This is a genomic window from Bifidobacterium primatium (genome assembly GCF_002802875.1).
Lineage (GTDB): Bacteria > Actinomycetota > Actinomycetes > Actinomycetales > Bifidobacteriaceae > Galliscardovia > Galliscardovia primatium.
In genome coordinates this window covers 1-216,968 of sequence record NZ_PEBI01000005.1, presented here as the reverse complement: position 1 = coordinate 216,968, position 216,968 = coordinate 1, and the positions used below count along the sequence as shown (strand labels likewise).

Genomic DNA, 216,968 nt, shown 5'->3' with positions numbered 1-216,968 from the left:
CGAACCTGGAAGCTAAGGCCCGGCACGGCGATGGTACTGCACCCGACAGGGTGTGGGAGAGTAGCACGCCGCCGCAATTATTCTTTTCGAGAACCCCGGACCAATGGTCCGGGGTTCTCCCATATCCACACACAAACACAAAAAACATCCGCGAAAAACCGAACGCCGACAAATACACGGCAAGCGACTACCATACCAATCATGCACTTCTTTACGCCCAAGCGTTGTACGTCATCATCGAAGATCATGTATCACGACAAGGCACAGGCCGAACGCGCGGCGGAACAAAGCTTCATCGAACGCGGTGCACGACTCTGGGTATATCGCTGCCAATACTGCGGCACATGGCATCTGACCAGCCATTCGCCGGAAAACTCATGGGTGCATGTGCCGTTGAACCAGCAGATCAAGCCACACTCGCGCAAGAAAGGCTACAAGCCGCGGCGCCGCTAACAATTCATAGAGGTTTACTCAGGCGACAGATGAGGCGTACATTTCGCGATACACTCAAGGCACCAGCTGACGCTGGCCTCGCAGCCTTGGCGGCTGCTCGCATCGCCTACGGGCAGTCCACTGGACTGCCCGCTTAACGGCTCAGCGGCCTCGCTTCGGCATTTGATTGCGAAGCATATCAAATGCCTTCGCTGCCTACGATCGCGAAACGTACACCTCATCTGTCGCTAGGCGGATACTCTATGGGGTGGCGGCTACTGGTGTGATAGCGGGAGCGCGGGGTCAGCGATCCAGGCGGAAACCCTGACGGGCTGCCGGCTCGCCAACAGTACGGCCATCCATGTTGGCCACGGCGTTGTTGGCGATCTGATCGCTGAACGCGTCGACCGGGCGCTCCGTGTTGCGCAGATCATAGTACTTATGCACATCCGCATCGAAATCAGCAAGAGTTGTCAACAATTCATCGGAACTCTGGGGATATTCATTCTCGAAGAACTGCACGCTCTTCGGCATACGAGGCTTCAACGCCGGCTCCTGAGCGGGCTTGCCGATCGCCAGACCCAGCACAGGATACGTGTACTTCGGCAGCTTCAGCAATTCGATAAGTCCATCCACGTCGTTGAGCAGCGAACCCAGAATCACACAGCCGAGGCCCAGCGAATACGCGGCGGTCTCCATCGCATGCAGCGCCAGAACGGCGTCGTTCTGGGCCTGTGAGAAGCGATAGCTTCCATTGAGCGTAAACGCGTCCGAATCCACGTCCACGCCCTTTGCGGCGGCGATCTGTGCGTTGCGGTGCTCGTCCAGCACGAACACGTACAGCAGCGGCGCCTGCGCGATATACGGCTGCCCGCCGATTTCGGCAAGTTTTGCGGCAACGTCAGGGTCGGTCACACGAATTGCGGACCAATCATTGAGATACTGGCTGGACGCGGCGTGCTGCGCCACGGATTCCAACGTATCGACGACATCGGCAGGAATGGGTTCATCGGCGAACGCGCGAATCGAACGACGATTCAGCAGCGTCTCGATGGTCGGATTATGAAGATCATATGTGGTGTTTGCCATGACTAAATTGTGTCACCGATGGCGGCCAAAACAGTAGATTATTTCATCATCGGTGAAGCGATTGAAGCGGTGAAGCGGTGAAGGACGGATGGACGCTTGAGTATGGATGCCTAAGTATGGCTGAACGGGTGTGACGGTTATCACCAGTTGTATGGTGATTATTGGAATAACTTTGGGGATATCCAGGGATATGGGAGTCCCCTGAGAGGGCTCCTTTCAGATATACAACCTGTGACGGTTGCTCTCTTTGCGAAGAGGAGTAGCGGAGGAAGGGGAGAGAGGCCGCTGAAGCTAACGGTTCCTGCGATGACGACGGTTGACCAACGCCTGGGACCCGTGTTCGCTGGCCTGGGAGACCATCGCTCCCACCGCAGCCGAAAGACCGGCGAACACGGCCGAATTCACCATGCCGCGCACGACGCCGATCTTCGGCGCGTGCTTCGGCGTGCCATGGTTCCACATCAGTTCCAACGCCTTGCTGGCCACGAAACCGGCGGCTGCGGGGAATACGACCTTCATCATCTTGTCAATCGCGTCATCGGGATCGGCTTCAAATTTGGTACGCATGTCGGTCACTTTCTCATTGAAGGCATCGATGCCCTCCACGATATCGCGCGCGGTCGGGCTCAATGCATCTTCACGGGAATCAGTCATGAACACCATTATTCCATGATTCCAATTTGTGGGTCTGTCGGGTCGCGAAAACATGAATGTGGGTCTATGCGTTCACAAAGATGGGGTTTTCGACTTCTTCGTGAACGCATAGACCCACAAACCCACTAATAAACGTCGATTACAGTTCGGCGAGACGTTCCTTGATGGCATCGACGATGACCGGGTCGTCCTCCATCGTCGGCAGGAACACGGTATCGTCGTTCAACGCCTCCACGCGGGCCTTGATCTTATTCGCCAGACGACCATCCGTAAGGAACAGACGCTCCACGATCAGCGGGCCCTGCGCCTCCGGATGCGTCAACGTGTCCTCGATGCGCGGCGAACCGATATGATTCGTGCAGATGATCGGCACACCGATACGATGCTCGACATCCTCTGCAAGCTCGGTCAGCTGCTCGAACGGCTCCGGGAAATGCGGCGTGCCATGCGCCACCAGCAGCACCTTGCGACCCGGATATTCCTTCACCGCCTTGCCCAGCAAATCCACCAGATAATCATGGACGGCCTTCGTCGTGGCCAGCGGCTCCGTCACCTCAAGCGTGACGTTCGGATCGATGACCTCACGGGTACGCTGCGGAATATCCCAACGCATATGCGTCGCCGAATACAACAGCACCGGCACGATGACCAGATGATCGTTATCGGCCTGCAGCGCGCGGATGCCATCCTCCAACGTCTGCTCATCTCCCTCAAGGAACGCGATGCGACCGGTCTGACCGGCATCCCTGATGAAATCGCCCAGCAGTTCGAGATTCGACTCGGGAATCTTGCCGCGACGGCCATGCAGGACGTAGAGATAGCCGGTGGTCATGGGATGCTCCTTTGCTTGGATGCTGAGTTGTTCGTGTAACTGTATTGTACGGTGGCACCAATGAATGGCGCCGCGAGGATATGCAATGCTCGACACACTCAAGGCCGTTCGGCCCCGGAGCCGGACAAGCCGGCTCCTAGCTTACGGTCGAGCATCGCATATCCCCGCGGCACCTAGGTGATTGCGACGATGGACGGAATCATGGTGACGCTATGACCACCGTATCCCTGACTGAGGGTGGGACTATTCGGCGAGGGTCTTGGCGAGTTCCTTGATCTTTTCGATGGCGTCGTCGTCGGGGGCGAGCTCGATCTTCAGCGGCTCGGCCACCAGTTCGGCGCCGTCCTCCTTGAGGAGCTTCTCGAAGATGTCGACCGCGGCGCAGAAGTGCGGGTAGCTGGTGTCACCCGTACCCAGCACGGCGACCTTCTTGCCGGACAGGTCGTAGCCGTCGAGATCGTCGTAGAAGTCCACGATGCCGCCGGGCACCTCGCCGTTGTCGCCGTCGCTCCAGCTGGCCACGACATAGTTGTCGGCGTCGTCGAAGAACTCGTCGACCTCCACACCGTCCTCGGCGTCGAACACCTCGACGTCCTGATCGAGGTCCTGCAGCGCCTCCTCAAGAAGCTCGACGGCCTCCTTGGTGTTGCCAGTCGCGCTGGTGAAGATGATCTTGGTGCTCATTATTTCAGTACCTCCGTTGCGGGTAGGGTTGCGGTGTAATTGTTCAAAACTTCCTGGAAGTGATCGGTGCCGGTACGCGAGTAGTACTCGTAGAACGTCTCGGACCCCTCATGGTTGTCGCGGTAGTCGGCCAGCAGCGCCGAGATGGAATCGGCCAGCTGAGCCTGGGAGAACGTGCCCTTCAGCTGTTCGTTGAAATGGCCGCCGTTCACCAGGCTGCCGCCCACCGACAGCTTGAAGCCCGGCACATGCTGACGGTCGGGAGTACGGGCGTGCACGCCCTCCACGCCGATGTCGGCGATGGAGCGGTGCGCGCAGTTGTTGCCGCAGCCGGTCATCGTCACGTTCAGCGGGCTGTCGAACGAGAAGCGGTTGTCGAGCTCCTCGACCAGCGGCTTGAAGATGGACTTCGTGAGCGTGTTGGCCAGGTTGCAGTATTCGGCGCCCGTGCAGGTGTTGCCGTAGTCGGCGATCAGGTGCGGATGCAGCGAGAACTTCTCGAAGATCGGCAGTGCCTCGACCTCCTTGATCTTGTCCGCGGGGATCCACGGGATGATCATGTTCTGGCAGTGGTCGAAACGAATCTCGTCCTTGCCGTACTCGCGGGCCACATCCACCAGCGCCTTGAAGTCGTCGGCCGAAATGCGGCCCGACGGCACGGAGACGCCGATGTAGTAGAAGTCCTTCTGCTTCTGGCGGTGAACGCCGAGCGCATTGCCGTTGTTCCAGCCCTTGGTGCGGTCACGTCCCTTGGTCTGCAGATCGGGCATGTACTCGCGCACCTTGTCCTCGAACTTCTCCGCGCCCCAGTCCTTGACCAGGAACTTCAGGCGGGCCTTCGAGCGGCTGCGACGATAGCCGTAGTCACGATAGATGCGGCAGACCACCTCGGCGACGTCGGCCACGCGGTCCGGCGTCACGAAGATGTTCAGCTGCTGGGCGAGATACGGCTTCATGCCGAGACCGCCGCCGACCTTCACGTTGAAGCCCTTGACCGTATGACGGCCGATGCGCTTCGTGGCCGGCACGAACGCGAGGTCGTTGATCTCGGCGTCGGCCGCGTTGTACAGGTTGCTGCTGATGGAGATCTTGAACTTACGCGGCAGGTTCGAGTAATCGTAGTTGCCCTGGAAGCGGCGGTACACGTCGAGCACCGTCTGACGGGTGTCGAACAGTTCGTCGGGATCGATGCCCGACAGCGTGTTGTCGATGACGTTACGCGTGATATCGCCCTCGGCGCCGACCGTCGTCAGACCGACGTTCTCGATGCCGGCGAAGATGTCGACCAGCTCGGCGAAGGGAATCCAATGGTATTGCACCGCCTGACGGGTCGTCAGATCGATGACGCCATGCGCATAGTGCTCGCCGATCCACGCGATGTGATCGGCCTGCTTGATGTTGATGCGGCCGCCGGGAATCTTGATGCGCATCATGAAGTAGCCCTCGTCCTGCGGCTTCTGCACCGTCAGGCCGGCGTACTTGAAGTACATGAAGTAGCTCTTGTCGACCTCGGAGAACGGCTTCTTCACCAGCTCGGGAAGGTCCTTGAACACGTCAAGGCCGTCCTCCTTGAGCTTGCTGATCTCATTGGCGTTCAGTTTCTGATCCGCCCAGGTTGCGATGTAACTCATGACCCCGGCTCGTCCCCTTCCGTCGCGTTGCCGTCGGTGTCGGTGTCGGTTCCGGCATCGGCGACGACTGGCCCTGTAATGTCTGTAACAAGACGGAAGCGTACAAATCGGCGAGGGTGGCTGTCAAAACGGACGACGGACGCTAAAAACGCTGAAAAACGTTGGAATTGCAACGATTATGAGATGTCGGTCATGTTACGACGGTGCCGAATGCGGTGACGGTTCTATTTGTGAGTCGTTATCAATCGTTGGAATTGCAACGATTTGCGGGAATGAGGCATCGTTTCGCCAACGGGGTTGAATCCGTATACTGACGCGTATCATCAACCGTTTTTCATGATTATGGGGGATATCCAGACTATGAGCACTACCGACAATACGGCCGCGGTCGCGGCCGACGGCGTGACCGGCAGCGACGAACTCGTCGACGTCGTGGTGATCGGCGGAGGCCCGATCGGCATGTTCACGGCGTTCTACTCGGCCATGCGCAATCTCAGCGTGCAGCTCATCGACAGCCTGCCGCAGCTGGGCGGCCAGGTGGCGGCGCTCTATCCGGAAAAGCCGATTCACGACATCGCCGGCTTCGTCTCCGGCACCGGCGCCGAACTCATCGCCAATCTGCAGAAGCAGATCGACTCGTTCGGCGACCGCATCGACGTGCATGTGAACGAGGAGGTGCAGGGGCTGAATCGTCTTGACGACGGCACGTTCGTTCTGACGACGAAGACCCGCTCCGTGCACACGCGCAGCGTGATCGTGGCCATCGGCAGCGGCGCGTTCGCTCCCCGACCGCTTGCCATCGACTACGACCGTGATGGGCTCGACGGCAGCAAGGTGTTCTACTTCGTCAAACGACTGGCCGACTTCGAAGGCAAGAACGTGGTTGTGGCCGGCGGCGGCGACGCGGCCATCGACTGGGCGCTGGAACTCGAGAAGATCGCGGCCCATGTGACGCTCGTCCACCGTCGTGACAACTTCCGTGCGCTGGAATCCAGCGTGGCGCAGCTCAGGGAATCGTCGGTGGAGATTCTGACCCCGTACAAGTTCGTGGACGTGGTGGATGAGGGCGAGGGCGCGGGATTGCGCATCGACCTGGCACAGGTGAAGGGCGACGACCAGCCCTCGCTGCACGTCGACGCACTGCTCGTGAACTACGGATTCACGTCGGACAACCATCTGCTGCGCGACTGGGGCCTGCCGGTCAAGCGCGGCGATCTGCAGGTGAACGAGTTCCTCGAGACCGAAATCCCCGGTATCTATGGCGTGGGCGACGCGGTGAACTATCCGGGCAAGGTGAAGCTCATCTCCGCGGGCTTCGGCGAGGTGCCGCGTGCGGTGAACCACCTTTCGGAGGAGCTGTACCCCGATCGCAAGCAGCCGCTGCACAGCTGATTGCGCGCTGATTGCGTGGCAGGGAACGCGGGCAACGTGATGTATTGCGTTTCGTGACGTGGTTGTGCGGCACGGAACGATGAAAAGGTCTTTTCTTACGTTCCGTGACAGAATAGACGCCCATACGAAACGAGGACCGTTGGAATTCCAACGGTCCTCTTGTTGTATATGGGCGTCGACTTGGCAGGGAATGATGATTATGGAGGATTTCGCGTTCCGTGACATAAAAACATGGCACGGAACGCAGGTCCAAAGGTTCCCCGCGTTCCGCACCAGAGAGGCGTTGTGTATTCCTCCCCTCAGTCCCTCAGTCGGCTGCGCCGACGGCTCCCCGGAACCATATGGCTGCGACGGTTCCGCTTATTCATCCTGAGCGGGGTGCGAGACGCGGAGTCGAAGGATTGCTGTGTGGATGGTTCAAGATCCTTCGACTCGCTGACGCTCGCTCGGGATGGCAGAGAGACGGAATTACTCGCAGAACTCGTGGTCGGCCCAGGTGAGGACCTCGTCGAGGATGTCGAGCTGTTCGTTGAGCTCGTCCTCGGTGATGATGAGCGGCGGGCAGACGTTGAGGTTCGATTCGCGGCCGAACGTGTAGAAGCCGCGCTTCTTCAGCTCGGCGAAGATGGCCGGCATGCGGCCGTTCGCCGTATGGTACGGGGCAAGCAGCTCGCGGGTCTGCTTGTCCTTCACCAGCGTGAGCGCGGCGAACAGGCCGATGCAGCGGGCCTCGCCCACGCAGGCGTGACGCTCGGCGAACTCCTCAAGCCGCGGCTTGAGCACGTCTTCGAGCTGCTTCACATGGGCGCAGATGTCGTTGTCGAGATAGTACTGCGTGGCGGCAACGCCGGCGGCGCATGCCAGCGGATGGCCGGAATACGTCAGACCGCAGGGAAGCGGATGGCTTTCGAAGAACTTCGAGATTTCCTTGCTGGCGATAACGCCGCCGAGCGGCACCATCGCGCCGGTCACACCCTTGGCGAACGTGACGAGATCGGGAACGAGGTCGAAGTTCTGCCAGGTGAACATCTTGCCGGAGCGGGCGAAACCGGCCATCACCTCGTCGCAGATGAGCAGGATGCCGTTCTTATGGCACAGCTCGGCCACACCCTCCATGTAGCCCTTCGGCGGGATGAGCACGCCGTTCGCGCCGACGATCGACTCCATGAGCACCGCGGCGATGGTTTCCGGACCCTCATAGGCGATCTGCTGTTCGAGTTGATGCAGGTACTGACGGGTGCAGCGCTCCTCGTCCTCCGGCGTGCGGTCGAAACCGTCCTCATACACGCTCGGATTGAGGAAGTGCACGAACGACGGCGCGGCACCGCCGGTCTCGTAGGCGAAACGGCGCCAGTCGCCGCTGGCGAACGCCGAACCCAGAGTGGAGCCGTGGTACGAACGGTAGCAGGAAAGAATCTTCGGACGACCCGTGTAGAAGCGGGCGATCTCGATGGCGTTCTCGTTGGAATCCGAGCCGCCAAGCGTGAAGAAGACCCGCTGGAAATGCTCGGCTCCGGCGATCTCGACCAGCAGCCTCGCCAGCTTGCCGCGCGGCTCGACCGCGAAGCTCGGTGCGATGTAGCACAGTTCGTCGGCCTGCTTCTTGATGGCGTCGACGACGACCTGATTCTGATGGCCGAGGTTCGAACAGACCATCTGCGAGCTCATGTCGGCGTAGCGCTTGCCGTCATAGTCCCAGAAGTAGATGCCCTCCGCGCGCTTGACGGGCGTGGCCGGGGCACCCTGCTTGGCCCACGGCTGCAGCACATATTCCTCGTGGAGTCGAGCGACTTCCTCACCGCTCAAATCACTCATATCAACATCCCCTTCGTATGAAATCAACGATTGAAAACACTACGGTCGCCGTAGGCTGATTGGCAGTATACGCGGGAAACAGGTGATGGGAAAAAGATGATGGGCGCCTGTGTTTGCTAGGGAAATCAGGCATTGGTAATACGTCATAGCGAAAGCCTATAAGCGTTTTTGCCGTATCCGGCGATAGGGCCATGCGGCGGGATTAAGGTGGAGAGCAAGCTTTCCGGTTGGTTGGGAAAGCCGGGGATTTCAAGACGTTACGAGGATTCCGGCCGGTCGCCGCCTCGTAACGTGCAACGAAACGCCATGGCATGGCGGAAAACGGAACGCCGACGGATGGCGGCGACGCGCGATCGGAAACGCAGAAGGGGACGAACACATGACCGCAGTAAGCTTGCCCGCCGGCAAGGTGAAGGAGCGCATCCGCTCCATCGCGCCGACGCCGGGGAACGGTGCCGTCGCACGACGGAAGCTGCCGATCGGCAAGGTGCAGGGACTGATCTCGCTGCTGGTATTCGTGGCCGCATGGTGGGCCGTGACGGCGGCGAAGCTCGTCAACCCGTTGTATCTTCCCAGTCCGGGTGCCGTATGGAACGCGTTCGTGCGCGCCAACACCTGCAATCCCATCGCGGCCGGCTCCACACGCATCGTCTGCGGTGTGCAGCAGTACTTCCTCTGGCAGCATCTGCTGATGAGCCTTGAACGCATCGGCGTGGGACTCGCGCTGTCCATCGTCGTCGGCGTGGTGCTGGGCTTCGTGCTTTCCGGCGTGCGCTGGCTGAACCGGCTCATCATGCCGTACATCAACTTCGTTCGCGCTCTGCCGCCGCTGGGCTACATCGGTCTGCTCATCGTGTGGTTCGGCATCGGCGACACCACGAAGATCTGGCTGCTGTTCCTTGCCGCGTTCCCGCCGATCGTGCTCGCCACCATCGACGGGCTGAAAAGCGTGAACCGCGACCGCATCAACTCCGCGCTGTCGCTTGGCGCCAACCGCGCACAGCTGGTGGCCCTGGTCATGTTCCCGAGCGCGCTGCCATCGGTGCTGAACGGCATTCGTCTGGCCGTCGGCTTCGCGTGGACGACCGTCGTGGCGGCCGAGCTCAACAACGGCATCCCGGGCATCGGCGCATTGGCATATCTTTCCGGCACGGAGATGAACACGCCGCTGACCATCGCATGCATCCTCGTGATTGGTATTGCGGCGCTGGCGCTTGACGGCATCATCCAGCTCATCATCCGCGTGCTTACGCCGTGGGTCGGCAAGGAGTAGGGCCTCCTGTTGCGACTCCCCTTGCCGAGGGAGCCGATGCTGTGGAACATAGGAACAACTTGGGGGATAACCATGTCTATCGGATCGCATAACGCGATAACGCGCAAGGCACTGTCGCTGCTGGCCGTGGGGGCGGCCGTGCTGTCGATGGCGGCCTGCGGGCAGATGAAGACGGCCGACGAATTGGCGGGGAACACCGGCGGTGCGGCATCCGGCGCATCATCATCGAAATGCCCGACCGACGTGAACAACGACTTCACCGGCACCGTCCGCGTGGGATGGCAGTCGATTCCGAACGCCGACCTGGTGGTCAAGGACCAGAAGCTGCTCGAAAACTGCCTGCCCAAAGCCAAGATCGAATGGAGTCAGTTCAATTCGGGAGCCGACGTATTGCAGGCGTTCGGCGCGAAGTCGCTGGACATCGCGTTGCTGGGATCCAGCCCGTCGGTCAAGGCCGTGAGCAAGCCGCTCGATCTGCCGGTGCAGGTCATCTGGATCAATGACGTGATCGGTGAGGCCGAATCGTTGGTCACCCGCGATTCCGGGGTGTCGTCCATCAAGGACCTCAAGGGCAAGACGATCGCCGTGCCGTTCGGCTCGACTTCGCATTTCTCGCTGCTGTCGGCATTGTCCGACGCCGGACTGAACGACTCCGACGTGAAGCTCGTCAATCTCGACCCGGACAAGATGCCCGCCGCTTGGCAGCGCGGCGAAATCGACGCCGCCTGGGTATGGGATCCGGTGCTCAGCGAACTCAAGTCCAACGGCGGCAAGACCGTGACGTCAAGCGCCGAAACCGCGAAGACCGGCGCCCCGACCTACGATCTCGAACTCGCGACCAGTGCGTTTGTCAAGGCGAATCCGGGCGTAGTCAAGACCTGGACGGCAGTGGAGAACCATGCCGTCGGCCAGGTGCGCGACGGTGACGCGGCCGCTATCGACTCCATCGCCGTGCAGCTGAACGAAAAACCCGATCAGGTCAAGCAGCAGGTCAAGGGCTATGAGTACCAGACCGCCGCCGACCAAGAGAAGAGCTTCGAGCAATTGCCCGACGTGTTCGCCAAGACCGCCAAGTTCCTCAAGGCGCAGGGCGGCGTGGACTCGGTGAACAGCAGCTATGATTCGGCATTCTATTCCGACGCCATCAAGGAGGTTTCCGCCAAGTGAGCGACAGCGAGAGCAACGTATCGGCTGCGGCCGGTGTATCGGGCGGCGTGGCCACGAATGGCGCGCCGAACGACGACGTAGCCGTCGACATCCGGCACGTCGTCAAACGGTTCCATACCGACCGCGGCGAGGACGTGACGGCGTTGAACGACATCAACTTCGCCATTCGCCAGCACGACTTCATCACCGTCGTCGGACGTTCCGGCTGTGGCAAGACTACGCTGCTCAACATGCTCGCCGGATTCGAGAAGCCGACGGAGGGCGAGATCGTCATCGGTGGAGAGCCGGTCAAAGGCCCCAGTCCCAAGCGCGGCGTCGTGTTCCAGAAGCCGCAGTTGTATCCGTGGCTCAACGTTCGACGCAACGTGGAATTCGGCATGAAGGTGCAGGGCGTCGACGCGGCTTCGCGTGCTCGGACGGCCAAGGAATATCTGCATATCGTCGGTCTCGCCGACGCGGCGGACCGCAAGCCGTACGAGCTTTCCGGCGGCATGCAGCAGCGCGCGCAGATAGCGCGCGTGCTGGCCGCCGACCCCGACATCGTGCTGATGGATGAGCCGTTCGGCGCATTGGACGCGTTGACCCGCGAAAATCTTCAGGTCGAACTGCGGCGCATCTGGCAGGAGAAACGCAAGACCGTGTTCTTCATCACCCACAGCGTGGACGAGGCGATATTCCTCGGCACACGCGTGATCGTGCTCAGCTCGCATCCCGGCACCGTGCTCATGGACATCCCCGTCGATATTCCGCGTGATCCGGAACATCCCGAGGATATCGAGGCGGTGCGTGCGACGCGGGAATACCGCGATCTGGTCACACGCGTGGATGCCGCGATCCACCAGTAGGACGGTGTTGGGGAGGTTGGCGAGGCGATAATGAGCGGGGTATTGCGGGAGTAGGTGGCGGACCCCCTCAGTCAGCTTCGCTGACAGCTCCCCCTGACAGGGGGAGCCAAGAAAAAAATGGTGAGCTTTATTGACAGCTGCCTCTGACGGGAAGCCGAGGCGAAAAACGGTGGGCTTTGCTGACGGATTTCCGGCCGAGGTGAGCTTCGCGGCAATAAAAAAGGCCGTGATGGTTGTCGTCACAATCATCACGGCCTTTTCAATGTGATTGGCTTGTTTCCTCGCCGGTCCGTCAATCTAGTCCGCGTAGAGAACGTAGGGCGGAGACGGCGTCGGAACAATGCCGGTCATGTCAGCGATTCAATCAGCCCTCGATGGCGATCTGGTGCTTGGTCTCGACCTCGGGCTTGGCCTCGATCTTCGGGACCTCCAGGCACAGCGTGCCGTTCTTGTACGAGGCGTGGATGTCGGATTCCTTCACGTCGTCGCCGACATAGAAGCTGCGAGAGCAGGTGCCGACGTAGCGCTCGCGACGCAGCCACTTGCCGGCGTCGTCCTTGTCGCCGTGGTCTTCGTCCTTATGGGCGGAGACGGTCAGATAGCCGTTGTTGAGCTCGACGTTGATGTCGTCCTTGTTGAAGCCCGGCATATCGATATCGACGTCGTACGCCTTGTCGGTCTCGCGAACATCAGTGCTCATCATCGTGGTGGGCGTAGCGGCCGCAGCGTTGTTACCAGCAGAACGCCAACCCTCGAAGAACGGGTCGTCAAACAGATCCGAGAACATCGTGTCATTCATCAAAGCCGGAAACATAGCCATAATCAATACTCCTTGAACTCAAATCTTGGAGTAGGGCGGGTTGGCTTCCCAAGCTCCCTTGCGGGTGCTCGGTTTATCGTGGCCGTCCTCGGAACCCCTTCCGGAGCTCCTGCCTTGTCCTTTCACTTCACCCAACCGGTATTCCCGAATGGTGTTCCCGAGTTTTACTGTGAGTGAAAAAGTTGAGTGGTGATGGCTCAAGTTTTGAGGGTTGGGTATTGGGGACTCCCCTCAGTCGGCTGCGCCGACAGCTCCCCTCTTACAAGAGGGGAGCCAGGAAGACGAGAAGCTCAAGTTTGGAGGGTGGTGGTGGCTCGCCTGTCGGCTCGCATTTTGCCTGCAAACGCCTCTGCCGTTTGCTTGACGGCAAAATCCCCTCAGTCATGCTGCGCATGACAGCTCCCCTCTTACAAGAGGGGAGCCAAGAAAAACCGAGGCTCAAGTTTTGAATTCAGTCCTCGTCGTCTTCGATGTCGTCGTCGTGATAGAGGGCGTCTGCGGCAAGGCCCGACGCGAGCACGTCGTCGCGGATGGCGTTGAACAGGTTGTCGTCGAGCTTGACGGAGCCCATGGGGTAGTCGCGGCCCAGGGCGTGATACTTGCCTTCGCCGAAACGGTGGTATTTCAACGGCTGATACGTGATGTTCGCCTCGCGGCCGCCAAGACCGTGCAGAAAATCGATGATGGCGGCGACGTCCTTGCGCGAATCGTTGAAGCCGGGGATGATCGGCGTGCGGACGAGCTTCGGAATCTCGGGATGGTCGGCGCATAGACGGGAGAAATTATCGAGGATGCGCTTGTTGCCGAAGCCGGTCCATTCACGATGATTGGCGTCGTCCATCGACTTGATGTCGAACAGGACATTGTCGAGATGCTCGGCGGCGCTCGCCAATGAGGCGTAGGGTGCGTAGCCGCAGGTCTCGATGGCCGTGGTGATGCTGCGGTCGTGCGCGCCGGCGAGCAGGTTCGTCAGGAACGCGCGGTGGGCGAGCGGTTCGCCGCCGGAGACCGTAAGGCCGCCGCCGGAACGGTCGAAGAAGACCTCGTCGCGTTCGACGACGTCGAGCACCTCGTCGACGGTCATCGGCTTGCCTTCAAGCGTGAGCGCCTTCGACGGGCACGACTTGGCGAACGCGGTGAGCTCGGTGAGGTCGAGCCGGTCGAGCTCGGGATGATTCAGTGTGATGGGGGATGCGGTGCTGTTCGTCGGGTCAACCCCCTCAGTCGGCTTCGCCGACAGCTCCCCCTGGGAGGGGGAGCCGGAAAAAGAGGAAGAGGCTTCGCCGGGTTTGGGGAAGCCGGAAGAAATGGGAGAGGCCGCGCCGGAATTGGACGCGACGGAGGAAAGAGGGGAGACGGCTGAGGGACAGGCGAGGGCGCAGCGGTTGCAGCCCATCGATGCGATGCATTTGTCGGCCACGTAGCTGACTTCGGGGCCGAACCGCTGCGACTCGGGATTGCTGCACCATGGGCAGCGCAGCGGGCAGCCCTTGAGAAACACGATGGTGCGGATGCCCGGCCCGTCGTGCAGCGAATAATGCTGGATGTTGAACACCAACGCCGAATCCTGCGGCATGAGCCGCCGCCATTCGCCGGTCGGGCGTGACGACTGCTCGCGGTCCGCGAGGATTCGGTCGGTGAGGGATTGCTGCATGACGGGATTTCTGTGAGGTGGTGGATGGTGGGTTGGGTGGGGTCAACTCCCCTCAGTCGGCTGCGCCGACAGCTCCCCTCAATCTTGAGGGGAGCCGGAGGAGACAAATGGTTGTGCGGCTCGCCTGTCGGCTCGCATTTTGCCTGCAAACGCCTCTGCCGTTTGCTTGGCGGCAAAATCCCCTCAGTCGGCTGCGCCGACAGCTCCCCTCAATCTTGAGGGGAGCCGGAGGGAATTGGGCTGAGGGAGCTAGAAAGCTTCCTGTTCGTTGCGGGAGATGAGCTCGTCCTGCAGGTCCTTCGACAGTTCGGTGAAGAACGCGGAGTAGCCTGCGATACGCACGATGAGGTTGCGGTACAGCTCAGGATGCTTCTGGGCCTCGCGCAGCGTCTCGTTGTTCATCACGTTGAACTGGACGTGCCACAGCTTGAGGTCACGCCAGGTCTCGATGAACTCCACGAGCTTCTCGGTGCCTTCCTTGCCGGCCACGCAGCCCGGCGACAGCTTGATGTTCAGCAGACGGCCGGCGTGCTCGTTGTGGTCGAAGTTCTTGGTCAGGTAGTTCGACAGCAGGATCGCGGTCGGGCCCTCGTGGTCGGCGCCCTGCGCGGCGGAGGAGCCGTCGGAGAGCGGCGTGAACGCCTGGCGTCCGTCCGGCGTGGCCGAAACGACCTTGCCGAAGGGCACATGGCTGGTGAACGGCACGAGGCGGATGTCCATGTGCACGCCGATCTGCTCGGAGTACTTGGCGGTGAACTCCTGCGCCGTGCGGTCGAGGATCTTGCCGATCTCGTCCGCGTACGGGTCGTCGTTGCCGTAGGCCGGGGCGTTCTTCAGCAGCTGGCGGATCACCTCGTAACCCTCGAAGTTGTGCTCGCAAGCCTCCTTGAGCTCATGCAGGCTGATCACATGCTCCTCGAACACCAGCTTCTTGATGGCGGCCAGCGAATCGATCACGGTCGCGTAGCCCATGTACTCGAGGTAGCCGAGGTCGATGCCTCCCGGGATCTTCGGCTGGTGCAGGTCGATGCACGAATCGCGGCACAGCTTCTGCAGCATCGAGCCCAGCGGCGTGGCGAAGTGCTCGGCGCGCAGGCGGATGATCTCGTGCTGCTGGATGAACGCGTGCTTGAGCAGGTTGTTCTGCTGCTTGAGGAACGCGGCGAACAGGTCGTCGAAGCTCTTGAAGTCCTCGAACTCGCCGGTCTGCAGGCCCAGCACCTCGTCGCCGTACTTGAGCATGCGGCCGTTGTACATCACCATCTCCAGCGCCGCGGCGAAGTTGATGTACGCGTTCGGGCTGGTGTAGGTGTCGCGGTTCGGCATGCGGCATTCGGCGCAGCCGGAGACCGAGTAGTCGAGGGCCTCGTCGAACTTCGCGCCCTTCGAGAGCAGCAGAGGCACCACGTCCTCGTCGTTGAGCAGCTTCGGGAAGCCCTCGCCGCTCTTGATGGTGCGGGCCACCTCGCGCAGGTAGCGCTTCGGGGAACGCGTGTGGATGCGGGCCGCCAGGTCGGGGTAGTTCAGCGGGAACTCGCGCTTGGACTTGAGCAGGATGTACGTCAGCTCGTTCGTGGCGTCGTAGCCCTCCGGGGTCTGGCCTCCGATGGTCACGGCCTCCCAGTGCGCGTAGCCCTCGTTGAAGGCGCCGCCGGCGTCGGAAAGGTAGAGGTCGATGTACTGGGCCATGTCGACCCACATGCATTCGAACAGCTCCTGCGCCTCGTCGGCCGTGATGCGTCCGGCCTCCTTGTCGGCCTTGTAGAACGGGTAGAGGTACTGGTCCATGCGGCCGTTGGAGATGATGGTGCCGGTCTTCTGCTCGATGCGGCTGAACAGCTGCGTGAACCACTGGCTCTGCATGGCCTCGTAGAACGTGCGGGCCGGATGCTCCGGCACCCAGCGGCAGGTCTCGGCGATGCGGCGCAGTTCGGCGGCGCGCTTCGGATCGCTTTCCTCGCCGGCCTGCTGCTCGGCCAGGTCGGCATGACGGTTGGCCCACAGAATGATGGCGTCGGCGGTCAGAATCTCCGCCTCGAGGAACGGCCTCTTCTCGCAGTTGTCGATGGGCGAGAACTCGTCGAGTTCGGCAAGACGGGCCTCGGCCTCGGCCTTCAGGCCGCCGAAGCCCTTCTTCAGCACGATGTCGTAGTCGTGCACCCACTGCAGGCTGGAGCGGAACGACGCGGTCTCGTTCACCACGTAGCGGGAGGTCAGCGCCTCGTCGGGATTGTAGGTGAGCTTCATCGTCTCGGGGCCGAGTGCCTTGGCCAGGTCCTCGTGGAAGGTCTTGCCCTTCCAGTACGGGGCGATGTCCTCGATGATGGTCTTCGCATCCTCGGGGTCGATGTCGAACGGCGAGCTTTCGCGCGTCGGCAGCTTCTTGATGGCCAGGTCGAGCGTATCGCCGTCGAGTTCCGGGTACAGCAGGCCGTAACGGCCCTCGCCGCCGCCGCGGCCGACGATCAGCTGGTCTTTGTCCACGTAGACCGTGGCCTTCTCGGCGTAGTGGTACAGCGCCTTGGCCCAGCGCAGCACGAGCGGCTCGCCTTCGGTCTGCTTGAAGCTTTCGGTGAACAGCAGGCCTCGTTCCACATCGACGTGCGGCTTCTCGGCGCGCACGCGGGCGAGGATATCGTTGGCGCGGGTGTGGTGCTCGAGCTTGACCGGCTTGTTCTCGATCTGCTCCTTGATTCGCGCCTCTTGCGGCGAAAGTACGGTGGTGGTCATCGATTTGTCTCCCATCAGTTCAGTGCTGCCGTATCCGAACATCCCAGCGAATACGGCAATAATTTCAGCCTAACGGCGGCATCGATGACGACGAGCCGTTTTACGCCGAATGCTGTATAGGAGTTGCTTATGATGCCTCATAAATCGTTGGAAATGCTGTGATTTACGGGATTGTGATGTCGGGGTCAACTCCCCTCGGTCGGCTGCGCCGACAGCTCCCCTCAATCTTGAGGGGAGCCAAGGGGTCTGCCGGCCGCGCGCGGCGGCCGCGGTCATAACCATTGCCTATGCCGGCTGCAAGAACGGCGGCGGCGGAACGAACGGTGAACGGCTATAACCAGCCGCTATAGTCAATCCGCCGATTTCGGCCGGTCGGCGGTGTTTTCGCCGCTACGATGGCAACCAACGACGACGCGGATGGGGGTTCGCAACGTCGTTTCGGAATCATCGGGGGAAGCCATAGGAAATCGGCAAAACCGATATATGGGGCCTGACGGCTTCAGGGGAAGCCGTCATCGCCAATGCCGCCGAGGATCCGGACAATGCAATCGCAACGACATCGATTGGGGGAACATGATGTCAGACAATCACACCACCACGCACGCCGACGTTACCGATGACGCCATCCGACTGCGGCTCTTCGTCAACGGCGAGATCCTCACCGCCAAGCCGGGATTCGAGGACGAGCCGCAGCCGCAGGCGCTGCTTACCGACGCCGACGGGCGCATCGCCTTCGTCGGCGACGAGGACGAGGCGCGCGCCCGCGCCGCCGACCTCGACGGCGTCGAGGAGCGCGACCTCGATGGCGCGGCCCTGCTGCCGGGGTTTATCGACGCGCACGGTCATCTTTCGGCCATCGCGCATTACTTCACCACCGCGGATCTGCATGATTCCGTGGACATCGACGACGTCGTGAACCGGCTGCGCGACTTCGCCGAACGCCGGCATATCGATGCCGGCGGCATCATCATCGGCAACGGATACGACCAGAACACGCTCGCCGGCGGACAGCATCCGACGCGGCACGATCTCGACCGCGTGTCGACGACCATACCGGTCGTCGCGGTGCACGTCTCCGGCCATGTACTCGCCGCCAACACCAAGGCGTTGGAGGTCAGCGGCATCCATCTCGACGACCCCGACCCGTTCGGCGGCACGTTCGGCCGCGACGAGAACGGACTCATCAACGGATTCGCCGCGGAAAAGGCGGCCTGGCGCATCCGCGCCGTCGCCGCCGAACGCAGCGTCGTGGACTTCGACGAACTCGGCGACGCCACCCAGGACGTCTATCTTTCCAACGGCATCACCACCGCCCAGGACGGAGCCTCCGGACGGCAGCCCATCGCCGATTTCGCACGGTTCGGCAACCGGCACGGACTGCGGCTCGACGTGGTCGCCTATCCGGTCAGCGGCAGGGACTCCGACGGCGTGCTCGACGATTACGCCACCTACGTGGGCAAGAACTATCACCACGGTCTGCGCATCGGCGGACTGAAGGTCGTGCTCGACGGCTCGCCGCAGGCCCGCACCGCATGGGTGACCGAGCCCTACACGCCCGGCCCGGAAGGAGAAGGCTACCGGGGAGGGCCCTCGGTGAGCGAGGAGGACGTCTACCAGGCCGCCCGCAGGACCATCGACAACAACCTGCAGCTCATCGTGCACACCAACGGCGACGCCGCCTCCGACCGCTTCCTCGACGCCTATGAGCGGGCGCTCACGGATTCGCCGAATCCCGGCAAACGCGACCTGCATCCGGTGATGATCCACAGCCAGCTTGCCCGCCGCGACCAGCTGGAACGGCTTGGCCGGCTCGGAGGCATCCCGTCGTTCTTCGTGGCGCACACCTGGTATTGGGGCGACGTGCATGTGAAGAACTTCGGCGCCCGACGCGGCGGACGCATCTCCGCCGCCGGCGACGCCAAACGACTGGGACTGCGCTACACGTTCCACAACGATTCACCGATCATCAAGCCGAACCTGCTCGACACCATCTGGGCCGGAGCCACGCGACGCACCAAAAGCGGACGCCAGCTCGACCTCGACCAGCGGGTGAGCGTGGCCGACGGCATCCGGGCCATCACGGCGAACGCCGCATACCAGTACGGCGAGGAACACAATAAAGGCACGTTGGAGGCCGGCAAGCTCGCCGACCTCGCCATCGTGGAGAAGAACCCGCTGTCGGTGCCGCTCGACGAGACCGGAGCGCCGGACGAAAGCCTGCGCGCGCTCAAGGTGCTGGAAACCATCAAGAACGGCCGCACGGCATGGGTTCGTGAAGCCTGATGGGGCGCGAAATCTGAGGGGACGGGAACCGTCTTCGGTTTTCATGGATTTGCCGGCCATGCGATGGGGGTCGCGGGGCCGGAAACAACAATCAATCAATCATGAAGGGGAATCATCATGTTCAAAGACAATCATTCGCCCATCCGGCGATTCGGCAGGACGGCGGCGGCGCTCGCCGCAGTGGCGGCCATAGCGGCGCTGTCGGCATGCGGCAACGCCGGGGCCAGCAATGCCGCAGTGGCCGGCACTCCTCAGCAGGGCGGAACCCTGCGACTCATCCAGTTCCCGGACACCGGCCAGTGCATCGACCCGTCGCAGGCCATCTCCGACTCCGGTCCGCGCACGGTCGTGCGCAACTACGTTGAGTCGCTGACCGATCAGAATCCCGACACCGGCAAACTGGTGCCGAGGCTCGCCTCCGACTGGCAGGTGAGCAAGGACGCGAAGACGTACACGTTCCACATCAAGCAGGGCATCACGTTCTCGGACGGCGAGAAGCTTGACGCCGCCGCCGTGGTGAAGAACATCAACTCGCTTTCGAAGCAGGCGGCAATCTCCAAGGTGCTGTCGCTGAACACACTGAAGAAGACCGAGGCAGTGGACTCCAGGACGGTGAAGGTGACGTTCTCCGTGCCGAACCTCGCGTTCCTCAACTCCACGGCATCCACCAAGTTCGGCATCATCGCGCCGAAGTCGCTGGACATCCCGGCCGCCCAGCGCTGCTCCGGACAGGGCGTGTACGGCACCGGCCCGTTCACCCTTGAAAAGTACGATCCGAACACCAAGACGATTCTCAAGCGCCGTGCCGACTACAAGCCGACCAGCGAGCTCGCCAAGCACCAGGGCCCGGCATACCTCGACACCATCGAGGTCTCGTACGTGCCGGAGGAGTCCGTGCGACTCGGCAGCTTCTCCAGCGGCCAGGCCGACGCCATCCATGCGGCCACCACCGAACAGTTCACGCGCAACGCCGTGGCGCAGATCAAGGCCGCGGGCGGCTCCATACAGTCGCATTCCATTCCCGGCCAGGCGTTCGACATCTATCCGAACGTGGCATCCGGCAAGCCGCTGAGCGACATCAAGGTACGGCAGGCGCTCTCCTACGCCATCGACCGTTCCACGTACGCATCCGCCGTATATCGCGAGGATTACCCGGTGGTCGGCAGCATCTACGACGCCACCAGCGTGGGACTGGTGAAGTCGCCGTCGACGACCACCTACGACACGAGCAAGGCCAACGCGCTGCTTGACGAGGCCGGATGGAAGCAAGGCGCCGACGGCTACCGCCACAAGAACGGCAAGAAGCTGACCCTCGTATGGTTCGACGCGACCAAGCGCACCGGACAGGAGCTGCTCATCGACCAGCTGCGCAAGGTGGGCATCGATCTGCAGGTGGACATCAACCCCTCCGCCGGCGAGAACCTCAACCGCGTGAAGAGCGGCGACTACGACTTCGTGACCACGCCGTACAACGCCAAGAACGACCCGAACGTGTTCGACCTCATCTACAGCGACCAGCCGTCCTTCTACAGCGGCGTGCACTCGCTGACCCCCGACAAGCTCAAGCAGGCGCAGGGAATCCTCAAGCAGGCCGACGAGGGCACCACCAAGGAGGCGCGACTCCAGCAGTACGAGAAGTTCCAGAAGTTCATCGAGGAGAACTACGCCGCGATTCCGCTGGCCGAACGCACGCAGGACCTCGCCGTATCCAGCAAGGTGCACGGCACCCGGTTCGCGGTGGAGACCACCGTCGACTTCACCGACACGTGGCTGTCGAAGTAGACGGACGGGAAGCGACCCCATCATGAATCCCAAAGGATATGCGGTGTACCTCGCCAAACGCATCGGGCAGGCGGTCCTTGTACTCTGGGCCGCCTACACGGTGACGTATGTCATCCTCAATCTGCTGCCCAAGAACGTCGAGCAGTCGATTCTCGTGGCCCGCGGCATGCAGGAGGCCGTGGGCGACCCGAACGCGATCGCCCAGGTCCGTGCCGAATTCGGTCTCAACGAATCACCGGTGCGACACTACTTCAGCGTGCTGTTCGCCGCCCTGCACGGCGACCTCGGCACCTCGTACCAATACGGCTCCAACGTGGCGTCCCTGATCGCCACGCGACTGGGCATGACCATCTCCGTGAGCCTGCTCGCCGTGCTGCTCGCCGTCGTCGTGGCCTTCGCGCTCGCGTTCGCCGCCTCGTACTTCCGTCAGAAGACCATCCGAGCGATCCTCCAGTCGCTGCCGACGCTGTCGGTGTCGGTGCCGACCTTCTGGATCGGCCTGCTGCTCATGCAGGTGTTCTCCTTCTGGCTCGGCCTGCTGCCGTCCATCGGGCAGACCGGCTGGAAGACGATGGTGCTGCCCGTCGTCACCATGGCCATTCCCGTGAGCGCCATGCTTTCGAAGCTTCTGATGGACGGATTCGACACCGTGATGCGCGAGCCGTTCATCGTGGCCGCCAAGGCCCACGGATTCAGCCGTCGGTCCATCATCGTCAGCCATGTCATCAAGAACGGTTCGCTGCCGGCGCTGACCATGCTCGGCCTCATCGTCGGCGGCACCGTGAACGGTGCGATCGTGGCGGAGACCGTGTTCTCCCGTCAGGGAGTCGGCCTGCTCATCCAACAGGCCGTGCAGAACCAGGACTTCCCCGTCGTGCAAGGCGTGGTCCTGCTCGCGGCCGCGGCGTTCGTGGTGGTCAACCTCGTCGTGGATCTGATCTACCCGTTGCTCGATCCGCGAATCTCCCACACAGCCAAGGAGGTGTGAGATGAGCAGTGCATTGCAAATCGAATCAACCGTCGACGCTGCGGTGAAGGCGTCGCCGGAAACGCGGAGCCTGCCCGTTCGCGTTCGTGCGTCCATCGGAACGGCATTGCGGGGCATCGGCGACGGGCTGCGCGCCCACAGCGGCGTCTCGACCACGCTGGCCGGCCTGTTCACCGTGGTGATACTGATCGCCTCGTTCCTGCCGTCGCTGGTGGCCCGCAAGGACCCGTACGCCACCGACCCGGCACATATGTTCCAGGCGCCGAGCGCGGCGCACTGGTTCGGCACCGACCAGCTCGGACGCGATCTCTTCGCCCGCACCGTATACGGCGCGCACGCCACGGTGACGGCCTCGCTGCTGTCGCTCGCCATCGCGGTGGTCGGCGGCCTCATCATCGGCATCGCGTCGGCATACGTCGGCGGCATCGTCGACACCGTGCTCATGCGCGCAGTCGACGTGCTGCTCTCCATCCCCGGTCTGCTGCTGTCCATCACCATCGTCACGGCCATCGGCTTCGGCACCACGCCCGTCGCCGTCGCCATCGGCGTGGCCAGCCTGCCCGGCTTCGCACGCACCACACGCGCCCAGACGCTGAAGATCAGGAACCGCGCGTACGTGGAGGCTGCCGTCGTCTCCGGCGTCTCGCCCCTGCGCATCGTGTTCTCGCATATTCTGCGCAACGTCCTCGGCCCGGTCTCCGTGCTTGCGATGCTCGACTTCGGTGCGGTCATCATGTCGGTGGCCACATTGAGCTTCCTCGGCTTCGGCGCCAAGCCGCCGGCCGCGGAATGGGGCTCGCTCATCAACGACGGCCGCAACTACCTCATCACCAGCCTGTGGATCTCGCTGATCCCCGGATTCGTGGTGGTCCTGACCGTGCTTTCCGCCACCGTGCTGGCGAACAATCTGAAACGAGGGGAACGATGAGCGGCATCGACAACGACATCATTGGCGGCAACAACGCCATCGGCAACGGCAACAATAGCGGCGCCACCATCGGCGGCGAGCCGGTCATCGAGGTCTCGCATCTGAGCGTGACCTACCATTCGGCGCGGCGCGACGTCACCGCCGTCGACGACGTGACATTCACCGTCCGACGCGGCGACACCGTCGGCATCGTGGGCGAATCCGGCTCCGGAAAATCCACGCTCGTCGACACGTTCCTCGGCATCCTGCCCCAGAACGCCGACATAACCGGCTCGTTCTCCCTGTTCGGCGAGGACTTCACCCACGCCGCGGAACATGAATGGCGGCGGGTCCGCGGACGAATCCTCGGATTCGTCCCGCAGGACCCACGCACCAACCTCGACCCGACCATGACCGTCGGCCGGCAGACCGAACAGATCGTACGGCTGCGGCATCCCGAACGGTCACGGCAGGAGGCGCGCGAACGCGTCGTCGAACTGTTCACCGAAGTCGGCATCGACCGACCCGAACTGCGCTACCGGCAGTATCCGCACGAACTCTCCGGCGGCCTGCAGCAGCGCGTGCTCATCGCGCAGGCGCTCGCCAGCGAACCGGAGATCATCGTGGCCGACGAGCCGACCAGCGCGCTGGACGTCACCGTGCAGAAGCGCATCCTCGACGTGCTTGAATCACTGGTACGCAAACGCGGCATCACCCTGGTGATGATCACCCACGACCTGGCGGTCGCCTCCGACCGCACCCGACGGCTGCTCGTCATCCACAACGGGCGGCTCGTCGAACAGGGCGACACGCGTCAGGTGCTTGATCATCCCAAGGAATCGTACACACGGCATCTGCTCGCCTGCGCGCCGGCATTCCAGGTGCGCGACAACGTGCTTGACGACGAACGCGGCGAACATGACGGCCACGAGAACCGTGCCGAATCCGTCGAACCTTCCGACGACGGCATCGCCGTGAACTGGAACGACGTCTCCAAGGTGTATCACGAGCGCGGCGGCCGCGGCGAGGCGTTCAACGCGCTCGACCACGTATCGCTCACCGCGCGCACCGGCCGGACGCTGGCCATCGTCGGCGAATCCGGATCCGGCAAGTCCACGCTGCTGCGGCTGGCGCTCGCTCTCTCCGCGCCGACCTCCGGCACCGTGCTCGTCGACGGCCGCAATATCCACGAACTGCATGGGCGGGCCCTGCGTGCGGAACGCCGCAACTTCCAGCTCGTCCAGCAGAACCCGTTCGACTCGCTCGACCCGAACTACACCGTGCGCAAGGTCATCGACGAGCCGCTGCGGTCGTTCGGCTACGGCAACCGCCGTCGCCGCAGCCAACGCATCGCCGAACTGCTCGACCGTGTCTCGTTGCCAGCACGGCTGCTCGACGCCAAAGGCTCCGAACTCTCCGGCGGCCAATGCCAGCGCGTGGCCATCGCCAGGGCGCTCGCCATCAGCCCGAAGATCCTGTTCCTCGACGAACCGGTCTCCGCGCTCGACGTCTCCGTGCAATCGCAGATCCTCGATCTGCTCAAGGACCTGCAGGAGTCGCTGGGCGTCACCTACGTGTTCGTCTCCCATGATCTCGCCGTCGTCGCCGGCCTCGCCGACGACATCGCCGTACTCGAGCACGGCAGCATCGTGGAACACGGCAGCGTGGAGGACGTCTTCGGTCATCCGCGCAACGCCTACACCAAAAAGCTCCTCGACGCCATCCCCGGGCGTTGACGGTCTCCCGGGAAGGCCGCCGTCGCCGACGTCGTCGGAGTCGTCCCGCACGGCCCGACGGGCAGTCCCCGCCCGCCGGGCTCTTTCGCGTGCCGACGCGAAACGATTGGAAATGCTGCAATTCCAACGGTTAATAAACCGCTCAAGATTTTTGGACTACCCCAATATGTCGATTTTCGTGGTCGGCGACATATTGCGTGGGAATAATTGAAATCAAGCCGAAAGGCACGGCTTTCCATCGAGGCGTATCGCCCATCGGAAGCCGACGACAGCGGGGAAGCTCCACACGAAAAATCGGGAATCCAAGGGGAATATGAAACGCACAGGGTTTGCATCGGCGATCACACGCATCACGGCGGTCATACTGGCCGGCTGCGCATGGCCCAGCGAATACATCGCCGACGCCGGCAGCAAGGCGATTCGTAACGCCGGCTCCGACGGCAGCACCACGACCCTGCGCATCGCCGCCCAACCCTATCCGCTCTACTCCGACGTCTGGGTGGCCCACGAATTCGGCTACCTCAAGGAGGAGCTCGCCAAGGAACACGCCTCCTACACCTGGGATTCGTTCAAAAGCGGCCCGCTGGTGAACGAGGCCATGGCCGCCGGCAACGACGACGTCGGATACGCCGCCGACCTGCCCGCCGTCATCGCGAAATCCACCGGCCAGGACGTCACCATCGTCTCCAACGTGGCCTACGGCGAGAAGGCGCTCGCCATCATGGTCCCCAAGGACTCTCCGATTCATTCCGTCGCCGACCTGCGCGGCAGGAAGGTCGGCTACGCCACGGGTTCGTACGCGCAGCACCTGCTCGCGCTGCTGCTCGCCAAGGAGGGCATGACCCTGGGCGACGTGGACACCGCCAACCTCTCCGCCGAGGACCAGGTGGCCGCCATCCAGGCGCATAACGTCGACGCCATCGTCATCTGGGAGCAGTACGTCACCAAGCTCGAAACCGAGGGCACGGCCCGCGTGCTGGCCGACGGCACGGGCGTCAAGCGCGGCAATATGGTCTCCTACTTCACGACCAGCTACGCCAAGGCGCATCCCGACATCGTGCGCGCATACAACCGCGCCGTGCAGCGAGGCGCCGACGAGATCAACAGCAATCCGGACAAGGCCGCGAACGCCGTGGCCAAGGACTTCGGCGTCAGCGCCGACCTGCTCAAGAAGATATGGAAGCACTTCACGTTCACCACCGAGCTCAAGCCCGACGACATCACCGCCATCCGTGAGGTCGCCGACTTCGCATGGAAGAACGGCATCCTCAAATCCCAGGTGGATGTCGACGAACTCATCGACACCAGTTACCTGACCGCAAACGTCAACTCGAAAACCACGAATACGAACGATACGACTACGAAGGGGCAATGATCGCACATGGTGGAAAAGGTGCTGACAGGAATCTCATCGTTTACCGTCGCGGCGTCGAAGGCGGCGAAGAAACCCACCGCCGTTCGCAAGACGGCGGCCAGGAACGTCGCCGCCGGCGGAATCGCCGGCAAGGTCGGCAAATGGGCGCTGTACCTCGCGCTGCCCGTCATCCTCGTGGCCGTATGGGCGTTCGTCGGCGCACGCAGCGCCTCCTACGCCATGGCCACGCCGCAGCAGATCGTCTCGGCCACCATCGAATACGCGGGCAGCGGCGAACTGTGGCTCAACATCGCCGTCAGCATCGCACGCGTGCTCGAAGGATTCCTCGTCGCGTTCGTCGCGGCCGCCGTGCTCGGCGTCGCCGCCGGCGTCTCGCGACGATTCGAACGCTTCATCGACCTGGTCATGCAGGTGCTGCGGCCCATCCCCGGCATCGCATGGATTCCGCTGGCCATCCTGTGGTTCGGCGTCGGCGAGAACTCCAAGGTCTACATCATCTTCATCGGCGCGTTCTTCCCCATGTTCGTCAACTTCGTCGACGGCATCAAGGGCATCGACAAGCGCTACTTCGAACTCGGCCGCGTCTATGAGATTCCCAAGTGGCGGTTCATCCGCCAGGTCGTCGTGCCGGCCGCGCTGCCGCAGATGCTCACCGGCATCCGCCTCGGCCTCTCCGGCGCATGGATCTGCGTGGTTGCCGCCGAAATGATCGGCGCGACCAGCGGCGTCGGCTTCATGCTTTCCGACGGCCGTTCGATGTCCCGCCCCGACGTGGTGATCCTCGCCATGCTCATCATCGGCATCGTCGGCAAGCTCATGGACGACGTCGTCGAATGGCAGCGCCGCCGCATCGTCAACTGGCTGTGAGCCGCGCGGTGTAACGCTGGATGGCAGGCAAGGCGCCGACTTACGGCACTGAATCGAAAACGACTGGAAGCGTGGCATGAGCGACAACAACATCGACGGCGGCAGCGCCGACAACATCATCGACATCCGGCACCTGACCAAGGTGTTCACCTCGGAACACGGGCCAGTCGAGGCATTGCACGATGTTTCGATTTCGCTGCCGCGCGGCGGATTCACCTCCATCATCGGACCATCCGGCTGCGGAAAATCCACGCTCCTGCGCATCATCGGCGGCCTCGACACCGAATACGACGGCGAGGCCCTGATGGACGGCCGGCCGATTCCCGGCCCTGGCCGCGACAAGGGCTTCGTCTTCCAGGACCACCGCCTGCTGCCATGGTTCTCCGTGCGCGAGAACATCCGGTTCGCGCTGCCCGATTCGGAAAAACACAACGACGACCTGATTCAGGAGAACATCGATCTCGTGGGTCTGACCGGATTCGAGGACGCGCTGCCCAAGCAGCTCTCCGGCGGCATGTCGCAGCGCGTGGCCATCGCCCGCGCGCTCGCCAACCGTCCGAAGATCCTGCTGCTCGACGAGCCGTTCGGCGCGCTCGACGCCATCACCAAAATCAAGTTGCAGGACCAGCTGCTGCGCATCTGGCAGTCCGAAGGCATCACGATGGTGATTGTGACGCACGACATCGATGAGGCCGTGTATCTGGGAGAGACCGTCGTGGTGATGAAGCCGCATCCCGGCGAGATCAGGCGTGTGGAACACGTCGACCTGGGAACGCCGCGCACGCGTGTCGGCGAAAGGTTCAACCGCGCCAAGGATTCGATCTACCAGGAGTTCTTCGCGCAGGAGTAGGCGTAAAAACTACGTAATAATGCGAATTTATCGCCGCATATAACAAAGTGCCGCTATCGGATTTTTCGATAGCGGCACGCTGTTTTTTCCACTAATTCCAAGCTTGCGTGCGGCCGATTCGCGCCGTTAGCATCGAAGACGAACACCGGATGACGGCCCGATATCGGGGGATGTCGATCGTCGTTCGGCGGGATTCGAATCAAGGGAAAACATCGAACCGACGCCGGGATCGGCGTCAGACCAACAAGGGGAGAGAGCATCGTGACTACATCCATTACGCCTTCCGCCGCCGCGGCGGCGAAGGCCAAGACCAAGGCCAAGGAGACCGTTCCGGCGGCCGCCGAAGGCAACAAGATCCTCGGCAGCGAGGACTGGTGGGCCGTGTTCATCGGCCTCGGCATCGTCGTGCTGGCGTTCGTGCTGTGGGCGGCCGGCAGCTCGCTGAACATCTTCGCCGCGAAGATTCCCAGCTGGGGGTCGTGGTCGTTCCTGTTCGAGGGCGGCGACGTCGTGAAGAACGGCGCGACCACGCACGCGGCCGGCCTCGCCCAGCGCTGGCCGAACATCCTGGCGTTGTTCGCGCTGTTCGCCGTCGTGTTCGGCGTGGCCGCGCGCTTCCTCAGGCTCAAGGTGCCGGCGTTCCTCGGCGGATTCGTGGCGCTGTTCGTGCTGAGCTTCGCCGTCAACGTGTTCAGCACCTCGAAGTTCGCCAACTCCTACAATCTTGAGGCGCCGCTGGTCGCACTCGTCGTGGGCCTGCTGCTCGGCAACATCTTCAACCTCGAAGGATTCTTCGGCGGCAGCCTGCGCACGGAACTCTACGTGAAGGTCGGCATCGTGCTGCTCGGCGCCACGCTGCCGTTCACCACCATCATCTCGGCCGGTCCGGTCGCGTTCCTGCAGGCCACGTTCATCGCCGTCTCCACGTTCCTCGTGATCTACTTCGCCGCCACCCGTCTGTTCGGTCTCGACAAGCGTTTCGCCGCGACGCTCGGCGCCGGCGGCTCCATCTGCGGCGTCTCCGCAGGCATCGCCGTGGGCAGCGCCGTCAAGACCCGCAAGGAGCACGTCTCCGCGGTGATCTCCATCGTGGTGGTGTGGGCCATCATCTCCATCTTCCTGCTCACGGGCCTCGGCAAGGCTCTCGGTCTGGCGGACGGCGTGGCCGGCGCCTGGGTCGGCACCTCCGAATTCGCCGACGCGGCCGGCATCACCGCCGCCGCCAGCTTCGGCGATCAGGGCATCGCGGCGTTCACCCTCATGAAGGTCGTCGGCCGCGACATCTTCATCGGCGTGTGGTGCCTCATCCTCGCGTTCGTGGCCATCACCTACTGGGATCGTCAGGACCGCGTGGCCGAGGCCAAGGCCGCCGGCAAGGACATTTCCAAGCTGCCGAAGCAGAAGCTCGATGTGGCGCAGATCTGGCACCGCTTCCCGAAGTTCGTCATCGGATTCTTCGTGGCGTCGATCTTCCTGACCATCGTGATTGCCACCGCCGGCGCCTCGGCCTCGGCGGGCATCACCAGCGACCTGATCACGCCGGTCAAGGAGCTGCGTACGTGGGCCTTCACGTTCACGTTCCTCTCCATCGGCCTGACGACTCGATTCAAGCAGCTGTCGTCGCTCGGATGGAAGCCCATCGCCGCATTCAGCATCGGCGCCGTCGTCAACATCATCCTCGGATTCGTGCTCTCGGCCGTGCTGCTGCCCGGCTTCTGGGCCAATATTCCGGTCGCCTGATTTTGCCGGCCTCACAACTCGGGTTTGTATCGCGGTGTGAACGCTCATATCGCATCAAAAACCCGAGTTGTGAGGCTTGATATTTTTTATTAAGGAGAATCCCATGAATCTACCGGTCGTCTGGCACGTCATCGTCGATATTCCGTTTACCGGCAGGCCGTTTCGCAGCACGGGACTGAGCATTGACGACGCGACGAACGACTTGCAGGAGCGTATCGACCGTGCGAAGATCGCGCAGCGCGTATTGGCGAAATTGCGCGAACTGAGCCCCGCCGACGAGGATGGCGACTGGCAGCTGGCGCTCTCGTGGAAGGGCCTGCGTGCGGAACGCGACGGCGCCGCGTTCGAGCAGCTCGAACAGCAGCTGTACGACGCGGGATTCACCGATAATGATTTCGCCGTGCGCGTGGAATACGCGCGTTCGTGGGGAATGCTGTAAATTCCGTTTCTCCCTGTGCACGAATCGTCAGATGCCACGCGAAAAAAGGTTTTCGCGGCCGGTATCTGACGATTCGTGCACAAGGGGCTACCGCATAATAAGCTCTATCGCCCGCCTCAGCACATCATTCGATTCGGGCACGATAACGCTGCCGCCGTCTTCGCGGATGATATCCGCCGTACTCGGGCCCAACGCGTAATACGTAGGGGTCGGTGCAAAGGAATCGGGTTTTTTTTCGATGATCGCCCGCAGCCGTCGATACGACGACGGGCTCGTCACCAGAATGCGGTCGATGGGACGGTCCGCGCCGGCGCCGGCAGCAATCGTCGCGACCGCCGACTGCTCCAACTCATCGTTCCACATATTCTCGTAGATGCGAATCCGCGGGATTTCCTCGGGGATATGGTCGTGCGGCACGCGCAGGTCGCCGCCGAGCATCGCCATGCGGGCGCGCGGCAGCGTAACCAGCAGACGCGCCAGCCCCCGCTGGTTCTCCTCGTCGGGCGTCAATACATGCGGCAGGCCGTATCGTTCGGCCTGCGTCGCCATCTTGCGGCTCAGCACCACCACCGTGGCCAGCCAGTTGAGATGCCGGTAATGCTCCAGATACAGCGCAAGCGCGAAATTGCTCGTGATGATCAGATAATCGCTGCTCGCGATCGTGCGCAGGTCGGATTCGTTCGGCACGGTGGCGTGCAGCTTGCGCAGCGGGCAGTACACGACGCCTCCGGCAGGGCGAGCGGCATCGTCGAGCCGCCGACGCAGCGCCTCGTCGATGTGGTCCTGCGGATACGTGATCAGCACGGTCATGTCATCCTCCTTGCCGGTGGCAATTCTCTCATTGCCGTATGTCGTGCGTTGCCGTATGTGTCGTCGGCGTCACCATTCGCCGCGGTCGATGCGTGCGGCCACGTCCTTGGCGAAGTACGTGATAATGAGGTCGGCGCCGGCGCGTTTGATGCCGGTCAGCGTCTCCTTCACGATGCGCGCCTCGTCGATCCAGCCGTTCGCCGCGGCCGCCTTGACCATGGCGTATTCGCCCGAGACGTTGTAGGCGACCAACGGCAGATTGCTGGCGTTGCGGATGTCGCGCACGATGTCGAGGAATGCCATCGCCGGCTTGACCATCAGGAAATCGGCGCCCTCGCGCTCGTCGCTGGCCGCCTCGCGCAGGGCCTCAAACCGGTTCGCGGGATCCATCTGGTAGCCGCTGCGGTCGCCGAACTGCGGCGCCCCATCGGCGGCGTCGCGGAATGGTCCGTAGAAACTCGATGCATATTTAACCGAATACGACATGATTGGAACGTTGATGTATCCGGCTTTGTCAAGGCCTTGGCGAATCGACGCGACATAACCGTCCATGGCATTTGACGGGGCGATGATATCGGCCCCCGCCTTCGCCTGACTGACGGCGATACGAACGATGTATTCCAACGATTCGTCGTTGACGACCTCGCCGTCACGCACGATGCCGCAATGGCCGGTGGACGTGTATTCGCACATGCAGTCGTCGGCGATCACCACCAGGTCGGGGCAGGTGGCCTTGATGACGCGGATGCCGCATTGTACGATGCCGTCGTCGTTCCATGCGTCGGACCCGACGTCGTCCTTATGGTCTGGAATGCCGAACACGATGACCGATGTGATGCCCAGGTCGGCGATGGCCCTGATCTCGTCAGGCAGCGCATCAAGGCCGTAGCGGTTGATGCCGGGCATCGACGGAATCGGCGCGACGCCGTCGATCGTCGCATCGACGAACACCGGCATGATGAGGTCGTTCTTCGTGACGGTCGTCTCGCGTACCAGACCGCGTATCGCCGCGCTGGTGCGCAGCCGACGATGACGGTCGAAAACCAATGACATGATGAGTCCCCCTGACGTTTCCGACTTTCAAGAATATGCGGTCGGCGGTGGCTTCGCTGGGCGGGGAAGGGTATAGCCTATATCGGTTAGTTATGACGGGCGATACATCGCCGGATTTGCGGTGTTGCGGTGCGTCGCGCGTGTGCGGCCGCCGCGTCTGCATGGCTGACAATAGATGGTTGAGATACGTTGAGTCGCAGTGCGGAAGGGAGATGTCATGAGTGAACGGCAGGGTCTCGTGTCGTTGGTGGGAGCCGGGCCGGGCGATCCGGAACTGCTGACGCTGCGCGGCAAGCGCCGACTGGAGGAGGCCGACGCCGTCGTATACGACCGGCTGGTGAATCCGGAACTGCTGGAATTCGCGCGCGCCGACGCCGAACGCATCGACGTGGGCAAATCCGCGCATCATCATCCCGTCAAGCAGCAGGAGATCAACGATCTGCTGGCGCGGCTCGCGCTCGACGGCAAGCGTGTGGTGCGGCTGAAGTCCGGCGATCCGTTCGTGTTCGGTCGCGGTGGCGAGGAGCAGCGGTATCTGCGCGGTCTCGGCGTGCAGGTGGAGGTGGTGCCGGGCATCACCAGCGCCATCGCCGGACCGGCGTCGGTGGGCATTCCGGTGACTCATCGCGACTATGCGTCGAGCTTCCATGTGATCGCCGGTCATCGCAAGCGCGCGGGGCATGAGCTCGATTGGGACAACATCGCGCACATGGAAGGCACGCTCGTGTTCCTCATGGGCATGGAGTCGTTGGGGCGCATCGTCGGCGAGCTGCTGGCCAACGGCAAGCCGGCCGATACGCCGATCGCCGTGATCCAGTGGGCCACCCGCGAGAACCAGCGCGCCGTGAAGTCCGATTTGCGGGGAATCGAGACGGCGGTTGAGGCCGCCGGACTGGGTGCGCCGGCGCTGATCGTGGTCGGCGGCGTGGCCTCGCTGCTGGAGGATGGAGATGACGGTGGCGACGCGGCCTCGTCATCGGACTCGGCCGGGTCGGGACGGTCGTGAGCGGCGTGGCATCGGGGCTTCCCGAGCATCCCTACCCCGTGAACATCGACATGCGCGGCCGTCTCGCCGTCGTGGTCGGCGGCGGGGCAGTGGCCGCGCGCAAGGTCGGTACGCTGCTGCATTGCGGCGCAAAGGTTGTCGTCATCAGTCCGGCATTGGGCTCGCGCATTGACGCGTCCCGTGTGGATTGGCGGGAAAAGTCCTATAAGTCTGGGGATATCTTCGCGGTCGGTGCGGCGGCCACCGGGTCGATGGACGCCGATGGCGCGGTGGCTGGCGGTCCGTCGCCCGCCGTGCCGTTCGTCGTGCTGGCATGCACCGATAACACCGACGTGAACGCACAGGTCGTGAGCGATGCACATGCTGCCGGCGTTCCGTTGGTCAACAACGTCGGCGACCCCGGGCAGTCGGATTTCTATAACGTCGCGACGGTGGAAACCGACGATTGCCTGCTCACCGTCTCCACCAAGGGGCGTGACCCCGCCCGCGCGCGACGCCTTAAGCGGCGTTTGCGTGAGTGGGTGGGGGAGATGTGAGGTTGCGGTTCGTGTCAACTCCCCTCAGCCGGCTTCGCCGACAGCTCCCCTCAGTCTTGAGGGGAGCCAAGGGACAAATGGGTGTACTGGCTCGCCTGTCGGCTCGCATTTTGCCTGCAAACGCCTCCGCCGTTTGCTTGACGGCAAAATCCCCTCAGTCGGCTTTGCCGACAGCTCCCCTCAATCTTGAGGGGAGCCGGGGTGAAATGGCTTACCGCAAATAGGTGAGGGCGCCGGCGGCGATCAACGATTCGGCGGCTTGCGAACCAAGTCGGTCGGCCGCCGTTCCCGTGAGATGGCGGGTGAAGCAGTGGCGGCCATCGGCGGACGCCACCAGGCCATCAAATGTAAGTAGATTACTTTCGTAACGTGCGTATGCACCGATTGGGAACGTGCAGCTGCCGCCGAGCGCGGTCATGAACTCGCGTTCGACATGCACGGCGGCGCGGGTGGCGTCATCGTCGATGGTGGCGAGCATCGCCAGCGTATCGGCGTCGTCGGCACGGCATTCCACGGTCATCGCGCCCTGGCCGGCCGCCGGTAGAATCGCATCGCGCAGCGACAGGCGGTGATAGCCGCCCAAATCGGGGCGGAGCCGGTTCAATCCGGCTTCGGCGAGAATCACGCCGTCAAGACGCTCGGTCTCGATTTTGTGCAGCCGGGTCTCCACATTGCCACGAATCGGCACGATGACGATATCGGGCCGCAGCCGCAGAATCTGCGCCTGACGTCGCAGACTGTTCGTGCCGATGCGGGCACCCTGCGGCAGATCGTCGATGCCGGCGAACGGCTGCGCGGAAATCAGACAGTCGAACGGGGAGTCACGCTTGGGGAAACAGCCAAGCGTCAACGATTCCGGCAGTACGGGCTGCACGTCCTTGAGGCTGTGCGCGGCGAAGTCGATGGTGCCGTCGAGCAGTTCGCGTTCGATCTCCTTGACGAACACGCCCTTGCCGCCGATTTTCTGCAGACTGGAATTCAGGTCGCGGTCGCCCTGAGTGACGATCGGTGTGACGACGAACTCGCAATCGGGATGACGCTCGCGCAGGGCGTCGATGATGAGCTCGGTCTGGCGCAGCGCCAACCGGCTTTTGCGGGTACCGACCCGAAATACGTGTGTCATGCAAGCTCCTCGTCCAAGCGAGCCCCACTATAACATTTGAGCGTTGGACGAGGAGCCGTGCGGCTATAGGGAAAAGTTATGGATGCTCCCCGTAGGCGGGAGATGCTGGAGTGGGGAGGCTGAGGGTAGAGGTGTGATGTCAACTCCCCTCAGTCGGCTTTGCCGACAGCTCCCCTCAATCTTGAGGGGAGCCAAGATCGGCGGGCTACTCCAGCAGGAGCCAGGCGGTGGCGTCCTGCGGCAGGCGTCCATCCACCAGCGGCGCGGACGCGAGCTTCACCTCGCCGGCCGGCAGGGCCAGCGGTTCGGCGGCGAAGTTGGTGACGCTGGCGAAGCGGCGGCCGTCCGTGGTCGGACGCGAATAGGCGACCGCCGTGCGTGTGTCCACAGACGCAGTGCCAACCTCGTCATCCAGCCACGTGAGGCCGATGTCGCCAGTCGGCGTGAGCAGCTCCTGGCGCAACGCCAGCGCCGCACGATACAGGTTCAGCATGGAATCGTCGTCGGCGTCCTCGGCGTCGGCCGCGAAATCCTTGAACCACAGCGGCTGCGGCAGATGCGGTTCCGCGCCCGACCCGGCCGGCGAGAATCCGAACGAACCGGTCCTGCCGTCACCGAACTTCCACAGGCTGGCGTTGCGGCCGTCCGCGTTGCTGTCGTCGCTGCTGCCGATCTTCTCGTCGCTCCACGCGGCCAGCGTCGGCTCGTCCGAAGCCGTCCACGGCAGCGGCACACGGCAGCCGTCACGGCCCTTCACCGCGAACTGATGACGGCTCGTGCGCGAATACGGGTCCTCCAGACGGTCCCACGGAATATTCGCCACCTCGAACAGGCCCAGCTCCTCGCCCTGATAGATGTAGGCCGCACCCGGCAGTCCCAGCTCCATCAGCGCCGCCGCACGCGCACGACGCGTGCCCAGCTCGCGGTTCTCGTCGAACAGATCGCCGTTGCGCAGCAGCCATGCCTGCGCCATCTGGTGATACACATGCGTCTTCACCTGCGGCAGCGCGTAGCGGCTCGCCGAACGCGGCACATCATGATTGTTCATCACCCACGTGGTCGTCGAACCGGAACGGTCGGCCGAAGCCAGGCCCTCCTCGATGGCCGTGCGCATCGCCGTGCAATCCCAATCCGCCTTCGCGAACTCGAAATTGAACACCTGGCCCAATTCGTCCGGCGAAGCGTACAGCGCCTGATGCTCCGGCGCGATCCACGCCTCGGCGACCGCAAAGCGCGGCGGATCGTACTCGTTGAACACCTTGCGCCACTCGCGATAGATGTCGTGCACCTCGGCGCGGTCGAACAGCGGATTGTCGCCGTTCGGATTGAACTGGTCCAGCGTCGACCAATGCCCAAGCTCTTCCAGCGGCTTCGACTCCAGGTCCTTCGCCATGCCATGCGCCACGTCCACACGGAAGCCGTCCGTGCCATGGTCCGACCAGAAGCGCAGCGTCTTGAGGAACTCCTCATGCACTTCGGGATTCTTCCAATTGAGGTCCGGCTGCTGCTTGGCGAACAGATGCAGGTACCACTGCCCATCATCCACGCGCTCCCACGCCGGGCCGCCGAAAATCGACTCCCAGTCGTTCGGCGGAATCTCGCCGTGCTCGCCGCGGCCCTCGCGGAAGATGTAGCGCTCGCGGGCGGCCGAGCCGCGTCCGGCGGCCAGCGCCTCCTGGAACCAGACGTGCTTGTCGGCCGTGTGATTCGGCACGATGTCGACGACGACCTTGATGCCGGCTGTATGCGCGGCGTCGACCATTGCGTCGAAATCATCCATCGTGCCAAGCCGCGGGTCGACGTTGCGATAGTCGATGACGTCGTAGCCGCCGTCGTGCAGTTCGGAGGGATAGAACGGCGAAAGCCAGATGGCATCGACGCCGAGATTCTTGAGATAGTCCATACGGTCGGTCACGCCGGCGATGTCGCCGAGGCCGTCGCCGTTCATGTCTTTGAAACTGCGGGGGTAGACCTGATAGACCACCGCCTGCTTCCACCAGTCGGCATGTTCGTTGTTCGCCGTCATTGACGTCCCCTTTCATCATCGATTCGTGTGTTCGTCGCGCAATCCAATACTGACGTCGGTGTCGCAAGTGTTGGTCGCGATAATGGAACGCATATTCGTCATGTCGATTTGAACGTTCTAACAGTACCTCGCAAGATGGACGGTTTATAGCCGGCGGCGATATCGGGAGACGATATGGTATTTTGTCCGAATCGCTGAATTGTAATTTTTCGCAGAATATATTGAGGGGAATATCGAGGCAATGTCAGACATCGCACTCAACTGGGTGGCGCTCGGCGTCACCGTCGTCCTGTTCGCGGGACTCGGACTGCTGAGCGTGAAGAAGAAGGCCGGATTCACCGCACGCGTGCTGCTCGCCACCGTGCTGGGCATCGGCATGGGCGTGGCGTTCAAGGGGCACACCGACTACGTGGCGGCGTTCGGCACCGTGTGGTCCAACGTGATCTCCGCCATCGTGGTGCCGCTGCTGCTGTTCAGCATCATTGCCAGCATCACCAACCTCGGGGAATCCATCCGCCTGAAGAACATCGGCATCAAGACCGTGTTCCTGCTGCTGCTCAACACGTTCACGGCGGCGGCGATCACGCTCGCCCTGTCGCTCGCGTTCGGCATCGGCAAGGGATTCCAGTACACGCTGCCCACCGATTACCAGCAGCGCGAGGTGCCGGCCGTGCTCGACACCATCGTGAACCTGTTCCCCACGAACCTGGCCGCGAACTGGTCCGAGAACCAGGTGGTGCCCGTGGTGATCTTCGCCATCCTGGTGGCCGTGGCCTATAACGCCGCCGGCGCCACCGACAAGGCGCGTGCCGCCATCGTGCCGTTCAAGGCGTTCATCGACGCCGGCAACGTGGTGCTCTCGCGTGCCACGCAGATCGTGGTCGGCTTCACGCCCTATGCCGTGCTCTCGCTCATCGCAGCGGCCGTGAGCGGCAGCGACGTGGCGGCCCTGCTGCCGTTGCTCGTGGTGCTGCTGGTGGCGTACATCGCCATGGTGCTGCAGCTGTTCGTGGTGCAGCCGCTGGTGCTGGCCGGTGTGACCCGGCTCAACCCGGTGTACTTCTTCAGGACGTTCTGGACCGCCGGCGTGGTGGCGTTCACCTCCGAAAGCAGCATCGGCACGATTCCGGTGACCGTGCGCCAGCTGCGCAGTGCGGGCGTGCCCGGCGACATCGCGTCGTTCGTGGCCGGCATCGGCGCCAACCTCGGCATGCCCGGCTGCGCCGGCGTGTGGCCCGTGCTGCTCGCCGTGTTCGCCGTGAACGCGCAGGGCCTGGATTACTCGCCCGCGCAGTACGGCTTCCTCGTGGTGCTGGCGCTGCTCGTGTCCATCGGCACGGTGGGCGTTCCCGGCACCGCCACCATCACCGCCACCTCGCTGTTCGCCGCAGCCGGCCTTCCGGTGCCGTTCATCGCCATCACGCAGCCCATCTCGCAGATCGTGGACATGGGCCGTACCGCGCTCAACGTGGCCGGCGCCGCCAACACGGCCGTGGTCGTGGCGGCAAGCGAGAAGCAGCTGGACGAGGACCTCTATTACCAGCGCAAGGAGTTCGTGGAGACCGAGGAGGATGCGATCGAGGCCTCCCGAGGTGCCACCGCGCTTGGCGCCGGTGCCGAATCCGCGAACGTATTCACCGCATCCACGTCCGCCGCGAACGTGTTCGCGTCCACGTCGTCGAATCCGCTCGAACTCACGCCGGGCGCGGTGCTCGCCGGCCAGGGCGAGGACCTGTGCGGCGTGCGTCTGCCGTCCAGGGCCGGCTCGTCCAAAAACGCCGAATAATCATCCGCGATAATCATCGACGCAAAACGTCCCGTTCGGACCCGACGGTCCGGCGGGACGTTTTGCGTATATATGGATTGCGTATATATGGACGTCACATATCCATATATATGGAGCTATGTGGGGCGTTGTGCGATTCGTCACGTTCGGGCCCGCGAAAGTCCCGTGCCCTCCGCCGAAGAAGCCGCGTCATCCGGCGGATGCGCCGCTCCTCTGTAACCTGCCCGTCATCTTCGAGACGGAATCGAAATAATCGGGCAACACGTTCGATGCCGAACGTTGCCATGCTGTTCCCTGTTGCATTCATAGGGTAAAGGGGAGAGGAACGCATGGGCAGAACATCACTAGCGTTGCGTGCCGGAGCGGCGGCCCTCGCGGTCGCCGCGATCATGGGCCTCAGCGGCTGCGGATGGGGACGCACCGTCGCCGAGAAAGAGGCCCTCGACAAGAACTCGGCGTCGAACGCCTCGGCCACGTCATGCGTGGATACGTCGGGCAACACCATCAAGGTCGGCTTCGTGAACTCGCTTTCCGGAACGATGGCCATCTCCGAAAAGACTGTCAGCGATTCGCTGCACATGGCCGTCGACGAGATCAACGCGGACGGCGGCGTGCTCGGCAAGCAGATCCAGATCGAACAGCAGGACGGCAAGTCCGAACCCGCCACGTTCGCCGAAAAGGCCCGCACGCTCATCGAGAAGCAGTGCGTCGCCGCCGTGTTCGGCGGCTGGACGTCCAGCTCGCGCAAGGCCATGCTGCCGGTCTTCGAGGAGGACAACGCGCTGCTGTTCTATCCGCTGCAATACGAGGGCATGGAATCCTCGCCGAACATCTTCTACTCCGGCGCCGCCCCGAACCAGCAGATCGTTCCCGCGCTCGACTACCTCAAGGAGCAGGGCCATAAGAAGCTGTTCCTCGTCGGATCCGACTACGTGTTCCCGCAGACTGCCAACCGCGTGGTCAAGGCCTACGCCGAAGGCAACGGCATGGAGGTCGTCGGCGAGGAATACACCCCGATGGGATCGACAGACTTCACCACCATCGTCAACAAGCTCAAGTTCTCCGGTGCCGACGCCGTCGTGAACACGCTGAACGGCGACTCCAACGTCGCGTTCTTCAAGGAATACAAGGCCTCCGGCCTTTCCGCCGACAAGGTGCCGGTCATCTCTATGTCCATCGCCGAAGAGGAGGTCGCCTCGATCGGCGTCGACAACGTCAAGGACCAGCTGACCGCTTGGAACTACTATCAGACGCTCGACAACCCCGAGAACAAGGAGTTCGTGAAGAACTTCAAGGCCAAGTACGGCGAAAGCCGGCCGACCTCCGACCCGATGGAATCCGCGTACACGTCCGTGTACCTGTGGAAGAAGATGGTCGAGAAGGCCAGGTCGTTCGACGTGGACAAGGTCAAGGCCGCGGCCGACGGCGTCACGTTCGACGCCCCCGAAGGCCAGGTGAAGGTCGACGGCAAGAACCACCACATCTACAAGACGTCGTATATCGGCAAGATCGGCTCCGACAAGCTGATCCACACCGTATGGAAGTCCGACGGGCCCATCGCGCCCGACCCGTATCTGAAGACCTATGACTGGGCGAAGAGCCTCAGCGCCAGCACGTCCGGTTCGGACGGGTCCGGCGAGTGATCGGGAGCCAAGGAGAGGAACCGCTATGAATATGTTGTTTCCGCAGATAGTCGCGGGATTGTCGAACGGATCGATTCTGCTGCTGGCCGCGCTCGGCTTGTCGCTGACCTTCGGCCAGATGGGCGTCATCAACAACGCCCACGGCGAGTTCATGATGGCCGGCGCCTACACGGCCTATGTGATGAGCTCGCTCATCGGCGGCAACGCGGCGTCGCTGGCGCTCGCACTGGTCGTCGGATTCGTGGTGGCCGGCCTGCTGGGCCTGCTGCTCGACGTGCTGCTGCTCGAACGCATGCGCACCAGGCCGTTGGATACGCTGCTCGTGACGTTCGGCGTCTCGCTGGTATTGCAGCAGATCGCGCGTGACATCTTCGGCTCGACCGGCGTGTACGCGCAGGCCCCCGAGGCGCTGACCAAGCCGGTGACCATCTTCGGCTACAGCTTCCCGGCCGCACGACTGTTCATCTTCATTCTGGCGATCGTATGCGTGGCCGCGCTGTACGCGGTGCTGAAGCTCACGCCGCTGGGCCGCCAGATTCGCGCGACCTCCGAGAACCGCGACCTCGCCGAGGTCTCGGGCATCTCCACCAAGGCCGTCGACCATGTGACGTTCTTCATCGGCTCGGGCATCGCCGGCGTGGCCGGCGTGGCCCTGAGCCTGCTGAACTCCATCAGCTACAACTTCGGAACCTCGTTCATCGTGCAGGCGTTCCTCGTGGTCGTCGCCGGCGGCGTCGGCCAGCTCAAGGGCGCCGTGATCGCGTCGTTCGTGCTCGGCCTGTGCCAGTCGGCCGTCGAACTGCCCACGTCGTCGTCCATCGCGCAGATGTCGGTGTTCCTCATCGTGGTCATCTTCCTGCAGTTCCGCCCGCAGGGCCTTGTGGCCATCCGTTCCAGGAATCTGGCGTAAGGGAAGGGGATTGCAATGAGCAACGGCATCGTTCAGGGCATCGGCAGCGACAAGTCGGCCGGCGCCGTATTCGAAAAATATCGTGTATGGGTGGGCATCGTCGTCACCGTGGCGTTGATTTTCCTCATGCCGGCCGTATTGAGCGGCTACAGCCTCGGTCTGCTGTCGAAGTATCTGTGCTATGCGATGGTGGCCGTCGGCATCGGACTGGCCTGGGGCCAGGGCGGCATGCTGACGCTGGGACAGGGCCTGTTCTTTGGCCTCGGCGCATATGTCATGGCCATTCATCTGAAACTCGAGGAGCTCGGTCCCGGCCAGGTGCCCGACTTCATGGCGCAGTACGGCATCACCGACCTGCCGGGATTCTGGGACCTGTTCCGCAATCCCGTCGTCGCCGTGATCGGCGTGGCCGTCGTTCCCGGCGCGATCGCCGCCGTGCTCGGCATCCTCGTGTTCGGACGCGGCGTGCGCGGCGCCTACTTCGCGATCCTTTCGCAGGCGTTGGTCGCGGCGTTCTCCGTGCTGCTCGTCGGACAGTCCAAGACCACCGGCGGCGCCAACGGCCTCAGTGATTTCTCCGGATTCTTCGGCTACGACCTCACCGACCCGGCCAACAAGCAGATGATCTACTACATCTGCGCGTTCCTCGTGCTGGCCATGGTGCTTATCGTGCGCTGGATCCGCAAGTCGTTCATGGGCGAGCTCATCATCGGCGTGCGCGACCAGGAGAACCGCATGAAGTTCCTCGGCTACAACCCCGCGTCCATCAAGGTGTTCGCGTTCTCGCTGGCGGCCATGTTCGCCGGCATCGGCGGCGCGATGTTCGTGCCCGTCGTCGGCATCATCTCGCCGTCCGACATCGGCGTGACGCCGTCGATCCTGATGCTCGCCGGCGTGGTGATCGGCGGACGAACCACGCTGCTCGGCCCGGTCGTCGGCACGCTGCTCATCCGCTTCGCCGAAACGCAGCTGTCGGACGCCTATCCGTCCGCCTGGACGTACATCGAAGGCCTCATCTTCATCCTCGTCATCGCGTTCGCGCCATACGGACTCGGCCAGGCCAAGGATCTGTGGCCGTGGCTGAAGGAGAAATTCGGTGGCGGGGCCGGCTCGACGGCCGGTGACGTGGCCGCAGCCGGTGCCGTCGTGGGAGCCAAGGCGGTGGAAGCATGAGCGGGACCAGCAGGAAAGAGGTGAGCGACGTGACCGAAAAGAACACGGCCGAAAAGAACACGGCCGAAAAGAACGATATTTCCGATGCCGCGCAGCTTCGCGCCGAGGCGCAGCAGCTGCGCGACGAGGCCCGGCAGATGCGAGACGAAGTCAGCCGCATGAAGGACGAGATCGTCTCCGAACGCAAGCGCATGCAGGACCTGAAGGACGAGCTCTCCGTGCTCGACGACCGCGGCGGCCAGTGGAGCGACTATCTCGAAATCCAGGGCCTGCACGTGGAATTCGACGGATTCGTCGCCGTCAAGGACTTGAACCTTACGGTGCAGCATGGCGATCTGCGATTCCTCATCGGCCCGAACGGCGCCGGCAAGACCACCATCATCGACGCGATCACCGGCCTGACGCCGGCGACCGGCTCCGCCAAATTCCGCGGCGAGCAGCTGCTCGGCAGGAAGCCCAACGACATCGTCAAACTCGGCGTCGGACGCACCTTCCAGACCGCGTCGGTCGTGGAGGAGCTGTCGGTGCTGGAGAACCTGCAGCTGGCCGAAGGCTTCCGCAAGAAGACGCGCGACCTGTTCCGACCGGTCAGGGGCGTCTCGCAGAACATCCAGTACATGATGGACGTCACCGGCCTGACCGCCGACGCCTACAAGCCGGCCGGCATCCTGCCGCACGGCAAGAAGCAATGGCTCGAGATCGGCATGCTGCTCGTGCAGGACGCCCATCTGCTGCTGCTCGACGAACCCGTCGCCGGCATGACGCCGGAGGAGAGGCAGCAGACCGGCGAGCTGCTCAAGCGATGCAGCCGCAACCGCACGGTCATCATCGTCGAACACGACATGGAATTCATGCGCAAGTTCGCCGACTCCGTCACCGTGCTCAACCAGGGCGAGATCCTCGCCGAGGGTTCGGTTGAAGAAATTCAGAATAACGACGAAGTCGTAAGTATTTACCTGGGCGGAGGCGAAAACTAATGGCAATGTTGGAAGTGAATGGGCTGAGCACCGGCTACGGCAAGGTGACCGTGGTCAACGACATCAGCTTCGACGTGCCCGAAGGCAAATGGGTCAGCATCATCGGCAACAACGGCGCCGGCAAGACCTCGCTGCTCAAGGCGATTCTCGGCCTGCTGCCCACCACCGGCGGCACGGTGAAATTCGACGGCAAGGACGTGACCAAGGCGGCGCCGAACCAGCGCATCCGCGCGGGCATGGCGTTCGTGCCGCAGGGACAGCAGTCGTTCGGCACCATGACCGTCGACGAGAACCTGCACGTGGTCGCCGACCGCTATGGTTCCGAGGCGCAGGCCCGCTATGACGAGGCCGTGGAGGCGTTCCCCGTGCTGAAGGAGTTCGCCGGTCGACGTGCCGGTCTGCTGTCCGGAGGCCAGCGGCAGCAGCTTTCGATCGCGAGGGCGTTGATCACGCGGCCGAAGCTCATGATTCTCGACGAGCCGACCGAAGGCATCCAGCCGAACATCGTGGCCGACATCCAGCGTTCGATCCGTTCGATGGTCGAGGACCGCGGCATCGGCGTCGTGCTGGTCGAACAGAAGGTGCAGTTCGCCGTCGAACGCTGCGACACGTACCATGTGCTCGCATCCGGTCGGTTCATCGCCTCCGGCAAGGGCGGCGCCGACCAGGTCGAGACCGCAAAGGAAGCCATGCGCGTGTAGGCGTTGCATGGCTTGCGGGATGCGTGTGTCATACGGTCTGTTCATACGGTCTGTTCGTCCCGCATGATGCCCTCGGACCCGTGTGATGCGCTGCATCTTGTGCGGCGCCTCTCAATACTCCTTCCTCGACGCCGGCATCGAAGCCCGTCGGGGAAGGTTTGTTCCGGCGGGACGGCCGTTGCTGTAACTGTCCGTGGCAGCGACCGCCCCGCCTTTTTCTGCGTTGTTCATATGTGTTGTTCGGTTTTGTGGAATTTGTTAGTTTTGTTCTGCAAATTCATCAGTAGGGTTTATGTAATTTCATCAGTAGGATTCATGCAAATTCATCAATAGGAATGCCGATGATTCATCAGTAGGGTCTATGACGATTCGTCAATAAGGGTGTTTTCGCGGTCCTGCCATTTTCAGCATCGCCGGTTCCGGGGCATCCTCGCCGACATGTGCATCGTGTATCAGCGCACGGACTCCGGCATCCGAGTGCGAGGCTTCGGAAACTGTCACCTGCCGTCGGATATCTACCGACGCTTGGCTGAGGCAACTCGGTGATCTGAGGAAAAGGGTAGTTAAAGGGTCCATTTAGGGGTCGCAACGGGGATTGGTGCCGTTGCGACAAAAATGTTGGAATATCAACGTTTCTCCGGTTTTGTGTCTTCCAACTTATAAAAGATATAAAACTTATAAAAAGATATAAAAGGGTGGGTTCGCGGTCGGCGTTTGCGGCGGCCGCATACCGTTGCTGAGTCGTTTTCCTTTCCGGTGACTTTTCGGTGTCGGCAAGTTATCTTCAAAAAAAAGTAGTAGAATACATTTTTATCAACCAAAAAATGTCATTTGCGACATTTTTCCGAAGATAACTCAGATATAAGCGTATTGGCGACGATGGGTGCGATAGGGGCTGATGACCTATGCATAGGAATATGATGAAGCGTCTTGCCGAATGGAAGAATGCTCCCAGCCACAAGCCGCTGCTTGTATATGGCGCTCGTCAGACAGGAAAGACCTACTTGTTGAATGAGTTCGCAAAGACGGAATTTGCGAATGATTATGTGCGCTTTGACTTGGAGAGGGATGGTCGTGCTCGTCAGGCTTTTGAACAGGATCTTGAGCCCAGGACGTTGATTCGTCGACTGTCGCAGATTTCCGGCATGCGTATCGCCCCGGAGCATACGCTGCTGTTCTTGGATGAGATTCAGGCTTCCAACCGTGCGTTGGCGTCTTTGAAGTATTTTCAGGAGGATATGCCGCAGCTTGCTGTGGTCGCTGCTGGAAGCCTGCTGGGGGTCGCTGTTAATCAGCAAGGATTTACTGCCCCGGTTGGGAAAGTGCAGACACTGACCTTAAGGCCGATGAATTTTGCCGAGTTTTTGGATGCTCTCGGAGAAGGGGCGTTGGTCGCGGAGATTCGGGAAAGCTATCATAGCGGTGAGTCGTTTTATCTGCACGACGAGATGATGTCTCGATTTTGGCAATATCTTCTGGTGGGCGGCATGCCTGAGGCCGTTTCCGAATATGCCCGTAGCGGCAGTTTTGATGCGGTCCGAGCTTTACAGATGGATATTTTGGATTTGTACTCAGCCGACATGGCCAAATATGCATCACCGGTGGAAACCGCTCGCATACGGGATACCTGGAACAGTATTCCGGCGCAATTGGCAAAGGAAAATCATAAATTCCAGTACAAACTTGTGCGTTCCGGTGGAAGGGCGTCGGTATATGCTCCGGCGATTTCGTGGTTGTTGTCTGCCGGTTTGGTCGAGCGATGCGTGCGTGTTTCCAGTGGGCAGCTTCCGCTTGCCATGCACGAGGATGCGGCGGCATTCAAAATCTACATGGGAGACACCGGCTTGCTGTCGGCCCGTTCGGAATTGCGTCAGGACATGGTGATGGATGTGGAGCGCCGCCGACGGGTCGACTTGGGCGGTGTCGTGGAAAACTATGTTGCGCAGAGCATGTGCGCCAATGGTGTTCCGTTGCGGTATTGGACCAGCGGCGCCACCGCCGAGGTGGATTTCGTCATGCAGATGAACGACAGCGCCGCCGGTGTGCCGGTGGAGGTGAAGTCGTCCGATAACACCAGATCGCGCAGCCTGTCGGTGTACCGAGGCAAGTATGAACCTGATGAGGCGCTGCGTCTTTCGACCAAGAATTTCGGGGTCGACAACGGCGTCCGCAGCGTGCCGCTGTATGCGGCGTTCTGCGTTGGGGAGTAGAGAGGCACCGAAGCTGTGTTGGAAAAGTGTGATGGTTAAGGATGCTGACGTAGAGAGGCTTGTCGTGCGAAAGGCCAGAAAAAAGCATCCGTATTTCTGGGTATCAGCTTGGTGCGGTCTGTCTTTTTTTGTTCTGCTTCCATGACATCGCCTTTAGCATTAGTATGTTTTATGATTTCGCATATCGACTTCTCGTACTTCTCCGTAGATGGCGGCGATGTCGTTGAGGTTGATGCGGAACTGGCTGCGGGCTTTCGGCTTCCATTTGCCGTTCACGAGGGTTGCCTTGTCGCCAGGGTCGTAGACTGCCTTGCCGTCCTTGAACGCCTGGAGGAACAGGCCGAAGCTGGTGGAGATGCCGAGGGTGATGAGCGGACCGAACTCGACCGTGGCGACGCCGTCGTTCTTCTCGCTCAGGTAAGGCACGTATGCGGCGCGGTTGTGCTTGCGCTGCCAGTGTCCGAGCAGCTTCAGGTACGACCATCCGGCGGCGAGGTTTCTCGTGCCCTTCTCGTAGAGGGCAATCATGCCGTTGGGGTCGAAGTGCCTAGCGTCGGTGAAGCCTTCCAGAACGAGTTCGAGCTTCGCGCCCGGCTTGTCCTCGCCTTCGCGCTGGATGTCGCCGGAGGTGAAATAGTAACTGGTCGGGTTGCCGTCCTCGTCAGTGGTGTGTACATGCCCGTACTTGAGTACGAAGTCGACCGTGGACAGGCGTCCTGTTTCGGGGCGGTCGGGCTGCGGGGTGAAGAGCGTGACCTTGTGGTTGTATCGGCGTTCCAAAGACTTCTGCTTGATGGCCTTAAGCTCCCAGATGTCGAAGTCCGGTCCGGGAATGGCGTTCTCCCCCACGCCCAGCTCCGCCTCCAGCGTGAGACCGGGGGCATTGGGGGCAGCGTACGGTTGGACGATGGTGCCGTCATTGTTAAGCCGCCACGGAATGATTTTGCGGCCGACGATGTTCTCCAAGGCCCGTTCGAGAGTGGAGAACTCGTCCTGCTGACGCTGTGACTGGTAGACGATCGGGCATAAGTGCCCCGCCTCGAAGGTCTCCATGCCGAGCACGTACCGCGCCGCCGGGGATTCGGCCCCGACCACAAGTGCCACTATCCGAACGACTTCGCCGGAAGCATTCTTCACCGGGCCTAGGAACAGGCAGCGGTTTACTTCATGGCCGCGTTTCGTTTCACTCAGCAGCTCGGACGGGGCCTCCTTGCAGCCGCGTAGAAACCCGGAAAAACGAACCTCGGGATATTGCGGGTAGTAGCAGAGCTTCGCGTCGGGGGCATCAAACCGACCATTCGGCGTGACCCATTGCCACGTCACAGGAATCTGGATGACCGGGTTGCCGGCCTTTTTCTTCTGCGATTTTGCCGGAGTATATGACGGCTTCCCCAGCGGGAAGAAGGATAGATCCGATGGATCATTGGCCAGCCATATCTGCTGCTTGGAGTTGTTGTTCGCGACGAGTCTTTTGACCCAGATGCTGCTTGCACCGGCGTTGGCGAGCAGTTCGTTGACCTGGCTGATGTCGGCCGTGTCGTACCATTGGCGGGCTTCATTGACGTGGGTATCGCACATGCAACCACGATACCCACGAACAACAGACAATGGCCGGCTCGACACCGGCCATTTAGGGTTAGTTCTCGCTGGCTCCGGCGACGGCAAGCTCCCGGGCCTTCTGGATTTCGTCCACGGATCTTTCCGCATCGTCCAGAATCAGTCCTTGGTCGCCCTCTGCCATGACCTTGAGGATGTGGGGGCGCATGATGCGCGCGACCTCGGCGATGGCGGGCACGACCACGCTGTTGCCGAACTGGCGGTAGGCCTGCGTGTCCGAAACGGGGATGCGGAAGTCGTCCGGGTAGCCCATGAGACGGGCGCACTCGCGCGGCGTCAGACGGCGGGGGCGCTCGTCGCCTTGGGAGATAAGAATCTCGCTGCCATCCTTGTGGTAGCGGGCGGACAGGGTGCGCGACACCATGTCCGGGGTGACGAGCCCGTAGCCGAACCCGTGGCCCAGAGCCTCGTGCTTCTTCCTGTAGTCCTGAAGGTACTGCCACAGACGCGGGGTGAGCGTGTACTTGTCCTGCACCTTCTTGTGCTCGAAGTCGAAGTACTTGTCGCCGTCCCACGGCAGATAGGGCTCGGTGCCGTCGGTTTTGTGGAGGATGTCGGCGAGCACCGGCTGATGGTCCGGGAACTTGAGATCGTCCCATGTGAAGTCGGTCCTAGAGCGGAAGCCGACGATGTAGATGCGCTCCCTGTGCTGGGGCACGAAGTGCTGGCCGTCGACGACCTTCCAGTGCACCTCGTAGCCGAGCTCGTTCTGCAGTGCGTCGAGGATGACCTTGAACGTGCGACCACGGTCATGGCTGGTGAGGTTCTTCACGTTCTCCAGGAGGAACGCGGCGGGACGCTTGGCCGCGATGATGCGCGCCACGTCGAAGAACAGGGTGCCCTGCGTCTTGTCGCGGAAGCCGGTCTCCCGTCCGAGGCTGCGCTTCTTCGAGACGCCGGCCAGACTGAACGGCTGGCACGGGAAGCCAGCGAGCACCACGTCACAGTCCGGGATGTCGTTCGCGTCCACCTGTGTGATGTCGCCGGCCATGGTCTCGGCGAACCCGTAGTTGGTGCGGTAGGTGCGCGTGGAGAACTCGTTCCACTCGGACGAGAACACGGCGTGGCCGCCGGCGGTCGCGAAGCCGCGGCGGATGCCGCCGATGCCGGCAAACAGATCGATGGTCCGGAAGTCCGTGCCGGTCTCGTGCGTGGTGCCGTAGTACAGCTCCTGCAACGCGGGGACGTAGGCGGGCTTGCACTGGACCTTGCCCGACTCCCAGCGCTCCACGGTGGATGTGGACAGGCCGAGCGACTCGGCCAGCTGGCGTCGGGTCATACTCTCGCGCAACTTGGAGATAAGCTCGTCGGCATCATCAATGGCGTTTTCGGGAATCAGGCTACTCATAGGGAAGAATATATGTCATTATGATGACAAAAACTCCCTCTATGAATCTAAAGTGGAAATCTTATTGTGAAAATAAGAACGCTGTTCGTCTATTGGTCGAAGTGACGAGAAATTGTAACGTAATATAAATGGATATGGCTGGTCGGGAAGGTAAAATTTGTATTTTAGACCTCTTTTGCGGGGCTGGTGGACTATCCGAAGGTTTTCATCAGGCCTCGGAACGCTATTGCGTCGTGGCTGCAGTGGAGATGGATCAATCTGCTGCTGCTTCATATGAAGCCTCCTTTGGGAAAGGCATTGTGCATGCTGTGCCTATTCAGGAATGGCTGGTCGAAAGTGATGTGCCACAAAATATTGATGTCGTTATTGGCGGCCCCCCCTGCCAAGGATTTTCAACATTGGGCAAGCGCGATCAAGAAGATAAGCGCAACATGTTGTGGCAACAATATGCAGAAACTATTAATAGAACGAAGCCTCGATATTTTGTTATGGAAAATGTGCCGGCATTTTTGAAATCTAAGCAGTATGAGGCTTTGTTGGCGAGCACGGGGAAGAACGGGATTCTCTCTGATTATTTGTTAACGGTTAAGATTCTTAATGCTGCAGATTACGGAGTTCCTCAACTGCGCAAGAGAGCTGTTGTCATTGGCTATCGTCGAGACTGCGACAATCCCGGTTTCCCTGTTCCGACGAATGATGGAAAACCGTTGACAGTGAGAGATGCTTTGTCGCATGTACAAAGCCATGTAACGCAAATTGAGTTGCCCTCTGGAAGGTTTTTTGAGTTTAATGGGAAGTCCTACCCCGGTGCCTTTGCTCCGCATGAATTACATTTAACACGGAGATATTCTGATTTATCTCTTGCGCGATTTAGTTTCATACCTGTTGGGGGTAATCGTTTTGATATTCCGGAGAGACTGTTAGCACCTTGCTGGAAGGGCTATACCAAAGGTGCTACAGATGTCATGGGACGCCTACGTTGGGATGCCCCATCGGTGACGATTAGGACTGAGTTTTTCAAACCAGAAAAAGGACGTTATCTTCATCCTGATGAAGATCGTGCGCTTACTTTGTATGAGGCGTCGCTGTTGCAAGGGTTTCCGGAAAGTCACCGTTTTGTCGGGTCCAAGGTTTCTATAGCGAGACAAATCGGTAATGCTGTTCCTATTCCCCTGGGGAAGGCGATTGCTCAGCGTATCCTTCGCAATATAGAAAGAGCGGAAAGACATGGATGATTTCGACATTCTGAAGAGGAAGAATCAAGAAGATTTCTTTCCTTTTATATCGTACGTATGTTTTCCTCACTTCAAAAACTTATCGATTGGTGCTCGTATTAATTTCACATATCCAATTACGGCCATTGTAGGGCCTAATGGTGTGAATAAGAGCTCCATCCTTAGAGCACTTCAAGGGGCGCCTAATGGGTATAACATTGGCCGATACTGGTTTGAAACAGCTTTGGATCCGATTGAGGAAGCAGACAACGGTAAGCAACGATACTACTATGGCTATATTCCTCGACGGGATGTGCATGCAGAGGTGATGCTTACGCGCGTGAATAATGCGCGGCGAGATGATCCTGATTACTTCGAAACAGACGAGCCACGTAAGAGGGATGGCATGGCGGCCATGCCTCCTTATCGTAAAGAAGACGCACAGTACCGTAGCCAAACTCGTTGGCGTCCGGTCGAGAAGCATGTATTATATCTTGACTTTCGTCAGGAACTGCCTGCATATGATATCTATACCAGCTTTAATTGGCGAAATCAGAGAAATAAGCTTAAGGATAAGAAGCGTAATGTTCGTAGAGCATCGCCCCATGTCAAGAAAGCTCTAGAAACTTTAGAGACTGAGCAGCGCTTATATGGAGCTAATCGCATCCTTGAACCTCCTGTTGAACTTGACGCTGTGGAACGTACATCGGTATCTAAGATTCTCGGAAGAGAATATAGAAAAATAAGCTTAGTGAAACATGATTTCTTCGGAGTGGAGGGTTATACAGCTAAACTCGTCACAGAAAATCGCGACTATTCAGAAGCATACGCAGGAAGTGGTGAATTCGCGGCAATTATGCTGGTCCATCAGCTTTGCACTACGCAAAGCAGGAGTCTCATCTTATTAGATGAGCCGGAGACGTCGCTGCATCCGAGTGCACAGAGAGAATTGCTGCGTTTTTTGGCAAAAAAGTGTAAAACTGATGGTCATCAAGTAGTGATGTCGACTCATGCTCCCACCCTTATTGAAGAGCTTCCGCCAGAGGCCATTAAAATGCTGGACATTGATCCGATTAGTCATAAGGTTGCAGTTCTCTCGCAGGAAGCGTCTCCGCTAGAAGCTTTCAATCGATTGGGGATGAATTATCCAGAGAGGACTTTTCTCGTAGAGGATGAGTTAGCCGCTATGTTGGTTAATACGGCAGCAAAATTAATTAGTAAAGATTACCAACAATCCATCAAGGTAGTCCCAGTACCTGGTGGAGCGGGAACCATCAAAACACGTGTCATTCCAGTCTCTGCTCAGACGCACTCTTCGTCCTTTGTGCTTTTGGATGGGGATATGAAACCTGAGACGACATTGCGGAAGCCTGAAGATGTCCCTGATAATGAACTTGAATCGGAACTGGGGAAAATTGGAATATCAAAAAAATATATATTGCGCAACGGTGGGAATGATAACAGCTCTGAGCTTGACCTTCAGGCGATGAGAGAAACTCTGGCATGGATTTGTAATCATGTTGCCTTTCTGCCAAGTAGCGATAATCCGGATTACCTGTTACTTCGCATTTGCAATCAGCATTTGCCTTCTGATCCTCATGATGCAAAAGAATGTTGGCAGCGAATAGCGCGGGAAGAGTTTAATCTTGATGAAACGGAATCTGTGCCAGCGAACCAGCAAGCTGCGGTTCAGCAGATGTATTTAGCGAGAGTTATCAAGGGAGGGGGTAATAATTCATTGTTGACTGAATTGGGTAAAACATTGCGATTATTATTGCCTTCCCTTTGAGTGAGAGGTTTCTGCAGAAAGCAACGCTGTGTAGATTCTGCGATGTGAGTGCACGGTAAGTGCATATGCGTGGCGCATGAGCTATAGAAACGTGATGTTTTTATTGAAGGCTTAAAGTTGCTGGTAATTTCAACCAACGGCGATGGGGGTCCGATGAGACTTACTCCTAGGGAGATCGACAAGCTGCTGCTGCATCAGGCGGGCGAGCTTGCCAAGGAACGGAAAAACCGCGGCGTGAAGCTCAACTATCCGGAGGCTGTGGCGCTCATCAGCTCCGAATGCGTGGAACGCGCGCGCGAGGGCGCGACCGTCGCCGAACTCATGCAGTACGGCCGCACGCTCCTCAAGCCCGAAGACGTGATGGACGGCGTGGCCGAGATGATCGACGTCGTGGAGGTCGAGGCCACGTTCCCCGACGGCACCAAGCTCGTCTCCGTGCACAACCCCATCGAAACCACCGAAAAGCTCAAGCCGGGCGAATACTTCTTCGCCGACGGCGACCTCACCATCAACGCCGGCCGTGAAAGCATCGAACTCGACGTGGTCAACACCGCCGACCGTCCGATCCAGATCGGCTCGCACTTCCACTTCTTCGAAGTCAACAAATACCTCAAGTTCGACCGCAAAGCCGCCTACGGCAAGCGGCTCGACATCCCCGCCGGCACCGCCGTGCGCTTCGAACCGGGCGAATCGCATCGCGTGCAGCTCATCGACATCGCCGGCACACGCGAAGTGCACGGCTTCAGCGCCCTCGTCGACGGCAAGCTCGACGACCCGACCGTACGCGAAGCCGCATTCGCCAAGGCCAAGGAACAAGGATTTTTGGGGATGTGAGTTGGGTGGAGACGGCTTCGCCGTTCTCTCGCCCGCATCCGTGGGCTCCCCTCAGTCAGCCTGACGGCCGACAGCTCCCCTCGGGGAGGGGAGCCGACAACAACGGTAAGGACTTGAAATCATGAGCAAGACGATTACACGCAGCGACTACGCCGGCATGTTCGGCCCGACGACGGGCGACCGCGTACGCCTCGGCGACACCGACCTCATTATCGAAGTCGAAAAGGACTACACGAACTACGGCGACGAACTCAAGTTCGGCGGCGGCAAATCATTCCGCGACGGCATGGGCCAAAGCTCCGTGCAGCTCGACGCCGAATCGCCCGACACCGTCATCACCAACGCCCTCATCGTCGACTACACCGGCATCTACAAGGCCGACATCGGCATCAAGAACGGCAAGATTTCGGCCATCGGCAAGGCCGGCAATCCGCAGACCATGGACGGCGTCACGCCCGGCCTGGCCGTCGGCTCCGGCACCGAGGCGCTCGCCGGCGAAGGCATGATTGTAACGGCCGGCGGACTCGACACCCACATCCACTTCATCTCGCCGCAGCAGGTGCGCACCGCGCTCGCCGGCGGCGTGACCACCATGGTCGGCGGCGGCACCGGCCCGGCCGACGGCACCAATGCAACCACCTGCAACCCCGGCGCCTTCCACCTGGCCCGCATGATCGAGGCGGCGGAAGCGTTGCCCGTCAACATCGCGTACCTCGGCAAGGGCAACGACTCCTCGCCCGAACCGCTGCGCGAGCAGATTCGCGCCGGCGCCGCGGGCCTGAAGATTCATGAGGACTGGGGTTCCACGCCCGCTGTCATCGACACCTGCCTCGGCGTCGCCGACGAAATGGACGTGCAGGTGGCCATCCACACCGACACCCTGAACGAGGGCGGCTGCGTGGAAGACACCATCGCCGCGTTCAAGGGACGCGCCATCCACACGTACCACACCGAGGGCGCGGGCGGCGGCCACGCGCCCGACATCATCCGTGCGGCCGGCTTCCCCAACGTGCTGCCGAGCTCCACGAACCCGACCATGCCGTTCACGCGCAACACCGTCGACGAGCATCTCGACATGATGATGGTCTGCCATCATCTCGACCGCAACGTTCCCGAGGACATCTCGTTCGCCGACTCGCGAATCCGCCCCGAGACCATCGGCGCGGAGGACGTGCTGCACGACATGGGCATCATCTCCATGATGAGCTCCGACTCGCAGGCCATGGGTCGCGTGGGCGAGGTCATCACCCGCACCATCCAGACCGCCGACAAGATGAAGAAGCAGCGCGGCCCGCTCCCCGAAGACGAGCACGACAACAACCGCAACGACAACTTCCGCGTGAAGCGCTACGTCTCGAAGTTCACCATCAACCCGGCCATCACGCACGGCATCGCCGACTACGTCGGCTCCGTGGAGGTCGGCAAGATGGCGGACCTCGTGCTGTGGCAGCCGGCCATGTTCGGCGCCAAGCCCGAAATGGTCATCAAGGGCGGATCCATCGCCTACTCGCGCATGGGCGACGCCAACGCCTCCATCCCGACGCCGGAACCCGTGTACTACCGCGACATGTTCGGCGCTCTGGGCCGTGCGTTGGGCAGCTCCTGCGCGACGTTCGTGTCGCAGGCCGCCATCGACGACGACATCAAGGGCAAGCTCGGTCTGCAGCGTCAGGTGCTGCCGGTGCACGGCTGCCGCACGGTGGGCAAGAAGGACCTCAAGTTCAACGACACGTTGGCCGACATCCAGGTGAACCCCGAAACGTTCCAGGTGACGGTCGACGGCGAGCTCATTCACTCCGATCCGGCGAACGAGCTGCCGCTTACGCAGCGCTACTTCCTGTTCTGAGACCGGCTGGTGCCGGTTGGGGCTGGCTGAGATTGACTGAGCCAGCCCCAGACCGGGAAACCGGGAAAGAGGAATATCGTCTTATGCGGAGATGATGTCGGCGGCCGACTTGATGAAGTCGAAGGCGTCGTCGCCGCGTTTGGTGAGAATGCGTACGCAGATGCCGTTCGTGACGCGGCTTGCGCCGAATTCGCCTTCGAAGCCCGTTTCCTCCGCGAACGCACGGATGCGGTCGATCTGCGCATCCTCGGCGGCCGTACGTGCTGCGGCGATGCGCTGCCGTACATCGGGAATCAGCCTCGGGTCCTTGGAACCGGTCGCCGCACCCGACGACGCGGCATACGGCGAATGCTCGGCGTCGGCCAGCGCATCGGGGTCATAGCCGGGGTCGGTTTCGGGAATGTGGGCATACAGCACGCCGCAGTGCGTGTACTCGCGCCACATGCCCATCTCCTCGTAGTCGAAATGCTCGGGTTCGAGCAGCAGCCGGTCCGCGAACACGAGCCGCGAACGATGCTCCGGCTTACGCGGTCGGCCACGCTTCGGCCGCTCTTCCGGAGTCTCGCCCAAGGCCCTCCGATAGTCGTCCGACGCCAACGACTCATCGACCGTCACCCTCAGCCGGTTCGTGAAGCGGCGCATCCGCCAGCGCTCGCCCATGCCCACGCGCCCGCACGTCACCACGTCCGCATACACGAACGTCGACTCGGGACTGATATGTGCTTGGGTTACATTCGTAAACGTGCTGTTATGGAACGGAATCACTGGGAACGGCAGGAACACGGCCTTCGCGTCGCCGCGCGCGGTCAGGTCGATCGTGCGGTTCGCCTCGCCGTCGGCCGTGTCCAGTACCTTCTCGTAGCTTTGCGTCTTCAACGTGGAATCGGTGCCGGGGCCGAAATCACATACGATATGCGCGTCATCGCCCTTGAGAAAACCAGGCGAGGCGAGCATCACGATGAAGTCGGCATGACGTCCGTTCACGAACGGCGTCATGAGCTTGAACGGCGCCTCGAAATACACGTCGTCGATTTTGGTCCGGCCGTTGCGGAACGCGGTGGCAAGACGGAAGGTGCTGCTGGGCATGGTGATCCTCGAAATCTAAGGCATGGGCTATGGCGTGGAATGAACGGATTATTTGCCTTCGAAGAGGACGTCCTTCTTAATCCAGTTGATGACGTCGTCCACGCCGGCGCCGCCCATCAGATCGGTGAAGATGTACGGGCGATTGCCACGCATCTTCTTGCTGTCGCGGGCCATCACGTCGAGGTCGGCGTGCACGAGCGGCGCCAGATCGGCCTTGTTGATGACCAGCAGGTCGGAGCGGGTGACGCCCGGGCCGCCCTTGCGCGGGATCTTGTCGCCCTCGTCCGTGGCGATCACGTAGATCGTGGCGTCGGCGAGGTCGGGGCTGAACGTGGCGGAAAGATTGTCGCCGCCCGATTCCACGAAGATGATGTCGACGTCCGGATGCGCCTCGGCCATGGCCTCGCACGCCTCAAGATTCATCGAGCAGTCCTCACGGATGGCGGTGTGCGGGCATCCGCCCGTCTCCACGCCGACGATGCGGTCCTCGGGCAGGCGGGAATTCGCGATGAGGAACTCGGCGTCCTCCTTGGTGTAGATGTCGTTCGTGACCACGCAGATGCTGTATTCGTCGGCCATCTTGCGGGTCAGGCGCTCGATGAGGGCGGTCTTGCCGGAACCGACCGGGCCGGCGACGCCGATGCGTACGTATGACATGGGATTCTCCTTTGGTTGTTTGGTGTGGTGCAGCGTGTGCGGTCAGCTCATGTAGAGCCTTGAATACAGGGTTTCGTGCTGCATGGCGGCGATGTCGAGATAGGCACCGGAAATACCGAGGTCGTCGGGTTTGAGCGTGAACGCCACATCGACCGCATGCACGAGATTCGGGAACGAGTCGTGCAGCGCCACCTGGCCGGCGAACTGGCTAAGCGGAATCGCCTTCGCCGCGCACATGGTGAGCGCGCTGATGAGCGAATAGCCATAGGTGACCGCTGCACTGCGCAGACTCGCCGCATGATCGGCCGCGTACAGGCCCATCGCGATGGAATGCAGACCGCGGCAACGACCGGCGGCGATGAGCGAGCGATACGTCGACAGATGCGGACTGCGAGATTCGATGCCGGCATCGTCGGGGTGCGTGTTCCGGCCGGCCGCGTCCGATCTGACGTTGCCGGCGTTACCCGCGCTCTGCCCCGCATCCATCTTGTCGACGAGCTTGATGAGGCGGGCGCACATGCGCTCGCTGCCCTCGCGAATCTCGCGCGCGGATTGCAGCGCCGACGCCAGCTCGTCCAGTTCGGTGAGCCTGCGTTCCAGGCCTTTCGCGGAAAGCCGCGCATCCTGCGCGTACTTGCCGGCGATGACCATCTGGCCGATCTCCTTGTACGGCGCCACCTCGAGATAGTTCTTGAGATACTGCTCGAAATCAGGACCCTTGCGAAGGAAGTCGCGCTGCACGAACGTCTCCATGCCGTTCGACAAGGCGAACGCGCCGATGGGGAACACGCTGTCGCACACCTGCAGCATGGCGAGATGGCGCGATTCAATCTCGTCGTCGCTCATGGGCGGCGTTGCGGTGACGGATGCGTGTGATGCGACTCGTGGCATGAGGGCTTCCTTCGTGGATGGAATCAGTGCTTGTGCCAGGTGTGGCCGCCGTCGTGGCTGTGCGTGCCGTCGGGGCGATGCAGCACGCCGTTGACCTCGTATTCGCCGACCGCATGCTCGTGTTCGGCGTGACCATGATGATGTCCGCCGTGCTCGTGGCCGTCGGCGTGCTCGCTCTTCCACGCCTCGTCGGCTGCGGCCTCCTGCTCCTCCTCGGCCACATCGCCCGTGGTCTTGTTCGTGCCGGGGATGATGGTGCCCGAACCGGCATGCGCCTTGACGATGAGGAATCCGTCGAATCCACCTTCGATGATGTGCGGCTCGAAGCCGATCTTCTTCGTGTATTCCATCGTCGGATGGTCGTACGGCACGAGCACGCGGTCGTCCTCCACCTTCAGGCTCAGGTGGCGGTTGCCGAGCTCGAAGCACAGACGGCCCATCTCCTTCATCGACGAGACGGGGATTTCGATGAGCTGCGCGGTGTTGATCTTCGCGTAGTAGCGCTTGTCGTCGGTTTCGGCGAGCACGTCGCCGTCCTTGATGGTCCGGCCGACCATCACGCCGAACTCGGTGCCGTCCTCGGCCACCTTGGCCATGCGCTTCTTGTCGGTCTCGAACCAGTCGAACGTGATGGGCACGCTCAGCTTGCCGTCCTTGGGCGGGTTCTCGATGATGTTGCCGCTGATGTGGTCAGCTATCATATGAATTCCTTTCGCAAGCGTCGCCATGAAAATCTGCCGCCAAGAATAATGCCGAAAAAAACCGCTTATGTAACGGGAAAATCACCGATGGCGACCGTTGCCCCGTCGGCGTGTCCCATATGCCGATATGCCTGATTTTCGTTGGGATTTCAACGAAACGATGCATTGGATATGTGGTGTTTACACACGTGAAATCGGCTTGTCTACCATATTTCTCGGGTCTTTGGGCCCGAAATCCTGAAGGAAAGGGCCGCAAATGACCACGTTCGACAACACCGCCACGCTGGCGATGCACATTCCCGATAATTATCTGTCGCCGTCGACGGGGCTGGTGTTCTTCCTCATCATGATTCCGGTTTGGGCATTGTGCCTGAAATACGTGATGACGCACGCGAACCACGAGAAGATGGCGTATCTCGGCGCGGGCGCGGCGTTCTCGTTCCTTGTCATGATGTTCAACGTGCCGTGCCCCGGCGGCACCACGGCGCATGCGGTCGGCGGATCGCTCATCGCCATCCTGCTCGGACCGCAGTACGCGACGGTCGCCGTTTCGGTGGCGTTGCTGCTGCAGGCGCTGCTGTTCGGTGACGGCGGACTGATCACCTATGGCGCGAACTGCTTCAACATGGCGTTCGTACTGCCGTTCGTGGCTTACGGTGTATATGTGTTATTGCAAAAGATACTTGATAACGGATGGAAGAACCGCGTGGCGGTGTTCGCCGGCGCATACGTCGGCCTTACGGCGGCTGCGCTGATGGTGGCGCTGGAGCTCGGCATGCAGCCGGTGCTGTTCCATGATGCCGCCGGTCAGGCGCTGTACTTCCCGTATCCGATGGCGATTGCGGTGCCGGCCATGCTGATTCCGCACCTGCTCATGGCGAGCATCGTCGAGGGAATCGTGACCGTGGCGGTCGTGGAATTCGTGCGTCATGCGGCTCCGGAGATCGTGGCCGATGCCGGTGCGGGGCTTGGGAAAGTCGACGGCGAAGCCGATGCGGCTCGTGGCGCAAGCGGTCTGAAGACGCCGGTGTGGATTGGCCTGGGAGCACTGGCCGTCATCTCTCCCATCGGACTGCTGGCCACCGGCACCGCGTACGGCGAATGGGGAGCCGAGGAATTCAAGGCCGCAACGGGGTTGACGTATGTGCCCGACCAGATTGCCAACGGGTTCTCGTGGAACGCCCTGCTGCCGGACTACTCCATGCAGGGGCTGCCCGCCTGGGCCGGCTATATACTCTGCGCCGTCATCGGCATCGCCGTGATGACCATTGTGTTCCGTCTGCTGGGTGCTGCGGTCGGCGGCGCGAACGGTAAGAAGACGGCGTGACCGGAGTGGATGGGGAATCGACGTCGTTCCCCGATTGGCTGGGCGTCTCCGAATCCTATGAACCGGCCGATGATCGATCGACGTTCGTGGAGAAGAACCTTGGCGCATTCGGCAGGGCGCTGGCCGCCGTTGCCGATGGCGGCCAGCCCGGACTCGTGGACGGTCCGATTGACAGGGCGCTCGGAAACGTCTCCGCGTCGTTGCGGTTGTTGGGATTGATGGCCGCCATCGTCTGCGTCAATATGACCCGCAATATGACATTCGACTACATGGTATTGGCCGTGGTGTTGGCGGTGCTGGCCGTGAGACCGGTCCGGCTGATGCGGACCGTGGTATTCGCCGGTCTGGGGGTCGCCGTGCTGAGCGCGCTGGTCGCCCTGCCGGCGATATTCCTCGGGCAGTACGGTTCTCCGATGCGGCTGTTCATCAGGGCGTTCATCACCGTGTCGCTGACCGTCGGATTGGCGAGAACAGTGCCGTGGAACCGTCTGATCGCAGGACTTCGCGGCCTGCATGTGCCGAACTCGGTGGTGTATGTCTGTGATGTGACCATCCAGTTCATCGACATCCTCGGCCGGTCGATGCTGATGCTACTCGACTCGCTGAGTCTGCGCAGCGTCGGACGCGACCGGCGCAAAATGGCCTCGGCCGGTCATGTGCTCGGCGCCGTGTTCCTGCTGGCGAATCGGCGCGCCAGGGAGATGGGCGAATCCATGCTCTGCCGAGGATTCGAAGGCGAATACCGCATACCGAAGCAACGTTGGCTGACTGCGGCGAACGCAGTCTATGCGGTCATGATTGCTGTGATGATTGCGATGGCGGTATATTTCGGGTAGCCGACCTGCCGGTGACAATGCCGGAGACGAGACCGGCGATTGGCATGGTCGAAGCCGGATTCGAGCTTTTCGAGATGTAAGGAGCAATGGTGAGCACGGTGCGCGAGGCGGAACGGCCCCTGGTGGAGCTGCGTGGGGCATGTTTCGCCTATCCGGGCGTGGAAGGCGACCCTCCGCGTGAAGTGCTGCGCGACTTCGATATGACCATAGGCCGCAGTGAGTCCGTGGCATTGCTCGGTCCCAACGGCAGCGGCAAGACCACCATCATGCGTATTCTCAACGGTCTGGAATTCCTCGACTCCGGCGAATACCGATTCGACGGCGAGACCATCACCAAAGCCGCGCTTGCCGACAAGGCGTTCGCCAAGCGGCTGCACCAGCGCATCGGCTTCGTGTTCCAGAACTCCGAAACCCAGTTGTTCTGCCCCTCGGTGGAGGAGGAGATAGCGTTCGGTCCCGCGCAGATGGGATTGCCGGACGATGAGATCCGGCGACGGACCCGCGACGTGCTGCGCCTGTTCGAGCTCGAACGCTTCGCCGACCGCGCGCCGTACCGGCTGAGCGGCGGCGAGAAGAAACGCGTCGCCATCGCCTGCTGCATGTCGCTCAATCCCGACCTGCTCGTGCTCGACGAACCCACCGACGGACTCGACGAACGCAACACCGCCCTCGTCGTGCGTGTGCTCAACCAATTCGTCGCCGCCGGCAAGACCATCCTCGTCTCCACCCATCATCACGACATCGTCGAAGCGCTGCATTCCCGCCGCATTGCCGTCCGTCCCATCGACGACTCCGAAGACCCCGTCAACGGTTCCGTGGAAGGCCGGCGCTGAATTCCGCGGCTTGATAAGCGCTGATAAGCAACGTCTATACGGCGGTTGGCGATTTTGGCGGTTTCGACCCGTGCGCGGGCGTCATAATGGCGATAGCCATGACGCGCGCCGGGGGAGGTGCGCGCCGAAATCGTCAAACGCATCCCCGGTGAACGATGCCGTGGGGATGCCGCCATGAAAGGACGCCGCAGTGGGGAACAACGCCGCCAGCACCGAATCGAACGCAGCCAAACGACAGATTCACTTCAACGGATTCGTCAAGGACTGCGTGGGCCATCAGTCGTCCGGCATGTGGCGCTACCCCGGCGACCGTTCCGCCGACTACACCGACATCAACCACTGGGTCGAACTGGCGAAACTGTTCGAACGCGGCAAGTTCGATTCGATGTTCATCGCCGACCTCGTCGGATACTTCGACGTGTACGGCGGCAACGTGGACTCCGCACTGCGCACCGCCTCGCAGCTGCCCATCAACGACCCGACCACGCTGGTCTCGGCCATGTCGGTGGCCACCGAGAACCTCGGCTTCGGCGTGACGGCCGGCGTGTTCTACGAGCATCCGTACACGTTCGCCCGCCGCATGAGCTCGCTCGACCATCTGACGAACGGCCGTGTGGGATGGAACGTCGTGACCGGCTACCTGCCGTCCGCGCTGCGCAACATGGGCCAGCAGGACATCCCGCATGACAAGCGCTACGACTACGCCGACGAATACCTCGAGGTGCTCTACAAGCTCTGGGAGGGCTCGTGGGAAGACGACGCCGTCGTGAAGGACAAGGCGAACGACGTGTACGCTGACCCCACGAAGGTGCATGAGATCAACCACCACGGCGAATACTTCGACGTGCCGGGCATCCACCTGTGCGAGCCGTCGCCGCAGCGCACGCCCGTGATCTTCCAGGCCGGCACCTCGCCGCGCGGCATCAAGTTCGCGGCCGAGAACGCCGAGGCCATCTTCGTCACCGGCCCGACGCCCGAACTCATCGCCCCGCAGGTGAAGAAGGTGCGCGACGCATTGGAGGCCGCCGGCCGTGGCCGCTACGACGCCCGCATCTTCATGATGCTTACCGCCATCACCGCGAACACCGAGCAGGAGGCGTGGGACAAGTACCACGACTACGAGCGCTACGCCTCCACCGAAGGCGCGCTCACGCTCTACTCCGGCTGGATTGGCACCGACCTTTCGAAGTACGACCTCGACCAGCCGCTTGACGACATCGACTCCAACGCCATCCAGTCCACGGCCGCCAACATGCAGAAGGTGACCGGCGACGACGGCAGGCGCTGGACGGTGCGCGACATCGCCGTGCGCCGCGCCATCGGCGGCAACAGCCCGGTCATCGTCGGCTCCGGCGAGCAGGTGGCCGACGAACTGCAGCGCATCGCCGAACTCACCGACGTGGACGGCTTCAACCTTGCCTACGTGACCAACCCCGGCACGTTCGAGGACATCATCGACTACGTGGTGCCGATCCTGCAGGAGCGTGGCGTCTACCAGACCGAATACACGCCCGGCACGCTGCGCAACAAGCTCTTCGGCAAGGGCGACTACCTCAACCCGAACCACCGCGGCTACCGGTACAAGGTGTCGAAGTAGTTCTTTACGCCGAAAACTCGAGTTGTGGGTGCTTGTTTGCGCGCATTACGGTCTTCTGGCGGGTGCCTTCTCTGAGAAACGTTGCGAATTCGCGGTTGTGGTTTTCGGGTTTGCCGGTATCTCGAAAAGCAAACACCCACAACTCGCGGTTTCGGATTCTCGGCTGGTAGATTGCTGTGTGGAAGCGATGTGCCAACGGGGGTGCGAGATGAGTGTTTCAGGTGTTCCGGCGATTGACGATCTGCAGCCGTACGAGGGCGACGATCTGGGGGCGATTCCCGACAGCGAACGGGCGGCGGACGAAGGCGGCCGGGACCGGGAAGCGGAAGGTGCCGATCGCGACGGCACCACGTTCCGCGTGTGGGCGCCGACCGCCAGCCGTGTGGAATTGCGCCTGTTCCACGACGGCGGGGATTGTTATGGCGGCGCCAGCATGGCGGCCTCGCATCGCGAACCGACCCTGCCGCCGAGCACCAGTACCGGCGAGGAAGGCGACGAGGACGTCTCCCGCCAGCCGTACGCCACCTATGCGATGACACCCGGCATGGGCGCCGACGGCCGGCCCGACGGCACCTGGGTCGCGCATATCGACGGCGCCGGCCACGGCACGTTCTACGACTACGTGGCGTATTTCCCCGACGGTCACGTGTCCCGCACGGCCGATCCATGGGCGCGGGCCGCCGGTGCGAACGGCCGGCGCAGCATGGTCGTCGACCTGCGGCGGACCGACCCCGAAGGCTGGGCCGACGACAAGGCCCCGAACATCCCGCTGAGCGAACTCGTCGTATGGGAGACGCACGTCGGCGACTTCAGCAACGACCCGCACAGCGGCATCCCCGCCGAGCATCGCGGCACCTACCTGGCGTTCACCCACGACGAGACGAGGGTGGACGACACCAGCGAATTCCCCACATGCATGGCGTATCTGCGGCGTCTCGGCGTCACCGCCGTGCAGCTGATGCCGATATTCGACTTCGGCTCGGTGGACGAGGCCGCCGCGCGCGAAGCCTCCAAGCCGGACGCCGACCCCGCGCGCAAACCCTTCAACTGGGGTTACGATCCGGTCAACTACAACGTTCCCGAAGGCTCCTACAGCACCGACCCGTTCGACGGCGCCGTGCGCATCCGCGAATGCAAGCGGATGATCCAGGCATTGCATCGCAACGGCTTCAAGGCCATCATGGACGTGGTCTACAACCACATGTATTCCGTCGACAACTGGCTGGAGCGCATGGTGCCGGGCTATTTCTGCCGCCGATACGCCGGCGGCGCGCTCTCCAACGGTTCCGGCTGCGGCAACGACATGGCCTCCGAACGGCCGATGATGCGCAAATACATCGTCGATTCCGTGGAATATTGGGCGCGCGAATACCATATCGACGGCTTCCGATTCGACCTGATGGGATTGATGGACGTCGACACCATGAACGCGATACGCACCCGATTGGACGCGCTGCCCGGCGGCGCCGGCATCGTCATGTACGGCGAGCCGTGGGCCGCCGACATGACCGCCGTCCCGCCCGACATCGTGCTCGCCGGCAAACGCGGCCTCGCGCGGCTCGACCCGCGCATCGGATTCTTCAGCGACGATTCGCGCGACTCCATCCGCGGCAACATTTTCCACCATCACAAGCCCGGCTACGTCTCTGGCGCGGCGCGCGAATTCGCGCCGGCCGTCCGCCACGCCGTCGACGCATGGCGTGGCACCGAGGTCGAAACGGCCAGCGTCGGCCAGTTCGTGCAATACGTCTCCTCCCACGACGACCTGACGTTATGGGACAAACTCTGCATGGCCATGCGTTCGGTCGCGTTCGGCCATGTGGGGGAGTTCGGCGGCGGTGCGGGCGCCGATTTCGGCAGCGGCGTCTGGTCGGCCGAATCCGGCCCGACCGACGCCGAATACGACGCCGACCCCAGTCTGAGCGGCGACATCATGGAGGCCAACCGCATGGCCGCCGGCATCGTTCTGATGTCGGCCGGCGTGCCGTTCATGCTCTCCGGCGAGGAATTCGCACGCACCAAGCACGGCTGCGACAACTCATACAACCAGTCGGCCGCGCTGAACTGGCTGGACTGGCGTCGCGCCCGCCGACTCGCCGGCTTGGTCGACTACTACGCCGCGCTGATTCGATGGCGGCGGCGGAATCCGTCGGTGTTCGGTGGGCCGCGCATCGTGCCGCAGCGCGACGACTCCGTGGTCGTGTTCCGCGTGGGCGGCGACTGCGTGACGGTCAACCCCACGAAGCAGATGGCATGGCAGAACGTCTCGGCGCTGCGGGCCGTGAACGACTGGGGGCAGTTCGCGCCGCTCGACGACTCGGCATGGCAGTGCGTGTTCAGCTCGCGCGGGTCCGAGGTGTGCGGCGAGGCGAACTGGGAGAGCTATTCGCGCGGCCATGAGCGGCAGATCGCCATTCCGGCGCGTTCGTTCTGCATCTGGCGGTGCGAGTAGTCGGATTTCGGGTCTATGCGCCCGGTATTCCCCGAATGTTCATGCACTGTTCGCGGGGTTCATCTTTCCGTCGCTCCCAAGCCGTGTTGCGGACGCTTTGACCGGTTAGCGTGCAGGATTAGGGAGCGACGCTCCCTCGACGCGGTGCGCGAGTCGGAATCCAGCAGCGTCCGGTGGTTTCGGCCGTCGTGCTCCGAACGTTCACTTCGCCGTATGAGACGGAAATGAGGTATGAAGTGAACACTCGCAAAGCTTTGAAGGGGACGGTCGCCGCGCTGGTCGCGTCGGCCACGCTGTTCGGCTTCGCCGGTCTGGCCAATGCGACCGAAGGCCAGAGTGCTGCGGAGCTCAAGGAACACGGCGCCGCACAGCGCATCGCCGGCATCTACGGCAACACCACGGCCAAGAACGTCATCCTGTTCATCGGCGACGGCATGGGCGACTCCGAGATCACCGTGGCCCGCAACTACCTGCACGGCGTGAACGGCAGCTTCGACGGTCTCGACAAGATCGGCCAGCCGAACCTGAACAAGGGCGTGGAGACCGGCACCGGCCAGTACACCACGTTCTCGCTGGGCAACAACTCCAACGATTCGCTGATGGCCAAGGACAAGAACGGCCAGCTCACCGGCAGCAAGACCGCCGGCGTGATCACCCCCGTGACCGACTCCTCCGCCTCCGGCTCCGGCTGGGCCACCGGCACCAAGACCTACAACAACGCCGTTGACGTGGATGTCGAGGGCAATCCGCAGCTCAACCTCATCGAGCTCGCCAAGGCGGCCGGCAAGGCCACCGGCAACGTGACCACCGCCGAGATTCAGGACGCCACCCCGGCCGTTCTGGAATCCCACTCCTCCGAGCGCGCCTGCTACGGCCCGCAGGGCAAGTGGGACGGCACCGACAAGAACGGCGACGGCAAGGTCGACCTCGAGGACGCCAAGGCCGCCGGCATCGGCAGCTGCCTCGCCAACCAGCTCAAGGCCAACGGCGGCATCGGCTCCATCTCCGAGCAGCTGCTCGACACCCGTGCCGACGTGACCATCGGCGGCGGCGCCAAGTACTTCAACCAGCTCGACCAGTCCGGCAAGACCCTGTGGCAGGATGCGTCCGACCGTGGCTTCCAGACCGTGAAGTCCGGTGACGTCGACGGCTTCAAGAAGCTCGCCGCAGCCGACCAGAACAAGCCGGTCCTCGCCCTGCTCGGCGACGGCAACCTCCCCACGCAGTTCAACCCGTCCGTGGCCACCAAGCAGGATCCCGCCAAGGACGCCAACCCCACCGAGTGCAGCGTGAACGACAAGTGGCTCGGCAAGCAGGGCGCCTCCCTGGCCGACTTCACCGGCAAGGCCATCGACCTGCTGCGGAACAACAAGAACGGCAAGGACAACGGCTACTTCCTGCAGGTCGAGGGCGCCTCCATCGACAAGCAGGACCACAACGCCAACGCCTGCGGACAGATTGGCGAGACCGACGACCTCGACAAGGCCATCTCCGCCGCGCTGAGCAAGGTCGACCTGAGCAACACCCTCGTGATCGTGACCGCCGACCACGCCCACACCTCCCAGATCGTGGAATCCCAGCCGATCTACGCGCTGAGCACCGTGCTGAAGAACCGTGACGGCTCCAAGACCACCATCTCCTACGGCACCTCCGAGGAGGACCTGTACGGCAATGGTTCCGATACCAGCGGCGACGTCGAGGGCAAGGCCGATCCGAGCAAGGCCCAGGGCAACATGAGCCACACCGGCACCCAGCTGCGCATCGCGGCCTCCGGCCCCGGCGCCTCCCGTGTGGACGGCCTCACCGACCAGACCGACAACTTCTACACCATCGGCCACGCGCTCGGCCTCGCCACCGACAAGGCCGGCCAGAACGAGCTCTCCAAGGGCGCCGAGGTGAAGGCGCAGGACAACAAGAACCAGGTGTTCGACATCACCGGATTCAACGGCGACGCCGTGCTGCGTTACGAGCTCAAGGACAAGGACGGCAAGGTCGTCTCCGCATCCGACGCCTCCACGCCGCTTTCCGGCCTGCGCGTGCAGACCGCCGGCACCACCGTGCTCGATCTGAGCAAGTTCATCACCTCCGATGCCCAGTACAGCCTGACCGTCACCGGCCAGCAGTCCGGTAAGAGCGTGGAGATCAAGTCCTTCAACGGTCCGAACGGCACCGAGGGCAGCGGCAGCGCCCAGGTGACCCCGAACGCCGGCAACAACAGCAAGCCGGCCTCCGGCAAGGTGAACGAGGCCAGCCAGAACGGCCCGCTCGGCAAGACCGGCGCCACCGTGCTCGGCGTGCTGCTGTTCGCCCTGGCCCTGGTGGCCGGCGGCATGGCCGTCAAGTTCGCCCGCTCCCGCAACTGATCGACCGGTGAACGGCCGGCCAATTGATTGATTGGCTGGTTGCTGATTCACTGGCCGTCATCACCTGCTGAAAATCCCGAAATCCGCAATTGGTGGTGCAAAACGGTTGTTTTTCATCGAAAAAACAACCGAAAGGCGCCATGATTCGCGGATTTCGGCGTTTTGGGCCCGTCTTCTCCGACGATTCCCAGCGAGCCTGCAAAAAAATTTCCGAAGATTGGGAATAACAATTGGACTTCCAAAGTTGAGTGGTGTAGGCTCAAGTTTTGGAAAGCGAAAAAGCCTACCGGGCTTCGACGATCGACGCAGTCGGTCGCGGAGGTCGCCGAGGCCGGAAGCTTGAGCGATAAACGTAGAACGAACCTAGACCATAGGAGGACATTATGGGACGCGCAGTTGGTATTGATTTGGGAACCACGAATTCCTGCATCGCCACTCTTGAAGGTGGCCAGCCCACCGTTATCGTGAACGCCGAGGGCGCTCGCACCACGCCGTCGGTCGTGGCTTTCAGCAAGTCCGGCGAGATTCTGGTCGGCGAGGTCGCCAAGCGCCAGGCCGTGACGAACGTCGACCGTACGATCAGCTCGGTCAAGCGCCACATGGGCACCGACTGGACGGTCGAGATCGACGGCAAGAAGTGGACGCCGCAGGAGATCTCCGCCCAGGTGCTGATGAAGCTCAAGAGGGACGCCGAGGCCTACCTTGGCGAGCCCGTGACCGACGCCGTCATCACCTGCCCTGCATACTTCAACGACGCCCAGCGTCAGGCCACCAAGGACGCCGGCAAGATCGCAGGCCTGAACGTGCTGCGTATCATCAACGAGCCGACCGCGGCCGCCCTGGCCTACGGCCTTGAGAAGGGCAAGGAGGACGAGCGCATCCTGGTCTTCGACCTCGGTGGCGGCACCTTCGATGTGTCCCTGCTGGAGATCGGCAAGGACGACGACGGCTTCTCCACCATTCAGGTGCAGGCCACGAACGGCGACAACCGCCTCGGCGGCGACGACTGGGATCAGAAGATCATCGACTGGCTCGTCGGCGAAGTGAAGAACAAGTACGGCGTCGACCTGAGCAAGGACAAGATCGCCCTGCAGCGTCTGAAGGAAGCCGCCGAGCAGGCCAAGAAGGAGCTGAGCTCCTCGACCTCCACCAGCATCTCGATGCAGTACCTGGCCATGACGCCCGACGGCACCCCGGTGCACCTGGATGAGACCCTGACCCGTGCCCACTTCGAGGAAATGACCTCCGACCTGCTGGGCCGCTGCCGCACCCCGTTCAACAACGTGCTTTCCGACGCCGGCATCTCCGTGAGCCAGATTGACCACGTCGTGCTCGTCGGTGGCTCCACCCGTATGCCCGCCGTCAAGGAGCTCGTCAAGGAGCTCACCGGCGGCAAGGAAGCCAACCAGTCCGTGAACCCGGATGAGGTCGTGGCCGTCGGCGCAGCCGTGCAGTCCGGTGTCATCAAGGGCGACCGCAAGGACGTGCTGCTCATCGACGTGACCCCGCTTTCGCTGGGCATCGAGACCAAGGGCGGCATCATGACCAAGCTCATCGACCGCAACACCGCCATCCCGACCAAGCGTTCCGAGGTGTTCTCCACCGCCGAGGACAACCAGCCGTCCGTGCTGATCCAGGTCTACCAGGGTGAGCGTGAGTTCGCCCGCGACAACAAGCCGCTGGGCACCTTCGAGCTGACCGGCATCGCTCCGGCCCCGCGTGGCGTCCCGCAGATCGAGGTCACCTTCGACATCGACGCCAACGGCATCGTGCACGTCTCCGCCAAGGACAAGGGCACCGGCAAGGAGCAGTCCATGACCATCACCGGTGGTTCCGGCCTGCCGAAGGACGAGATCGACCGCATGGTCAAGGAAGCCGAAGCCCACGAGGCCGAGGACAAGAAGCGCAAGGAGGACGCCGAGACCCGCAACCAGGCCGAGTCCTTCGCCTACCAGACCGAGAAGCTCGTGAACGACAACAAGGACAAGGTCTCCGACGAGGTCGCCAAGGAGGTCACCGACAAGGTGAACGCCCTGAAGGAAGCCCTCAAGGGCGACGACATCGAGAAGATCAAGTCCGCCCAGACCGAGCTCATGACCTCCGCCCAGAAGATCGGCGAGGCGCTGTACTCGCAGCAGGGTGCCGCAGGTGCGGCCGGCGCTGCGGGTGCCGCTGGCGCCGGTGCCGCCGGCTCCGCCTCCAACGGTGGTGACGACGACGTGGTGGACGCCGAGGTCGTGGACGACGATGACGACAAGGACAACAAGTAATCATGTCTGAGTTCAACAAGGACGATTACCTGAACGACATGGAGGATGCCGAGTCGCTGAAGAACGACCCGGCATCCGCCGGCTCTGCCGCCGCTTCCTCTTCGGAAGCCCCCGCCGACAAGGGTGACAAGACCGCCGCCGACGCCTCGAAGGGCGCCGATGCCGCTGACGCCAAGGCCGGTTCCGCCGATGCCAAGGCCGACGACGCCGACGAGCTCACCCCGCTTGGCAAGGCCAAGAAGGAGGCCGCCGACTACCTCGAGGCCCTGCAGCGCGAGCGTGCGGAGTTCATCAACTTCCGCAACCGCAGCGCCAAGGAGAAGGACGTCTTCCGCCAGCACGGCATCATCGACGTGCTGACCGCGCTGCTGCCCGCACTCGACGACATCGACCGCATCCGCGAGCACAGCGAGATGGACGACTCCTTCAAGGCCGTGGCCGCGAAGATCGACAAGGCCTTCGAGAAGTTCGGCGTGGAGAAGTTCGGCGAGAAGGGCGAGGACTTCGACCCGACGAAGCACGACGCCATCCTGCACAAGCCGGATCCGGACGCTGAAAAGGAGACCGTGGACACCGTGGTCGAGGCCGGCTACCGCATCGGCGACCGCGTGATCCGCGCCGCCCGCGTCGTCGTCGCCTCCCCGCAGAACTGACCTTCCCTCCCAAGAGGCGTTATAGAAGTCCTTTGCCGGCAACCCCAATCAATACGGGCTGCCAGCAAAGGAACATCGCAGCGAATACGGCTGTACCCAAGAGGGAGGACGGCATGCATTGCGCGATGATAAACGCCACGAGTGTGGGGCAGGGGCTGGCATGTCGAGACCGTAAAGACTCGGCCTGAGCGGCCCGGAGCGTGTCGCGATATGCCTGCCCCTGCCCCACACGGTCTTATATCCGTAACTTTTTCAAGGCGTATTTCCAATAATCACTATCAGTTTTAGAAAGGAGACATGGAGATGGCTGAGAATGAATGGCTGAACAAGGATTTCTATAAGGTCCTCGGTGTCTCCAAGGACGCTTCCGAAGAGGAGATCACCAAGGCCTACCGCAAGCTGGCCCGCAAGTACCATCCCGATCTCAACAAGACCAAGGAGGCCGAGGAGAAGTTCAAGGACATCTCCGAGGCCTACGATGTGCTGAACAACAAGGAGCAGCGTCAGAAGTACGACGCCATCCGCCAGTTCGGCATGGGCGGCGCGCGCTTCGCCGGCGGCTCCGGCCAGGGCGGCTTCGACGCCAGCGGCTTCTCCGACATCTTCGGTTCGATGTTCGGCGGCGGTGCGGGCGGCCCGCAGGGCTCCTCGCGCATCCGCTTCTCCACGGGCGGCCAGGGCGGCCCCGATCTCAACGACATCTTCCAGGCGTTCGGCGGCGCGGCCGGCGCGGGCGGTCCGGGCGCCGGATTCGGCGGCGGCCGCAGCAGCTATCGCGAACCGCAGGAGCCGGTGCGTGGCAAGGACCGCAACTCCAAGATTAACCTGACGCTGCGTCAGGCGGTCAAGGGCGCCACGGTCTCGCTGAGCGTGGATGGCGGCAAGTTCAAGACGCATATCCCCGCCGGCGTGAAGGACGGCCAGAAGATTCGTCTGGCCGGCAAGGGCCACGCGGGCCAGTATGGCGGCGCGCATGGCGACCTGTACCTGGCCGTGCATGTGAAGTCCGACCCGAAGTTCAGCATGTCGGGCCGCGACATCGTCATGGACCTGCCCGTCACCGTCGCCGAGGCGGCGCTGGGCGGCAAGGTCTCCGCCAAGGACATCGACGGCAACGTCGTCACGTTCAAGGTGCCCGCCGGTTCGTCCAGCGGCGCCGAGGTCCGTCTCAAGGGCAAGGGCGTGGCCAGCCCGCGCGGCAACGGCGACCTGGTCGGCCGCGTGATGATTCAGGTGCCCGAGGGCCTGGGCTTCAAGCAGAAGAAGACGCTGAAGGAATTCGACGCCGCCAGCAGCGATTTCGCCGATCGCGTCGCGTCCGAACGTCTTGGCGAATAAGACGCGGTGATCGATTATGGCAAGGATCGCACCGAAGCTTCGCAAGGCGTACACGATGTGCGCCCAGGCCCTCGTGGCCGAGCGCGTCAGTCTTGACGCCGCCGAGGAGCTCGGTCTGAACGTCGATTTTCCGATCTTCAGCGTCGGACAGGCCGGCGAACTGGCCGACATCCATCCGCAGACGCTGCGGCAGTACGACCGTCTTGGGCTGATCGTGCCGCAGCGTACGCCGGGCGGGGCCCGACGTTATTCGCTGCGTGACATCGACAGGCTTTCCCAGGCTCAGCGCATGAGCCAGGAGGAGTCCATCAATCTCGCCGGCATCACGAGGATTCTCCAGCTGATGGAGGAGAACCGCCAGCTCAAACGGCAGAACCGCCAGCTGCGTCGCCGTATGGAGGGCAACGTCGTGTTCGAGGCGGGTGCCGACGGCGAGGTCATCGAGGTGCAGCGCGTGCGCCGCGTGCGCGAGCCGTCGCCGTACCGACGCACCATCCTGCAGATCACCGCACGATGATCCGCCGCCGATTATCGGCATACGCTCCTATCTGCTTGTCCGCGCGCGTTTTCGCGTGGTTCTCAACGCCGGTCGTTCCGCGACGACCGGCGTTTTTTCATTGTGCGGCAGGGCGCGACGTGATCAGACGTCCACCGGGTGCGGCTGGGCGCCGGTGTGGACGAGGTTGAGCGACCGCACCGTGCTGGGTGGCATGCCGTAGTGCTTGCGGAACAGCGTGGAGAAGTAGCTGGCGTTCGGATAGCCGATCATTTCGGCCACGCGTTGCACGGGGATGTCGGTGTTCGACAGCGCCTTGTACGCGTGCTCCATGCGGTAGGCGATGAGGTATTCGTTCGGCGTCATGCCCATCGCGGCCTTGAACGACCGGATGATGTAGCTCGAGTGCAGATGGAACGCCTCGGAAAGCGTGGCCGAGGTCACGTTCTCGCTGAAATGGTCATCGAGATGGCGACGTACCTTTTCGGCCAGCTGGAACGTGGTCGACTCCTCCTCGCCCATGATCTGCACGGTCTGCAATACGTCGAGAAACAGCTGCTGCGTCGGCCAGAAATTGTTCCGCATCGCGCTCGTGCTGGCGGAGAACAGGCGGTTGAACAGCGAATACAACGGCTGCGGCTCCTCGATTCGCCGCTGTCTGAGCAGATACATCGTCGGCTGCGGCGTGTGATAATGCAGGATCGGCACGTCGATCGACGAGCGCATGGGCGTCGGTTGCGGCCCGACGTCCCATGCGCTGGTGGCGGCGAAGTGCAGCCAGTAGTATTCCGTGGTCTCCGCGGTCGACTTCCATGAATAATGATGATGATTCGGCAGCAGAACGACGCTTTCGCCGGCGTCGACGGTCATGTTGTTGCCGTCCTCGGCGATGAACAGCCGGCCGTGCGTGACGACGATGAAGATGAAATACGGCAGCGTGCTGCGGTCGGGGTGCCGGTCGCCCGGCTGGAACACCGCGTAGTCGCCTTCGATGAAGGTCGGCGACGGAATGCACGATATCGATATGAATTCGCTGTTCATAGGTGCTCCTTCGAACGGTCGGGTCGCTGCCGGAGATGACGCTGCCGCCGGTCGGTGCCGCATCGTCGGATGATTCCGTCGAATCCACCGTTGCGCACGCGGTTGCGCACCTGAGCGGCAAGGTTCCGGCGGTTTCCGCGTTGTCCGCCGGTGCATGCGCGGTCTATCATAAGGCGTGATGCGCGGCGTCGGGCAGTGTCATATCTCAAAAGACTTTGTCATGATAGCAAAAGGAAAAGGCTTTTCGCAAACGCGAAAATAATTAATATGATTTTCGACAAACGTTCGCAACGAAAGCGAGAAAACTATGAGCAGCAACGTTAGCTCCTCAGTGAAACTTTCTGTGAGGGAGAAAATCGCATACTCCTTCACTGATATGGCAGGCAACCTGCTGTACGTGACGATCTCGTCGTACATCATGTACTTCTACACCAACGTGTTCCACATCCCGGCCGCAGGCGCCCTGGGTGCGGGCACCATCCTGCTGGTGGCGCGCTTCGCCGACGCCATCTCCGCGGTCGTCTGGGGATCGATCGTGGACCACACCAACACCAAGTGGGGCCAGAGCCGTCCGTGGTTCCTGTGGCTGTGCATTCCGTTCGCCGTCACCGTGTTCATCGCCTTCACCGCCCCGAGCCTGCCGGAAGGCGCCCCGAAGTTCTGGTACGCGCTGATCACGTACATCCTCGCCGCCGGCGCCGTGTACACCGGCATCCAGACGCCCATCACCGCCATCCTGCCGAACCTCACCGACGACCCGGTTGAGCGCAACAACGCCAACTCCTTCCGTATGGCCGGTGGTCAGATCGGCTCCTTCATCACCTCGTCCTTCACCATCCCGCTTGTCGGCTTCTTCGGCGTGAAGTTCGGCGGCGGCGACAAGACCGGCTTCATGATCGTCACCGCGATCTGGGGCATCGTCGCCATCATCCTGCTGCTCTTCTCCTTCAAGAACCTCACCGAGCACAACTACCGTCCGGAACTCAACAAGCCGATTCCGCTCAAGGACTCCCTCAAGGCCGCCAAGGGCAACTGGCCGTGGATCATCCTCGTCGTCGCCTTCGTCATCTACTGGGTCGCCCAGTCCACCCGTAACGGCGTCTCCACCTACTACGCCCAGTACGTGCTCAACAACCGCGACCTGACCTCCATCTTCAACGGCGTGCAGGTGCTCGGCCTCGTCGGCACCATCGCCATGCCGATCCTCGCCAACAAGCTGAAGAACAAGACCCTCACCATGCAGATCGGCCTCATCATCGGCGGACTCGGCCAGGCCCTCATGCCGCTCGCCGGCCACAACGTGCCGCTGCTGGTCATCTTCTGGACCGTCGGCGTGCTCGGCGCCGCCATCGCCATCGGCATGCCGTTCGGCATGCTCGCCGACACCGTCGACTACGGCGAATGGAAGACCGGCGTCCACGCCGCAGGCTTCCTGACCGCCGTCGGCTCCGCCTTCTGCATCCAGGTCGGCTCCGGCTTCGGCGCCTTCCTCCCGCTCGAGATCATGGGCGCCGCCGGCTACGACGCCAATCTCGAAGTGCAGTCCGCCAGTGCGCAGTCCGCCATCAGCTTCTGCTTCATCTGGCTGCCGGTGATCGTGTACATCATCGTCGGCGTGATCATGTGCTTCTACCGCAAGTTCGAGAAGATGGAGCCGCAGATCAAGGCCGAGCTCGCCGAGCGTCACGCCAAGGCCGAAGCCGCCGCCAAGTAAGGCAGATATTTAAGGAACATCCATGACGTATTCAGCACCCAAGGTCGAGGTCACCTCCGCATTCTGGAAGAACTACCGCGACCTCGTCGCCAAGAAGGTCCTGCCCTACCAGTGGCAGGTCATCACCAACCAGATCGAGGTCGACCTCCCGCTCGACCCCGGCGGCAACCCCACCACCGGCGACACCCTCAGCTACGCCGTCGAAAACCTCAGGATCGCCGCCGACCAGGCCGAAGGCAAGTTCCACGGCATGCCGTTCCAGGATTCCGACGTCTACAAGTGGCTCGAATCCGCCGCCTACGCGCTGCAGGACCACGACGACGCCGACCTCAAGGAGATCGCCGACGGCGTGGTGGATCTCATCGCCGCCGCCCAGCAGCCCGACGGCTACATCGACACCTTCTTCCAGATCAAGTGGCCCGACCGCAAGTTCGCCCGCATCCAGCAGTCCCACGAGCTCTACACCATGGGCCACTACATCGAGGCCGGCGTCGCCTACTACGAGGCCACCGGCAACGAAAAGGCCCTCGACATCGCCAGGAAGATCGCCGCCTGCATCGGCGAGCACTTCGGCGACGAGGCCGGCAAGGTGCACGGAGCCGACGGCCACCCCGAGATCGAGCTCGCGCTCGCCCGCCTCGCCGAGGTCACCGGCGAAAGCAAGTACGCCGAACTCGGCCGCTGGTTCCTCCATGTGCGCGGCAAGGACCCGGAGTTCTACGACAAGCAGAACAAGGCCGACGGCTGGGACCGCGACTTCTTCGAACAGATCAAGTACCTGCCCCGCACCTACTACCAGGCCGCCGAGCCCGTGACCAAGCAGCAGGACGCCGAGGGCCACGCCGTGCGCGTGATGTACCTGTGCACCGGCATGGCGCACATCGCCCGCCTCACCGGCGACGACAGCCTGCTCAAGGCCTGCCACACGTTCTGGGAGAGCGTCGTGCACAAGCGCATGTTCGTCACCGGCCAGATCGGCACCACCAAGGAAGGCGAGTCGTTCACCTACGACTACGACCTGCCGAACGACGCCGAATATGGCGAGACCTGCGCCTCCGTGGGCATGAGCTTCTTCGCCCGCCGCATGCTCGAGCTCGAGCCCAAGGGCGAATATGGCGACGTGCTCGAAAAGGAGCTGTTTAACGGCTCCATCGCCGGCATGGCGCTCGACGGCCGCCACTTCTACTACGTCAACCCGCTCGAGGTGGACCCGCGCAAGCTCAAGGGCAACCCCGACTTCCGCCACGTGCTCGCCGAACGCGCCGGCTGGTTCGCCTGCGCCTGCTGCCCGGCCAACCTCTCGCGACTCATCGCCTCCGTGGATCGCTACATCTACGCGGTGCAGGACGACGGCACCATCCTCGCCGACCAGTTCATCGCCAACAAGGCCACGTTCCAGGGCGGCGTGGTGATCGAGCAGCGCAGCAACTTCCCGTGGGAGGGCCACGTCGAATTCACCATCGACAACCCCGAAGGCGCCGAATTCCGCTTCGGCATCCGCATCCCCGCATGGTCCAAGGGCGCATTCACGCTCGCGGTCAACGGCGAGGAGACCAGCGTGGAGCCCGAAGACGGCTTCGTGTACTTGCCCATCGCCAGCGAGAAGACCGACATCGCCCTCGATCTCGACATGACCGTCAAGGAGCTGCGTGCCAACACCCGCGTGGCAGAGGATGCCGGCCGCGTGGCCGTCACCCGCGGCCCGCTCGTCTACACCGCCGAATCCGCCGACAACGACGGCGACCTGTGGCTCTACGCCATCAAGCCCGGCTCCGGCACCTACGAATTCAAGCCCGAACTCCTCGGTGGCGTCGGCACCATCACCGAACAGGGCGTGCGCGAGATCCAGGACGAATCCGACGACCTCTACCTGCCCGCCGGCTCCCAGAAGACCGAGGCCGCGACGGTGAAGTTCATCCCGTACTACGCATGGGCCAACCGCGGCGAGGGCCAGATGCGCGTATGGCAGAGGACCGTCTGACCTGCGTCAGGGGTCGGAGGGGATATGCATTACTCGACACACTCAAGGCCGTTCGGCCAAGCCTACGGTCGAGCAACGCATATCCCCTCCTCCGTTTCTTGGGTCAGTGCCGGATTGAAGGGTAGTTCGGCCGGGGAAGCTTCGCTTCCCCAAGCTTACGGTCGAGCATCATATATCTCGGCCTTTTGCGTCTGTAATCCGAGTGCGGTTGGAGCGTGATTTTTACATCGGCAGGGTGGATTCGCGCTGGACCAGACGGCACGAAATGCTTTCCACGCCGTGATGGGGCCGCCCGTTGATGGCGTCGATCAGCGCACGCGCCGCCACATGCCCCAGTTCCTCCGGGCAGTTGTCGATGCTCGTGAGCGGCGGGTCGGCGTCCGGCGCCAGCATATCGCGGTTGTCGTGGCCGATGACCGCCACCTGCGAGGGGATGCTGATGCCGCGTTCCTTGAGCACGTCCATGCAGCCGCGGGCGATGCCGTCGCACTGGCAGACCACGGCGTCGAAATCCACGTTCTGGTCCAGCAGCAGTCGTGTGGCCGCGCGACCCCACGATTCCGTCCACTGCGAGAAACGAACCGGGCCCGCCGGCTCCAATCCGGCCTCATGCAACGCCTTCAGCGAGCCGTTGAGACGGGCCTGCGCCGAACTCGGCGATCCCAGCAGCAGATTATGCGCGTTCGGCGTCGTATCGCTGCCGCCGATGATGGCGATCTTGCGCTTGCCGCACGACAGCAGATGATTCACCGCCATCTCGCCGGCCTCGACGTTGTCGCATACGACGGAGCAATCGTCCGCGTTGTCCGACGGCGCGTACACGTAGACCACCGGCACGTTGTCCGGCACGTCGAGATGCGGACGCGGGTCGGTTTCGTCGCCCACGATCAGCAGGCCATCGACGTTGCGGGACAGCAGGAACGACAGATGATTGCGTTCGAGCAGCGCATCGCCGCGCGCATTGCACAGCAGCACCGTGTTCGAGGTGACGCCGAACTCGTCCTCGGCGCCCAGCAGGATCGGCGTGCAGAAGCGGCCGGTCAGATCGGATGTGATGACGCCAATCGAATTCGTACGTCCGGAAATCAACGACTGCGCCTGCGCATTGGGAATGTATGACAGCTTTTCCGCAGCTTCCTGAACCCGTCGTCGTGTGGCATCGCTTACGCGCGGCTGATTGTTCAGAGCCTTCGAGGCCGTGGCCAGCGAAACCCCGGCCGCAGCCGCAACTTCGGCCAAAGTGGTCTTGCGCGTGCCAGAATGAGGTGGTTCTACTGCAGTCATTCCCATGCTTTCTCAAGTTTCGTTCATCGTCATTGTAAACGAAAGGGGTTGTCTTCTCTTCGGCGGTGTCCGTTCCTTACAGCTTTTCCTTGATTTTCCCGTGTTTCCGCTGGCGTGGGCGAAAATGACGAGGGAGGGGGTATTCGTGCGGCGACGATGCATGCGGTGTGTCGGAGCCGTGATGCTCCCATGGTGGAAAATGGTTTTCGCGCCCGACCGTATGAGAATCAGCATTCGGTGACGTTGACGGCAAGGCCGCCGCGCGATGTCTCCTTGTACTTGCTCTTCATATCGAGGCCGGTCTCCTTCATCGTACGAATCGCGGAATCCAGCGACACGATATGCGAACCGTTGCCCAGCAACGCCATGCGAGCCGCATTGATGGCCGTGTTGCTCGCCATCGCATTGCGTTCGATGCACGGAATCTGCACCAGGCCGCCGATGGGGTCACACGTCAGGCCAAGATTATGTTCGATGCCGATCTCGGCCGCGTTCTCCACCTGCTTCGGCGTGCCGCCCAATACGGCGCACAATCCCGCCGCCGCCATCGAACAGGCCGACCCCACCTCTCCCTGGCACCCCACCTCGGCGCCGGAAATCGACGCATTGCGCTTGAACAGATACCCGACCGCGGCCGCCGTAAGCAGGAAATCAACGACCCCCGTGGGATTCGCGCCGTCGACCAGCCACCAGTAATAATGCAGCACCGCCGGAATGATGCCCGCCGACCCATTCGTCGGCGCCGTGACGATACGACCGCCGCCGGCGTTCTCCTCGCTCACGGCCAGCGCGAACAAATCGACCCATTCGGCGTCCGACGCGCGCGACAGCAGCATATTGCGGTCGGTGTGACCGTCGAAGATATCGGCGCTGCGCGGCTTCAGCCGCTGATACACCGTCGCCGCGCGCCGCGGCACATGCAGCCCGCCCGGCAGTGTGCGCTCCGTGCTCGTGCAGCCGTTGCGCACGCAGTCGCGCATCGTCTTCCACACGGAATACAGCTTCACGCGCGTCTCCTCCTCCGGGCGGAACGCGGCCTCGTTGCGCCACACCACGTCGGCGATCGACAGCCGTTCGCGCTCGCAGATGGCGATGAGCTCGGCGGCGGAGGAGAAGGGGAACGGCACGGTCACGCCGTTGTCATCGGCGTTGTCGTCGTTGTGCCCGGCTCCGGCATTGCCGCTGCCGCCGCGTCCCTTGCCCCGGACCTTGCTCTGCAGCTCGTCCTCATAGGCGATGAATCCGCCGCCGATCGAATAGATGACGTCCTCGACGATCAGATGGCCGTCGGCGTCGAGCGCGCGGAACAGCATGCGGTTCGGATGCAGGCGCGGCGCATGCCAGGTGTCGAATTCGATGTCGGAACGGTCGAACGGAATCTCCTTCGTGCCGGCGAGCAGCAAACGGCCGGAATCCGAGCAGCGGTCCAGATCGTGGAGCACGTCGTCGGGGTCGACGGTCTCGGGCTGCTTGCCCTCGAGACCGGCGAGGGCGGCGCGGTCGGTGCCGTGCCCAAGGCCGGTCTGCGCGAGCGAGCCGTACAGCGTCACATGCACGCGGGCGGTTTTCGCCAGCAGGTCGCGCTCGACGAGCGACGAGACGAAGGCGCAGGCGGCCCGCATCGGGCCGACGGTATGCGACGACGACGGTCCGATACCGACGGAGAACATATCCAATGTGCTGAGCATCAACGCCTCCCTTGCCCAACGGCATTCCTGCAATATTCCTGCAATCGTCATATGCGCCTGTTTTGTCTGATTCGGTGCCGACGAAACCACCGGAATCCGAACTAGACTGAGTTCTAGCCGCACACTGTATCGGGAAAACCGTTCGGTTGGGTTACGACGCATGCCGTGGAGTGATGTCGTCGATACCGACATCGGAGTACGGCGGGCATGGCATCGCGGCATTGCGACGCATGGTGCGAGACAGGACGCGAAACACGAGGTGCAAAGGAGAGCGCAGTGGCTGGAAAACGACTGGTCAGAAGGCGTGGAATCGGAACCGCGATCACCGGCGTGGCGATCACCGGCGGCGTGGCGGCCGGCATCGGTGCGTGGGCACTGGCGCCGCGTTCGCTCATCGACTTCCGGCAGAACAAGGTGCCGGCCATCCCGCATGTGAAGTACGCGCATCGCGGCCTGCACGACGCCGGTTCGGGCCTCGACGTCGGCACCGTGAACGAGCGTTGCGCCTACGTCGACCTGGCGCGTCGCTGCGCCATCAAGGCGGGATACGCCGATGAATCGTTCGAGGGACCGGTGGCGCCGGAGAATTCGCTCGCGTCGTTCGCCGCGGCATGCGTGGCCGGCTATGGCATCGAACTCGATTTGCAGCTCACCCGCGACGGGCAGGTCGTGGTCGTGCACGACGCCGACCTGAAGCGCGTCGCCGGCGATCCGAGGAAGATCAAGGATCTGACGTATGAGGAGCTGAAGAACATCCCGCTGTTCCCCGCGCCGGCGAAGTCGGGCGACGCCGCGGCCGTGGCGCGCGGCGACGGCAGGTGGGACGAGCGGCCGGAAGGCTACTACCAGCATGTGCCGCTGTTCTCCGACGTGTTGGACGTCGTCGGCGGGCGCGTGCCGCTGATCGTGGAATACAAGTTCGACGATTACGGCTGGGATGACGCCGCCGAGGAACTGATGGAGAAGGGCGACGAACTGCTGCAGGCGTATCCCGGCGCGTACGTGGTCGAATCGTTCCATCCGGGCGCGGTGAACTGGTATCGCAAGCATCGGCCGTCGGTGAACCGCGGCCAGCTTGCCGAAAACGTCGCGTTCGGCAAGGGCGACTGGCGTGAATGGCTGTGCGGGCTGCTGGCGTTCAACTGGCTGGGGCGTCCCGACTTCGTGGCGTACGACTGGCATGGCGGCGACCTGCCGCAGGTGCGCTTCGCCCGCAAGCTCGGCGCGAAGACCGTGTCGTGGACGGTGCGCAGCTCGTTGGAATTCCAACGTTCCGACGCGTACTTCGACTACATGATCTTCGAGGCCTTCGTCCCGGGGGTCTAGCGGGCTTCGCGTTCTCGAGTACCCCATTTGTGCACGAATCGGCAGATAAGCGGATATAAGTGCATTCAGCATGTGCACGAATCGTCAGATATCTTGGTATTTGAAGGTTTGTCTTGTGAAGGGCATTGCATGAATCGACAGATATCGCGATATCTGCCGATTCGTTTCTGCGCGAATCCCACGATAGGTCGGTATTGGGCGATTCGTGTAGACGAAAACATCCGATGAATCGTCAAATATGAATGCATCCCACCATTCGTGAAAATTCGAATCATGAAATGGACGCGTATCTGGTGATTCGTGAGCAGCGGGAATGCGGGACCGTTGTGAGCCGAAGGAATGTGGAACCGCGGGGCAGATCGTTTCCTGCGTTGGCGATATCGCCCGATGTTACTTGTGGTAGGGCTCGCCGGCGTTGATTTTGTAGGCGCGGTAGATCTGCTCCGCCAGGACCATGCGCATAAGCTGATGCGGGAACGTCATCTTCGAGAAGCTGAGCAGATAGTTCGCGCGTTTGAGAATCGCGTCGTCGAGGCCGATGGAGCCGCCGATGACGAACTGGATATGACTGGTGCCATGCAGGCCGAGGTCGTTGATGTGTGCGGCGAACTGTTCGGATGAGAGCTGTTTGCCGTTGATGGCGAGGGCGATGACGTAGGCGTCGTCGCGCAGGTGCTTGGCGATGCGTTCGCCTTCCTTGGATTTGATGAGCCGTTCGACGCCGTCGCTGGCGTGTTCGGGTGTTTTCTCGTCGGCCACCTCGATGATGTTGAATTTGCAGTAGCGGCCGAGACGCTTGGCATATTCCGCGATGCCGTCGCGCAGATAACGTTCCTTGATCTTACCCACGCCGATGATGTCGATTCGCATAGGGCCCAAGTGTAGTGGATTAATAGAGCGTCCTCGTCGCCGCAGAAGGTTCGGCGTACTCTTGTACGCCTTCACCGTCCGCGCCTAGAGGCCGCACGCATTAATCCGCTGCGACGGCGCAGCCGCCACCCACCCGGCTGAAGGCGTGCCACCTACTGGGGGCGGCGTCGATTAATGTGTGCGTCTTCAAGGTGCAGAGGGTGAAGGCGTACATAAGGTACGTCGAACCCTCTGCAACGCGAAAGACGCTCCATTAATCGACGACGCCATAAAGGCGGTCGCCGGCGTCGCCGAGACCCGGCACGATATACGCCTTGTCGTTGAGGTGATCGTCGACTGCTGCGACGACGACCTTGAAGTTGATGGCGGGGTCGACTTCCTGCTCGAGGCGCTTGAGGCCTTCGGGGGCGGCGAGCACGTCGATGCAGGTGATTTCGCGGGCGCCGCGCTCGGCGAGGTAGTGGATGGCGTCGATCATGGTGCCGCCGGTGGCGAGCATGGGGTCGACGAGGAAGACGTGGCGGCCGGTGAGGTCGTCGGGCAGACGGTTGGCGTAGGTGATGATCTGGAGGGTTTCCTCATCGCGCTTCATGCCGAGGAAGCCGACTTCGGCGGTGGGGATCATCTTTGCCATGCCGTCGAGCATGCCGAGTCCGGCGCGCAGAATCGGAACGATGATGGGGCGCGGGTTGGCGAGCTGCTTGCCGACCATGGGGGCGACGGGCGTTTCGATGGGCTTGTCTTCAACGAGAATGTCGCGCGTGGCCTCGTAGGCTTCGAGCATGACGATCTCGGTGACGAGTTCGCGGAAGGTGCTGGACGGCGTGTTCTTGTCGCGCAGCACGGTGAGCTTATGATCCACCAGCGGGTGGGAGACAACATGCAGTTCCATAGTCATACTGCCCAGCTTAGTGGGTGGGATGGTGCGTACACGCTGCCTTGTGCGGTCGGGATGCGAGTTTTGTGGTTTTGCCCGCTGATATTCGTCGTGATGGAGCCGGTTTGGGGCTGGAATCGACGGTGGGGATGTTTGCAGACCGCAAAACTGGCGTATCGGGAAACTGCCGTATCGGGACCGATATATCGGGACCGCCGTATCGGGAAACCGATTGGGGGAGACTGGCCGAGTGAGCCGTGTTGGGTAGAGTTGGGCGCATGTGTGGCGAATATCGGCGAATCAGTGATCGGCGGATGATGGACGAGGCGTTGGCGTTGGCGGCCGAGGCGGCCGAACACGGCGACGTGCCGGTGGGTGCCGTGGTGGTGGATGCGTCCGGCGCGGTCATCGGCCGTGGACGGAATCGTCGCGAGGAGGGCGGCGACCCGCTGGCGCATGCCGAGGTGGAGGCGATGCGCGAGGCCGCGTTGGCGCGGGGGAGTTGGAATCTGAGCGATTGCACGCTGGTGGTGACGTTGGAGCCGTGCCCGATGTGTGCCGGCGCGGTGCTGACGGCGCATGTGGGTCGTGTGGTGTTCGGCGCGTGGGACGCGAAGCTGGGGGCGTGCGGTTCGGTGTGGGATGTGCTGCGCGACCCGCATGTGGGCTCGATGCCCGAGGTGGTGGGCGATGTGCGCGAATCCGAATGCCGTGCGCTGCTCACCGATTTCTTCGCCGGGAAGCGATGAATGTGCCGCCGAACGGGCCGATATTGGTAACACCGGCGAAACCGAGGGGCAATGGGAACTGTGGTTTTCCCTCGTAGGTTGTGAATCACAACGGCGGACATGAATCCGACGATGGGCTGTAATTCGCGATTCGTGATTTTGCGATTCGCAGTCGGAGATTCTCTGGCCGACGTTGCGCGACTCAGATATGAGGGGAGATGAGCGCGATGGACGAGATGATGGTCAGCCGGATCGATATCTTCCGGTTCGTGGCGGACAGGTTCTTCGCCGCCGTGCCTGCGAAGTCGGCGAAAACCGTGACGTCTGCAAAATTCGCATCTGTGAAATCCATGCCTGCGAAATCCATGATGCACGCCGTGGCTTCGCCGGCTGCGAAACATGTGTCGGCCGCGGCTCCTTCGCCACGTACGATTCACGTCACCGTCACCATGCCGGCCGACGACGTCGCCGAGGAATCCTCGGTGGCCGCCGGTTCCATGGTGAAGTGATTGCCATGGTGAAGCGGTCCTTACGGTGAAGTGATCTGCGATGACCATATTGATTCTTGCCGTTCTTTGGCGTTCGCTGCACGAGTTCGCCAAGGGGCGGCATCCTTCGTTGCGGTGAGGGGCGGCCGTTGCGGCCGGTCGAGAGGCCATGCGGACCGGATACCGTCACAGGAGGATTGCCGCCCATGACGCGACGGCCTGCCGAGGCCATGCATCCGAAACGTCTGCCGGCACGTCTGCGCCCGTGCCCGATGATGCCCGAATTGCGGGCAAAACCGCATGAAACCGCGCCTGTTGTTGGTGCAGCGCCTTAAGATGAACCCCATGGATCAGAAAGACGTACTCAAGAATCTGCAGCGCGACCACGCCGAGGAGCTCAAGCTCGCAGCGAAGCGACTCAAGGGCACCGCGCGGCATACCCGCATCATCGAATCCCCCGCGCTGTCGGCCATGACCGGCCATAAGATTCTGCTCAAGCCGGAGAACCTGCAGGTCACCGGCTCGTTCAAGATCCGTGGCGCCTACAACAAGATCGCATCGCTTTCCGAAGAGGAGCTGGCCTGCGGCATCGTGACCGCGTCCGCCGGCAACCACGCGCAGGGCGTCGCCTACGCCGCCCGTGAGCGCGGCGCCAAGGCCACCATCTGCATGCCGCAGATCACCCCGCCGCTCAAGGTCGACGCCACCAAGGCGTACGGCGCCGACGTGGTGCTCTACGGCGACGTGTTCGATGAGGCCGCCGCCAAGGCCCGCGAACTGAGCGAGCAGGAAGGCATGATCTACGTGCCGCCGTTCGACGACTACGAGGTGCTGTGCGGCCAGGGAACCATCGGCCTCGAGATCCTCGACGATGTGCCGGACGTGACCGACGTGGTCGTGCCGCTCGGCGGCGGCGGCCTCGGTGCCGGCGTGGCGCTCGCCATCAAGACGTTCCGTCCGGAGGTGCGCGTGATCGGCGCCATCCCCGAAGGCAGCCCCGCGTTCCTCAATTCGTTCCGCGCCGGCCGTGTGGTCGAGGCCGACCAGGTGATGACCTCCGCCGAAGGCGTGGCCGTGAAGCATCCGGGCGACCTGACGTTCGCGCTGCTCAACGAGTTCCTCGACGATCTCGTCACCGTGACCGAGCGTGACATCAACGAGATGATCCTGCTCATGCTGGAGAAGCACAAGCTCGTGGTGGAGGGCGCCGGCGCCGTCTCGCTCGCCGCGCTCGAGCACCTGAACCTGCGTTCGCGCAAGTTCGCCGCGGCCCCCGGCCCGCATGTGGTCGTGCCGATCGTCTCCGGCGGCAACATCGACACCGTCACCATGGGCGCCGTGATCCAGAAGGGCATGATCGCCCGCGGCCGCATCATGAACTTCGAGGTCGACCTGCCCGATACGCCGGGTCAGCTGGTGAAGGTGGCCACGCTTCTCGCCGAGCATCGTGCGAACGTCATCGCGCTGGACCACGACCAGTTCAAGGCGTCGAACCACTACACGAACGCCGTGGCACTCGGCGTGACCGTGGAGACCAACGGCCCCGATCATATCGACGAGATCCTCGCCGCCCTGCGTGAGGCCGGCTTCCAGCCGCGTCGTGTGTACTGATCGTCATATGTATCGATGTATCGGTTGATATATCGGTGATTCAGGCGGTGATTTGATCGCCGTTTCGTGCCCGAACCGTTCTGCGGTTCGGGCATTATTTGTATCTGATGTCCGCATTGTGGTCCGATGCTGACGTGTGGCGCGTCGCGGGCCGATGCGGGTGTGTCGTGCGTAAGGCCCTGACATATTCGGCATAAGGCGCATAAGGGTGGATACGGGGTGGTGTGCACTGCGGCTGTTGCTTGATGAAAGTCCATCAATGGCGATGGATTTCCTTGTAAATACAGGGATAAGCGGCATCTATCCGATGTCGGGGCGGGCTCGGCGTCGCAATGGGTCAAGGGGAGTCAGGTGTGGGAGTTTGCCTGATAGGGGGTAGGTGATGATATTTCATATAATTAAAAGCTCTTCTGTCGTATGGAATAATGCGATGTCCGCAACACGGGATTTCCCCCCGACAATCGGGTGGGGTGGGTATACTCGGTCTTTGTGCGAGGGGTGACCCGGCGCGATGATACCCGGCGTCGATGGGGTCGCCCTTGCAAATAGGTGTGCAGAGGTTTCTGCAGAGAGAAGACGGAAGAGGTCGGTATGAAGTTTCCGAAGAGTACATCCTCTCGGGGGGGGGGTATGCGTTTCTGGCGTTCGCTGAAGCCCAAGGGCTCGTGGCGTTCGCTGGTCGCCTCGACGGTGGCTGTCTGCACGCTCGGCTCCCTTGCGGTCACCGGCGTGGCCGCGGCGAGTACGTCCGCATCCGAATCGCAGCAGACGGTGTCCGAGCAGACGACGAGCCGGCAGACGGCGGACGCCCGGCAGAGCACGACGCCGTCGACCACCGATGACGCCACGAATTCCATGAAGTCCGATGCCTCCGCGACTCCTACGGAAGCCGCGACGCCGTCCGATACGAAGACCGGCGATTCCACCAAGACGGACGACAAGGCCGCCGCGAAGTCGGACGATACGAAATCAACCGGCACGACGACGAACGATGCCGAGAATTCCGACGCGGCCGGCACCGCGGCATCGGCCAAAGCGTCCAAGGCCGCCGAGGCCACGGCCGCCGACGATGCCGAGCATTCCGACTCCGAACTGGTCGACTGCAAGGCGTACACGGGCGACGACTTCAATCCCAACACGGAATTCAACTCGAAGCCGAACTGCAAGCGCCCGACGACCGGCGTGGACAACAGCATCTTCGACGATTACATCGAGACCGACGACGTGCGCAACCCGGCCGGCACCACCACGAACCTGTTCGACTACTGGTGGTATTCGGAGAACGCCGCCGATGCGCAGTACTACCCGCGCATGTACTGGAAGACCGGCATCAACAAGGGCCATCAGCTCCAGTTCAACCGCGACGCCGCCAGCTGGTCGGACGCCGAATGGAACAAGACCAATCCGGACTACAGCGGCGACATGGACATGTACAAGAAGTACAACTCCACCAGGAACAAGGCCCCTCTGGCGAACGGCCACTACCTTTCCGGCATGGTCTACAACACGCTGGATGACGGCTTCCCGAAGCTTCAGGCCGGACCGACCACCACGGGCCTTCTGCGGGATGAATCGCTGGCGTACCTGTTCAACACATCGGCGCAGAACGGCAAGCGATCGTACACGAACGTGAAGGGCCTGTTCCAGCTCAAGGACGGCTACTACACGTACGACAGCCAGCAGAACTTCGCCTCCTACGACAAGTCCTCGAACTCGTTCCGCCTGTACAAGGGCAAGGCCGTGAACACGAGCTCCAACACCTCCCCCGGCCAGTTCTTCCCGTTCAATACGGCCGCCGACGTGTTCAAGACGTCCAACGGCAAGCCGGTGACGGACTCCTCCGGCAACCTGGTGATGAACGACAGCGTCAAGTCGGCCGGTCCCGCGCTCAACCACTACATGGGTCTGAGCATGAGCAGCCGATTCGTGCAGAAGAACGACGGACGCACCGTCGACGGCACCAACAAGGACGTCACCTACGAATTCTCCGGTGACGACGACGTGTGGGTGTATATCGACGACGTGCTCGTGGGCGACCTCGGCGGTGTCCACGACCGTTCCTCGCTGAACATCAACTTCCACGACGGCACGGTCAGCCGTGCCACCGTGAACAAGAACAACCAGGTGGTGGGTTCCGTCGAGACCACGACGCTCAAGGACCTGTACGCGGCCGCCGGCAAGACGGGCAACGCCGCCAACTGGCGCGGCGACACCTTCGCCGACGATACGTACCACACGCTGAAGTTCTTCTACATGGAGCGTGGTCATCTCGATTCCGACATGGCCCTGAAGTTCAACCTCGTCACCGCTCCGGAGAGCAATATCGTCAAGGTGGACCAGGCCGGCAAGGCCGTGCCCGGCGCCGAATTCACCCTGTACACCACCGATGCCTCGTATCGCGACACGAGGGCGGCCGTCGCCTCGGGAAAGACCGACGAGAACGGCGATCTGGACCTCGTCGACCAGGCCACCGGCGCCCCGATCTTCATGGACGATGTCGTCAAGGACTACGGCACCGACCACTTCATCCTCCGGGAGACGAAGGTACCGGACGGCTACCGGCAGTCGGGCGATATGCATCTCAAATACGAGAAGAACAAATCCACCGGCGCGGGAACGAGCATCGACACCGGCGTGCTCGTCAGCGATCCGAGCACATCCAGCGCGGACGGCAACGCATGGGACACCGGCTCCCTGGCCATGGCCCAGGTGCAGGTGTCCGCTCCCGACGCGGAGAACATGTACTACACCGAGAACGGCACCAGGCATTCGCTTGACGAAGACGATCTCAAGAACGGCACGCTGTTCGCCGTGGTGTTCCAGAAGGACAACGACGGTAAGTGGCGTGGCATCTACGGCAACCAGATCGATGGCTGGAACGTCACCGATTCGGAGAACCAGGGCGGCGAGGCGGACATGCCCGCCGTGATGCAGGCGTTCAGGAAGAGCCCGCACAAGTTCAGCATGTCGTCCAGCGGATCCTACGACGTGCTGCTCAGCGACATGCCGGGCGACATCCGCGACTACTACTACTGGAGCGGCGACGGCGGCGCCGCCAAGTATTCCGTGGGCTACTACTGGTCCTCGGCCGGCGATTCCAAGAGCGTCACCGCCGAGAACACGCATCTGCTGGCCGACGAGGGCAAGGCGTCGTTCACCCGCACCTTCGCCGTGAAGCTCTACGTGACGAACATCCGCAACGCCGTCTCCGTGCAGAAGACCGACGAGAAGGGCAACCCGCTCAACGGCGCCGAATTCGCGCTGTACAAGGCCACCGGCAACGCCGACTGCGACGCCACGACCGCCGAAAAGGTGCAGCAGACCTGCGGCAGGCCGGTCGACACGCTGACCACGGCCGACCACAGGTCGACAAGCACCAACGGCGCCGGCCTCGTGGTGCCGAGATTCAACGGCAACGGCACGTTCCCGAACCACGACGGCGTGATGCTGAGCAACGACTCCACCTACTACATCGTGGAAACGAAGCAGCCGAAGGGCTACCAGCTCAACACCAGGCCAGTGAAGGTCGTCATCAACGACTACGGCGTGTTCGCCGACGCCGGCCAGAAGGACGACGGCGTGACCGTGGTCCGCGGCGTGGGCAACCTCGTGAAGACCATGGCGACCTACGGCGCCTCCGGTTCCGTGGACGGCACACTCACCTGGCTGAAGATGAAGGCGGGCCTGTATTCCAGCGCGGAGGACGAGAACTCCTCGATTCCGTTCGGCGGCACCACCGGCAAGAGCGTGAAGACCGCGAAGGTGGTGAACGGCAAGGTCGTGGACAACGATGAAGCCGATGCCGACACCACGATCCGTGTGAAGTACGGCAGCTCGTCCGCCACCGTGCTCCAGTACGAGCCGCGCACCAGCGGCGGCAACCTCGTGTACGTGACCGACACCGACTATCTGATGCCGACCACCACGCAGGATGCCGCGGAAGGCGCGCCCGGCGTCGGCCGCGTCGATCTGGGCGAGAAGCGGCTCAGCGCGCTCGTCACCGGATCCGTCATGGCCCGCATCGCCGACCAGCCGAACAAGACGGTCGCGAAGTTCGAGTTCCGCAAGGCCATCAAGGGCCGCGATTGGAAGAGCGCCGCCGATGGCGACAGCTTCACCGTCAAGGCCTCGCAGGATGCGAACGTGCCCGCGCCGAAGAACGCCACCGTGACCGTCGACAAGACGACGGGCAACGGGCTCGAAGGCTCCGACTCGTACCAGCACGTGACCTCCGACTTCGGCGACATCACGTACACGACCACCGACCTCGAGGGTGCCGAGTCCAGGACGTTCACCTATACGCTGTGCGAGCTGACCGGCGACGCCGCCAGCGACTGCGTGAACGGCCGGCACTACAACGCCACGAACAAGCTCTTCTACGACTCCAGCCAGTACAAGGCCAAGGTGACCGTGACGCTGCAGGACGACGGCTCGCTGAAGGCCGCCGTGGCATACACGGCCGCCGACGACACCGCACTGGCCGGCGACGATGTGCCGCCGATGTTCGTGAACACGAACGCCGAGACCGCGGCGCTGCCATTCACCGGTGGCACCACCGCCATGAACTGGCTGCTGCTCGGCGCGGCGCTCGCAATGATGGGCCTGCTGTCCGGCGGTATCTACCGCGAGTGGAGGCGACGCCACCAGACCATCAGCCTCTAAGGGGGTTGAACACTCTTCGGGGGGTTAAGGCTCCTAGAATAAAAGGGTGGGTGCGTGAGCGGTCACAGCCGCTCGTCATAACCAAACAGGATTTGCGGATCGGGGAAGGCTCCTGAACGGGCCGGAGCCCTCCGCGATTGCAGAACAGCAACAACCAAACAGGAAGACAGAAAGGGAGAACTCATGAAGATGAGGAAGCTCTTCGCAGGAATCGCCGCTGCAGCCACGCTGCTCGGCGGTCTTGCCCTCGGCGGCGCCACCGCGAACGCGGTCGACGCCGACGCCAACACCGGCGTGGTGACCAGCAACGCCACGTTCAAGTTCACGGTGGAGAACGCCGCCCAGTGGAGCAACCGCTCGCTGAGCTACTACAAGCTCGCCGACTACGTGCAGTACGACTCCAACACCGCCGATGCCACCGCCTCCGCCTACGGCGTGCAGACGGTGAACGGCCACGACGCCGCCATCGAGGCCGCGCTGAAGACCGCCGGCATCACCGTTCCGACCGGCGTCGATCCGATGGCCTACGCCATGGGCCTCGAAACCGGCGGCCTCGACCAGTCCGCCGCCAAGCCGTGGAACGAAGGCACGACCCGCAAGTTCGCCGACGCGCTGAAGAATGCCCTGGTCGCCACTGACCTGACCGTCGCCACGCTGACCGATGCCGCCGACAACGCCAAGACCGTCAGCCTGCCCGCCGGCGTGTACCTGTTCCTCGACACCGCCGCCTCCTCGACGGACAACGATGCCAAGGTTCTGACCGCGCAGTCCGCCGCCATGGTCGTCTCCTCCGGCACGCTCGACAAGACCGACAAGGTCATCACCGACCCGACGACCGCCGCCGAGGTGAACCTCAAGAACCACATCACCACCGTGGCCAAGACCACCGATGACAAGGACAACACCGTCTCAACCGGCCAGGACGTGAAGTACACCGTCACCACCCAGCTGCCTATCACCACCGGCTTCGCCAACTACACCTTCAAGATCGTCGATACGCCCGGCGTCGGCCAGGACGTGAACAAGGACGTCAAGGTCACCGTCGACGGCACCGAGGTCACCGAAGGCACCGACTACGAACTGACCTACGACGACACGACCGATGCCGCCAAGTTCACCGCCGATGGCGCCAAGTCCTTCACCATCGACTTCGCCAAGCTGCTCGCCAACGCCGAATACAACACCAAGCCCTACTACGGCAAGACCGTCGTCGTGACCTACACCGCCAAGGTGACCGCCGACACCGACCCCGTCACCAACGACGTCTCGGTGAACAACAACGGCACCGAGGTCAAGGACCACACCAACCTCACCCTCGGCAAGTTCGACTTCGTCAAGACCGACGCCCAGGGCAACGCTCTCGACGGTGCCAAGTTCACGATCGAGGCCGCCGACGATGACGATACCGACGACGTCGTGCCCGTCACCCCGACCAACGCCGCCGCCGAAGCCGACGCGAACGGCAAGGTGGAGTTCAAGGGCCTCGCCGACGGCCGTTACCTCGTCACCGAGACCCAGGCCCCGAGCGGCTTTGCCAACTTCATGGCCAAGTTCTACGTGACCATCTCCGGCGGAGAGGCCACGGACTTCGAGGGCGCCGACGCCTGGGGTCTTGCCCCGAGCCTGAGCGGCAAGACCGACGATGACACCTACGCCGTGAAGAACGTGCGCAACATCACCGAGCTGCCGAAGACCGGTGCCGCCGGCATCGCCCTGTTCGCAGCCCTCGGCGTGCTGCTCGCCGGCGCCGCGGCCACCGTGTTCGCCAAGTCCCGCAAGGCCAGCCGCATGCTGAACGCCTGATCGCATGATTCCGCAGCCGGCCTGATCGGCCGCGAATCATGAATCATCAGTGGCCGGGAGTCCAATGGATTCCTGGCCACTGGCATCTGTACATCGCCTTCGTGCAATCTCACCAATTTCATGCAAAGGAGCGCCGCCATGGCCAACAAGGAAATCGATTCGGAGATGAAATCCTATCTGGAATCGCTGCCTGCGGTCGAATCGGTGATGAGCGACAGAATCTACTACAGCGAGACGTTCAAGCGTTACGTAGTGCAGCGGTACGCCGCCGGCGACTCTCCCACGCGCATCTTCCGCGAAGCGGGCCTCGGCCCCTCGATCATCGGACGCAAGCGCATCGAACGCTGCATCGCCCGCTGGCACGACCGCGCGGCGGAGCTCGGCGTCGACATCAGCGCGAACGCGGAACCCGTCGCCAAACCGTCCGACTTCGCCGCCATCCCGCAGACGGAGGCCGACATCTCGGCCGAAACCACCGATGATGGTCGTCACCTCGCCGAAATCGAAATGCTGATGCGGCAGCAGGTGCTCCTGCTCGAAAAGATCCGAAGGAGCCTGCATTCGGTGGAGCAGCGACTCAACGCCCTCGAAGCCCGTGGCCATGGTCACGCCGATGCCCGTCGCGACACCGGTGCCGCCGTCGGCACCGATGTTTCCAATCCTGTCGTCTGACTACGTAACCGACTTTCGCTGTTCATCCAAAGGCGTTGCGTGATTCATCTTCCCTCCGCGTTCCGTTGCCGTTGCAACGATAGCGTGGATTCGTATGGCGGATATCCGCCTACGGAATCAATAGGGGAAGAACATGGATCGATTCATCAAACGTATTCAGGGAGGACTGCTGGCGGCGTCGATGCTGCTCGCCGTGGCGGTCATCCCCGTGCAGACGGCGGCCGCCGATGAGGGCGGCTCGCAGCCGTCCGCCGGCGCGGCGTCGCCGTACGCCGGCGTCGTCATCAACGAGGCGTATCTTTCGGGCGGCAGCAAGGGAGCCGCATACAAGAACAAGTTCGTCGAACTGTACAACACGACCGACAAGGACATCAACCTGGCCGGTTCGTCGCTGCAGTACCGTTCGTCTGCGGGCACCGGCGCGGCGAACTCCAGCGCCGACCTCACCGGCACCATCAAATCCAAGGGATACTACCTCGTCAAGGCCGGATCGAACGGCGACAACGGCGCCGATCTGCCGGCGGCCGACGTCGACGCTACCGGCCTGAACGCCAGCGGCACCAAGGGCACGCTGTTCCTCGCCGCCACGACCGACAAGCTCAGCCCCGCGACCGGCGACACCACGGCGAACACGCAGATCGTCGACGCGCTCGGATATGGCGCGACGAACACGTTCGAGAAGGTCGCAGCCACGGCGCCGACGTCCAACACCGACGTCAAGTCGCTTGACCGCACGAACGGCGCCGACACGAACGACAACAGCAAGGACTTCACGCTCAGCGCCACGATCACGCCCGGCAAGGCCAACGTCACCGATGGCGGTTCGCAGCCGAATCCCGACCCGGGCACCCAGCCGGCCGATGAGAAGACCATCGCCGAAATCCAGGGCGACGGCGACACCAGCCCGTACGTCGACAAGACCGTGACCACCAAGGGCGTGGTCACCGCCACCTACCCGGACGGCGGCTTCAACGGCTACACCATCCAGACGCCGGCGACCGGCGGCGACGTGAACCTCGCCACGCACAAGGCGTCCGACGGCCTGTTCGTCTACGACACGAAGAACGTCGGAAACCTCAAGACCGGCGACTACGTGGAGGTCTCCGGCAAGGTCAGCGAATACTACGGCCTGACCGAACTCAACGCCACCACCGCCACCAAGCTGAACGACAAGGTCGCCGACCCCACGCCGGCGAAGGTCGCGTACCCGAAGGCCGATGCCCAGCGCGAAAGCCTCGAAAGCATGCTCGTGGCCCCGCAGGGCGACTACACGGTCTCCGACGTGTACAACACGAACAAGTACGGCGAGGTCGGACTGGCCGCCGCCAAGACGCCGTTCCTCAACCCGACCGTCAAGGGACTCAAGGGCGACGCCAAGACCGGCGCCGCATACCAGGCCGAGGTCGACCGTCTGGAATCCGAGAGCGTCACTCTCGACGACGGCTCCAGCCGCAACTTCCTCGACACGAAGTACCCGGACAACGCCAATACGCCGCTGCCGTACCTGAGCAACGACCAGCCGGTGCGTGTGGGTGAGAAGGTGACGTTCACCAAGCCGGTCGTGTTCGACTACCGCAACAACTCGTGGAGGTTCCAGCCGACGACCCGCCTGACCGGCGACAACGCGAAGGACGTGCAGCCGGTGACGTTCTCCAACACCCGCACCGACACCCCGGACCTCAAGACCGTCGGCGGCGACGTGAAGCTCGGCACGTTCAACGTGCTCAACTACTTCTCCACCACGGCCGACGAGACCGGCTGCGCCACGAAGAACGCCTACGTGGACCGCGCCGGCAACCCCGTGACCGCGAAGAACTGCGACGTGCGCGGCGCCTGGGACAAGGCGAACATGGAACGTCAGCGCGCGAAGATCGTCAAGGCCATCAACAAGCTCGGCGCGGACGTCGTCTCGCTTGAGGAGATCGAGAACTCCGCCAAGGCCGCCAGCGTGGTGCCGAACGACTTCAAGGGCAACCGCCGCGACTACGCGCTCTCCACGCTGGTCGACGCGCTGAACGCCGAGGCCGGCGCCGGCACGTGGGCCTACGTGCCCAGCCCGAAGACGCTGCCCGCCCTCGACGCCGAGGACGTGATCCGCACTGCGTTCATCTACAAGCCCGCCAAGGTCGCGACCGTGGGCGAGACGCACATCCTCACCGACTCCGACGCCTTCAACGGCAAGAACGGCTACGAACACGGCCGCCAGCCCGACGCGCAGGCGTTCAAGGCCGCGGGCGCTGCGGACTCGAACGCGTTCCTCGTCGTGGCCAACCACTTCAAGTCGAAGGGCTCGGCCAGCAACGAGCAGAACCAGGACCCCGGCGACGGTTCCGGCAACGCCGACTACACGCGTCAGGCCCAGGCCGACGCGCTGCTCAAGTTCACCGATTCGGTCAAGTCCGAGCTCGGTCTTGAGAAGGTGTTCCTCGTGGGTGACTTCAACGCCTACTACGCCGAGAAGCCCATCCAGAAGATCGTGGATGCCGGATACACCGACCTGAGCGAACAGGTGAGCGAGAAGACCGGCAAGTACACGTACGCCTACACCGTCACCGACGACAAGGGCAACACGAACGGCGGCGTCGGCTCGCTCGACCACATCTTCGCCAACGCGGCCGCGCTCAAGGACGTCACCGGCGCCGACATCTGGAACATCAACTCCGTGGAATCCGTGGCCCTGGAATACTCGCGCTACAACTACAACGCGAAGAACCTGTATGTCGCCGACCAGTTCCGCGCCTCCGACCACGATCCGGTCGTCGTCGGCCTCAAGACCACTGGCGAGACCCCCGTTCCGCCGGAGTTCAAGGACACCATCAAGGATGAAGGCACCGCCGTCTACCTCAAGAAGATCGACGTCGGCACCGACACCGTCACGCTCGGCTCCAAGAACACCAAGGACGTCGACCTCTCCGGCTGGACAATCCGTGACGACAAGGACTCCGCCGACCACATCTACACCGTGCCGGACGGCACCGTGCTCAAGGCGGGCGGCGAAGTCGAGTTCAACCTCGACAAGCTCGCCGGCATCGGCCTCGGCAAGTCCGACCAGGTACGTGTGTTCGACAAGTCCGGCAAGCAGATCCTCCAATTCACCTGGAAGGGCGATGACGGCAAGGCCATCTACGTGGCCAACACCGACGCCGACGCCATGGTCAAGCAGGGCCAGGGCGGAGGCACCGACCAGCCGTCCGGCGACAAGATGGTCGTGGACGCCTGGCCCGGCCTCGACACGGTGAAGGCCATCGACGGCGTCGACGAATTCGGTGCCGGCAAGGCCACCGGCGAGCACACCGACGGCAACCTCTCCGGACTGGCCTACCAGCCCGGCGCCAACGGCAAGCCCGGCACGCTGTGGGCCGCCGACAACGACCTCAACCCCACGCTCGGCATCACCGGACCGAAGGGCGCCGGCTCCATCAACAAGTTCGTCTACGACGCCAAGTCCGGATCCTGGAAGCAGGATACGAACGACGGCTGGGGCTTCACGAAGGACGGCATCGCCAAGGGCGGCAAGCAGCTGCACTTCAAGGACGGCAAGGGCGGAGTCGATTCCGAAGGCATCACGCTTATCGGCGGCGACCCGAACAAGGGCGTGTTCATCGGTGCGGAACGCGACAACACCGACAAGAACAAGCCGCGCCCGTCCATCCTCAGCTACGACGTGACCGCCAAGACCACCGACGCCAACGGCGACGGCGCGCAGGACCTCACCGCCACGCACGAGTGGAATCTCGTCGGCGGCCTGAGCCAGTTCGGCGTGCAGCTCGCCGACGGCGACGACGCCAACCTCGGCGTCGAAGGCGTGGCGTTCATCCCGGACTCCGTGCTCACCGCCAGGAAGTTCAAGGTGAACGTGGATCCGAAGAACGTGCACGACTACGATCCGAACGGCTTCGGCAACAGCTACGGCGGGCTGTTCCTCGTGGCACTGGAGAAGACCAACGCCATCTACGCGTTCGCCCTCCAGGCCACCAAGGACGGCCACGACAACGCCTTCCCGGTCGCACAGATCCCGCTGCCCGAGGCCGCCGCCAACGCCGGCTACTCCGGACCGCGCGACCTGACCTGGGACGCCGAGCACGAGCAGCTGCTCGCTCAGGGCGACAACACCATCGGCGCCGACGAGAAGCCCACCAAGGCCATGCTCGCCACCTACGAGTTCGGCAAGGACGGCACGCTCCAGCTCACCAAGCTGAACGAGGAGCCGGCCGCTGTGGCCGCAGGCAACACCGAAGGCTTCGCCATCACGCCCGATGCCGAAGCCGCCAAGGTCGCCGGCGGCAAGGACGGCAAGACCTACAAGCCGGTGTTCTGGGCCGACGACTCCGTGACCGACGGTCACTCTCTGCGCATGGGCTACATCGAGGCCACGGCCTCGCAGCAGCCCGGAGGCAACGGCGGCGAACAGCCCGGCGGACAGCAGCCGAACAAGCCGAACAAGCCAGGCCAGGGCGGTGTTTCCGGCAATGGCAATGGCAACGCCGGTTCCAACGCCGGCACGAATGTGAATGCCGGTGCCAACGGACGGTCCGGTGTCAACGGCCCGGTCGCATCGAGCGGCGCGCTGTCGAAGACCGGTGCGGCGATCGGCGGCATCGTGCTCGCCGTGGTTGTCATCCTCGGCATCGGATTCGCGTCCATGCGTATGGCCCATCGTCGCCGTCACTGATGTGCGACGTGTTGCACTGAACGCAACAACGTATGCCGTCGCCGACAAGCGGCGGCATACGTGATGGAAGCCGACTGCGACTACGTAGTCGGCTTCTGTTGTTCATATGGTGTTGCCCCGTCCGTTGCCTTCCCGCCGTATCGCGTTGTCGTAGCGGTCCTAGCGTGAATCATGTCTATGTGTACGTTCGCGTGGGTTATTCGATTCATGGCGGGACTACAGACAGGGGAAGAACAATGAGAATCATGAAACGTTTGCAGGGAGGACTGCTGGCGACCGCGATGCTGTTCGCCGCGGTGGTCGTCCCCGCGCAGGCCGCGTCGGCCGCCGAGGCCCAGCCGGCCGCCGACGGCGACACCGCCACCATCAATCTGCTGAACGTCAACGATTTCCACGGCCGCATCGACACAGGCCTGACCGTGCCGTTCGCATCGACCGTGCAGCAGCTCAAGGCCGAATACCCGAACTCGTCGCTGTTCCTTGGCGCCGGCGACCTCATCGGCGCCTCGCTGTTCAACTCGTCGGTCCAGAAGGACCAGCCGACCATCGACGTGCTCAACGCCCTGGACCTCAAGGCCTCGTCGGTCGGCAACCACGAGTTCGACCAGGGCTTTGACGACCTCACCAACCGCGTGATCGGCGCCGACGGCGCACGCAACGCCAAGTGGGACTACCTCGGCGCCAACGTATACAAGAAGGGCACCACGACCCCGGCGCTCAAGGAATACAGCATCCAGGACGTCGACGGCGTGAAGGTCGGTGTGATCGGCGCCGTGACGCAGGAGACCCCGACGCTCGTCTCCCCCGGCGGCGTGAAGGACCTTGACTTCGGCGACCCGGTCGAGGCCGTGAACCGCGTGGCCAAGCAGCTCACCGACGGCGACGAATCCAACGGCGAGGCCGACGTGCTCGTGGCCGAATACCACGAGGGCGCGCCCGAGTCCGAGAACGTCGAGACCGGCAAGCCCACGATCGACGAGCAGGAGGCCGCAAGCCCCGTGTTCAAGCACATCGTCGACGACACCGACCCGGCCGTCAACGCCATCTTCAACGGCCACACGCACATGGCCTACTCCTACACCGACGCCAAGCACAACAACCGTCCGGTCATCCAGACCGGCAACTACGCCGCGAACGTCGGCCAGGTCGTGCTCGACTACAACAAGAAGAGCGGCGCCGTGAGCTATGAGAAGTTCGGCAACGTGGCCGCCCCGAGCGTGCCGAGCGGCACGAGCAAGGCCGACTTCGACCAGCAGCTCGCGGACGCCGACAAGACCGGCGTGACCGCCGAGGTCAAGAGCATCGTGGATGCCGCCGTGAAGACCGGCACCGAGGAAGGCAACAAGAAGGTCGGCTCCGTGGCTTCCGACATCACCACCGCCTTCGCCGACGGCAAGCGCGACGACCGCGGTTCCGAGTCCACGCTTGGCAACCTCGTGGCCGACTCCCTGCTCGACTCGCTCTCCTCCGCCGACCGCGGCGGCGCCCAGATCGGCGTCGTCAACCCCGGCGGCCTGCGCGCCGAACTGTGCAAGACCGGCGACAACGCCTCCTGCACGCTCGCCACCGACGGCTCCGTGACCTACGCCCAGGCCAACGCCGTGCTGCCGTTCCTCAACAACCTGTGGACCACCACGCTCACCGGCGCCCAGTTCAAGGAGGCCCTCGAGCAGCAGTGGCAGACCACGACCGACGGCACCACGCCCTCGCGTCCGTACCTGCAGCTCGGCCTGTCGCACAACGTCTCCTACACCTACGACCCGAACGCCAAGCAGGGCGAGCACATCACGTCCGTGACCATCAACGGCAAGCCGCTCGACCCGACGGCCGAATACCGCATCGGCTCGTTCAGCTTCCTGCTGCAGGGCGGCGACAACTTCCGCGCCTTCGCCCAGGGCACGAACACCAAGGACACGGGCCTCGTCGACCGTGACGCCTGGATCGACTACATCTCCAAGAACTCGCCGCTCAAGCCCCGCTACGACCGCCGCGCCGTGGCCGTCACCGGACTGCCGACCGACGGCAAGGTGAAGGCCGGTGAATCCTTCACGCTGAACTTCTCCAAGCTCACGCTCACCTCGCTGGGCGTGCCCGCCGAGACCAAGCTCACCGCGAAGATCGGCGACGCCGAGGTCGGTTCCGCCGACGTCAAGGACGGCGACACCGCAGCCCTGACCGTGACCGTGCCCGCCGACGCCCAGGCCGGCGCCGCCACGCTCACCATCACCGGCGCCACCGACGGCACCACCGTGACCCTGCCGCTCACCGTGGCCGCAGCCGACCAGCCGCAGCCGACCGAGCCGGCCATCGCGCTCGCCGACAAGGACGGCAACGCCCTGAAGTCCCTCACCCTGAAGCCGAACGACGAAAAGGTCGTGCGCGCCTACGTCAAGGGCGAGAACGTCGAAGGCACGCCGGTCTACTGGAAGTCCTCCGACCCCAGCGTCGTGAGCTTCAAGCCGAAGGCCGGCGACCAGTCCGCGCAGAACGGCAAGAGCCGCGCCGCCTCCGTCGGCTACGACGAGCAGACCCTGCTCGCCCACAAGGACGGCATCGTGGTCATCACCGTTACCGCCACCGTCAATGGCAAGGAGCTGAAGGCCGAACTGCCGGTCGCCGTCCGTGACGGCAAGGTGGTCAAGCCCGCGCTCTACTTCACCGACACCAACGGCAAGAAGATCACGTCGCTCAAGCTCAAGAAGGGCGCGTCCCAGAAGCTGTGGGCCGTGGCCGAAGGCAAGAGCGTCGAAGGCAAGCCGGTGTACTGGAAGTCCTCCGACCCGCAGACCGTGAGCTTCGCCCCGAAGTCCGCGCAGAACAAGCCGAAGAGCGCCGCCGCCAACGCCGTGGCGTTCAACGAGCAGACCCTGCTCGCCCACAAGGACGGCAAGGCCACGATCACCATCACCGCCACCATCGACGGCAAGGCTCTCAAGGCCGAACTGCCGGTGACGGTCGGCGAGGCCGCGGCCGCGTCGGCGCAGAAGCCGGCTTCGGCCTCCGCCGCGCAGTCCGGCAACAACGGACTGGCCAGGACCGGCTCCGACCCGACGATGCTGATCGTCGTCGCGCTGATCGTTCTCGGCGTGGCCGGCGGTGCCATCCACATCTCCCGCCTGCGGAGGTACTGACGCCCGATGCCCCGGCGTCCATCGCCGGGGCCGGACAGGAAACCAACAAGCTGGGCCGGTGCCGCCATCCTGTGCGGCACCGGCCCAGCTATGTCATATGGTCTTTACGGCATTCCATGCGGGACGGTGATCGGGCATCATCTCCTATGGTGCGCCGTTCCTATTCCACGGTCATTTCACGTCTGCTCCGTCGTCACTCCACGCGCAGCGTCTGCGACAGCGTATGGGATTCGCCCGGCGCGAGTGTGACCGGCGTGCCATGGTTGTTGGCCGCCTCCACGCAGACGAATCCGGGCCATTCGTCGTTCGCGATGTCGCCGATGCCGGCGGCGCCCTGCTCGCCCGGATTCCACACCACGGTGTTGCTCGAACCGCTCTTCTCCACCACAATCGTGCGGCCGAGCGTCTCGTCATGCACACGCACGACGGCGTTCTCTCCGTCGCTGGCGGCCTGATAGATGCTGTCGGTCATCGTGCCGTCGAACGTGATGGGCTCATCCGGCTGCACACGCGTCGGATGCCCCTCGATCGTCGTGTCGAAATACGTCGCGCCTTCCAGGCCGGTGACACTGATGCGGCGCACATCGCCCACATGCAGGTACGTGTGCAGCGCCTCGTCATAGGAGAACGGATGCTCGCCGTCGTTGGTCACGGTGAACGATGCCTGGAACTCCTTGCCGCAACGGACCTCGTACGTCGCGTGGAACGAGGCCTTTTCGCCGCCACCCATCGTGCGCAGCAGGTCGTCGGGAACGTCGTCCGACGTCAACGTGTATCGTGCGACGGCGTTCGATGACGCCTCCTCGTCGAAATGCCAGAACGAGATGCGGGCGAACCCGTGCTTGGGCTGCTTGTCGGCCACATGGCCGTTCTCGAAGCCGGAATTGAACCACGGGAACACGAGCGGAATGCCGCCGCGGATGGCGACCCCGTTCGACAGCGTGATGGCGCGGGGATGCCAGAGGACCTTCGGCTGTCCGGCGGGCGTCCAGTCGAGCACGTGTGCGCCGTAATCGGTGATGGTTGCGGATGCGTCGTCATTGACGAAATCGCGAGTGATAAAGCAATCGTTCATGAAGCCAGTATAGCCTCGGCGGGGAGGGGAATGGGGGTGCCGGCATCGATGTCGTGCTGGTTGCCGGAACACTCCAAAATGAGTCGGTGCCGACGGCAATGGTCCTTTTCGTATAGTCTGGGCGCTGTCCCACTTCGGGAAGCAGGGGCCGTAATCGGGTGGAAAAGTCTCGGTAACAATGAAGTGTACATTTATTAGCAGGGAAGTTTACAAAAAGATTTCCTTGGTGAAAGATGAAAGAGGTGTTATCGGTAATCCTTTATTTTCTGGTGAAATCAAAGGATTGTTCGACCGGTTGGTTACTGGTTGGATAGGGGCGAAGGCATTTATTTTAGGTAAATGTCGTGTTGTGGATATTTTTATGTTAGGATAATTGACAATTAAAGCCTTGATCCAATCAATGATGATTTGACTGGTGAAGATGCCATCGATATCGAGAAAGGATGATCATGGATATCGAGAAAACACTGAAATCCAAGAGGTTGATGGTCGGCGTCCTATCGATGTCGTTCCTGCTTTCGGCCAGTAATGCCATCAGCGGCACCATTCCCGCCATGGAGGAGGCCTTCTCCAACGTCTCCAAGGCCAACGTCGAGCTGCTGACCACCATCCCGACGGCCGGCGTGATGGTGGGCACCGTGCTCACCGGTGTCTTCTCGAACTATCTCGGCAAGAAGAAGTCCGTGCTGTCCGGCCTGCTTATCGCCTGCATCGCCGGTATCTTCCCCACCTTCTTCCCCGAATATTGGCCCATCCTCATCTCCCGCTTCATGTTCGGCGTCGGCATGGGTATCTTCAACCCGCTGAGCGTCTCCTACATCACCGATCTGTATGAAGGCGACCGTCAGCGTAGTCTGCTCGGCTATCGTCAGGCGGCCAGCAACCTTGGCGATACCATCATGCTCTTCATCGCCGGCCTGCTCATCACCTTCAGCTGGAACACCACATATCTCGTCTTCCTGGTGCTGCTTGTCCCGGTTGTGCTCATCACGCTGTTCGTGCCTAAGGAATTCGATAACTTCAACATCAAGAGCAGCTCCGTCGACGAGGAAGGCCACATCCACGCCGCCGAGACCTCGGCCCGTCCGTCCACCAACTGGAAGGTCATCTTCCTGGCCGTCATCTTCATGCTCATCTCGATGTTCTACAACGTCATCGCTCTGAAGTTCGCCAGCTACGTCGTCACCACGGGCATCGGCACCGCGGCCACCGCCACCTGGATCTTCAGCTTCCTCGTGCTCGCCGCCATCTTCTCCGGCATCCTGTTCGAGAAGATCTCGAAGATCACCAAGCGTCTCACTGTCTTCATCTTCGAAATCGTTATCGGCGTGTGCTACGTCGCCGTCGCCTTCGTGCACAACGTGCCCGTGCTCATGGCCCTTGTTCTGCTCGCCGGCTTCGCATGGGGCATCATCAACCCGGCCCTGACCTCCCGCCTGGTCGACGTCTCCCCGGCAAACTCCATGAACCTCAGCACGTCCATCATCGTCATCACCATCAACATCGGCTTCCTCATCTCGCCGTACTTCTTCGCGATGTTCGCGCACCTGTTCGGCAATGACTCGCCGGCGCTCGCCATCATCATCGGTGGCGTGCTGTATCTGGTCGTTGCGGCCATCGACCTTGTCACCGTCAAGGCCGACAAGCAGCTGACCATCTGATGCACCCTCGGGCCGGTCGGGCGTCATGCCGGCCGGCCTTTCTTATAGATAGATACCCGTGATTTCTCAATGCATTCGTCAATAAACAAAGGAGTTACCAATGACGACAATCCAAAAGCCTCATGACCGTCAGATTCATCTGGACTTCCACACCAGCCCGTACATCGACAATGTGGCCGCCGATTTCGACGCCGAGGCCTTCGCCGACCGGCTCGAGAAGGCGCATATCAACTCGATCACCTGCTTCGCCCGCGACCACCACGGCTATCTGTTCTACCCGTCCAAGCGCCATCCTGAACTGATTCATCCCCATCTCAAGGACCACAACCTGCTTATCGAGCAGATTGACGCCTGCCATAAGCGCGGCATCCGCGTGCCGGTATACACCACCGTGGAATGGGACGAATACAGCGCGCTGAACCATCCCGAATGGCTCGCGCTCGATCCCGACGGCAACCCGATCAGCGGCCAGCCGATGGTTCCCAAGCCGAACTTCTACGATTCGCTCTGCCTGAACAGCAATTACCGCGAATATCTGCTCGATCACATCAACGACATCATCGATACGCTCGGCCCCGATCGCATCGACGGCCTGTTCCTCGACATCTTCTTCCTCGTGCCATGTGATTGCCCGCGTTGCCAGGTACAGATGAAGCGCCACGGATTCGACCACACCGACATTCGTCAGCGTGAGGCCTACTGCGCCGTGCTTCTTGATGAGTTCAAGCGTGAGACCCGCGATCTTCTCGCCCGCCGTGTGCCCGGCGCCACCATCTTCTTCAACGGCTCGCATATCGGACCGTCGAACAAGGCCTCGTTGGATACCTACTCGCATCTCGAAATCGAGAGCCTGCCCGGCGGCACTTGGGGATACGACAACTTCCCGATCGTGATGAAGTATGTGCGCAACCTCGGCAAGCACGTCATCGGCATGACCGGCAAGTTCCACACCTACTGGGGAGACTTCCACTCGCTGAAGAACATCAACGCCCTTGAATACGAATGCTTCCAGATGCTCACCATGGGCGCCGGATGCTCCATCGGCGACCAGCTGCACCCCAGCGGCAAGCTGTCCGATGCCGCCTATGACCTGATCGGCAAGGTGTACGGTCAGGTCGAGGCACTCGAGCCGGTGACGCAGGGCACCGAAGACATGGTCGACATCGCCGTGATGACCCCGGAACGCGAATGGAACATGGAATCCCATCTTTCCGAATCGCTGATCGGTGCCAACCGCATGCTCACCGAACTCGGCTGCCAGTTCGACATCATCGATCCCGACATGGATTTCGGACGCTATCGTCTCATCGTCCTGCCTGACGAAATCGTCGCGACGGAGGAGCTCAAGACCAAGCTGGACGCCTATGTCAAGGCCGGCGGCAAGGTCATCGGCACCTATATGTCGATGGACAACGGTGGTGACGCCGTCAACGAGCTCTACGGCACGTCCATGCTGGGCGAATCCTACTGGGATCGTGACTTCATCATGCCGAATGATGTCATCGGCAAGGCCTTCCCCAAGGAAGAGCTGGTGATGTACGAGCGTGGCGCCCGTGTGCAGCCGGTGGACGCCGAAGTGCTGCTCGATTCCGTGCAACCGTATTTCAACCGTGAGGGCAAGACCTTCTGCTCGCACCAGCACGCCCCGTCCACCGGCGTGACCGGATTCCCGGCAGCCGTACGACATGGCGATGTCGTGTACTTCTCCCACCCGCTGTTCCGCATCTACCGTGACTATGCGCCGCTGTGGGTCAAGGACATCTTCGCCGATGCACTCGATCTGCTGCTGCCGGACCGCTTGGTGGAGAAGGTCGGTGACCGTCAGGTCAGTTCTCTCGAGCTGCAGCTGCGCAAGTCCGAGGAGCGGAATTCCCTGCTGCTGCACTGCCTGTACTATCCGTGCAAGAAGCAGGCCGTGAATCTCTACACCATTGATGAGAAGGTGCCGCTGTACGATCAGCAGGTGCGGGTGAAGGTGGGCGACGCTCAGGTTGCGTCGGTCACCGCCGTTCGCTCCGGCGAAATCATCGATCCGTCCCGGTATGAGGTCGCCGACGGTTACCTCACGCTTTCCATTCCGAAGATCGATGGCTATGAGGTCGTGGAGATCTCGCTCAAGTAAGGGGTGATGACATGCGATACGCCGATGCTCTTCATCATTCTGATTCCGTCCGTCCTGTGTTGGAAATCGCCGTGCAGGATGTGAAGGGTGCACGTATCGCACAGCAGGCGGGGGCCGACCGCATCGAATTGTGCTCGGCCCTCGGCCCTACCGGAGGACTTACGCCGAGTTTCGGTGCAATTCGCCTGTGTGCCGAAGCGGCTCCCCAGCTTGGCGTGCAGGTTCTGATTCGCTCTCGTGGTGGGGATTTCGTTTATGACGACGATGACAAGGCCATGCAATTGGCCGATGTGCGCCCCGCATTGGAGGCGGGTGCTTCAGGCTTGGTCGTCGGGGGGCTTGATGCCAACGGATCCGTCGACATCAGGTTCGCCCGGCTGCTTATTGAAACCGCACATGAGGAAGCGGAGCGTTTGGGGCGCTCCGATATTGATATGACGTTCCATCGTGCGTTCGATGTGGTGAATGACCGGCGGAAAGCTTTGGAAACATTGATTTCGCTCGGGTATACAAGAATCCTGACTTCGGGCGGGGCTCCTAGTGCTCCCGAAGGCGTGAATGCACTCGCCGAATTGACGGATTGGGCGGCGGGCCGCATTGAGATCATGGCCGGAGGCGGTCTTCGGCCTCAGGATTTTTCTGCGGTGTCGGCCACGGGCGTTGATGCCCTGCATCTTTCCGCCAAGCATGTCGTCAAGTCGGCCGGCGGACCCGGAGGGGGCGGCGTCGACGCCATGATCGAACGCACCGACGAGCGCATCGTTCGTGAAGCGGTTCGCGTGTTGCATGGGATTCCCATGCCGTGACGGCATGGAAGTCATCGAAGATGGGCCATAATAAACATGGTGGCGGAAGCTGTCTCACCCGTCAGGCATTCGCCGATCCGGCGTCATGATGTTCGAGCGGTGCCGTCACGCTATCTCGCACGATGAGATGGGTCGGTAACGTAATGTGCCGCTCGACTGTTTTGTGCGCACGGATATTCATAATCATCTGCACTGCGGCATTCGCGATGGCACCGAACGGCTGCTCGACCGTGGTCAGCGGAGGGCTGAGATATGCGGCCGGATATACGTCGTCGAAGCCGACTACGGAAAGCTGCCGCGGCAGTTCCAATCCCCGCTCGTTCGCCGCCTTGTAGACATTGACTGCGGTGAGGTCGTTGCAGGCGAATATCGCCGTCGGGGGATTGGGCATATCCAACAATGAGCATGCGGCCTGGTAGCCGCTTTCCGAGCGGTAATCACTTTCCCGAGTAATTGAGGAATCGTATTCGATTCCCGCCTGACGCAATGCCGCCAGATAGCCGCTGAAACGGGCGATGGCCGATTGCGTCTGCTTGAGTCCGCTGATGACTCCGATACGGGTATGGCCTTGTTGAACGAGGTATTGCGTGGCCTGGTAGCCACCGGTCCAATTATCGACCGATACACTGTTGACATTATCGTCCGGTACGTCAACGGGATCGATGATCACCCATGGAATGTCGCGGGAGTCCAGTAGCGCCTGATCGTCTTCGGAGAGCTTGGAGAACTGTTGGATGATTACGCCGGAGGGGTTGCGATTGATGATCTGCCGTAGGCAGTCGCCCAGTGATTCATCGGGGTCCTTTTGATTCACCGTGATGCCGAGCTGATGTCGCTTGCCCCAGATCGCGGCATGACGAATGAGTTCGATGGTGCCGTTGTTTTCGATGTACTCGGTGATGATCTCGATGGTTTGGGAGACCTTGGTGCTGACCAGCGGCTTGGAATAGCCGAGTTTGGCGAGCGCTTCCTCCACCTGGGACCTGGTCTGTTCCGATATGCCGGCCCGCCCATTGATGACCTTGGAGACGGTCGAGGGCGACACGTTGGCAAGCTCCGCGATTTCGCTGATCTTCGGCTTTCGGTTGGTGCTCATCGGTCGCTCCTTCTCCATCGTCGTTTTCATACTACCGGTTCGAGTCATGGGAAATGGAAAATATCGACGAAAAGGATTGGAAAAATTTCCAACACGGGTTTACATATTTCTGATTCCAGTGTTACGATACTGTCAATCTTCATTACATAAAGAACCGAAGCGATGAGGCCCGCCACCGTCGACGAGCATCGTTTGCTTCCGCCACCGGCAAAACCATGTGGCATGGTCCTTGTCCCGCATCAATGTCCCAGTCAAGCCTGTAAGGAGCGAATTTCCTCTTCCGCATAATCGACGATGATCATGCGGCCGCATTTCGAAAGACGACGTTGTCTTTCGGCATATCGAAAGAAAAAAGGGGGCCAGAAACAATGGCGTTAGACGTTGCCAAAGCGTTGAAATCCAAGACCCTGGTTGTCGGTGTCCTGTCGATGTCGCTGCTGATGTCGGCAAGCAATGCAATCAGCGGCACCATTCCGGCAATGAAGGAGGCGTTCTCCGACTATTCCACGGCGAACGTCGAGCTGCTGACCACAGTGCCGACGATCGGCACCATGGTGGGTACGGCCTTGACGGGTATATTCGCCAATGCCATCGGACGTAAGAAAATCGCAATGGCTGGGTTCTTCATATCGGCCGTCACCGGTGTGATTCCGGCGTTCTTCCCGTACTATTGGCCGATTCTCATATCGCGTATGTTCTTCGGCTTCGGTTCGGCGCTGTTCGTCACGCTCAGCGTCTCCTACATCACCGACCTCTACGACGGCGATATGCAACGCAAACTGCTTGGCTGGCGTCAGGCCGTCGGCAATCTTGGCGATGCCGTTCTGCTGTTCATCGCCAGTCTGCTCATCACCATCAGCTGGCAGTCCACGTATCTTATCTTCTTCCTGCTGTTCATACCGATGGTGCTCGTCGGCATGTTCATTCCGAAAGAGTTCGATAACTTCAGTATTCGCAGCGCCGTCGTCGATGATGAAGGCCATGTCGTGGACAAGAGCGCATCCCAGAAGCAGACGACGAATTGGCAGGTGCTGTGGTTGGCGTTCATCTTCCTGGTGGTTTCCATGATCTACAACGTCATGTCCATCAAACTCGCCAGCTATGTGGTCGACGAGGGCATCGGATCGGCCTCGCTCGCCACGTTGATCTTCAGCTTCCTCATCGTCGCCACCATCCTTTCCGGCGTGGTCTTCGACAAGGTCGCCAAGGTCACCAAGCGCCTGACGGTGACCATCTCCGAAGTGGTCATCGGCATCTGCTTCATCGCCACCGCGATGACGAAGAACGTGCCGTTGATGTTCGCGCTGGTGCTCATCGCCGGTTTCGCATGGGGCATCATCAATCCCGCGCTGACGGCACGATTCGTGGACTATTCGCCGGCCCATTCGATGAATCTGACCACGTCCATCGTGATCATCGGCATCAACATCGGCTACCTGATCTCCCCGTACTTCTTCGCCATGACGGCGAGTATCTTCGGCAATTCCTCGGCCGGATTCGCCATCATCGTCGGTGGTGCGCTGTACTTCGTGATGGTGGTCATCGAACTGATTACCCTCAAGCTGGACAAGAAGCTCACGGTGTGATCACGGCCGATTCGGCCGCAACAATCAGAAAACAATCGGACAACAAGCAAAACAAAGGAGTTTCGACATGGTGTTGTTCATGGTAAATCCGCAGCGTCCCAAGATGTACGAGAAGTTTGTGCATGATACGCCCGAGTGGTTCAAGGGCGCCGGCCTCGGCATCTTCGCCCATTGGGGCTCGTATTCGGTGCCGGCATGGGCGCAGCCCATCGGCGCGCTCGGTACCTTCGACGATCCGCTGTACTGGAACACCCATAACCCGTATGCGGAGTGGTACTGGAACACGATGAGCATCGAGGGCTCCCCGGCCGCCGAACATCAGAAGGAAGTCTATGGCGACATGCCATATGAGGACTTCATCGACATGTGGAAGGCCGAGGCGTTCGACCCCGACGACATGGCCGATCTGTTCGCTCGTGCCGGCGCCCGCTACTTCGTGCCGACTACGAAGCATCACGAGGGCATCACCCTGTGGAAGGCCCCCGACAACGACGGATGGAACACCGTCGACCGCGGCCCGCATCGTGACCTGGTCAAGGAATTCGCGGATGCCATGCGTGACAAGGGACTGAAGTTCGGCGTCTACTATTCTTCCGGACTGGACTGGCACAAAGAGCCCAACATGCCGATTCTCGGTGACGCCGCGGAATACGTGCCGCAGAGCGAGAGCTACGCCCGCTATATGTACTCGCATGTGATGGACCTCATCGACAAGTACCAGCCGTCCATCCTGTGGGGAGATATCGACGTGCCGAAGATCTCGGAAGAGGACAACGATTTCAGCGTGGCGCGATTGTTCGAGCACTACTACGATGTGGTGCCGGATGGCGTGGTCAACGACCGTTGGGGCCTGACCCATTGGGACTTCCGTACCGTCGAATACGAGCAGGGCAAGGAGCTCATGGGCAAGGGCATGTGGGAGATGACCCGCGGCATCGGATACTCCTTCGGCTACAACCAGATGGAGGATGCCGACTCCTACATGACCGGTCCGGAGGCGGTGAAGCTACTCGCCGACGTCGTGTCGATGGGCGGCAACCTGCTGCTCGACATCGGCCCCGATGCGGCCGGTCGCATCCCCGAACTGCAGCGGAAGTGCCTCGAGGGCATGGCGGACTGGATGGCCGTGAACGCGCCGAGCATTCATGATGTCGAACCGGTGCCGGAAGCCTCGCCTTCCGGAGAGGGGGACGGCGAGCCGTGGGTTCGTTGGACCGGAGACGGCAAGAGCATCTATGCCGTCGTCGATGCTGCGGGCAGGGTTCCGCTGCGCATCGATGCGGGTGCGGTCGATGTGGATTCCGCAACCATTCTTGGCGGTGGCAACGTTGTCGTGGAGGCGGACGGCGATATGCTGACCGCGGAGATTCCCGCGACGGATGTCGCCGGCCCTCAGGTCGTGCGTTTTGCTCGACACTAATCGGCCCTTATCCATAAAGGCGGTCGCAGTCCGGTCGGCGCATTTCCGGCCGGCGCGGCCGCCTCGCTCATGAATGGAAAAATTCTAAAACAATATTGAAAATTTCCTTACCGTACATTATCCTTTACTGTAAGAACCTATTGCAAGGCGAAGGAGCCTATCATGAGTCGTTTTACCGCAGTGAAAACGTTCGATTTTCGTTTTCCGACGTCGAACACGTTGTCGGGTTCGGATGCGATGAACCCAGATCCGGATTATTCGTCGGCGTATGTGGAGTTGCATACGGATGCGGACGATGGCGTCAGGGGCGTGGGCTTCGTGTTCACGATCGGGCGCGGCAACGACGTGGTGTGCAAGGCGATCGAGTCGATGGGCGAGCGTCTGGTCGGCATGGAGGTCGAGCCGCTGCTGGACGACATGAAGAGGGCGTGGGACCTGTTCGTCCATGACTCCCAGCTGCGTTGGCTGGGTCCGGAGAAGGGCGTGGAGCACATGGCCATCGGCGCGGTGCTCTCCGCCCTGTGGGACATCAAGGCGAAGCGCGCCGGCAAGCCGCTGTGGAGGCTGCTGGCGGAGATGGAGCCCGAGGAGCTGGTCTCCACGCTGGACTTCCGGTACATGACCGACGCGCTGACCCCCGAGGAGGCCGTCGAGATCCTCAGGGCCGGGCAGAGGGGCAAGGCCGAGCGCATCGAGCATCTGCTCGAGACCGGCTACCCGGGCTATTCGACCGCGGCAGGCTGGCTGGGTTACTCCGACGAGAAGATGGTCGCCTTGGCCAGGGAGGAGAGCCGGGTCAAGGGCTTCAGGCAGATCAAGCTCAAGGTCGGCCAGAACGTGGACGACGACCTGCGCCGCCTGGCCCTGGCGCGCGAGGCGATCGGCCCGGACGTGCGTCTGGCGGTGGACGCGAACCAGGTGTGGGACGTGCCCACGGCGATCGAGTGGATCAACCGGTTCCACGAGTTCGACCTGGCGTGGGTGGAGGAGCCCACCAGCCCGGACGACGTGATCGGGCACGCGACCATCGCCCGGGCGATCAACCCGATCCCGGTGGCCACGGGCGAGCAGATGCAGAGCCGCATCATGTTCAAGCAGTACCTGCAGGCCAACGCGTTCGGCATCATGCAGATCGACGCGACCCGTGTGGCGGGCCCCCAGGAGATCGTGCTGGAGTACCTGCTGGCCAGGAAGTTCAACAAGCCGGTGTGCCCGCACGCGGGCGGCGTGGGCCTGTGCGAGGCGGTGTGCCACTTCGCGATGTTCGACTACGTGGCCGTGTCCGGCACGACCGAGGGCCGCATGATCGAGTACGTGGACAACCAGCACGAGCACTTCGTGCACCCCACCGTGATCCGCAACGGCAGCTACATGGCCCCGACCGCGCCCGGCAACGGCACCGAGATGACCCTCGAAACCGCCGAGAAATACCTCTACAAAGGCTAGACCGCGGCTATGTTTCACGTGTATAGGCAATAACGACAAGAGTAAAGGAGCTCTCATGGATTTGCATCTTCAGGGAAAGGTCATCATCGTCACCGGCGGATTCAAAGGCATCGGCAAGGGCATCGTCATGGAACTCGTCCATGAAGGGGCCATCCCCGTCATCCTGAATCGCGACGACGACAAAACCGAAGAGTTCAAGGCGGAGATCGAACAGTATACGAAGGACTACTCCGTATATCTGCTGGACCTCAACGACACCGACAAGATCGCCCCGATAGTCGAGGACGTCTATGCCAAATACGGGCATATCGATGGCATCGTGAACAATGCCGGCCGGAATGACAACAAGGACCTCGAATCCACATCATGGCGTGAGTTCGAGGAGTCCATCCACGGCAATCTGACCCACTACTATGAACTGGTCCATGCCGCAGTCGGCTATCTCAAAGAGAGTAAGGGCTCGGTGGTGAACATCTCGTCCAAGACCGCATTGACCGGTCAAGGCAAGACCAGCGCCTACGCTGCGGCCAAGGGCGCCATACTGGGCCTGACCCGTGAATGGGCGGCGGCGCTGGCTCCCGACGAGGTGCGTGTGAACGCCATCGTCGTGGCGGAATGCTGGACACCGCTGTATGCTAATTGGATCAAGACATTCGGAGACGAGGACGCTCAGAAGGCCCGTCTCAGCGTCATCACCGACAAGATTCCACTTGGGCATCGCATGACGACTACGGAGGAGATCGGAGCCGCCGCGGCGTTCCTCCTTTCCGACCGTTCGTCGCATACCACCGGCCAGTGGATATTCCCCGACGGCGGCTACGTGCACCTCGACCGCGCCCTGAGCTGAGGAGATGCCATGCTGAAGGGAATTCCGCCGCTGCTGTCTCCGGAACTGTTGAAGGCACTTGATGAAATGGGGCATGGCGATGAACTCGTCATCGCCGATGGCAATTTTCCGGCGGAATCAATCGGTTCCTCCGAAGGCCATACGGTCATACGATGCGACGGCCACGGTGCTTTGGAGGTGCTCGAAGCCGTGCTCGCGGTATTGCCCATCGACACCTACGACGACGAGCCCATCACGCTGATGGAGGTAGTGCCGGGCGATCCTGTGGAAACGCCGATTTGGCAGCAGTACCATGACGCCGTCCGCCGTTATGACGCGCGAGGGGAGAAGGCGTTCAAGACCCTGGAGCGATTCGCCTTCTACGAAGCCGCCAAACGGGCCCATTGCGTCATCGCCACCAGTGAATCGGCACAGTACGCCAACCTGCTTATCCGTAAGGGATGCGTACTCGGCGATGACGTCTGGACTCCGGAACGGTAGGTGACGGCATATGACGTTGCGGGTCATTGACTCCCACTTCCATATCTGGAACCCTCAGGTGCAGGACCTGCCCTGGCTGGCCGGACTGCCGAAGCTGCAGAACACGTACACCATCGGGGACCTCGAGGCCGAATACGCCAGGTTCGGCGTGAACTTCCTCGGCGGCGTATATGTGGAGGTCGACGCGGCCGACCACGAACAGGAGGACCGCCTACTGTACGAGAACAAGTCCCCGAAGATCCTCAAGCGCATGCTGCGCGTGAAGCTCAGCCCCACCATGCGCGTGCCCATCAACGCCGACGGCATCCGCGAGCCCCTGCACGTCGACTCCGAGCCCCGCGGCCGATGCCTCGAACCCTCGTTCATCGAAGGACTCAGGGCCATGGCCGCCAAGGGCATGCCGTTCGAACTGTGCAACCGCGGCGAGGAACTGCCCGACATGGCCAAGGCGTTCGCCCAGGTGCCCGAGGTCACCGTCATCATGGACCACCTCGGCAACGCGCCGGGACTCGACGAGACCACGAAGAAGGCGCTCGCCGACATGGCGGCCCTGCCGAACTCGTACATCAAGGTCTCCGGCGACAACCCCGTCGACCCCGACATCGTGAAGTACGTCCGCGACACGTTCGGGCCGAAGAAGGTGCTCTACAGCTCTAACTGGCCGGTGGTGGAACTCAACTCCACGTTCGCCACGCACTTCCAGCTCATGCTCGACACGTTCGGCGAGGACGAGGACTTCTTCATGAACAACGCCGTACGCGCCTACGGCATCACTTTAGGAAAGGACATGCAATGACCAAGAGCGCAACCGTGTTCTCCGGTGTGATCTGCCCGTCAATCACCATCACCGACGACGACGGCAACATCGACTACGAACTGTGGGGCAGGCATCTCGACCACCTCATCGAGGCGGGCATCGACGGCGTGCTCGTGTTCGGCAGCATCGGCGAGTTCTACGCCTTCCCGCTTGAAACCAAGAAGCAGGCGGTCGACTTCGTCGTCAAGCACGTGGCCGGGCGCATCAAGGTGTTCGCCGGCGTGGGCGACACGAACCTCGCCAAGGTCGTCGACTTCGCCAAGTCGGCCGAAAAGAGCGGCGTGGATGCGCTGGTGGTCGTCTCCCCGTACTACTTCGGCCCCACGCCGGGGGCGGCGAAGGCATACTTCGGCGCGGTCGCATCCGCGACCGACCTGCCGGTGATCCTCTACAACTTCCCGCCTCGCACCGGCAGCGACCTGACGCCCGGGCTCGTTGCCGGGCTCGCCGCCGAATACCCGACGATTGTGGGCATCAAGGACACGGTCGACACCATCAGCCACACGAGGAAGGTCGTCCGGGCGGTGCATGAGGTCAAGCCGAATTTCGCCGTGTTCTCGGGCTTCGACGAGTACTATCTCGTCAACCGCGTCTCCGGCGGCTCGGGCGTGATCTGTGGACTGACCAACGTGGAGCCCGAGACCTTCGCCAGGCTCAACAAGGCGTACGACGACGGCGACTACGCCACCGCCATCGCGGCCGCCGAACGCATCAGCCACCTCATGGCCATCTATGACCAGGCCGACCTGTTCATCTCCGCCATCAAGGGCGCCGTCAAGGCCAAGGGACTGCCCATCTCGACGCTCGTGCGTGAACCCGCCGTGCAGCTTACCGACGACCAGTACGGCAATATTCAGGCGATTCTTCAATAACAATCGTCATTTTTCCCATAGCGGCCCTGTGGCCGGCGCTGTATGCCGGTTGCAGGGCCGCTTGCCTATGTCTCTTCACGGGGATCCGGCTGACGGAACCGCGATATCGCGATATTAATGTCAATAAAAATTACATAAATTATTTTTCTCCAACTTCGTTGAAATTATAGGCAATGTAACACCTTGAGGGGATTGTAATTTGTGGATTATTGTGGCGTGTCGATTCATAAATGATATAAAGTAAAGATTGTTGACATAAAAACATTGATTGTCATCAATTGATGATGAATATTCGATGGAAAGGCTGACAATGGGCGGCGAGGACATATCTCAGCAGCGTTCATCGTCATTGCATGCGATTTTGGCATCTAAAAACGCAATGATGGTGACGAATTTGGGGGTGCCTCAGCGGAAAATGGGTGAATCCATGCAAAGGAGAACGTCTATGCCGTCCAAGACCCTGAAATCAAATCCTTCCGATGTCCGTGCCAGTAATATTCGGGCTGTATTTCGTTTGCTGTTTCCTTCCGGCCAGATGTCTCGCGCCGAATTGGGGCGCCAGGTGGGGCTTTCCCGCATGGCCATCAGCGAAGTGGTGGCGGAGATGGTGGGGAGCCATCTGCTGCGTGAAATGGGCATGGACCGCCGATCCGGTCGCGGCAAGCGCTCGGTGATGTTGGCCGTCGATTCGGAGGGATGGCGCATTGTGTCCATCGACCTGACGAGGCGATTTGTGATTCGAGGTGCGTTGACCGATTTGTGCGGCCGCATCGTCGATAGAACGGAAATTCCCTGTGACAGCGTCGGTGATGTCCTTCCGGAAACCGTATGCGACCTGTGCGAACGACTGCTGGCCAAAACCGACAAGCCGATACTTGGCGTGGGTGTTGCTGTGCCTGGAATCGTGGACGATGACGGCATGGTGATCAGGGCCGTCAATCTTGGTTGGACCAATGTGCCGCTCAAGGAGCGTTTGGAGGAACGATTCCATATTCCCGCCGTCGTCTGCAACGACACCAACATGGCCCTGTTGGGGGAATGCACATTCGGTCAGTGCTCGGCGAATTCCATGTTCATGAGTGTGGATGAAGGCGTTGGCGCTGCTGTATGCGTCAATGGCGAAATCGTCATGGGAAGAAGCTGCGCCGCAGGTGAAATCGGTCATGTGGTGGTAGATCCCAAGGGGCCGAAATGCGTATGCGGCAAGCGCGGCTGCTTGGAAGCCCTGCTGTCCGCGCCGCGGTTGCGCAAGCGCATCGAGGCAGAGCCGGAAACCAGGACCGCAATCTTGGCCGAGGCCGGTCAGCGGCTGGGCAGCGCGTTGTCGATGTCGGTAAGCCTGCTTGACCTCAGCGATATCTCGGTGTTCGGTCCTCCGGAAATCGTGGGCGAGGCGTTCATCGGTGCCATGCGTGAGGAACTCGAATCGGAGATTTCCGCCGATTATCGCCAGACCCCGTTGCTGCATCGGTGCCAGCAGGGGGATGACCTGATTTTGCGCGGTCAGGCAGTGGCTGTAGTGCGACTGCTAATCGACCGTATCCATAACGATGCCGTTGCCGATTCATCGGGCGGTTCCGACCAGCAGTCTGCATCGCAGCAGACCGCGCATAGTCAGAAAGGAGGTCGGCCACATCATGAGCCAACTGACGAGTGATCGGCTGATTGAACTTGATAGAGCCTTTGACGGTGGTGTGAGCCCCGTTTCCGATGATAATGATGCCGACGGTCATACCACGTTGCATATCGGCGTGGATGTGGGAGGCACGAAGATCGAGGGCGTGCTTATCGGCTTGGACGGTCATGGGATTCCGCAGGTCATCGATGACGTGCGTATTCCCGCCCGCCGTGGAGAGCGGCGGGTGATGGAGGATGTGCTTTCCGTGATCCGGATGCTGTGCGACAGGGTGTCGGAACGTAATGACGGTTCCTCCGTCTCGAGCGTCGGTATCGGAACTCCCGGACGAGTGGACAGCGCTGCGGGAGTGGTGGAGCATATCGCCAATCTTGATGTTTCCCGTCTTGAGTTTGCGAAGGAGATAGGTGCGGCGACCGGACTGGCGGTATATGTGGAGAATGACGTCAATACCGCCGCTCTCGGCGCCCACGCGGTAATGGGCGGCGACCATGAACGCAACGAAGATGTGGTCGCCTTCCTGAATCTTGGAACCGGCGTGGCCGCCGGTATTCTCCGTAATGGAGTACTGGACCATGGCAGTAGTGGTGTGGTCGGTGAAATCGGTCATATTCCGGTAGAACCGCATTGCTGGAAATGCGCATGCGGGCAGTACGGATGCCTGGAGACGGCGTGTGGTGGTGCCGCGATCATGCGTCAATGGCCTGAGGCCAACCCTCCGTTGCCGGATATCATCGCCAAGGCATACGACGAAACCAGCCCTCGTCATACGGCGGCCGTGCGCACACTCAATACCATTGTTCGTGCAATTGCGAGCGCCATAGACATTCTCGCCGTCACCGTGGATCCTCGCATCATCATTCTTGGCGGGGGAACGGTGAAAACCGGTAAACCGTTGCTGGACGAGATTCGTGCGGAGTTGCGTCGTCGCGAGTCGGGCAGCGCTTTCATCGATTCGCTGCACCTGCCGGAGCGAGTCGTTCTGGTGCCTGACGGCAAGCCCATAGGCGCAATCGGAGCCGCTTGCGCGGCAATACCGATGCACAGCTAATTGTACTTCTCAACACCACTCCAACAGAAAGAAGGAATCATGGCGGAAGTCATCATCGTGAAGAACGAGGACGAGGCCGGCGAGATCTATGCGCGGTGCGTGGCCGATCTCATCAAGGCCAAGCCGGACTGCGTGCTCGGACTGGCCACGGGTTCCAGCCCGCTGGCCGGATACCGTCATCTGGCGCAGCTCATCAAGGACGAGGGCATCGACGTGTCGGGAGTGCGTGGCTTTGCGCTCGACGAATACGCAGGTCTTGACCCGAACCATCCCGAATCGTATCGCAGCGTCATCACCCGCACCGTGGTGGAGCCGCTCGGTCTCAATCCCGATCAGGTCCATGTGCCGAACGGCAATCTCGACACCATCCGGGAGGCGGGCCATGAATACGATGAGGCCATCGCCGCCGCCGGCGGAGTCGACCTGCAGATTCTCGGCATCGGCACCGACGGCCATATCGGCTTCAACGAGCCGGGGTCCTCGCTCGCCTCGGGCACCCGCATCAAGACGCTCACCGAGCAGACCCGCATCGACAACGCCCGGTTCTTCGACGGCGACATCGACCAGGTGCCCACGCATTGCATCACGCAGGGCATCGGCACCATCATGAAGGCGCGTCATCTGGTGCTCATGGCGTTCGGCGACGGCAAGGCCGAAGCCGTGGCCGAGACCGTCGAAGGCGGCGTCTCCGCGCTCTGCCCCGCGTCGGCCCTGCAGCTGCACCCGCATGCCACGGTCATCGTGGACGAGGCCGCCGCCTCGCGCCTGCGCAACAAGGACTACTACCGCTGGGCCTACGCGCACAAGCCGGCCTGGCAGGGCATCTGAGTCGAATCCTCCGATTCGATGACGTCGATATACCGAATGCAAGGAGCGCGAAGTCGTATGGGAATGGACTGCGAAGCACAGCCGGAGCAAACACAATCGGAACGGATGCAGGCGGAACATGGGGAGTCCGAACGCGAGGAGTCGTCGCGTCGCCGTCGGGCAAACGCCATCGGCGAGGCGTTGAGTCGACCGCCGGAATCGTTCGTGATTCGCGACGCGCGTAAGATCGACGCGCGCGGCGTGCAGGACCATTGCTGGATCGCGGTGCGAAACGGCATCATCGTCGCCATCGGCACTGATGACACCGCCGCAGCTGCGACCGCCACCGCCCTCGAATCCGACGGCATCCCCGCCGACTTCTCGAATCTGCCGGTCATCGATGCCGCCGGTCGCATCATGACCCCCGGCTACATCGACATCCACGCCCATGGCGCATGGGGCACGGCCTTCGACGACGGCCCCGACGCCATCGCGCTCGCCCGCGCCGGACACATGACCCACGGCACCACGCGGCAGGTGCTCAGCCTCATCACCAACCCCATCGACACGATGTGCGCCAACCTCGAGACCGTCCGTCGGCTCATGCCGAGCCGGCCGGATATTCTCGGCGCGCATCTCGAAGGACCGTTCCTCGCGCTCGCCCGCAAGGGCGCGCACGATCCCGACTGCCTGCGTGACCCCGTTCCCGAACTGGTCGACCGTCTGCTCGACGCCGCCGACGGATGCCTGCGGCAGATCACCATCGCGCCTGAACTCGACCACGGCATCGATGCCATACGTCGGTTCGCCGCCGCCGGCGTCGTTCCCGCCGTCGGCCATTGCAGCGCCGACTACGAGACCGCCGTCCGCGCGTTCAACGCCGGCGCGACCATCATGACCCACATGTTCAACGCCATGAACGGTCTGCACCACCGCGAACCCGGCCCGATTCCCGCCGCCGTGGAAGACCCGCGCGTCACCGTCGAACTCATCAACGACGGATTCCACGTGCAGAATCCCATGGTTTCGCTGGCCTTCGGATTCGCGCCGCATCGCACGGCGTTCGTCACCGACGCCATGGCCGCCACCGACTGCCCGGACGGTCATTATCGACTCGGCGCCCTTGACGTCAACGTGGTCGACGGTCATGCACGGCTCGTCTCTAACAACGCCATCGCCGGATCGACACTCGTTTTGGAACGCGCGGTCAGCCGAGCCGTGCTCGAGCTGGGCATCTCTCCGGTCGACGCGGTCGAGGCCGCCACGCTGACCCCCGCCAAGGCGTTCGGATTCGACCGGCCCAACGACGTCACCGGCTCTCCCGTCGGCCTGCTCGCCCCCGGCTTCGCGGCCGACATACTATTGCTCGATTCCGCCACATGGCAGGTGCAGTCTGTCTGGTGCGATGGACGACGCTGCATTTGAGCGAAAATGCAGCGTGGTCCATCGGATTCGTGGTGGTTTCGATGGATTGCGCTGCAATTTCGCGAATATGCAACGCAATCCATCGGCGATTGCGTGATCGCAATTACGAATCGTTGAAATTGCAACGTTCTTGATTTTCCGATTCATGATTCGCGATGGACTGCGTCGCATTTTGCCCAAAATATGCCACAGTCCATCAAAATGCCCTGACTTTGATGGATTCCGTTACATTTCACCGATAAATCGCCGCAGTCCATCAAAAATCCGCACGATTCCGATGACCGGCAGCGCGTTCGGTCCGCGCCGACCGGAGTATTGCCTATACTGTGCGGAGGAATACGTGGCGGAGGCGGATGACATGCGGATGATTTTGCGGATTTTTCGGCGTGACCTTCTTCGTCTGCTGAGAAATCCGGTCGCCGTGGTCATCACGCTCGGCGTCGCGCTCATCCCCTCGCTATACGCGTGGTTCAACATCATCGCAAACTGGGACCCGTATTCGAACACCGGCAACATCCAGGTGGCCGTGGCGAACGATGACGCAGGCGCCAGCAGCGCGCTCGCCGGCAAGCTCAACGCCGGCGCGCAGGTCGTCGAACAGCTGAAGAACAATCATCAGCTCGGATGGCGGTTCGTCGGCGAAAGCGAGGCGCGCGACGGCGTCGCATCCGGAAAATACTATGCGGCGATCGTGATTCCGCGGGATTTCAGCAAGGACCTGCTGGGTACGGTCGACGTGAAGTCCGCCTCCTCGAAGTCTACGTCGGCAAAATCCACGTCGGCATCGAAATCCACCCGTCCGACCATCACCTACTACGTCAACGAAAAGAAGAACGCCACCGCGCCGAAGATCACCGACACGGGGGCGAACACCATCGACCGGCAGATCAACCAGACGTTCATATCCACCGTCACGTCGACGGTCGTCTCGATGATCCGTCAGGCCGGCGGCGACCTGCAATCCAAGGTCGACAAGGGCACGGCCGACATCGACAAGCAGCTCGGCCAGGGCATCGACGACGTCGCCGCCGCGCAGAACGCCATGGACTCCCTGACCGGCACGCTCGGCAAGGCCGATGCCACGCTCGACTCGGCCAACACGTCGCTGGCCTCCCTGAAACGCCAGATCTCCGCAGCGAACACCGCGTTGAAGAACGCGAACGATACGCTCGGCGAAGCCCGCAAGCAGTCGCTGCAATTCTCCAACACACTCGACGCCGCCATGCTCAAGGGCACCGGCGACCTGGGTGGCATCCAAATCTCCACGAACACGGCGGCCGGCGGGCTCGTCAGCGGATTCACCGCCACGCAGAACGACATCGACAAGGCCGTGGCCGGGCCGAATGCCGCCATAGCCAACGGCAAGACCACGGTCGCCTCCATGCGCAGGCAGATACAGGATTCCGACGTGCTCACCGAAGCGCAGAAGACCAGGCTGCTCTCCCAACTCGATGCCGTCAGCACCAAGCTCGACGACCAGCAGACGCTGCTCGACTCCATCTCATCCGGCAGCGCCACGATCACCGGCTCCGGCATCGACGCCACGAAGGGGCTGGCCTCCGCGGTCGGCACCGCCGCCACCAACGGCATCAACGGGCTCAACACCGCCCGCAATGGATTGAACACCACCATCACGCCATCGCTGCTCGCCGGCATGGACTCGTTCTCCGCCATGACCGGCACGTTCTCCGGCACGCTCGCCGGCCTGAACTCCACCGTCGGCCAGACGCAGTCGCTGGTCAAACAGTTGCAGTCCACGCTCGACGAAACGAAAAGCACGCTTGCCGACACATCGAAGTCACTCGACTCCGTGACCGAGGGGCTCATCACCACGCGCACCGACGTCAACGCGCTCACCAGCTCCGCCACGTGGCAGTCCATCGCCAGGCACTTCGATCTCGACGGCGACGAGATCGGCGATTTCATGGGCTCGCCGGTCAAGCTCGTCACGCAGACGCTCTATCCGGTGGCCAACTACGGTTCGGCCGTCACGCCGTTCTATACGAACCTTGCGCTGTGGGTGGGCGGCTTCGTGCTCATCGCCATCTACAAGCTGGAGGTCGACCGCGAGGGTCTCGGCAAGTTCCACGCCACCCAGGCCTATTTCGGCCGTTGGCTGCTGCTCGTCACCGTCGGCGTACTGCAGGCGCTCATCGTCACCGTCGGCGACCTCGTCATCGGCGTGCAATGCACGAATCCGGCCGCCTTCGTGTTCGCCGGCGTCGTCATCTCGTTCGTCTACATCAACATCATCTATGCGCTGGCCGTCTCGCTCAAACACATCGGCAAGGCCGTGGCGGTGATTCTCGTCATCGTGCAGATCCCGGGCTCGTCGGGTATGTATCCGATAGAGATGATGCCCGGCTTCTTCCAGCGGCTCAATCCGTTCCTGCCGTTCACCTACGGCATCAACGCCATGCGCGAGACCATCGGCGGCGCCTACGGCAGCGACTATTGGCATGATCTCGGCTCGCTCGTATGGTTCCTCGCCGCCGCGTTGTTCCTCGGCATCGTCGGACGCCCGTACATGCTCAACCTCAACGCCCTGTTCGACCGTCGCCTGTGGGCCACCGACCTCATGGTCGCCGAGAAGAACACCATGACCAACGACCGGTTCCGTCTCGTCGCCATCATCAAGCTCCTGATGGGCGTCAAGGAGTACCGCGAGCAGATTCGCAGCCGTGCGCACCGGTTCTTCAAGCTGTATCCGTATCTCATCCGCGCCGGCCTGATCATGATCTGCGTGCTGCCGCTCGTGTTCCTCGTGCTCATGTTCAGCGTGGAGTCGAAGATCGTGATGCTCGTGGCGTGGATCACGTCCATCATCCTCATCGACATCTATCTCATCGTGGTCGAATACATGTACGAGAGCTTCGCCCGCCAGATCGACATGAGCGTGATGGAGGGCGACGAGTTCCGCAGAACGGTCATCCGCCGACTCAACCCGCATTCGCACGCATACGCGCGGCACGGCGCGGAAGGAAAAACCGCACGAAAGGACGGTGACGACTGATGCGCAACATCTGGCACATCTTCCTGCGCGACGTGCGCAACGCCACCGGCAACGTCATCGGCATCATCGTGACGATGGGACTGGTCATCGTGCCGTCGCTGTACGCGTGGTTCAACATCGCGGCCAGCTGGGACCCGTACGGCAATACGAAGGACCTCAAGGTGGCCGTCGCCAGCGACGACGCCGGATACCGCTCCGACCTCATCCCCGTGAAGATCAACGTGGGGGAGACGGTCATTTCGACGCTGCGCGCCAACAAGCAGCTCGACTGGGTGTTCACCGACTCGTCGGCGGCCGTCGACGGCGTGCGGTCCGGCGACTACTATGCGGCGATCGTGATTCCGAAAAGCTTCAGCGCCGACATGATGACGCTGTTCTCGCCCGAGGTCAGGCACACGCAGCTCAAGTACTATCTCAACGAGAAGGCGAACGCCATCGCGCCGCATATCACCGACCAGGGCGCGACCACCATCGTCAGCCAGATCGACAGCACGTTCTCGAAGACCATCGGCGAGGTCGGCATCGACCTCATGTCGACGCTGCTCAGATATTCGAACAGCGACGAGATGAAGAACTACGTGAACACGGCCACCGGGCATATCGAATCCATGGGCCGCCAGCTCGGCGGCGCGTCGGCCCAGGTGGCGTCGTATTCGAAGCTGCTCAAGGCGTCGGAGGACATCATCGCCTCCACGAACAGCCTGATCGCATCGTCCGGCTCGTCGGTCGACGGTGCGAAAAAGGGACTGAACCAGGCCGTGCAGGGCGTCAGGTCGTTGGACGATGCGCTCGGCGGCACGGCCGACGTGCTCAACACGTCGCTGAAGCAGAGCGCCGCCGGCTACGACGCCGTCGACAAGCAGCTCGACGCGTCATTCGACGCCATCGGCAAACAATCCGACGCCGCGCAGACGCAGCTGGAGGCGCTCGCCAAACGCGTCGACACGTCCGCCGCCGGCTACGACGATCTGATCGCCGCGCTCGAGGACCTGCAGAAGAACGGCGCCGGCGATGATGCCGCCGGCAAGGCGCTGGCCGCCGTACTCGACGCCGCGAAGAACGCGCAACAGTCGCAGAAGGACCTCGCCGCAGGCCTGCGCAAGGCCAAGGCCTCGCTGGCGGCCGGCGTCGACGACGCGGCCGCGCAGCGCAGGACGCTCAAACAGCAGGTGGCGTCGGCGAAGAAGTCCATCACGACGGTGAAGGACTCGTATACCACCGATCTGAAGCCGAAACTCGACGCGTTGGCGTCGTCGATCGGCGACCTCAACACGCAGACGCGCGCCGTGGCCGACGATCTTGCCGACACGGTCGACGGATTGAAGGGCGTCTCCGGCGACGCCTCGACGTCCATCGCCTCCATCCGCACGCTGCTCGACCGTTCGTCGAAACGGCTTTCCGCCGCGTCCGACCGCTTGCAGACCCTGAGCAACCAGCTCGTGGCGTTCTACAACAACGGCGATCCCGCGAAACTCGGCAGCCTGGCCGACGTCGACGCCGACACACTCGCCACGCTGCTGTCGTCGCCGGTGAAGCTCGACCGCGTGGCTGTCTACCACATCGCGAACTACGGTTCGGCGATGGCACCGTTCTACACGATCCTGTCCATCTGGGTCGGGTCCATCATCCTCGTCGCCATGATGAAGGTGGCGATGTCGGACCGCGGCCGCAGGGAGGTGACGGCCATGCTGCCGCGCAACCTGCGCGAGCAGCGTGTGCATAAAGGCATTCCGATACTCCGTCTGCACGAGGAGTATTTCGGCCGCTACATCACGTTCGTGGTGATGGCGGCATTGCAAAGCGCGCTGGTGGCGTGCGGCGACCTCTATTATCTGGGCGTGCAGTCCATCGACCCGATGAAGTACCTGCTGGTGTGCATCGTCTCGGGACTGGTGTTCTCGAACATCACCTACACGTTGGCGCTGTCGTTCGGCGACATCGGCAAGGCCGTCGCCGTGGTGCTGCTCGTCATGCAGGTGGCCGGCTCCGGCGGCACATTCCCGATAGAGACGCTGCCGCCGTTCTTCCAGGCGCTGTATCCGTTCCTGCCGTTCCCCCACGGCATCGCCGCCATGCATGCGGCGATGGCCGGGTCGTATGGCATGGAATACTGGCGTGAGCTCGGCATGCTGGCATTGTTCATCATTCCGTCGCTGCTGCTCGGCCTCGTGCTGCGCAAGCCGGTGATCAGACTGAACGACTGGATCATCCGCAATCTCGAAAGCACCAGGCTGATGTAGACGACGGTCGACGCCACAACTGTGACCAACGGCACATATTGTGGAATGTCGCCGTGATTGCTGGCACATATAGTGGTTGTATGACTAACGACGAGAAGACGAATCTGATTGGACGCGAGTCCGACGTAGTGCCCGGCCATTTCGGAGAACCGCTTGCGGTGACGCATGCGCTATGGTCTCGCGGCGACGGCAAGGCGAATCCGGCCAAGCCGATGTTCCTCATCATGCACGGCTGGGGGTCGAACGAGCAGGAGATCGCCGACCTCATGGGATACATCGCCCCCTACAACGACTATGCGTCGCTGCGCGCGCCCATGTCGATGCCGCCGCAGTTCGCCAAATACGCGCCCGAAGGCTACACCTGGCTGCATGATTCCGTGCCCACCGGCGAAGACCTCGACTACGACGCCTACGCCGCCGCGAAGGCCGTGAACGACTGGGTGGCCGCCAACGTTCCCGACGACCGCGAGATCGTACCGCTCGGATTCTCGCAGGGCGGACTCGTGGCCGTGCATCTGCTGCGCACGAACCCGAAGCGGTATCGCGCGGTCGTATGCCTTTCCGGCTTCATGGCGCCGGGCATCGTCGCCGGCACCGCGCCCTACGACGACGCATTGGCGTCGCTTGACATCCCGGTGTTCTTCGCGTTCGGCGACAAGGACCAGGTCGTGCCGCGCAACCAGCACAACGCCCTGAGTGCATGGCTGGAGGAGAACACGTACCTCAAGCTCAAGGAGTATCCGAAGCTCGATCATGCCGTGAGCCTGACCGAGTTCGATGACACCCGCCAGTGGCTGCTCGACAACAACATCACCAGCGGCATCATGTAGGCTGAGAGAGGAGATTTGGCCCCCGCCGGCGGGGGCTGGCCGCCGAAGGCAGGCTGGGGGTGGTTGGTGTGCTGTGCAGTCAACTCCCCTCAGTCGGCTTGCAGCCGACAGCTCCCCTCAATCTTGAGGGGAACCAGAGGCGGGAGCCATGCGATGTCAGAAGAGTATCTTTTCGTCATCCTGAGCGAGGCGCTACATTACCTCATGTCATCCTGAGCGAGCGTAGCGAGTCGAAGGATCTTGTGGCGTGCGAAGATCCTTCGACTTCGCCCTTCGGGCTTCGCTCAGGATGACAGAGGAGTGTCCGCTCAGGCTGACAGAGGGGCGTTCCTACTCCTCGGCCAGCGGGGTGTGCAGGAACTCGAGGATGCGGCCGACGTACTGCCGCATGATCTCGTTGCGTTCGGTCGTCATCTCGTGACGCGAGCCCCTGAGATGCACCAGCTGTGCCGGGCATCCGCCGGCACGCACCAACGATACGAAGCGGTTCTGCGGCTGCGGCAGCACATACGAGTCGTTGTCGGCCTGGAACACCAGCAGCGGCGCCTCCACCTCGGCGCACGCGGCCGGCCGCAGCACCGACCGGTACATGCGCAGTCCCTCGCGCACCCAGCCGAACGTCGCCGCGTTCGTATGGTATTCGGGATGCTTCACTCGCAGGTCATGCACCCAGCGGGCGCGCGGCAGACTCAGTCCACGATAGAACTGCTCGTCGAAATCCTCGCTGAAATACTGCTGCGTGGGCGCGATATGCTTGCTCAGCCCCACGGCGCAGGCCAGTTCCACGATCCACGGCGAAAGCCACAGCGGCATGCCGGTCTTCGGTGCGATCATCGGCGCGGACAGCACCGCCTTGTCGATGATCGTGGGATAGCGTTCCAGCATCGCCGCCGCGATGCCGCCGCCCATCGAATGGCCATACAGGTACAGCGGCGAGCCGAGGGCATAATCCTGGCCGATGGTGGAGCAGAACTTCGCGAGGTCGTCGACGTACCGATGCCAGTCGTCGATCCAGACGAGGCTTTCGTCGGCCACATCGCGCGGCGAATAGCCGTGGCCGCGATGTTCGAGAATGCAGACGCTGAAGCCGTCGAGCAGCAGATACCACGCGAGTTCGGCGAACCGTTCCGCGAATTCGGTGAAGCCATGCGAGATCACGACGGCGCCGCGGAACGTGGCCGTCGCGCCATGCTCGCGGACGGCGTCGAATTTCGCGGCGTCGTAGCAGACGTAATGCAGCTGGCCGGTATGGTCGGCGTTCGTGACCGCAGGGCGGTCGGTGTTGCCGGCGCCGACGTTGGCGTCCTCGGCGAACCGGGCGTTGGTCGGACTGTCGTTGACGTTGGGCTTACGGAGACGAATGGTATTGGCCTTGACGTCGGCCTTGATATCCTCCTTGGCGTTGTTGATGACCTCGGCCAGCTCCCCATGCTCGCCGAAGATTGGATTGCCGGGCGTGCCGCGCTTCGGCTGCCTCGGGGTCGGGGCCGTTTGCAGTGAATCCAACGGCGCGAGGTCGGCGTCGTGCGAAGGCTCCATCCATCCTTCGCTGCGGCAGGCCGCCAATGCCGGCAGCACGGTCTCGGTCATCGTCCTGGCGTAATCGTGCTCGTCAATCAACTGCAACTCCATACGACCGAGCCTAGCGCAGGAGGCTGTCACACGTGGGAATCCGTTCGCTGGGGAGGATCAGTCGGCATCGGATGCGGTGGGCGTGACGTTGGAGTCGGCGCTGGTGGAGGAGGGGTCCGTCGCGTCGTCGGTCTCGGAATCACGGGCATCGGTCTTGGAATCATGGGCATCGGCCTTGGCGGCCTTCCTGTCGCCTTTGTCGCCGACGTAACGCAGCTCCGGCTTGGGTTCGAGTTGCGAAAGGCCGTTCCACGCCAGGTTCACGATGTATGCGGCGAGCTGCTCCTTGCTCAGCTTGCGATGCGTGGCCCAGTACTGGCCGGTGAACACCATCATGCCGACGAGCATCTGCGCATAGTACGGCACGCCCTTCGCCGGGATCTTATGGCGTTTGAACGCGGTGACGAGCAGATCCTCCACACGGATGCTCACGTCGCCGAGCAATGAATTGAACGATCCGGAGGGGTCGGTGGTCGGGCGGTCGCGCACCAGCACCTGGAAACCGTCGGTGTGCTCCTCTATATAGGTGAGGAACGCCATAGCCGCGTTCTCCACGATCTGCCGCGACCCCTGCGCTGGGCGGGAGAGCGTCTCCATCACCGATTCGGTGAGCGTCTGCATCTCACGGTCGACGACCACGGCGTACAGTCCCTCCTTGCCGCCGAAATGCTCGTACACGATGGGCTTGCTCACCTTGGCGGTGGCGGCGATCTCCTCCACGCTCACCGCTTCGAAGCCCTTGGCGGCGAACAGCGAGCGCCCCACCGCGATGAGTTGCTCGCGCCGCTGCCATGCCGTCATTCTGGAAGTACCGCTCATATGTTCCATTGTCCACGAGCGGTTGTCATTGCGGACGCGGTTTTGTGTGCCCTCTTGTAAACAAGCGGCGATGATTGGCGCGTTCCGCTGGAGGAATCGTGAAAAACTGCCACAATATACCGTATGCCGATGCTTATTGTGATTGTCCTATGGATTGCCATAGTCGTATTGATGATCGTGTTCGTCCTGCGTCAGGCACGTCGCGATTCGCATGGCAGTGATTTTCTCTACACGATGCAGCATCCCGAGGAGTCGGGGCCGCGCAAGCCACGCGTGGTGAGCACACGCATCGCCTTCACCCCATCCGGTTCGCGTTCCGACGCGGCCGGTCGCGAACCGGACGCCACCGATGAGACGCCGGTCTACGTGAACCACTCCTCCGTGTTGGAGGTCCATGGTCTGCGCGACGGTTCCGCCGTCGAAGGCGAGGAAAACGGGGCCGCGGCCGCAGCCGGTGACGGGGTCGAATCCGAGGACAGGTCCGCCAAGTAGCAACGAATGACGGGTTGCCGGCGCCTGCCTGAACGGAACCGAACGCCCGCAACCTGGGTTTTCGCCGTGATTATCCTCTCCGACACATAGGGTTGGGGGTATGGATAGCATGACGTTATTGATTATCGGCATTGTTGCCGTGGTGGCGATTATCGCGATCGTCGCCGTTGTGGCCAATCGCAAAAAGCAGAGCGGCGCCGCCGTGCCGCCGCCGGAGACCGAGTCTCAGCAGGTGGATAAAGGTCCGGACCTGTTCGCCACGGTCGTTGAACCGGCCCTGAAGAAAGCAGAGGCTGAGGAGGCTGGGAAGAAGGCCGAAGAAGCCGAGAAGGCCGAGACCGAGGAACAGCTGGCCGAAACCGGGAAACCGGCCGGGGCCAAAGCGGAGGAACCGGAATCCGAGCCCGCCGCCGAACCGGAGTCGGAGGAAGAGCCCGCCGCCGAGCCCGAACCTGCGGAAGCCGAGGAGAAGCCCGCTCCCGCACCCAAGGCCGAGGTCGTCAAGCCCGAGCCCGCCGCCAGCCGCCTGACCCGACTCAAGTCCCGTCTCGCCAACAGCGCCAACCCGTTCGGCAAGGCCCTGTTCGCCATCCTCACCAAGGACAACCTCTCCGAGGCCGACTGGGAGGACGTCGAGGACACGCTGCTGCTCGCCGACGTCGGCGCCGACGCGAGCGAACAGCTCGTCGAGGAGCTTCGCAAGGACGCCCGCGTCAACGACGAGAAGACCCCCGCGGCCGTGCGTGGCATGCTGCGCGACCGCCTGCTCGACCTCGTCGGCCGCGACATGGACCGCTCGCTCAACGCCAGCCGCCCGCGTCCGGCCGACGCCGGCCCGTCGGTCATCATGATGGTCGGCGTCAACGGCACCGGCAAGACCACCACCGCCGGCAAGCTCGCCCGACTGTTCGTCGCCGAGGACAAGAAGGTCGTCATGGGTGCGGCCGACACCTTCCGTGCCGCCGCCGCCGACCAGCTCGAAACCTGGGGCCGCCGCGTGAACGTGCCCGTCGTGCGCAGCGAGAAGGACGGCGCCGACCCCGCGTCCGTGGCCTTCGAGGCCGCCAAGGCCGCCAAGGAGCAGAACGCCGACGTGCTCATCATCGACACCGCCGGCCGACTGCAGAACAAGGCGAACCTCATGGACGAGCTCGGCAAGATCCGCCGCGTCACCGAAAAGACGCTGCCGGTCGAGGAGGTGCTGCTCGTGCTCGACGCCACCACCGGCCAGAACGGCATGGCGCAGGCCAAGGTGTTCGCCGAGGCCATCGGCATCACCGGCATCGTGCTCACCAAGCTCGACGGCTCCGCCAAGGGCGGCATCGTCATCAGCGTGCAGAAGGAACTCGGCGTGCCCGTCAAGCTCATCGGCCTCGGCGAAGGTCCCGACGACCTCGCCCCGTTCGATCCCGAAGGCTTCGTCGACGGCATCCTCGGCTGAGCAAACGCCTGATTTCGCATTATGGACATCATTCCGATGCCATAATGCGAACCCATATCCATCATCGGCCCCGCATGCGGCGTCATCGCCGCGGCGGGGCCGAATATTATCTCCCTGCATACGAATTCCAACGTTTTCGGCCGTCCGACGGCCATGAAAACGCGACTTGGGCAATGTAACGAATCCCGTTTCGGTTAACACCTCCGTAACACGGCGTAATTGCTGGGGAAATCCGAGCGTCGTTTCATACAGACGATGGTTCTCGCCATGGGCGGGACCGAAACAACGAAACGGACAGTAAGACCCGACCGAAGAGATCGGGAGTTGTACAAGAGAGAGGGAGGTATTCATGGACACCGGTAATGCAGCATGGATGTTGACGTCAGCGTCCCTGGTTTTCCTCATGACGCCGGGTGTGGCGTTCTTCTACGGTGGCATGGTTCGAGCCAAGGCCATCCTGAACATGCTTATGCTTTCCACCGCGGCACTCGCCGTCACGGGTGTCATCTGGACTTTGTGGGGCTGGTCGATCGCCTACGCCGGCACTGACGTCGCCGGAATCTTCGGCGATCCCGCCTCGGGATTCCTGCTCAAGGACACGATGGTCGCCACGGACGGCGTCTTCGGCTCGGTCGATGTGAAGGATGCGGCCTACCCGCACAGCATCGACGTGAGCTTCCAGGTCACGTTCGCCATGATCACCGTCGCCCTGATCACCGGTGCGCTCGCCGAACGTGTGAAGTTCAGCACCTGGATGATCTTCGTGGCCCTGTGGATCACGTTCGACTACGCCCCGATGGCCCACATGGTGTGGAACCACGGCCTGCTGTCTCCCGACGGCCCGATCTCCACGGCCCTCGGCGCCGCCGCCCATGATTTCGCAGGTGGTACCGTCGTCCACATCAACGCCGCAGTCGCCGCGCTGGTCACCGTTCTTATCATCGGCCGTCGCAAGGGCTTCCCGAAGGAGCCGTTCCGTCCTCACAACGTGCCGTTCGTGATGCTCGGTGCCTTCCTGCTGTGGTTCGGCTGGTTCGGCTTCAACGCCGGTTCCGCCTTCGGCGCCAACGGCACCGCCGGCTACGCCTGGATGTCCACCACCGCCGCCACCTCCGCCGCGACGCTCGGCTGGCTGTTCACCGAGAAGATCCGCTCCGGCCACTACACCGCCATGGGCGCCGCCTCCGGTATGGTCGCCGGCCTGGTCGCCATCACCCCGGCCGCCGATGTGGTCTCCCCGCTGTGGGCCATGGTCCTCGGCTTCATCGCCGGTATCCTGTGCTGCTTCGCCGTCGGCGTGAAGTTCAAGCTCGGCTACGACGATTCCCTTGATGTGGTCGGCGTGCACGGCGTCGGTGGTCTCACCGGTACCGTCCTCATCGGCTTCTTCGGCGAAGGCACCGGTCTGTTCGCCGGCGGCGACTACAAGCAGCTGCTGGTCCAGGTCGTCATCGCCCTCGTCGCCATCCTCTACTCCGGCGTCATCACCGCCATCATCTCCTTCGCCCTCGAGAAGACCGTCGGCTGGCGCGTCACCGAGGCCCAGGAAGTCGGCGGCATCGACTTGGCGGATCAGGGCGAGCGTGCTTACGATTTCGCTGGTACTGCCAGCTCCATCCTGAAGGGAGTGAAGTGAGATGAAACTCATCACCGCAATCATTCAGCCGCATAAGCTCGACGAAGTCAAGGAAGCTCTCGCAGCCGCCGGCGTTCACGGTCTGACGGTCTCCGAGGCCAACGGCTACGGCCGTCAGCGCGGCCACACCGAAATCTACCGCGGTGCCGAATACACGGTCGACCTCATCCCGAAGATTCGCGTCGAGGTGCTGTCGGACGACGCCGACGCCGAAACCCTTGTCGACGTCATCTCCAAGGCGGCCGGCACCGGCACCATCGGTGACGGCAAGATCTGGGTCGCCCCGCTGGACTCCGTCACGCGAGTCCGCACCGGTGAGACCGGTTCCGCCGCAATCTGATTGTCAGACCGGTCGAGTACCGCTCTGACCGTTCTGATTGATGAAAGAGGTCCCCGCGACGGTTCGCCGTCACGGGGACTTCGTCGTATGTGAACGTACAGCGATAGGTGAACGGAGGCACCCCCTCAGTCCGCCTGTGGCGGACAGCTCCCCCTGGCGCCAGGGGAAGCCAATGGGTTGATGGACTTTCATAGGCTCCCCTCCCGACGGAGGGGAGCTGTCATGGCCGAAGGCCGTGACTGAGGGGAGCCGATTGATGCAGCAACGATGCAACTCTAGGAGAAACGGACAGGATAATGGCCTCTGCAGTGGATGGTCTCAAAGCAAGGCTGGTCGCCGTCAGCCAGCCGGACGATGACGGCGTGTATCGCGACGGCGCCGCGAAGCGCGCCAAACGCGTCGACATCGTACTCGAATCATTGCGACAGCTGTGGGCGGACGCCATCGCATCGATGGGCGCCGACGCTCCGGACCACGGCGTCGGACTCGCCGCCGTCGGCTCGCTGGCCCGCCGTCAGATCGGCCCATGCTCCGACCTCGATCTCGTGCTCATCTACGATGCGCATGCGATCTCCGACGCGAACGTGACCAAGCTGGCCGACAAGCTCTGGTATCCGCTCTGGGATTCCGGTCTCGACCTCGACCATTCCGTCCGCACCAAGCAGCAGTGCGAGGCCGTGACCGATTCCGATTTGCCGGCCGCCATGGGCTGGCTCGACGTGCTGCCCGTCGCCGGCGACACCGATCTCATCCAGTCGACGTCCGATTCGATTCTCTCCCGCTGGCGCAAGGCCGCCCGCAAGCGCCTGCCCGAGCTCACCGACTCCGCGAAGGAACGTTTCGACCGCTTCGGCCAGCTGCCGTACCTCAACCAGCCGGACATCAAGGAGGCACGAGGCGGACTGCGCGACACCGTGCTCGTCTCCGCACTGGCGACCTCGTGGCTGGCCGACCGCCCGCACGGCAGCTACGACGACGCCGTCGAGCACCTGCTCGACGCGCGCGACTGCATCCACCTGGCCGCGAACAAGGACACCAACATGCTGCTGCCCGCCTACCAGGTGAAGGTGGCGAAGATGATGGGCCTGAGCGATCCGACCATTCCCGACCCGGACCAGCGCGACGGCGAATCCATCGAGAACATGCAGACCGTGCTCGCCCGCTACGGCCGGCGCATCGCGTTCGCCCTCGACTCCACGGCCTCGCGCGCCGCGCATTCGCTCACGCACGAGCAGCCGCGATTCTCGTTCTTCCAGATCTTCCAGCCGCGTGGAGGCGGCCGACGCGAGGCGCCGCGATTCGACATCATCGCCGAGGGCGTGGCCAGGCACGAGGGCGAGGCCGTGCTCGCGCCCGGCGCCGACCCGACCAGAGACCGCACGCTCGCCCTGCGCGTGGCCGTGGCCGCAGCCGAAAACAACCTGCCCATCGCGCCGGGTACGCTGACGAACATCAAGCGCTGCGCCCTGCGCGACACCGCGTGGACGCCCGAATCACGCGACCGCTTCGTGCGGCTTCTCGCCACCGGTCCGGCGCTGCTGCGCACCTGGGAGGAGCTCGACTTCGTCGACATCCCCGGCCGTCTGATCCCCGAATGGCTGGGCATTCGCAACCGTCCGTCTGCATCGGCCGCACACCGCTACACCATCGACCGGCATATGGTCGAAGTGGTGTCCCGCCTCGGCCGCACCGCACCGACCGGCGAACGCTATGACGACGAGCACTACACCGTGCTGCTCATGGCCGGCATCCTGCACGACATCGGCAAGCGTCCGCGCATCGCCGACCATGCCGCCGAGGGCGCACGTCATGTGCCGGCGATCATGAAGCGCATGAAGTTCGACGAGAAGGCCATCGATATGGTGACGACGCTGGTGCGCGAGCATCTGACGCTTTCGGAGTTCGCCTCCACGAAGAGCCCCGACGACGAGCAGGCGACCACGGAACTCGCCGCGCGCCTCGGCAACGACCCGCTCATGCTCGACATGCTGTTCGACCTCACGCGGGCCGACGGCTCGTCATTGGGCGCGACCGCCGGCGAGCAGATCACCAAGAAATACGGGTGGTCGAAATGGCGTGCGTCGCTCGTCGGCGCGATGTACGGCGCCGCAAGGGCCGACGCCGTGCGCGCCCGGCGTACCCGAACAGACGCGCAGTAGGTGGCGTCACCCCCTCAGTCAGGCTCTGCCTGACAGCTCCCCCTGAAAGGGGGAGCCAGAAAAGACGGGGCAGTCTGCCTAAGGCTCCCCTCCCGACGGAGGGGAGCTGTCGCGGTCGAAGGCCGTGACTGAGGGGAGTGCCTCGTCGGCCGTCTTTTCGTTATCTCATCCACGCGTCACCCCGGGCGCGCAGGCCGTTGGCCAGGCCGCGCCCGCCCATCAGCACGACATTGAACGCCAGCCACAATACCGCCGTGCGCGCCGGGTCGTTCGGCAGCATCGGCACGACGAGACGCACGATCGCGAACAACGCGGCGATGTAGACGACCGCCGTGGCCGTGCATGTGGCCGCAAGATAGCGGAAATCACGTGCGCCGATGAGGATGCCGTCAAGTGCCATCATCCAGCCCTGCAGCGGGAAGAACAGTCCCATCGTCACCATGCCGACGGCCGTAAGCAGCTGGATCGCCGGACTGGGGGAGAAGAAGTGCCCGGCGAACAGGCCGACGAGCGCGAACGCCAGGCCAAGCGCCGTGCCGACGGCCAGTCCGGCGAGGCCCGTCGCCCGCGTGAGCGAGCGGGCCCGTCGCCAGTCGCGTGCGCCGAGCGCCGCGCCCACCAGCGTCTGACCGGCGATGCCCACCGAATCAAGCACGTTCATCGCGAAATTCCACGAGGAGTTCACGGCCTGGAAGCCGGCGAGCACATGCGTGCCCATGCGGGCGGCGCTCGCCACCGTCATGACCATGGCCGCGCGGATCGCCAGCGTGCGGATGAACAGCGGCAATCCGTCGCCGCCTGCCGCCACGATGCCGGCCAACTGCGGGCGCAGGCTCACCCCGTCGGCGCGCGACCACAGCACCGCCGGCACCACCAGGAACAGTCCCATGAACCATTGCGCGATGAGCGTGGCCGCGCCCGAACCGGTGATGCCCCAGTCGAACACGAGCACGAACAGCAGTTCGAGCACCGTGTTCACCACGGCGCCGGCGACCGCCGCCACCAGCGTGATGCGTACCTTCTGCAGTCCTCGGAAGATGCCGTTCGCCGCATACACGAGCAGCATGCCGGGGGCGCCGAGCACCACGGCCCTCGTGTAGCGCACGGCCTGGTAGAGCACCGCGCCCTGCCCGCCGAGCGCACGGCACAGCGGCTCCGCTCCGGCGAACAGGCCGATGCCCAGCACCACGCCGATGAGCAGCGCCAGCCACAGTCCGTCGATGCCGGCCTGCAGTCCCTCGCGGCGCTTGCCCGCGCCGAGCAGATGCGCCACCTGCGCGGTGGTCGAATACGCAAGAAAGATGCATAGTCCCACGGCCGTGAGGATGATGGTCGACCCGATGGAGAGGCCCGCCAGTGCAGCATCGCCGATATGGCCCACGATGGCGGTGTCGATGAGGATGAACGTCGGTTCGGCGATGAGCTGGCCGAACGTGGGAATCGCCAGCGCCGCGAGTCTGCGCGCCGTGGAGCCTCGCGTACCGTCCGCCGTGATGTCGTTGTGTTGCGTCGTCATGCCTTTCCCTCCGTTTCGCCTCTAACGGTTTATCAGCACCCATGGCTAGTGACCGCGAAACGGAAAATCGAACATGAACGATGTGAGGTTTTTCGATTGATGTGCAATACAATGCAGCGGCGGCGTTGTCAATTCGGTTGTTCACATGCACGTGGTTATCCCCAAGTTTTCCACACGGTTATCCCCATTGTGTGGAAAACCTTGGCTGTTATCCACGGTGACACGCCTGAAATGTGGATAACTCACTATTTTTATCCACATCATGTGGATAACAGCGTGAATCATTGGGGATTTCCCCATCGTCGGGTTACGACAGGGTAAACACAACATCATCCGCCGTTCACCCCACGAAACACCGTCTACAGTGTGAACTCTTCTATATACGCATATCGGACCTTCTGAAGAATTTTTAGAACTTTTGGCCTTTTCTTCTTAAGAATTCTGGGAACCCCTGCCGGGTCGACCTGGGGGCCATGCGCCGGACGCGCGCGTAATGCAATGATTCCGCACGCGATGCGCGTACATCCCGCAATCGCCGCCATGGCCTTCCTAGAATCGGGACCATGGCAGAACAGACGTTTGAGAGGAATGACCGCGCCGGAAACGGTTCGAGGGCGGACGGCGACCGCGACCCGATCTTCGACCGCGTGCCGCCGCACGACGACAACGCGGAGATGGCCGTGCTCGGCGGCATGCTCATGAGCAAGGACGCCATCGGCGAGGTCAGTCAGATGATCGACGTCACCGACTTCTACCAGCCGAAGCACCAGACGGTGTACGACGCCATCATCACGTTGTTCTCCGCCTCGCAGCCGGTCGACGCGGTGATCGTGGCCAACGAGCTGCTCAAGGAGGGCAACCTCGACAAGGTCGGCGGCGCGGACTACCTGCATAGCCTCGTCGCATCGGTGCCGACCGCCGCGAACGCCACCTACTACGCCGACATCGTGCACCAGCGCGCCATCCTGCGCAACGTGATCGCCGCCGGCACGAAGATCGCGCAGATGGGCTATTCGGCCGAGGGCTCGCAGGCCGAGGACATCGTGAACCTCGCGCAGGCCGAGGTCTACGAGATGAGCGTGGGCAAGGTGCGACAGGACTACGAGGCCATCGGACCGGTCGTTGAGGACACGCTCAACCAGCTCGACGCCCTGCAGAACGGCCTGATCCAAAAGGGCGTCCCCACCGGATTCCGCGACATCGACGACGTGACGCAGGGCCTGCAGCCCGGCCAGATGATCGTGGTCGCCGGCCGACCCGCCATGGGCAAGTCCACGCTGGGCATCGACTTCGCGCGCCATGCGGCATTGCACGAGCATATGACCACCGTCGTGTTCTCCCTGGAGATGAGCAAGAACGAACTCGCGCAGCGCATCATCGCCGCCGAGACGAACATTCCGCTGGGCGCGCTGCGCCGCGCCGACGAGATCACGCCGGAACGCTGGAACACGCTGAACAACTTCTGGGGCAAGCTCAACGACGCCCCGCTGTTCATCGACGATTCGCCGAACATGAGCCTCATGGAGATCCGTGCGAAATGCCGCCGGCTCAAGCAGACCAACGACCTGAAGCTCGTCGTCATCGACTACCTGCAGCTCATGAGCTCCGGCAAGGCCGTCGAAAGCCGCCAGCAGGAGGTCTCCGAATTCTCGCGAGCATTGAAGCTGCTCGCCAAGGAGCTCGAGGTGCCGGTCGTGGCGCTTTCGCAGCTGAACCGTGGCCCCGAGATGCGCAACGACAAGAAGCCGCAGCTTTCCGACCTGCGAGAATCCGGTTCCATCGAGCAGGACGCCGACGTGGTGTTCCTCGTGCACAGGCCGGACTTCTACGACAAGGAGGACCGTCCCGGCGAGGCCGACATCATCATGGCGAAGCATCGTAACGGCCCCACCGAAACGTTCAACCTGGCGTTCCTCGGCGCGAACTCCAAGTTCAAGGACATGCCGCAGGACTTCCAGCAGGGCGTGTGACCTCGGCTTGCTATGGTGGTGGGCGAATCGGAAAGGCATGAGATGGTGAAAAGCAATGGCCAGGCCGGGCTTTCGGCCAACGACGTCGACGTGCGGCATACCGCCGCGCCGCGCAAGGCGTGGAACGCGTTCGCCACGCCCGCGATAGGCAAGGGCGTGCGCGCGTTGTCGAGGCTGCTCAAGCATGGCGGCAGCGCATTCCCCGGCAGGATCGTGGAACAGGTGGACCCCGGCTTCCTCGCGCGCACGCTCGCGCAGCTGCCGCTCGGCGTGGTACTGGTCTCCGGCACCAACGGCAAGACCACCACCACCCGCATGGTCGCCTCCATGCTGCGCAGTCTCGGACTCAAGGTGTTCACCAACCCCACCGGCTCGAACTTCACACGCGGCGTCGTCTCCGCACTGCTCACCGAGGTCACGATGGGAGGCCGTCTCGACGCCGACATCGCCGTGCTCGAACTCGACGAGGCCTACGCCGTGCACTTCGTCCGTCAGGTCAGGCCGCGCTATGCGCTGCTGCTCAACGTGATGCGCGACCAGCTCGACCGCTTCGGCGAGATCGACAACACCGCACGATTGCTTAGCCACGTGGCCGAGACCACGACCGGCACCGTCGTGCTCAACCGCGAGGACCCGCGCATCGCGCGCCTCGCCGGCGTCGTGCCCGACGGCACCGGCGTCTACTATTTCGGACTCTCCGACGACCTGCGTTCGTTCTTCCCCACCGACGACGACATGCACAGGACGGACGTCGTCGACGGCGGCCAGCCGACAGGGGAGAGGAAGGCCGGCAATGCCCTCCCCGCCGACGTGGCGCTCACCAGGGTCGGCGACCATCACGCCGACTTCCTCATGGACGGTGCGACGTTCTCCACCGACGTGCACCTCGAAGGCGTCTACAACCTGTTCAACGCGGCCGCCGCGCTCGCCGTCGTCCGCGCGGTCGTCGCCGACGCCGCCGACGCGATGCCGAACATCCATCCGACCGACGACGACCTCATCGCCGCCGTCGCCGAGGTCACGCCCGCGTTCGGCCGCGGCGAATCCATCGACGTCAACGGCACGAACGTCGAACTCCTGCTCGTCAAGAACCCGATGGGCTTCCGGCTGGCGCTCACGTCGTTCGACCCGGCCGGCCACGACACGATGATCGTCATCAACGACGAATACGCCGACGGCCGCGACATGAGCTGGCTGTGGGACGTCGACTTCACCGGTCTGCGCGGCACCGGCGTCGGCATGGTCTCCGGTGTGCGCGCGTGGGACATGGCCCTGCGCCTCGGCTACGACGATGTCGCGGTCGACGACGTGAACCCCGACATCGACGCCGCCGTCGACGCGTTCCTCGCCAAGGACGCCGGTCGTCCCAAGCGCATCTACTGCACGTACACGTCCATGCTGAAGGTCCGCGCGCATCTCGGCCGCATCGCCGACGTCGCCGACGCCGGCGTGGGGCGGGAGTAAAGGAGCTGATGATGACGAACGAAACGACGGAACGTCGCGTGATCGACGTCGTGTCCCTGTACCCGAACGACATGAACATCTACGGCGATTCGGGCAACGTGCTCACCATCCGTAGGCGGCTTGCGCTATACGGCTACGAGCCGGTGATCCACCACTACAACCAGGGTGACGACTGGCCCGAGCACGTCGACATGATCCTCGGCGGCGGCGGCCAGGACAGCGGCCAAAGCAAGATCATCGACGACTTCTTCACGCGCGCAGACCTGCTGCGCGAACTCGCCGCCGACGGCGTGCCGATGCTCATGATCTGCGGCATGTACCAGCTGTTCGGCGAATACTTCGAAACGTCCGAAGGCAAGCGGCTCGACGGCATCGGCGTGATCGGCGCGTACACGGTCGGTCAGGACGTGCGCATGATAGGCAACCTCGTGGAGCATTCCAACGATTTCGGCGACGTGATCGGCTACGAGAACCATTCCGGCCAGACGTTCCTGCGCGAAGGCGTGGCGCCGCTCGGCCACGTGAACGCCGAAGGACGCGGCAACAACGGCGAGGACCACACCGAGGGCGCGCGCGTGAACAACGTCATCGGCACGTACATGCACGGCTCGCTGCTGCCGAAGAACCCGAAGATCTCGGACTTCCTGATCGCCAAGGCGGCCGAACGCCGCTACGGCGCGTTCGAGCCGCAGGTGACCGACACGGCAAAAGCCGAGCTCGACCGTCTGGAGCATTTCGCCGTAGAGGCGCGTCGCGTGGCCGCATCCCGGCCGCGGTAGGGGACGGAGCCGGCGTCGTTTCGGTGACGCGCCGGCCGTCGCCGCCGCGTGGCCGCCAGCCGTCCGCGATAACCGGCGGCCGGCGTCGTCGGGTTGGACGGTCGTCGCCCGTCACACGGGCCGCCCGCCGTTGCCGTATGGCCGGCGGGGGAGCGGTGCGCCGACATATCGGGGCGAGCTGTTCATCCGCCGCGCCTTGCCGCTGCGGTAAAGTTGGAGGCGATGGCGGCGGCGCATGCCCGCCGCGCGCAACGCCGCGCGGGGCATCGCCGAACGCCGACGAACACGACGTGAAGGAGCGATATCATGGCTGATTTCAACTTCAACGACTTGGGCGAGGGACTGCGTACGATCTTCCTGGCCGGCGTGGGCGCCGTCGCGACCGGAGCCGAAAAAGGCCAGCAGATCGTCGACGACCTCGTGAAGAAGGGCGAACTGACCGTCGACCAGGGCAAGGTGCTGAACTCCGAACTGACGCGCAAGGCCCAGGGTGCCGCCAAGGACGCCTTCACCGGCGCGCAGGACGCCGCCGCCAAGGCCCGCGAGACCGTCGACGACGTGAAGGAGGCCGCGCTCAAGGCCCGGCTGTCGGTGATGAGCGACGAGGAGCGCGCTGCCTACGTGGCCAAGGTCGCACAGCTCGCCGAAACCATCAACGCCGAAAAGGCCGCGAAGGCGGCGAAGGCCGAGGCCGCGCCGGACGCCCCGGCTGCCCCGGACGACGAGGGTCCTGCGAAATCCACGGACGCCGAGACGCCGGCCGACGCCCCCGCCGGCGAGCAGGCCGAATAAATCCGCAGATACGTATTGGCGTAAGACCCGTTCCGGGTCAACTCCCCTCAGTCGGCTTCGCCGACAGCTCCCCTCAATCATGAGGGGAGCCCGAGCACGATGTCGTTCGCTTGGCTCCCCCTACAGCGTAAGGGGAGCTGGCCGCCGAAGGCGGTCTGAGGGGGTTCACAGAAGATGTGCATCGCCTGACTACCATGGGTGAACTATGACATTGGAGACGCACAAGACGGCGTCGCATACGACGGCGGGCAAAACGGCCGGTGACGCCGCGGCCGATGACGAGACGGCAGGCAGGATGACGGACAATGGCTGCGGGACCGCCACGGACCCGCCCGTCACCGATGCGTCGAACGACCCCTTGCTCACCGACGAGCAGGTGCTCGACGCCATCTCCGGCACGCCCGTCAGCGAGGAGGAGGGACATCTCGCCGACTCCGAACGCACCATCGGCCTGTTCGGCAGCCGGGAGCCCACGTTCGCCGAACAGTACCATCTCACCCGCAAGGGCCGGCTGCACCGTCTGCGCGAGATCTTCGCCATCGCCCGCCAGTTCGACATCTTCCACGGCCTGACGCCGGTGAAGATGAGGCTCATGTTCGAGGCGCTCGGCCCCACGTTCGTCAAGGTCGGGCAGACCCTCTCCATGCGAAGCGAGATCCTGCCGCAGGAATTCTGCGACGAACTCGCCAAGCTCCGCGCCGACGCCGACCCCATGCCCTACGAGACCGTGCTCGACACAATCGCCCGCGAATACGGCCGGCCGGTCGACCAGATCTTCGCCTCCATCGACCGCACGCCGCTCGGCTCGGCATCGCTTGCGCAGGTGCATCGCGCCAGGCTCGTCACCGGCGAGGACGTCGCCGTCAAGGTGCAGCGGCCCGGCGTGCGCGAGACCATGGCGCAGGACATCGACATCATGCGCTCCATCTCCCGCCGTGCCACGAAATACATCAAATCCGCGCAGATCATCGACCTCAACGGCGTGATCGAGGAGCTCTGGGACAGCTTCCAGTCCGAAACGAACTTCCTCATCGAAGCCCGCAACCTCGTGGACTTCCGCGAATTCGCCAAGGACTACAAGTACATGGACTGCCCCAAGCCGTACATCACGCTGTGCACCGAGCACATCGTCGTGATGGACTACGTCGAGGGCATCTCCGTCTCGCATCCCGACCAGCTCGTCGAAGCCGGCTACTCGCTCAACGAGATCGGCACCAAGCTCGTCGACAACTACGCCGCTCAGGTGCTCGACGAAGGCTTCTTCCACGCCGATCCCCACCCCGGCAACATCATCATCCACGACGGCAAGATCGTGATGATCGACCTCGGCATGACCGGCCGGCTCTCCGCACGCACGCGATCCATCCTCCAGGACATCATCTTCGCCGTCGGCAAGCAGGACTCGCCCGCGCTCGCCGAGGCGTTCCTCCGGTTCGCCGGTCCCTCCGACACCGCGGAGGTCAACTATCCCGGCCTGCTGTCCGATCTCGACGCCATCGTGCAGGACTTCGGCACCGTAAGCCTGCAGGACCTCGACATCGGCGCGTTCGTCACCGCGCTCATCCAGCTTTCGCGCAAGCACCATGTGGAACTGCCCGGCATCGTCACCACCGTGGCGCGTGGCCTCGTCACGCTCGAAGGAGTGCTCGACGAATTCCTTCCCGACACCGACATGATCGCCATCATCACCGCGCATATCGCCTCCACGCGCGGCCTCAGATCCGCCGCCAAGGAGGAGATGAAGACGCTGGGCATCGAGGGGCAGAAGGCGCTGCACGGCACCCTAGGCGCGCTCGCCGAGGCCCGCACCGCCGCACGCATGCTCACCCGCGGCCAGCTCAAGGCCAACGTGGAGATGGTCGGCTCCGAGGAGCCCATCCGCCAGCTGAGCTACATGGTCGACAGGCTCACGATGGCGCTGATCGTCGTCGGCCTGTTCGTCGGCTCGTCGATCGTGTACTACGCGGGCATGAAGCCGGTGATCTTCGGCATCCCCGTCATCGGATTCATGGGATATGTGGTCGCGTTCCTGCTGTCGGTATGGATCGTCATCGACATCTTCCGCAAGAACCGGCCGAAAAAGCGGAGCTAGCGCAAGGGGCCGATTCACTCTTTTTGGATTCCCCAAAAAGAGTGAACGCGGCAAGGCGCTTACCCCAGCGGAAACTCCTTCTTCACGGTCCTGCCGTCAAGTCCGGCATACCCCTTGACGGACGTCGTCACCGGTGTCGAATCGCTGCGCAGCTCATATGCCATCGTCGTGGTCATCGGCACGTCCTCCATCACCGGCACGTCGCGCGTCGCCACCGAATATCCGGCGAACGGCTGGGAAAGCACCGTCTGCTTGAGCTCGACGCCGTCCTGGTACGCGGTCGTGGCCACGGCATTGGTGAACGTCAACGGAATCGGCGTGCGATTGACCCACTGATACGTCACGATCACCGTGTTCTTGCCGTTGTAGGTCTTCGGGCCACGGGTCACGCCCGTGGCCTTGACGTCGACGGCCCGCTTGTCGTCGAATACGTCGTCATGTCGGTAGGAGGCGCCGTTCAACCGCGTCATACCCAGCGTGAAGCCTTGCGGCATATCGGGTTTGACGACCTTGCCGGGCTCGGTCACGTCGGTGACCGAGGAATCCTTGGGCAGCGTGAACGAGGCGCCGACGGACTTCGGCAGGTTGCGCGCATAATTGCCGATGCGCACATCGAACAACGTGTCGTTGTTGTTGCGCAGCTCATACGCCTTCATGAACTCCAGCGATGCGCCGGGCGCGATCTTGCGTATCGTGTCGGAGAAATCATAGCCGTCCGGATTGCCGCCGGCGAAGCATCCGATCTGACGCAGGCCGATGCCGGAATCATAGACGTCGAACGACAGATATGACTGCATGTCGATGTCGGTCTTCGACGTGTTCTTCGCCCGGTATTTCACCAGAACCGTGTTCTGCGCGCTGCAGCTTTTCGGGCCGCGTTGTGCGGAGACGACGGTGAATTCGGCGCTGAGCGTCTTGTCGGACTGCGTAAGATACATGAGCTTGCCGGTGCGGTCGAGCACCTCGTATTTCACCGGCTTCGACGTGGGCGTCGTCGTGGAGTAGCCGCCGGTCGTTCGCGATGAGCCGCGATGCCATCCGAACAGTCCGCCGATGATGTTGGAGAAGCTGGGCAGCAGGCAGAGGATGATGACGATGGTGACGAGGCGGCTCCACCACGTGGATTGCGATTTTCGGCCCGATGAACCGGTGTCGGCGGAGGCTGCGGTGTCGACGACGGTGTCGGCATTGCCATGGCGGGTGTTGTTGTATTGGGCGTCGCGGTATCGGGTGTTGTTGCGCAGCGCCGCGTCGGCGCTTGACGGCCCGGCCTTCCGCCGGCGGTCGGATGACGGCACGGATGCGGGCGCGGTATATGCGGACTGTGGGCCGGACGGCGCGACCGTGGGCGTTTGCGGTGAGCCCGTGGCCGGTCCGGTGTATGAGGAGTCGTCGATATTGACGTAGTTCGATTGGTTGTCGAACGGTGAAATGTAGTCGTCGGTACTGCCGTTGGCGTCGTGGTCGCCGTCGTTGCCTTTGCCGCCGAACAATCCCATGATGACCCCTTCGTTCACTGTGGTTCCAGTGTACGTCACGGGCGGCATGGTGGCCGGTGCGCGGGCGCGCGTTTGTTGGGGTCGTTTTTTAGAGTGAAATCATGGCGAATACAACGACGAACAAGACGACGTATGACGGCACGCTGCCACGCGCGGCGTTCTGGGACATGGACGGCACGCTCATCAACTCCGAACCGATCTGGCACGAGGCCGAGCTGTGGTTCGCCGAGCATCACGGCGGCGACTGGAGCGAGGAGATGGGCTGGAAGGTCACCGGCACCCCCGTGCCCCAGGTGGCGCAGATGATGATCGACCGCGGCATCAGGCTCGGCGTGGAGGAGCTGACCGAAGGCATCATCGCCTTCGTGGCCAAGCGAGAGATGGAGCATATGCCGTGGATTCCCGGCGTGCTCGACGTGGTGTCGGCCCTGCATGAGGCCGGCGTGCCGAATGTGCTCGTCACGGCGTCGCCGCGCGCCATGGCCGAGTCGGCGATTGCACAGGCCCCGGCGGGCGTGTTCGACGCATACGTATGCGCCGACGACGTGAAGGAGAAGAAGCCGAATCCCGCGCCGTTCCTCGCGGCCGCGGCCAAGCTCGGCATCGAGGGCGATCAGATCCGCGAATGCGTGGCGCTTGAGGATTCCGCCGTGGGCTTGGAATCCGCGGTCCGCGCCGGCGCCACCACCATTGCGCTGACCGGCTACATCCGCTCCGACAACCCGCCGTCGAAGAACGGACCGCAGTTCGCCTGCGTCGAAACCTGGGACGGCGTGACCCCGCAGCTGCTCGGCGACTTCGTGAAGCAGCGCCTGGCTGCGTAGTCGGGCGGGGGAGTGACCGGGCCGGGCTTTCGGCTGCATGGAATGGACCGTTTGCGTTATGTGGGTTAGGCGGCTCATGCCCGCGAATCGGCCCCGCGTCCGACCAGCGTGACACGCTGCCTCTCATCCGAACCGATACAGCACGTCGAGCCGGTACCCGGTGCCGGCGGGCAGAACCGGCCTGGCGCAATCCGTGCGATGCACCGCATCCGGCACGAATCCCGGCTCCAGACATAGTCCCGCGGAAGGGCCATACCGATGGCCGTGTCTGCCGGAGACGCCATCGAGGAATCCGGCCGTGTACAGCAGCACGGTCGGGGCGTTCGCATACATCGCCATATGGATGCCGCTGCGCTCGCCGGCGGCTTCGGCCATAAGACGCAGACCAGTTCCCTCGATCGGGAACGCGTGATTGTATCCGCGGGCGAGCGCGATCTGCCGGTCGCCACGTCGTTCTCCTTCGTGCAGTCGTTCGCCGATGACGGCCGTATCGCGAAAATCCATGGGCGTGCCGGCGACGGAGGCCGCCGGCTCCGGTAGGGGAATGAACCGTTCGTCGGTCGGATGGAACCGTTCCGACGGTATATGCAGTCGATGCCCGAGCACGTCGCCGCTTCCCTCGCCATTGAGATTCCAATACGTATGCGTGGTCAGATTGGCGACGGTCGTCTCGTCGCAGCCGCCGCGCACGGTCAGCGTCAATCCGCCGCCGACCAGCGCATACCGCACCTGCAAGCGGAACCGTCCGGGGAATCCCTGGTCCATGTCGGGACTGTCCAACGCAAACTCGACGAACGAGTCGCCGACGTCGAGAATCGTCCAATTGCGATGCTCGTATCCGTTCGGCTGGCTGTGATTGTTGTTCCGTCCCTCGTTCGCCGTCAGCCGGTATTGACGTCCGCCGAGCATGAGCCGCGCGTTTTGGATGCGGTTGGCGTTGCGCCCGACGATCGCGCCCATCAATGTATCATCCGTGAGGTAGTCGTGCGGATCGTCCTTGCCGAGCGTCACGTCGGTCATACGTCCGTCGCGGTCGGGCACGGTCAATGACATGAGTCGTGCGCCATGGTTCGTCAGACGGGCGGCCATGCCGTCCGGGCCTGCAATATCAACCGCGCGGATATCGTCGTCGAATGTCGGCGCGGGCGTTTCCTGAAGGTGTGCCATGAGGTCAGGCTACGTCGATGGCCGTGCGGCATACTATATGAAAAGTGCTGTAACGTTATCGAAAAGTGCGCAGCGATGCCGACGCGACGATGCGGACGGCCGACAAACGACTCGAAGGAGAGTGCGTCATGAAACCGGCGGAACGGAACGTGGTCAACGAGCAATCCGAGCATTATCGGTACCAGCCGACCAACTCGGGCGCGAAGGTGTTCCTCTACCCCGAGTGGCTGGGATCGTACCGGTATGTGGCCGGCTACAGGCTCAACCGTGGCCCGCTCGACAATTTCCTGCTGTTCTTCATCCGATCGGGCAGATTCGGCATCGACATCCCCGGACGCGACCGCATCGTCGCGCATGCCGGCGACTTCGTGCTCATCGACTGCTACGAACCGCAGTCATATGAGGCGTTGGCGGACAGCGAGGTGCTGTGGATCCACTTCAACGGCATCTCCGCGCGCATGTACTACGACTTCATCAGCGAGCGCGCTGGCAACGTGTTCTCCACCGCCAACTCGCAGTTCGCGGTGAATCGTCTGCGACGCATCGGCGAGGGCTTCCGTGAGGGCACGCGGATGTCGGAACCGTTGATGTCGCGGTATCTGACCGACATTCTCACCGAATGCGCCGGTTCCGGCGACGATGCGCCCGAGGGGGAGTCCGCCCATCAGTACGCCATGGAGGATGTGCAGGATTTCATCGTGGCGAATCTCGCCCAACCGTTGACGAACGACGAGCTGGCGAATATGGCGTGCATGAGCCGCGGCTATTTCATCAAGGAGTTCCGCAGGGCGACGGGACTGACGCCGCACGCGTTCCTCGTCAAGGCGCGCATGGACGCGGCGAAGCGGCTGCTTGCCAGGACCGACGATTCGTTGAAACGGATCTGCGCAAAATGCGGGTTTTCGTCGCCGAGCGCGTTCTGTCTGGCGTTCCGCAACGCGGAGGGCATGACGCCGTTGGAGTACCGACGGTCGGTGCGGGGATAGCGTCGGCGTCGTTTTTTGGCCGGCCGGTGCCTTCGACATCGTCGGCCGGTCGGAAAACGACGCCCTTATCCGAACATTATCGATGTTCGGTTCCTTGGATGTTTTTTAAATATCGGAAAGCATTTTTTATAAATCGACCCCTTGGTTTCGGGCGTAACTTTGATGGTGACAGCGCAGTCAAGAACATTGCAAAACCCAACGAACGCATACGAAATGAAGGAGTTTCCCATGCCTCACAATCCCGTGGTCACCGGCGTCGAGAAGATGATCATCCCGACCTACGAACCGCCCGCCCCCGACGAAATGCCCATGTACTCGGAGTTCCGCCAGCACCAGGGCTCCACCGGCTACGCCTACCCGAACCGTGTGACGCTCGGCGTGGAACGCGACAAGCTCACCGACCATGAGTACACCGTCGTCCGCCTCGAAAACGACTACATCCGCCTGCTGATCCTGCCCGAGCTCGGCGGCCGCATCCTCGAAGGCTACGACAAGGTCAACGACTACAACTTCCTCTACCGTCACCACCGCATCAAGCCCGTCATCGTCGGCTCCTACGGCAACTGGATCTCCGGCGGCATGGAGTTCAACTTCCCGTTCCACCACCGTCCCGGCACCTACATGGCCGTCGACTACAGCATCGAGAAGCTCGACGACGGCACCGTGATCGTCTGGTGCTCCGAGGCCGCTCCCTCGCCGGGCCAGTACCGTCTCAAGGGCACGTGGGGCGTCAAGCTGCGCCCGGACGTCTCCTACTACGAGACCGTGGTGAAGATCGACAACCGCACGCCCGTCAAGCATCCGTTCCTCTGGTACGAGAACGCCGGCATCCACGTCAACGCCAACTACCAGCTGTTCTTCCCGCAGGACGTCGGCTACGTGCACCACCACTACGACCGCCACCACGCCACCTTCCCGATCACCAAGGGCTGGTACGCGGTGGAGAACCACGAAGAGGAAACTGACATCAGCATCCACAAGAACACGCTGAAGGGCAACTCCTACTTCGCCGCCCCCTCGAAGTACGACTTCTTCGGCGGCTACGACCACGACCGCGACTGCGGCACCGTGCACGTGGCCGACCACCACATGGTCCCCGGCAAGAAGCAGTTCATGTGGGCGCTCGAGGACCTCGGCGACGCATGGAACGGCAACCTCACCGACAACGACGGCGAGCACGCCGAGCTCATGGCCGGCGCCTACTCCGACGACCAGCCCGACTTCACGTACATCGCCCCCTACGAGGTGAAGACCTGGTCGCAGTTCTGGTTCCCGATCCACGGCACCAAGGCCCCGACCTTCGCCAACATCCACGGCGTGGTCAACCTCGACAAGGCCAACAGCGAGGTGCGCATCGCCGTCACCAAGAGCGTGGCCGACGCCGTGCTCGAAGTGTCCGATGGCGAGAACACGGTGCTGCGCGAAAGCATCACGCTCGACCCGGGCGACTACCGCGAGTTCGACGTGGCGCTGCCGGCCGACGTCTACACGTTGCGCCTGACCGCCGCCGACGGCACCGTGCTCATGAACTACACCGAGGACAAGCCCGACGTGCTGCGCATCCCCGAGGACAACCCCGGCATCCCCACCCCGCACGAGCTCACCACCGCGCAGGAGATCTACGTGGCCGGCCAGCACATCGACCAGTACCGCGACCCGTCGTTCAAGGGGCGCGACTACTACCTCGTGGCGCTCGAACGCGACCCCGAGCACCTGCCGTCGCTGCTCGCCATGGCCGAGGACCGCTACAACAACGCCCTGTACGACGAGGCGCTCGAATACCTGCGCCGCGCCGACAAGGTGCTCAACCGGTTCAACCACAACCCGTACGACGGCACCTACAGCTACCTCAAGGCGCTGTGCGAGTACGGCAAGGGCGAGGTCGACGCCGCCTACGAGACCTTCTTCAAGGCCGCGTGGAGCAACAACGTCATCTCCCCGGCCATGACCTACATCGCCGGCATCGACGGACAGCGCGGCGACTGGGCCAAGATGAAGGAGCACGCCGAGCAGGCGCTCAAGAAGGAAGCCGACCACGCCATCTGCGGCACCTACAAGGCCATCGCCGAAATCAAGCTCGGCGACAAGGAGACCGGCCTGGCCGAGCTCGAAGGCATCATCGCCCGCGACCGCCTCGACCACCTGGCACGCTTCGCGCACCTCTACTACTCCGGCAAGGACCTCGGCGAGTTCTACTCGATCCTGCTGAGCAACCCCGCGCAGACCATCCTCGACGTCACGTTCGACCTGCTGCTCGCCGGACTGAAGGACGAGGCCGTCGCCCTGCTCGAAGGCGCCAAGCTCGCCGGACAGTCCACGCCGATGACCCACTACACGCTCGCCTTCGTCTACGACGCGCTCGGCAAGACCGAATCCGCCGCCTCCAACCGCAAGGCCGTGTCCGACAGCCCGATCGTGGACGTGTTCCCGTACCGCCTCGAGGAGCTGCCCGTGCTCAAGGCCGCCGTCGAAGCCGACCCGACCGACTACACCGCCGCCTACCTGTACGGCTGCATCCTGTACAACAAGCTGCAGTACAAGGCCGCCGCGGACCAGTGGAAGAAGGTCACCGAACTGAAGCCCGGCTTCTACATCGCATGGCGCAACCTCGCCATCGCCTACTTCAGCAAGTTCGACCGCCGCGAGGAGGCACTGGAACTCATGAAGAAGGCCGTGGAGGTCAAGCCGAAGGACGACACGCTCGTGCGCGAGACCAACTACGTGGCCGCCAAGCTCGGCGTCGACGGACGCGAACGCCTCGACTGGCTGCTCGCCAACCTGCCCGACAAGCCCTCCGACACCCTCTCCTGGGACCTGGCCGACGCCTACAGCAACGTGTTCGAATTCGACAAGGCGCTCGACGTGCTCAAGCACCACGAGTTCGTGGCCGCCGAATGCCAGGAGACCTACCTCACCGAGTCGTACACCTTCGCGCTGTGCTGCAAGGGCCGACTGCTCGAACGCGACGGCAAGGTCGAAGAGGCGCTCGAATGCTACCGCAACGCGCAGATCATCCCCGCGAACTTCCGCGCCGGATGGTGGGACACCCAGCAGCTGTACTACGCCCGCTGGTTCGAGGCCGCCGCGCTGCAGAAGCTCGGCCGCGAGGACGAGGCCCGCAAGGCCGCATCCCGCCTGCTGCCCTTCATCCACAGCAACTACAGCCCCTACATGGGACCGGAGACCGACTACTACGTGGCGCTCGCCGAACGCCTGCTCGGCGACAACATCATCTCCCGCAAGGACATGAGCGCCTCCGTGGTCAAGTGGGAGGAGGACGTGAAGAACGACCTCGACCGCAAGCCCATCGTCACCTCGCTGCACCTGTCGTTCGTGCCCGACGGCGTGACCGAGCACAAGGCCGAAACGGTCCGCGCGCTCGCCTACAGCCGCCTGTTCTTCAACGACAAGGCCGGCGCCCGCGAGCTGTTCGAGGAGAGCCTGAAGCTCAACCCCGACAACCTCAAGGCCAGGTTCGAGCTGCACCTGCTCGGCGCGCTCGACGCCTGATCCCCCTCATACCGGCCGCCGACACGTTCGACTCCTCCGACCATATCGGCGGCCGGTTCCCCTCCTTCTTCCATAGACGGGGCGTCCTGATCTCTCCTCCTCCAGGACGTCCCGTTTTTCATATCGGCAACGAAGCCGTAACCATCTCAATATCGCAGTCATCACAGTAAGGAATCATCATGTCCTCCACGCACAAGGTCGTCAACGAAGACGACGCCGTCCGACCGTCGACCACGCCGGTCTCGCAAGGATCCATGAAATACGTCATCATCCTGGCACTCAGCGCCGGCATGGCAGGCCTGCTCTACGGCTACGACGCCGTGAGCATCTCCGGAGCCATCGGCTTCCTGCAGGAGCTCTACGACCTCACCCCGGCCCATGAGGGCCTCATCGTCTCCAGCATCTTCATCGGCGGCGTGGTCGGCGTCGGCGCATCCGGCTTCCTCAGCGACCGCATCGGCCGACGCAAGGTCATGATGTTCGGCGCCCTGTTCTTCTTCATCGCCGGCCTGTTCGCCGCGTTCACCCAGTCACCCGAACAGCTGATCGCCGCGCGAATCATCGGTGGCCTCGGCATCGGCCTGTCGTCGTCGATATCCATCACGTACGTCACCGAATGCGCGCCGGCGAAATGGCGAGGCACGTTGTCTTCCATGTACCAGTTCCTGTGCATCATCGGCATCTTCCTCACCAACATCATCAACTTCTGCATCGCCCAGTCCGGCTCGCATGCATGGGGCGTGAGCACCGGCTGGCGCTGGGTGCTCGGCATCGGCGCCGCGCCCGCGCTGGTGCTGTTCGTGTTCATGCTGCTCGCGCCGGAAAGCCCGCGATTCCTCATGCAGTCCGGCAAGCAGGAGCAGGGCTTCAGGATCCTCGAACGCATCAACGGCACGGAAGGCGCGCGCGAGGAGGCCAAGGCCATCGAGGCGTCCATCAAGCTCGACCAGAGCGGCAGCTTCGCCGAACTGTTCGGTCCCGGTCTGCGCAAGGCGATGATGGTGGGCATCTTCCTGGCCGTGTTCAATCAGGCGGTCGGCCAGAACACCATCTCCTTCTACGGACCGACCATCTTCCGCAACGCCGGCTTCGGCGGCAACTCGGAATTCCTGGCGTCCACCATGGTGGGCGGCGTCGAGCTGGTGTTCACCGTCGTGGGCATGGTGCTCATCGACCGCGCGGGACGCAAGCCGCTGATGCTGTGGGGCACGGCGCTGATGGCCGCGTTCGCCATCGCCATGGCGCTGACCTTCATGTTCAATGCGTCGGGGGTGCTGGTCGTGGTGTTCGCCTGCGGATTCATCGCCGCGTTCGCGTTCTCCATGGGCCCGGTCACCTGGGTGATGATTCCCGAACTGTTCCCCACGCATCTGCGAGGCCGCGCCTCCGGCCTGTGCGGCGTGTTCATCTGGGGCACCGCGTGGCTGGTCGGCCAGTTCACCCCGATGATGTTCTCCGGCTGGGGCGGCCAGGGCATGTTCCTGTTCTTCGCGGCGCTCGACATCATCGGCTTCCTCGGCGTCAGGTTCCTGGTCCCCGAGACCAAGGGCAAGCGTCTCGAGGAGATCGAGGAGTTCTTCCGTCCGAAGAAGTGACGATGACGTTTCGGCGGTGATATCGCAATGGCGCAATGGATATCGCAAATATGACGATGGGGCTGCACGACGCTTCGCCGTGCAGCCCCATCGGTGTCTGTTCGCGCGTATGTCCCATGTGCTATGTGGACGTGTCTACGCGGCTATGTGCCTATGCGATGCCCATGCGGCTACGCGCGCGTGAGCACCTCGGCGAGCGCCTGGACCACCGACTGCGGCATGTGGGAGTCGTTGTAGCGGCTCTCGTCCACGCCGTGCAGGTCCTCGAGGGTGGCGAGTCCCGGCAGGGCGGCGACGCCGAGGTCGTCGATGAGGGACTTGGCCTTCTCCTTGGTGAGGTAGTACATCTGCGCGTCCTTGAGCACGCGGAACACGTCGTCGGACGTCGGGTTCTCGGCGACCGTCGCGCCGTCGGTCAGCGTGAGCGTGATGGTTTCGCTGACTGCGGTGGCGGGAATCTCGACGATGAGGCTGAGCGTCTCCTCGTCGTAGGACGTCCGGGCCTCGACCGCCGCGCTGCCGGCCGCCGACACCGTGACCGCCGAGTCCTTCACGCCGCGGAACACCACCGTCCACGAGCGCTCCTCGGGGATGACGTCGGTCGCGCCCTCGGCCGCATTGATGACGAACGACGCATTGCCGGAGCCGACCTCGCCGCCAATGTTCCACGTGAAACATGTGGTCGTTTTACGCACTTCGGATTCCACCGCGCCATCGTCCTCGATCATGGTGAACTCGCCGTTCGCACCGGGGAAGACCAGCACGCGCAGGGCCTTGGGGTTGGCGACGGAGTTCAGCGTGCCGCCATCGCCTGCGGCCGCCGCGCCGTTCTCCGGCAGCTCCTGCAGCGGTACGATGGCGCCGGCCCTGGCGAACACCGGCGTCCGGTCGAGTCCGCGCCACGCCTCGAGACGACGTCCGTCGGCAGGTCGCGACACATAGTGACGGCCGTCGAAGAAGTCGAACCACGTGCCCTGCGGCAGCCACACGTCGGCCTTCGCCATCTGCACGTCGCGGTCGATCGGAGTGACGATCGGCGATACCAGCAGTTCCGTACCGAAGAGGAACTCATCGGTGAGCTTGTAGGCGTCGCGGATCTCCGGGTAGTCCCAGTACAACGGCTGCACCAGCGGCTCGGCCTCGCGGGCGGCGCGCCAGTTCATCGTGTACAGGTACGGGATCAGCGCGTGGCGCAAGCGCAGCGTGGCATCCATCGCGTCGCGCACCTCGGTGTGGAAGTTCCATGGCTCCTTGCCGTTGAACGGCGAATCGGTGGAATGCAGGCGGTTGATGGGGCTGAACGTGCCCAGCTGGTACCAGCGCGCCTCCAGCTCCTCGTCGCGGTATCCGAACATGTGGCCGCCGATGTCGTGGCTCCACCAGCCGTAGCCGATGTTCGAGGCCGTGGCCGTGAACTCGGGCTGGAACTTCAGCGACTCCCACGTCACCACGGTGTCGCCGGAGAAGCCGATGGGGTAGCGGTGCGAGCCCGGACCGGCGTAGCGCGAGAACGTGAGCGGGCGGGCGTCCATCCTCTGCGCCGGATCGGTATCCTCGCCTTCGCGACGGGCGTCGCCGCGCGCGGAATCCAGGTAATGCAGATGGTTGAGCATCCACAGCGGGTCGAGGCCGCGCTGGCGGGTCACGCCGCCCTGCTGCCAGTCGAGCCACCAGAAGTCGACGCCCTCGTCCTCCATCGGATGATGCAGCTTGTCGAAGTATGCGGCCATGAACGTCGGGTCGGTCAGGTCGAACTGCACGGCCTCGCCGGTCTTCGGGTCCACGCCCGTCGCCTTGGCCATGTCGGCGTAGGCGTCCTCGAACGCGCGCACGCCGTCACGAGGATGCACGTTCAGCGTGGTCTTCATGCCATGGTCGTGCAGCCAATGCAGGAATCGCTGCGGGTCGGGGAAGAAGTCCCTGTTCCACGTGTAACCCGTCCAGCCCGAGCCGTACTTCGGGTCGACGTCGTCCACCAGATGCCAGTCCATGTCGATGACGGCCGTCGTGAACGGCAGTCCCTCGGCCTCGAAGCGCGTGACCAGCTCCTGGTATTCGGCTTCGGTGTAGCGATGGTAGCGGCTCCACCAGTTGCCCAGCACGAATCGCGGCAGCAGCGGCGTCGGGCCGGTGAGCTTGTAGAAATCATGCACGGCCTCGCGGTAGCGATGGCCGTAGCCGAACAGATACAGGTCGGTCGTCGGCTCCGGCTTCGGCACGACCCATGTGCCGAACGGATTGGCGTGGCCGCCGACCTCATCGGCCTTGATGATGATGTTGGATTCGGAATCGTCGATCACTGCCCAGCCGTCGGTGCTGTTCACGCCGTCGTCCACGGGGATGCGGCCGTTCGCCCAGTCGAGCGTGCGATACGTGCCGCCGAGATTATGCAGCTGGTCGTCGCCGTAATGCCAGGTGTTGTCGGTGCTGGCGACCCCTTTGACCGTGGCGTACAAGCCCTCCTTGGTGAACGGACGCTTGTTGTACGAGATATGCAGGCTCGGCGTATCGATCTCCAGCCAGCCGTCGCGTTCGACTGCCGTGAACTGCGGGACGTCGTCGCCATAGGCCGCTGTGAAGTCACGGTTGAACGCCATCTGCGTCGGCGTATCGACGAACCGGCCTGAATCGGACCACTCGAAGCGCACGAGCGCATCGGTGAGCAGGCTGATGCGCCAATGGTCGCCGCTGAGCACGGTCGCGGGATTCGTGGCCGGATGCGCGTTCAGCGTTTTCATTGAAAACAGGGATGTATCTACCATGTGCGGACTCCTTCGTCGCCGGGTTCAGATTGGTGAACACTCTCATCTTATCGTTGGGGATACGATATTTATGCTAGCGCTTGCGCAATTGCTGCGCAAGTTGTCATGAATATCAGATGATATATTGATGCAAACGTTAATATCAACGATGACAACGACCGTTCGGCAATGGTTCGTTGTGTCCGACGATGCGACGATCGCCTGATGGTGCGGCCATCGTCTGATGGTGCCGCGGCGACGGCGCACGGCCTGCGCGAACATCGCGCGGCGCGTGCGCGGCGCCCGCGAAAATGGGCAAACGCTTGGCATATTCCCGTTATTTGCGTATTGCCCCATGCTTGCGGTAAAAAGAACAGTGGTTGCGCAAGTCTTGCGCAGAGAAGGGCCGATGCGGCGTCGATATGACGTCGATTGGCGGGCGAGGCATGTGGACGGTTCGATTCCCGACGCATATGCATGGTGTGCAGGCCTTGAACGAGCGATGAAGGAGAACGGCGTGGCAAGTCTGAAGGATGTGGCGGCGGCTGCAGGCGTATCCGAATCCACGGTGTCGAGGGCATTGCGAGGCACCGGCCGGGTAAGCGAAAAGACCCGCGCACGCGTGCAGGAGGTCGCCGACCGTCTGCATTTCACCCTGTCTCGCAGCGCATCGTCATTGGCCAGCGGCAAGACCATGCGCGTGACCATGGTGTTCACCGACTCGCTCAACACCTGGTTCAACTCGGCCGCCATGCAGGGTGCATACGAGGTCCTCGCCGACGCCGGCTACGATCTCGTGCCGCTCATCGTGCGCACGCAGGCCGATCTTCGCCGATTCTTCGAACAGCTGCCCGGCAACCGCAACGCCGACGGCATGATTGTCGTCTCCATCATGCTCGACCAGCAGCAGGTCGGCATCCTCGAGGACTTGACGATTCCCTCGGTCGGGCTGGACGCGCGTGCCATCGGCGGCTACAGCGCCACCGTGCGCGTCGACGACATGAACGCCATGCGACAGGCCGTGCAACTGCTCAACTCGCTCGGTCACAAGCGCATCGGATTCGTCGAGATGCCCGACAACCCCGATTTCCAGTTCAGCGCCAAGCTGCGTTCGGGCGCATTCCTCGATGTGGCGCGATCCATGGGATACGGGGAGGACGAGCTGAGCCTGTTCGAGGGGCGCGATTTCGGCAAGTTCCACAGCTTCCAGGACGCCGTCTCCGAAGCGGCGAACCGCATCATCTCCAAGCGCGACCGTCCCACCGCCGTATGCGTGGAGACCGACGACTTCGCCATCGCGCTCATGTACGCGGTGCGCAAGGTCGGGCTGCGCGTGCCCGAGGACCTCGCCGTCATCGGCTTCGACGACAACGCACTTTCCTCCATGGCCGAGCTGACCACGCTGCATCAGGACCCGCAGCTGATGGGCCGTATGGCCGCCGAAAAACTCGTGACGCTCATGCGCGGCGAAACTCTTGCCGACCCGCATTCCATGCTGCAGGCCTCGCTGATTCTGCGCTCCACCGCCACGCGCATGTGACGCAGGCGGACGGCCAGTAGTGCGAGCGGCACGAGGCGCGAATTTGGCCAAATCGATTATGACGAGGCCGGAATGCGGTCGCTGACGAACGTATCGGCCAGGTTTCGGCAGAAAGCTCGATGGATAGGAAATGGATAAGAAAAACCCCGGTGGGTTGGGCACCGGGGCAAGAGGAAGAGAGGAGAAGAAGAAAGGTTCAATTATCAGGTTCCCGAGGAGTAGGAGCCTCATCGCCGGTCGCGTCCTGCGTTGCCGCTTGGCGTTTCCGTTGACATTTCCTATATAACCCCACGAGTCTTGGCATAACGATGCGAAACCCTTAAATTTCCCTGAAGAAACCATGGCGGTTTCGTGGGGCTGTCGGTTCGCGGCCGTCGCGGGACGGTTTCGTGGGTCTATCGGTTTGTGTACCTATATGGACGGTAGTGCAGGCCCAAGTGGTCGAATTTATGGGTCTACTCAATCGGTTTTGTGGGTCTGGTGGATTAGGTTTGTGGGTCTGTCGGTTCGCGGCGAGGATTAGTGGGTCTGGCATATTCATTAACCGTGGGTCAATCTGTTCATTATGGGGTTTGTTCGACGACGCAATCCGGCAAGAAGATGAGAAAGGCTGGGATTAATCGGTCGCGGACCGGAGGATTCACTCGGGTGAAAGTCATGCAGATATGAAAAAGGCCTTCCGCGGTGGAATGAATGCAGAAGGCCTTCGTGGAGCTAAGGGTAGTCGAAACCCCGACCTCTTCGATGCGAACGAAGCGCTCTACCAACTGAGCTATAGCCCCAAGGGTGCTGTGCTTAACGCGACAACTTGCATTACTTTAATACGCGAACGCGATTCGTGCAATTCGTGTCGGCGTCAGGTCCACGATTCTTCCACATTGCGGGCATTTGGACGCTGTTGTTCGGGCCTCATAGACGCAAACGGCTTCCGTTGCCGCAAAAACTCGAGTTGTGAGGCTTGCCGGGGCAAGACCGCAGAAAACAATGTTGGAAAATGGCGGAATTTATGGGGCAGGGAGGCGTGGTTTCGTCAAAGAAGCCTCACAACTCGGGTTTCGACGGGTTTCGAGGGTCCGTATGCTCCGTTTTCACCGCGAAATGTCGAGTTGTGGGTATTCGTATTGCAGGGAATGCCGTGTGCGGTGCCGGAGAATGGCGGAATCGCGTAGCGAAGGCGACCCGTCCCGGAAATGAAGCACCCACAACTCGGGTTTTGGATATGAAAACCCGTCCGGCGAAGGGTTCCGGACGGGTTATGCTTTCAGGCCGGCGGAGAACCGACCGGACGAAATGCGAAACGACTTCTCTCAGGCGGCGTGACGCGGGGTGGAATCGCTGAAACCGGTGGCGTCGACGGTCGCGGTAACTGCGCCGCCGGCAATCTCGCCTCCTTCGAGGCCTTCGTCGGCCGCAGCCTTCTTCTTGCCGAACTTCGCCTTGAGCAGGCCGATGATGGTCGGCAGCAGCGAGACGGCGAGAATCAGCACGATCACCAGCTCGAAGTGCTTCTGCACGGCGGGGATGTTGCCGAAGAAGAAGCCGAGGAACGTGAACAGCGACGACCAGGTGAGGCCGCCAAGCACCGAGAACGGCGTGAAACGGCTCCAGCGCATGCCGGAGATGCCGGAGATGAACGGCATGAACGTGCGGATGAAGGGGAAGAAGCGGCCGAGGAACACGGCGAGCGGCCCCCACTTGTCGATCATCTTCTCGGTCTTCTCGATGCGCTCGGGCGTCATGGCCTTGACCTTGCCCGATTTGATGATGCGGCGGCCGAAGAAGTGGCCGATGAAGTAGTTGCACTGGTCGCCGATGATCGGGGCGGTCCACACCACGGGCAGCAGGATGTGCAGCGGCAGCGCGGACTGGCCGGTCACGGCATCGGGGGCCGCGAACACGCCGGCGGCGAACAGCAGCGAGTCGCCGGGCAGGAACGGGAAGAACACCACGCCCGTCTCGATGAACACGATGAGGAAGATGAAGCCGCATGCCACGCCCGGTCCCATGGCAATCCACCCGGCGATCGCGGCGCGCGGGTCCTTGAGCAGTTCAAGAATGAAATTGACGAAACGCATGAAAATCCTTGATAGATCCTTCAGACAAGTACTTGATGGTATATCGAACGGAGTCTGTAACCGTCAACCACCCTAGCATTCCGTCATGTACGAGCCATGGCCCGCTTGAACTGCCGTCGAAATCCTTACAAATCAGCGCGCGAGGGGATGGGTCTTCCGATGGGTTCGAGTCCTACCGGGGTACGGGATACCTACTCGCGCGAGGGGATGAGCGCGGCGATGGCGTCGTCCGAAGGGTCGCGGACTTCGGCTGGGTCCGTGCTATCGGCCGGCGCGCCGACGGCGCCGGCCGCGCGCCCCGGCCATCGGGGCCCGTCGCCGACGGCCATGTTGCCGTCCGTGCCGTCGGGCGTCGCGGCGTCGGCGTAGCGATACACGGCCGCCGGACGGTGCCGTCCCTCGCGGCGTTTCTCGCCCGTCGCCTCCAACTGTTTGGAGGCGAGCATCTTGCGGCGGAAATTCGCCAGGTCTATCGGTTCGCCGGCGATCGCCTCGTATACGTCGTGCAGCTGCGCGAGGGTGAACGTGTCGCCGACCAGTCGCGTGGCCACCTCCGGGTATTCGATGCGGTTGCGTAGCCGCCACAGTGCATGGTCGATGATCTGCCGGTGGTCGAACGCCAGCTCGGGCAGGTCGTGTTCGGGGAACCACCGCACGTTGTCGGCGTCGGCGAAGTCCTTCGTCTCCGCCCGGCCGACCAGCGCCCAGTACACGATGGAGACCATGGGCAGGCCGCCGTGCGATCGCGCGGGATCGCCGAACGTATGCAGCTGCTCGAGATACCGCGGATGCAGATCGGTCGTGGATTCCAGCGCCGCGTAGGCCGCCTGTTCGAGCGAGCGGTCGGCGCGCAGGCCGCCGCCGGGCAGCGCCCACATGCCTTTGAACGGCTGGCGCACGCGACGGACGAGCGGCAGCCACAGTCGGCTCCGCCCGCCGGAGGCCGGTTTTGGCGTGGTCGTCGGGACTGCGGCCGTGGCGGTCGCGGCGTCGGAGGAATCGACGGTCGTCCCGGTCGAATCCTCATCGCCGCCCAAGGCGAGGATCACCACGGAGACGCCGATCTGCGGCGGCTGCGATCTGCGTTCCGAAACGTTTCCCAATCCCATGGCATTCCTTCCCGAAAGAATTTCCTATATCCAGCTTTCAAGCCACATGAGCCGAGCCGTGAAGCGGGGAACCCGGTGGGTTCCCCGTAGGCGAGGGGAGCGCGATGCATCGAGCGTGACGGTCGCACACGTGGCTTGAAAGTCCCTGATCGTTCAATTTATATCCAGCTTTCAAGCCACATGTGCGACAGCCAGAACTCGTACGGTACGGGGATGGCCGTCCAGATGGGGTAGAAGAACACGGACACCAGGGCGATGATGACGAGCACGCCGCCCATGATCCACCAGAACGTGAAGGCGTCGAGACGGCTGCGCAGCCAGTCGGCCACGTAGACGAATCCGAGGATGATCCACGGCAGGATGACGATGGCGTAGAACGTGAACGTGGTGCGGTTGAGATACTGCGCCCACGGCAGCCAGCCGCCGAGGAACCCGGCGAGCACGGCCCAGATTCGCCAGTCGCCGCGTCTGACGGCGACGGCGATGATGATGGCGGCGATGACGCATGCCGAACCCAGCCACCAGATCAGCGGATTGCCGAGCGAGGTGATCGCGGCCACGCATTTGGAGTCGGGGCTGAGCGAGCACAGTCCGGGATGCCCGTCGAGCTCCTGCCAGTAGAAACTGGTCGGCCGCCATTGGATGGGCCAGGTGAGCGGGTTGGCCTTGTAGTCGTGCGGGGCGTCGAGGGTGGTGTGGAACTGCCACATCTGCACGTGATATTCGACGAACGAACGCCATGACTGCGGCAGCCATGTGATGCCGGCGCCGGGGTTCTTCTCGGCCCAGTCGTGCATGTACGAGTCGGGGTGGGTGAACCAGCCGATCCATGTGGCCAGATACGTCGCGATGTAGACGGGCACCATGTATGCGGCGGCGAGCAGGCCGTCCTTCCAGAGACCGGTGATCAGCCAGCTGCGGAAGCCGGCGACATGGCGCTCCCATGCGTCCCACAGCACGCTGATGACGCAGAACACGGCGAAGAGGTAGGCTCCCGACCATTTCACGCCGGTGGTCAGACCGAGCAGTATGGCGGCCGAAAGGCGCCACCATGAGAACGCGATGAACGGGCCGGCGGAGTCGAGCCGCAGCGGCGCGGCCGGATCATTGCCGGATGGCGGCAGCCATCGGACGCCACGCTGGACGGATTCGCGGGCGTAGGCCCGGTGCAGTCGATCGCGCGCCCAGTCGCGGTGGCCGAGCATGCATGCGAACGCACCGAGCGCGAATACCATGATGAAGTTGTCGAGTAGTCCGGTGCGGCTGAGCGTGATACCCATGCCGTCGATGGACATGAGGAATCCGCCGATCATCGCCATCGGCAGCGAATGGAACAGCCGCAGGATGATGCGGCACAGGATGAGTATGGCCACGGTGCCGGCGACGGCCGTGGCAGCGCGCCAGGCGAACGTGTTCGCGGCGCCGCCGAACAGCTGCATGCCGAGTGCGATGCACCATTTGCCGAACGGCGGATGGACCACGTATTCCGCGCTGGAATCCCAGGCGTTGAGATACATGCCTTGGGCGAAGAGGTTGTCGATGTCGACGCCGTTGATGGTCTCGGGCCAGTTGCGTGGCTCTCCGGTCATGATCATCGTCCACGCGTCCTTGACGTAATACGTTTCGTCGAAGACCACGGCGCGGGGCGAACCGAGTCGGATGAACCGCAGCAGGCCGCCGAACACGGCCATGAGGATGGGCAGCACCCAGTTCATGATGCGCGACGCATGGAGAAATGCCGGCATGGCCGATGCTTTCGGCGAGGCCGGCTCTTTGGTCGGTGCTGTCGGCTGGTCCGGGGCGATCGCCGCCGTATGCCGGCTGCCGGGGATGTGGCGTTCGGTGCGCTTGACGGTTTCCGGTTTCACCCTTTCAAGGGTAATGGGTCGTTGTGGACGCATGGTGGAGGGCCGTGAGATGCGCGGATGCGTTGGGTGTTGGGTGCGGATGCGTTGGATGCTGGTGCGCGGAGCGGCGGGTGCGGTGGGTGACGGATGAGCTGGGTGACAGGTGCGGTGGGCGGTGGGGATGTTGGGTGGCGAATGTGCCGGGCATCGGAGGACCTGCACGATTTCGGGTAAACAAAAACCGGCCCCCATTCGGGGGCCGGTTCTATGTACAAGCGCTACACAATGCGGAATCTCTACACAACATCGTCGTCGTGGCGGTAAAAGTCTGGTATCCGCCCAACATCATTGACCTTGGTGATCATCTACTCTTGTGGGCTCCGCTCTTGAGTTTTGCTTGTACTTCCAATTATTTCCGGACGAGGCGAAAATGCAAGCCGGCAGGGGGATTTTTCCCGAATACTGATACGGGATTTTTCCGATGGACGGGGGTGTTTTCGGGCTGGTCGTCGGCGTTGTCTCGGACGAGCCGCAAGCGTTCGGTTTTGGTCTGTTTATGTTTGCCGGACGTGGAGTATCTGTGCGGTGTTTGGGAGATTCTGGCCATATCTGTGCGAAATGTGGATAACTCGGGGTGAGGGTGGACCGTTCGTCAACATTGTTCCGCTGCCTTGGGATTCAACGCCCGTTCTTGGAAGAATTCGAAATATGGACGATATGCGAATGAAGACGAAGAACACGGTGCTGGTTGTCGGCGGCGTGGGCGGCGGCGTGGGCGCGAATGCCGGCGGGGTAGGCGTGGGCGGCGGTGCCGGTGCGGGCTTAGACCCGTCGGTGTCGCCGATGCCGCTGCCGGACGGCGTGCGTTCGCTGCCGTTGCCCAGGCCGAGACGGTTCTACACACGTGCCGGCGGCGATGGTGGGGGTGGCGGTGGTCGTAGGGCTGATGGCGGTAGCCGCAAGACCAATGGCGACCATGACGGTAAAAGCCGTGCGATGGACCGACTGCGGAGAAGCGGACCGGTTGACATGGCTCAGCAGATCGGCGCGGGACTGGCCTCGGCGAACGCCCGAGGCGGCGCGGTGCTGTTCTTCTCACCGACGGGCGGTGCCGGCGTGAGCGTGCTGGCGGCCATGTGCTCGTGGTCGCTGACGCAGCGTGATCGCAGTTGTGCGCTCGTCGATCTTGACCTGGCAGCCGGCGGATTGGATGTGCTGCTCGGGCAGGAGGCCGAGGAGGGGCTTCGATGGAGTGGCATCAGTGCGCCGCTGGGGCGCATAGAACCGGAGGCGTTGATCAACGAGCTGCCGAAATGGGACGATGTCGTCGTGCTGGCCGCCGACCCCTGGAACGGCGGCGAACCGGATTGGTGGGAGGTCGAGGCCGCGCTGTCGGCGCTCGCGGAAAACCGTGATGTGCTGGTGTTCGACGCCGGGCATGCCGCGGCGTGGAAGGACATGCCGGTCGCTGTGCATGTGATGCTGGTGGAGCTCAGCGTGCTGGGGCTTGCACGCGCCCGGGGCATGCTGCGATGGCTGCGTGGCGGGGGAGTCGATGCCGTCACGAGCGGTCTCGATGACGACATGATGCGCGAGTCCGTGGACGCCGAAGGAACGGCAACCATCTTGGTGGGCATCAGGCCGCCCGTCTCTTCTCGCGCCGGAGCCGTGAGCAGGCGTGAGGCCGAGGACTATCTGAAGACGTCGATGATCGGCGTGATGAAACGGGACGCCTCGCTGGGCAAATCCATATTGTCCGGTCTCGGCATCGCCAGGATACCGAGAAAATACCGCAAGCTCATGAACGAGCTATGCGACCGCATCGAAGAGGCATGCCGCCATGACCGGCGTCGCAATCGATAGGCGGTCAGACCGTCGAGGACGACGCGTGATGTTCGGCCCGCTCGACGAACTGGTGCGCGAAGGAGGCGTGACCGATGTGGCGGTGACCTGCGACGGGCGCATATGGGTCGATTCCGGTGACGGCATGGAGGAACGGACCGTGGCCGTGGGATTCCGTACGCCGCAGATCGTGCGCGAATACGCCGTGCAACTATGCGCGCAGCTCGGGCACAGGCTCGACGACTCGCACCCGATCGCCGACGCCGCCACTGTGGACGGCATCCGTGTGCATGCGGTCATCGCGCCATTGGTGGCGCAGGGGGCCGCGCTGTCCATTCGTTTTCCGGACCATGCCATGGCGAATCTGCCGGCATTGGGCGCGGCCGGACTGTTCCCGTACGCCTGGCTGACGATGCTGCGCAGACTGGTCGAGCGGCGTGCCACCGTACTGATCACCGGCGGTACGGGCACCGGCAAGACCACATTGCTCAAGGCGCTGCTGGGCGAATGCGCCGACAGCGAGCGCATCGTCAGCGTGGAGGAGATTCGTGAACTCGGGGGCATCGACCACGACAACCATGTGGCCTTGGTGGCCCGCGAGCCGAACGTGGAAGGCGCCGGCGGCATAGGTCTGCCGGAACTGGTGAAGGCCACGCTGCGCATGCGCCCCGACCGTGTGGTGCTGGGCGAATGCCGCGGCGAGGAGATTGCCGACCTGCTGCGTGCGTTGAACTCCGGGCATCACGGTGGTATGGCCACGTTGCACGCCGACGGCGTGGACCGGGTGCCGGCCAGGCTCTCCACGCTGGGATTGCTCGCCGGACTGGATCCGGCGGCTCTTGCCATGCTGGCGGAAGGGGCGTTCGATGTGGTGCTGCATCTGGAACGTGTAGACGGTCGGCGCCGTATAGCCCAGGTGGGATTGCTGGAGACCGATGACGACGGGAGACTGATTGGCCGCCCTGTGTGTGAATGGGACGGCACGGGCATGCCGGTCCATCATCCGATATGGCCACGCTTCGCCGGATGGTGGGGCATCCCACTGATTCCCGGCGTGGACGGCGGCAGGCCACAGCTGCCGCCGAGACCCTGAGCCGGTGCATCATGATGCCGTTCATGGTCGCGCTCATGGTGGGAATGACGGTGTGGCTGTGTTCGGGCGCGAGCCGGTACCGCACCGATAGGCTCCATGCTGTGATTCGCGAGGAGGGGAATCGCCCGGTGCCTCGTATGGGCGTGGCGGCGGCGTTGTCGTCGCTGAGCGCGTTCATTCGCAACGGAGGCACCGCCATCGCCGCAGTGGAGGAGCTTGCAGGCCGGTGTTTCGCCGGAACCGTTGCGACCCCAGCCCGCGTTGCCGCGGCGTTCGAGGCGAGACGACGGCATGACGAACCGGTCGAGCAGGCGATGCGTGTGGCCGAGGACGTGGCCATGGCGTTCCGCATCAGCGAACTGCTGGGATGCGAGACCGTGCGTTGCCTGGCAGCAGTGTCGGCCGCGCATTCGCGCCGGCGACTGCTGGAGGATCTGGAGGCGAAGTCGCTGGCTATGCCGAAGTCCACGGTGAAACTGCTGTCCGCCCTGCCGCTGGTGACCATCGCATTGGGCGAGGCGCTTGGCGTACGGCCGCTGTCGTTTCTGTTCGGATCGGTCGGCGGTCTGATATGTCTGTTGGCGGGAGCGGTCTGCTACGTCGTCGGACTGATATGGATGGAGACGCTGATGAGTCAGCTTCGTTCGGCACGGTTCGATACACGACGATCGGAGGCTGGGCATGGCCGGTGACATGTGGCAGCTGCTGGCGGCGATGATGACGGTACTCGCCGTGATGATATACAGCGGGCGGACCAACGGACCGGCCGGTCATGCGTCGGCTCGGCTCCGTCGTGGGGCCGGCGACGGAGCCGAGCCGCCGATGACATTGCTGCTGGAGATGCTGGCCGTCGCCATACGTCAGGGAGCGTCGATTCCGCGGGCGATGTCGGTTATCGGCGGTGTGCTCGTAGAGCGGGAGGGCGATGCCATGCCGGATGCGGCCGCGTCGGACGATGCCGAATCGGACGGTCTGGGCAGTCGGATGCTGCGTGTCGCCGCGGCATTGAACCGCGGCGCGGAATGGGACGGTGCATGGGCCGCGCCCGCGCCGGACGGCCGTTATGACGAGGCAATGCGTCTGATGAAATCCGCGTTGGAACCGTCGTGGAAGCATGGCGTCTCGCCGCTGTTGCGCATCGAGACGACCATCGAACAAATCGATCTCGACGAACGACGGTCCATCGAGGAGTCCGCCGCCAGGCTGTCGGTTCGCATCCTCGTGCCGATGGGATTGTGCTTCCTTCCGGCGTTCATCCTCATCGGCGTCATCCCCTCCATCGCGGCTTTCGCCGGACGATGATATCCGCGTTGACGTTGTGCGCGGTTTCGTCGGCATTCCACAGTCGGATTTTTCAATGGAGAGTAAGGCTCGACCACGTTCGTCAACATTGTCGGAAAACCATGCGGTGACAAGGCGGAATACGGCAGACTGGAATCAGCTTCGAAGCGGGACCATGATCGGCGATACGCCGGCGACACGAACACAACCGAATCAAAAAGTCCCATCACCAGACCGGTGATGGCGGCCACCGTCGACTGCGGATGGCCGGCGAAGAGAAAGGACACTACGATGACACGGTCGGAGGGAACGCCGCTTCACGATCAGGACCTGTACGGTCCGGGAATACGTGGCCGTATGCGGGCGATGGCGAAGGCGGCGAACACGAGGATATGCATGCTTGACGCCCGCATGCGCACCATCACGGCGGAACCGGAGAAGGGACTGGCGACGGCGGAGTATGCGGTGGTCATGATAGCCGCGACCGGCTTCGCCGGACTCCTGGTGGCCATCCTCAAATCGGGCGCGGTGAAGACGCTGCTGACCAATCTGGTCAAACAGGCGCTCAGCGTGTGATCGGCGGAGTCGTGGTGTCGGGCCGAAAGGCGATCACGGGCCGAATCAAGGTCCTGCGCCGGATGCTCGGAAACCTCGGCGGTCTTGGCGGATCGGGCATCGGCGGAACGGATGCAGGCACGGTGACCGCGGAATTCGCGGTGGTGCTGCCGGCGGTGATGGTGGTGTCGCTGTTGTTGTTTTCGTCGGCGAGGGCCGTGATCGTCAATATGAACTGTCAGGAGGCGGCGCGTGCCGCGGCGCGGGAACTGGTGGTCGCCGGGGAATCCGGCGATGCCGATCCGGCCGGCGTGGTGGCGCGCATCGCCGGCCCCGGCGCGACGGTCTCGACCGCGACGGGCGGCGGACAGGTGACGGTGACCACACGATGCCCGCTGATGCCCGGTCCGTTGGGCGTACTGCCGATGGCCTTGGAAGGCAGGGCCGTGGGCATGCTTCATGAATAGGCGGTGAGGCATGAACGGACGACGGAACGGAAGTCGGCGACGTGGAGGAAACCGGCGACGTGGTGAAGGCCGGCGATGCGGCGTAAACCCACGATGCGATGGCCTCGAGGGCAACCCGCTGAGGCAAAGCGACCGCGGGTCGGGAACGGTGATCGGCGTGGGATTGGTGACGGCAGCGGCCGTGCTGCTGTCGGCCATACTGGCCGTGGGCAATGTGCTGTACTGCAAGTCCGTGGCGCAGACGGCGGCCGATCACGCCGCGCTTGCTGCGGCGACGGCCCATTACGAATCCCTGGGCGATCCGTGTGCGAAAGCGGGAGGCGTGGCCTCCTCGAATCGGGCGAGGCTTGCCGAATGCTCGATTATGGGCGAGGACGTGGTGGTCGGCGCTTCGGTGACCACGAGGGTGCCGTTTGTCGGTGAGGTGACGATGCGGGCGAAGGCCGGTCCGAAGGACTGCCGGTAGCGGCGATGATGCCGGCGGTCCTTCGATGGCGAACCGTCCGATTGCGGCCTTGATTGCGGTCATCGGCCGACGGAATCCGGTCGGTTGATGACCGCAATCGGTCACTTGGCGTCGGACTTGGCGGAATCCTTGCGGGCGTTGACGAACCAGTAGGCGAGTGCCACGAAGATGGCTCCGCCGACGATGTTGCCCAGAGTGGCGGCGGAGAGGTTGTAGAGAATACCCTGCACGGTGACCGCTTCGGCGCCGGCGGCCTGCGCGCCGAATCCGAGCGTCTTGGAGACGAGTCCCACGGGGAGGAAGAACATGTTGGCCACGCAGTGTTCGAAGCCCATGGCGACGAATCCGGCGATGGGCAGCAGGATGCCGAGCACCTTGTCGCCGACGGAGCGGGCGGAGAATCCGATGCGCACGGCCAGGCAGACGAGGATGTTGCACAGGATGCCGCGGAAGAACAGCGTTATCCAGTCCGGGGTGATCTTCGAGGCGGCGGTCGCCACGGCGGTGTCGCCCACGGCGCCGTCGTTGAGGCCCATGGTGCCGGCGAAGGCGATGAGCGTGACGAGCAGCAGGGCTCCGGCGAGGTTGCCGAACCAGACGATGATCCAGTTCTTGGCGAGCGCGCCCCAGCTGATCTTGCGGGCGGCGATGTCGGAGGCCATGAGCGAGTTGCCGGTGAACAGTTCGGCGCCGCAGCAGAGCACGAGCACGAGTCCCATGCAGAAGGCGAGGCCGCCGACGAATCGTTTCGGGCCCCAGGTCATGGCCGGATCGCTGGTGACGATGAGGAAGAACAGCGCGCCGAAGCCGATGAACGCGCCGGCGAACATGGCGGAGACGAATGCCTTGCCGCCGCTGAGCTGGGTCTTGCCGATGCCGGCCTTCTCCACGGCCTCCTCGGTTTCGGCGGGGGTGAGCGCGTTGATGTTGACCTGCGGGGTGAGGATCGACGGCGTCGTCTTGATGGTCGGTGTGTTGCCGGCGTCGGTTGCCGGGTTGCCGTTGTGCGGCATGGTGAGATCCCTTCTCTGGAGTCTTCGATGAACCGCACACCATATTCGCGCATACGGTTGACGCCGCAGCATCCGTTCCCACCATTTGCAGGAAGGGCCGATAAGGATATGGAATTATGTACTACAATAATAAAGGCGAGGGGTTGCCGGCAGGCCGTCCCGTATTTGTTCGTGAATCGGCGTTGAAGCGTGGCATCGATCCATCCGATGCGTTGACGGTGGCGCGTCATCCTTTGGGGACAAGTGTTCTGGATGAGGACCAGCTGAAACTGTTGTGCGTGGGGTTTGACGACAATGCCGCCGCCTTGGAGGTGGTGATCAAAAGAACCCATCGTGGTTGGCTGCTGATTTACGCAATGAAGCTTCGCAAAAAGTACTGGCCGCTGTTGTTGCAGGGGACAGTGGATACGACATATTGGGAGGATGGATGATGGGTGATGATCGAGATTACATCATCGTCAGTGATGCGGATTTCTCCGATGAGGAGAATGCCGTGCTGAATGCGGACGCCGAAGAGGCGGAGCGTGGGTATCCCCTCGGGTTTCTTGAATCGCGCCGACGCGGCCGTCCTTTGGAAATCGGCCTGACTCCGGCGCGACATAAGGTGCAGGTTCGCTTGGATGAGAATCGTTTTCGCCTGTTGAACGAATATGCGAGGCGGCATCATCTCTCGCAGTCGGAAGCGATGCGTGAGCTTCTGGACCGGGGCCTTGCCTCGGCCTAGGGCTTGACCTCCGTCTCGCGATGATGCTTGGCGGGCCATGCCTCGTAGGCGAGGACCCCACAAAGTAGTATGGTGACTTGGCTCACCGGGATGGTCGTACGGATTTGGAAAGAATGGGTTTGCATTATGGCTTTGGCATTGTATAGGCGTTACCGCCCCGATACCTTCGACGGCATCGTGGGTCAGGACCAAGTCACCATTCCCCTCTCCCGCGCCCTTGACGAGGGCAAGCTCACGCATGCGTACCTGTTCTCCGGCCCGCGCGGCTGCGGCAAGACCAGTTCAGCCCGTATTCTGGCCCGCTGCGTCAACTGCGCGAAGGGCCCGACCTCGCATCCGTGCGGTGAATGCGAATCCTGCAGGGATCTCGCCACCGGCGGCCCCGGCTCCATCGATGTGGTGGAGATTGACGCGGCCAGCCATAACGGCGTGGACGATGCCCGCGAGCTTCGCGAACGCGCCGGCTTCGCGCCCGCCCGCGACCGCTATAAGATCTTCATCCTCGACGAGGCCCATATGGTCACGCAGCAGGGCTTCAACGCGCTGCTGAAGATCGTGGAGGAGCCGCCGGAGCATGTGATGTTCATCTTCGCGACGACGGAGCCGGAGAAGGTCATCGGCACGATTCGTTCGCGCACCCATCATTATCCGTTCCGTCTGGTGCCGCCCGAGGTCATGGGGCCGTATCTGGAGGATATCTGCGGCAAGGAGGGCATCAAGCCGGAGCCCGGCGTGCTCAAGCTGGCCATGCGTGCCGGCGGTGGCTCCATGCGAGACACGCTTTCGGTGCTTGACCAGCTCATGGTCGGTGCCGTCGACGGCGTGATCGCCCATGACTCCGCCGTCGCGTTGCTCGGCTTCACGCCGGATGCGCTCATCGCCGAGGCCATCGACGCCGTCATCGACAAGGACGGCGAGAAGCTGTATGGCGTGGTGCAGAAGGTCGTGGTCGGTGGCTTCGACCCGCGGCGCTTCGTCGAGGATCTGCTGTCGCGTGTGCGTGACCTGCTGGTTCTCACCATCGCCGGCGAGCGTGCGGAATCCGTGCTCAGCGATGATGCCGAGGCGGAGGGCGTCGACGACCTGCGGCGTCAGGCCGAGGCCTTGGGATTGCAGCGACTGACGGCCATCGCCGATGTCATCAACGATACGTTGGGTTCGATGACCGGCGCGATTTCGCCGCGTATGCGGCTTGAACTGCTGGCCGCACGACTGCTGGTGCCCGCAACGGTCGCCGCCGCGCCGGCCGCGGCGACGGCGGCTTCGTCGTCGGGCACGGCCTCGGCCGATGCCGCCGGGAACGCGGCGGCATCGTCGCCGCAGTCGTCCGGCGCGGCGCGCGGCGGCTTCATTGGCCGTCGTCGTCAGCAGCAGCCATCGTCGTCGGCGTCATCATCATCCACGTCGTCGCAGCCGCAGGTTCCTTCATCGTCGCAGGCGGCGGATGGAGCCGCATCCGTGGCGTCCGCCGATGCGACCGTATCCGCGTCGGCATCCGACGACGGCCGCTCCTCTGCGGCCTCTGTTCCGCAATCGTCGGCTTCCGGCCAGCAGGACGGGCAGACGTCCGCGTCGCAGGCCGGCGGTCACGCATCGCAGGATTCCGCATCGGGCGATCCCGCATCGGACAACCGCACGCCGGATGAGAAGTGGGATGCGATCGTCGCCGCGCTGCCCGAGGACGTGCGCAGATATGTGAACCGCGACAAGGTGCCGCGCATCAATCTCGCGCCCCATCCGAAGACCGGCCAGATGCGGCTATGGATCAAGTTCGACGTGCCGCTGAGCAAGTATGCGTTCGCGCTCGCCGTCGCCAGGGAGGAAGTGGACGGCACCAACAAGGTGACCGACATCCTTCGCGCCGAGACCCGCAAGGCGTTCGGCCCCGATGTGGCGCTCGCCCCGACCAAGAAGATGGCCGACGGCCAGATGGCGCCGCCATGGAGCCAGCTGCCGCCGCAGGAGCAGCAGCGCATCAAGGCGGAACTGCTGCAGGCCAGCCTGTCGTCGTCCATGCCGGCCGGCGTCGGTACGGCCGCCGCGGCGTCGAGGCAGTCGCACGATCATGAGACGGCTCCGGCCGACAACGCCGAGGCGCAGAACGATTCCGACGTTCATCGGGCCGCAGATCACGGTCCGAACAGCGGCCTTCCGAACAGCGGCCCGGGGCGGCCCCCGCTTCCGGAGGACGATCCATGGGCGATGCCCGCGCCATCTGCCCATGCCTCGTCGGCACAGTCGGCTCCGGCCGCGGCCGACCCCGCAGACGATCCCTGGGCCCAGTCGACCGCGCAGACCGGCTCCGCCCGGCCGTACGAGGACCTTTCCCATCGGGAGAAGCCGCATGCCGAGCCGCACGCCAAGCATGTGGCCGTGCCGGACCTGAGCGACGACAACGATCCGTGGGCGACTCCGACTCCGTCCCCGGCTGCGCAGCCGGCTCCGAATCCGTCGTCGGAGGCCGATCCGTCAATCGGCGCCGATCCGTGGGCCCAACCGGCCGGACAGTCGAGCCAGCCGGTGCAGCCCCATGCCGACCCCGCTCCGGCCGTGGCGCAGCAGTCCCAGCCGCCGGTGCAGGTCCGTCATTTCAATCCGCACGCCCGGCAGAACGTCCAGGCCGCGTCCGCGCCGGGCGACGGGGCCGCGTGGCCGTCGTCGTCCGGGTTCGGCGGGCCGGCCGCAGGCCCTGCGGCTCCCGCCGGCCCGCAGCCGCCCGCCGTCGACCCCGACGATGACGAATACTCCATGTCGGACGAGTCATTGGGCGCGGCCGGCGCCATGGACCTCGAGGAACTGAAGAAGTTCTTCGAAGTCAAGAACGTGGAGGTCCTCGAGCCCGACGACCCGCGCAACCCGCGCAATATCGTCGCCAAGCGCAAGAATGACGACGGCGAATAACCCCGCGATGATGGCATCCGGCCGCACGCCGGCCGGATGCCCGAAATACCCGAACAGGACGGCAAAGCCGTATAGCCGCATGACCGTATAAGGAGCGATGCATGGCACTGGCCTACGATGGCGCGATCCAGAATCTCATCGATGCGTTCGCCAAACTTCCCGGCATCGGGCCGAAGGGCGCGCAGCGCATCGCCTTCTACCTGCTGGGCGCCGACGATCAGGAGGCCCAGGCGCTCGCCGACGCCATTCAGGAGGTCAAGGCCAAGGTGAGGTTCTGCGAGATCTGCGGCAACGTGTGCGAGACGAGCCCGTGCCCGATCTGCGTCGACCCACGTCGCGACCGCACTGTCATCTGCGTGGTCCAGGAGCCCAAGGACGTGATGAGCATCGAGCGCACCCGCGAATTCCGCGGCCTCTACCATGTGCTCGGCGGCGCCATCAACCCCATGGCCAACGTCGGGCCGGCCGACCTGCGCATCCCCCAGCTGCTGGAACGCCTCGGCTCCGGCGAGGTGAGCGAGGTCATCATGGCCCTCAACCCCAACATCGAGGGCGAGGCCACCACCACCTACATCTCCCGGCTGCTCGGTCCGCTCGAGGTCAAGGTCACACGGCTGGCGAGCGGCCTGCCCGTCGGCGCCGACCTCGAATACGCCGACGAGGTCACGCTCGGCCGTGCGCTCGTCGGCCGCCGCGAGGCGTGACCCGGGCGTAGGCCCGTACGGAAGCCGTGCGAGCGGCTGTTCCGTGGCGTGGTCAATCGATTGACATCGGCCGGTGCTCCGACCCGTGGATGGGCCGCGCTCACATTGTGGAGCGGTGTTCGCGCCGTAATCTTCGAGAGCCCTATAATCTTGCCGTTTGCGTACAGTATTGACTTACTTGTGCGCATGGCAAACGTCAATATGCGCAGTAATCACGAGATGGGACTGAAGTGGCACTTATCGTTCAGAAGTATGGCGGCTCGTCGGTAGCCGACACCGACTCGATCAAGCGTGTGGCCAAGCGCATCATCGATACCAAGAAGAAGGGCAACGACGTGGCCGTGGTGGTCTCGGCCATGGGCGACACCACCGACGATCTGATCGACCAGGCCCTCGACATCGACTCCAAGCCGCCGGAGCGCGAGATGGACATGCTCATGACCGCCGGCGAGCGCATCTCCATGAGTCTGCTGGCCATGGCCATTCACGCGCAGGGTGTGCGCGCCCACTCGTTCACCGGCCAGCAGGCCGGCTTCCTCACCGACGCCCGCTACGGCGCCGCGCATATCCGCTCCGTGAAGCCGAAGCGTGTGGCCGAAGTGCTCGAACAGGGCGATGTGGCCATCGTCGCCGGCTTCCAGGGCATCAACACCAAGGGCGATCCCACCACGCTCGGCCGTGGCGGCTCCGACACCTCCGCAGTGGCGCTGGCCGTGGCGCTGGGTGCCGACGTGTGCGAGATCTACACCGACGTCGACGGCGTGTTCACCGCCGATCCCCGTATTGTGCCGACCGCCCGACGCATCCCCGCGATCTCCTACGAGGCGATCCTCGAGATGGCCGCCTGCGGCTCCAAGGTGCTGGCCCTGCGCTGCGTCGAATACGCGGAGCGTTTCAAGATGCCGCTGCACGTGCGCAGCTCGTTCTCGCACCGCCCCGGCACGCTGGTCCTGCCCGAGGGCGCCGATCCGCGCAGCATCCCGAACCTGAATTAGGCCGTTCCTCGCCGGACCTCGGCAAGCATTCAGGACATCAGCAAGAGCATCAACAAGCAACCAATCCGTACAACATCGCGAAAGTAGTAATCATGACCAACGATAACCAGTCCATGGGCGACCTGTTCCCCGACCTCGGCCCCGAAGACCCGGTCGTCTCCGGCATCGCGCACGACAAGAGCGAGGTGCAGGTCACGCTGCGTCGCATCCCCGATGTCCCCGGCGTGAGCGCCTCCGTGTTCACCAGCCTGGCCGAGGCCGGCGTGAACGTCGATATGATCGTGCAGGCCGCCGCGTCCACCGGCACCGCCGACATCTCCTTCACCGCGTCCGAGGCCCAGCTTCGCCAGATCGAGCAGGTGCTGGCCGACAAGCGCGAGGAGCTCAAGTACGAGTCCGTCGACATCAACAAGGAGGTCGGCAAGGTCGCGCTCGTGGGCGTCGGCATGAAGACCCACTCGGGCATCGCCGCTACGTTCTTCCGCGCGCTGAGCGAGAAGAACATCAACGTGCTGATGATCTCCACCTCCGAAATCCGCATCTCCGCCATGGTGCCGCTCGAGGACCTCGAGGACGCCGTGCGCGCCATCCACACCAAGTTCAACCTCGACTCCGATCAGGTGGAGGCCGTGGTGTACGGCGGCACCGGCCGCTGAAGCAGCGATACGCCGCATAGGAATCGTTTAGGAACCAGCAGGGCAGAAGGGAACGAACCATGGTTCAGATCAATGACAAAGGTGTAAACGTAGCGGTGCTCGGCGCCACCGGCCAGGTCGGTATGGTGATGCGTCGCATCCTCGACGAGCGCGACTTCCCCGTGAAGGACCTGCGCTTCATGGCGTCCGCCCACTCCGCCGGCACCGTGCTCAACTGGCGCGGCCACGACATCGTGGTGGAGGACGTCGCCAAGGCCAATCTCTCCGGCATCGACATCGCCATCTTCTCCGCAGGCGGCGGCACCTCCAAGGTGTGGGCCCCGAAGTTCGCCGAGGCCGGCGCCTACGTGATCGACAACTCCTCCCAGTGGCGTATGCACGACAACGTGCCGCTGGTCGTCGCCGAGGTCAACCCCGAGGATCTGGACGACGTTCCGGACCGCATCATCGCCAACCCGAACTGCACCACCATGGCCTGCATGCCGGCCATGAAGGCCCTTTCCGACGCGTTCGGTCTCAAGCGACTGATCGTCAGCTCCTACCAGGCCGTCTCCGGTGCGGGTCGCGCCGGCGTGCTGCAGCTCATGAACGAGGCCAAGGCCGCCATCGAGCAGGGTGCCGACAAGCTCGTGTTCGACGGTTCCGCCATCGACTTCCCCGAACCGACCAAGGTCGTGCGCACCATCGCCTTCAACGCCGTGCCGTTCATCGGCTCCATCGTGGACGACGGCAGCGAGGAGACCGACGAGGAGCAGAAGCTGCGCAACGAAAGCCGCAAGATCCTGCACCTGCCCGATCTCAAGGCCAGCTGCACCTGCGTGCGCATCGGCGTGTTCACCTCCCACGGCATGAGCATCAACGCCGAGTTCGAGAAGGACGTCACCCCGGACGAAGCCCGCGAGGTGCTCGCCAAGGCCCCGGGCGTCGTACTCGACGACATCCCCACCCCGCAGCTCGCCGCAGGCAAGGACCCGAGCTTCGTCGGCCGCATCCGTCAGGACCAGGCCGTCGACGGCAAGAAGGGCCTGTCGATGTTCATCACCAACGACAACCTGCGCAAGGGCGCCGCCCTCAACGCCATCGAGCTCGCCGAGGTCGTCGCGAAGAAGCACTTCGCAGATCAGCTCTGATCTGCGAACGATAAGCACTGTGCAGATCAGCTCTGATCTGCGAATGATTAACACTGTGCGGATCAGCTCTGATCTGCTGAGCCGTTAAGCGCGTAGTCCAGTGGACTGCGCGTAGGCGATGCGAGCGCGATTTATCGAGCGCGAGGCTTGCCGAATCGGCGCAGTGCCAATCAGTCGTTTAGGCTGCAATTCCTTGGCTCCCCCACGAACGGTGGGGGAGCTGTCAGGCGCAAGCCTGACTGAGGGGGCGTACTGAGACGAACCCCTCGGCCCGTCTTACGGCGGTCGGCTTCCCCTGCTTTGCAGGGGAGCTTTTTTCTTCTATCTCCCATATGACGTACTTCCGTCGAATCCGGTGCTCCTTCTCAGACCGTTGCATGGCGGTCGTTCTCCTGCCTCACATATGCCGAGTGGAGATCCTTTCGTATGATTTCACCGAGGGGAAGTCGGAAATCACTCCCCATATGTCACTATCGCTGGGGATACTGGTAGACATGTCTGAAGCATCTGTCGAAGCGCAAAAGCAGCTTGATCGCATCGTGGCCCTTGGCTACCCCGATGTGGCCGACATGACGGCGGCCGCGTTCCGTTCGCTGGCCACGCCGATCATCAACGCGCTGTCGAAAAGCGACCTTGGTTCCAACATCCTGCTGGTGCCTACGCGCGAGCTGGTCTCGCCGGAATCGTTGATCGCGCGAACCAGCATCAATCGCATGGCCGGTTTCACCACCATGCCGCCGCGCGACATCGCCAGCTTCATGCCGCAGGACGGTTTCGAGCCGCCGGAAGGCCCGTTCTACATCGTCGTGGACCCACACACCGGCACCAAATACACGAATCGCGAGCCCGACATCGCGCGCAAGCTCGTGGAATCCGATGGCCGTCTGCCGCTCACGCTTGAAGAGGGGCTCGCCATCGCCACCCAGCATCCCGACTGGCTGGTGCACAAGAACGGTTTCAATCTGCTCGGTTCGCGCAGCAACGATGGCCGTGTGCCCAGCATCTGGCTGAGCCAGAACGCGCCTCGCCTCGGCTCCGTATGGCCGACGAGCAGGCACACGTGGCTGGGCAACGCGTTCTGCATGGCCCGTCTCGGCGTCTCCCTGTTCCACTACCAGTGACCGTTTATCGCTCATCGTCTGTAATCGCTTATCAGCTTCGATTTCCGTCACCTCCCGAATGCGCATGAATGCATGCGCGGATTGGCGCTCACGAATCGGCAGATACGCTCATATATCGCGATTTGTGCACGGTCCAAGGCCGTGCACAAATCACAGTGGCGGCCTACGCCTGGCGCGGCGATGCACTGCCGCCGCCGGCGGTTGCCGATGCGGCGTCCGCCGTCTTCCTGCGACGGACGGCCGATGCGACGCCGCCGATGACCAGCGCCAGACCGATCACCACCAGTGCGGCGATGGCGAGCATCGTCCATACGGTCGGCGACATCGCGAAGCCGAACAGCCACGTGCTGGCCAGCCCGCCGAACGCGAACAGCGCCAGCAGCGTGCCCCATACGATGGTCCCCGCACTCGGACCCTTCTTGTATTCCACACGCGGCGTGTAGGGCGCGCTCGGATTGCCGGTGTACTGGTTCCAGCCCGGATAATTGCCGTACTGTGGTCCGGCCGTGGCCTGTGCCGTCTCGCCCGAACCGGGGTATCCGTGACGTTGCGCCTCGTCCGCGTAGCCCTGTGCCGCGGCCGCCTGCTGCTGCCACGCCGCCTGCGGGCCGGCGGCGGCAGCGCCGACCGGTTCCGTGCCGGCGAGATTCACCGCCGGTTTGCCGATCATCGGCTGCGTGGGAATGCCGTCATCGTCTGCGGCCTCCTCGGTTCGTTCGTGTGCCGAGGCCGAGGCGTCGGCTTCGACCGGGGATTCGGCCACGCCGGCGAGCTGCGCCTCCAGCGGCGTCGTCAGTCCGATGCGTTCGTTGACTGTCGTATCGATGATCGACGTCGGCTCCGATACCGGCTGTGACGCGTCGGCCGTTGCAATCGGCTGCGTCGCGTCGAAGTCGGTCGTAGCGTCAAGATTCGTCGTCGCATCAAGCGTGGCGTCGTCGATGCGTTCTGTATTATCGACGGCGTCCGCAATCGCCGGCAGCGTCTCCGTCTCCGCGGACTGCGAGCGGATTCGACCGACGTCGAGTGCCTGCGTCGGGGCCTCCGACGCGGCCTGACGGTCGGCCGTGGCGGGGAACGTCTGCGTTGCCGCGTCGTTGGCGGATGCGGCCGCGTCGTCGGCGGGGCTTGCGCCACCGTCGGCCTGCGCGATGATCATCGTCGGTTCGTTGGAAAACCCATGGAGAAAACTCTTCGTGGTCATGATGGTCTCGATTCTGCTTGATGATTCGTCTGATGATTCATAAAACGGATTTGCGGGTGATTGCGGGAATGTCGGAAGGGGAAACCGCCGATCGCGGGGAATCAGTAGTCGTACGGATCGGTATAGGAACCGGACGAGTCCGATTTCGAATTGGTGACGCTGACGCTGGAGAACGCGGCATCGCCGACCAGCACCAGATTGTTGCTGACGTCCGATGCGCCCGACACATCGTATGTGCTGGCGGTGCCGAACATCAGATTCATGTTCGAACGGGCCCAGCATCCGTTCGGCACGATCACATGCACCGTGCTCGACATCGCGTCGATGGGGAAGTCGCCGGTCGGGCAGTCCGACGAATCGGGGTAGACGGTACGCCAATCCGACAGATCGACGGTCACCTCCGACGACACCGCCTGCAGTCCATGGCTGCGCAGCTGGTAGAAGTCCGACGACGTGTAGTTCGCGGTCGCGCGGATCGCCGATTCGCCATACTGCCCGCTGATATGATTCGCCACGGCCGTGTACGTCGGCATCGCCGCATACGCGCCCAACGAACAGATCAGCGCGAGAATCGTGATGGGAATCAGACCGCCCGATTTGCGGCCGGTGAAGCCGACGATGATGGTGATGATGCCGAGCACGAACGTGGCGCCGAGAATCCACAGGCAGATCATCATAACCGGCGACGGCATGTCGGCGAAACCGCCGAAGAACAGGAACCACATCAGCGCGGCCAGCGAGAGGATGAGCAGGCCGGAGGTGATGCCGACCACGACCGGGCCGGCCGGCTTGCGGCGGTACACGACCGGTGGCATCGGCGCTGCGACCGGAGCCGTCGGAGGAACGGTCCGGAATCGTGGCGCGGCGCCGGGGGCTGCCGGTCCGGGCTGCTGTGCGGCGAACGGTTGCTGCGGCGTCGGACCGGTTGCGCCCGCTGCGGCGTTCGGCATGGCTGCGCCGGCCGCCGGACGCGGACCGGACTGCGGCACGAACGGGCCGTTGCCGCCGAACCCGCCGCCGTTGCCGGTTGCGGGACTGCCGCCCTGCGCGTTCGCATTGCGATTGGCCATCACCGCGGCCACGATGATGAGCACCACGAACACGGGGATCGAGACGAACGGCACCACGAACACGCTGCCGGGGCAGCCGATGATGATCATGACGACGGCGATCCAGAACGACGACGGGAATCTCGCGCTCACGACGGCCTCCTCGGCGAGGATCGAACCGTCACGCTCATCGGGCAGCAGCAGCCACATCACGCCGTAGAGCAGCGCGCCGAATCCGGCCGCGCAGAAGAACGCGAACCAGATGATGCGGATGATGATGGGGTCCCAGCCGAGACGGTTGGCGATTGCGCCGGAGACGCCGCCCAGCCAGCGGTTGGTGCTGCGGTTGAGTCCGAGCGTGCGAAGCCAGTTGAAGAGCCGGCTGCCCAGCGGCTGGTTCGGCATCCGGTTCGGCATGGCCTGTCCGGGGCCGGTCGGTTGGGGGCCGGGCTGCCCCATGCCCGGCTGTTGGGGCTGGGACTGCGGTGGCTGATACGGCGGCGGGGTCTGTCCGCCGAAAGGACTCTGATTGTTATGCTGTGGGGAGGTCATTGCTCTCACATCCAATCTCTCTGGGCTTGCATTTTTCGGATCTGTCTTTCCGGGGTTGCTCGATGATGCCGGCTTCGTGCTCCGGCCATCAGTCGTCAGACCTGTTCCGATGTTGATTCCATTCCACCTCGAAAGCGCGCCGGCCGCTATGGGGGAACACCCTGAACGTTCCCTGATTCGCGGGCGGGAACCCCGAAATCCCGTGATCGGCAGGCGCGAGGGTTGTTAGAGTTGGGGGCGGAACGGACGTCGCTATTTCCTGCGGTCGCACCCGACGGCACAACGGTCTGATGGCCTGATGCCGCTCGGCGGGCCGCCGCAGGCACTGCGGAAGGACGATGATACGGGCACGAAGGAGCGGGGATATGAACGACAACGACCTGCGGTCGCATGACTCGAACGGTTCGACGTCTCAACGCCGGGCCAAGGGCCCCGATCCCGCATCCGCCTCCTATGATTCGCCGTTGCGCCGCACCACGCTGAGCTCGCTCGTCGACGCGGCGAGCCGTATGCAGGAGTCGCAGCGCAACGTGCGGCCGGCGACCGTCGGCGCCATCACCGCGCTGGTCGGCGTATTGTCCGTCGGGCTGGCGGTATTGGGCGTCGTCGCCGGATTGCCCGTGCGCGTGGTGGTCGGCCTGGCCCTGGTGTTCATCGGCGTGACCGTCGGATGGACCCAGATGAGCTTCGTCATGGACGACCGTCTGCATCCCGAGACGCATACGAGCCGTCTCACCATCGTCGTCATGGTCGCCGGCATGGCGGCCGCCATCATCGGCGTGCTGGTGATGTTCAGCACCGTCATCCGTCTGATCCCGCTGTTTCAGGGGGCGGTCGCCGGACTGGTGATGATCGCCGCATTGGGCGTGATCGTCGCACCGTGGTGGATCAGTCTGGTCTCCGACCTGGGCATGCAGCGGGCCCGGACCGCCCGCGAGGAGCTGCGCGCCGACATCGCCTCCCGACTGCACGACTCCGTACTGCAGACGCTCGCGCTGATCCAGATGCAGTCCGGCGATTCCGCGAAGGTGGCGGCGCTCGCCCGTGCGCAGGAGCGCGAGCTGCGCGAATGGCTGTATGGCGATCCGGAGGCGGCGGCCTCGTCGGTCGGCGTCGGTGGCGTCGGCAATGTTGCCGGCAGCGGGGGCGAAACCATGGGTCGTGTCTCCGCGGATGCGTTGCGGCGGATGCGCCCGCCGTCGGGCGCGCCCATCGTCGGCATCCCGGTCCCCGGGCCGTCATCGTCCCCGGAGCCGTTCTCCCGCGTGGTCAAACGCGTCGCCGCCGGCGTGGAGGACGCGCAGGAGAAGCCCATCGATGTGGTCGTGGTGGGGGAGTGCGCGTATACGCCGGAATTGGAATCATTGCTCTACGCTGCATCCGAGGCCATGACCAACGCAGCCAAGCACGGCGCCGCGCCGATCTCCGTATATATGGAGGTCGGCGGCGACAGGGTGCAGCTGTTCGTACGCGACCACGGCGAGGGATTCGATGCGGGACGGCTGCCGGTCGGCCATTTGGGTGTCAAGGAGTCGATTCTCGGCCGGATGAAACGCGCCGGCGGCACTGCGGAAATCGTCTCCCGACCCGGATGGGGCACCGAGGTGCGGCTCGCCCAGCCGATGCAGGGCTGAAACGGCGAGTTGTGAGGTTTGGTTTTTCGTGCCGGCTATTCGTCTCCACGAAATTGCAACGTTTTCGGGGTGCCGAACCGTCGTTTTGCCACAACGAAGCCTCACAACTCATGTTGTGGGCATAACCATAATAGGGAGCAGAGGATGGCAGCAGAAGAGAAGGAAGCGATGACGGTGGGTAGGAAGATACGCATCGGTGTGGTCGACGACCACGATCTGTTTCGGGCCGGCGTGATTTCGGCGATCGCCGCGGCCGCCGACGATCTGGAGATCGTCGGTCAGGCCGGCGACGTCGAAGGTTCGGTGCGGATGATCGCCGAGACCAAGCCGGACGTGGTGCTGCTCGACGTGCATGTCCCCGGCGGCGAGGGCGGCGGCGGGTCGGAGATCATCCTGCGCAGCGTGCCTTATGCTCCGCGCACCTTGTATCTGGCGCTGTCGGTCTCCGATGCGCCGGTCGACGTCGGCGCCGTGATTCGCGCCGGCGCCCGCGGCTACGTGACCAAGACCATCACCGCCGAGGATCTCATCGCCTCCATCCGGCAGGTGGCGGAAGGATACGCCGTGTTCAGCCCGAAACTGGCGGGATTCGTGCTCAACGCGCTCGGTCCGGCGCAACCGGCGTCTGCCGGCGCGTCGGCCGCCTCGTCGGCGTCGGCGGCCTCGGCCGTCGCGACGCCGGGCGCCGCCCCCGACCTCGACGGCGATATGGACGACGACATCGACATCGATGTGCTCAGCCCGCGCGAGCAGGAGGTCATGCGGCTCATCGCCCGCGGCTACTCCTACAAGGAGGTCGCCGCCGAACTGTTCATCTCCATCAAGACGGTCGAGACCCACGTCTCCAAGGTGCTGCGCAAGCTCCAGCTGTCCAACCGCGGCGAGCTCGCCCGTTGGGCGGCGCATCGCCGCATCGTGTGATCGGCTGTCGTCTTCGTCGGAGTCGGTCGGTGGTTGAACGAAGACGGGCATGGCCGGCGGACGCGGTGTTTCCTCCCGCTCGGTGTTTCTGTTGTCGCCGGCTTGTAGACTGGGAAAGTTGGCGGTCGTCGGACGCCGCGCATGCACGCATGCGTCATGCGTCGCACGTCACCCGACCCGCCGAACATGGGACTACAGCGCAACCGGCGCTGCATTACACGGAAAAGGAGGAAGTTATGGGCCAGGATCATAACCCTGATGTCGATTCGGTATTCGATCTTGCGGCTGCTGCGGCGGCATCCAACGGAGGGAACAACGACCCGCTGCTGCCTCCCGCACGATTCATCGGCTCCCCGCAGAAGCCGAGCAAGATGCCGTACAACAAGTACGCGTCCTACGAACTCCAGGTGCCGTTCAGCTTCCCCGAGCGCACCTGGCCGAACAAGACCTTCAAGCGTGCGCCGCGCTGGTGCTCCGTCGATCTTCGCGACGGCAACCAGGCGCTCGTCAACCCGATGGACTCCGAGCGCAAGCTGCGCTTCTGGAACCTCCTCGTCTCCATGGGCTACAAGGAGATCGAGGTCGGCTTCCCGTCCGCTTCGGAGACCGACTTCGACTTCATCCGCATGCTCATCGAGCGCGAGCTCATCCCCGACGACGTGACCATCGTGGTGCTCACCCAGTGCCGCGAGCACCTGATCCGCCGCACCTACGAGGCGCTCAAGGGCGCCAAGCGCGCCATCGTGCACTTCTACAACTCCGTCTCCGTGCTGCAGCGCGAGGTCGTGTTCCGCAAGAACCGCGCGGAGATCAAGAAGCTCGCCACCGACGCCGCCGAACTGTGCAAGGATCTCGAGGGCGAGGCCGAGGGCATCGACCTCTACTACGAGTACTCGCCGGAATCGTTCACCGGCACCGAGCCGGAGTATGCCGTCGAGGTGTGCAACGCCGTCATCGACGTCATCAAGCCGACGCCCGAGCATCCGATGATCATCAACCTGCCGGCCACGGTCGAGATGACCACGCCTAACGTGTTCGCCGACGAGGTGGAGTATGTCTCCACCCACCTGAAGAACCGCGACGCCATCGTGCTCTCCCTGCATCCGCACAACGACGAGGGCATGGGCGTGGCCGCCACCGAGCTGGGCGTGCTCGCCGGCGCCGACCGCGTCGAGGGCTGCCTGCTGGGCAACGGCGAGCGCACCGGCAACGTCGACCTCGTCACGCTGGGCCTGAACCTGCTCACGCAGGGTGTGGACCCGCAGATCGACTTCTCCAACGTGCCGGAGATTCGCAAGACGGTCGAGTACTGCAACCAGATCAAGATCTCCGAGCGCCACCCGTACGCGGGCAACTTCGTGTTCACCGCGTTCTCCGGCTCGCACCAGGACGCCATCAAGAAGGGTCTCGAGGCCCGTCAGATGGCAGCCGACCGTGCCGGTGCCGACCTGAAGAACTTCGTGTGGCTGGTGCCGTACCTGCCCATCGATCCGAAGGACATCGGCCGTTCGTACGAGGCCATCATCCGTGTGAACTCGCAGTCCGGCAAGGGCGGCATGGCCTACCTGCTCAAGACGAACCACAACCTCGACCTGCCGAAGCGCCTGCAGGTGGAGTTCGACAAGATCGTGCAGAAGTACGCCGACGATACGAAGAAGGAAGTCAAGGACGAGGACATCTGGCGCCTCTTCAAGGACGAGTACCTCCCGGTCGAGTCCGGCGGCAAGACCGCGGCCGGCCACGTCGTGGGCGACACCACCGACGAGACGCTGAAGCAGTGGGGCCGTCTCAAGCTCCTCAAGGTCTCCGTCTCCTCCGGCGAGGACGGCTCCGACACCGTGCTCAAGGCCACGATCCTCGACCGCGGCGCCGATAAGAGCGCCGAACCGGTGGAGCGTCAGCTGTCCGGCGTGGGCAACGGCCCGATCGCCGCGTTCCTCAACGCCATCGGCGCGCTGGGCATCAACGTTTCCGTGATGGATTACGTGGAGCACGCCATGACCGCCGGCACCGACGCCATGGCCGCCTCCTACGTGGAGTGCGAGATCGGCGACGCGCCCGAATCCCAGGTGATCTGGGGCGTCGGCATCGATTCGTCCATCACGACGAGCTCGCTGAAGGCCATCATCTCCGCCATCAACCGTTCCGAGCGCTGAGCCGGACGTCGGTTGGACAAGGCCGCCTTGCGACCAGCCCGTTGAGTCCGTTGGCTCAGTGGATCGGACGGACCGATAGGCGGTCGATGGAAGATCGATAGACAGGAGGGGCCGGACCATTCCCTGGAGAATGGTCCGGCCCCTCTCGTCATATAAGCCGGCCGGTTTGTGCATGGGCCTGGTTCGCGGGCCCGAACAGTTCATCAATAACGTTGTGGGTCTGCCGCATACACGAGGACACCGAAAACCGGCTTCTCATGTATGCGACAGACCCACAAACCCATGTGAACCCGTTGCGGACACTACTGGGAGTTGCTCTGGGTGCTTTGCTGCTGGCTCTGCTGCCCCTGTTGTTGCTGTCCCTGCTGTTGTTGCTGGTTTTGCTCCTGCTGCTGCTCCTGTTGCTGCTGATTCTCTTGGCTCTGCTGCTCCTGCGTCTGTGTGCTTTCGCTCTGTGAGGGCGACGGCGTGGTACTCGAACCGTTGCCGCTCTCGGTGCCGGAGCCGCTTTCGGATTCACCGTTCGACTCCTCCTCGCCGTTCTGGTAGCTGTTGCCGGAGCTCGAGCCGCCCGAGTACGAGGAGCCGCTGCCGGTGCCCCAGGTGCCGTCCGTGCCGCCCACGGTGCCATCGTCGGTGGCCTCGGGGAACTGCTCGTCCTCCACGCCCTCAAGCGCCTGCGACATATACAGCGTGAACAGATGCGCGGGGAAGCCCATGCCGTACTGGTATCCACTGAACGTCGGCATCTCCTGTGCGGAGCCGTCCTTGCCGGGGTTCCACATGGCGAAGATGGTCAGCGTCGAGGGCGTGAAGCCCACGAAGCTCACGGCCTTCGCGTCGTTTGCCGTACCGGACTTGCCGGCCATCGTCTTGCCGATGGAGCTCGCCTCGGAACCGGTGCCGTACTGGATGACGCCTTCCATGGCCTTCGTCACCAGCGCCACGTCGTTCGAGTCGAACACGCGCTCGCTCGACGTCGGGCCGGTGTAGAGGTCCTTGTTCTGCGAGTTGGTCACCTTGCCCACGATGTGCACGGTCGGCTTCTTGCCGCCGTTGGCGATGGTGGCGAAGCCGCGCGAGACGTCGAGCACGCTCAGGCCGGAGTTGCCGAGCGCCGTGTAGGCGTCGTTCGCGATCGTGCCCTTGATGCCGGCCGTGTGAGCCGTGTCGATGATGGTCTGCGAGCCGAGATGCTGCGCCAGGTCCATGTACACGGTGTTCACCGAGTTGGCCGTCGCCTGATACAGGTTGATGTAGCCGTAGCTCACGCCGCCCGAGTTGGTCATCGGCGTGGTGATGCCGGGGAACGAGCGCGGCGAATTGCCGTTGAACACGGTGTTGAGACTCACGCCCTTCTGCACCGTGGAGAGCAGCACGAACGGCTTCATGGTCGAGCCGATCTCGTACGTCGCCTGCGTGGCGTTGTTGAGCTGGTGCTTGAGGTAGTCCTCGCCGCCGTATATCGAGATGATGGCGCCGGTCTTCGGGTTCACCGAGATGCCGCCGACCTGCACGCCGTCCGGGATGCCCTTCGAGGTGTCGGTGGGCGTGGCGGTCTTGTACATCAGGTCCTGCTTGGCCTTGTCGATCGTGGTGATGATCTTGTAGCCGCCGGTGTCGATGTCGGTCGTGGTGAACGCCTTCGAGTTCACGAGTTCGTTGCGCACCATCATGAGCAGATAGCCCTTGGTGCCCTGGTAGATGTTGTCGGTCTTCTGCTTGACGGTGTCGGGCAGCTTGGCCGAGCTCTTGTCCTTGGCCGAGATGTAGCCGTCCTCGCGCATGATGTTGAGCACGCGGTTGAAGCGCTTCTGCGCCGAGACCTTGCTGACGGCCGGATCCCAGTTGTTCGGCGAGGGGATGATGCCGGCCAGCATCGCCGCCTCGGAAAGCGTCAGGTCCTTCGCGTCCTTGTTGAAGTACGACTTCGCCGCGGCCTGGATGCCGTAGGCGTTACGGCCGAGGTAGATGGTGTTCATGTAGTTGCACAGCACGGTGTCCTTGTCCTGCGTCTGCGCGATCTTCAGGGCGAGGAACGCCTCCTTGATCTTGCCCTTGTACGTCGTGGTCTCGCCGAGATAATAGCGTTCCGCGTACTGCTGGGTGATCGTCGAGCCGCCCTGCCTCGTGCCCTTGGTCACGTTGTTCACGAGCGCGCGGCCGATGCCCTTGAGGTCGATGCCGCTGTCGGACCAGAACGTGCGGTTCTCCGAGGCCACGATGGCGTTGCCCACGTAATCCGGCAGCACGGAGCAGTCGATGATCTCGCGGTTCTGCTCGGCGAAGCTGCCGATCTCGCTTTTGCCGTCGTTGTAGTAGACGGTGGTTTTCTCGGCCAGCGCGATGTTCTCGGGGTTCGGCACCTCCGTGGTGATGTAGAGGTAGGCGAACAGGCCGATGCCGGCCGCAAGGCACAGCGCGATGAAGCCGAGAATCCACTTGAGAATGCGATGCTTCTTCTTGTTCTTCTTCGGCGGTTTGTGCGATCGGTTGCGGCGCGACGGTTTTACCGCGGTCGTCTGCGGAGCGGGGCCCGAGGCCGGGAACGAGGCCGGTGCCGACGACGACACCGATCGTCCGCTAGCTGATCTGATGGATCGACGAGTCTGAGAAGCCATGCCCCTCAGGCTACTCCCGCAAGCTTTGAAATCATTCGGCCGGTGGGGAAACGTTCATACTTTCCGTACGAAAACACGGTGTTTTTGCAAGGAATCCACAAGATAAAGGTGTATATTCTCAGGTTTTTCCACTATATTGCTTCACGCCGCCGCATGTGCGGACTACAGTGAGGTTGATTTGCCGGCCGTTTGCCGCAAGTTTACCCGCAGGGCGGTTCGACCCCGTCGATGACGCCTGCTTGCCATCACGATGCGAAGGAGTGCTGCGCGTGACCGAGGAACGCAAGAACGTGACCGATGATTCGTCGTCGCCGATCGACGGCGAGGGCGGCGCCGACATGGCGGCCGCCGGCGTGGCCGTCGATGACGCGGTCGCCGACGCCGTCATCGATTCCGACGACGTCGACCGTTCGGGCATCGGACTGCCGCTCAACGCCGGCACCGCGCAGCATCGTCCGTTCCCGTGGTGGGCGTATCTCATCGCGTTCCTCGCGGTCGACATCGTCGCCGTCGGACTGCTGCAATGGAGCGTATGGACCGTCGAGCCGCTGCGAGGCTTCGGCGGCTTCATCTCGAAGATGTGGACCGGCCAGCAGTTCCAGTTCCTGCTGAATCTGCTGCTGCTCGGCCTGATATACCTGCTCGTGCTCGTGCTTATCAACCGGTTCTGGGTGGCGACGCCCGTGTTCCTGTCGATCGTCGGATTCTGCGCGGTCGTGGAACGGTTCAAGGTGGGTGCGCGCTACGAGACCGTCAAACCCTCGGATCTGAGCTTCCTCAAAAGCGACACCGGCAATATGGCGGAGTTCATACCGACCGGCGCCTCGCGAATATTCATGTCGGCGGCCATATTCTTCCTGGCGATGATCGTCATCTGCTATTCGCTGAAGCATCGCGACGGCCGTCGCAGCTTCATCCGCTTCGAGAACCGCAACCTCACCATCACCGCGAGGCTGCTGCTGTTCGTGCTGCCGGCCCTGTTCCTCGGTCTGTTCACGGCGGGCCTCGGCACGACGAGCGCATGGTCCTACAATTTCGCGCAGTCGTTCGGCGATTCGCCGAAGCTGTGGGATTCCGTCGAGGATGCGCAGGCGAACGGCACGCTCATGGGCTTCGCGAGGTTCGTCAACCCGAAGGTCATGGACGAGCCGGCGAACTACTCCAAGGCCACGATGAAGAAGATCGCCCGACGCTACGCCAAGGAGGCCCGCGAGATCAACAAGGACCGCGCCTCCAATCTCACCGACAGCACGGTGATCATGGTGCTTTCGGAATCGTTCTCCGACCCGACGCGCGTGCCCGGACTGTCGCTCAACAAGGATCCGATGCCGAACATCCGGAATGTCAAGGCGCAGACCACGTCGGGACGGATGCTGTCGGCCGGATACGGCGGTGGCACGGCCAACATGGAGTTCATGGCCATGACCGGCCTGTCGATGGCGAATTTCGACGCCTCGCTTACCTCGCCGTATCAGCAGCTCATCTCGAAGCTCGACTGGACGCCCACGTTCAACCAGATATGGAACGGCGGCAAGGATTCGCAGGCGTTCCATCCGTACGAGTCGTCGATGTACTCGCGCCGCGAGAACTACAGGAAGTTCGGGTTCGCGCACTTCTGGACGCTCAACGAGCCCGACGTCATCGCGCATCAGGACCGCATCGACAACTCCCCGTACGTCAAGGACTCCTCGGCGTACCAGAGTCTGCTTGAGAAGATTGACACCGACAAGAGCCAGTTCCTTTCGGTGCTCACGATGCAGAACCACATGAACTACGACAACTGGTATCTCAACAACGAGTTCAAGGCCGCGAGCAAGGACTCGAGCCAGCCGTTGGGCCTCGACGAGACCACGCAGATCCAGACGTATGCGAAGGGCGTGGAATACACCGATCAGGCCACGAAGAGCTTCCTCGACCAGCTCAACAACATCAACAAGCCGATCACGGTGATCTTCTACGGCGACCATCTGCCGGGCATCTACGCCTCGGCCTCCGCCGACGCCGACAATTCGGTGGCGCTGCACGAGACCGACTACTTCATCTGGTCGAACAAGGCCTCGGAGTCGCGTGGCACGAAACTGCCGGCGAGTTCCAGCGAGATCACGTCGCCGAACTACTTCATGGCGCAGACCGCCGAGCACATGAACGCGAAGGTGAGCCCGTATCTGGCGTTCCTCACCGAACTGCACGGCAAGGTGCCGGCCATGGAGCCGCCGGTGGTGAACAAGATCCAGAGCTGGTCGCGCATCCCCGAGGGGCAGGCGCTGTTCCTCGACAAGAACGGCAACCGCTTCGACGTGACGAAGGCCGACAAGGAGACGCAGCGTCTGCTCGCCGACTACAAGCTCATCCAGTACGACATCACCGCCGGCAAGGGCTATCTGCGCGACACCTCCTTCATGACGATGCCGGAGGACGCCGAGGAGCAGCAGCTCAAGGAGGAAGAGGAGCTCGACATCACCGAGGGCACGAAGAACGCCGCCCAGGTGCCGCAGCCCGCGGAGCCCGTGGAAGCCTCCGCCAAGCCGTCCTCGAAGTCGTCGTCTGCCGCCGCCAAGTCGCCGGTCGCCAAGAAGGAGAACTAGCGAAAATCCCTCGTTCGGCCATCCCGTGCCATCGACAGACATGCCGCAACGCCAATGTGACGGCCAATTATCGACGGCGTGGGGAACGGCCGAACGAGGGAAAGGCGCCTGCCTTCGGTCCGCTACTTGCGCAGCAGCGGGGCGACCTGCTCGTCGTAGGCGGTCAGCGCCGTGTCGATCACCTGATGCATGTCGTAGTACTTGTAGGTGCCGAGGCGGCCGCCGAACACGGTGTTCGGCTCCAGTGCGGCCTTCGCCTGGTACTGCGCGTAGATGTTCTTGTCGTCCTCGGTGTTGATGGGGTAGTAGGGCTCGTCGCCGCGACGGGCGAAGCGCGAGTACTCCTCCCACACCACCGTCCTGCCCGGCTTGTACGACTCGGCGCGCTCGGGGTTGAAGTTCTTGAACTCGATGGCGCGGGTGTACGGCACGTCGGCGTCGGCGTAGTTCATCACCGGGCAGCCGAAGTGGTCGTCCTCGTCGTAGCGGCGCTCCTTGAAGTCGACCGTGCGCCACTTGAGCTCGCCCAGGTCGTAGTCGAAGTATCGGTCGATGGGGCCGGTGTAGACGACGGTGATGCCGGCGGCCTGGATGGCCTTCCTGTTCAGCGGCTGCGACTCGTCGAAGAAGTCGACGCCGAGCGACACCTCGATGCGCGGGTCGGCGATCATCTTCTCGAACCATGCGGTGTAGCCGTCCTTCGGCAGGCCCTCCCACGTGTCCTTGAAGTAGCGGTTGTTGTAGTTGTAGCGCATGGGCAGTCGGCGGATGATGCTCGCCGGCAGCTCGGCCGGATCGGTCTGCCACTGCTTGCCCGTGTAGTTCTTGATGAACGCCTCGTACAGCGGCTTGCCGATGAGCTTCTTGCCCTGTTCGTCAAGGTTCTTCGGCGTGATGTCGGCGTATTCGCCTGCCTGCTCCTCGATGAGCCTCTTCGCCTCGGCCGGCGTGTACGACGCGTGGAAGAACTGGTTGATGGTGCCCAGGTTGATGGGCAGCGGGAACACCTCGCCGTTGTGCGTCGTGTACACGCGGTGCACGTAGTCGGTGAATTCGGTGAAGCGGTTGACGTACTCCCACACGCGACGGTTCGATGTGTGGAACAGATGGGCGCCGTACTTGTGGATTTCGATGCCGGTCTCGTCGTCGAAATACGAGTAGGCGTTGCCGCCGATGTGGTCGCGCACGTCGATGATGTGCACGCGGGCTCCGGCATGCTCGACCGCCTGCTGCGCGACGGTCAGGCCGAACAGGCCCGCGCCGACGATCACGAGATCGGTGTTGTTCGGATTGAATTCCATGGATTTCCTCGACTTTTCTCACATGGTTCGGTTGCCTTTCCATGGTACATGGCACGGTTTGGTTGTGTTGTCGTGACCGATGCTGTATAGTGGCTAACCGGCTCCTACGCGGCGTTATGCCGCCCAAACCCCCCAGGGCAGGAATGCAGCAAGGGTAAGTGGTCTCTGACGGGTGCGTAGGGGTCTTTTCCTCTTCCTATATTTTTATATTTTTCTTTTTCCGTCTCGATTTTTTTCGAATTTCGATTTCCGGTCGTCGGTTCCCTTCGCGTGGGCGTATTCGTGCACACGGATGCATATACCCAGGCCTTCTATACTTAGGTCTTCACATATCCCGACATCCTTGACATGTGTTCATGCGTTCCGGCATCGTGCAAGGGCATCCGTTCAATTTCGTGCGATACGGCGGTGATTCCCGTCCTCCCGGTGCGATGCCCGCCGAGGCGTTCCCTTTCGTGGTCTACAATGATTGCCTAGAACGATGGTGTAGCGTTTTATCACCTGTTTTTGATTGGATTCATGCAATCGGTTCGTAAAGGAGCGAATATGACGAATACGGCGGATGCGACGAAGATCATCCTGGACTGCGACCCCGGCCACGACGATGCGATGGCGATTCTGCTCGCCATCGGCAACCCGAAGATCGACCTCATCGGCGTCACGACCGTCGGCGGCAACCAGAGCCTCGACAAGGTCACGTACAACGCGCGCGCCACGCTCGAGGCTGCGGGCGCCACGGACGTGCCGGTGCGTGCCGGCTGCGACCGTCCGATTCTGCGTCCGCTGAAGGTCGCCGCCGCCGTGCACGGCGAAAGCGGCCTCGACGGCGTGGAACTGCCGGAGCCGAGCCGTCCGCTCGACGAGGGCCATGCCGTCAACTGGATCATCGACACCATCATGAGCAACGAGCCGGGCACCATCACCCTCGTGCCGACCGGCCCGCTCACCAACATCGCCATGGCCGTGCGTCTCGAACCGAGGATCGTCGACCGCGTCAAGGAGGTCGTGCTCATGGGCGGCGGCTACCATGTGGGCAACTGCAGCGCCGTGGCCGAATTCAACGTGGCCACCGACCCCGAGGCCGCGCGCATCGTGTTCAACGAGAAGTGGCCTCTGACCATGGTCGGCCTCGACCTGACCCATCAGGCGCTGTGCACGCCCGAGGTGCAGGGCCGCATCGACGCCATCGGCACCGATCTGGCGCATTTCGCCAGCGGACTCATGGACTTCTTCCGCAAGGCCTACCGGAACAACCAGGACTTCATCGACCCGCCCGTGCACGACCCGTGCACCGTGGCCTACCTCATCGACCCCGACGTGATGACCACGCGCCGTTGCCCGCTCGACGTGGAGACCCACGACGGCCCGGCGCTCGGCATGACCGTCGCCGACCTGCGCGGCCCCGAACCAAGCGCCGAGGAATGCCATACGCAGGTGGCCGTCAAGCTCGACTTCGACAGGTTCTGGAACCTCATCATCGACGCCATCAAGGCGATCGGCTGACGGTCCGCGTGGGCGGGCCGTCGCCGGTCCACATCCGATAACGGTTCGGCAACAGATGTGAGGGAAATGTGGCCGGCTCGCGTGATGAGCGTCTCCATCGCGTGGGCCGGCCGTTGATTATCCTTGCAATCATTGGCGACACGCCGTATGTAACATCGAATTTGCACAGAATTCATCAGTGGCTTATTGTATTCAAGTCGTTCGGTTGGAACACGGTTCCAATGCGGAACATGCGCCAGTAGCCCAATGGATTAGAGCATCTGACTACGGATCAGAAGGTTGCAGGTTCGAATCCTGTCTGGCGCACTAGAGGCCTCGGAAACATTAGTGTCCGGGGCCTTTCCAATTTTCCGGCCCTTCTTTTTCGGCTTCCGGACCGTTCCATTTTTCCCATTCTTTGTTTCCGTGTCCTTCGGCTTCGCCGACGTCGGTTCCGGCCGTCAAAATTCGCGGGTCTGGTGAACAAAGCGAGATGGTTCGCCGAGTTCGCTCGCTTCTGTGATTTCCGGCCGTAAAGTCGTGACTATGAGTGACAAGAAGCGGACGAAACTGTATCTCGAACCTTTGGATGGCGACGCCGTGCCGAAGCAGCCGACGGATGCCGGATCGCCGGTCGTGCCGGCGGACGCGGCGCCCGTGGGCGCGCCGTCATCCGGCGCGGCGATGCCGCCGTCGTTCGAGCCGCTGCGCGTCCCCGCCGACGGCATGCGCGCGACCGACATGCACGCACCGGCCGGACTCGATGCCGTTTCCGACGATGCCGATGGTGCCGGCGATACCGATATCGCCGATATCGCCGACGGCAAGGCCTCCGCCTCCAAGACGGGCTCCTCCGTCGACCCGCTGCTCGCCCGCCCGCACACCGGCAGCATCATGCTGTGCATCGTGTTCGGCATCGTCGCGCTCGCCGCCGCGTTCATCGTATGGTGGGTGGCCGTGCAGTCGATGGGCGGTCAGGAATACGACAACCTCGCCTACGACGGCTTCTCGGGCGCCCTGCCCGGATGGATGGCCGCATTGGCCGGCATCCTCGCGAAATCGTTCTCGCTCGGCGGCCTGTCGGTCTCCGTCGCCGCCGTCATCGACGTGGTGCTCGGCGTCGTCGCCGTCGCCGTCGGCACGGCACGCAAACGCTGGCGCGCACTCGTGCAGATGGCCGTGTTCGCCGTCGTCGCCTTCGCGCTCGCCGAACTGCTCAAGCACATGCTGCCCCGGCCCATACTCAATCTTTCCAGCCTGAACGACGCCGGCAACACGTCGCCGTCCGGCCACGCCGCCATGGCGGCCGTCGCCGCGATCGCCCTGCTGTGCGTGGTGCCGCGTGCGCTGCGCGCCCTCGTCGCCGTACTCGGCGCGCTGTACACGGCGTTCGTCGGCCTGTCCGTCATCGCCGGCGGATGGCATCGCCCGACCGACATCGTCGTGGCCATGTTCCTCGTCGGAGGCCTCGCCCTGCTTGCGCTCGCTTTCACCCGCACGTCCGGCATGGACGAGCCGGGCACCCGCGTCTCCTCCGCCAGCGTGCAGATCGCCGGAACCGTCATGATCGTCGGTGGGCTCATGGCCGGCGCCTACGGTCTCTATCTTGTCTGGCAGCTCGCCCCCGGCCTGCAGTACAGCGCCAAATGGGCGAGCGGCGCTGCGCACATCTCCGGCGCGGTCCTTGTTTTCGCCGTCGTTTCGCTGATGTTCGGCCTGACGCTCGCCATGCGTCACATCACTGCGGCGCCGCTGTCGAAGGCCGGCCTCGTCGGCGCGCCGCCGGCCCCGCCGAAACGACGCTGACCGCCATCATGGTTATGATGCTCTGTAGCTGACAGGCTTACAGGCTGAACAACGAAGGAGAGGCCCATGACTACCGGTACCAAGCTCGTCATCGTCGAGTCGCCCACCAAGGCGAAGAAGATCGGCGGCTACCTGGGCAAGGGCTACGAGGTCATGGCGTCGGTCGGTCACATCCGCGACCTCGCCCAGCCTTCGCAGGTGCCGCCGAGCCGCAAGGAGAAGTTCGGCAAGTTCGGCGTCGACGTGAACGACGGATTCGAGCCGTACTACATCGTCAACGACAACAAGAAGTCGACCGTCGCCGAACTCAAGTCCGCGTTGAAGAGCGCCGACGAGCTCTACCTCGCAACCGATGAGGATCGCGAGGGCGAGGCCATCGCATGGCATCTCGTGCAGACGCTCAAGCCGAAGGTGCCGGTCAAGCGCATGGTCTTCCATGAGATCACGCCCGAGGCCATCAAAAAATCGCTGACCGCCACGCGCGACGTCGACGACAACATGGTCGACGCGCAGGAGACCCGTCGTGTGCTCGACCGACTCTATGGCTACGAGCTTTCCCCCGTCCTGTGGCGCAAGGTCGGTCCGGGACTTTCCGCCGGCCGCGTGCAGTCCGTCGCCACGCGTCTGATCGTCGAGCGCGAGCGCGAGCGCATGGCGTTCGTGCGCACCGCGTACTGGGACGTCATCGCCACACTGGTCGCCACGGAAGGTGCGGCGGCCGGTGACGTCGACGCCGGGTTCGACGCCCGGCTCGTGGCGTTGGGCGGCAGTCGTCTCGCCGGTTCCAAGGACTTCGGCGCCGACGGTAATCTGACTGCGGCGGCTGTCAAGGAATCCCCGGTCGTCATGGACGAATCGCTGGCCAACGAAGTGGCTGCGGCCGTGCGCGAACAGCCGTTCACGGTGCGTTCGCTTGAAACGAAGCCGTATCGTCGTCGTCCCCAGCCGCCGTTCACCACGTCCACGCTGCAGCAGACCGCCGGCAATCGTCTCGGCATGAGCTCTCGCGCCACGATGCGCGCGGCGCAGGGCCTGTACGAGAACGGCTACATCACGTATATGCGAACCGATTCCGTTACGCTGTCGCAGGAGGCCATCGCCGCCGCCCGCAGCGCGGTCGGCTCGATCTACGGCAAGGAATACCTTTCCGACAGTCCGAAGCAGTATGTGACCAAGACGGCCGGTGCGCAGGAGGCCCACGAATGCATCCGCCCCGCCGGCTCCACGTTCCGTTCGCCCGACGAGCTGGCCACGCGCGTGCCGCCGGACCAGCTGCGGCTCTATACGCTCATCTGGCAGCGCACGTTGGCCTCGCAGATGGCCGACGCCACCGGTTCGACCGCCACCGTGCGGCTTGGCGCCGAAGCGGGCTCCCGTGGCGAGGCGTTGTTCCAGGCGTCCGGCACGGTCATCGAGTTCCCCGGATTCCTGCGGGTGTTCGGTCGCGGCAATGGCAATGGCAATGGCAATGGCAATGGCGGGGCCGACTCCGCCAAGAAAAACGACAAGAAGGCCGACCGTACGGAGAACGCGTCGTTGCCGCCGATGAAGGTCGGCGACCGGCTGGCCGCCACCGAGGTCGAACCCGCCGGGCATGAGACCCAGCCGCCGGCCCGATACACCGAGGCCACGCTTGTCAAGACGCTCGAGGCCAAGGAGATCGGCCGACCGTCGACGTATGCGAGCATCATCTCCACGATCATCGACCGCGGATACGTGTACGAGAAGGGCCGCGCGCTGATTCCGTCGTGGCTGGCGTTCTCCGTCATCAAGCTTTTGGAGACGAACTTCCCGCAGTATGTGGACTACCAGTTCACCGCGCAGATGGAGAACGGCCTCGACCAGATCGCCCGCGGCAAGGAGACCGGCAAGGACTGGCTGACGCACTTCTACTTCGGCACCGGCTCGGGCACGGTCGGCTCCGCCGAGGAGGCGCACAAGGGACTGCAGCAGCAGGTCGCGCAGCTCGGCGACATCGATGCGCGCGAGATCAACACCATCGACATCGGCGACGGGCTGCATGTGCGCGTCGGCCGTTACGGCCCGTATCTTGAGGACACGAAGAACCTCGACGCCGACGGCAACCCGAAGCACGCCTCCCTGCCCGATACGCTGGCGCCCGACGAGCTGACGCCCGAGGTCGGCCATGAGCTCATCGCCACGAACTCCGGCGGGCCGCGCGTGCTCGGCACCGACCCGAAGACCGGCGGCACCGTGGAACTGCGCAAGGGCCGCTTCGGCCCGTACGTGGCGCTCATCACGCCGGAACAGCAGGCACAGGCCGAGGCCGAACGCGCCGCAGCCAAGGCAGCCGAGGAAGAGGCTGCGAAGGAAGGCAAGGCCGCACCGAAGAAGCGTCCGTCCCGTCGCAAGGGCGCCGACGCCGCATCCAGGCCAAAGATGGCGTCGCTGTTCAAGACCATGAACCCCGACGCGCTTTCGCTCGACGACGCGTTGAAGCTGCTGTCGCTGCCGCGCGAGGTCGGTACGCTGCCGCAGACCAACACCGAAACCGGCGAGGTCACGCAGGCCGTGGTGCTGGCCAACAACGGCCGTTACGGCCCGTACCTCACCAAGACCGGCGCCGACGGCAAGTCCGAGACGCGTTCGCTCGGCTCGGAGGACGAGATCTTCACCGTCGACATCGCCAAGGCCAAGGAACTGTTCGACCAGCCCAAGTACGGTCGCGGCCGTGGACGCGGTGCCGCCAAGCCGCCGCTGCGCGAGCTCGGCAACGACCCGGAGACCGGCAAGCCCGTGACCATCAAGGACGGCCGCTTCGGCGCCTACATCACCGACGGCGAGACCAACCGCACGCTGCCGAGGCAGTATTCGCCCGAATCCATCGACCCGGCCGACGCGTTCCGCCTGCTCGCCGAGAAGCGTGCCGCCGGTCCCTCCACGCGTGGTCGTGGTCGTGGCCGCGGCGGTGCCAAGGGCAAGTCGGGTGCCAAGTCCGCCGCCAAGGCCACGCCGAAGGTCAGCGCCGTGGAGGCCAAGCGCGCCGAACGCCGCGCCGAGGTGAAGAAGTACGCCAGCAAGGGCTGGGCCAACACGCGCATCGCCGAGAAGATCGGCTCCACCGCCTCCACGGTGAAGTCGGACATCGAATGGCTCGCCGCGAACGAAGGCTACGAACGCCCGGCCGTCGTGGCCAAGGCGCCCGCCGCCAAGAAGAAGTCCAGGTAGTCCACTGGCCCGGCGTCAATCAGTGCCGGGCCATCGCCGATGTATGAACTGCGCCTCGATATGCGGGACGCAAAAATCGCGGTTCGCCGATACGGTAGAGTCCATGGCTGGATTGTTTATTTCGTTTGAGGGCGTCGACGGCGTCGGCAAGACCACGCAGGTGGAACGACTTCGGCAGTATCTCGAATCGCGCGACCGCACGGTGCTGGTCACGCGCGAACCCGGCGGTACGCCGCTCGGCGCCACGTTACGGCGTCTGCTGCTTGGGAACGTGGCCGATGACGCCGCCGACATCGCGCCGCGCGCCGAAGCGCTCATCTTCGCGGCCGACCGCGCCCAGCACGTGGCCGAAACCATCCGTCCGGCCCTCGAACGCGACGAGGTCGTCATCACCGACCGCTATCTCGACTCGTCATTGGCATATCAGGCCGGCGGTCGTGAACTCACGGCCAAAGAGATTCGCGATCTGAGCCTGTGGGCCACGAACAACCTGCTGCCCGTACGCACGTATCTGCTCGACATGGACCCGGCCGCATCCCACGCCCGGCTCCAGCACGACGAGGACCGTATGGAATCGGCCGGCGACGACTTCCAGAACCGCACGCGCCGGGCGTTCCTCGACCTGGCCGAGGCCGAACCGGAACGATTCCGCGTGATCGACGCCGCCCAGCCCATCGAAACCGTGTGGACGCAGATCCGGGTCGACATCGACGACCTGCTCGGCTATGGGGAGGATTCGCGATGAGCGTGTGGGATGCCATCGTCGGCCAGAAACCGACCGTCGAACTGCTGTCGCGCGTGGCCGGTGCACCCGCCGACATCGCGCAGTCATGGCTGATCTGCGGTCCGGCCGGTTCGGGCCGATCGAACATGGCGCGCGCGTTCGCCGCCGCGCTCGAATGCCCGAATCATGGCTGCGGCGAATGCACGACCTGCCGCCACGTGCTTGCGAACACGCATCCCGACGTCACCGTGCTCGCCACCGACAAGGTGACCATCGGCATCGACGCCGTACGAGGACTCATCGAGACATCCGAACAGATGCCGGCCACCGCGCCATGGCGAATCATCATCATCGAGGATGTGGACCGCATGCTCGAACGCACCACGAACGTGCTGCTCAAGGAGATCGAGGAGCCGGCCGAGCATACGATATGGCTGTTGTGCGCGCCAAGCGCGCAGGATGTGCTGCCCACCATCCGTTCGCGCACACGCGTGGTCAACCTCGCCGTGCCGTCGACGAAGGCCGTCGCCGCGTTCCTGATGGACACGGTGAACCCGTCGCTGCCCGAGGACCGTCGCTTCACCGAACATGTGGCATCCCGGGCCGCGAGACTCGCCGAAGGCCACATCGGCATCGCGAAACTGTATGCGACCAACGAACGCGTGATGACCGACCGCGATACGCTCGTCGTCGGCGTATTGAATCTCGCCAAGGCCTCGGACGCCGTGCTGCTCGCCGACCATCTCATCTCCGACGCCAACGCGCAGGCCGCCGAGGAGATCGAGGGCCAGGTCGCCCGCGCGCAGGCCGACTTCCGCCGCGTCAACGGACTGGGGGAGAAGGACCGTATCCCGCCGAAGATTCGCGGCGCATACAACGCCCTCGGCAAGAAGGAGGACATCAAGCGCCGGACCACGCGCCGCAGCCGTGACGTACTCGACCGTGCATTGAACTCCATCGCCAGTGTGTACCGCGACGTGGCCGTATTGCAGAACAATGCCGAAGACGCGGTCGGATTGATAAACAAGGAGAACCGCACGGCGATTGCGAACCTCGCCTCGCGGCTGACGCGCGAGGCCGCGATCGGACGGCTGGAATCCATCGCCACGGCCCGGCGACGTCTCGCCGGCAACGGCAATCCGCTGCTCGTGTTCGAAGCGCTGTTCTGCGCATTGATTGCGTGATTGCTCGGTCCTATTCGTTGGCAAAAACGGCAAAAGATGCAAACGGGGCGCAAAACGTAGGATTGCGGACTCGCGTTTCTATCATCATTGACAAATCCGCAAACAATGATGTTGAGAAAAGAGCACACCGTGAACTCCAACGAATCCAATGCCGCCGAGCTTGACGCGGCATCAGGCGCCGCCGAACTGACGGGCGTCCCCGCGCACATCCGCATCAACGACCGCGTCGAGCCGGTCGACCTGGCGCCGGAATCGACGGTCGTCGCACGCTGGTGGTTCGACGCCGACGTCAATACCACCTCCGACTGGCGCTCGTACCAGATCATCGTCACCGACCATCCGCTCTCCGGCAACACGGTCTGGGATTCCGGTCGCCGCGACTACGACGGCGACGTCAACATCCCGCTCGACGGCCTCGCCATGCCCGCCTCCACACGCTACTGGCTGGCCGTGCGCGTATGGGACGCCGACGGCCGCGTCTCCGCATGGTCGCATCCGGCGACGTTCGGCACCGGCGCCGGCGAACATTGGCAGGCCACGCCCATCTGGGTGCCCGCCGATGCCGCCGCTCCCGGCCGGATCGACGAATCGGCCGAATTCGACCTGCCCGAGGAAACCGACGTGGCCACCGACGACTCGTTCTTCGTCGGCGACAGGAAGGCCGCCGACGAACACAACTCCCGCGGCTGGGCGTTCCTGCGCGGCACGATCTGCCTGCCCGACAAGCCCGTCGTCTGGGCCACGCTCAACGTGACCGCATCCAGTACGCGCGCCGCCCGACAGTTCGTATACCGCGCATGGGTCAACGGCACGTTCGTCGGCTACGGCCCGACCTTCCCCGTCGGCGACGAGGCCCGCTACGACGGCTACGACGTGACCGACCTCCTCGACGCCGGCAAGGCCAACGCCATCGGCGCGCTCGCCTACACCGTCGAGGACCAGCGGTTCATCGCCCAGCTCGACGTGCACTTCGCCGACGGCGAGACCGCCCACTACGGCACCGGCCCCGACTGGCGCACCCTGCCCGGCGCCACCATCTACCCCGACTCCGCATCCGTCGGCACGCAGTATTTCGAAGCCCCGGCAGAGAACGTGCAGGCGGCGAACTATCCGTTCGGATTCGCGGACCCCGACTTCGACGACGCCGACTGGACGCCGGCCGCCATTCGCGGCGACTTCGCAACACTGCTGCCCACGCCCACCGACAAGCCGACCGTGCGGTATCACGCGCCGGCATCGTCCCGACTGACTGACGACGGCCATCTCGTCCTCGACTTCGGCCGCACATGGGAGGGCGGCGTCCGCATCACACGCGCCGCCGGCTACGGTCCCGCCGATTTCAAGATTCGCTACGGCGAGGTGCTGAACCCCGACGGCTCCGTCAAATGGCATCTCAGCGCCTTCAACAACTACGAGGACACGTGGCATCTCGGCGACGGCGGCAGGCCGACGACCATGGAAACATGGGGTCTGCGCGTATTCCGCTACGTGGAGATCATCCCGTCCGTTGATTCGTCTGAGGCGCTGCGCCATCTCGCGGCCGGCATCGGCGCCGACGGCGACGGCACGGCCGGCGACCGCGTCGAGGCCGCCGCGCTCGTCTACCCGTTCGACCGTTCCGCAGCGTCGTTCACGTCGTCGAACGCCACGCTGGACACCGTCTGGAACTTCTGCCGCAACACCATGGAATCGACCAACGGCAACATCTACGCCGATTCGTGGACGCGCGAACGCGCGCCCTACGAAGGCGACGCATGGCTCCAGCAGCACGCGCACCTCGCCGTCGACGACGCCCCCGCGCTCGCCGAATACTCCGTCGACTGGCTGATCGCCAACCGCACCTGGCCCACCGAATGGCCGCTGTATCTCATCCTCGCCGCGCACGACGCATGGATGCGCACCGGCTCCACCCGTCAGATCGCCGATCATTACGACGATCTCGTCGCACTGCTGCCGACGAAGCATCTCGACGAGGATTCAGGGCTGATCGTCAAGGACCCGGGCGAATCCAGCCACACCGACGGCGACCTCATCGACTGGCCGCCCGTGGAACGCGACGGATTCCGGTTCGGTCGCGTGAACACCGTCATCAACGCGCTGTCGTCCCGGACCTTCGCCGACATGGCCGACATCGCCGCCGCGCTTGGACGAGACGATGACGCCACGCGATTCGCCGGCATCGCCAAGCGCATGCGCGCCGCCATGCACGAACGCCTTTACGACGCCGAAGCCGGCGCCTACGTGGACGGCCTGACGGACGGTGCAGACGGCGCGCGCATCGACCACCATTCCCTGCACGCCTCGGCCTTCGCGCTCGCCTTCGCCGAACTTCCCGAATCGCAGCGCGAACCGGTCGGCGCGTTCCTGCGCGGCAAGGGCATGGCATGCAGCGTATATGCCGCCAGCGTGTATCTCGCCGGCCTGTACGCCGCCGGATTCGGCTCCGACGCCACGGCGCTGATCGCCGCGCACGACGGCCTGCGCACGTGGATGAACATGATAGACAAGGGCGCCGGCGCCACCATGGAGGCATGGGACGTGGAGAACAAGCCGAACACCACGTATTCGCATCCGTGGGCCGCATCGCCCGCATACCTGCTGCCCGAGGGACTGCTCGGCATCCGGCCGACCGCGCCCGGCTACGCCGAGTTCGAGGTACGGCCGCAGCTGGGCGAGCCCGGCGAACGCGGCGCCGTGGATTCGGCCGCCGCGACCGTGCCGACCGTGCGCGGGCCCATCACCGTGCGCGCCGAGCGCGTGACCGACGAGGATTCGGCCTCAGACGCCGGCGCCGTCCGCGTAACCGTCGACGTGCCCGACCACGCCGAGGCCACGGTGCTGACCCCGCAGGGCACGGTCGCCGCCGAACATCTCGCCTCCGGTCGCCACGAGATCCTGCTGCAGCCCGCTAAGATGTGAGGTGATTCAGGCAGCGCGGCGGCACGGCGTATGACGCCGGGGGAGGAGACGACATGGTCGGTATGGCCGATGACGATACGGATATGGCGTCCGCCTCCCCGTCCGCATCTCGGTCCTCCCAGCCGGTGCGGCTGGTGGACGTGGCCACTGCTGCCGGCGTCTCGCCATCCACGGTGTCGCGCGCCTTCAAGAACCCCGATCGGGTGAATCCCGCCACCGTGGCGCAGATTCGTCAGGCCGCCGATCGTCTCGGATACGTCTACCGGCCGTATCGCAAACGCCCGATGAAGAACTCGGGCATCATCAGCCTTGTGGTCAAGGACGCGGCCGAATCATCGGCCCTGCTGCGCGGCGCGCAGAACGAGGCCTACGCCTCCGGCCTTGCCATCAGCGTCATCGAATCGAATCGCGGCAGCCAATGGGAGGTCTCGTTCGTCGAGGAGATCGCCGAAACATCGAAGGGCATCCTCATCGCCTCCGACCGCATGGACGCCGACCGCATCGCCCACCTCGCCCGCCGCGTGCCCATGGTGGTGCTCAACCGGCCGTCGGAGTCGGTCTCCAGCATCGTGCCGAACGTCGCCGTCGGCACCCGTCAGGCGTTGTCATTGCTCGCTTCGAACCGTCATTCCGAGGTGGCGTATGTCTCCGGCCCCGACTCGTGGGCCGACCGTTCGCGCCTGCATGCCGTACGTGCCCTCGGTCAGTCCATGGGCCTGACGGTGCATCATATCGGGCCGGTGGATTCGTCGGCGCAGGGCGGCGAACAGGCCGCCCGCACGCTGTTCGGCCGTGGGATCGCCGGCGCCGGTCCCGCCGACGTCGCCGCGTTCGCCGGCCGGCCGACCGGCGTCATCGCCTACAACGATGCGATAGCCGCCGGAATGATGGCGTGGCTCTCGCAGAACGGCGTCCGCGTGCCCGACGACGTGTCGGTCATCGCGTTCGACGATTCGCCGATATCCACGGTCGTCCGTCCCCAACTGACGACCGTCACGATTCCTCGCGCGCAGATCGGCGCGGTCGGAGTCCGCGCCCTGCTGCGCATGAGCGAAACGGGACTGTACGCGTTGGATTCCTTCGGCGACGCCGACATGGCGGCGCTGCGTCTGCCGGACGGCTGCGCGCCGGCCGGCGACGGCGACGTCATCGCGTTGCCGACGTCGCTGCTCGTCCGCGGAAGCGTCGGCCCGGCCGCACGATGATTCGCGGCGCGGGTTGTTCGCGTCGGGCAACATCTTGTGGTCTATGCTTGGTTTATGAAGATTTCCGCCGATTTCACCACGATCCCAGACGTGTTCGCCAAGCAGGCCGAGCCTGAATACCAGGCCGCCGGCGTCCCCGTCGTCTCCTTCCCGTTCTACGTCGATGACGTCGCCCCCGAGGCCCAGTACCTGCATTGGACGTTCACCGACCCCGACTCCATCCCCGTCTGCGGATTCGAATGGATCCACTGGACGGTCGCGAACCTGCCGATCGCCGCGCTGATGTACGACTTCAACGACTCCCATGCGCTGCAGATTCCGCCGGACTTCTCCCGTCAGATGGTCGCCATGATTCCCGAGGCCCTGCAGGGCCGCACCTCGCAGGCGTCGCCGTTCGTCGGCGGCACCGACCCGGCCGCGACCATGCGATACAACGGACCGCAGCCGCCGGACAAGGACCACGACTACTATCTGCACGTCTACGCCACGAGGCATCCGCTCAAGGGGCTGAACGGCGGATTCTGGATGAACGAGCTCGTCCACGCGCTGCGCGACGCCAACGCCGCCGGTGACGTGCCCGATCAGGACGCCATCTTCCTCACCGGCAAGGCCTGATTCCGTTTACCATCGTCATCGAACAACATCAATCAAAGGAGCAACACCACAGTCATGTCGTGCACCACGATTCTGGTCGGCAGGAACGCCAGCTACGACGGTTCCACCATCATCGCCCGCAATGAGGATTCGCAGCAGGGCGAGTTCACGTCGAAGAAGTTCATCGTCGTCAAGCCCGAGGAACAGCCGCGCAAGTACCGTTCCGTCATCAGCCACGTCGAAATCGACCTGCCCGACGATCCGATGCAGTACACGTCGGTGCCCGATGCCGTCAACAAGCAGGGCATCTGGGGCGAGGCCGGCGTCAACGAGGCCAACGTGGCCATGAGCGCCACCGAAACCCTCACCACCAACGAACGCGTGCTCGGCGCCGACCCGCTGGTCGAGCTCGTGCCCGCCCGCGGCGTGGAAGGCGAGGACGGCTACGAGCCGGAAGTCCCCGGCGGCATCGGCGAGGAGGACCTGCTCACCATCGTGCTGCCGTACATCCGTTCCGCGCGCGAAGGCGTCGAACGCCTCGGCGCGCTGCTCGAGCAGTACGGCACGTACGAAATGAACGGCATCGCCTTCTCCGACGTCAACGAGATCTGGTGGCTCGAGACGGTCGGCGGCCATCATTGGATCGCCAAGCGCGTGCCCGACGACGCCTACGTGACCATGCCCAACCAGCTGGGCATCGACGAATTCGACCTCGACGACGCGCTCGGCGACCAGGAGGAGCACATGTGCTCCGCCGACCTGGGCGAATTCATCGAAACGAACCATCTCGACCTCGCCGTCGAAGGCGTCTCGCCGTTCAACCCGCGCGACGCGTTCGGTTCGCACTCCGACCGCGACCACGTGTACAACACGCCGCGCGCCTGGTACATGCAGCGCTTCCTCAACCCGTACGACGAGGTGTGGGACGGCCCCGACGCCGCCCACCGCCCCGACAGCGACGACATCCCGTGGGCGCGCCAGCCGGAACGCAAGATCACCATCGAAGACGTGAAATACGTGCTCAGCTCGCACTACCAGGGCACCCCGTACGATCCATACGGCACGCTCGGCGACGAGCACACGCGCGGCAGCCTGCGCCCCATCGGCATCAACCGCCAGAGCCAGCTCGCCGTCATGCAGATCCGACCCTACCGTCCCGAATCCTGCCGTTCCATCCAGTGGATGGCCTACGGATCCAACGCGTTCAACACGCTCGTGCCGTTCTACGCGAACGTCGACGCCACCCCCGCCTATCTCGCCGACACCACCGACCACGTCGACTCCGACAACTTCTACTGGGCGAACAGGCTCATCGCCGCGCTCGCCGACGCGAACTTCGCCGCCACGTCGCCGCTGATCGACCGATACTGCGAGAAGACCGGCGGACTCGGCCATCGCATGCTGGCCGCCGCCGACGAGCAGGTGTCTCGACTCGACGAGAACCCGGTCGACCTCGATGACCTGGCCGATGAGGAGGAGGCCGTGGAAGGGAAGCGCGACGCCGACGCCATCGTCGCCGCCGTGCGCAACCCCGAGGTGCGTGAGGTGCTCGCCGCCGCCAACCAGACCATGGCCGACCAGCTCAAGGCCGAGACCGACGCGCTGCTCTCCGACGTGCTGTACGCCGCCAGCATGAACATGCGCAACGACTTCCACCTGTCCGACAACTGAAAATTCGGCCGTCGTACCGGCACACGATACCGGCACCCGGACGCGTAATTCTCACGCACCGACCGGTGTTGTACGCTAGGAACGTTGCGAATCAAGCGGTCCGAGCCGTCGCGAATCGGCCGGCTCGGGCCGTGAACCGAACCGCATAACCTCGCCAATCCCAGAGGAGAGTCATGACCACTATCGATGATTTCACCAGCCAGTACGGCATCGTCAAGAAGATCGACGCCTTCGGCTATCTCGACTACCTGAAGAAGAACCCCGACGCCCCGCGCAAGCACGGCAAGGTCGTTCTCGTCACCGCCGACACCCCGCTCAAGGCGAGCCGCGGCGAAGGCAAGACCACCACCACCATCGCGCTCATCGACGCGCTTCGCCACCACGGCATCGACGCCACCGCCGTGCTGCGCCAGCCGAGCATGGGCATCACCGCCGCCGGTTCCAAGGGCGGCGCATCCGGCGGCGGCAAGGCCTCCCTGACCCACCCCGAGATCATCGACTGGGGTCTGTGCGGCGAGATGGGCGCCATCGAGGCGGCCCAGAACCTGCTCGTCTCCTTCGCCGAGAAGGCCGTGGACGAAGGCAAGCTCGACACCGTGCTCGTGCCGCGCGTCTCCGAGGTGCCGAGCCGCTCCCTGCGTTCCATCGCCGTGGACTACGGCAAGAACAAGAACAACGTGGCCGAGAAGATGGTGCTCACCCCGACCTGCGAGCTCATGCAGATCGTCGTGTTCTCCCGTTCGATGGACGAGATCGCAGAGCGCGTGGGCAAGATGATCGCCGGCACGATCGACGGCGAGCCGGTGACGTTCGCCGAGCTGACCGACATGTGGCGCATCACCAACATCCTCACCGACGCCGTCAAGCCGGCCCTGACCGAGACCGTGAACGGCTCCCCGGTGTACGTGCACGGCGGCCCGTTCGCCAACGTGTCCGTCGGCATCCCGACCCTGGTCTCCGTGGAGATGGCCTGCGCCCTGCATGACGTCGTAATCGTCGAGGCCGGCTACGGCGCCGACGCCGGCGCGCAGAAGTGGCTCGACATCGCCTCACGCGAATACGGCGCCCAGTGGCCGTCCGCCGCGCTCGTCGTGACCCGCGCCACCACCTGGCGCGACGATCCCGACCGTCAGTGGCGCTACCCGTTCCACGTGAACCGTCTCGAGAAGCTCGGCATCCCGACCTTCCCGCTCGTCAACCTCTGGGAGGGCGAGGACGACCAGATTCCGGCCCTCAAGGAGACCGCCGCCGAGCTCGGCTTCCGCGCGCCGATCATCGGCAACCTGTTCCGTGACGGCGGCGACGGCCTGCTCGACCAGCTCGACGGTTTCATCACCGCGCTCAACGCCGTGGATGCGCCGTCGCAGCCGGCCAGCCACAAGGGCGAGGACGTCGTCGACACCGTGCGCTGGATCGCCGAGAACGCCTATGGCGTGCCCGCCGAGCGCGTGGTGTTCAAGCCCGGCTTCGAGGAGTCGCTGGCCGACGCCCGCGAGCTCGTCGCCAACCTCGGTCGCGACCTCAACGACTTCGCCGTATGCGCCGTGAAGTCCCCGGCCACCATGACCGACGACGACACCGCTCCCGCCGAGGAGCGCACGGTCACGCTGAAGAAGGTGGAGGTGCGCGCCGGCTCCGGCGTCGTGCAGGTGAACCTCACGAAGTCCCTCACCACCCCCATGCCCAAGATCGTGTGATGATCGCCATGTGATTGTCTCCCACTGTCATCCTGAGCGAACGAAGTGAGTCGAAGAATCTTATTCCCGCGGGTCAGGATTCTTCGACCCTGGGCTTGCGCCCTCCGTTCAGAATGACATGAAGACATGGTTCCCGGCACGGAATGTCGAAAACCCGAGTTTTCGCATTCCGTGCCGTTTTCTTGTGTCAGGGAATGCAAAAAGCGGGCATTATCTATTCCCCTGCCAATATCAACGCGGTCGTCGTCATCGACATCGTTGATATTGCAATGATTCGAAAATCATCGATGTGATCTGTTGCGGCACGGAACGACGATAGGGCAATTTCTTGCGTTCCATGCCACGATATTTTGGTACGGAACGCGTAATCCGATGCAGGCTGTCGTTCCGTACCACGCCGCCTGTCACGGAACGACGATCCGCATGAATCCACGATTCCGTGACAGGGCGTAGAGCAAAATCTCCAAAAATCTCTTCCTGTGATTTCACTCGCAGCGCGTGGCACGCGAAATCGGCTCCCACGGCTGCACCATCACCGGCTCGGTGCCGAAGATGGCTTTCGTCTCGTCGTCGAGCACGTCGTCATGGATCGCTACCTCGTTCACATAATCGTCGAACCAGGCATCGGTCGCGGTGAAGTAGCCGTCACGGCCCGCATCCTTGCCCCAGCTGTTCTCGATCTTCCAACGGTTCGGCCTGCCGCTGGCGTCGAGATTCACGCCGATCAGCGTCATCGCATGGTTCGACGGGCTGACGCCGTATTCCAGCCGGTCGCCCTTGCCCATCGTGTATTCGATGCCGAACAGGTCCTCCACACGCACGCTCGCCCGGTCGAACACGCCCTCGCCGCGCAATGCGAACTGGTCGCAGTCGCAGGCGAACCAGACCGGCCTGCCGCCGCGCAGCTGGTCGATGATGGCCTTCTTGAACACGTCGAGCGTCACGTTCGCGAACTCGATGGGCTGACCGCCGACCACGTTGCCTTCGTGGGCGAGACGATACAGTCTGCCGAACGGTGTGCGCTTCATCGGCGCGTTCACCAGGCCGACGTACCGGTCGAGATCCTGCTTCACGTACTTGTCGTAGAACTCCTTGGGCGTGATGCCGTATTCGGCGATGACCTTGCCCTTCACGAAGCCGTCGTCGGGCTTCTTGGCGTCTTTCGCCGCTTCGGCGTCGTTCTTGGCGCCGTCCTTTGCGGAATCATCGGCTCCATCGGCCTTGACGGCTTCGCCCTTGTTGTTCTTCTTGCCCTTGTCGTCCTCGTCATCGTCCTTGCCGCGCACGACCCAGTCGAACGACCGCGGCGGCTCGCCCAACGACACGGCCACGATGCGGTACACGTCGTTCATCATCGCGCTCTTGCGGCCACGCAGCTCGTCCACGCTCGTGCCGTTCGCATATGCGGTGCGCAGCTCGAGTGCGAACTCGCGCAGCTTCGCGTTGAGATACTGCGTCAGGGCGTCGGAATCGCGCGAGTTCGCATTCTCCGGATACGCCGACTTCGGTACCAGGCCGTACTTGGCGGCCAACGCGGCGAACATCGCCCACCATCCGCCGTCGTCGGCCGGATAGCCGTTGACGGCTTGGAACAGTCGCGAATCGGTCGGCTCGTCCAACGTCGCCAATACCTGTTCGAGATAGTAATTCGACTTCTCCAGTTTGTCGTAGAAGAACAGATACGTCTCCGAGAACTCGAAGTCGTCGAGTTCCCAACGGCGGATTACGTCCTGACGAAGCACGTTGAGGCTTGCGAACATCCAGCAGCGTCCCGAATGACGCTGCGAGGTGACGGACCCCTGCTTGAGCTCGATGGAGAATTCGCGGGGCAGGGCGCGCAGTCCGCGATAGTCGGTCGCCGCCTTGAGCACGCCGCTGCTGGTGGCCGCGCTTGCCGCCACGATGTTCGCGCGATCGGCGTTGAACAGGGCGGAGTACTCGCCCAGCTGGTTCGCCGTCAGTGCGGCGTTCTGATTCATGGTCGTTTCGTTCATACGGATTTCCATACCCCGCCCCAATGACGAGAACATTACGGCGTCGGAACATTGCGGACGAGAAAGCACGGCCGCAAACATTACGGCGTCGGATGCGGAAATGGGCGGCGGATTTCGATTAGGGCGAAGAGTCGGGGCGGTCGTGCCGCGGAGCATCATCTATGGAAATACGTTATTTGCGTGGCAGTCTGCGATTGCATCCCGTGGCACAGAACGTCGCAGGCTCGTATTCGCCTATTCCCTGCCACGGAAACATGACAGGGAGCGGATACAACGCTTGTTTGGATATTCCCTGCCATGATGCCGCCGTCCGTTCGTAGACGAATCGTTGGAATTGCAATGATTTTGGTAATGAAAAGTCGGTTCATCCTGTCAGGGAACGTCGTATACGGGAGATTGCACCTTCCGTGCCACGAAAATATGGTACGGAAGGCAATATGACGTCGATCATGTATTCCGTGGCATGAACCGTGCCGAGGAACGTTCATATGGAACGGAAATATATTCCATGTCACGCAATGACCTGGTCACGCAATGACCTGAGTGCGGCAATGCGCGAGGATGAGGCAGGGGTCCTCTGAAGAATGGCGCCTCCGTGGCTTTATGCCGCTGCGGTCGTCGACATACGAATCAAAACCGTTGAAAATACTTGCGACACGCCGTAAACGACCGTCGAATTTGCGTATATCTCGTTTGTGAGTATAGTTATCTCTCGTTGCGGCGAACACCGCAGCAAGGAACTGCCCCTTTAGCTCAGTTGGTTAGAGCAGCGGACTCTTAATCCGCGTGTCCAGGGTTCGAATCCCTGAGGGGGCACAGACAAGACCTCATCTTCGGATGAGGTCTTTTGCGTTTTGCGGACGACTTTCAGATGACAACGCCGGCGTTTACTATGGTCTTTCGTATGTGCGCATAACGACGACGATATGGTCGCGATTATGACGTCGGCCCGACGGACGGGTGGGAATACACGGCGACTTGCGAAGGAGACACGATGACCAACGTAACGGTACTGGGTTCGGGAGCATGGGGCACCACATTCGGACAGATTCTCGCCGATGCGGGCAACGACGTGACGATGTGGGCCATCGAACCGGAGATCGTCGCCGACATCCGTGACAACCACCGCAACTCGTACCGTCTGCCGGTCGTCGAAAAGCTGCCCGACAACATGACCGCCACCGGCGACCGCGCCGAGGCCGTGGCGCACGCCGAAATCATCATCGTGGCCATCGCCGCCCAGTTCGCGCGCGTGGCGCTGGAGGAGTTCAGGGGGCTGATCCCGCACGACGCCATCGTCGTCTCGCTCATGAAGGGCATCGAACGTAACACCGGCAAGCGCATGGACGAGGTCGTGCGCGAGGCCCTCGGCCTGCCCGAGAACCGCTTTGCCGCCGTCTCCGGTCCGAACCTGAGCAAGGAGATCGCCAGGCGCGAGCCCAGCGCCACCGTGGTTGCCTCCGTGAACCCGTACGCCGCCGCCCGTGTGGCCCAGGCCTGCTCCACCTCGTACTTCCACCCGTTCACTTCCACCGACGTCATCGGCCTCGAACTGTGCGGTTCGCTGAAGAACGTGGTCGCGCTCGCCGTCGGCATGGCCCGCGGCGCCGGCTACGGCGAGAACACCGCCGCCATGATCGAGACGCGCGGCCTGGCCGAACTCACCTCGTTGGGCAAGGCGTGCGGCGCCGACCCGAAGACGTTCTCCGGTCTGGCTGGCGTGGGCGACCTCATCGCCACCTGCGGCTCCCCGCTCTCCCGCAACTACACGTTCGGCGCGAACCTCGGCAAGGGCATGAGCGTGGAGGAGGCCACCAAGGCCAGCGACGGCGTGGCCGAAGGCGTGCCCACCACCGCCACCGTGGTCGCGCTCGGCGACAAGCTCGGCGTTCCCACACCGCTTGCCGCCGCCATGACCCACGTGCTCGAGGACGGCATCTCCTGCGCGCAGATGCTCTCCGAACTGTTCGGCACCGAAATCACCAACGAGTAGGGCCGGAACCACCTCCGGACCGCTTTCGTAATTTGGCATATCCGATCATGAAGGGCTCGAAAATCGGCCTGTAATAATCGGATATACCAAATTTTATTTTTCAGACCGGCGGGGTAGTCTTGCTATCGATATTGATGAATATTCGTGAATGGCGACGCCGCAAACGGCGGCCGTTGAACGACCGGAGGGTTGTGAATTATGAGTAAGAAGCGCATCGTGGTGTTGTATGGCGGCCGGGCCGACGAGCATCCGATCTCCTGCATTTCGGCGGCCAGCGTGCTCAACGCCATCGACACCGACCGCTTCGAGCCGATTCCCGTGGGCATCACCAAGGACGGCAAGTGGATCGTGAACGGCGAGGACCCGCGCGGCTGGAACCTCGACAGCGGCGTGCTCCCCGAGGTGACCATCACCGAAGGCGCGAAGATGGTCGTGCTCGACGTCGCCCTCGGCCAGGACGGCTTCTTCGCCCAGAACGGCAACGAGCTCGAATCGCTCGGCCACGTCGACGCCGTGTTCCCCGTGCTGCACGGCCCCTACGGCGAGGACGGCACCGTGCAGGGCCTCCTCGAGATGATGAACGTGCCGTACGTCGGCTGCGGCGTGCTCGCCTCCGCCGCCTGCATGGACAAGCACTACACCAAGGTGCTGCTCGCCGCGGCCGGCATTCCCGTGGCCCCCGGCATCACCATCGACGCCCGTGACTTCGACGCCGCCTCCGAATTCGCCGCCAATGGTCCCGCCCTGCTCGACCAGGTGAAGGCCGCCGGCCTTGAATACCCGCTGTTCGTCAAGCCTTCGCGAGCCGGCTCCAGCTTCGGCGTGACCAAGGTGGAGAACGCCGAGGACGCCGACGCGCTCGCCGCCGCCGTGTTCGAAGCCTCCAAGCATGACTGGCGCATCCTTATCGAACAGGGCATCAACGCCCGCGAGATCGAATGCGCCGTGCTCTGCCCGAAGGCCGGCGACAAGCCGCAGGTGAGCTGGCCCGGCGAGATCGTGCTCGACTCGCGCAGCACCGACGCCGACTCCTTCTACGATTTCGACAGCAAGTACATGGATTCCAGCGCCTCCCACGTGGAAGTGCCCGCCAATCTGCCCGACGAGCTGCTGGCCAAGGTGCGCGAGACGGCCGCCAAGGCGTTCGTCGCCGTGGACGGCGCCGGCCTCAGCCGCGTCGACACGTTCGTGACCGCCGACGGCGAGGTGATGGTCAACGAGATCAACACCATGCCCGGCTTCACGTCCATCTCCATGTACCCCAAGGCGTGGGAAGCCACCGGCATCGCCTACTCCGACCTCATCACCACGCTCATCGAAGGCGTGCTGCGCTAGGTCGCTGACAGTAGGTACGGGCCGAAATTCCCGAAAATCCGAATTGATGGTGTTTTTTGGTCGTTTTTCGTCGTGAAGACGACCAGAAAACGTCATCAATTGCTGGAAACGGGGATTTCGGCCCGTATGCCGTCTGACTACGATGGGGTAGTGAGGCGGTGATTGCCATGAGATTCAGCGAAGCATCCGATACGGAATCATTCGATACCAAGTCGTCCGATACGACATCTGCGACATCCATCACACGCATTCGTCCCGCAGCCGTGGCCGGCGCGTTCTATCCGGCCGATTCGCGCATGCTGCAGCGTATGATCGACGACCAACTCGACTATGCGCGCGGTCTGCTTACTCCCGACGTGCTCGCCCACCTGCCCGAAGGCGCGCCCAAGGCCGTGATCGTGCCCCACGCCGGATACGTCTACTCCGGCACGACCGCCGCGCTCGCCTATGCACTGTTGGAACGCGGGCGCGGTACGATCCGTCGCGCGGTGATCGTAGGACCGACGCATCGCGTGGCCGTCCGCGGCGTGGCCATGAGTCGTGCAACCGCGTTCGCCACCCCGCTCGGCATCACGCCGATCGACGTAGCGGGGGAGGCCGCGGCATTCGGATTCCGCCCGCATGCGCATCATGCGCATGATAACGACATCGGCGACGATGCCGGCCCCGATTCCAACGGCATCGATACCGCCGATACCACCGGCGTCACTGACGCCGCCGATACCACTGATGCCATCGATGCCGCTGACGCCATCGATACATCGGCCAACCTGATTGCCGATGCACTCGGCGGATACGACGATTTTCTCCGCCTTCCCAACGACACGTACGCCAGCGACGTCGCCCCCGACGCACCGGCTCCCGCGTTGCTGCTCAACGACCCGACCCACGCACGCGAGCACGCCGTCGAGGTGCAGATTCCGTTCCTGCAGACCGTGCTCGGCAATGACGTGGAGATCGTGCCGCTCAACGCCGGCGCGGCCACGCCCAGTGAAGTCGGCGACGTGCTGCGGGCATTGTGGGGCGGTCCCGAAACGGTGATCGTCATCAGTTCCGACCTGTCGCACTACCATCCGCACGCCTACGCGCGGGCGCTTGACGATGACACCATCGCCCGCATCGCCGCGCTCGACCTGCCGATACATCCGAATCGCGCATGCGGCGCCTATCCGGTCAATGGTCTGCTCGACGTCTGCCGTAACACTCTGCATGCCGGCGAATTCGACCTGCGATTCCTTGGATGCTGCACCTCGGGAGACGACGGACGCGTCGCACTTTCCGATGATTTGGTCGATGATTCCGCCGCGACGGATGAGTCACAGTCGGAATCCGACTTCCGGCCGGCCAGTGCCTCCCGGCCGGCGATGCCCGACCCGGACGAGGCCGTGGTCGGCTACGCTTCATTCGCCATGTGGGAACACGCGGATGACGATCTTCGCGGTTCCGCAGAGGAATCCCAAGATGATGCTGAAGACAAGTCGTCTCTCCCTCCGTCACGCCTTGAGGCGTGCCACATCCCTCGTCGGCAGGAGACCGAAAAAGGCAGTGACAAGGGGCCGGTGCTGCTTGGTCTTGCCCGTACGGCGATTCGTCGATATCTCGGTATCGACGACAACGAGAACGATGACGATGCCTCCGAGTCCATGGACGTCGCCGAGATCACCGGTGCTGCTGAGTCCATGGACACCGTCGTAGACCGGCTTGCCGCCGCCCATCCGTGGCTGCGCGACCCCGGTGCCAGCTTCGTCACGCTTACCGAGGGCGGTCGGTTGCGCGGCTGCATCGGCACGCTCGAGGCGTACCGGCCGCTTGGCCGGGATGTCGCCGAACATGCAATCGACGCTGCCAGCCGAGATCCGCGTTTCATGCCGGTGATCCCGGCGGAATACCCGCTGCTGAACGTGGAGGTGTCGGTGCTGTCGAAGCCCGAGCCCATGGCCGCCGCCAGCCGCGACGAGCTCGAAACCGAATTGCGGCCTCATATCGACGGCTTGATTCTTGAGGATTCGCGCAGCAACCGCCGTGCCACCTTCTTGCCGCAGGTATGGGACGAGCTGCCGCAGCCATATGATTTCGTCGCCCATCTGCTCGCCAAGGCCGGCCTGCCTGGCGATCTGGACTGGACGGACGGCCGCATTCGCTGCAGCCGCTACACCGTGACGGCCTACGAGGATTAGCGGAACATCATGCAGAGCGGAACATCGACGTCATATGATCCCCGCGCCGTCGGCCGTTGGCAGCATAGGCTGCCGGCCGAACCGTGCGAAACGGGCTCGGCGGGTGCAGCCTCGGCCGACGCCCGAGTGCAATGCGACCTGTGCCCGCGCGCGTGCAAACTCAAGCCCGGTCAGCGGGGCTTCTGTTTCGTGCGCAGCAACCACGACGGCGTCATCGTCTGCGACACATACGGTCGCAGCTCCGGCTTCGCCATGGACCCCGTGGAGAAGAAACCGCTCGACCATTTCCATCCCGGCTCGTCCGTATTGAGTTTCGGCACCGCCGGCTGCAATTCCGGCTGCCGGTTCTGCCAGAACTGGGACATCTCCAAGGCCCGTGACTGGGACCGGCTCGGCGTGGAGGCGAGCCCGGAGAAAATCGCCGACGTCGCCCGGCAATACCGCGCCGAATCCGTGGCGTTCACCTACAACGATCCCATCATCTTCGCCGAATACGCCATCGACACGGCCGCCGCCTGCCGCGAACTCGGCATCCATCCCATCGCCGTCACCGCCGGCTACATGAGCGCCGTCGCCCGGCCGGAATTCTATGGCGCGATGGACGCCGCCAACATCGATTTGAAGGGATTCACCGAGGATTTCTATTGGAAAGTGACCGGCACACATTTGCAAGATGTGCTGGAAACCATAGCGTTTGCGGTCAATGAGGCGCGAACGCCCGATGGCGATCATGTATGGGTCGAGCTGACCACGCTGCTCATCCCCGGACTCAATGACGACGACGCGCAGCTGCATGCCGAATGCGCCTGGATCCGCGAACATTGCGGGCGCGACGTGCCCCTGCACTTTTCCGCGTTCCACCCCGCCTACAAGATGGCCGACATTCCGCGCACGCCGCTGGCCACGCTCGTCCGCGCGCGGAACATCGCGATGGAGGAGGGGCTGCGATACGTCTACACCGGCAACGTGCACAATCCCGAAGGCGACGCCACGACCTGCCCGAACCCGGATTGCCGGGCGTTGCTCATCCAACGCGACTGGTACGAGATTCGCACGAATCGCATCACCGCCGACGGCCGATGCCCCGACTGCGGCACCGCCATCGCCGGCCGCTGGGATTAGCGGAGCCCGCGTCCGTCGGCTCCCGCCGCTTTCTACAGAATCGTTTCCATGCCGATCTTCTGCGGCTTCAGGCCGCAATGCTCATAGAACGCCAACGCCGACGGATTGCATGACCATACGTTCAGTGTGACGTTGTAGCAGCCGTGCTCGCGCGCGAAGTCGAGCACATGGCGGTACAGCTTGCTGCCGATGTGTCCGCCGCGCGCGGTCTCGTCCACGCACAGGTCGTCGATGTACAGCGTGGTGATGTCGGTGAGCGCATGGCTTCCCGAATGCCGCTGGAACACGCAGAACGCGTATCCCGTCACGCCGGTGCCTCGGACGGTACCGTCGCCGTCGTTCGCCGTCTCGTCCACGTAGACGAAGATGGGTCGCTCGTCGTCAGCGATGATTGCCTCGAGCTCCTCGTCGGTGTACTTCTTAGCGTCCGGCTTGAACAGATCGGGTCGGCCCTGGTGATGGACCTCCGCCACCTGATAGAGCAGACGGTCGAGATCGGGAATGTCGTTGACTGTCGCACGTCGAATCATGATGCCTCCTCGCCTATGTACAGGATTGCGGCCTGTGCCTTCACGGAATATGCGTTCAGTGTAGACCCCGCCGGCCCGTCGGCCGGTCCGCGACCGTACCGGCATATTGCCCATGAGTCGTTGCGGCGCCGAATCGGCGTCCGTATACAAGGGCGACCGTATACGGCAGGTGAACCATTCGCCGCCCGGAGTTTGCCTGCATGTTGGACGGAAGTTACGCCCCGGCAATGCGCGAGGTTTACGATGGCGATAGCTAAGCGAAGCTGCGGCCTAAAAACGACACGCCGAGAGAAGCCTTTGTTTGCAACGTTTCTCGGCGCACTTTTGCATGCCGGTTTGCATGATTCTCCGTTCTCATGTAAGTTTTCATCTTGCTGCCCGACAGCGACGGGTTCTCCTGGTGAGTGCCGTCGGTCGTGTGTGGTGGTGGTTTGAGAACTCAAGAGCGTGTTTTGTACTACTGAATTTTTGTTTTTGATTGCCAG

General features: G+C 63.1%; 157 protein-coding genes, 3 tRNA genes and 1 other RNA gene. 117 read left to right on the top strand and 44 right to left on the bottom strand.

Annotation, left to right across the window (positions count from 1 at the left end):
- Positions 1-201 precede the first annotated feature (201 nt).
- The gene (locus tag CS006_RS10310; RefSeq protein ID WP_100511738.1) at positions 202-453 is read left to right on the top strand and encodes a hypothetical protein; all 252 of its coding nucleotides are present in this window, start codon (positions 202-204) and stop codon (positions 451-453) included.
- Positions 454-735: 282 nt separating this feature from the next.
- Here CS006_RS10310 and CS006_RS10305 read toward each other — a convergent pair whose 3' ends face one another.
- The 5 genes from CS006_RS10305 to CS006_RS10285 all read right to left on the bottom strand — a co-directional run bounded on the left by CS006_RS10305 (position 736) and on the right by CS006_RS10285 (position 5,322).
- Complete coding sequence (locus CS006_RS10305; RefSeq protein WP_100511737.1) at positions 736-1,521, bottom strand: nitroreductase family protein; 786 nt, start codon at positions 1,519-1,521, stop codon at positions 736-738.
- A gap of 291 nt (positions 1,522-1,812) precedes the next feature.
- Complete coding sequence (locus tag CS006_RS10300; protein ID WP_165777349.1) at positions 1,813-2,175, bottom strand: DUF4235 domain-containing protein; 363 nt, start codon at positions 2,173-2,175, stop codon at positions 1,813-1,815.
- 139 nt (positions 2,176-2,314) lie between these two features.
- The gene (locus tag CS006_RS10295; RefSeq protein ID WP_100511735.1) at positions 2,315-3,007 is read right to left on the bottom strand and encodes a sirohydrochlorin chelatase; all 693 of its coding nucleotides are present in this window, start codon (positions 3,005-3,007) and stop codon (positions 2,315-2,317) included.
- Positions 3,008-3,250: 243 nt separating this feature from the next.
- Positions 3,251-3,691, bottom strand: a complete 441-nt coding sequence (locus CS006_RS10290; RefSeq protein ID WP_100511734.1) for a flavodoxin domain-containing protein — start codon at positions 3,689-3,691, stop codon at positions 3,251-3,253.
- Positions 3,691-5,322: a nitrite/sulfite reductase gene (locus tag CS006_RS10285; protein ID WP_100511733.1), complete on the bottom strand. Its 1,632-nt coding sequence runs from the start codon at positions 5,320-5,322 to the stop codon at positions 3,691-3,693. The genes CS006_RS10290 and CS006_RS10285 overlap by 1 nt, the downstream gene beginning before the upstream one ends.
- Before the next feature lie 360 nt (positions 5,323-5,682).
- Here CS006_RS10285 and CS006_RS10280 point away from each other — a divergent pair, with 360 nt between their 5' ends.
- On the top strand, positions 5,683-6,714 hold the full coding sequence (locus CS006_RS10280; protein ID WP_100511732.1) for an NAD(P)/FAD-dependent oxidoreductase: 1,032 nt from the start codon (positions 5,683-5,685) through the stop codon (positions 6,712-6,714).
- 468 nt (positions 6,715-7,182) lie between these two features.
- Here the strand turns inward: CS006_RS10280 and CS006_RS10275 are convergent, their stop codons facing one another.
- Positions 7,183-8,529: an aminotransferase class III-fold pyridoxal phosphate-dependent enzyme gene (locus CS006_RS10275; RefSeq protein WP_100511731.1), complete on the bottom strand. Its 1,347-nt coding sequence runs from the start codon at positions 8,527-8,529 to the stop codon at positions 7,183-7,185.
- Positions 8,530-8,908: 379 nt separating this feature from the next.
- On the opposite strand from CS006_RS10275, the gene CS006_RS10270 reads away from it, so the two are divergent.
- The 3 genes from CS006_RS10270 (at position 8,909) to CS006_RS10260 (ending at position 11,814) form a co-directional block, all read left to right on the top strand.
- Positions 8,909-9,802, top strand: coding sequence for an ABC transporter permease (locus tag CS006_RS10270; RefSeq protein ID WP_100511730.1), 894 nt, complete (start codon positions 8,909-8,911; stop codon positions 9,800-9,802).
- A 72-nt stretch (positions 9,803-9,874) separates the two neighbouring features.
- Positions 9,875-10,969, top strand: coding sequence for a taurine ABC transporter substrate-binding protein (locus CS006_RS10265; RefSeq protein ID WP_207760048.1), 1,095 nt, complete (start codon positions 9,875-9,877; stop codon positions 10,967-10,969).
- The gene (locus CS006_RS10260; protein WP_207760047.1) at positions 10,966-11,814 is read left to right on the top strand and encodes an ABC transporter ATP-binding protein; all 849 of its coding nucleotides are present in this window, start codon (positions 10,966-10,968) and stop codon (positions 11,812-11,814) included. The genes CS006_RS10265 and CS006_RS10260 overlap by 4 nt, the downstream gene beginning before the upstream one ends.
- A 364-nt stretch (positions 11,815-12,178) precedes the next feature.
- Here the strand turns inward: CS006_RS10260 and CS006_RS10255 are convergent, their stop codons facing one another.
- From CS006_RS10255 to hpsG, 3 genes are all read right to left on the bottom strand, one after another.
- Positions 12,179-12,634 (bottom strand): Hsp20/alpha crystallin family protein, encoded by a 456-nt coding sequence (locus CS006_RS10255; protein ID WP_100511729.1) that lies wholly within the window; start codon positions 12,632-12,634, stop codon positions 12,179-12,181.
- Between the two features lie 451 nt (positions 12,635-13,085).
- Complete coding sequence (locus CS006_RS10250; RefSeq protein ID WP_100511728.1) at positions 13,086-14,288, bottom strand: glycyl-radical enzyme activating protein; 1,203 nt, start codon at positions 14,286-14,288, stop codon at positions 13,086-13,088.
- Between the two features lie 249 nt (positions 14,289-14,537).
- Positions 14,538-17,018 carry a (2S)-3-sulfopropanediol dehydratase gene (gene hpsG / locus CS006_RS10245; RefSeq protein WP_100511727.1) on the bottom strand — a complete coding sequence of 827 codons (2,481 nt, stop codon included), beginning with the start codon at positions 17,016-17,018 and terminating at the stop codon, positions 14,538-14,540.
- Between the two features lie 573 nt (positions 17,019-17,591).
- On the opposite strand from hpsG, the gene CS006_RS10240 reads away from it, so the two are divergent.
- From CS006_RS10240 to CS006_RS10195, 10 genes are all read left to right on the top strand, one after another.
- A complete protein-coding gene (locus CS006_RS10240) occupies positions 17,592-19,301 on the top strand; it encodes an amidohydrolase (RefSeq protein WP_207760046.1) in 1,710 nt (569 codons plus the stop codon).
- A gap of 117 nt (positions 19,302-19,418) precedes the next feature.
- Entirely contained in the window at positions 19,419-21,083 is a 1,665-nt protein-coding gene (locus CS006_RS10235) for an ABC transporter substrate-binding protein (RefSeq protein ID WP_100511726.1), read from the top strand.
- Between the two features lie 22 nt (positions 21,084-21,105).
- Positions 21,106-22,071 carry an ABC transporter permease gene (locus CS006_RS10230; protein WP_100511725.1) on the top strand — a complete coding sequence of 322 codons (966 nt, stop codon included), beginning with the start codon at positions 21,106-21,108 and terminating at the stop codon, positions 22,069-22,071.
- 1 nt (position 22,072) lies between these two features.
- Positions 22,073-22,999 (top strand): ABC transporter permease, encoded by a 927-nt coding sequence (locus tag CS006_RS10225; protein WP_100511724.1) that lies wholly within the window; start codon positions 22,073-22,075, stop codon positions 22,997-22,999.
- Positions 22,996-24,714, top strand: coding sequence for an ABC transporter ATP-binding protein (locus CS006_RS10220; protein WP_100511723.1), 1,719 nt, complete (start codon positions 22,996-22,998; stop codon positions 24,712-24,714). Before CS006_RS10225 ends, CS006_RS10220 begins: the two co-directional genes overlap by 4 nt.
- Before the next feature lie 313 nt (positions 24,715-25,027).
- Complete coding sequence (locus CS006_RS10215) at positions 25,028-26,089, top strand: aliphatic sulfonate ABC transporter substrate-binding protein (RefSeq protein ID WP_100511722.1); 1,062 nt, start codon at positions 25,028-25,030, stop codon at positions 26,087-26,089.
- A 6-nt stretch (positions 26,090-26,095) separates the two neighbouring features.
- Entirely contained in the window at positions 26,096-26,956 is an 861-nt protein-coding gene (locus tag CS006_RS10210) for an ABC transporter permease (RefSeq protein ID WP_100511721.1), read from the top strand.
- A gap of 76 nt (positions 26,957-27,032) precedes the next feature.
- Positions 27,033-27,806: an ABC transporter ATP-binding protein gene (locus CS006_RS10205; RefSeq protein WP_100511720.1), complete on the top strand. Its 774-nt coding sequence runs from the start codon at positions 27,033-27,035 to the stop codon at positions 27,804-27,806.
- A gap of 261 nt (positions 27,807-28,067) precedes the next feature.
- Complete coding sequence (locus CS006_RS10200) at positions 28,068-29,546, top strand: YeiH family protein (protein ID WP_207760045.1); 1,479 nt, start codon at positions 28,068-28,070, stop codon at positions 29,544-29,546.
- A 103-nt stretch (positions 29,547-29,649) separates the two neighbouring features.
- Entirely contained in the window at positions 29,650-29,985 is a 336-nt protein-coding gene (locus tag CS006_RS10195; RefSeq protein WP_100511719.1) for a hypothetical protein, read from the top strand.
- 87 nt (positions 29,986-30,072) lie between these two features.
- On the opposite strand, the gene CS006_RS10190 is transcribed toward CS006_RS10195, so the two are convergent.
- On the bottom strand, positions 30,073-30,795 hold the full coding sequence (locus CS006_RS10190; protein WP_100511718.1) for a uroporphyrinogen-III synthase: 723 nt from the start codon (positions 30,793-30,795) through the stop codon (positions 30,073-30,075).
- Between the two features lie 69 nt (positions 30,796-30,864).
- Positions 30,865-31,848, bottom strand: coding sequence for a porphobilinogen synthase (gene hemB, locus CS006_RS10185; protein WP_100511717.1), 984 nt, complete (start codon positions 31,846-31,848; stop codon positions 30,865-30,867).
- 217 nt (positions 31,849-32,065) lie between these two features.
- Between hemB and cobA the strand changes: the two genes are divergently transcribed.
- Positions 32,066-32,854 carry a uroporphyrinogen-III C-methyltransferase gene (gene cobA / locus CS006_RS10180; RefSeq protein WP_100511716.1) on the top strand — a complete coding sequence of 263 codons (789 nt, stop codon included), beginning with the start codon at positions 32,066-32,068 and terminating at the stop codon, positions 32,852-32,854.
- Positions 32,851-33,390 (top strand): precorrin-2 dehydrogenase/sirohydrochlorin ferrochelatase family protein, encoded by a 540-nt coding sequence (locus CS006_RS10175; RefSeq protein ID WP_100511715.1) that lies wholly within the window; start codon positions 32,851-32,853, stop codon positions 33,388-33,390. The genes cobA and CS006_RS10175 overlap by 4 nt, the downstream gene beginning before the upstream one ends.
- A 211-nt stretch (positions 33,391-33,601) precedes the next feature.
- Here the strand turns inward: CS006_RS10175 and hemC are convergent, their stop codons facing one another.
- Both hemC and CS006_RS10165 read right to left on the bottom strand, forming a co-directional pair.
- The gene (gene hemC / locus CS006_RS10170; RefSeq protein ID WP_100511714.1) at positions 33,602-34,513 is read right to left on the bottom strand and encodes a hydroxymethylbilane synthase; all 912 of its coding nucleotides are present in this window, start codon (positions 34,511-34,513) and stop codon (positions 33,602-33,604) included.
- Between the two features lie 205 nt (positions 34,514-34,718).
- On the bottom strand, positions 34,719-36,539 hold the full coding sequence (locus CS006_RS10165; protein ID WP_100511713.1) for a glycoside hydrolase family 13 protein: 1,821 nt from the start codon (positions 36,537-36,539) through the stop codon (positions 34,719-34,721).
- 241 nt (positions 36,540-36,780) lie between these two features.
- Between CS006_RS10165 and CS006_RS10160 the strand changes: the two genes are divergently transcribed.
- The 7 genes from CS006_RS10160 to CS006_RS10130 all read left to right on the top strand — a co-directional run bounded on the left by CS006_RS10160 (position 36,781) and on the right by CS006_RS10130 (position 45,939).
- Positions 36,781-38,325 carry a dicarboxylate/amino acid:cation symporter gene (locus CS006_RS10160; RefSeq protein ID WP_100511712.1) on the top strand — a complete coding sequence of 515 codons (1,545 nt, stop codon included), beginning with the start codon at positions 36,781-36,783 and terminating at the stop codon, positions 38,323-38,325.
- 329 nt (positions 38,326-38,654) lie between these two features.
- Positions 38,655-39,968: an urea ABC transporter substrate-binding protein gene (gene urtA, locus CS006_RS10155; protein WP_100511711.1), complete on the top strand. Its 1,314-nt coding sequence runs from the start codon at positions 38,655-38,657 to the stop codon at positions 39,966-39,968.
- A 25-nt stretch (positions 39,969-39,993) separates the two neighbouring features.
- Positions 39,994-40,878, top strand: a complete 885-nt coding sequence (gene urtB, locus CS006_RS10150) for an urea ABC transporter permease subunit UrtB (RefSeq protein WP_100511710.1) — start codon at positions 39,994-39,996, stop codon at positions 40,876-40,878.
- A gap of 15 nt (positions 40,879-40,893) precedes the next feature.
- Positions 40,894-42,051, top strand: a complete 1,158-nt coding sequence (gene urtC / locus CS006_RS10145) for an urea ABC transporter permease subunit UrtC (protein ID WP_100511709.1) — start codon at positions 40,894-40,896, stop codon at positions 42,049-42,051.
- A complete protein-coding gene (gene urtD / locus CS006_RS10140) occupies positions 42,048-43,028 on the top strand; it encodes an urea ABC transporter ATP-binding protein UrtD (RefSeq protein WP_243387089.1) in 981 nt (326 codons plus the stop codon). The genes urtC and urtD overlap by 4 nt, the downstream gene beginning before the upstream one ends.
- On the top strand, positions 43,028-43,729 hold the full coding sequence (locus CS006_RS10135) for an ATP-binding cassette domain-containing protein (protein ID WP_243387078.1): 702 nt from the start codon (positions 43,028-43,030) through the stop codon (positions 43,727-43,729). The genes urtD and CS006_RS10135 overlap by 1 nt, the downstream gene beginning before the upstream one ends.
- 917 nt (positions 43,730-44,646) lie before the next feature.
- A complete protein-coding gene (locus CS006_RS10130; protein WP_165777348.1) occupies positions 44,647-45,939 on the top strand; it encodes an ATP-binding protein in 1,293 nt (430 codons plus the stop codon).
- A 159-nt stretch (positions 45,940-46,098) separates the two neighbouring features.
- On the opposite strand, the gene CS006_RS10125 is transcribed toward CS006_RS10130, so the two are convergent.
- Positions 46,099-47,517 (bottom strand): MvaI/BcnI family restriction endonuclease, encoded by a 1,419-nt coding sequence (locus CS006_RS10125; RefSeq protein ID WP_100511707.1) that lies wholly within the window; start codon positions 47,515-47,517, stop codon positions 46,099-46,101.
- 58 nt (positions 47,518-47,575) lie between these two features.
- On the bottom strand, positions 47,576-48,835 hold the full coding sequence (dcm, locus tag CS006_RS10120; protein WP_279324836.1) for a DNA (cytosine-5-)-methyltransferase: 1,260 nt from the start codon (positions 48,833-48,835) through the stop codon (positions 47,576-47,578).
- 197 nt (positions 48,836-49,032) lie between these two features.
- On the opposite strand from dcm, the gene CS006_RS10115 reads away from it, so the two are divergent.
- The 4 genes from CS006_RS10115 (at position 49,033) to ureC (ending at position 54,587) form a co-directional block, all read left to right on the top strand.
- Positions 49,033-50,139: a DNA cytosine methyltransferase gene (locus tag CS006_RS10115; RefSeq protein ID WP_207760044.1), complete on the top strand. Its 1,107-nt coding sequence runs from the start codon at positions 49,033-49,035 to the stop codon at positions 50,137-50,139.
- Positions 50,132-51,907 carry an ATP-binding protein gene (locus CS006_RS10110; protein WP_100511705.1) on the top strand — a complete coding sequence of 592 codons (1,776 nt, stop codon included), beginning with the start codon at positions 50,132-50,134 and terminating at the stop codon, positions 51,905-51,907. Before CS006_RS10115 ends, CS006_RS10110 begins: the two co-directional genes overlap by 8 nt.
- A 153-nt stretch (positions 51,908-52,060) precedes the next feature.
- Complete coding sequence (gene ureA, locus CS006_RS10105; protein ID WP_100511704.1) at positions 52,061-52,741, top strand: urease subunit gamma; 681 nt, start codon at positions 52,061-52,063, stop codon at positions 52,739-52,741.
- 121 nt (positions 52,742-52,862) lie between these two features.
- On the top strand, positions 52,863-54,587 hold the full coding sequence (gene ureC / locus CS006_RS10100; RefSeq protein ID WP_100511703.1) for an urease subunit alpha: 1,725 nt from the start codon (positions 52,863-52,865) through the stop codon (positions 54,585-54,587).
- Between the two features lie 81 nt (positions 54,588-54,668).
- Here ureC and CS006_RS10095 read toward each other — a convergent pair whose 3' ends face one another.
- The 4 genes from CS006_RS10095 to CS006_RS10080 are packed head-to-tail and all read right to left on the bottom strand — an operon-like array spanning position 54,669 to position 57,922.
- On the bottom strand, positions 54,669-55,673 hold the full coding sequence (locus CS006_RS10095; RefSeq protein ID WP_100511702.1) for an urease accessory protein UreD: 1,005 nt from the start codon (positions 55,671-55,673) through the stop codon (positions 54,669-54,671).
- Positions 55,674-55,721: 48 nt separating this feature from the next.
- Positions 55,722-56,330 carry an urease accessory protein UreG gene (gene ureG / locus CS006_RS10090; RefSeq protein WP_100511701.1) on the bottom strand — a complete coding sequence of 203 codons (609 nt, stop codon included), beginning with the start codon at positions 56,328-56,330 and terminating at the stop codon, positions 55,722-55,724.
- Between the two features lie 42 nt (positions 56,331-56,372).
- Positions 56,373-57,221 (bottom strand): urease accessory protein UreF, encoded by an 849-nt coding sequence (locus tag CS006_RS10085; RefSeq protein WP_243387067.1) that lies wholly within the window; start codon positions 57,219-57,221, stop codon positions 56,373-56,375.
- Between the two features lie 23 nt (positions 57,222-57,244).
- On the bottom strand, positions 57,245-57,922 hold the full coding sequence (locus CS006_RS10080) for an urease accessory protein UreE (RefSeq protein ID WP_100511700.1): 678 nt from the start codon (positions 57,920-57,922) through the stop codon (positions 57,245-57,247).
- 256 nt (positions 57,923-58,178) lie between these two features.
- Here CS006_RS10080 and cbiM point away from each other — a divergent pair, with 256 nt between their 5' ends.
- From cbiM to CS006_RS10030, 10 genes are all read left to right on the top strand, one after another.
- Complete coding sequence (gene cbiM, locus CS006_RS10075; RefSeq protein ID WP_207760043.1) at positions 58,179-59,249, top strand: cobalt transporter CbiM; 1,071 nt, start codon at positions 58,179-58,181, stop codon at positions 59,247-59,249.
- Positions 59,246-60,085, top strand: a complete 840-nt coding sequence (locus CS006_RS10070) for an energy-coupling factor transporter transmembrane component T (protein WP_100511699.1) — start codon at positions 59,246-59,248, stop codon at positions 60,083-60,085. The genes cbiM and CS006_RS10070 overlap by 4 nt, the downstream gene beginning before the upstream one ends.
- 86 nt (positions 60,086-60,171) lie before the next feature.
- Positions 60,172-60,918 carry an energy-coupling factor ABC transporter ATP-binding protein gene (locus tag CS006_RS10065; RefSeq protein ID WP_100511698.1) on the top strand — a complete coding sequence of 249 codons (747 nt, stop codon included), beginning with the start codon at positions 60,172-60,174 and terminating at the stop codon, positions 60,916-60,918.
- 190 nt (positions 60,919-61,108) lie between these two features.
- Positions 61,109-62,515 (top strand): LLM class flavin-dependent oxidoreductase, encoded by a 1,407-nt coding sequence (locus CS006_RS10060; RefSeq protein ID WP_207760042.1) that lies wholly within the window; start codon positions 61,109-61,111, stop codon positions 62,513-62,515.
- Between the two features lie 208 nt (positions 62,516-62,723).
- Complete coding sequence (locus CS006_RS10055; protein WP_243387056.1) at positions 62,724-64,967, top strand: alpha-amylase family glycosyl hydrolase; 2,244 nt, start codon at positions 62,724-62,726, stop codon at positions 64,965-64,967.
- A 236-nt stretch (positions 64,968-65,203) separates the two neighbouring features.
- The gene (phoA, locus tag CS006_RS10050) at positions 65,204-67,330 is read left to right on the top strand and encodes an alkaline phosphatase (protein ID WP_100511697.1); all 2,127 of its coding nucleotides are present in this window, start codon (positions 65,204-65,206) and stop codon (positions 67,328-67,330) included.
- Between the two features lie 383 nt (positions 67,331-67,713).
- A complete protein-coding gene (gene dnaK, locus CS006_RS10045; RefSeq protein WP_100511696.1) occupies positions 67,714-69,600 on the top strand; it encodes a molecular chaperone DnaK in 1,887 nt (628 codons plus the stop codon).
- A 2-nt stretch (positions 69,601-69,602) separates the two neighbouring features.
- Complete coding sequence (grpE, locus tag CS006_RS10040) at positions 69,603-70,253, top strand: nucleotide exchange factor GrpE (protein WP_100511695.1); 651 nt, start codon at positions 69,603-69,605, stop codon at positions 70,251-70,253.
- A 303-nt stretch (positions 70,254-70,556) separates the two neighbouring features.
- The gene (locus CS006_RS10035; RefSeq protein WP_100511747.1) at positions 70,557-71,591 is read left to right on the top strand and encodes a DnaJ C-terminal domain-containing protein; all 1,035 of its coding nucleotides are present in this window, start codon (positions 70,557-70,559) and stop codon (positions 71,589-71,591) included.
- A gap of 16 nt (positions 71,592-71,607) precedes the next feature.
- Positions 71,608-72,108, top strand: a complete 501-nt coding sequence (locus CS006_RS10030; RefSeq protein WP_100511694.1) for a heat shock protein transcriptional repressor HspR — start codon at positions 71,608-71,610, stop codon at positions 72,106-72,108.
- Between the two features lie 123 nt (positions 72,109-72,231).
- On the opposite strand, the gene CS006_RS10025 is transcribed toward CS006_RS10030, so the two are convergent.
- A complete protein-coding gene (locus CS006_RS10025) occupies positions 72,232-73,128 on the bottom strand; it encodes a helix-turn-helix transcriptional regulator (RefSeq protein WP_163200518.1) in 897 nt (298 codons plus the stop codon).
- A gap of 343 nt (positions 73,129-73,471) precedes the next feature.
- On the opposite strand from CS006_RS10025, the gene CS006_RS10020 reads away from it, so the two are divergent.
- Together CS006_RS10020 and CS006_RS10015 are read left to right on the top strand one after the other, a co-directional pair.
- On the top strand, positions 73,472-74,842 hold the full coding sequence (locus tag CS006_RS10020; RefSeq protein WP_243387046.1) for an MFS transporter: 1,371 nt from the start codon (positions 73,472-73,474) through the stop codon (positions 74,840-74,842).
- Positions 74,843-74,864: 22 nt separating this feature from the next.
- On the top strand, positions 74,865-76,823 hold the full coding sequence (locus tag CS006_RS10015; RefSeq protein ID WP_100511691.1) for a glycoside hydrolase family 127 protein: 1,959 nt from the start codon (positions 74,865-74,867) through the stop codon (positions 76,821-76,823).
- 222 nt (positions 76,824-77,045) lie between these two features.
- Here CS006_RS10015 and CS006_RS10010 read toward each other — a convergent pair whose 3' ends face one another.
- Positions 77,046-78,107: a LacI family DNA-binding transcriptional regulator gene (locus CS006_RS10010; RefSeq protein ID WP_100511690.1), complete on the bottom strand. Its 1,062-nt coding sequence runs from the start codon at positions 78,105-78,107 to the stop codon at positions 77,046-77,048.
- 227 nt (positions 78,108-78,334) lie between these two features.
- A complete protein-coding gene (locus CS006_RS10005) occupies positions 78,335-79,795 on the bottom strand; it encodes an L-serine ammonia-lyase (protein WP_100511689.1) in 1,461 nt (486 codons plus the stop codon).
- Positions 79,796-80,104: 309 nt separating this feature from the next.
- Here CS006_RS10005 and CS006_RS10000 point away from each other — a divergent pair, with 309 nt between their 5' ends.
- Positions 80,105-81,121 (top strand): glycerophosphodiester phosphodiesterase family protein, encoded by a 1,017-nt coding sequence (locus CS006_RS10000; RefSeq protein WP_243387098.1) that lies wholly within the window; start codon positions 80,105-80,107, stop codon positions 81,119-81,121.
- A gap of 390 nt (positions 81,122-81,511) precedes the next feature.
- Here CS006_RS10000 and rlmH read toward each other — a convergent pair whose 3' ends face one another.
- Both rlmH and upp read right to left on the bottom strand, forming a co-directional pair.
- Complete coding sequence (gene rlmH, locus CS006_RS09995; RefSeq protein ID WP_100511687.1) at positions 81,512-81,991, bottom strand: 23S rRNA (pseudouridine(1915)-N(3))-methyltransferase RlmH; 480 nt, start codon at positions 81,989-81,991, stop codon at positions 81,512-81,514.
- A gap of 253 nt (positions 81,992-82,244) precedes the next feature.
- A complete protein-coding gene (upp, locus tag CS006_RS09990) occupies positions 82,245-82,883 on the bottom strand; it encodes a uracil phosphoribosyltransferase (RefSeq protein WP_100511686.1) in 639 nt (212 codons plus the stop codon).
- A gap of 299 nt (positions 82,884-83,182) precedes the next feature.
- Here upp and CS006_RS09985 point away from each other — a divergent pair, with 299 nt between their 5' ends.
- Entirely contained in the window at positions 83,183-83,617 is a 435-nt protein-coding gene (locus tag CS006_RS09985; protein ID WP_279324835.1) for a nucleoside deaminase, read from the top strand.
- 181 nt (positions 83,618-83,798) lie between these two features.
- On the opposite strand, the gene CS006_RS10805 is transcribed toward CS006_RS09985, so the two are convergent.
- Positions 83,799-83,948 (bottom strand): hypothetical protein, encoded by a 150-nt coding sequence (locus tag CS006_RS10805; protein WP_165777347.1) that lies wholly within the window; start codon positions 83,946-83,948, stop codon positions 83,799-83,801.
- Here CS006_RS10805 and CS006_RS10800 point away from each other — a divergent pair.
- The 7 genes from CS006_RS10800 to CS006_RS09955 all read left to right on the top strand — a co-directional run bounded on the left by CS006_RS10800 (position 83,947) and on the right by CS006_RS09955 (position 100,635).
- Positions 83,947-84,105, top strand: a complete 159-nt coding sequence (locus CS006_RS10800) for a hypothetical protein (protein WP_165777346.1) — start codon at positions 83,947-83,949, stop codon at positions 84,103-84,105. The genes CS006_RS10805 and CS006_RS10800 overlap by 2 nt on opposite strands.
- Positions 84,106-84,429: 324 nt before the next feature.
- Positions 84,430-85,695, top strand: coding sequence for a threonine ammonia-lyase (gene ilvA / locus CS006_RS09980; RefSeq protein WP_100511746.1), 1,266 nt, complete (start codon positions 84,430-84,432; stop codon positions 85,693-85,695).
- Between the two features lie 630 nt (positions 85,696-86,325).
- Positions 86,326-90,357, top strand: a complete 4,032-nt coding sequence (locus CS006_RS09975) for a SpaA isopeptide-forming pilin-related protein (protein ID WP_100511684.1) — start codon at positions 86,326-86,328, stop codon at positions 90,355-90,357.
- A gap of 183 nt (positions 90,358-90,540) precedes the next feature.
- Positions 90,541-92,160, top strand: coding sequence for a SpaA isopeptide-forming pilin-related protein (locus tag CS006_RS09970; RefSeq protein WP_100511683.1), 1,620 nt, complete (start codon positions 90,541-90,543; stop codon positions 92,158-92,160).
- A 138-nt stretch (positions 92,161-92,298) separates the two neighbouring features.
- Positions 92,299-92,832 (top strand): hypothetical protein, encoded by a 534-nt coding sequence (locus tag CS006_RS09965; RefSeq protein ID WP_100511682.1) that lies wholly within the window; start codon positions 92,299-92,301, stop codon positions 92,830-92,832.
- A 133-nt stretch (positions 92,833-92,965) separates the two neighbouring features.
- Entirely contained in the window at positions 92,966-97,504 is a 4,539-nt protein-coding gene (locus CS006_RS11000; RefSeq protein ID WP_243387044.1) for an ExeM/NucH family extracellular endonuclease, read from the top strand.
- A gap of 245 nt (positions 97,505-97,749) precedes the next feature.
- Positions 97,750-100,635 (top strand): bifunctional metallophosphatase/5'-nucleotidase, encoded by a 2,886-nt coding sequence (locus CS006_RS09955; protein ID WP_243387042.1) that lies wholly within the window; start codon positions 97,750-97,752, stop codon positions 100,633-100,635.
- A 193-nt stretch (positions 100,636-100,828) separates the two neighbouring features.
- On the opposite strand, the gene CS006_RS09950 is transcribed toward CS006_RS09955, so the two are convergent.
- Positions 100,829-101,710 carry a D-hexose-6-phosphate mutarotase gene (locus tag CS006_RS09950; RefSeq protein WP_100511680.1) on the bottom strand — a complete coding sequence of 294 codons (882 nt, stop codon included), beginning with the start codon at positions 101,708-101,710 and terminating at the stop codon, positions 100,829-100,831.
- Positions 101,711-102,159: 449 nt separating this feature from the next.
- On the opposite strand from CS006_RS09950, the gene CS006_RS09945 reads away from it, so the two are divergent.
- From CS006_RS09945 to CS006_RS09935, 3 genes are all read left to right on the top strand, one after another.
- Positions 102,160-103,371, top strand: coding sequence for an MFS transporter (locus tag CS006_RS09945; RefSeq protein WP_243387040.1), 1,212 nt, complete (start codon positions 102,160-102,162; stop codon positions 103,369-103,371).
- Between the two features lie 100 nt (positions 103,372-103,471).
- Positions 103,472-105,493, top strand: coding sequence for a beta-galactosidase trimerization domain-containing protein (locus CS006_RS09940; RefSeq protein ID WP_100511678.1), 2,022 nt, complete (start codon positions 103,472-103,474; stop codon positions 105,491-105,493).
- 11 nt (positions 105,494-105,504) lie between these two features.
- Positions 105,505-106,299 (top strand): copper homeostasis protein CutC, encoded by a 795-nt coding sequence (locus CS006_RS09935; RefSeq protein WP_100511677.1) that lies wholly within the window; start codon positions 105,505-105,507, stop codon positions 106,297-106,299.
- A 61-nt stretch (positions 106,300-106,360) separates the two neighbouring features.
- Here the strand turns inward: CS006_RS09935 and CS006_RS09930 are convergent, their stop codons facing one another.
- The gene (locus CS006_RS09930) at positions 106,361-107,395 is read right to left on the bottom strand and encodes a LacI family DNA-binding transcriptional regulator (RefSeq protein ID WP_100511676.1); all 1,035 of its coding nucleotides are present in this window, start codon (positions 107,393-107,395) and stop codon (positions 106,361-106,363) included.
- Between the two features lie 368 nt (positions 107,396-107,763).
- Here CS006_RS09930 and CS006_RS09925 point away from each other — a divergent pair, with 368 nt between their 5' ends.
- The 14 genes from CS006_RS09925 to CS006_RS09860 all read left to right on the top strand — a co-directional run bounded on the left by CS006_RS09925 (position 107,764) and on the right by CS006_RS09860 (position 125,865).
- A complete protein-coding gene (locus CS006_RS09925) occupies positions 107,764-108,981 on the top strand; it encodes an MFS transporter (protein ID WP_100511675.1) in 1,218 nt (405 codons plus the stop codon).
- Between the two features lie 67 nt (positions 108,982-109,048).
- Positions 109,049-110,401, top strand: a complete 1,353-nt coding sequence (locus tag CS006_RS09920) for an alpha-L-fucosidase (RefSeq protein WP_100511674.1) — start codon at positions 109,049-109,051, stop codon at positions 110,399-110,401.
- Positions 110,402-110,563: 162 nt separating this feature from the next.
- Positions 110,564-111,847, top strand: coding sequence for an enolase C-terminal domain-like protein (locus tag CS006_RS09915; RefSeq protein ID WP_100511673.1), 1,284 nt, complete (start codon positions 110,564-110,566; stop codon positions 111,845-111,847).
- A 55-nt stretch (positions 111,848-111,902) separates the two neighbouring features.
- Positions 111,903-112,694 (top strand): L-fucose dehydrogenase, encoded by a 792-nt coding sequence (locus CS006_RS09910; protein ID WP_100511672.1) that lies wholly within the window; start codon positions 111,903-111,905, stop codon positions 112,692-112,694.
- Between the two features lie 9 nt (positions 112,695-112,703).
- Positions 112,704-113,174, top strand: a complete 471-nt coding sequence (locus CS006_RS09905; RefSeq protein ID WP_100511671.1) for an RbsD/FucU family protein — start codon at positions 112,704-112,706, stop codon at positions 113,172-113,174.
- Between the two features lie 10 nt (positions 113,175-113,184).
- On the top strand, positions 113,185-113,970 hold the full coding sequence (locus CS006_RS09900; protein WP_100511670.1) for an amidohydrolase family protein: 786 nt from the start codon (positions 113,185-113,187) through the stop codon (positions 113,968-113,970).
- Positions 113,967-114,863, top strand: coding sequence for a dihydrodipicolinate synthase family protein (locus CS006_RS09895; RefSeq protein WP_100511669.1), 897 nt, complete (start codon positions 113,967-113,969; stop codon positions 114,861-114,863). The genes CS006_RS09900 and CS006_RS09895 overlap by 4 nt, the downstream gene beginning before the upstream one ends.
- A 445-nt stretch (positions 114,864-115,308) precedes the next feature.
- The gene (locus CS006_RS09890; RefSeq protein ID WP_100511745.1) at positions 115,309-116,520 is read left to right on the top strand and encodes an ROK family protein; all 1,212 of its coding nucleotides are present in this window, start codon (positions 115,309-115,311) and stop codon (positions 116,518-116,520) included.
- Positions 116,501-117,550 carry an ROK family protein gene (locus CS006_RS09885; protein WP_100511668.1) on the top strand — a complete coding sequence of 350 codons (1,050 nt, stop codon included), beginning with the start codon at positions 116,501-116,503 and terminating at the stop codon, positions 117,548-117,550. Before CS006_RS09890 ends, CS006_RS09885 begins: the two co-directional genes overlap by 20 nt.
- A gap of 39 nt (positions 117,551-117,589) precedes the next feature.
- Positions 117,590-118,378: a glucosamine-6-phosphate deaminase gene (gene nagB / locus CS006_RS09880; protein ID WP_100511667.1), complete on the top strand. Its 789-nt coding sequence runs from the start codon at positions 117,590-117,592 to the stop codon at positions 118,376-118,378.
- 105 nt (positions 118,379-118,483) lie between these two features.
- Positions 118,484-119,782: an N-acetylglucosamine-6-phosphate deacetylase gene (locus tag CS006_RS09875; RefSeq protein ID WP_100511666.1), complete on the top strand. Its 1,299-nt coding sequence runs from the start codon at positions 118,484-118,486 to the stop codon at positions 119,780-119,782.
- A gap of 358 nt (positions 119,783-120,140) precedes the next feature.
- Positions 120,141-122,795: a YhgE/Pip domain-containing protein gene (locus tag CS006_RS09870; protein WP_479855849.1), complete on the top strand. Its 2,655-nt coding sequence runs from the start codon at positions 120,141-120,143 to the stop codon at positions 122,793-122,795.
- Positions 122,795-125,035: a YhgE/Pip domain-containing protein gene (locus CS006_RS09865; RefSeq protein WP_100511664.1), complete on the top strand. Its 2,241-nt coding sequence runs from the start codon at positions 122,795-122,797 to the stop codon at positions 125,033-125,035. The genes CS006_RS09870 and CS006_RS09865 overlap by 1 nt, the downstream gene beginning before the upstream one ends.
- Before the next feature lie 80 nt (positions 125,036-125,115).
- Entirely contained in the window at positions 125,116-125,865 is a 750-nt protein-coding gene (locus CS006_RS09860) for an alpha/beta hydrolase (protein WP_100511663.1), read from the top strand.
- Between the two features lie 330 nt (positions 125,866-126,195).
- Here the strand turns inward: CS006_RS09860 and CS006_RS09855 are convergent, their stop codons facing one another.
- Together CS006_RS09855 and CS006_RS09850 are read right to left on the bottom strand one after the other, a co-directional pair.
- Positions 126,196-127,485 (bottom strand): alpha/beta fold hydrolase, encoded by a 1,290-nt coding sequence (locus tag CS006_RS09855; protein WP_165777344.1) that lies wholly within the window; start codon positions 127,483-127,485, stop codon positions 126,196-126,198.
- 69 nt (positions 127,486-127,554) lie between these two features.
- Positions 127,555-128,316 (bottom strand): TetR/AcrR family transcriptional regulator, encoded by a 762-nt coding sequence (locus CS006_RS09850; RefSeq protein WP_100511661.1) that lies wholly within the window; start codon positions 128,314-128,316, stop codon positions 127,555-127,557.
- A 123-nt stretch (positions 128,317-128,439) separates the two neighbouring features.
- Between CS006_RS09850 and CS006_RS09845 the strand changes: the two genes are divergently transcribed.
- The 5 genes from CS006_RS09845 (at position 128,440) to CS006_RS09825 (ending at position 134,384) form a co-directional block, all read left to right on the top strand.
- Positions 128,440-128,808, top strand: a complete 369-nt coding sequence (locus CS006_RS09845) for a hypothetical protein (protein WP_165777343.1) — start codon at positions 128,440-128,442, stop codon at positions 128,806-128,808.
- Positions 128,809-128,908: 100 nt separating this feature from the next.
- Positions 128,909-130,249, top strand: a complete 1,341-nt coding sequence (gene ftsY, locus CS006_RS09840) for a signal recognition particle-docking protein FtsY (RefSeq protein WP_165777342.1) — start codon at positions 128,909-128,911, stop codon at positions 130,247-130,249.
- A 349-nt stretch (positions 130,250-130,598) separates the two neighbouring features.
- On the top strand, positions 130,599-131,885 hold the full coding sequence (locus CS006_RS09835; RefSeq protein WP_100511658.1) for an ammonium transporter: 1,287 nt from the start codon (positions 130,599-130,601) through the stop codon (positions 131,883-131,885).
- A 1-nt stretch (position 131,886) separates the two neighbouring features.
- Positions 131,887-132,225, top strand: a complete 339-nt coding sequence (locus CS006_RS09830) for a P-II family nitrogen regulator (protein ID WP_094663137.1) — start codon at positions 131,887-131,889, stop codon at positions 132,223-132,225.
- Positions 132,226-132,521: 296 nt separating this feature from the next.
- A complete protein-coding gene (locus CS006_RS09825; protein WP_100511657.1) occupies positions 132,522-134,384 on the top strand; it encodes a [protein-PII] uridylyltransferase family protein in 1,863 nt (620 codons plus the stop codon).
- 160 nt (positions 134,385-134,544) lie between these two features.
- Here CS006_RS09825 and CS006_RS09820 read toward each other — a convergent pair whose 3' ends face one another.
- Positions 134,545-135,900, bottom strand: a complete 1,356-nt coding sequence (locus CS006_RS09820; protein ID WP_100511656.1) for an MATE family efflux transporter — start codon at positions 135,898-135,900, stop codon at positions 134,545-134,547.
- Positions 135,901-136,463: 563 nt separating this feature from the next.
- Between CS006_RS09820 and dnaB the strand changes: the two genes are divergently transcribed.
- The 5 genes from dnaB to CS006_RS09795 all read left to right on the top strand — a co-directional run bounded on the left by dnaB (position 136,464) and on the right by CS006_RS09795 (position 142,997).
- Positions 136,464-137,870: a replicative DNA helicase gene (gene dnaB / locus CS006_RS09815; protein ID WP_100511655.1), complete on the top strand. Its 1,407-nt coding sequence runs from the start codon at positions 136,464-136,466 to the stop codon at positions 137,868-137,870.
- 42 nt (positions 137,871-137,912) lie between these two features.
- Positions 137,913-139,334 carry a Mur ligase family protein gene (locus tag CS006_RS09810; protein ID WP_100511654.1) on the top strand — a complete coding sequence of 474 codons (1,422 nt, stop codon included), beginning with the start codon at positions 137,913-137,915 and terminating at the stop codon, positions 139,332-139,334.
- 11 nt (positions 139,335-139,345) lie between these two features.
- Positions 139,346-140,113, top strand: coding sequence for a type 1 glutamine amidotransferase (locus tag CS006_RS09805; protein WP_100511653.1), 768 nt, complete (start codon positions 139,346-139,348; stop codon positions 140,111-140,113).
- 306 nt (positions 140,114-140,419) lie between these two features.
- On the top strand, positions 140,420-140,905 hold the full coding sequence (locus CS006_RS09800; protein ID WP_100511652.1) for a phasin family protein: 486 nt from the start codon (positions 140,420-140,422) through the stop codon (positions 140,903-140,905).
- Positions 140,906-141,200: 295 nt separating this feature from the next.
- A complete protein-coding gene (locus tag CS006_RS09795) occupies positions 141,201-142,997 on the top strand; it encodes an ABC1 kinase family protein (protein WP_165777351.1) in 1,797 nt (598 codons plus the stop codon).
- Positions 142,998-143,056: 59 nt separating this feature from the next.
- Here CS006_RS09795 and CS006_RS09790 read toward each other — a convergent pair whose 3' ends face one another.
- Positions 143,057-144,496, bottom strand: coding sequence for a DUF5067 domain-containing protein (locus tag CS006_RS09790; RefSeq protein WP_165777341.1), 1,440 nt, complete (start codon positions 144,494-144,496; stop codon positions 143,057-143,059).
- Between the two features lie 101 nt (positions 144,497-144,597).
- Here CS006_RS09790 and CS006_RS09785 point away from each other — a divergent pair, with 101 nt between their 5' ends.
- Positions 144,598-145,320 (top strand): HAD family hydrolase, encoded by a 723-nt coding sequence (locus CS006_RS09785; RefSeq protein ID WP_100511649.1) that lies wholly within the window; start codon positions 144,598-144,600, stop codon positions 145,318-145,320.
- Positions 145,321-145,443: 123 nt separating this feature from the next.
- Here CS006_RS09785 and CS006_RS09780 read toward each other — a convergent pair whose 3' ends face one another.
- Entirely contained in the window at positions 145,444-146,487 is a 1,044-nt protein-coding gene (locus CS006_RS09780) for an aldose epimerase family protein (RefSeq protein ID WP_100511648.1), read from the bottom strand.
- A gap of 128 nt (positions 146,488-146,615) precedes the next feature.
- Here CS006_RS09780 and CS006_RS09775 point away from each other — a divergent pair, with 128 nt between their 5' ends.
- The 3 genes from CS006_RS09775 (at position 146,616) to CS006_RS09765 (ending at position 152,578) form a co-directional block, all read left to right on the top strand.
- Positions 146,616-147,473 carry an AraC family transcriptional regulator gene (locus CS006_RS09775; RefSeq protein ID WP_165777340.1) on the top strand — a complete coding sequence of 286 codons (858 nt, stop codon included), beginning with the start codon at positions 146,616-146,618 and terminating at the stop codon, positions 147,471-147,473.
- A gap of 228 nt (positions 147,474-147,701) precedes the next feature.
- Complete coding sequence (locus CS006_RS09770; protein WP_165777339.1) at positions 147,702-150,983, top strand: tetratricopeptide repeat protein; 3,282 nt, start codon at positions 147,702-147,704, stop codon at positions 150,981-150,983.
- 179 nt (positions 150,984-151,162) lie between these two features.
- Complete coding sequence (locus tag CS006_RS09765; protein ID WP_100511645.1) at positions 151,163-152,578, top strand: sugar porter family MFS transporter; 1,416 nt, start codon at positions 151,163-151,165, stop codon at positions 152,576-152,578.
- Between the two features lie 170 nt (positions 152,579-152,748).
- Here the strand turns inward: CS006_RS09765 and CS006_RS09760 are convergent, their stop codons facing one another.
- Positions 152,749-155,340, bottom strand: coding sequence for a glycoside hydrolase family 31 protein (locus tag CS006_RS09760; RefSeq protein ID WP_100511644.1), 2,592 nt, complete (start codon positions 155,338-155,340; stop codon positions 152,749-152,751).
- A 496-nt stretch (positions 155,341-155,836) separates the two neighbouring features.
- On the opposite strand from CS006_RS09760, the gene CS006_RS09755 reads away from it, so the two are divergent.
- Entirely contained in the window at positions 155,837-156,859 is a 1,023-nt protein-coding gene (locus CS006_RS09755; protein WP_165777338.1) for a LacI family DNA-binding transcriptional regulator, read from the top strand.
- A 709-nt stretch (positions 156,860-157,568) separates the two neighbouring features.
- On the opposite strand, the gene CS006_RS09750 is transcribed toward CS006_RS09755, so the two are convergent.
- The 4 genes from CS006_RS09750 to CS006_RS09735 form a co-directional block, all read right to left on the bottom strand.
- Positions 157,569-157,641, bottom strand: a tRNA-Ala gene (locus CS006_RS09750).
- A 525-nt stretch (positions 157,642-158,166) separates the two neighbouring features.
- Positions 158,167-158,934, bottom strand: coding sequence for a DedA family protein (locus tag CS006_RS09745; RefSeq protein WP_100511642.1), 768 nt, complete (start codon positions 158,932-158,934; stop codon positions 158,167-158,169).
- A 191-nt stretch (positions 158,935-159,125) separates the two neighbouring features.
- Positions 159,126-160,043: an NUDIX hydrolase gene (locus CS006_RS09740; RefSeq protein ID WP_100511641.1), complete on the bottom strand. Its 918-nt coding sequence runs from the start codon at positions 160,041-160,043 to the stop codon at positions 159,126-159,128.
- 158 nt (positions 160,044-160,201) lie between these two features.
- The gene (locus CS006_RS09735; protein ID WP_165777337.1) at positions 160,202-161,788 is read right to left on the bottom strand and encodes a dolichyl-phosphate-mannose--protein mannosyltransferase; all 1,587 of its coding nucleotides are present in this window, start codon (positions 161,786-161,788) and stop codon (positions 160,202-160,204) included.
- Positions 161,789-162,613: 825 nt separating this feature from the next.
- Between CS006_RS09735 and CS006_RS09730 the strand changes: the two genes are divergently transcribed.
- The 7 genes from CS006_RS09730 to CS006_RS09700 all read left to right on the top strand — a co-directional run bounded on the left by CS006_RS09730 (position 162,614) and on the right by CS006_RS09700 (position 167,594).
- A complete protein-coding gene (locus CS006_RS09730) occupies positions 162,614-163,753 on the top strand; it encodes a CpaE/TadZ family protein (protein WP_133119564.1) in 1,140 nt (379 codons plus the stop codon).
- A 28-nt stretch (positions 163,754-163,781) separates the two neighbouring features.
- The gene (locus CS006_RS09725; RefSeq protein WP_423734842.1) at positions 163,782-164,825 is read left to right on the top strand and encodes a TadA family conjugal transfer-associated ATPase; all 1,044 of its coding nucleotides are present in this window, start codon (positions 163,782-163,784) and stop codon (positions 164,823-164,825) included.
- Positions 164,826-164,860: 35 nt separating this feature from the next.
- Entirely contained in the window at positions 164,861-165,517 is a 657-nt protein-coding gene (locus CS006_RS09720; RefSeq protein ID WP_133119563.1) for a type II secretion system F family protein, read from the top strand.
- Complete coding sequence (locus CS006_RS09715) at positions 165,507-166,127, top strand: pilus assembly protein (protein ID WP_243387027.1); 621 nt, start codon at positions 165,507-165,509, stop codon at positions 166,125-166,127. Before CS006_RS09720 ends, CS006_RS09715 begins: the two co-directional genes overlap by 11 nt.
- Before the next feature lie 336 nt (positions 166,128-166,463).
- Positions 166,464-166,682: a DUF4244 domain-containing protein gene (locus tag CS006_RS09710; protein WP_423734841.1), complete on the top strand. Its 219-nt coding sequence runs from the start codon at positions 166,464-166,466 to the stop codon at positions 166,680-166,682.
- Positions 166,679-167,128, top strand: coding sequence for a TadE family type IV pilus minor pilin (locus tag CS006_RS09705; RefSeq protein ID WP_243387026.1), 450 nt, complete (start codon positions 166,679-166,681; stop codon positions 167,126-167,128). Before CS006_RS09710 ends, CS006_RS09705 begins: the two co-directional genes overlap by 4 nt.
- A 10-nt stretch (positions 167,129-167,138) precedes the next feature.
- Positions 167,139-167,594, top strand: coding sequence for an Rv3654c family TadE-like protein (locus tag CS006_RS09700; protein ID WP_100511636.1), 456 nt, complete (start codon positions 167,139-167,141; stop codon positions 167,592-167,594).
- Between the two features lie 101 nt (positions 167,595-167,695).
- Here the strand turns inward: CS006_RS09700 and CS006_RS09695 are convergent, their stop codons facing one another.
- Positions 167,696-168,607: a formate/nitrite transporter family protein gene (locus tag CS006_RS09695; protein WP_100511635.1), complete on the bottom strand. Its 912-nt coding sequence runs from the start codon at positions 168,605-168,607 to the stop codon at positions 167,696-167,698.
- 116 nt (positions 168,608-168,723) lie between these two features.
- On the opposite strand from CS006_RS09695, the gene CS006_RS09690 reads away from it, so the two are divergent.
- From CS006_RS09690 to CS006_RS09655, 8 genes are all read left to right on the top strand, one after another.
- Positions 168,724-169,038: a toxin gene (locus tag CS006_RS09690; RefSeq protein WP_100511634.1), complete on the top strand. Its 315-nt coding sequence runs from the start codon at positions 168,724-168,726 to the stop codon at positions 169,036-169,038.
- Positions 169,035-169,331, top strand: coding sequence for a ribbon-helix-helix protein, CopG family (locus tag CS006_RS09685; protein ID WP_207760041.1), 297 nt, complete (start codon positions 169,035-169,037; stop codon positions 169,329-169,331). The genes CS006_RS09690 and CS006_RS09685 overlap by 4 nt, the downstream gene beginning before the upstream one ends.
- A 126-nt stretch (positions 169,332-169,457) precedes the next feature.
- Positions 169,458-172,232, top strand: coding sequence for a DNA polymerase III subunit gamma and tau (locus CS006_RS09680; protein WP_100511632.1), 2,775 nt, complete (start codon positions 169,458-169,460; stop codon positions 172,230-172,232).
- Between the two features lie 101 nt (positions 172,233-172,333).
- Positions 172,334-172,936 carry a recombination mediator RecR gene (gene recR, locus CS006_RS09675; RefSeq protein ID WP_100511631.1) on the top strand — a complete coding sequence of 201 codons (603 nt, stop codon included), beginning with the start codon at positions 172,334-172,336 and terminating at the stop codon, positions 172,934-172,936.
- A 230-nt stretch (positions 172,937-173,166) separates the two neighbouring features.
- Positions 173,167-173,931 carry an aspartate kinase gene (locus CS006_RS09670; protein WP_100511630.1) on the top strand — a complete coding sequence of 255 codons (765 nt, stop codon included), beginning with the start codon at positions 173,167-173,169 and terminating at the stop codon, positions 173,929-173,931.
- Positions 173,932-174,023: 92 nt separating this feature from the next.
- Positions 174,024-174,587, top strand: coding sequence for an ACT domain-containing protein (locus CS006_RS09665; protein WP_100511629.1), 564 nt, complete (start codon positions 174,024-174,026; stop codon positions 174,585-174,587).
- 59 nt (positions 174,588-174,646) lie between these two features.
- Positions 174,647-175,717 (top strand): aspartate-semialdehyde dehydrogenase, encoded by a 1,071-nt coding sequence (locus tag CS006_RS09660; RefSeq protein WP_100511628.1) that lies wholly within the window; start codon positions 174,647-174,649, stop codon positions 175,715-175,717.
- A 494-nt stretch (positions 175,718-176,211) separates the two neighbouring features.
- Positions 176,212-176,838, top strand: coding sequence for a DUF5701 family protein (locus tag CS006_RS09655; RefSeq protein ID WP_100511627.1), 627 nt, complete (start codon positions 176,212-176,214; stop codon positions 176,836-176,838).
- Between the two features lie 163 nt (positions 176,839-177,001).
- Here CS006_RS09655 and CS006_RS09650 read toward each other — a convergent pair whose 3' ends face one another.
- A complete protein-coding gene (locus tag CS006_RS09650) occupies positions 177,002-178,042 on the bottom strand; it encodes a hypothetical protein (protein WP_133119562.1) in 1,041 nt (346 codons plus the stop codon).
- 101 nt (positions 178,043-178,143) lie between these two features.
- A complete protein-coding gene (locus CS006_RS09645) occupies positions 178,144-179,643 on the bottom strand; it encodes a PspC domain-containing protein (RefSeq protein ID WP_100511625.1) in 1,500 nt (499 codons plus the stop codon).
- Between the two features lie 365 nt (positions 179,644-180,008).
- On the opposite strand from CS006_RS09645, the gene CS006_RS11055 reads away from it, so the two are divergent.
- The 3 genes from CS006_RS11055 to leuA all read left to right on the top strand — a co-directional run bounded on the left by CS006_RS11055 (position 180,009) and on the right by leuA (position 184,354).
- Positions 180,009-181,277: an ATP-binding protein gene (locus CS006_RS11055; RefSeq protein ID WP_100511624.1), complete on the top strand. Its 1,269-nt coding sequence runs from the start codon at positions 180,009-180,011 to the stop codon at positions 181,275-181,277.
- Between the two features lie 144 nt (positions 181,278-181,421).
- A complete protein-coding gene (locus tag CS006_RS09635) occupies positions 181,422-182,198 on the top strand; it encodes a LuxR C-terminal-related transcriptional regulator (protein ID WP_100511623.1) in 777 nt (258 codons plus the stop codon).
- Positions 182,199-182,434: 236 nt separating this feature from the next.
- Positions 182,435-184,354, top strand: a complete 1,920-nt coding sequence (gene leuA, locus CS006_RS09630; protein ID WP_100511622.1) for a 2-isopropylmalate synthase — start codon at positions 182,435-182,437, stop codon at positions 184,352-184,354.
- A gap of 302 nt (positions 184,355-184,656) precedes the next feature.
- On the opposite strand, the gene CS006_RS09625 is transcribed toward leuA, so the two are convergent.
- Positions 184,657-186,975, bottom strand: coding sequence for a transglycosylase domain-containing protein (locus CS006_RS09625; RefSeq protein WP_100511621.1), 2,319 nt, complete (start codon positions 186,973-186,975; stop codon positions 184,657-184,659).
- 269 nt (positions 186,976-187,244) lie between these two features.
- On the opposite strand from CS006_RS09625, the gene CS006_RS09620 reads away from it, so the two are divergent.
- Positions 187,245-189,560 carry an LTA synthase family protein gene (locus CS006_RS09620; RefSeq protein ID WP_243387025.1) on the top strand — a complete coding sequence of 772 codons (2,316 nt, stop codon included), beginning with the start codon at positions 187,245-187,247 and terminating at the stop codon, positions 189,558-189,560.
- Between the two features lie 122 nt (positions 189,561-189,682).
- Here the strand turns inward: CS006_RS09620 and glf are convergent, their stop codons facing one another.
- Positions 189,683-190,861 (bottom strand): UDP-galactopyranose mutase, encoded by a 1,179-nt coding sequence (gene glf / locus CS006_RS09615; RefSeq protein WP_100511620.1) that lies wholly within the window; start codon positions 190,859-190,861, stop codon positions 189,683-189,685.
- Positions 190,862-190,957: 96 nt separating this feature from the next.
- Between glf and ffs the strand changes: the two genes are divergently transcribed.
- From ffs to CS006_RS09555, 12 genes are all read left to right on the top strand, one after another.
- Positions 190,958-191,052, top strand: an RNA gene (gene ffs, locus CS006_RS09610) — signal recognition particle sRNA small type.
- Positions 191,053-191,407: 355 nt separating this feature from the next.
- Entirely contained in the window at positions 191,408-192,364 is a 957-nt protein-coding gene (uriH, locus tag CS006_RS09605; protein WP_100511619.1) for a uridine-preferring nucleoside hydrolase UriH, read from the top strand.
- Positions 192,365-192,596: 232 nt separating this feature from the next.
- Positions 192,597-192,670: transfer RNA gene (locus tag CS006_RS09600), tRNA-Arg, on the top strand.
- Positions 192,671-192,889: 219 nt separating this feature from the next.
- Complete coding sequence (locus CS006_RS09595) at positions 192,890-194,149, top strand: phosphatase PAP2 family protein (protein WP_133119561.1); 1,260 nt, start codon at positions 192,890-192,892, stop codon at positions 194,147-194,149.
- A 66-nt stretch (positions 194,150-194,215) separates the two neighbouring features.
- Positions 194,216-197,338 (top strand): type I DNA topoisomerase, encoded by a 3,123-nt coding sequence (gene topA / locus CS006_RS09590; protein ID WP_100511617.1) that lies wholly within the window; start codon positions 194,216-194,218, stop codon positions 197,336-197,338.
- Positions 197,339-197,441: 103 nt separating this feature from the next.
- Complete coding sequence (tmk, locus tag CS006_RS09585; protein ID WP_100511616.1) at positions 197,442-198,083, top strand: dTMP kinase; 642 nt, start codon at positions 197,442-197,444, stop codon at positions 198,081-198,083.
- A complete protein-coding gene (locus CS006_RS09580) occupies positions 198,080-199,246 on the top strand; it encodes a DNA polymerase III subunit delta' (RefSeq protein ID WP_100511615.1) in 1,167 nt (388 codons plus the stop codon). The genes tmk and CS006_RS09580 overlap by 4 nt, the downstream gene beginning before the upstream one ends.
- A gap of 129 nt (positions 199,247-199,375) precedes the next feature.
- Positions 199,376-202,165: a family 78 glycoside hydrolase catalytic domain gene (locus tag CS006_RS09575; RefSeq protein ID WP_117434908.1), complete on the top strand. Its 2,790-nt coding sequence runs from the start codon at positions 199,376-199,378 to the stop codon at positions 202,163-202,165.
- Positions 202,166-202,218: 53 nt separating this feature from the next.
- On the top strand, positions 202,219-203,370 hold the full coding sequence (locus tag CS006_RS09570; RefSeq protein WP_100511613.1) for a LacI family DNA-binding transcriptional regulator: 1,152 nt from the start codon (positions 202,219-202,221) through the stop codon (positions 203,368-203,370).
- Positions 203,371-203,424: 54 nt separating this feature from the next.
- Positions 203,425-203,985 carry a YbhB/YbcL family Raf kinase inhibitor-like protein gene (locus tag CS006_RS09565; RefSeq protein WP_100511612.1) on the top strand — a complete coding sequence of 187 codons (561 nt, stop codon included), beginning with the start codon at positions 203,425-203,427 and terminating at the stop codon, positions 203,983-203,985.
- A gap of 54 nt (positions 203,986-204,039) precedes the next feature.
- Positions 204,040-205,635, top strand: coding sequence for a C69 family dipeptidase (locus tag CS006_RS09560; protein ID WP_100511611.1), 1,596 nt, complete (start codon positions 204,040-204,042; stop codon positions 205,633-205,635).
- A 173-nt stretch (positions 205,636-205,808) separates the two neighbouring features.
- The gene (locus CS006_RS09555; protein WP_100511610.1) at positions 205,809-207,332 is read left to right on the top strand and encodes a formate--tetrahydrofolate ligase; all 1,524 of its coding nucleotides are present in this window, start codon (positions 205,809-205,811) and stop codon (positions 207,330-207,332) included.
- A gap of 485 nt (positions 207,333-207,817) precedes the next feature.
- Here CS006_RS09555 and CS006_RS09550 read toward each other — a convergent pair whose 3' ends face one another.
- Positions 207,818-209,326, bottom strand: coding sequence for a C1 family peptidase (locus tag CS006_RS09550; RefSeq protein ID WP_423734840.1), 1,509 nt, complete (start codon positions 209,324-209,326; stop codon positions 207,818-207,820).
- A 742-nt stretch (positions 209,327-210,068) separates the two neighbouring features.
- On the opposite strand from CS006_RS09550, the gene CS006_RS09545 reads away from it, so the two are divergent.
- The 5 genes from CS006_RS09545 to amrS all read left to right on the top strand — a co-directional run bounded on the left by CS006_RS09545 (position 210,069) and on the right by amrS (position 215,953).
- Positions 210,069-210,142, top strand: a tRNA-Lys gene (locus CS006_RS09545).
- Positions 210,143-210,320: 178 nt separating this feature from the next.
- Entirely contained in the window at positions 210,321-211,319 is a 999-nt protein-coding gene (locus CS006_RS09540) for an NAD(P)H-dependent glycerol-3-phosphate dehydrogenase (protein ID WP_100511608.1), read from the top strand.
- A gap of 198 nt (positions 211,320-211,517) precedes the next feature.
- Positions 211,518-212,654: a D-alanine--D-alanine ligase family protein gene (locus CS006_RS09535; RefSeq protein ID WP_100511607.1), complete on the top strand. Its 1,137-nt coding sequence runs from the start codon at positions 211,518-211,520 to the stop codon at positions 212,652-212,654.
- A 167-nt stretch (positions 212,655-212,821) separates the two neighbouring features.
- Complete coding sequence (gene amrB / locus CS006_RS09525; protein WP_243387023.1) at positions 212,822-214,831, top strand: AmmeMemoRadiSam system protein B; 2,010 nt, start codon at positions 212,822-212,824, stop codon at positions 214,829-214,831.
- Between the two features lie 9 nt (positions 214,832-214,840).
- Complete coding sequence (gene amrS / locus CS006_RS09520; protein WP_100511606.1) at positions 214,841-215,953, top strand: AmmeMemoRadiSam system radical SAM enzyme; 1,113 nt, start codon at positions 214,841-214,843, stop codon at positions 215,951-215,953.
- Between the two features lie 32 nt (positions 215,954-215,985).
- Here amrS and CS006_RS09515 read toward each other — a convergent pair whose 3' ends face one another.
- Positions 215,986-216,483, bottom strand: coding sequence for a GNAT family N-acetyltransferase (locus CS006_RS09515; RefSeq protein ID WP_207760040.1), 498 nt, complete (start codon positions 216,481-216,483; stop codon positions 215,986-215,988).
- Between the last annotated feature and the right edge of the window lie 485 nt (positions 216,484-216,968).

Bases quoted from the DNA above. Each gene is read 5' to 3' on its own strand.
- CS006_RS10310 (WP_100511738.1), top strand. From the start codon at position 202: ATGCACTTCTTTACGCCCAAGCGTTGTACGTCATCATCGAAGATCATG.
- CS006_RS10305 (WP_100511737.1), bottom strand. From the start codon at position 1,521: ATGGCAAACACCACATATGATCTTCATAATCCGACCATCGAGACGCTG.
- CS006_RS10300 (WP_165777349.1), bottom strand. From the start codon at position 2,175: ATGACTGATTCCCGTGAAGATGCATTGAGCCCGACCGCGCGCGATATC.
- CS006_RS10295 (WP_100511735.1), bottom strand. From the start codon at position 3,007: ATGACCACCGGCTATCTCTACGTCCTGCATGGCCGTCGCGGCAAGATT.
- CS006_RS10290 (WP_100511734.1), bottom strand. From the start codon at position 3,691: ATGAGCACCAAGATCATCTTCACCAGCGCGACTGGCAACACCAAGGAG.
- CS006_RS10285 (WP_100511733.1), bottom strand. From the start codon at position 5,322: ATGAGTTACATCGCAACCTGGGCGGATCAGAAACTGAACGCCAATGAG.
- CS006_RS10280 (WP_100511732.1), top strand. From the start codon at position 5,683: ATGAGCACTACCGACAATACGGCCGCGGTCGCGGCCGACGGCGTGACC.
- CS006_RS10275 (WP_100511731.1), bottom strand. From the start codon at position 8,529: ATGAGTGATTTGAGCGGTGAGGAAGTCGCTCGACTCCACGAGGAATAT.
- CS006_RS10270 (WP_100511730.1), top strand. From the start codon at position 8,909: ATGACCGCAGTAAGCTTGCCCGCCGGCAAGGTGAAGGAGCGCATCCGC.
- CS006_RS10265 (WP_207760048.1), top strand. From the start codon at position 9,875: ATGTCTATCGGATCGCATAACGCGATAACGCGCAAGGCACTGTCGCTG.
- CS006_RS10255 (WP_100511729.1), bottom strand. From the start codon at position 12,634: ATGGCTATGTTTCCGGCTTTGATGAATGACACGATGTTCTCGGATCTG.
- CS006_RS10250 (WP_100511728.1), bottom strand. From the start codon at position 14,288: ATGCAGCAATCCCTCACCGACCGAATCCTCGCGGACCGCGAGCAGTCG.
- hpsG (WP_100511727.1), bottom strand. From the start codon at position 17,018: ATGACCACCACCGTACTTTCGCCGCAAGAGGCGCGAATCAAGGAGCAG.
- CS006_RS10240 (WP_207760046.1), top strand. From the start codon at position 17,592: ATGATGTCAGACAATCACACCACCACGCACGCCGACGTTACCGATGAC.
- CS006_RS10235 (WP_100511726.1), top strand. From the start codon at position 19,419: ATGTTCAAAGACAATCATTCGCCCATCCGGCGATTCGGCAGGACGGCG.
- CS006_RS10230 (WP_100511725.1), top strand. From the start codon at position 21,106: ATGAATCCCAAAGGATATGCGGTGTACCTCGCCAAACGCATCGGGCAG.
- CS006_RS10225 (WP_100511724.1), top strand. From the start codon at position 22,073: ATGAGCAGTGCATTGCAAATCGAATCAACCGTCGACGCTGCGGTGAAG.
- CS006_RS10220 (WP_100511723.1), top strand. From the start codon at position 22,996: ATGAGCGGCATCGACAACGACATCATTGGCGGCAACAACGCCATCGGC.
- CS006_RS10215 (WP_100511722.1), top strand. From the start codon at position 25,028: ATGAAACGCACAGGGTTTGCATCGGCGATCACACGCATCACGGCGGTC.
- CS006_RS10210 (WP_100511721.1), top strand. From the start codon at position 26,096: ATGGTGGAAAAGGTGCTGACAGGAATCTCATCGTTTACCGTCGCGGCG.
- CS006_RS10205 (WP_100511720.1), top strand. From the start codon at position 27,033: ATGAGCGACAACAACATCGACGGCGGCAGCGCCGACAACATCATCGAC.
- CS006_RS10195 (WP_100511719.1), top strand. From the start codon at position 29,650: ATGAATCTACCGGTCGTCTGGCACGTCATCGTCGATATTCCGTTTACC.
- CS006_RS10190 (WP_100511718.1), bottom strand. From the start codon at position 30,795: ATGACCGTGCTGATCACGTATCCGCAGGACCACATCGACGAGGCGCTG.
- hemB (WP_100511717.1), bottom strand. From the start codon at position 31,848: ATGTCATTGGTTTTCGACCGTCATCGTCGGCTGCGCACCAGCGCGGCG.
- cobA (WP_100511716.1), top strand. From the start codon at position 32,066: ATGAGTGAACGGCAGGGTCTCGTGTCGTTGGTGGGAGCCGGGCCGGGC.
- hemC (WP_100511714.1), bottom strand. From the start codon at position 34,513: ATGACACACGTATTTCGGGTCGGTACCCGCAAAAGCCGGTTGGCGCTG.
- CS006_RS10165 (WP_100511713.1), bottom strand. From the start codon at position 36,539: ATGACGGCGAACAACGAACATGCCGACTGGTGGAAGCAGGCGGTGGTC.
- CS006_RS10160 (WP_100511712.1), top strand. From the start codon at position 36,781: ATGTCAGACATCGCACTCAACTGGGTGGCGCTCGGCGTCACCGTCGTC.
- urtA (WP_100511711.1), top strand. From the start codon at position 38,655: ATGGGCAGAACATCACTAGCGTTGCGTGCCGGAGCGGCGGCCCTCGCG.
- urtB (WP_100511710.1), top strand. From the start codon at position 39,994: ATGAATATGTTGTTTCCGCAGATAGTCGCGGGATTGTCGAACGGATCG.
- urtC (WP_100511709.1), top strand. From the start codon at position 40,894: ATGAGCAACGGCATCGTTCAGGGCATCGGCAGCGACAAGTCGGCCGGC.
- urtD (WP_243387089.1), top strand. From the start codon at position 42,048: ATGAGCGGGACCAGCAGGAAAGAGGTGAGCGACGTGACCGAAAAGAAC.
- CS006_RS10135 (WP_243387078.1), top strand. From the start codon at position 43,028: ATGGCAATGTTGGAAGTGAATGGGCTGAGCACCGGCTACGGCAAGGTG.
- CS006_RS10130 (WP_165777348.1), top strand. From the start codon at position 44,647: ATGATGAAGCGTCTTGCCGAATGGAAGAATGCTCCCAGCCACAAGCCG.
- CS006_RS10125 (WP_100511707.1), bottom strand. From the start codon at position 47,517: ATGTGCGATACCCACGTCAATGAAGCCCGCCAATGGTACGACACGGCC.
- dcm (WP_279324836.1), bottom strand. From the start codon at position 48,835: ATGACCCGACGCCAGCTGGCCGAGTCGCTCGGCCTGTCCACATCCACC.
- CS006_RS10115 (WP_207760044.1), top strand. From the start codon at position 49,033: ATGGATATGGCTGGTCGGGAAGGTAAAATTTGTATTTTAGACCTCTTT.
- CS006_RS10110 (WP_100511705.1), top strand. From the start codon at position 50,132: ATGGATGATTTCGACATTCTGAAGAGGAAGAATCAAGAAGATTTCTTT.
- ureA (WP_100511704.1), top strand. From the start codon at position 52,061: ATGAGACTTACTCCTAGGGAGATCGACAAGCTGCTGCTGCATCAGGCG.
- ureC (WP_100511703.1), top strand. From the start codon at position 52,863: ATGAGCAAGACGATTACACGCAGCGACTACGCCGGCATGTTCGGCCCG.
- CS006_RS10095 (WP_100511702.1), bottom strand. From the start codon at position 55,673: ATGCCCAGCAGCACCTTCCGTCTTGCCACCGCGTTCCGCAACGGCCGG.
- ureG (WP_100511701.1), bottom strand. From the start codon at position 56,330: ATGTCATACGTACGCATCGGCGTCGCCGGCCCGGTCGGTTCCGGCAAG.
- CS006_RS10085 (WP_243387067.1), bottom strand. From the start codon at position 57,221: ATGCCACGAGTCGCATCACACGCATCCGTCACCGCAACGCCGCCCATG.
- CS006_RS10080 (WP_100511700.1), bottom strand. From the start codon at position 57,922: ATGATAGCTGACCACATCAGCGGCAACATCATCGAGAACCCGCCCAAG.
- cbiM (WP_207760043.1), top strand. From the start codon at position 58,179: ATGACCACGTTCGACAACACCGCCACGCTGGCGATGCACATTCCCGAT.
- CS006_RS10065 (WP_100511698.1), top strand. From the start codon at position 60,172: ATGGTGAGCACGGTGCGCGAGGCGGAACGGCCCCTGGTGGAGCTGCGT.
- CS006_RS10055 (WP_243387056.1), top strand. From the start codon at position 62,724: ATGAGTGTTTCAGGTGTTCCGGCGATTGACGATCTGCAGCCGTACGAG.
- dnaK (WP_100511696.1), top strand. From the start codon at position 67,714: ATGGGACGCGCAGTTGGTATTGATTTGGGAACCACGAATTCCTGCATC.
- grpE (WP_100511695.1), top strand. From the start codon at position 69,603: ATGTCTGAGTTCAACAAGGACGATTACCTGAACGACATGGAGGATGCC.
- CS006_RS10035 (WP_100511747.1), top strand. From the start codon at position 70,557: ATGGCTGAGAATGAATGGCTGAACAAGGATTTCTATAAGGTCCTCGGT.
- CS006_RS10030 (WP_100511694.1), top strand. From the start codon at position 71,608: ATGGCAAGGATCGCACCGAAGCTTCGCAAGGCGTACACGATGTGCGCC.
- CS006_RS10025 (WP_163200518.1), bottom strand. From the start codon at position 73,128: ATGAACAGCGAATTCATATCGATATCGTGCATTCCGTCGCCGACCTTC.
- CS006_RS10015 (WP_100511691.1), top strand. From the start codon at position 74,865: ATGACGTATTCAGCACCCAAGGTCGAGGTCACCTCCGCATTCTGGAAG.
- CS006_RS10010 (WP_100511690.1), bottom strand. From the start codon at position 78,107: ATGACTGCAGTAGAACCACCTCATTCTGGCACGCGCAAGACCACTTTG.
- CS006_RS10005 (WP_100511689.1), bottom strand. From the start codon at position 79,795: ATGCTCAGCACATTGGATATGTTCTCCGTCGGTATCGGACCGTCGTCG.
- rlmH (WP_100511687.1), bottom strand. From the start codon at position 81,991: ATGCGAATCGACATCATCGGCGTGGGTAAGATCAAGGAACGTTATCTG.
- upp (WP_100511686.1), bottom strand. From the start codon at position 82,883: ATGGAACTGCATGTTGTCTCCCACCCGCTGGTGGATCATAAGCTCACC.
- CS006_RS09985 (WP_279324835.1), top strand. From the start codon at position 83,183: ATGATGGACGAGGCGTTGGCGTTGGCGGCCGAGGCGGCCGAACACGGC.
- CS006_RS10800 (WP_165777346.1), top strand. From the start codon at position 83,947: ATGCCTGCGAAATCCATGATGCACGCCGTGGCTTCGCCGGCTGCGAAA.
- CS006_RS10805 (WP_165777347.1), bottom strand. From the start codon at position 83,948: ATGGATTTCACAGATGCGAATTTTGCAGACGTCACGGTTTTCGCCGAC.
- ilvA (WP_100511746.1), top strand. From the start codon at position 84,430: ATGGATCAGAAAGACGTACTCAAGAATCTGCAGCGCGACCACGCCGAG.
- CS006_RS09975 (WP_100511684.1), top strand. From the start codon at position 86,326: ATGCGTTTCTGGCGTTCGCTGAAGCCCAAGGGCTCGTGGCGTTCGCTG.
- CS006_RS09970 (WP_100511683.1), top strand. From the start codon at position 90,541: ATGAAGATGAGGAAGCTCTTCGCAGGAATCGCCGCTGCAGCCACGCTG.
- CS006_RS09965 (WP_100511682.1), top strand. From the start codon at position 92,299: ATGGCCAACAAGGAAATCGATTCGGAGATGAAATCCTATCTGGAATCG.
- CS006_RS11000 (WP_243387044.1), top strand. From the start codon at position 92,966: ATGGATCGATTCATCAAACGTATTCAGGGAGGACTGCTGGCGGCGTCG.
- CS006_RS09955 (WP_243387042.1), top strand. From the start codon at position 97,750: ATGAAACGTTTGCAGGGAGGACTGCTGGCGACCGCGATGCTGTTCGCC.
- CS006_RS09950 (WP_100511680.1), bottom strand. From the start codon at position 101,710: ATGAACGATTGCTTTATCACTCGCGATTTCGTCAATGACGACGCATCC.
- CS006_RS09945 (WP_243387040.1), top strand. From the start codon at position 102,160: ATGGATATCGAGAAAACACTGAAATCCAAGAGGTTGATGGTCGGCGTC.
- CS006_RS09940 (WP_100511678.1), top strand. From the start codon at position 103,472: ATGACGACAATCCAAAAGCCTCATGACCGTCAGATTCATCTGGACTTC.
- CS006_RS09935 (WP_100511677.1), top strand. From the start codon at position 105,505: ATGCGATACGCCGATGCTCTTCATCATTCTGATTCCGTCCGTCCTGTG.
- CS006_RS09930 (WP_100511676.1), bottom strand. From the start codon at position 107,395: ATGAGCACCAACCGAAAGCCGAAGATCAGCGAAATCGCGGAGCTTGCC.
- CS006_RS09925 (WP_100511675.1), top strand. From the start codon at position 107,764: ATGGCGTTAGACGTTGCCAAAGCGTTGAAATCCAAGACCCTGGTTGTC.
- CS006_RS09920 (WP_100511674.1), top strand. From the start codon at position 109,049: ATGGTGTTGTTCATGGTAAATCCGCAGCGTCCCAAGATGTACGAGAAG.
- CS006_RS09915 (WP_100511673.1), top strand. From the start codon at position 110,564: ATGAGTCGTTTTACCGCAGTGAAAACGTTCGATTTTCGTTTTCCGACG.
- CS006_RS09910 (WP_100511672.1), top strand. From the start codon at position 111,903: ATGGATTTGCATCTTCAGGGAAAGGTCATCATCGTCACCGGCGGATTC.
- CS006_RS09905 (WP_100511671.1), top strand. From the start codon at position 112,704: ATGCTGAAGGGAATTCCGCCGCTGCTGTCTCCGGAACTGTTGAAGGCA.
- CS006_RS09900 (WP_100511670.1), top strand. From the start codon at position 113,185: ATGACGTTGCGGGTCATTGACTCCCACTTCCATATCTGGAACCCTCAG.
- CS006_RS09895 (WP_100511669.1), top strand. From the start codon at position 113,967: ATGACCAAGAGCGCAACCGTGTTCTCCGGTGTGATCTGCCCGTCAATC.
- CS006_RS09890 (WP_100511745.1), top strand. From the start codon at position 115,309: ATGCCGTCCAAGACCCTGAAATCAAATCCTTCCGATGTCCGTGCCAGT.
- CS006_RS09885 (WP_100511668.1), top strand. From the start codon at position 116,501: ATGAGCCAACTGACGAGTGATCGGCTGATTGAACTTGATAGAGCCTTT.
- nagB (WP_100511667.1), top strand. From the start codon at position 117,590: ATGGCGGAAGTCATCATCGTGAAGAACGAGGACGAGGCCGGCGAGATC.
- CS006_RS09875 (WP_100511666.1), top strand. From the start codon at position 118,484: ATGCAGGCGGAACATGGGGAGTCCGAACGCGAGGAGTCGTCGCGTCGC.
- CS006_RS09870 (WP_479855849.1), top strand. From the start codon at position 120,141: ATGCGGATGATTTTGCGGATTTTTCGGCGTGACCTTCTTCGTCTGCTG.
- CS006_RS09865 (WP_100511664.1), top strand. From the start codon at position 122,795: ATGCGCAACATCTGGCACATCTTCCTGCGCGACGTGCGCAACGCCACC.
- CS006_RS09860 (WP_100511663.1), top strand. From the start codon at position 125,116: ATGACTAACGACGAGAAGACGAATCTGATTGGACGCGAGTCCGACGTA.
- CS006_RS09850 (WP_100511661.1), bottom strand. From the start codon at position 128,316: ATGAGCGGTACTTCCAGAATGACGGCATGGCAGCGGCGCGAGCAACTC.
- CS006_RS09845 (WP_165777343.1), top strand. From the start codon at position 128,440: ATGCCGATGCTTATTGTGATTGTCCTATGGATTGCCATAGTCGTATTG.
- ftsY (WP_165777342.1), top strand. From the start codon at position 128,909: ATGGATAGCATGACGTTATTGATTATCGGCATTGTTGCCGTGGTGGCG.
- CS006_RS09835 (WP_100511658.1), top strand. From the start codon at position 130,599: ATGGACACCGGTAATGCAGCATGGATGTTGACGTCAGCGTCCCTGGTT.
- CS006_RS09830 (WP_094663137.1), top strand. From the start codon at position 131,887: ATGAAACTCATCACCGCAATCATTCAGCCGCATAAGCTCGACGAAGTC.
- CS006_RS09825 (WP_100511657.1), top strand. From the start codon at position 132,522: ATGGCCTCTGCAGTGGATGGTCTCAAAGCAAGGCTGGTCGCCGTCAGC.
- CS006_RS09820 (WP_100511656.1), bottom strand. From the start codon at position 135,900: ATGACGACGCAACACAACGACATCACGGCGGACGGTACGCGAGGCTCC.
- dnaB (WP_100511655.1), top strand. From the start codon at position 136,464: ATGGCAGAACAGACGTTTGAGAGGAATGACCGCGCCGGAAACGGTTCG.
- CS006_RS09810 (WP_100511654.1), top strand. From the start codon at position 137,913: ATGGTGAAAAGCAATGGCCAGGCCGGGCTTTCGGCCAACGACGTCGAC.
- CS006_RS09805 (WP_100511653.1), top strand. From the start codon at position 139,346: ATGACGAACGAAACGACGGAACGTCGCGTGATCGACGTCGTGTCCCTG.
- CS006_RS09800 (WP_100511652.1), top strand. From the start codon at position 140,420: ATGGCTGATTTCAACTTCAACGACTTGGGCGAGGGACTGCGTACGATC.
- CS006_RS09795 (WP_165777351.1), top strand. From the start codon at position 141,201: ATGACGGACAATGGCTGCGGGACCGCCACGGACCCGCCCGTCACCGAT.
- CS006_RS09790 (WP_165777341.1), bottom strand. From the start codon at position 144,496: ATGGGATTGTTCGGCGGCAAAGGCAACGACGGCGACCACGACGCCAAC.
- CS006_RS09785 (WP_100511649.1), top strand. From the start codon at position 144,598: ATGGCGAATACAACGACGAACAAGACGACGTATGACGGCACGCTGCCA.
- CS006_RS09780 (WP_100511648.1), bottom strand. From the start codon at position 146,487: ATGGCACACCTTCAGGAAACGCCCGCGCCGACATTCGACGACGATATC.
- CS006_RS09775 (WP_165777340.1), top strand. From the start codon at position 146,616: ATGAAACCGGCGGAACGGAACGTGGTCAACGAGCAATCCGAGCATTAT.
- CS006_RS09770 (WP_165777339.1), top strand. From the start codon at position 147,702: ATGCCTCACAATCCCGTGGTCACCGGCGTCGAGAAGATGATCATCCCG.
- CS006_RS09765 (WP_100511645.1), top strand. From the start codon at position 151,163: ATGTCCTCCACGCACAAGGTCGTCAACGAAGACGACGCCGTCCGACCG.
- CS006_RS09760 (WP_100511644.1), bottom strand. From the start codon at position 155,340: ATGGTAGATACATCCCTGTTTTCAATGAAAACGCTGAACGCGCATCCG.
- CS006_RS09745 (WP_100511642.1), bottom strand. From the start codon at position 158,934: ATGCGTTTCGTCAATTTCATTCTTGAACTGCTCAAGGACCCGCGCGCC.
- CS006_RS09740 (WP_100511641.1), bottom strand. From the start codon at position 160,043: ATGGGATTGGGAAACGTTTCGGAACGCAGATCGCAGCCGCCGCAGATC.
- CS006_RS09735 (WP_165777337.1), bottom strand. From the start codon at position 161,788: ATGCCGGCATTTCTCCATGCGTCGCGCATCATGAACTGGGTGCTGCCC.
- CS006_RS09730 (WP_133119564.1), top strand. From the start codon at position 162,614: ATGAAGACGAAGAACACGGTGCTGGTTGTCGGCGGCGTGGGCGGCGGC.
- CS006_RS09725 (WP_423734842.1), top strand. From the start codon at position 163,782: ATGTTCGGCCCGCTCGACGAACTGGTGCGCGAAGGAGGCGTGACCGAT.
- CS006_RS09720 (WP_133119563.1), top strand. From the start codon at position 164,861: ATGGTGGGAATGACGGTGTGGCTGTGTTCGGGCGCGAGCCGGTACCGC.
- CS006_RS09715 (WP_243387027.1), top strand. From the start codon at position 165,507: ATGGCCGGTGACATGTGGCAGCTGCTGGCGGCGATGATGACGGTACTC.
- CS006_RS09710 (WP_423734841.1), top strand. From the start codon at position 166,464: ATGCGGGCGATGGCGAAGGCGGCGAACACGAGGATATGCATGCTTGAC.
- CS006_RS09700 (WP_100511636.1), top strand. From the start codon at position 167,139: ATGAACGGACGACGGAACGGAAGTCGGCGACGTGGAGGAAACCGGCGA.
- CS006_RS09695 (WP_100511635.1), bottom strand. From the start codon at position 168,607: ATGCCGCACAACGGCAACCCGGCAACCGACGCCGGCAACACACCGACC.
- CS006_RS09690 (WP_100511634.1), top strand. From the start codon at position 168,724: ATGTACTACAATAATAAAGGCGAGGGGTTGCCGGCAGGCCGTCCCGTA.
- CS006_RS09685 (WP_207760041.1), top strand. From the start codon at position 169,035: ATGATGGGTGATGATCGAGATTACATCATCGTCAGTGATGCGGATTTC.
- CS006_RS09680 (WP_100511632.1), top strand. From the start codon at position 169,458: ATGGCTTTGGCATTGTATAGGCGTTACCGCCCCGATACCTTCGACGGC.
- recR (WP_100511631.1), top strand. From the start codon at position 172,334: ATGGCACTGGCCTACGATGGCGCGATCCAGAATCTCATCGATGCGTTC.
- CS006_RS09665 (WP_100511629.1), top strand. From the start codon at position 174,024: ATGACCAACGATAACCAGTCCATGGGCGACCTGTTCCCCGACCTCGGC.
- CS006_RS09660 (WP_100511628.1), top strand. From the start codon at position 174,647: ATGGTTCAGATCAATGACAAAGGTGTAAACGTAGCGGTGCTCGGCGCC.
- CS006_RS09655 (WP_100511627.1), top strand. From the start codon at position 176,212: ATGTCTGAAGCATCTGTCGAAGCGCAAAAGCAGCTTGATCGCATCGTG.
- CS006_RS09650 (WP_133119562.1), bottom strand. From the start codon at position 178,042: ATGACCACGAAGAGTTTTCTCCATGGGTTTTCCAACGAACCGACGATG.
- CS006_RS09645 (WP_100511625.1), bottom strand. From the start codon at position 179,643: ATGACCTCCCCACAGCATAACAATCAGAGTCCTTTCGGCGGACAGACC.
- CS006_RS11055 (WP_100511624.1), top strand. From the start codon at position 180,009: ATGAACGACAACGACCTGCGGTCGCATGACTCGAACGGTTCGACGTCT.
- CS006_RS09635 (WP_100511623.1), top strand. From the start codon at position 181,422: ATGGCAGCAGAAGAGAAGGAAGCGATGACGGTGGGTAGGAAGATACGC.
- leuA (WP_100511622.1), top strand. From the start codon at position 182,435: ATGGGCCAGGATCATAACCCTGATGTCGATTCGGTATTCGATCTTGCG.
- CS006_RS09625 (WP_100511621.1), bottom strand. From the start codon at position 186,975: ATGGCTTCTCAGACTCGTCGATCCATCAGATCAGCTAGCGGACGATCG.
- glf (WP_100511620.1), bottom strand. From the start codon at position 190,861: ATGGAATTCAATCCGAACAACACCGATCTCGTGATCGTCGGCGCGGGC.
- uriH (WP_100511619.1), top strand. From the start codon at position 191,408: ATGACGAATACGGCGGATGCGACGAAGATCATCCTGGACTGCGACCCC.
- CS006_RS09595 (WP_133119561.1), top strand. From the start codon at position 192,890: ATGAGTGACAAGAAGCGGACGAAACTGTATCTCGAACCTTTGGATGGC.
- topA (WP_100511617.1), top strand. From the start codon at position 194,216: ATGACTACCGGTACCAAGCTCGTCATCGTCGAGTCGCCCACCAAGGCG.
- tmk (WP_100511616.1), top strand. From the start codon at position 197,442: ATGGCTGGATTGTTTATTTCGTTTGAGGGCGTCGACGGCGTCGGCAAG.
- CS006_RS09580 (WP_100511615.1), top strand. From the start codon at position 198,080: ATGAGCGTGTGGGATGCCATCGTCGGCCAGAAACCGACCGTCGAACTG.
- CS006_RS09570 (WP_100511613.1), top strand. From the start codon at position 202,219: ATGGTCGGTATGGCCGATGACGATACGGATATGGCGTCCGCCTCCCCG.
- CS006_RS09565 (WP_100511612.1), top strand. From the start codon at position 203,425: ATGAAGATTTCCGCCGATTTCACCACGATCCCAGACGTGTTCGCCAAG.
- CS006_RS09560 (WP_100511611.1), top strand. From the start codon at position 204,040: ATGTCGTGCACCACGATTCTGGTCGGCAGGAACGCCAGCTACGACGGT.
- CS006_RS09555 (WP_100511610.1), top strand. From the start codon at position 205,809: ATGACCACTATCGATGATTTCACCAGCCAGTACGGCATCGTCAAGAAG.
- CS006_RS09550 (WP_423734840.1), bottom strand. From the start codon at position 209,326: ATGAACGAAACGACCATGAATCAGAACGCCGCACTGACGGCGAACCAG.
- CS006_RS09540 (WP_100511608.1), top strand. From the start codon at position 210,321: ATGACCAACGTAACGGTACTGGGTTCGGGAGCATGGGGCACCACATTC.
- CS006_RS09535 (WP_100511607.1), top strand. From the start codon at position 211,518: ATGAGTAAGAAGCGCATCGTGGTGTTGTATGGCGGCCGGGCCGACGAG.
- amrB (WP_243387023.1), top strand. From the start codon at position 212,822: ATGAGATTCAGCGAAGCATCCGATACGGAATCATTCGATACCAAGTCG.
- amrS (WP_100511606.1), top strand. From the start codon at position 214,841: ATGCAGAGCGGAACATCGACGTCATATGATCCCCGCGCCGTCGGCCGT.
- CS006_RS09515 (WP_207760040.1), bottom strand. From the start codon at position 216,483: ATGATTCGACGTGCGACAGTCAACGACATTCCCGATCTCGACCGTCTG.